Genomic DNA, 230,686 nt, shown 5'->3' on the forward strand with positions numbered 1-230,686 from the left:
AGGGATTGTTGAGCGAGTGAAAAACGAAACGGCGCCTTATCTACAAAAGCGTTGGAAAGAACTAGCTGCACATCCAATTGTGGGTGAAACACGCGGTTTAGGCATGGTTGCAGGCCTTGAGTTAGTCAGAGATAAAGATACCCATGAACGCATAGCGCCAAACAGTAAAGCAGGCGGCATATGTCGTGACTTCTCAATGGCGAATGGTTTAATCATGCGTCCTTGTGGCGATACTATGATTATTTCTCCTCCTTTAGTTATTACTAAAGCAGAAGTCGATGAATTAATGGAAAAAGCGCTTAAAGCTCTAGATGAAACGGCTAAACATTATAATTTAATGTAGGTTAAAATTTAATTAAGCCACTGTTATAGTGGCTTAATTGTTTTTGCCGTGTAATACCTATAACTAAAAAAAGAAGAAAATTATGGCAGAGTTATCGATGAATCAAACCTTTATGAAACACTTTCACTCATGGGGCTATCAAGGCTTTAAATATCTTATTTATACTTTATTAGCGATTAATGTATATTTATTTTTTAGTGAAGAGTGGCTAGCCAGTAAAGTTATTTTTGCCTCAGGGGTTAACCTTGATACGATTATTGAAGCTTTTTCATCGACTATTGATACCGCCGCATGGTTGGTTTTATTGCTGTTGTTTGAATTAGAAACCTCTGTTATTGATGACGAACACTTAAAGGGCAAAGTAAAATGGACCTTGCATGGCGTTCGTGCATTTTGTTATATATTTATAATCTACTCACTGTACGGTTACATGACTAAAATTGGTCTAATAGGGCAGTTTGCTCCGCATAAAATAACCGATCTTTGTACCTTAACCGGCGATTGGAAGTTTATGGAAACCCTTAACGTTTATAATGCATTTACCAAAGAAACGTGTAAAAGCTTATCAACGGTAGGTAGTGAGTTTTTCTCTCATGAAAAATACAAAATCATAGCGAATACGAAAACCCTTGCCGACGTTAAAGGGCTTGCTTGGGTTGATGTAATTAACGCTTCTGCTTGGGTCTCAGTGGTCTTGATGTTAGAAATTGATGTCCATACTCAGCTTGGAAATATATCGAGTCGATGGTGGACTAAATATAATAAATTTGTAAAAACTACCGTTTACAGTGTGTTGTTTATCGCCGCTGTTTATTGGGGGGTTACCGGTAATTTTCTTGAGTTTTGGGATGCTTTTTTATGGATTGTTGCGTTTGTATTGATTGAAATGAATATGTTTGAATGGCAAGCTGAAGTGGCAGAGCGAAAAAACAAGCAAGTGAGTAGGTAAGTCAAATTAAGAGATAATATTTAGGTAAAATCATATAGGGGTTTGAAGCGACTCATAACGATTAAAATTATGAGTAAGCCTCTATTGTCTGTGTGATTTAATTACAGCTTCTGATTAAGCTAATTAATGTTCACCTCAGATATAACGGAATAGTTTGCCTTATTGCAGATTAAATATTTACCATTTTCATATATGAGTATATTATTTCAAACAGGCATTAAACAATACTTTTTGCCTTGTTGCTTTTAGGTTACATTTTCAGTTATTAGGGTTAGATATGTTTTATGAAATAATAAAGCCGCGTGTCGGCGAAACGGACGCGCTTGGACACATTAATAATACGGTAATACCACAATGGTTTGAAGGTGGAAGAAACCCAATATTTAGGCTATTTAGTCCAGAGTTTAATTTAAACCTCAGCCAATGGGGATTAACCTTAGCAAAAAGTACTATCGAGTTTCATTTACCGCTTTTATTTGATTATGATGTTGAAATAAAAACCTATATTTCTCGCATTGGTACAAGTTCGCTAGATGTGTATCAAGAGGCTTGGCAGAATGGAGTTAAGCATGTTTCAGGCACTGCAGTGATGGTTCACTTTGATTTTATTACTCGAGAATCACGTCCTATTTCTAATAGCTTTAAACAAAAATTACATATGCATTTTAGTAGCTCTATTTCTGAAACATATTATTAATTAAACATGTAAATTTGTTTTAAGTTTGAGCTAACTCTTCTAAATAGGCTTCTAAAATTAAGTGGCTCCTTGCGCCCTTACTCGTAATAGCTGAGAATTTGGTATTAAACTTTCTATTGTGCGGTTCAATTGCCCGTAGTTTATCTCTTGCTACCCAGCGCTGTGCAAAGTGAGTCGGTAAAAAGCCAATGAACCGCCCAGTCAATATTAGAAAGGCAATACCTTCTCGGTCAGTCGAAGTTGCTGTAGCATTAAGTGTTTTTTGTTGCTGCTTAATTTCTACAGACTGAGGGTAGCTCGGTACAACCGCGTCATATTTTATTAAAGACTTAGCACTAATTTGATGTAAATCTTGCTGAAATAAAGGATGTTGCTCGCTGCAATAAAGCAGGGACTCTTCTTTATACAAAGGTAAGTAATTGAGTCCTGGTAATGTTCTTAATTTAGGAACAACACCAATATGTAATTGCCCATTCAAAATTGCCGATTCAATATCATTCGGCGGTATCATTCGAATATTAATAATTATTTCAGGTGCGCGATGCTTTAATGCACTTAATGCTCGTGTGATACGCATTTTTTCAATGGTGACCAGGTTATCTGTAATACCAATATTTAACTCACCAACAAGATCAGTATTTATCGCATTCATTTCAGCTCTAAAATTTTCAATACTGCCTAATAGTTGCAGTGCCGATTGATATACCTGCTCACCTTGCTCTGTAATTGAAAAACCAGAACGTCCTCTATGGCAAAGCTTCATATTTAACAATGACTCTAGTTCAGATATTGCAAGGCTTATTGCCGGTCTGCTGATGTTTAGCTCCACTTCTGCTGCAGAAAATCCACCGGATTCAATCACCACTTTATAAATTCTTAAAAGCCGAATATGAGCATCGCCTAACTGCTTGGGTAAAATGTTTTTATTCTTCTTCATTTATATTCTGCCTGTGTAATGTTAATAGGTAAGTAAATGCTTAACTTAAGTTTTTAAAGTATAGATTTAATAACCTATTAAATCATTGATAATAAGCACATGCAATTAAACATACACTTTGTAAACGTTATAAAGCGTAAGGTGGGATTATGAATAACAATAACAATAACAGTAAACAAGCTAGCCACGGTTTAACTCAAGATCAGTTAGACGCGCATTGGATGCCATTTACGGCAAATCGAGAATTTAAAAAAGACCCTCGAATTATTGTTTCGGCTGAAGGAAATTATTACACCGATGCCGATGGTCGTAAAATATTTGATGGTCTCTCTGGACTCTGGACTTGTGGTGCTGGTCATAGTCGCCCTGAAATTACAGAAGCAATAAGTCATCAAGCTAAAACTTTAGACTATTCACCTGCATTTCAATTTGGTCATCCTAAATCATTTGAATTAGCTCACCGGATTACTGAGCTGATGCCTGAAGGCCTCAATCGTGTGTTTTTTACCGGTTCGGGTTCTGAATCTGTTGAAACAGCGCTGAAAATAGCCCGTGGTTATTGGCGTAAAAAAGGCATGGCGAGTAAAACCCGTTTTATTGGTCGTGCAAAGGGCTATCACGGAGTTAATTTTGGCGGTATTAGTGTCGGTGGTATTGGCCCCAATCGAGCAATTTACGGCCAAGGTATTGAAGCGTCGCATTTGTCGCATACTATGTTACCAGAAAATAAATTTAGCCAAGGTATGCCAGAAGCGGGTGCTGATTTAGCGAATGAATTAGAAGAAATGATCGCGGTATATGACGCGTCAAATGTCGCTGCTGTTATTGTTGAGCCTTTAGCGGGTTCTGCTGGCGTAATTCCGCCGCCTAAAGGTTACTTAAAACGTTTAAGAGATATCTGTACAAAGCATAATATTTTATTGATTTTTGACGAGGTGATCACCGCGTTCGGTCGTATGGGGTCAAATACTGGTGCCGCTGAATTTGATGTGACACCCGATATTATGACTGTGGCGAAACAATTAACGAATGGTGTTATCCCTATGGGGGCCGTTATTGCGAAGCAAGAAATTTACGATGCATTTATGGAAACCGGCGGGCCTGAGTACATGCTTGAGCTACCTCACGGCTATACTTATTCAGCACACCCTGTTGCCTGCGCGGCGGCACTGGCTTCTTTAGATATTTTAGCTCAGGAAAATTTGCCTGAAAGAGTGAAGTCTATTGCGCCTTATTTTCAAGAAGTCTTGCATAGCTTGAAAAGTTGCAAGCATGTGGTCGATATTCGTAACTATGGTTTAGCTGGCGGTATTAGCATTGCTCACGCGCCAGGTGAACCAGCAAAACGACCACATCAAATAGCGATGAAAATGTGGCAAAAAGGCTTTTATGTCCGTTACGGTGGCGACACCATTCAGCTTGGTTTACCGTTTACTTCAACCTTGCCAGAGATAAGCAGCCTAATGAACGCACTTGGCGAAACCCTAAACGAAATTGACTAATCTGTATTGATTACCATTTTATAATCACAGGTTTTATTAACACCGTTTTTATTTTCAGACATTTTACTTCACAGTAAGTGAACTACAGCATTAAAGGAAAAAAGATGACAACTATCGGCCACCTAATTAACGGCGAAATATACAATGATAATAATCGCACGCAAGATGTTTTTAACCCTGCAACGGGTAAAGCAGAAAAAAAAGTATCACTTGCCTCAAAAGCAACCGTTGAAAAAGCGATTGCCGCTGCACAAGAAGCTTATCCAGCTTGGCGAAATACCCCTGCGATTAAACGTGCCCGTGTTATGTTTAAATTTAAAGAGTTATTAGAGCAAAACGCTGACAAAATTTGCCAATTAATTGGCCAAGAGCATGGCAAAATATCGCATGATGCGGCTGGTGAATTACAACGAGGTATTGAAAATGTTGAATTTGCTTGTGGTGCGCCAGAATTATTAAAAGGTGAACACAGCAAGAATGTTGGACCCAACATTGATTCTTGGAGTGAATTTCAACCACTGGGTGTTGTGGCGGGTATTACTCCGTTTAACTTCCCTGCGATGGTCCCTATGTGGATGTTCCCGCTGGCGATAGTTTGTGGGAATACTTTTATATTGAAGCCGTCTGAACGTGATCCAAGCTCAACGTTATACATTGCTTCTCTATTAAAAGAAGCTGGTTTACCTGATGGCGTAATGAATGTTATCAACGGAGATAAAGAAGCCGTTGATACCTTATTAACCGATCAACGCGTTAAAGCGGTGAGCTTTGTCGGTTCAACGCCGATTGCCGAATATATATATGCAACCGCCAGTGCTAATGGTAAACGTTGTCAAGCATTAGGCGGGGCTAAAAATCACGCTATTGTTATGCCAGATGCAGATATGGATAATGCGGTAAATCAATTAGTTGGCGCAGCATTTGGTTCTTCAGGAGAGCGTTGTATGGCCTTGTCGGTGGCGGTAGCTGTTGGCGATGAAGCAGGTGATGCATTAGTAGAAAAAATGCAACAAGCCATGCAGAGCTTAAGTGTTGGTGAATACTCAAACGCGAATAATGATTTTGGCCCTGTGATCACGCAAGCGCACCAGGATAAAGTGGTTGGTTATATCTCAAGTGCTGCTGAGCAAGGTGCAACGCTAGTTGTCGATGGCCGTAATCCAAAGGTTGAAGGTTATGAAGATGGCTTTTTTGTTGGAGCAACGTTAATTGATAACGTTACGGCCAGCATGGACAGCTACAAAGCGGAAATTTTTGGTCCAGTACTACAAGTTATTAGAGTTAAAACTATGGAAGAAGCCATGCAACTGATCAACGATCATGAATATGGTAATGGCACTTGTATCTTCACCCGCGATGGCGAGGCGGCTCGCTATTTCTCTGATCATATTGAAGTCGGTATGGTGGGCATTAATGTGCCATTACCTGTTCCAGTTGCTTACCATAGTTTTGGTGGCTGGAAGCGCAGCCTATTCGGTGATTTACATGCCTACGGCCCAGATGGCGTAAGATTTTACACAAAACGTAAAACTATCACACAGCGATGGCCGTCAAGTGGTGTGCGTGAAGGCGTAAGTTTTGCTTTTCCGAGCTAAATTTAATATTCGATAAATATAACGAGCACCAGATATGACCTTAGAACACACTATTATTCGCCTATCTGTTAATCCTGAAGGGTTTACAGATAACGTCGATGATTTAACTGCAGATATGTTTGAATCAGCCTTACCGGTTCAGCATAGTCATGACTATTTTGCAGATGATGATCTAGGGTTATATATCGGTGTTTGGGATACTACGGATATGGTTGAAACTGCTGCGCTTTATGGTATGGACGAGTTTATGGTGCTTATAGAGGGCGCTGCAGTTATTAAGAACAATAATACCAACACCAGCGAAACAATTTTAGCAGGTGAAAGCTTTATTATTCCCAAAGGCTATGATTGCCAGTGGCTGCAAACCGGTTATTTACGTAAGTTTTATGTAATCGCCGAGAAAGCCTGTACTAAAAAAGTAAGCTTAGCTCCATCGAAAGATGGCATAGTTAGGTTTGCAGCGACAACCGCCTTGGGTAATAGCATTTATTATAAAAGTGCTGATCAGCACTTTATATCAGGGGCTTTTAAAGGCAATATCGTTGATTCGCCCATAGCGAGCAGTGTGCAACGCCGTTTTATCTATTTAAAAGCAGGTTTCGTGACCTTAATAGATAGTAATTTAACCGAATACAACTTTAAAGCAGGTGATGCTTTTCTGTTGACCGGAACACAAAAATTTTGGCGTGCTAGCGAAGAAATAACCCATCACTATGTGGAGCTATCTTAAAAATGAGCAGTTCAATGTCGAATTACATCAACACAATAACAAAAAAAATTCCTTTAATTGCAGAGCTCCAGAACGGCGGTTCAATGCAAAACAAACATTTTATTAATGGTAAATTCCAAGATGCTGAGTCAGCCGAAACATTTACGGTTATTAATCCTGCCAATGAGCAAGTTATTGCTCACTTGTCTGCCGGTAATCAAGCTGACATTAATAATGCCGTAGCTGCCGCCAAAAATGCTTTTTATCAAGGCCCATGGCCAAACATGAAAGGCAGCGAAAGGGCGGTTATTTTACGTAAAATGGCCGCGATAATTACCCGTCGTTTAACTGAATTATCAGACCTAGAAGTACTCGACAACGGTAAACCTTTCCCTGAAGCAAAATGGGATATTGAAGACACCGCAGGTACTTTTGAATTTTACGCTAATCTTGCTGAGTCATTTGATGAGCAGGCAAGTAAAGAAATTAGTTTACCTGAACCAGGCTTTACTTCAAAAGCCACCAAAGAACCCTTAGGTGTTGTTGGCGCTATTATTCCTTGGAATTTCCCAATGCTAATGGCCGCATGGAAAGTTGCCCCAGCGTTAGCGGCCGGTTGTACGGTGGTATTAAAGCCTTCAGAAGTTACGCCGTTAACTGCATTAGCCTTGGGTGAAATTGCCCAAGAAGCCGGTTTGCCAGCGGGTGTATTAAATATTGTTACGGGTTTAGGACAACCAGCCGGGCAAGCGTTAGCAGAACATCCTGATATTGATAAGCTTGCTTTTACCGGTTCAATTCCCACCGGTTCAAAAATTATGGCCTTAGCGGCCAAAGATATTAAAAATATTAGCCTTGAACTGGGTGGTAAATCACCTTTGGTTATTTTTGAAGATACTGATATTGATAAAGCGGTTGAGTGGATCATGTTTGGTATTTTTTGGAATCAAGGCCAAGTATGCTCAGCAACGTCACGTGTGCTGGTGGCAGAAGCTATTTATCCGGCACTATTAAAACGGTTAATTGAAGAAACTAAAAAAATAACTATCGGCGCTGGCGACCAAAGTGGTGTGCTACTTGGTCCGTTGGTCAATGCCGCGCAATACGACAAAGTAAAAGCCGCTATTGCCAGAGGTGTAAAAGAGGGAGCTACTTTAGCTTACGGCGGCGTAAAACCAATTGACGTTGATAAAGGTTATTTTTTAACGCCTGCCATTTTTACTAACGTTGATAAAAATAGCTGGATTTGGCAAGAAGAAATATTCGGCCCTGTAGTCTGTATTAAAGCCTTTAAAACTGAGCAAGAAGCCATTGAGTTAGCCAATGATTCCCGATTTGGACTTGCCGCGGCTGTTATGTCGAAAGACCAAGCCCGTTGCGACCGTGTTGCTAAAGCTTTTAGAGCCGGTATTGTTTGGGTTAATTGCTCACAACCTACTTTTGTCGAAGCGCCTTGGGGCGGTTATAAACAATCAGGTATTGGCAGAGAGCTAGGTGAGTGGGGCTTTAATAATTATCTTGAAACCAAGCAAATCACCCAATTTACTAGCGATGAACCTTGGGGTTGGTACGTAAAGTAATACCGATAAATTGCGCAAGTTTGACTATTAAAACTTAGCACTCAATAAGTAAGTGAGATAAAAATGCAGCATCTTAACGCGCTGAAAGATTCGACGTATCGGCCAATATGGTTTGACCTAGCAGAGCAGCCTGAAACACTTCCTCCGTTAACAGCAGATAGTCAATGTGAGTTATTAATAGTAGGCGGAGGTTTCACAGGCTTATGGGCGGCATTACAAGCAAAAGAGCGTAAACCTGACGCTGATATTATCTTAATCGAGAAAACCTTTATTGGTAATGGCGCATCTGGCAGAAATGGCGGTTTCTTAAACTCAAGCCTTGCACATGGTGAAACCAATACCGATCACCATTTCCCTGGAGAAGCTGAAAAGCTTCACGAGTTAGGGCAAGAAAATATTACTGAACTTCTTGCCAGCTTAAAACAATATGGCATTGACGCTGATTACGAAGCGGTTGGCGAAACTGAAGTGGCTACTAATCAAGGCGCGGCTGACGCTATTCGTAAATATTTTGAAGCAGAAAAAGCCGAGGGTGATGATGTAGTTTGGCTAGACCAAGCTCAAATGCAAGCAGAGGTTAATTCGCCTACTTATTTAGCTGGCTTATGGCGTCGTGGCGATCAAAACGGCACGGTAAACCCTTTAAAAATTTGCTGGGGTTTAAAGCGCGTTTTACTTGAGCTTGGCGTTAAAATTTATGAACAAACTGATCTTGTCGATGTTCAGCCATTAGGCAAAGCACATATGCTAGCTCAGTGTGAACATGCCAGTATAAAAAGTGAAAAAGTATTAATGGCCACCAATGCGTTCACCAGTTGTGTTGGTAAAATTCGCCGTAGTGTTATTCCAGTGTGGGATTATCAATTAGCTACTGAGCCATTAACTCAAGCGCAGTTAGATACGATCGGTTGGCATAAAACACGCCATGCAATTGGTAATCATGCCAATATGTTCCACTACTATAGAATGACCAAAGACAACCGTATTACTTGGGGCGGCGGTGGTGCAGTGCGATATTATTTTAATCGCGGTATAACTGACAATTATGCTGATATTCCTGAGCGTTTTGAGCAACTCTCTAAAGAGTTCTTTGAAACATTCCCACAACTTGCTAATGTAAAATTTAGTCATCGATGGAGTGGTATTATTGCGACGTCGTCACGTTTTTGTATGGTGCCAGGGGTAACGCATAATGGTCGACTTTCATGGGCGGTGGGTTATACGGGGTTAGGCGTTGGCGCTTCACGATTTGGTGCGCGCGTTGCTATTGAGTTACTGGGTTATCAACCAAGTGATATTATAAAAATGCAGTTCGTTAGAAAATGGACTTTGCCTTGGGTACCAGAGCCGCTGCGTTGGATTGGTGTGCGTTTAACTCAGCATGCTTTAATTCAAGCCGATAAAAACGGTGGTAAACGTGGCTTATGGTTGAAGTTATTAGATGCCCTAAATTTAGGCTTTACCTGCTAAAGCTCAATTATTATTATCCCATTAAAAACGGCTCTTAATTGAGCCGTTTTTATTTTATGGGTTTATTAATCGCTATTAAATACCTAATTTATCTCTTAAGCCGTAATACCAGGCACCCATCATGGTCATTGGTACTCGCATAGCTCTGCCGCCAATAAATGGGTAATGAGGTAAGCTTGTAAAAACTTCAAAACGAGATTGTTCACCTGATATGGCTTCAGCCAATATTTTACCGGCTAAATGCGAGGTATTAACGCCGTGGCCACTATAACCTTGCGCATAGTAAATATTATTACCTATTTTACCCAACTGCGGTAAACGACTTACCGTTAAGAGAAAGTCGCCGCCCCAGGCATAATCGATTTTATAATCTTTCATGGCCGGGAATATTTTTTCCATGTGGGGTTTTAAGAAGCGTTTGATACTGGCAGGATCGCCACCACCATAAGTAACGCCACCACCGAAAAGTAAACGATTATCAGCGGTCATTCGGTAATAATCTAATTTGTAGTTCACATCTTCAACACAATATTGCGAAGGAATAAGTGATTTAGCAAGCGCTTCAGGTAATACCTCAGTGGTCACTATTTGCGTACCACAAGGCATCGATTTTCTCGCTAATTTGGGTTCAAGGTTACCCATATAGGCATTACCAGCCAATACTAATAGGTTTGCTTTAACATGGCCTTTCTCGGTGCTAACAATGACTTTTTCGTTACCATCTTCTGTAATGTTTTTAATATCGATAACTTTCGATTGTTCAAATACTTCACCGCCAATAGAAACTAATGCAGCCGCTTCGCCTAATGCTAGTTTAAGGGGGTGTATATGGCCACAATGTTCATCAACTAAGCCACCAATGTAGGCGTCAGTATTCACAATTTTACTTACCCCAGCTTTGCCAACCATAGTTAGCTTTTTATTACCAAAACGCTCCCAAAGGGCTTTTTTACTCTCAAGCTCTTTTAGTTGTTTTTCGGTAAAAGCGGCAAAAAATCCACCGTGTTTATAGTCTGCGTCAATATTATATTTTTTGATTAAACCACGAATACAATCAGCACCTTCAAAGGCCATATTACCCATGGCATTGGCAGTATCTACACCATAATGCTTTTCAATATGGTCAATATCGCGGCTAAAGCTATTGACTAACTGACCACCGTTTCTGCCTGAGGCGCCAAAGCCGATATTCGCCGCTTCTAACAATGCTACTTTGTAGCCTTTCTCTTGTAAGGCAATAGCAGTTGAAAGGCCGCTATAGCCGCCACCAACTACACAAACATCTGCCGTAACCTCTCCTTCTAATGTCGGGTAATTTACGGTTTTATTTGCTGTAGCGGCATAATAAGAGTCAGGGTAAGCTGTCATTGTTAAGTCCTAAAATAATGTATTTATGATTATAGTGTTTATAAAATAACACGTGTGTTTTAAATAACAAACAGTCAGTCGATTTTTTTAGGCCTAAAAGCTGATTTAATAAAAAAAATAGATATATCCAGACGTTATTATTTGGCTATTTATCTAATTAATCTGTTATTAAGTTTCTGGTAATGAAGTCGTACTTCATTACCAGAAACTTGATCAGGATCAAGGTTATAGATATTACAAGGTTTATACTTTTGGAGTGTTTAAAGGAAACTGATTATTCTCATGAAAAATCGATTGAATTGGCTATTAGTAATAATGATATATTTGTCTGTTAATGGACAAGTATTTGCTAAGGCTGTTCATGTCTGTACCGAAATGGCGTATACCGCTTCTGCATTATCATCCGCTAACACAACGATTAATATTCATGAACATCATCAGCCAATTGAGCCGAGAAAAGATAATCACCAAATAAATGAAGAGCATAATACCGCTAGGCCTAAAGCAATGGATAATTGCCATTGCGTAGATTGCGATTGTGTACAAAACATTACAGGACAAGCAAACTCATCATTGTTGCAAGATAACAGTTTTGCAAATTTCTTCCCTGTCATTTCAATAAATGTGGTTAAGCTAAATAGAAACTTTATATCTTTGCCATATACCAACCCTTATAAACCTCCGATTACAATCTAACACGGGATCAGTGTGCCTTTTTTTCAAGGTAGCTGAACTTGTATTCTATTAGACGTTTAGTGCAATAATTTGTCAAAGTGATTTACATCGCCTAACAAATTAGAACTTCCCCCTGTGCTTTTCGCCACTTATTTAAAAACATTTAATTATACTATTTGGCGTAGAGGAGCTCCTCTGCCCGCCATAAAATACTAAGGCCATATCATGAAAAATGGACTTCTCCAATCGGTTGTAGCAGCAACCTCAATGTCATTAATGACAACTGTTAATGCGCAAGAAAATTCTACTTTAGATATTGGTCGTTTCGCTATTGCAGGTTATGGCGATGTGACTTATATCAACCAATCGAACATGAAAGATGAAGCAGGAAACGATATTCAAAATAATGTAGTTGCACGTTTTGTTCCCATATTTTTGTTTCAACTTTCTGAAAAAATTCATATTGAGGCGGAACTAGAGTTCAGTACTAATGCCGAAGGCGAAACCGAAACTGAACTTGAATACGCCAACATGGATTACTTTTTTAATGACAATACCATCATTACCGCGGGGAAATTCTTATTACCCTTCGGTCAGTTTGGTGTGAATTTACACCCAAGTTGGATCAATAAAGCGGCGAGCAACCCAGGTCTTTATGGTGGTCACGGTGGTAATGGTTCGTTAGGTGGAATTACAAGTATTTTGGGAGACACGGGTATAAATATCGCTAATACATGGAATCTAGGTGATGCAGGGAGAATTTTTACTGATTTTTATACGGTAAGTGGTCCAAGGCAAGAAGCCGGAGATCATGGCGGTGGAGTAGAAATGTCAGCTAAAAATGGCGACAACAATAACACCATGGCATTTGGTGGGCGTATCGCTTATGCATTTTTACCTGAATGGGAAGTCGGTGTTTCTTATTACTCAGGAAAATATAGTAATGACGGCGACTTAAATTACGATGCTTATAATATCGATATTAACTGGGTAGGTAGTTATGCCAGTGTTCGAGGTGAAATTTTTGGTTCTAGCGCCGAAACAGAGGGTGAGGATGACCCCATTGAAGTTGATGAGCATGGAGAGGAATGGGTAAAAGATTTTGATAAAAGTGGCTGGTATATCCAAGGTACTTGGCAAGCACGCGAGCTAGGTAAAGCCTGGTTAAATCCAGTTGAGTTTGTTGTGCGCTATTCAGATATAAAGTCAGATTTTGACGGCAGCATTGGCCATGATTTTGAAGAAGACGCAGGTAAGATGGGCAGTCGTATTTATTATGGTGTCAATTATTGGTTAGAACCAAGTGCTGTATTGAAGTTGGGAGCAGAAAGTACATCAATAGATAATGAAGGTGCAGGTCACGGCGGCATAGTTGATGATCGTGTGTTTTTACAGTTAGCGTTTGGCTTTTAAGGAGATTTACCATGAAAATATTAATATTATTATTGACCATATTTACCTTAACCATCAGTACATTTTCAGTCCAAGCACAGCATGTCAGCGATCCCTCGTTAGTAGCCGAAGGAGCTAAAGTCTACAGTGAAAATTGTGCTCGTTGCCATAATGCACGTCCTGCAGAAGAGTACACAAAAAAAGAGTGGTCTGTTGTTATTCCTCATATGCGTGCAAAAGCACATATGACAGGTAAGGAAGCATTGGCGGTAGAAGCTTTCTTAGCAAGCACTTTAACTGCTGATGTGCGCAATATAGCAAGCCATGAAAACACGAATTTACCTAAGAAAACTGGTGCTGAATTAGTCACTCAATTCGGTTGTCAGGGCTGTCATCAACTTAGAGGAGAGGGAGGTAAATTAGGTCCTGCTTTAGACAATGTTGTTGCAGATAAAGGTGAGGCATTTGTGCTTAAGAAGTTAATGGAGCCTAAGTTTAATAATGCGGCTTCGGCTATGCCTAAATATCCAATGAATAAGGAAGATATCGCGGCAATTATTGAGTTCTTAAAGCAAGAATAAAACAGCAGGTATAGAGGTGGTTTTGACGGCATTATTTACAGTTTATTTATATTGTCGTCATTAAATTAATCACTGTTTAACTTTTCAGGTAAATAGAATGCCTCTACTCGTTAATGTTTAAGTCTCAGACCTGATATTTGTCAAAAATGATGTTTTTACAAATAGTCACTTGACCTGTGTTTAACACATAGGTGTAAGTTAAGTGTAGGTTTTATAGTTCTTTATTTTCATATTAAGCATCAGCACTTATGTAATTAGAGCAATAGGTGCAGTAAGCGCTATGAAGTCAACTTATACCAAACATATGAATTGTCACCTCGTTGTAGATAAGAATGAAAGTGACGCGCACTAAGGAGATAACCATGAATAGATCAACCGCTAGTATTGCCAATAAAAACATCCAAGAGTTAACCATTGAAGGAGCTTGCTGTGCAAGTTGTGTCAATAAGATTGAAACAGCATTAAAAGATATTAACGGCGTAAACAGCGCTGAAATGAATTTTGCCTTACGTTCTGTAGTTGTAAACGGAGATGTCGGCTCTGCTGTTCTGATTAATGCCATTGAAAGAATAGGTTACAGGGCTAGAACCGCAGCAAGGAGCTAGAAATGAATAAATTAGTCGGTAGAAATACCAGTATAAATACCCAAAATTTGATTGATAAAGGAGGCTGTTATGTCTGATTTAGACCATAGAGTTGGCGTTAGAGAAATTAACTTAGTAGTAAGAAACCTAAGACTTACCAAGGTAACAGAAGAAAATATCGATGGGCTAATTGCGGCAATAGATCAAATGTTCGGCTTAGATGAAGTCTCTTTCAATCGCAAAGAGCAGAGCATTCATTTAGCTTACGATGCAACCAATTTAGACCTTGATGGCATTGAAAATGTTATTAGAAATCATGGGGCGGATATTCACAATGATTGGTGGACCCGCACAAAAGACAGCTATTACAAATACTGTGATCAAAACGTCAAGGATAATTTCACACATGAACCTTGGAGTTGTCATAAATCGCCACCAAATTCGAGCAAAAGAAAACGTTAATATCGCGTTAAAAACAACTTAATTAGGAATTACTTATGTTAACGAAAATATCCAAAATAATTGCACTTGTCATTTTTACTGTAGTGCTTACAGGCTGTGCAAATAGCGATTTGTCACATCGGTATCTCATGCGTGGCCAAGTAGTGTCAGCAACACCAGACAATATTGTTGTTTGCGTTGGTTTTGATGACGGTGCAAAAGTAGGGCAAATTTTGGAAACGTATCGATTCACCCTGAACGATGACAACGATGACGGTGCCGATTTTTTTCAAAAAGTGGAAAAAGGGCAAGTGAAAATAGAAGAAATTATGAATGAACACTTCGCTAAAGTATCGGTTGTAAAAGGTACGGTTAAGAAATTCGATATGGTGCAGTTAAAAAAATAGGAACTTCTCGCTTGCGTGATGTTGGCAAGCTAGGCATCACGCTTTTTTTAAATTAGTTAACTGTTATGGAGGCAGCAATGGAAAGTCTATTTTCATTTTTATTATTTGCCGGGATATTTTATCTCATGATGCGCTTTGGATGTGGGGCTCATATGACCCATGGACATCATGATAAAAAATCCGCCAAAAATAGTTTTATAGATCCTGTTTGTGGGCATGAAGTTGAAGAGGATAAAGGATATGGCAAACTCGAAGAAGGGCATTTATATCGTTTTTGTTCAAGAGAATGTTTAGATAGGTTTGACCGTGAACCAGGAAAATTTATTGATAAGCAACATGCAATAACACCAAAGGATAATGAACATGAAACATAAAATATCACTGGTTGCATTTGGCCATGCAACAAGTCTATTTCTTGCCATTAGTTTTACTTTATGTGTCATTTTTGGCTTGTTGTTTCCTCAACAAGCCATGTACCCCGTATGGTTACAACTGTTACCAGGTTTTGAATGGATAAGCTGGAAAAGCTTCTTTTTAGGGATAGTAGAAAGCTATTTTTATGGTTGGTTTATTGCCCTTGTTTGGGGGCCGATATATAACGTCGCGGGTAGTAAAAGTAGGTAGTTTAAGCTTTTTATTTACCACTAAAATATTTTGTAATTTTTAATTTAGGAATGCGTATGTGCCCTGTTAAAGAATCATGAATCATTAATTTATATAGGGTATTTCAAGAAGGATGAAAAATATGCGAATGATAAACACCTTACTGATAACATTATTTTTATTATCAGCTGAACAATTGTCTGCCAAACAAGTAAACATGCATTCTGCCTCAGAATATGACGTATTAACTGAGCAAAATGCAATTGCGCTTGCGCTAGCAAACAATCCTAACCTTGCACAAATTAAGGCCCGATATGAGGCGATGAAAAGCATATCTTCACAAGTTGGTACTTTACCAGATCCAATACTAACCCTAGGGGCTATGAATTTTCCAACGGACAGTTTTGACAGATCACAAGAAGGGATGACCCAATTACAAATAGGCGTATCACAGGCTTTTCCTTTTCCAGGTAAGTTAAGCTTGAAAGAAGATATCGCTGAATTTGAAGCCAAAGCCGCTTATTATGATGTTGCTGAAATGCGTTTACTATTAACGAAGAATGTCAGTAATAAATGGTGGCAGCTGTTTTATTTAGACAGAGCAATAGAGACGGTTGATAAAAATCAAGCATTGCTAAAGCAATTTATCGAAGTGGCGAAAACAAAATACACAACAGGCAAAGGACTACAACAAGATGTCTTATTGTCCCAATTAGAATTATCAAAGCTAATAAACCATAAAATTCAAATAGTGGCTTTAAAAGCAACCCAGATAATTCAATTAAATATTTTAATGGATATTACGCCACGTTCACCTATTACCCTGGCAAATAAATTAAGTTTCAATCAACCGCATTTATTGGCCGAAGAACAACTCTATCAATTAGCCATAAGGTCTCGGCCATTACTTCAAAAGCACAAACAATTAATATCAGCGGCTAATTCTCGGCTTGATTTAGCTGAGCGAGACTATTATCCCGATTTTAATATTGGTGTTACATATGGTGATCGCATAGGTCAAAACTCACAACCGATGGGCGGCGATAGAGCGGATTTATTTTCTATTAAACTCGGTATTAAAATTCCCTTATTTGCCAGTACTAAACAGTCATATCGGGTAAAACAAAGAATCAGCGAACAGTTTAAATCCAAATATGCTTATCTCGATGAAAGCAACCAGGTAAAGGCTGATATCGCTAGATATATCACAGATTATCGTCGCTCTGAACAGCAACGTTCTTTATTTGAAACAGGCATTTTGCCACAAGCACGACAAACCGTTCAGTCCATGTTAGTCGGTTATCAAGTCAGTGAAGTGGATTTTTTAAACCTAGTCGGCAGCCAAGTAACTTTATTTAATTATGAGCTACAGTTTTGGCAATCAGTCTCTCAAAGTAATCAAGCATTAGCATCGATACAAGCCTCTATTGGCAAGGAATATATATATGAATAAATCCACGTTGTTCACCGCCATTATTATGTTGGTTATTGGCTTAGGAATAGGCTATTTTTTATCTGACCAAGAAAGGGGGCCTGCTAACGCGCTAGCAGATAACGTTTCCGTACCGAAAAATAATGAAAATCCCCTATTTTATCGAAATGCTATGAATCCATCGGTTACTTCACCTGTACCAGCAAAAGATGCCATGGGAATGGATTATACGCCAGTGTATGCTGCCGAAACTGATCAAAAAGCGGTATTGGGAACGGTTAAAATAGATCCCGTGGTAGTTCAAAACATTGGGGTTCGCACCGGTATTGCAAAAAAAGAGTCAATGAGTCGCACTATTCGTGCTGTTGGTCGGGTTGATTTTGATGAACAAAAAATGGCACGTTTACATCCAAAAGTTGAAGGTTGGATTGAAGACTTATACGTCGATAAAACAGGTGAAACGGTAAAAGAGGGAGATGTTTTAGTTAGTATTTATTCGCCAAAATTAGTATCAACTCAGCAAGAATATTTATTGGCGTTGAACAGCCTCAAATCACTCGAAAATAGCCCTTTTGAAGATGTTGCTCGAGGTGCTAAAGACATGGTTGCCAGCGCCCGAGAGCGCTTAAAGTTACTTGATGTACCAGAGCATCAAATTGTTGAACTTGAAAAAAGTAGAAAAATTAAAAAACAGCTACACATCCATACACCCGTAGATGGCACTGTGACACGTATTGGTTCTAGGCAGGGGCAATATGTAACGCCTAAAACTGAGTTATATATGGTGGTAGATTTAAGCCAAGTATGGGTTTATGCCGATGTATATGAATATGAATTACCCTGGATTAAGGTCGGCGATGAAGTCGAAATGACCTTAGTCAGTGTGCCAGGAAAAATATTTTCAGGTCGTTTAGGTTATATCTATCCTTATGCCGAAGCAAAAACGCGTACCACAAAAGTTAGAATTATTTTTGATAATCCGGAACAGTTACTCAGACCAGATATGTTTGCTGAGATAACCATACATTCAGACGTTAATGAAGCTGCCATTGTCATTCCTTCACAAGCCGTAATTCGCTCGGGTGAGCGTTCTCAAGTTTTTGTGGTAACTGAACCCGGTCGATTTGAACCAAGAATAGTTACATTAGGCATAGAGTCAAATGGCAAGGTTGCCGTGCTCTCTGGTTTGATTGAGGGGGAAGAAGTCGTGACTTCTGCGCAATTTATGGTTGATTCAGAATCAAAGCTACGTGAAGCCACGGAAAAAATGATGCTACAGCTACAAAACAAAAAATCTAGTAATAATAAAGTGCCTCCAATGGACATGAAAAACTCTGCTGAAATGAAAGTTAAGGAGCAATAACAATGATTGAAGCCATTATTTCAGCCTCCTTAAAAGACCGTTTTATGGTCATTTTAGCGGCGTTAATTATTACTTTAGTGGGTTTGTTTGCTTATAAGAACACCCCGTTAGATGCGATACCTGATTTGTCTGATGTGCAGGTGATTGTTTTTACTAAGTTCCCAGGGCAATCACCGCAAGTTGTTGAAGACCAAGTCACTTATCCATTAACTACTTCAATGCTTGCTGTGCCAAAAACGAAAGTAGTGCGAGGTTATTCTTTTTTTGGTATGTCATTTGTTTATATTATTTTTGAAGATAATACTGACATGTATTGGGCAAGATCGAGGGTATTAGAGTCTTTAAATTACGTGAGTGGTCGATTACCACAAGGTATTACTCCCACTTTAGGGCCTGATGCAACGGGTGTTGGTTGGGTTTATGAATATGCTTTAGTGGATAAAACTGGCAAACATGACTTAGCACAATTACGTTCAATACAAGACTGGTACTTACGCTATCCCTTGCAGACAGTTGATGGCGTTGCTGAAGTGGCCTCTATGGGCGGTTTTGTTAAGCAATACCAAGTTGAAGTCGACCCGAATGCACTCGTGCGTTACAACATACCGTTAAACAAAGTAAAAATGGCAATTAAAGCGTCAAATAAAGATGTTGGTGGTCGCTTAATTGAGATGGCTGAAACAGAATATATGGTACGAAGTAAAGGCTATATTAAATCTATTGACGATCTCAATGCTATTCCTGTATCCGTAAGCCAAGATGGTACGCCCGTGAGATTAAAAGATGTTGCTCATGTTCACATAGGTCCGGAGTTACGACGTGGAGTGATAGATCTTAATGGCGAAGGTGAAGTGGCGGGTGGTGTTGTCATCATGCGCTTTGGTGAGAATGCCTTAGCTACTATTCAGGCGGTGCGTGCCAAACTTGAGGAGCTTAAAGCGGGTCTACCTGAAGGTGTGGAAATAGTGCCTGTATATGACAGAGGTGACTTAATAGAACGCGCTGTTGATAGTTTAAATACCTCATTGTTACAAGAACTTGTTATTGTCAGCTTAGTGGTGATTTTATTTTTATTGCATGCTCGCTCGGCTTTTGTTGCCATCATCACTCTGCCCTTAGGCATATTAATGGCATTTATTGTTATGAGATTTCAAGGCTTAAATGCCAATATTATGTCATTAGGTGGTATTGCTATCACGATTGGAACAATGGTCGATGGTGCTATCGTTATGGTAGAAAATGCCCATACCTGTTTAGCAAAAGCACGTGAAGAAAAAGGGCAGGATCTTACTAATGATGAACGTTGGAAAGTCATAGGTGATAGTAGCCGAGAAGTCGGGCCGGCATTATTTTTCTCTCTATTGGTGATAACGGTATCTTTTCTTCCTATTTTTACTATGCAAGCCCAAGAAGGTCGTCTATTTAGCCCATTAGCTTTTACGGCAACCTACGCAATGGCAGCATCAGCGATACTGGCGGTAACATTAGTACCCGTGATGATGGGATATTTTCTGCGTGGTAATATTATGCCAGAGCATAAAAATCCAGTAAATCGTCTACTCCATAAACTACACAAGCCCACATTAACATTCTTGATGAAGTTTCGAGGCCTCACAATGGTCTTGGCTGTTTCATTGCTTGCAGTGACTTACTATCCTTATTCACAACTAGGTAGTGAATTTATGCCGCCATTGGATGAAGGCGATATTCTCTATATGCCAACGTTATTTCCTGGTATCTCTATCACTAAAGCGAAAGAATTTTTACAACAAAGCGATAAAATATTAAAAACTTTTCCTGAAGTTCATCATGTTTTTGGTAAAGTGGGTCGTGCTGAGTCAGCTACAGATGCAGCACCCTTATCTATGATTGAAACAACTATTCGATTGAAACCCAAAGAGGAATGGCCAGATCCCACAAAAACAACAGCTAACATTATGGCTGAAATGGATAAAGCGATAAACTTTCCTGGTGTAGCAAACGCATGGACTATGCCGATTAAAACGCGTATTGATATGCTCTCAACGGGCATAAAAACACCCATAGGAATTAAAGTCTCTGGACCTGATTTAGTTGTTCTACAGAAAATATCGCAAGATATAGAACAAGCCATGAAAGGCTTACCTGAAACAACCTCTGCTTTTGGTGACAGAACCATTGGTGGCTATTATTTAGATTTTGATGTCGACCGTGAAAAAGCAGCACGTTATGGTTTAACCGTAGGTGCAGTACAAGATGTAATTCAAAGTGCCATTGGCGGCATGAATATAACTGAAACGGTTGAGGGGTTAGAGCGATATCCGGTTAATTTACGTTATCCCAGAGAGCTAAGAGATGATTTAGAGTCGCTTAAACGCGTGCTTATTTCAACACCAACAGGCACTCAAATACCTATGGCTATGGTTGCCGACGTGGTGTATCGACGTGGTGCGCCCGTTATTAAAAGTGAGGATGCTCGTCCTAACGCATGGATTTATGTCGATATTTCAAGTTCTGATATTGGCGGATTTGTGCGTGATGCTAAAAAAGTATTGGCAGAGCAAGTAGTTATTCCTTCAGGCTATACCGTAACTTGGTCCGGACAGTTTGAATATATGGAGCGTGCTGCGCAACGTTTAAGTATTGTTGCACCCGCTACTTTGTTCATCATATTTTTACTCTTGTATTTAAATTTTCGTAATGTCATTGAACCTCTGGTGGTGATGATGTCGATGCCATTTGCCTTAGTGGGGGGAATTTGGTTGGTATATCTCAACAATTATAATATGTCGGTTGGTGTCGCTGTTGGTTTTATTGCTTTAGCTGGTATGGCAGCAGAAATTGGTGTATTGGTGTTAAGCTTTATTGATACTGAGATCGCTAAGCGTCGTGCAGATGCGAGTGAACCTTTATCAGTGATTGAAATTAAAGATGCCGTATTGTCTGCAACCTCTAAGCGAGTAAGGCCTATTGCTATGACGGCAATTTCTACGATGGCAGGGTTAATTCCTATAATGCTTAGCTCTTCAACTGGCTCTGATGTAACTCACCGAATTGCTGCGCCTATGCTTGGCGGTATGTTAACTGTATTGATACTAAATTTACTGGTTTTACCTGTACTTTATAGTTTTATTTTACAGTTTCAAGAAGCCGCAAAGAAGAAGAGTGATCAAGCTATAGCGCTAACATCAGGTTAATTCTCTCAAAAAACGCCTTAGTGATATTTCATATTGCTAAAGCGTTTTGTTATTAATTAAGTGGTACATATGACGAATATGAGGCATCGAGTTGCTTAGCTAAACTTGGTCTAACGATGTTAAATCGCATCAAGCTATTTACCTGTTACTTTATTCTCACCTTAATATATTTGGTGAGTCTTTAAAAAGTCTAAAATAAAGTCGCGATAACAATTAGTTCTGTTATGTGGCTTGATGTGCCATTGTTCTTGAATTATCTATGAGCAATTAGATTCAATACACCGCATGACCTTTAAATCAACTAGAGACAATTGAAAATGCTAAGCAGGAAAAAGGGAATTAAGGTTAGATAAAATGACGAAAGGGATTAAGTAAGCCATGAAAAATTAAATACCTTAAATATTGGGGGTTAAGGGTATTTCAACCTTATTAACATAATTAAAAATTAGCTGGTGTTGTTGCGCTAATAATTTTACATACTTCACTAAAAGGGTTTCTAAAGCGATGAGGTTTATTATTATCGAAATAATAACTGTCGTTAGCATTTAAAATAAATACATCGGTGCCAACGGTAAGCTCAATTTTGCCTTCTAAAATATAACCGCCTTCTTCGGCATCGTTTTGCAGCATTTCAGTGCCTGTATCCGCATTTTCAGGGTAGGTTTCAACTAAAAAAGTCATTTGTCTTTTCGGGAAAGATTTACCGACTAAATGCATATGCACATCGCCTGAGCCAATATCCATTAATTCATCAGAGGTATAAACTACTTGTTGAATTTCTTCCCCATCATTATCTTCTGTGAAAAATTCAACTAACGAAATAGGAATGCCGTTCAACACTTTTTTCAGCGAGCTAATAGATGGGCTTACGCTATTTTTTTCAATCATTGAAATTGTACTATTGGTGACACCCGCTCTTTTCGCTAGTTCACGTTGAGACATATTTCTGATTAATCTAATAGACTTAAGTCTTTTGCCTACATCCATTTAATTTCCTTTGAGATTCAAACTATTATTTTGAATATATTTTTCTGAATTATATAACGAGAACTTGGCTTAAGTCATTAGTTGAGTTAAGTTGTTAATTATATTTTACGAGGTGTTTGTTTTTGTGGGCGCTCGTAACTTAAATTTTATTTAATAATAAGAGCAATTATCGATGACTAAAGTTCATACACCTAACCATGCGGATTCTTATTACTTTTCTTCTTTAAAATATCAACAAGATTATCCAAGCCTTCAAGATAGCATAAATGCTGATGTGTGCATTATCGGGGGAGGGTTTAGTGGTATTTCAAGCGCAATTGAGTTAGCCGAACGTGGTTACAAGGTTGTTGTGCTTGAGTCACATAAAATTGGTTGGGGCGCTTCTGGCCGAAATGGTGGTCAAATTATTCGAGGTCTAGGCCAAAATATAGAGGGCTTTAGAAAAACCATCGGCCAACACGGTGTTGATACCATCACTCAACTAGGACTCAATGCGAACCAAATTGTTATCGACCGTATCAATAAATACAAAATAGATTGTGATCTCACTATGGGCTATTGCGACCTTGCTACGCGTGAAAAACACATGAAGTCGCTCGAAGCTGAAGTGGCACACTTGAATCGTTATCAATATCCACACCCTATTGAATTATTAGATAAAGCTGAGCTGAAGAAACAAGTGATAGGCTCAGATGCTTATATTGGTGGCTTAATCGATATGGGGAGTGGACACTTACACCCGCTCAACCTTTGTCGAGGTGAAGCGCAAGCTGCAAGTTCAATGGGCGTAAAAATATTTGAAGACTCTAAGGTAGAAAAATTTACGGCCGGTGAAACTATTGTTATAAAAACTGCAAAGGGTGAAGTACAAGCTAAAAAGCTTATTCTTGCAGGTAATGCTTATTTAGGAGATCTTGCCCCTAAAATAGCACATAAAGTATTACCCGCAGGTAGCTACATAATAGCTACAGAGCCACTGGATGAAACAGTTTATAAAAAGTTATTGCCCAATAACCACGCGGTATGTGACCAAAAAATCGATTTAGACTATTTTCGTTTATCTGCTGATAAGCGTCTGCTATTTGGTGGTCTTTGTAATTATTCAGGTCGAGATCCTAAAGATATAGCCGCAACGTTAACCCCTAAAATGCTGAAAGCTTTTCCAGAATTAGCCGGCATTAAAATCGATTATCAATGGGGAGGAATGATAGGTATTGGTGCTAATCGATTGCCACAGATTGGCCGTTTAGATAAAAATATATATTACGCCCAAGCGTATTCAGGCCATGGAGTAAACATTACGCATGTAGCTGGAAAAATACTTGCTGAAGCTATTAATGGTGAGTCTGAGTTAATTAATCACTTTGCAAAAGTGAAACATTTTACTTTTCCTGGTGGTAAGCACCTGCGTTCACCATTACTCGCAATGGGTATGATGTATCATCAATTACTCGACAAGTTTTAGCCCATACGACATTCGTTAAAGTAATCAAATAATAAAACAGCAAGGCGGAAAGTTGGTTTTATTTTCTGTAATTTATTGCGTTTTAACCCCTTAAGTTGCGCAGGGCATTTGCAGCGGCTATTCTTCGTAATATCTCATTATAATAATAAAAGGAATTACCATGAAAATTCAGCTCAAAACTGTGCAACTATTTGTTTTTGGTATCGTGTTTATTACAACTTTAGGTTGCTCTGGGCAGCATCATAGCTCAGAAGGAATAGCCAAATCTGCGCTACCTGAGCAAGAAAAATTTAGCGTTATTTTCGGTGAAACCGACGTTGGCAAAATGGTAGTTAAGCGCAATGCTAAAAATATTAATATTGATTTTTCATTTAGTAATAATGGTCGTGGTGCAAGCAGCAAAGAAACTCTAACCTTATCAGAGACAGGGTTACCCATTGCTTGGCACATTACCGGGAAAACCGTATTCGGTAATGAGGTTGATGAACAATTTGGCGTGCAAGGCAATATGGCGAATTGGCAGAGTTCAGCTGAAAGCGGTAACGCAAAATTTAACAACAAGGCAATCTACATCGCACAAAATGCAAGTCCGTATGCGCTTTATATATACGCTAAAGCTTTGCTAGAACAATCTAATCATTCTTTATCGGCACTTCCGTCTGGTGAGTTAACCCTTACCCAAGTTGAACAAATTGAGCTGAAAGACGTAAACAATACTTTGGTCAAGGCCACTATTTATGCCATCAATGGGATTGAACTTGACCCTAGCTATATTGCACTTGATGACAACCACCATATGTTGGGCTATTTGTCTCCACGCTTTGTCGTTATTCGCGAGGGTTTAGAAAAGCATAACAAAGTTTTGAGCAATTTAGCGGCCAATTTAAACGCGAGTCGCTTTGAAAAAATAGCAAAGAAAGCCACACATCAATTTAACACTCCAGTACGTATTAATAATGTCAGAATATTTGATCCTGTAAGCATGCAGTTAACGACCCCTAAATCTGTGCTGATTGAAAAAAACAAGATCACGGCTATCGAGCCAGTGGTTGATAACGCTATAAATAGCGAAACGCTGATTGAAGGTAATGGCGGCACATTAATTCCTGGTCTATATGAAATGCATGGCCACATGAGCGATAACGATGCCTTACTGAATGTAATGGCAGGTGTAACATCAGTAAGAGATATGGGTAACGAAATAGCGGTACTCGATCCTTTAATAGACAAAATAGAAAGTAATCGAATTATTGGCCCACGTATTACAAAAAGCGGCTTTATTGAAGGACAAAGTGATTTTTCAAATGCAACGGGTGAAATGGCTTCAACTGAACAGGAAGCGGTAGACTTAGTGAATATGTATGGTGAAAAAGGCGGTTACTTTCAAATAAAGATTTACAGCTCCGTTAACGGTGACTGGGTTCCTGCAATGGCAAAAGCGGCGAAAAAATACGGTATGCGTGTGACCGGGCATATACCGGCGTTTTCTACCGTTGATGAAATGATCGCTGCAGGTTATGACGAAATAACTCACATAAACCAAGCTATGCTCAGCTGGGTGCTAGATAGAGAAGAAGATACCCGCACACTTTATCGGATCACTGGCATGAAACGCTTTGTCGATTTAGACCTTAATAGCGATAAAGTACAGAGTACCTTAAACACTATGGTGGCAAAAAATATTGCTGTTGACCCCACTATGGTTATTCATGAATTTGGCTTAACGGCTAGAAATGGTGAAACTCGCATTGGCACAAGAGATTATATCGACAACATGCCGGTTGGTGTGCAAAGAAGTGCAAAAGTTGCCTTATTAAATGTTGCTGATCCGCAAGAAGATAAAGCTTATCGATTGGCTTTTGATAAAATAATTTCCACCCTCGCAATGATGCATAAAAAAGGAATATTCCTTGTACCCGGTACCGATTTAGGTGGTGCATTTGCACTACACAGAGAGTTAGAGCTGTTTAAAAAAATAGGATTGTCTAATGCTGAAGTACTGCGTAGAGGCTCATATGATATGGCTAATTATTTAGGTTATGGTGAACAGCTGGGCAGTATTGAAGTGGGTAAGCTTGCAGATTTCTTCTTAGTACCGGGTAATCCAATATCAGACCTTGGCGCGATAAAAACAGTGTCTATGGTATCAAAAAACGGTGTGATTTATTTCCCTAGCGAAGTTTACCCAGAGTTTGGTATCAAGCCTTTCACTACAATTCCTACCATCATTGAAAGCCATTAGTTTGTAGCTAAAGCTCATGGCAATATGTTTATGTGCTGTTATCATAGCGGCGTGTAAACATTATTTATCTACACTCATTACGTGAAAGCCACTTTTAAATTCCGCATACATTTCTGGACTTAACTCACACGTACAACGTACACCTATAGCTTACGCGGATAAGTTACCTCATAACTTATGCAGTTCAGTTGAACCCATTCATGGCTTTCTTGCTACTACCCAAGTAAATTATTCCTGATTTATAGCTCTGTTTAAAAACCCGCATATACCATCCCCAGCTTAGGTTAAATTTTTTGAAATTTAGAATATTTCAACTCAAATTAATACTGTACAAATGGTCAGGTAATTAGGGCTGTAATGCAGAGGTATATTAATATCATTGTCTGTAGGCTCTATATTGAGCAATATTTTTATAATGGCAGATTAAAATTTGACCAAATGGTTATGTTGTGAGATATTTTAGACTTAATACAGATGAAATTGATTAGATGTGTAACGCTGTAAAGGGCTGTAATACTTTTGACATTTAATCATGAAATACTATGTAAAAGACTACTAATAGGAATAATAATAATGAAGCTAAAGTCCCCCATAATATTTGCTTATTTCTGTGCGTCACTAGCTCAAGCTAGTGATATTGCGGATGCTTGTTTTAACTGCCCGCCATTAGATAAAGTTGCCGATGCAACCAATTTTAACGATGGAAATTACTACGCTGATGCTTTTGCGGCTATCAATAGTAATTTGCCTGCAAGCGAAATAAAAACCAAAATAACTAACGCTATCAGCCAAAACCACAAGAATTTATCCTATTCAGAAGTGTGGTCGGCCTTAACGCAAACCGATGAAGATCCCTCTAATACCGCCAATGTAATTTTGCTTTATAGCGGAATTTCATTACCTAAAATGTCAAATGGTAGCGGTTCTCAAAGTACAAACCAAGATAACTGGAACCGAGAACATGTTTGGCCAAAAAGTCATGGTTTTTCAGCTTCAAGTTTAGAAGCCTATACTGATATTCATCATTTACGTCCTACTGATATTTCAGTGAATTCGTCGCGCGGCAATTTAGACTTTGATAACAGCGATTCACCTTTGTCAGAAGCGCCGGAAAATAGAGTTGATAATGACTCTTTCGAGCCTAGAGATTCAGTAAAAGGTGATGTTGCCCGTATGGTTTTTTATATGGACACGCGTTATGAAGGCTCAGACGCAACACCTGATTTACGCGTTGTTGACCGTTTAACGTCGGTTGGCGACAGTGAAATTGGTCGTTTATGTCGACTACTTGAATGGCATGCAGCAGACCCTGTTGATGCTACAGAGCAAAACAGACATAACCGCATTTATGAATATCAAGGTAACCGCAACCCCTTTGTTGATCATCCTGAGTGGGTAAATCTACTATTTAGTGCTGATGCTTGTGCGGGTACAGGTGACACAGGCGGCGGTGATACTGGCGGTGGCGATACCGGTGGCGGCGATACTGGTGGCGGCGATACTGGTGGCGGTGATACAGGCGCACCTTCATCTTCAAGTGCTTTGTTTATTTCTGAATATGTTGAAGGTAGCAGTTACAACAAAGCCATCGAGCTTTTTAATGCCTCAAATACTGACATAGATTTAGCCGCTGAAAATTATCAATTAGGCCGTTTTAGTAACGGTGGCACAACCGCATCAATGATCAACTTGGATGGTATCGTCGCTGCCAATGGTACATTTGTTCTTGTCAATACAAGAGCTTCAACGGACTTGCTAGCACTTGCAGACCAAGAAAGTGGTTCACTGAGCCATAATGGTGATGATGCTTACGTGCTGTATAAAAATAATGAAGTAGTCGACTCTTTCGGTCTTGTCGGTGAAGACCCAGGCTCAGCTTGGGGTAGTGAAACTTATAGCACCAAAGACAATACTTTACGTCGTAACAGCAATGTTGTCAGTGGTGATACCGTTATCAATGATACATTTGAACCATCACAACAGTGGACAGGCTTTGGTAAGGATGAATTTTCAGATATAGGTCAACATGTTGTTGTTAATCCTGAAATTTTTATTTCTGAGTACATTGAAGGTGGTAGTTTAAATAAAGCTTTAGAGTTTTATAACCCAGGTCCTAATGCGATAGATTTGAGTGCAGGTAATTATCAATTAGGCCGGTTTAGTAATGGCAGTATTGACGCCGTTATGATTGACCTTGATGGTGTTATTGCTGGCAATAGTGTTTATGTTATTGCTAATTCAGGCGCTGCCACAGCAATTCTCGATGTTGCTAACCAAACATCTAACAATGTTAGCCATAATGGCGATGACGCTTATGTTTTATATAAAAATAATGTTGTGATCGATTCAATTGGTCGTGTTGGTGAAGACCCTGGCTCGCAATGGGGAAGTGATTTACAAAGTACAAAAGATAATACCTTAGTGCGTAAAAGCACAATCACAATGGGTGATACTGTTGTTGATGATGCTTTTGACCCTGCGCTAGAGTGGGATGGTTATGCTAAGGATACTTTTGACTATATTGGTGCCCATACAAGTAATGGTGCTGGAGAGCCCATTAGTTTAATTGGTGAATGTGCCGATCCAACAACCTTAATTAGTGCTGTACAAGGTGCAGGGTTTTCTTCACCATTTGTTGGCGAAAGTCATATTATTGAAGGGGTTGTAACAGGTAGTTTTCCTGCGCTAAACGGCTTCTTTATGCAAGAAGAAGCCATTGACCAAGATGCCGACCCACTAACATCAGAAGGTATTTTTGTTGCAACTACTGGTACAGAATTCCCTGCAGTAAATAGTGTCGTTAGGGTTATTGGTAAAATATCAGAAAGTTACGGAAAAACACAAATCAATCAATCAGAAGCGACGTTAATTTGTGGTGCTGATAGTGTATTAGCCAGTAATTTAAGTTTACCTTTTAGCTCAAGTGAAGCACGTGAAAGCATCGAAGGTATGTTAGTTACTATCTCAGGAACGTTAACGGTTACTGACAACTATAATCTAGGTCGTTATGGTGAAGTTGCTTTATCAAATGGTCGTTTATATGTGCCAACAAATATGCATCTTCCAGGCACTGTTGAATATAGCGCATTAGCAGCTAGAAATGCCCTGAATAAAGTCACGCTTGATGATGGTATCAATGGTTCAAATCCTGAAAACATTATTTACCCGACTAACGGTTTATCAGCAGCCAATACGTTACGTGCTGGAGATACGGTAACATCGTTAACTGGTTTGGTTGATTATAGTTTTGGTAATTATCGAATTATTCCTGTCGAAGCTCCGACTTTTGATAGTGCTAATTTAAGAACTGAAGCACCTGAGCTAGTTACCGGCAACCTGCGAATAGCTAGTTTTAACGTATTAAATTACTTTAATGGCGACGGCTTAGGTGGTGGATTTCCAACTTCAAGAGGCGCAGATAGTTCTGAAGAGTTTGACCGTCAACGCAGTAAAATAATTGATGCTATTACCAAAATGGATGCTGATATTATTGGTTTACTTGAAATGGAGAATGACGGTTTTGGAGAGCACAGTGCCATTCAAGATTTGGTCCACGGGCTAAACTTAGTTGCCCCTGCGAATGTACACTACAGTTTTGTTAATCCTAATATTTCTGCTGATCCAGCTACTGGCATTGAACTGCTAGGTGGTGATGCCATTAAAGTTGCCATGATCTATAACGATAAAGCGGTAACGGAGTTTGGTACCACAGCTTATTTAACTGGCTTTCCATTTGAATATCATAATCGTCCACCTATGGTTCAGTCTTTTAGAGCCACTGAAACGGGTGAGCGCTTAACGGTAGCGATTAACCATTTCCGATCTAAAGGTTGTTCAAGTAGCGGTGGTGTTGAGAACGAAGATAAACTTGATGGTCAAGGTTGTTATAACTTACGTCGTGTTCAAGCAGCAGAAGCGTTAACGGCATGGTTATCGACTTATCCTACGGGTATTGCTGATGACGATATCTTAATCATCGGAGATTTAAACGCTTATACTAAAGAAGATCCGGTCAGTACCATTGAAAATGCTGGCTACACTAACCTAGCGCAAAAGTTTATTGGTGATATGGCCTATAGCTATGCTTATCAAGGTGAAATAGGTACTTTAGATCATGCGTTAGCTTCGGCTTCTTTGACTGACAAAGTGCTTGATGTAACTGAATGGCATATCAATGCTGATGAACCGACAATTCTTGATTACAACGTGGAATATAAAAGTGACGAGCAGTTAGTCACCATGTATGACAGCACGGCTTATCGCGCGTCTGATCATGATCCAGTGTTAGTTGAAATTGAAGGTGTAACGCCACTTATTTCAGTGAAAGAAGTGCATACAGACCTTGGTACAAAATCACGCTGGAGCACTTTTAAATTTCAGGTACCAGAAACGTCTGTAAGCTTTACCGCTACAATTACGGGTGGTGCAGGTAACGTTGATTTATATGTTAGAGAAGGTAAAAAGCCTAATACGCAGAAGTTTGATTGCCGACCAATGTTAGCGGGTAATGAAGAGAGCTGTGTGATGGATTTACCCGCCTCAGGGACTTGGTATATAAGATTACGCGGCGAGCGTCATTACAGTGATGTCACCCTAACTTTAGAAGCGTTATATCCGGAGCCGCTATAATTAGGCGGTGAATACTCAGTGAGAAAATTGTTTTATATAGATTTGCTACTGACTTGAGTAATCTAAGAAGAACGCTGAATTAGCACTGTTAAGTTAATTTAGCGATATCCATTAAAAAAACATCTACCCATTGGGTAGATGTTTTTTTATGCTTATTTAGTGGTTTGAGATGGTTTGATTAGCGGGCGTTAAAGCTTTTTTCCTAATCTCTTTTCAATTTGTTTCTTTTCCCAGTCAGCACCAAAAAAGCTGTATACCTCAAATACACTGATCCCATGCGATATCACCCCAATACCCCAGCCAAATGCTGCCCACCAAGCCCAATAATAATCAGGACTAGTAATAAAGTTAACGATAAACAAACCTAGCATTACCACGCCATAATTAATAAGGTGACTATAAAATCCTTTAATGTCTCTCACATGCTCAATAACACGATTTTCTTCTTCGCTGTATTTGTCTGAGTTATCCATGTTTTTCTCCTCCAGTAATTCATCAAGTTCAATTTCAAAAACAGCGGCAAGAGACTTTAATGATTCCAAACCTGCTTTTTGACCTCGTTCAATGCGTTGAATCGTTCTTATATTTAAGCCACTGAACTGGGCTAATTGCTCCTGAGACCATGCTCTTTTAAGCCTTAATTTTCGGACGGTCATTTACTTCTCCTTGTTGCTGCTCGTATTGAACTATTCATTATTAGATAAGGTTTTACTACGACTTTTACCTGACATTATAGTGACAGTTATTAAAAATCAACAGCTTATGGCTACTGTGTTACTGGCTGATTATTTAATTATAATTTCTTTTAGTTGTTTGGCCGCGTCGTCAAACTCATAAACTTCAACTTTTGCCATAATGTTTTTTAGTTGCTGGTGGTATGTTTGCTGTTGGGTCATTGATAATAATGCATGAATGGTATCAATCGCCGCCACATCATAGTTTTCAACGTCAACTTTTAATTGCGCAATCAGATTTTTGCAGGTTGAAATATTGAAATCTACATCCGTTGGCTCAGGATGTTTTAGCGCAGCTAATGCTTGTTGAGTACGGCTGAGTTCAAGCTGACACTGTGTTAACATATCAGGTTTAATAGCTTGCAGGGCAGCATTGCTTTCTAACTCTTGGCAAAGCTCATAAAGCTGCTTAGCACCAATGTTACCCGCTACTCCTTTCAGGGTATGAGCAAGTTGTTCAATAGCCGCAAAATTATTGCTGGCGTATGCCGCTTCTATTGGTGCCATTGCGTCGGCGTAATTGTCTTTAAATTTAAGCAGTAGGCGCTGATATAGTTCATGATCATTTTGCGCTATCGCTAAGCCAGATTCTCTATCTATGCCGTCAAATTCAGGCATAGTGATTGTGCTATTTTTATTGGTAAATAGTAGCGCTGAGTCGTCAGTTAATGTCCTTGAATGAGTCAAATTAGCCGGATGGCTTAAAACGACCCATTGGGCCAATTTTACAAATAATTCAGGCGGATTAATTGGTTTACCAATATGTTCATTCATGCCCGCTGCTAGCGCTTTTTCACGATCGCCGGCCATCACGTTGGCGGTCATAGCGATAATGGGTAAATCGATAAACTGTGGATTTTGACGAAGCTCGCGCGTGGTGGAATAGCCATCTTTAATTGGCATTTGGCAATCCATTAATACCCCGTCAAAGTGCTCCTGATTAAGACGTTCTATTGCTTCTTGGCCGTTATTCGTTACGACTACTTCAATACCGTTGCTGGTCAATAATTCAGTCGCTAATTCCTGATTTATTTCATTGTCTTCAACCAATAATATTTTTGCCCCTTGCAGTATATTTATTGCTGGTACTGATTCGTGGGAAAATAAATTATATTTACGACTGCGCAAATGTTCGTGACCTAAAGCTATCAATAAACAGTCAAGCAAATTAGAAGAGTTTATTGGCTGCTCAATGATGGAATACTTATCACCGTCTTCGAGTACTTGCGGAGCGTTATCTTGCTTACTTTCAAGAATATGTAATAGGGGTAACTCAGCATGGGCAGCTCTAATTAATGCTATGTCTTGAGTGCTTTTATTGTCGTTGCTGTGTTTAATGTCGAATATTAAGGCATCAAAAACCTTAGTTTGCTGTTTTAATTCAGGCAGCGCTTGTGCCGCCGAGGTAAAGTTCTCTACCATAAAACCAAACGATTGTAGAATTCTCAGAACGGTGGGCTTAGCCCCTTCATTATTGGATATTAAAGCAATGTTTAAATCGTTAATCGAGGTTGTATTTTCACTTGTAGCATTGATACTCTTCATCGATTGGCTTTGAAAATTTACGGTGAAGTGAAAGTTACTGCCAATATTTTCTTCGCTTTCGAGCCAGATTTCACCACCTAGTAATTCAACAAGGCGCTTGCAAATTGCTAAACCTAAACCTGTTCCGCCATATTTTCTTGTTGTTGACGAGTCTGCCTGACTGAATGATTGAAAGAGTTTTTCTTGTTGCGGTTTACTCATCCCTATACCGGTATCACAAACGGAAAATTTTAAGGTCACATGTTCGTCATGTTTATTGATACATGCCACATGTACTTTAATTTTTCCTTGCTCAGTAAACTTAGCGGCATTACTGCCAAGGTTTGTTAATATTTGACTGAGGCGTAGCGGATCTCCAATCAGATTGAGGGGGACATTATTTTCAACATCAAAAATTAGCGCAGTTTGTTTCTCGTTAAGTTTATCAACTAACATATTACTGAGGTTATCGAGAATATCATTTAAGCTAAAAGGGATAGATTCAAGTTCGAGCTTATTCGCTTCAATTTTTGAAAAGTCTAAAATATCGTTAACGATACCGAGCAACGACTCAGCCGCTAGGTTAACCTTGGTAATATGGTTTTGTTGTTCAGGTGTTAAGTTTGTTTTCAATGCTAATGCCGACATACCAATAATAGCGTTCATTGGCGTTCGAATTTCATGAGACATATTCGCTAAAAAATTAGATTTAGCTTTCACCGCATCTTCGGCTAAAGCTTTAGCATGGACGAGCGTTTTCTCTGCCATTTTTTGTTCACTAATATCGACAAATGTACCTAACAACCCACCAGCACTGCCATCTGCTTTGGCAAAGCTTTTTACCCAATACATAATGTTATGCTCTAACCCATCGGCGTAAACAATCGATACTTCTTTGCGTATCATACCCATTGAAGCAATGATTTCAAGATCCTGCGCGTGATAGGATTTACGGTCTGCTAAGGGTAAGTATTCTAGGTCTAGTACCGTTTTGCCGATAACATCTGCTCTTTTTACATTGAACGTTTCTTCATAAGCACTATTCACGTTAGTAATTTTTGAATTTGGGTCTTTAACAAATATAGGGTAGGGAATGGTGTCAGCCAGTGCCTGCTGGAAAAGAATGTGTTCAGCTACCGCAGCATCGTGAAGTTTACGATCGGTAATATCTCGAATAATAGCGACGATAAAACGGTCATTATGAATATCAAGCGCGTTAACCGTTACTTCAGCTGAGAACTCACTACCATCTTTACGTTTGCCGGTAAGTTCAAGCAGTTGCTTTTCTGGTGTCAACTCATGCAATATGTGTTCAAAAATATGCAGTTTTGCTTCTTCAGGTAATAAGAGTTCAATTTTCTGTCCAATGATCTCTGACTTGTCGTAGCCAAACATGGTCAATACTTGCGAGTTAACAATATTGTGAACTCGGTACTTATCTAACATTAAAATAGCGTCAGGCGCTGACTCCATTAAAGCGGCAAACTGTGCTTTGGCTGCATTTCTTTGCGTAACATCAATTAAGGTTAATCGTACCTCGGTTAACTTTTCATTTTCGTCATAAACGGGTAGGGCTGACATCATAGTGTCAATCGTTTGTGTCTCACTTATGTTAACCGGTATTTCATACTCTAGTAGGTGCGACTTAGTATGAAATATTTGATGTACATAATGAGCAGGCGCAACAAAATTTTGCCAATTTAATGAGGTGAATGTTTCGCGTGGGCGCTTAAACATTTGCGCGAATACACAGTTGTGTTTAATAAACATACCTTGTGCATCTAAGGTGGCATAGGCGACTGGCGCATGTTCATATAACTCCCACAATGCCCGTTCACGTTGGTGAAGCTCAGCGGTGCGATGTGCCACTTGTTTTTCTAGTTCTTCTTGCGAACGGCGCATATATTTTGTTGAGCGTTGGCCAACAGTAATGGTAAAAATGTTCGAGGTTAAAGTTAATAGTAAAGTAATAAAAGCTATTAACATCAGTTTATTACGTAAAGAATCTACCCCTTTCATCGCTTCATCGGCATCAATTTCTGTTGCGATACCAAAACCGTACTGGTTATCCCATAACCAAGCGCCAAATACTTTAACTCCGCGATAATCGTTATAACCTAAGACATTGCTGGTAATTTTTTGGTTAGTGATCAGACTAATGTTATCTGCCCGCGCATTATTGACCAGATGATTGGCCATAAGTGTCAAGGGGAGTTGCTGAGTATTATTAGGAATAACTCGATGCTTAGTGACATTTATTTGTGGATCTTTCAGTACAATAAGTTGTTTGTTATTGCTGTGTGCTTGAAAGTAACTGAGCGATGATAATTCAGTTTCAAAACGACTCTTTGAGAGCATTTGTCCCAATTGGCTGACTAAATAGCTTTCGCCTGTTTGGCCAATACGACCTTGTTGCATAATGTTAGACAGCTGACCGCTGGGTTTAATACCCACAGCTAAAGCCGCTATAACGTGATTGTTGTCATTTAGTATTGGCGTGATCATATACAAACTGTATTGATCTATCGGGTTAATGGTATTGCCAAATAAGCGCTTAATATCAGTCTTCATTGCTGGTACAAAGCGGCTTTCACCCGAAAAAACTGCGGCGATAACTTCTGGGTGTTGCTCTGCGATTAAGCTACTTTTACCTAGGTTTTCATTGTTATTCGAGCCAATATTAATGAAGTCTTGATTAATAACGGAAAAGTCTTGGCCTTCGATACTGCTTTGGCGAAAATATTGACGAATATTTTGCATTGCTCTAGATGTAATCAGGCTGTTTTTTGCCGCAGGTTGAAAGAGTAATGCTTTAGTGAGGCTAACCAGATTGTCATCTTTAGCCATTTGTTTTAATAAGTTTTCTTGATCACTAATCCAATCATTGAGGCGTGTTTTTGTTGCTTCGACAACGACCTCAAGATTTTTTTGCATATTAACTTTAGTCGTTTTTTCATTGTCTTGTAGCGTCAGATAAATAACACTAAAAATAATTGCTACATTCAATATTGATAACGAATGTACGATAAATGGAAAATTCCTCGAAGACATAAAAGAAGCTAGGCGCTGCTGGCTAATTAATTTTGGCAACAGCAAGGTAATCGCAATTAATAAAAACGATAACAACACCATGAAAATGATCAGCGAAGTGCTGCTGTCATCAGTAGTCTTATTGGCAGAAAAATTTATTAGCGCATCTTCGAGTAGTAAATTATCGGGTATAAAAGGCGAATCTATCATCTCAAGTTGATGATAAATTTCACTAATCTTTTCCATACGGGTACGAGCAATTGAGCCAAGAGGAATAAATTTAGCTAATATTATTTTACTAATTTCGTCCGCTTCAAAAGCTAAGTGGCTATGAGTCTTACCTTGGCTATTATACTTTTCTTCAATTAACTTAATTATTTCTGTTTTATGGCTGAGTGCATATTGCCAACCTTTTATAGTTGCTTGGCGAATAGCTTGCACCCGTTGAGGGTTGTTTTTAACCTCTGATTCACTGGTAAATAAATTATCACCATAAAAATCAATGCCGTAGTCTCGAGGACTGATGGTTAAAATATCAATGTTTTTTTCGGCCATTTCGAATGGCTCATTCGTACTGTAAATTAAAATGGCGTCAGTTTCGTCTGCCGTTAACGCGGAAAGTTTGCCTGATCTTTCTTGCCAAATGAAAGCTGATATATCTTGCTCTGCTTGTAAAAGCATCGCCGTTATTGAAGCCGAATTTTTAAACTTATAATCCACCATGATGCGTTTGCCAATAAGGTCGAACGGACTGGCAATGCCTGAAGAGCGCAGTGTCGCAATTGTGGTGGGCGAATGTTGAAATATTTGTGCGACAATAACGACTGGTTTGCCCTGATTTTTGTCAACGATTAAACTTGAGTCACTTATGCCATAATCTGCTCTACCGTCAATGACATAGTCGGTTATAACACCGGGACCATTGAATTCTCTTAATTCTACGTCTAATCCGTGTTCTTTATAAAAACCCTGTTCTTTCGCGGCATAGTAGCCGGCATATTGAAATTGATGAAACCAGTTTAGCTGTATAGACACTTTATCAAGTTCTTGACTTAAACTTTGGCTACTGAAAACGAAAAAAAGCAAACAAAACATAGCTTTTAGGGAATTGATATTACGGAAAAAAATTAACATATTATGTGTGTTCAGCCCATTGCTGGATAATGTTAGCGAGTTGCTCAACGCCATCAGTCAACGCTGCTGGTCCTGGCTGTAAAATATCAGTAGAGTTTATCTCATAGATATCATCATTTTTTATTGCTGTTATGGCTTGCCAACCGACTCTCGAGGTTACTTTTTCTTTATCGAATTTACGTCCACACCAAGAGGCAATATAAATATCTGGATTTTTAGTAATAACATCACTGGCATCTGCAACAATGCGATTTTTTGCTAATGACTGTGTGGAGAATTCTTGATAGCAATCGATTCCGCCAGCAATCTCTATTAACTCACTCACCCAACCAATACCGGTGATAATAGGGTCAAACCATTCTTCAAAATATACCATTGGCCGAGCAGGAAGTTTATCTGCTTGCTGTTTAATTCTGCGTAAATTGTTTTGCATGTCAGTAACAAGCTTTTCGCCTTTTTCCGGTTGTCCTATTAAGCCAGACAAAGTACGTATCATCTGCAATATTTCACTGATACTGCGATGATTAAAACAGTGGACTTGTATGCCTTCTTTGATCAAATCTGCGACGATATCAGCTTGCATGTCAGAAAATGCTAAAACTAAATCTGGTTTTAACGATAATATTTTGTCGGTTCTTGCGGTTATATAGGCACTGACTTTTGTTTTTTCTTTTCTTGCCCGTTCAGGGCGCATGGTATAGGCCGAAATACCAATAATACGGTGATCTTCTTCCATAAGATAAAGCGCTTCGGTAGTTTCTTCTGTTAAGCAGATAATTCGCTCAGGCCATTTTGGTTCAGGAACAGGGGTCATGCATTTTCCTTGTGACTCTCGGTAGTCATTGTTAATAGCAATATCAATGGATGTAATTTTTTCTTTGTCTTAAAACTAAATGTCTTAAAACTAAATTTATTTAGGCTAGCTGCTTTTTACTTTATCAAAAACTGAGCAGCAATGATTAGTTATTTATGCTCTAAATGCTCAATAGTTAGTGTTAATACAATAACTATATTTGATAGACTGTTGTTATTGATTTAATTTCAATTTGTTTAATGAAGTTTGCATAATTAGGAGCAGGGCTTGTCGGTATTTAATGTTTATTTATTACGCCACGGAGAATTAGTTCAAACAGGCATTCTCTGTGGGCGAACGGACATTGCGCTTTCTAATACGGGTAAAAGTCAGCTTGTTAACGCCACGAAAAATTTATCTGACATTGTTAATTGCTATAGCTCTCCCCTTATACGATGCCGAGAGTTTGCTGAACAATATTGCCAACAAAATCAATTGCCATTAAAAATTTCAGTTGAATTGCAAGAAATGGACTTTGGTGACTGGGACGGAAAAAGCTATCAAGCGCTTTGGCAACCTGAGCAGGGGGTGGAGCAGCAAGGGGAAATAGCTACCGTTAACAACGCGCCAACCTTAGGTGATTTTTGGCAAAACCCGTGGCAATGTCAGCCACCTAACGGTGAAACCATGGCAAGCTTTACTGAACGCGTTGATAGTTTTTGGCATCATTTATTACGACAACTGGTACAAGAGGATAGCCAAAAATATAAATTAAAAAACAAGCCAAAACATCAGCAAAAACCATTAGGAAATACCTTAGTGATATGTCATGGCGGTGTTATTCGGTATATTTTGGCTAAAGTATTGGGTTTGCCGATACCAGGTGTCAATCATATGGCTAATATTGATGTTCCTTATGGTGGATTAATTCACCTACAAGTTACGATTGATGATAACGCTAAAGCTTGGCCTAAATTGATGTTATAGCAAAAATTTTAGTTGTTTAATTTGGCTTTATCGTTTGCCATGTCTAGACCGTGACTCATTTTAATCTGCTGGCAGTCAGCCAATAACTGCTAAATAAATATATAACAGCGAGGCTTTATATGTTTTTAATCGATAACTGCGTTAAAAAAAACTTGCTATTTTGTCCTAGCTGTCGATAATCTCGCCATTAAATCAATAATGTCATATTCAATTTTACCTTCTTTGATGGGAAAACCATTGTTGAGAATGTAAAACTGGGAATGTGGTGAAAGTCCACAACTGTACCCGCAACTGTAAACAGAACGATATACCGGCAAATCTTCATGTAATAAAGTGATTTGTGTAGGAGTATATCTAGATGCTGTAAGTCAGGATACCAGGGGAAATATGTGCATTAATTACCACGTCGAGCGGGTTACTCTGGCATTGGAATTTTTATCTTTTTTCATTTTGACCATGTCATTTTTGAAACTAGATTTCTCCCATTAAACCTCAAAACCGTATCGACGTTAATCATTTATATCAACCAACTTAATTTTTGGTTTGATACTGTTTAGGCGTTGAAATGTTTGATATACAAGCGGTAAGTGACGAACACTCAGAAAAAATTCAAGCGGTAATTAATGGTAAAACAAAGCCATTAGGTGCCTTGGGAGAGCTTGAACACTTAGCAAAGCAAATCGCTAAAATTCAACTAACAACTCACGATTTTGAAACCCCTAAGATCAACCAGCATAAGTTACAACTAACGCATCCACATTTAACTGTTTTTGCGGGCGACCATGGTGTTGCTAGCGAAGGTGTTTCAATTGCGCCTAGTGAAGTAACTCGCCAAATGGTGGCCAACTTTGCTGGTGGTGGCGCAGCCATTAATGTGTTTAGTCAGCAACTGGGGTGGCAACTTAATATTGTCGATGCCGGCATTTTGCAGCCAGTTTTATCATCCAGTGTTAAAGCACAACGATTAGGTAATATTACTCAGCCGATTAACCAACACGCGGCGATGACTAAAGCGCAAGTTCAGCAAGGCTTTGCTTATGCTAAACAGCATGTTGTTGAGATAAGCAATACCGGCTGTAATATCATCGCCTTTGGTGAAATGGGTATAGGTAACACCACGATTGCTTCTGCAATAATGGCCACCATGATGAATATTCCTGCCAGCGAAGCAGTGGGTCGTGGTACCGGTATTTCTGATGAAATAGTGCTGAAAAAACAACAAGTGGTAGAGCAAGCGTTAGCACTTCATCGAGATAATCTCACGGATACTGAATCTATTTTACGCTGTTTAGGTGGCTTTGAAGTTGTTCAGATAACTGCGGCAATGTTAGCTGCAGCAGAAAATCGCATGTTAATTGTTGTCGACGGCTTTATTTGTACCGCTGCGGCCATGTTAGCCATTAAGTTTAATGCCAGCGTGAAAGACTATATGGTATTTGCACATTGTTCAGGTGAGCAAGGTCACGAAAAAATGTTGCAATGGTTAGAGGTTAAACCCTTATTACATTTAGGCTTGCGCTTAGGCGAAGGCACTGGCGCGGCATTAGCGCTGCCAATCATACAAGCAGCAGTGGCATTTTTTAATGATATGGCAAGTTTTGCCGATGCCGAGGTAACCAATGTTACCTAAGCCTGATGAACAGCCGTCAAATGTAGCTAAACAAGGGCAGTGGGCAGAGCAATGGCAATTATTGTTGTTAGCCACAAGTTTTTTTACCCGTATTCCCGTTAACATTAGCGCAGAGGTAAGTGCAAATATGTTAAATGAAGCGAGTCGTTATTTCGCTTTAGTTGGGGTGTTAATTGGTTTGTCTTCAGCACTGGCTTTTTATCTTTGTGCTATCTTCATACCTGCTGAGATTGCCTTGTTAGTTGCCATGGCAATAAGTGTTCTATTAACAGGTGCCTTTCATGAAGATGGATGGGCAGATGTTTGGGATGGTTTTGGCGGTGGTTGGACGGTAGAAAATAAACTTAACATTATGAAAGATAGTCGTTTAGGCACTTATGGCGCGGCGGCATTGTTTTTTATTTTAATGATCAAATACCAAGTGTTATTAGCGTTAATTAATTTTGAATTAGCTAACAACAATGTTGAAGCAGAAGTACTAAGCTTGCTGTCTATTTTAGTCTTAGGTCATTGCTTAAGTCGAGTGCTAGCAACAAGTTTGATTGCTGATATGCCTTATGTCAGTGAAGATGCCACTTCAAAAGTGAAACCGTTAGCGCAAGCATTATCAAACAACAGTTATTTAACTCTGCTTGCTACGGGCATAGTGATCATTATGTTGACGTTGTCTTTGAGTGTCGCGTGGAAGTTAGTGGTTATTTTATTACTGACACGTTGGTGTTTAAAACGTTGGTTTACCCAACAATTAGGCGGTTATACCGGTGACTGTTTAGGCGCTGCTCAACAGTTGTCAGAAGTCGTTATTTACATCACATTATTGTCACTTACTTCGGTCGTTATATGAGCCCAATTACTCTGAATAAAGTACAGTTAATTATTGGCGGCGCCCGTTCAGGCAAAAGCTCGCTGGCCGAGCAATATGCGAAGTTGTCAAACTTGCCAGTCACCTATATTGCTACAGCGCAAGCATTCGATACTGAAATGCAGCAAAGAATTGCCCAACATCAAGCTGAGCGCCCTGAACATTGGTCGTTGGTAGAATCACCTTTTTTACTAGCAAAGGCTATTGAGTCTGCGATTGCTAGTTCAGCCAGTACTTCAGGTATTTGTATCTTAGTCGATTGTTTAACACTTTGGCTAAGCAATAGCTTGTGCAAACCTAGTGTTGATAATGACTCGATTGTTGATGGTAATCTGAATTTTTGTAACCTTGACTATTGGCAGCAAGAAAAAGCGCAATTGCTGACAGTTCTGGAACGCATTCAGCTGCAGAAAAATACCCAAACATCCGCTTCTTTTGAAAGACGTGTTGAAATTATCTTAGTCAGTAATGAAGTGGGGCACGGCATAGTGCCAATGGGCGAGTTGTCTCGTCAGTTTGTCGACCAAGCGGGTTGGTTACATCAAGCCATTGCTAAAATTGCCGATAATGTCGAGTTTGTGATGGCAGGTTTACCCTTAACACTAAAGTCGTCTGAAAATACTAACGCTAAGGTGCCATCGTGAAAACATTAATGGTGCAGGGCACAACCTCAGACGCAGGAAAAAGTACCTTAGTGGCAGGGCTGTGTCGTGTGTTGGTTAATGCCGGATATAATGTCGCGCCATTTAAACCACAAAATATGGCACTAAACAGTGCAGTAACAAAAGATGGTGGTGAAATTGGTCGCGCTCAAGCGTTGCAAGCTATTGCAGCAAAAGTTGAAGCTCGGGTTGATTTTAATCCCATTTTATTAAAGCCGAATAGCGATACCGGCGCGCAAGTTATTGTTCATGGCAAAGCTATTTCAAATATGGAAGCAGGCAAATATCACGATTACAAAAAAGTCGCGATGCAAGCCGTTTTAGAGTCGCATCAACGCTTGGCGAATGATCACCAAGTATTATTAGTTGAAGGTGCAGGTAGTCCTGCTGAAATTAATCTTCGTGCACATGATATTGCCAATATGGGCTACGCTGAAGCGGTTGATTGTCCGGTTATTTTAGTTGCAGATATTGACCGAGGCGGCGTTTTTGCTCATTTGGTTGGTACATTAGCGTTATTATCTGAGTCAGAGCAAGCCAGAGTGAAAGGCTTTATTATTAATCGTTTTCGCGGTGATATTAAACTACTTGAATCTGGTTTAGATTGGCTTGAAGAGCGAACAGGCAAACCGGTGTTAGGTGTATTGCCTTATCTACATGATTTAGCGTTAGACGCGGAAGATGCCGTAGCACTCGATAACAAAATAACACAGGCGAAAGTAAAAATATTTGTGCCTTTATTACCTCATATGAGCAATCATACCGACTTTGATCCGTTGCGCTTACAAGCCAATATTGATTTGCAATACATTAAAATAGGCCAGTCGTTGCAAGGCGCTGATTTAATTATTTTACCTGGCAGTAAAAATGTTATTTCTGATTTAGCTTTTTTAAAACAACAAGGTTGGCAGCAAGAAATTGAGCAACACCTGCGCTACGGTGGCAAGTTACTCGGTATTTGTGGTGGTTATCAAATGCTGGGTAAGCAAATATTTGATCCTGAGCATATTGAATCACACGTAGAGAAAATTTCTGGTTTAGGCTTATTAGACTTTACAACAACGCTGACGCAAGACAAAACCTTAAGCCAAGTCTCTGCCACTATGACGTTAAATGGCGAAACATGTCAGCTAACTGGCTACGAAATACATTGTGGCGTGTCAACGGGGCCAGCGTTAAGCAACTCGTTACTTAATATTCACTATGAGCCGATAGCACAAGCACAAAGCAATCCTGATGGTTGTATCTCTGATGACGGACAAATTATTGCCACCTATTTACATGGTTTTTTCGATTGTCCTGCGCCGACACAATTGGTGCTTAATTGGTTAGGTATTAACGATTTACAAACGCCTGTTATCGATATAAATCAACATCGAGAAATACAACTTGAGCGCTTAGCTGATGTTTGCGAACAGCATTTAGCTATGGATAAAATTTACGATATTATTAATCAAGGTGTTGATACGCCAAGTAATAAATTGGCGAATTAGTCAGACAAAAATTTAGATAAGCGACAGTGGTTAAATACTTTAGCTACTGTTTTATATAGTAAGTTTAAGGGAAGAAGATGAGATTTCTTCACTGCCCCCGCAATGGTGATCATAGTGATATTTTGTTAACTATGTCAGTCCGAGCACTTGAATTTACTTAATTACACTGTGTTTTAACGCAGTCAAAACTACGGTGCGGAGGGTATCGTTAATGAGGTTATATGAACATTAAGCAAAACAATTTTTTCAAAAAATCATTATTATCACTTGCTGTTGCCGGCGCTATGTCGACAGCTTTTATTGCGTCAGCAAATGCAGAAAACAGCGCAAAAGATATCGAAATTTTAACGGTAACGGCGACACGTACACAGTTAAATATTGATGACACGCTCACTAGCCAAGTGGTTATTACACGAGCGGATATCGAACTTGCTAATCCTATTTCTTTATTAGACCTACTGTCTACAGTACCGAGTATTGATATAGCAACGAATGGCGGCAGAGGCCAAAATTCTTCTATTTTTATGCGTGGTACTAACTCAGATCACACCTTGGTTCTTATTGATGGTGTGCGTGTCAGTTCTGCTACATCGGGTGGCACAAGTTTAAATACTATTTCACCTGAAATGATCGAGCGTATCGAAATAGTACAAGGACCTCGTGCAGCATTATGGGGTTCAGACGCTATTGGTGGTGTTATTCAAATTTTCACCCGTCAATTATCTGCAGGTGAATTATTTGCAGGCGCTAGTTATGGTAGCGACAACTTTACTAAATTTAATGCGGGTGCCGGTATTAGCCATGGTGATGGCCAAACAACGATTACCATTAGTAAAGAAGAAAGCGATGGCTATGATGTGCAAGAAGGTGACGAAACTGATGATGACGGTTACGACTTTACTTCTGTTGCGATCAGAGGCCAGCAAAAAGTTAGTGAAGATTTTTCATTAGAATGGATGCTTTCAAGTGATAGCGGCGATAACGAGTACGATGGTTACTATAATGGTTCTGATATTAAAAACCATGCATGGTTACTACGTGCTAATTACGCTAGCAATATTAATGGCGTAAACAACAATACGGTATTTTCTGTCGGCCAAAATCGTGACAGTACTGACAGTCTTAGTGATGGTCAGTCACAAGGTGTTTTCGAAACTCGTCGTAATCAATATTCAATTGTGAACAGCAGCCAACTTTCAGCTGACTTACAAATTAACCTTGGTGTTGATTACTATCAAGATGACGTGTCTAAAAGTACCACGGTATATGACAAAGAAGAAAGAGACACCACAGGTGTTTTCGCTCATGCTTTATATACTGAAAACGATTGGACATTTGAAGCAACAGTAAGACACGACAACGTTGAAGACGTTAACTCAGAAAACACCTATAACGTTGGTGTTGGTCAAAAAATTGATCAAGATACTCGCATTGTGCTTAATTACGGCACAGGCTTTAAAGTACCGACTTACAATGATTTATTTTACCCAGGCTTTGGCACGCCAACGCTTAATTCTGAGCTTTCTGAAACGGCAGAGCTATTTTTAGAAACTAAAATTTATGACGTAAATACCAGTGTTAGTCTTTATCGTTCAAAAATTGATGACTTAATTGGTCGTAGAGATGGCGCTGCAGCGAATTTCGAAAAAGTGGAAATTAACGGTATTGAAATTTCAGCGAATTACCTTGCTTTGGGTGGCACGCATGATGTTAATATTTCGTATACAGATGCTGAAGATCAATCGTCAACAACATCTACCGGTGAATTAGGTTATGAGCAATTAATTCGCCGCGCTAAAGAAAAGTTTAACTATAAATTTGTTACTACGATCAGCGAAGTCGATGTTTATGCAGAATACCAATTTGTTGGCTCAAGAACAGATGATGTTTACGGTATTGGTAAAGTTGATTTAAGCAGTTATCAATTGATTAACTTAGGCTTGAACTATGACGTGTCAAATAACTTTAGTGTTTCTTCACGCGTGACCAACCTACTTGATAAAGAGTATCAAACAGCAAGTAGTTACAACTCACAAGAACGTGCTTTTTACGTGGGTATTACTTACAAAAACTAAGCGCTATTTAGCGGTTTGATAGACCGTTAACTTGTATCTAGTTACTTGTATACATTATAACTAAGGGCACCCAATGGGTGTCCTTTTTGTATTATCCTTTTTGTATTAGCGCTACTTCGATTTGTATATAAATTTGATTACTGATTACTGATTACTGAAAGATATGATTAGCTCAGTTGCTTGCAAGCCTTAGCACAGGCAATGGCTAAACGCTCAAGCGTGTCTGCTGTTGTTATGCCAAATCTCAGAGTGTCTTGTTCATCGGCAAGGCGACAATAAACACCTTGTTGGCATAACAAATGATAAAGTTTTTTTGCGCTATCGCTTTGTCTAAATTCTACGGTTAGAAATAGATCACAGCCTTTAATAGCCAAAATTAATGTGTTGGGAAATACCTGTAAAAGTTTATTTTCCTGCGCGGTGCTTAATTGCTTTAAGGTCTGTTTTTGTTTTTCTTGCCAGTGGGTATCACATAATGCTTGCTCGGCAACGGTTTGTGCGGGTCCATTGACTTGCCATGGCCCTAATAACGCTTCGAAGGTTTTACACCAAGCATTGTTTGCGACTAGAAAACCAATACGAATACCGGCTAAACCAAAAAACTTCCCAAAAGAACGCAGCACTAAACAGTGACTGTCATTCACCTGTTGACAATAAGACTGCTCAGCGGGCATAACATCGACAAAGGCTTCATCAAGCACTAATAAACCGTTAAGTTGCTTTAATTGTTGATGGTATTGTTTGATGATATTAACGTTGAAGTACTGGCCTGTGGGGTTATTAGGATTAATAATAACAACAACACAACCTGCGGACAACGCGGTTATTTCTGGCAATGCATTGCGGTAAAAATGCAAATTATATCCTGCCATTTTCCAAGCATGTGCATGCTCTTTATAACCACGCTCGGGTAAATAAACATCTTCTGAGCTGGCATTTTTTTGTCGATAAACGCCAGGTAGGGCTTTTATAATAGCTTGGCTGCCGTTGGTGATCACCAGTTGTGAACATTGATAATACTGTTTTGCCGCTGCAATGAGTGTTGGGTTTTGTTGTGGCAACTGCTGCCATACATTCAGTGGAATGTTGGGGATTGAGTAACACGTAGGTGCAATACCGGTTGATAGGTCGAGCCAATCAGCCATGGGTATTTTATAGTGTTCAGCCACTTGTTGCAGTTGGCCTCCATGCATTAATGCCATATCATTCCTGTGCTTAAATCATCAAATCATTCAAAAAATTATAATAAAACGTTGCCAAAACCACTTGCCAGTTGAAAAACCAATACACCCGCCAATAATAACAAACTGGCGCGGCTCACCAACTGTAAACTGCTAGTAATGTCATCGGTACTAATATTTTTTCCTGAACCCAGAGTGACAGATTGAATGACTTTACCGTGGTAGAGCGCACTTCCGCCCAATTTTCTATTTAAAACCGTTGCACCAGCAGCCATAACCCAGCCACCATTATGACTTTTGTATTTATTACCTTGTTGAAAGGCGTTAACCATTGCAGGAATAAATCGTCCTCGTGCTAAACCTTGTATAGCATAAAGCAGGGTACAACATTTACCAGAAATAAAGCCCAACAAGTCATCAAACTTAGCACTGGCATAACCAAAATGTTGATAGCGTGTGTTTTTATAACCCCACATTGCATCTAAGGTATTGGCAAATCGGTGTAAAATAACCAGCGGGGCACCGCCAATTAAATAATAAATAAGGGAAGCGATAACCGCGTCGTGGCCATTTTCTAGCATTGACTCTACGGTTGCTCTGGACATTTCTTGCTCGGTAAGTGCTGCGGTTTCTCGACTGACAATATAACCCGTAAAATGACGTGCGCTGCTAAGGTCGCCAGATTTTAATGGCCGATATATTTGCATCGCATGCTGATACAAGCTCTTAAGACCAATACATAAGTAAAGCACGTAAGCATCAAGTAAAATTTGCCAATACCAAATTAAATTATTACAGAAATAAAAATAGCTAATAGGCAAAGGTAACACAAGTAAACACCACGCAAGGGTGCCTAGTAATTTAGCTTGTATAGCACCTTGAGTTGAATGTTCAGGATTTAATTGCTCTGCTAGCTTATTTGCCAGCCATCCAAAGCCGACTAAATAGTGGAAGTACTTTGCTTCACCAAACACTTTATCAAGTATTAACGCCAATAATAGCGTGCAAAAGACGGCAAAGTTGGGCAACCATAAAAGGGCGAGGTCAATTACATTGTCGATGGATATGGCCATAACTTAGCAACTTATAATATGCGAAATTTACAGGGTGATGAATCACTTAACCTAATAACTGAAAACGTTGGTTGTCATGCTGGTAGCTTAATGGAAACAAACAGCCATTTTTGAATAGCTGATAAGCATTTCCCGTTGCACTGTGGCCTAATTTTGCTAAAAAGCAGCGTAAAGCTTCACCATGAAAAATAACTAATAAATTTTTATTGATATTGTTTTTAGCCAAGGTTTCTAATGCTTGATAAATTCGGCTTGCACAGTTTACGGCACTTTCGCCATCTTCCGGGGGAAGCGCCGTAAATTGATGTAATATTTCGTGATAGCTTTTATCGCTCTTAATATCATCAACATACTGTCCTTGCCAATGGCCTAAATCTCGTTCAATCAGTTTGTCTGATATGCACAATGGGGCATTTAATTGCTGTTGGCATAATTTAGCGCTAGAAACGGCTCGACCTAATGAAGAAGACACAATTAAGTTTATCTCTTGATCCGCAAGATGCATCGCCAGTGCTTTTGATTGCTGTTTACCTGTTTCGGTTAATTCGCTATCTAATTGTCCTTGAAAGCGTTGGACTTTATTCCATTGCGTTTCGCCATGTCGAGCTAAATATAAGTTTGTTGTCATTTATTAGCTTCTAGAGCTTGGTAGCGGTTGAATTGAATTCATTGGACGAGGAGAATAACCAAATCATCCACGCGATTCAATGCAAATATTGCGTCAAATGGTGATTGTATTTTCAAAGTCTAATTTGTCACTGACAAAGCTTGTTAGTTGTTGAATAACCACTAGACATGGCGTAATATCAGCGCTGATTTAGGTGTCTTCAGTTTTATTTTATTGATAACTACAATGAGTAAAATTACACAAACGAAGATGAAACGTGAAACTGGTGAAATACCTGTACTGCCCCCGCAACGGTAACTGTGAGCAGCAACAAAACCACTGTATGAGTCATGATTGAACTTAGTTCGAAAGTGAAGGTATGGGAAGGTGTTGCAAATGCGCTGATCAGGAGTCCGGAGACCGGCCTGATCATATCTTTTTATGCAAATTAAGACGTAATTGCACACATGAGATATTACTCGACAACTGCGGTGGGCGGTGATTCAGAGAACAGTAAACGGTCTGGATTTTGTTACCAACGCATTATTTTATTACTGTATTTTCAACACGTTAATAATTAAAAATGCCAGCTACACCGTTTACCAACTTTGATTTCCTACACCGTTAACATTAGATATGTTTTAGACAACGGAATCGTTATGAAATCAGTTAACCAAAAATTACCTATGAGTTTGCTCATTGCTGTATTGGCAGTACTTACTTTGCTTATGCTCGCAACACGCACCCATCACTTCGCCAGTTTTAATCACTTACCAAGCGCATCAATTGCTATTTTCTTCTTAGCCGGTATGTATTTACGAAATATTAAAGCTTTTTGGTTTTTTTATATTCTGACGCTAACGGTAGATCTTGGCTCATCCTATTATCGCGGACAGTTTGGCGACTGCATTACCACCTCATACCCTGCGCTAGTATTAAGTTACGCGGCTATGTTTACTGCCGGTTACTTTACTCGACCTAACTGGGAGAAAAATATTTGGCAAACCAATGTTGTTAAAATAGCAGCAGCCTTGTTTGTCGCTAGCTCTATTGCCTTTTTCATATCAAATGGCAGCTATTACGCATTTTCAGGTAACTTTCCTGACTTGTCATGGGCCGAATATACCTCTCGTGTCGATAAATATTACTTAAAATCTATTTATAATCCTGTTTTCTATGTTATTTCGGCTATTGTTATTGATTTTACGTTGAGTCATTTTTTCGTTAATAAAGCGATAAAAGATAACCTTCGTATCAACAATGGTCATTAGTTTTAGTTGTTCATTACGCACTAATTTTTATAACAGGAGTTTTTAATGGCTACAGTGAATAAGCAATCGTCAGCAGCTAAAAGTAAAGCGACTCAAGCGCCATTATTTCAAGACAAGTCCAAGCAGATACAAGGTAAAGGGGTGATGTGTTCGGCATTAATTATTGCCGCACCGCATTCAGGCTCAGGTAAAACTACAGTTACCGCAGCAATTGCACGTTTTCATCGTAATAAAGGCCGTAAGGTCGCGGTATTTAAAGTGGGCCCCGACTTTATTGATCCGATGATTTTGCGTAAAGCCAGTGGCGAATTAGTTTATCAATTAGACTTATGGTTGGTCGGTGAACAAGCTTGTCAGGATTTACTTTATCGGGCAGCCATCGAGTCAGATCTCATTTTAATTGAAGGTGTTATGGGCTTATTTGATGGCACGCCCAGTAGTGCCGACTTGGCGGAATATTTTAATATTCCAGTACTCGGCGTTATTGATGCTAAAGCGATGGCACAAACCTTTGCAGCAGTCACTTTTGGCCTCGCTAAATATCGAGAAAACTTACCGTTTTCTGGCGTAATTGCTAATCGTGTTAATAGCGATCGTCATGCTGAATTGTTAAGTGATAGCTTACCCCAAGAGTTTACATTTTATGGTCGTATGCCCAAAGATAGCGCCATCACCTTACCCGAGCGTCATTTAGGTTTAGTACAAGCGCAAGAGCTAGCCGATATAGACGCTCAATTAGATCAAGCGGCGAGTCATATTGCTAATACAGGGTTGATTGATTTACCAAAAGAAATTGAGTTTTTTGCCTCTGACAACGATAGCCAAACAGACTTTATTCATCGTGCATTAGTCGGCACGCGCATTATTATCATTAGAGACAATGCCTTTAGTTTTATTTATGCTGCTAATATTGCTTTTTTACAGCAAGCAGGTGCCGAACTCGTGTATTGTTCAGCATTGATTGATGAACACTTACCTGAAGGTGATATTTTATATATTCCCGGTGGCTATCCCGAATTATATGCTGAGCAGTTAATGAATAATGTCAGTTTTATAAGTGATGTAAAAAAATTTGCAGACAGCAACAAGCCCATTATTGCTGAATGTGGTGGTATGTTGTATTTACTTGACCAATTAATCGATTTTTCAGGCAATTTATTTTCAATGCTTGGGCTTATGCCGGGCAAAGCCATAATGCAGAAAAAACTCGCCGCTATAGGATCACAGTGGGTTGATTTACCATTGAGTAATCAAGACCTTGATAGTAATGCTGTAAATAATATAATGCGAGGACACAGTTTCCATTATTCCTCTGCGCAAATTGATTTAGAGCCCATTGGCCAAACTACGCACCACCCGAGTGAACGCGCAGGCGAGTTTGTTTACCAACATAACAATATTATTGCATCATATATGCATTGGTATTTTCCAAGCAATCCAGGCTTAACCTTGCGTATTTTTAATAAAGCGCGCTGTTTGTAGAGGCTTGCAAAGCTATAAATAATAATGAGTGTATTTATGAATGATATTAATAAAGATCCTGCGGCTCAATCGCAAGTGGAAGTAGCCAAAACAAAAGAGCAAAAACACATAGAACGACAAAAAAAAATTAAAGCCAATGTAGATAAACGAGTAGCTCAAGCAACTGAAGAACGCGGTGTTTTTGTTGTTATAACGGGAAATGGTAAAGGTAAAAGTACTTCTGGCTTTGGTACCGTACTGCGCGCTATTGGCCACGGTCAAAAGGCCGGTGTTGTGCAATTTATCAAAGGCACAAAGTGGGAATGCGGAGAAATGAATATTTTAAAGCAATTCTCTGTTCAGCATCATGTCATGGGGACTGGTTTTACTTGGGAAACCCAAAGTACAGAAACTGATATAGCGGCAGCTAAAGTGGCATGGCAAAAAAGTAAAGAAATGTTGAGTGATGAAAGCCTTGATATTGTTTTACTCGATGAAATGACTTACATGGTTAAATATGGCTACATTGAACTAGATGAGATTATTGAAGCAGTGAATAACCGCCCTAAAATGCAACATGTTTTAATTACGGGTCGAGCGTGTCATCGCAGATTACTAGAGCTAGCTGATACTGTTTCGGAAGTACAGCCCATAAAACATGCGTTTAACGCAGGCATAATGGCGCAAAAAGGCTTAGATTGGTAAGTTAAAGAACTCAATAATACCAAACCCATTAAAATAATGGGTCAATAACCGTATAACAAAATGCTAAAGTGGAACAATTACATAAGTTGGCTGCTCCTTGTACCACGCGCATTATAGCCAGATGAACTTCCCCTATAGTTTGGCTAACAGGCAAATAAAATAAGGAGTAATCTCAATTATGGATGATAAAACCAAAGACAATCTCAAAACTAGTGCTTTATTGGCTACTGGAACATTAACTCAATTTGCACTTTTAAAGTCTATGACTCAATCTAAAATACTGACTGTTATGGTAATTGTTGGAGCTATTTTATTTGGTGGTTTGGTTATGTTTTTAATTAAAATGTCTGGTACATAAATCCTCCATTTATTTGGAGTGCTAGTTAGGTTTTAAGGTAGGGCTAATGTCCGTAGGTTTTTCTCCTTCTTTACCTTTTTTTAGTCTGCTATTTCATTGTCTCAGATTGGGGCATTTACATTTTCATTTACTGAGGAGTTACTGTGGGTATCAGCAATAAATTAGACTTGTTTATTTTTTTATTAATAGTTATTCCAATACTTATCGATTTGATAAAACCATTAAAACGTAAATTAAGAACGATGTTTAACAAAGGCCATTTTTCTGCCATTAATGCGTCGTTAGGCGCTGGTTTAATCTTTGTTCACGATTTTTCAGACCCTTACATTAGTTTTACTTTATTGATGCTTGGATTTATTCTGTTCTTTGTAACATACTCAGTTTCTTTAGCTTCGATAAAGTCGTTAAGTATTGATAAGTATTGATAAGTCTTTATAAATGTAACTGAGGCATGAAAACAGAATATTAGTAGTTGGAGGTTTTTTATTTGAGTTAGCTATTTTAATCGCTAACTCAACAACATGTTCGCTTGAACGGACGAAACAACGACAAGGATGGTTCAATGGATCGCGAAAATATTATTAAGGTAACAACGACGGCTTTAACATTTCCAATATTGTTTTTTTTATTAGCGTATTTTAATGAGAATGGCACTTTATCAATATTAAGTTTTCTCTCTTATTTTCTGCTTGCTGTCGTTGGTGGTTTGATTGGAGCCGTATACGCCTATTATGGGCATAATTGGTTTTTCAAAAGCTCGTTTATAGCAGGTTTTATTCCTTCGTTAGCCATCATGTTTATCATTATAGATATGGAGGTAGAGAACTTTGTTGTATTAGGCGACTTATGTTTAATTATCAGCTGCTGGACAGTAGCGGCGGAAGTCGCCTTTATTAAAAATAAAGCTATTTGAAATCATGATAACAAAGCGCATAGCGTGAAGTTGAACATGTAATTTTACCGTTTAATTAAGCTTGTGCTGAGGTGGATATAAAAAAGCGAGTACTTCAATAATGAGTACTCGCTTTTAATGTTTGTAATTATTTAACGTAAACTTATATTTTTAATTATCTTTTGTTAAATAATTAAAGATTCTTTTTTTCATCGAGTTTTAAAATCAGTGACTTTAACTCGGTTATTTCTTGCTTTAATTCACCTAAAGTTGGCTGACCTTTATTTTTCTCTTTCGAGTGTTCTTCTTCCATTACATTGACCACAATGCCAATAACCATATTTAAAAATGCGAATGCGGTAAAGAAGATGAAGGTCATGTAATAAATCCAGCTATAGGGATAAACTTCCATGGTTTCGTACTGAATGTCGGTCCAATCTTCGAATGTCATTACCCTAAATAGAGTAAGCATTGAAATGGCTATGTCGCCCCATAATTTTGGATTTATGGTGTTAAACATAAAGCTGCCAATAGCCGCATAAATATAAAATATTATAAACATTAACAACACGACATAGCCTAGTTGAGGCAGAGCTTTTATTAATGAGTTAATCAATATTCTTAGTTCAGGTACAACTGATATCATCCGCAAAACACGGAAAACCCTCACTAATCTAGCAAGTAAAGCCATTTCCGAATCATTTATCGGGATAAGGCTTATAACAACGACTAGCGTATCGAAGACATTCCACGCAGATTTAAAAAAGTTCTTTTTATGCTCTTCAGTTATAAACCTCAGCGATATTTCAAACAGGAAAAAAAGCGTGATAAAGGTATCGAGCACAGCCGTAATCGAAACAGCTGTATTTGACAAAGAGTATGTTTTAGCGCCAATTTCAAGGGCAGAAATTATGATGACACATATAACACTTAATTCGAAAAACTTGTTGTTTTTTAGCTTAATAAAAGCTGCTTTAGTGTTTTGGTACATTGAGATAACTTAAATAATTGTTTAAAGATAATTTCGAAGCCGAATTATAAGCTTTTTGTAATCTACTTGGCTAAGTTTTTATAAAATTTTAATAACGACTAGTGTAAAAAACAAATGCTACATTCTGTTACAAATTCATTGAGTTAAGGCAATATAAAATACAATGGAGCTTAGCATTGTTAGTAGAATGGTAAAGTGATATAACTGTAACCAAGTACTTTTTTATCAATTGAAATAATAGATTATAGTTAAATGATTCAAAAAAATAATTCACTTGATAGAAGAAAAAATTCGAGCTTGAAGTTGTTATGGGTAATTGCTTTTAGCAGGCTTTTTTTATTTTCTTTATTGTTTATATTTACCAGTTTTTTCATTAGCTTTAACGCTCTAAGTCAAAACCCATTTCAATATACAGAGCAAAACCTTGGTCAGAAACTAGCCTCTGTTGAAGCGATGAATGATAAAAACCAAGCCTTAGATTTAATCACTTCGCTCAGTAAAGACAAAACATTATCAACATTAAATAAACTCTCTGTATTAGTTAGCCAAAGTAAGATATACCACCAATTAGGGCAACTTGATAATGCGATTGAAACTACCAAGTTAGAACAGCAACTTGCGAATGAATTTGATTTAAAACAACTGGAAGCTGACGCCTATAAAAGAATGGGCATATATGCCTATTATAAAGGTAACAATAACTTAGCCTTGCATTCATACCAACAAGCGCTTGATTATTATCTTACTATTGATGATCCCATTGCCCAAGCCAACTTATACAGTAATATTGCCCTAGTTTATGGGAATACGGCTCAGCATGCTCAAGAGCTAGAAATATATGAAAAAATTAAGCCAATTTATGAAAAATTTGGCAGTCCAAAAGATCAACTTGACGTGCTAAATAATATTGCAGTTTTCCATTTACGTTTAAAACGATTTGATACATCAATTCCAATGTTCTTTAATATAATTGAACAGCTTAAGAGTACTTCTGATCAAGTAGGCCTAGCCAGAGCCTATAGTGATTTGGGTTCGTCTTACAAGTATGCAGGTAACTATAAAAAAGCTGAGCACTTTATGAAGTTAGCGTTGAGTTTACATCGTGAAAATCAAGATGATTATAATGCTGCTTCAACATTACATAACTTGGCTGAACTTAGCATTAATTTGCAAAACATCGACCAGGCTATAATTTACGCTGAGGAAAGTATACGTTTAAGTCTTGCTCAGGGACACGACAATGCATATGTTGGCGCAGTATACAGTTTAGCTACAGCTTACTTTCATCGAGAACAATTTGATCTCGCGTTGAGTTATATCGAAAAATCGACTGAAGTGGCTGAAAAAATGCAATATAAAGAGCAGCTTAAATTTAACATAGTGCTAACCGCACTTATATATGCAGCACAACATGAAACATTTAAGGCAACCACCAGCCGGAATGACTTTTTTCAAGTCCAAATAGCCCTTGCCAATAACGAACTTAATTCGCAGTTAGCAATGTTCGATTCAAATCAATTAAAACAACAAGTTGAACAGTTAAAGCAAAAGCAACGTTTACAAGAGTTAGAAATTGAGCGTTCTTCGCAAACACGAGTTATTATTATAATTGTCGTGGTTGCCGCGCTGCTCATTGGGTTTTTAATTGCCCGCAGAGGAATAGAGCGTCGTTCAAAAAATGCCCTTGAGACCAAAGTAAAGCAAAGAACCACCGAACTTGAATATCTAATGCAAGAGTTACAAAATGCTAACAAGATTAAAAGTCAGTTCTTAGCAAATATGAGCCACGAAATTAGAACTCCATTAACTACAGTTATTGGCCAAGCTGAAGCGATAATTAGTGGCGATGTTGAAGAAGAGTTCATTGGTAAAGAAGTTAAAATTATTCACGGGAATAGTCTGCATTTACTTGAGTTAACTAACAATATTCTAGATTTAAGTAAAATTGAAGCCAATAAAATAGAGCTTGAAATACAAACGCAAAACTTGCACGACATATTGCAAGAACTCGCTAATATGTTTAGTTTACAAGCGAGATCAAAAGGCTTAACGTTTGAAATCATTCATTATTTACCAAAGCCGTTTTTAATTGAGATGGATGGTTTTCGCGTAAAACAAATTTTGATCAACTTATGTGCTAATGCCATTAAATTCACGCCTAAAGGGCACGTAGAATTGAATATTAGTCAAAAAGAAAATAATCTGATATTTAAAATTACCGACAGTGGTATCGGTATGAGTAGTTCGCAACTACAAAATTTATTTGAAAGCTTCACCCAAGGAGATAGTAGTATTAACCGACGCTTTGGTGGTACAGGTTTAGGTTTATGTTTGTCAGGCCAGCTAGCCAAAATTATGGGCGGAACAATTGAAGTTGAAAGTGAGCTTAATCAAGGCAGTGTTTTTGCCTTTAGTTTACCGTGTAAAGCAAGTTTGAGTGTACAATGTGGCGAAAGTAAAGTATCGGCTACTGAGTTTGATAATAGTAAAGAACACCAGCAATTGCAGGGTACAATCCTACTTGCTGATGATCATAACGATAACCGTCGACTCATAGCGCGCTTGCTCACTTCGTTGGGATTAGAGGTTATTACGGCACGTAATGGTTATGAAACACTCGCCTTATTCAAACAACACCAGCCAACGTTAATCTTAATGGATATTCAAATGCCAGAAATGGATGGTATAGAAGCGTTTAAAATTTTGCGTCAAAAAGGGTGTACAACACCTATTATTGCCTTAACCGCAAATGCAATGTCGCATGAAATAGAGCATTATTTATCACTGGGTTTTAATGATCATTTATCTAAACCCATTGAACGAAAAATTTTTATTCCAACCGTTGCAAAGTATTATGACGGTAGTATTTCGCAAGCCATGGCGAACGAAAGTTTTAATAACGTGGATATGTCAGATTTAGTACAGGAGTTTAAATCTAACTTGGTATTAGAGCAGCAAGATTTAGTGTTACACATTAACAATAAAGACTTTGATAAACTGGCTAAACTCTCGCATCGTATTGCTGGTGCAGCACAAATGTTTGGTTTTGCTGATTTATCTATTTATGCCATTGGTCTAGAAACAGCGATTAAAAATAATCATAGTGACAGTATTAATGAACACACCCCAAAATTACTGAATGAGATAGATAACGTCTTGTGGTAATAGCGCTTCGATAATAAACCCAAGTTATCTAGAACCTTAAACGCCAGTGATAGGTCGCTGAACATTTAGTAACCTTATATATCACTTCTAAATGCCAAAGGTGCTGCATGTAAAAAGTAGAAGTGACATTTAAAGGTAAAATTGTTGCGTCAGGCGTGTGAAGCCATTTGAGCTTAGCGTTGTTAGTGGAATATTAAAATGCTATAACTAACTTCTACAGGGTTATTTATCGATTGAAGTAATAGAGTATAACTAAATTCGCAAGAGTAATAATTCACTTGATAGTAAAAATAGGCGTGTTTTAAGGTGTTATAGATGGCGGATCCTAAGCGAACATTGTTATTCTATTTATTGTTTTTATTTACAATTTTTACGAGTTTTACGGTACAAAGTCAAAATCAGAAATCTACTCAATCTCTAGATAAAAACCTTACTGAGCAGCTATCCATAATTGAGGCCATGAAAGCTCAAAAACAAGCCTTAGATTTAATCACCTCTCTCAGTGCTGACAACACTTTATCATCGCAAGATAAACTCTCCGTTTTAGCCAGTCAAAGTAGAATCCATCATAATTTAGGACAACTTGATCATGCCATTAACGTTGCACAAAAAGAGCAACGTCTTGCCAATCAATTTAAATTTAAACGACTTGAAGCAGACGCCTATAAAAGAGTGGGTGTTTATGCCTACTATAAGGGGAAAGGTGACTTGGCATTATATTCCTATCAACAAGCGCTTAAATATTATCTTACGCTTGAAGAACCCATTGCCCAAGCAAATTTATACAATAATATAGCCTTAGTATATGCCGGAACAAGCGAGTTTGAAAAGGCATTGTTAAGCTATCAACAAGCAGAGTTGAGATATCAAGAATTTGGTAGTGAAACAGATAAAATTGATGTGAAATTTAATATTGCAGGCTTTCATTTAGAGCTAAAACGATACGATCTCGCTATAGCTATGTATCACGAAGTGATTGAAAGGCGGATGAAAATTTCAGATCATAGTGGGCTTGTAATGGCATACGGTGATATCGGCACTTCCTATAAATATGAGGGGGACTACGAAAAGGCAGAGCATTATATGAAGCTTTCACTTGATTCTGCTCGCAAAAATAAAGATGATTATTATGTTGCTTCTGTTTCACATAATTTAGCCGAACTCTACAACGATATTCAAAAACCTGACCTCGCCATAATTTATGCAAAGGAGGGGATTCGATTAAGTATTGAGCAAGGGCACGACAATGCTTACTCAGGCTCATTATATTCTTTAGCTAAAGCTTATTTTTATCAAGGGAAATATGACTTGGCGTTGCGCCATGTCGAAGAGTCAAATGATATAGCTGAACAAAGAAAAAACAAGGACCAAATACAATACAACCTATCTCTATTGGCACTTATATATGCTGCACAACATCAAAATTTTGAAGCAATTGCCAGTCAAAATGACTTTTTGAGAGCTAAATTTGAATTAGACAATAATGAACTTAATTCGAAGTTAGCTTTGTTTGACTCTGAACAATTAAAACAACAAGTTGAGCAGTTAAAGCAACAGCAACGTTTGCAAGAGCTTGAAATTGAACGCTCTTCACAAACACGCGTTATTATTGTGATTGTGGTAGTGGCCACGTTGCTTATTGGGTTTTTAATTGCCCGCAGAGAAATAGAGCGGCGCTCAAAAAATGCCCTTGAAACCAAAGTAAAGCAAAGAACCACTGAACTCGAATATTTAATGCAAGAGTTACAAAAAGCGAACAAGATTAAAAGTCAATTTTTAGCGAATATGAGCCACGAAATTAGAACCCCATTGACTACGGTTATTGGTCAAGCTGAAGCGATAATTAGTGGCGATGTTGAAGAAGAATTTATTGGCAAAGAAGTCAAGATTATTCACGGCAATAGTCTGCATTTACTCGAGCTGACTAACAATATTCTCGATTTAAGTAAAATTGAAGCTAATAAAATAGAGCTTGAAATACAGACACAAAACTTGCACGATATTTTGCAAGAACTGGCAAATATGTTTAGCTTACAGGCGAGGTCAAAAAGCTTAACTTTTGAAATTATTCATTCCTTACCAAAACCCTTCTTAATTGAAATTGATGGTTTTCGTGTTAAACAAATTCTGATCAACTTATGTTCTAATGCCATTAAATTTACCCAGAAAGGGCAGGTTGAATTAAATATTAGTCAGCATAAAAATATCCTTTTGTTTAAAATTACCGACAGTGGTATCGGTATGAGCAGCTCACAATTACAAAACTTATTTGAAAGCTTTACCCAAGGCGACAGCAGTATTAACCGACGCTTTGGTGGTACGGGTTTAGGCCTGTGTTTATCAGGCCAACTAGCCAAAATTATGGGCGGAAAAATTGAAGTTGAAAGTGAGCTAAATCAAGGCAGTGTTTTTGCTTTTAGTTTACCTTGTCAGGCAAGTATGAGTGAGTTGTGTAGCGAAAGCAGAATATCGGCTACTGAATTAAGTGCTAGCGAAGAGCAGCAGCCATTGCAGGGCACAATATTACTTGCTGATGATCACAATGATAACCGTCGACTTATCGCGCGTTTACTTACTTCTTTGGGGTTAGAAGTTATAACGGCACGTAATGGTTATGAAGCGCTCGCTTTATTCAAACAACACCAGCCAGCGTTAATTTTAATGGATATACAAATGCCAGAAATGGATGGTGTTGAAGCGTATGATATTTTGCGACAGACAGGTTGTAAAGTGCCGATTATTGCCTTAACTGCTAATGCAATGTCGCATGAAATTTCTCATTATTTATCATTGGGTTTTAATGAACATTTATCTAAACCGATTGAACGAAATATTTTTATTCCAACCATTGCAAAATATTATAACGGTAGTGTTTCTCAAGCGGTGGCAAATGAAAGCTTTAATAATGTCGATATGTCGGATTTAGTACAGGAGTTTAAATCTAACTTGGTGTTAGAGCAGCAAGACTTAGTGTTACATATTAACAATGATGACTTTGATAAGCTTGCTAAGCTATCGCATCGTATTGCTGGTGCAGCACAAATGTTTGGCTTTGCCGATTTATCTAAATATGCACTGGGATTAGAAATGGCGATTAAAAATAATCACAGTGCCAGTATTCATGAGCATACTCAAAAATTGCTCAATGAGATAGACCAAGTATTATGGTGATTGCACGACAATACTTTTGCTTATTATTGATACTGAAAAACAGACTCTAAAGGGGTGTCGAAATACTGGGCAATTTTAAATGCTACTTCTAATGAGGGCGAGTATTTGTCTTTTTCAATCGCGACGATGGTTTGTCGTGAGACACCAACCGCGTCAGCCAACATTTGCTGTGTCATTTCATTGTTATTGAAACGCAAACGACGAATACTATTGGTTATATTTTTTGCCATTCTAAAAGCCTCGACGATAATAAAATACTTGCGTCGCAAACTTTACAATTTCCGCAATTAGAGCACCAAAAATAATAATATTTATAATGACATACTCATTTGGTAAGTTAAGCAACGTTTCTAGCCTTTGATTCATAAAAGGAAAAAGTAAATGTACTACTGCGGCAATCGCAGTAAAGTTTAGAATGTAGTAGGCATTTTTAGTCCCAATAAGCGTGATTTTCTTATCTCGCTCATCCTCATCATAGTTCGCATTTTTATTATCAATTATAGCGATAACCATATGATGAAAAATCTCTAATAAAATGGTCATGATAACCACTGTCAGCAATGCAGATTGCATAATACTTGTGGTTAAAGTCTCTTGTTGCGCTGATAAATAAAGCGTAGAGAAGTAGTTAAACCAGATATAAACCGTTATGGCTAAAGAGATCCAAATACTGCGTTCTTTGTATGACATAGTAAACCCTCAATTTCATATTAATCGAACTAAACTTATCTAACTCGTTGAATATTATTGGCTGTTTAAACACCAAGCACCCTTTAACTGGTGTATAAAAGTGGTGTATAAAATATTTGACATTATGTATCAATAATTTGACTTTAGTTGCACTCTATTTCAAAGTCAAATATTTTATACATTATGTAAGCTATGTTTTACTTTTACTGTGAGGGAATTAAAAGATATCGTTAAAGCAGGGAGCGACATTATCACGTTAATATCGAGCATAATCATACTGCTGAATGCGTTTTACGTATATATTTATTAACAATTGACGCGTCTTAATGGGGTAAAAGTTTGCTGCCATGTGTAAGCAACATAAACTTGTGCTTTAATTAATATTTGTAGCAGCGAGAGTAATGAGTTTATCAACGGTTTTTAGGTTACGAGATGTAGCATTAACGTTTAACTTTTTTTCAATAATAGTGTGAGTTAATTTAGAGCGACCATAGCCATCCTCGCAATGTAAATAAAGGACTTTATCTATGATCTGTAAATGTTCGTTTTCTTTTAAGTAAGGCGATAATAAAGCAGTTGAATTACTCGGCACATCAGATAAGAAGCATAACAATACTTTGCTACCCTCAGCGCTGAGGTCAATATTTTTAAACGGTAAATTTTCACGGGCGGTTTGTAAATCAAAAGGCGTTAAAACAAATACCGGTACCTCAAATTGATAATGTACAAAAATAGCTAGGTGTATTTGCTTGGCAAGTTGTGAGCAATAACTTACTCCACCTTCATTATGATTAAAAACCACATTGCCGCTTTGAATATAGCTTTTCACATTTTCAAACGATAATTGCTGATAGAGTGCTCTCAAATCAGCCATTTTTATTATTTTTTGGCCAGCAACATTAATACCGCGAAGTAATGAAATATAAGTGGTCATATTTTTTTCTCAAAAGTCATTATTTAATTGCTTTAACTGGATTATAAAAACGTACCACTAATAAAGTTCGTGTTTAGAACTTAAGCTTACCCAGTAACATGTCTTTATACATAACCCAGTCGCCTAGAAAACTATACCAAGGATAGGTAAAAGTGGCAGGCTTGTTTTTTTCAAAGAAAAAGTGCCCAAGCCAAGCAAAACCATAACCGAACAAAGGTAAAGTCCAGAGCAATAGCCATGCTGCGTTCATTAAAATATAGCCTAATGTTATTACAATTAGGCTAGAGCCGATAAAATGCAGTCTTCTGCAAATGGTATTTTGATGTTGGCTTAAATAAAAAGGGTAAAACGATTTAAAGTCACTGTAGTGTTTTATGGGTTCATTAGTCATATATTATCTAATTTATTTTACTGGTAAGTACTTTTAAGCCCATTAATAACATAGCGCCACCAAGTACACGATCGATCCAATGACCTAAGCGTTGAAATTTTGCATTAACACTGGGTCGAGAGAGTAAAGCTACGACGGTAGAAAACCAAAGCAGCTGTAATATCATCATCCAAACACCGTAAATAACCAAATGTAATATCGGCAAATTAGGCGACAAAACTACGGTAAACAAAGCAACAAAGTAAATTGGCGCTTTGGGGTTTAAAGCATTACATAAAAAGCCTTTTGCGATAGCTTTTAAGTTTGAATGTTTTTTAATTGATTGTTTAACAACTAAATTATTAATCTTGCTCACTGGTTTTGCGCTTAAACCTTGAAAGCCTAAATAGAGTAAGTAGCAACCGCCGATAATCTTTATTAACCACAACAAGGTTGCTGAATTAGCAATAACCGTGGCTAAGCCTAAAGCAGAGTAAATAATATGAACCGACAAACCTAAGGCGATGCCAATGCTGACCATAAAACCACTTTGTTTACCATTCGATAATGTTTGCTGCGAGACTAAAACAAAATCAGGCCCTGGTGATGCCGCTGCTAATAAATGAATGGAGGTTATTAATAGTAAACCTTGTACTAAATCCATAAGCAATCTCTAAAAAGGAGCCTTAAAAGTAACGAATAGCAATAATGCTGATATTAATTGTGATGTGTGGTTCCGTTCAGTTCTAAAATAACACTGCTTAAATTTAGCTGCAAACTTATTAATCACCTATAATAATGTGTCTGTAATTTAATGAATTAATTGTTGAAGTGTCAGCTATGCAATGTTCAGCGATTGATGGTTAAAGTAGCTAAAGCGAAAGAGCTTTTTGATTGTTAAAATTAATCAATCCAGTTAGAGTATTTCAAAAGCGCAATAATAGTTTCGGTATTCGTAAGCCTAGTTAAATCATTAAAAAATAAAGCGAAGGGTTTAAGAAATAATTATCAGCTTATTAAAAGGACGTGACTCCCAATCTCAAGGATGCAGATTTGTTTAATCTATTAGAAAATACTAATCAATCTCTTCTATTGTATATATTTAAGGTACATATATTAAATATTTGTATAGGGTTACCCATTGCTTTTTTTCTAGGATTTTATTTTCCAAACGCAGAGCTTCCAGACTTTGAGTTAGGCTTTGAATCTTTTATAGGGCTTGTGTTAGTTGCGCCTATTTTAGAAACTTTTTTTATGATCCCTATAATTTACTTATTCAGAAAAATAACGCCTAATAAATTCTATGTTTCAATACTGAGTGCGGTGTTTTGGGGCGGAGTTCATTCTCTTCAAGTGCCTTTGTGGGGCGTTGGCGTTTTTAGTCTTTTTTTCTTTATGTCAATGGCATATCAATACTGGGACACCCACTCTAGAGGTCATGCATTGTTTGTTGTAATGATGATTCATGTGTTAAACAATGCAACAGTTTTTCTATTAGTGCTCTTTTAAGTTTAATTAAACAATGTAAAGTGCTGTTTTATTTCGTTTAACGTTCAGCTAACTAAAATCCATTATTAATAAGGTTGTCTTGAAGGAGTTAGGGTGCAAGCTAAAGAAATTGTAGAAGTAATTTTATCCGAGTATGAAGGCGTTATTGCCAAGTCTAGTTGGGGAGAAACTGCTTTGTTCTACAACCCAAGTAAAGTGTTACCTAATGGGGTCTACTTTTGTACGATAAAAGAAAAAAACGGTGAAAATGATAAATCGTCAGAGCTTGATCGAGAGGGGGTTTTCAGGCTAAGCATTGGTGTCAGCAAAAATAGCTATGAAAAAATGTTTGGTTTGAGGCCTAAACGCCCGGCCAAAGGTGATAAAGTTGATTTAAAAGACAGCTTTGTAGCACTTAATAAGCTAATGCCTCACCCCATTTATGCATGGATGTCTTGGCTTCAAGTGTTAAACCCTGATGAAGCTACTTTTTCAAGTATGCGACCACTACTTAATGAGGCTCATACAAATGCAGTCATTAAATTCAATAAAAAAATGGCTAAAAAGCCCAAGCACTAGCGCTTATTAACTTAATAAGAAAGAGTATGGATTATATAACCGCAATCGTATTGTTTGCCATAGTGTCAGCTGTTACGCCAGGACCGAATAACATTACTGTTATGGCTTCTGGAGCAAATTTCGGTATTCGTAAAAGCCTGCCTGTGTTTCTGGGAATTTGTATTGGTTTCGCAATAATGTTATTGCTGTTCGGTATCGGTTTTGGGCAAATATTTGAAAAATTTCCCGTTTTACATTTAATGGTAAAATTATTTGGCACACTGTATTTACTTTATTTGGCTTATTTAATTGCAACAGCAGCTGAATTGTCTACAGCAAATACCCAAGCTAAGCCCTTAAGCTTTATGCATGGCGTTTTATTTCAATGGTTAAATGGTAAGGCTTGGGTGGTAGCAACAGGAGCCATAGCGGCTTTTACGACAGTTGGTGCCGATTTTTATACGCAAAATTTTATTATTGCGTTTATTTTTTTAATTTTCTCATTTCCTTGTGTTGGTATTTGGCTGTTTTTTGGTTCAATGTTAAAGACTTTATTAAAGTCTAGGCAACATCGGATAATGTTTAATTATGCGATGTCAGGATTACTGGTAATGTCGGTAATTCCTGTGGTTATAGAATTAACCGTTATATTTATTAATAAATAAAAAGAGGCGCTCAATGGAAGATCAAGTTGCTAAAGTTCGACGAAGTTCGAATCTAATAAAGGGCTTTATGGCGTTAGTCGTTATCATGCAGGCCGTACAAGTTTATCAGACCAACACCCTAGATTTTGGTGCTTTAGCCGGATCTTTGGGTGTTTTATCTGCACTTAGAGGTTTGCTTTTATCTCCTGCATTGTTAGTAGTACCTATAAAAGGCTGGTTTAAGCCAAATTTAGCTTTAACAAAAGCGAGTTATAAATACCTACTGTTGGCCTTTGTGCTAATTTTAGTCAGTTCATTTTAACTTCACTGCTGCAGGCCTTCTTACCGAATAAATCGAATTTGTTTTATCAAGAGAAAAACTACTATGAAAGCAGTTAAAAATGAAGTTAAAGAAGAGATAAAAGCAAAATGGCTGTATTGGAATAATATTAAAAGTAAGAAAAATAAAGTGTTGCTGGTGATTTTATTGTTAAGTTTGATCGGGTTAAAAATATTTACAACAGTTTTGACTTTTGATTGGCTCGCCAGCTTATTCAACTAGCTATAAAGTTTTAAAGCTTAGAACTTTATTAAAATATATTGCCTGAAACAATGTTGATTAGTTGTGTATTTTGGTAATTCAACTCACTTTATTTGTTGTTTAAAACTGTGCTAGTAGCCTAAGGTCTATCATGATTTCAAAATTACCTCGTTGGGTAGAATATGGCTCATTCATACTGTCTTTAGTCGCAGGGCTTGTTAATTCTGTTGGTTTATTAGGATTCAAGCATCAATCAATATCACACTTATCGGGCATTGCCACACAGTTTGGTACCGGCATAGTAAACTCGACGTTTATTGATGTTTTTCATTTGCTTCTTATTCTCTTAAGTTTTTTAATTGGCGCTGCCATTTCAGGATACTTTATACGCGGCGGAGCGCTTAAATTAGGCCGTAACTACAGCAGTTTACTTTATCTAGAAGCTGTATTACTTTTTGGTGCTATTTACTTCTTAACAAAGGACTCTTTAAACGGACATTATTTGGCTTCAGCTGCGTGTGGCTTGCAGAATGCACTAGCAACTACCTATAGTGGAGCGGTGATCAGAACAACTCATGTGTCGGGTATATTTACCGATTTAGGTATTATGTTAGGTGCAAAAATAAGAGGAGAGGAGTTCGATAAAAGAAAGGCATTGTTATTTATGCTAATTATTGTCGGCTTTATAACGGGTGGAATATTAGGCGCATATTTATTTAGTCTCTATAAATTTTACGCGTTAATTATTCCTGCAACTATTTGTATCTTATTAGCCCTAGCTTATTCATTTTACAAGGCGAAAGTAAGTCAATAATTCGTTTGAAAACACTGTATCTAGCGCCAACTATATCTGTCATCAATCAATACTTAGCCAAACAGGCTATTTATCACTGGTTGAGCAATAGATTAGCCTGTTTGGTATTAATATTTTAAAGCGAGCGCTATGGTAGTGTGCAAATATCTTGCGCTTGCTTATGATAATGTTCAGCAGTCAAACCTAATATTTGCGGAACAGTCGCTGATATGGCAATTGACGAATATGTACCCACTAAAATTCCGGTAAATAAGGCAATAGCAAAGCCCTGTAATGACTCTCCTGCAAAAAGCCCTATCGCTAAAACTGTTGCAATAGTGGTACCTGAGGTAATTAATGTTCGCACTAAGGTGGATTTAATCGCCTGATCAATAATGTTATCAATATCGCCATCTTTGTTTCGCATTATTATTTCTCTGACTTTATCTCCGACGATTATCGAGTCGTTAAGCGAATAACCGATAATAGCGAGTAAGCTGGCTACAATGGTTAAATCGAAGGAAATTTTAAACCATGCAAATATGCCTAGTACGATCACTACGTCATGAACGAGGGCGACGACAGAGCCTGCTGCCAATCGCCATTCAAATCTTAATGATAAGTAAACTAATATCACAATAACGGCAGTTAGTAGCGCAAGACCGCCTTGGTCGATGAGTTCGTCACCCACTTGACTACCAATATACATCGCGTCTTGTGGCGTTATTGATAGGTCGCTTTGTTGGGCGAATTCAGTCAACCAACTGCTTTGTTGTTGGCCTATGTTGCTTTCCGTTTGTCGAACACTCCAATGTGTGCCGTTGTCTGCGGCAGATAACTGAAAGTCTGCTGGTAAATAGCGACTAAGCAGTTGCTGCATATTTTCTTGTGCTATAGGTTGCTCTGTAGAGAATTCAGTTAAGTAACCGCCAGTAAAATCCAAGCCAAGGTTTAGGCCATTTTTAACTAGGCCAAATAATGAAATAGCAATAAGCACTGCTGCAAAATAAAAGCTGGCAAAGCGAAATTTACTGATGCGTGATGTAGATTTTATCGTGTTGTTATTCATGACTTAACTCCCGTTTTTTTCGCTATTTTAAGGGCTGGCTTAACCGGCAATTTTTCCGCTGAATGATGACTGATTTTATTTGCTGATTTAATGCCCATAAGATGGCTTTTATTTTCACGAATTACCATGTTGGTTAATGCTTTTGCGACAAAAACGCCCGTAAACATGCTGGTCAATATTCCCAAGCACAAAATAATGGCAAAGCCTTTCACTGGACCATAGCCTATAGTGTATAAAATAATACCCGTAATCATTGTGGTGATGTTGGCATCAAGAATGGTTGAAAAAGCACTTTTATAACCCGTTTCAATGGCCGATAACGTCTGACGTCCTCGTCTTAATTCTTCTTTAATTCGTTCAAAAATAAGCACGTTTGCATCAACCGCCATGCCAACGGTAAGGACTAATCCTGCAATACCGGGTAGCGTTAATACAGCGCCTGGTAATAAGGACATCAGACCAAGTAAACTGACTAAATTTAGCGCTAAAGCTACATTGGCTATAACGCCTAAAGTTCGGTACCAAACAGCCATAAATAAGAGCGTAAAGACAATACCGATACTAAGCGCTTTAATACCGTTATCTATATTATCTGCACCAAGTGTTGCTTCAATATTGCGCTGCATAACGATGGTGACTGGCGCATTTAATGAACCTGCGCGTAACAACAGTGACAACTCTTGCGCCGCTTGTGGGCTCGACATATGGGTAATACTAAATTGAGAACCTAAGTGTTGAGAAATATTAGCGACATTGATTATTTTACTTTTCTTAACGATTTCATTGTCACTGTTGCGGTGAAATTCAGAGAACACTGTCACCATAGGTTTACCAATATTAGCTTTAGAGAAAGTCGACATTTTTTTGCCGCCGATACTGTCTAGGGTTAAGTTTACCAATGGCAGTCCCATTTCATCTTGACCAGCACGAGCATTTTTAATGCTACTACCAGAAAAAACCGCTTTGCTATTCAAGCTTAACTTACGACCGCTGCTATCAGTCATGTGCATAATGCCGGCAGTATTTGAACTATCAGCTAGTTGGTAAAAGTCTAATGTCGCGGTAGCACCAATAATACGCTTTGCTTCTTCTGGATTGTGCACACCGGGTAGTTCAATACGTATTCTATTTTTACCTTGCTGTTGAGTTACCGCTTCAGTAATGCCTAACTCTTCAATGCGTCCGCGCATGGCTTTTAAGGTGTGTTTCATGGTCGTTTGTCTAAATTTTACTTGTTCTTGCGGCGGATAGAGTAGTGTTATTTTAGTGCTACTAATTTTATTAATGCTAAGTTCTGGCGCGCTTTGAGTAACAGTGCTAAGTAGCTTTTCAACTTTACTTTGCATAGATGACGGAAAGTTAATATCTATAGAATTGTTTGTAGGCTGAGTTAACGTTATACCGCGTATACGGTTTTCTATACTAAGCGTTTTAATGTCGACCGCGATACCTTTAAGGTGTTCAAACAAAGCTCTTTCGGTGTCTACATCTAATACAAATAACACGCCACCACTCAAGTCTAAGCCTAGCTTTATTGGTTCCATATTCATTGACTTAAACCATGCTGGCGCATTACTGTCTATTGCGCTGTCTACCGTGTAACGCTCACCTAATTCAGCTTTTAATAAATCTTTAGCGACTAGCTCATCGGCCTTATTGGCTAAAGTAATGGTAATACCGCTTGCGCTAGTGGTTATTTTTTCAGCTTCTAGCTGATTACTCTGTAAGAACGTATTTAATTTTTGCGGCGATGTTTGCTCTATTTGGCTGCTATTGCTAGTTAGCTGAATGCTTACTTTCTCTGGGTATAAATTTGGTAGGGCATTAATAATCATAAATATCAGGGTGATAAGGATGACTGCATTTTGCCAGCTAAAATACTTTCTGGTGGATTTGTTACGTGTGTTCATCTTGAAATCTCTAAATTAACACTATCTTGGAGCACTGAGCTTAAATTGCTGAACGTGCACAATAAGTGACCGATGACTTTGCATCAGTTTCTAAAAAGGAAAATAGTCGATTTTGGGTAAGTAATAACTAGGAAAAGAGATTATTACTTGTACATATGTTGATGAACTAACTGTGGTAGGTGGTTCTAGCGCTGTATAAAAAGTTACCGTCTTTCCAGCCGGAAATACGAGATGATTTTGCTTGATGATTTAATTGTTCAAACCAGTTATTTAATTTTACGGGCGGTGCTAAGTTTCTAAATTCTCTTTCACTATGGTTAGTTTGAAAAAATTCAATCACTAGTACATAAATTGGTGCTGTTTGCGCTTCTACAGAGAATGTCGCCGGACTAATACTATTAATGCGAGGTAAGGTAAATAAATCTTGAGAATGCTGAGCATCGAAAGTTGTATGGGCTTTTTGGTCTAGCTGAGTAATATCATTATGTTGTGCAATTGTATTTTGGTTAAATTCTGAATGTGACCAGGCATTAGCATTTTGAGCTAAGAGAAATATTACCAATAATATTGTTATGTAACGCCACATATATTTAAATTTCTTACCATTAACAAACTTAATGTTAGGTCTTTTTTTTATTTTTCAATAGCCAGTGGATACTTTAAATAAAATAAATATTATTGAGCTTAATTAATATATTGAGCACTTTTAATGACACCTTACAACATTCACCGTGTTCAGGGTGGAGTTATTGAGGTTAGCCCCCATATCAATTGATATCGAAAGTACAAATCACCAAATTAGCTTTTTAATAGGAGAAGTAATGCAAAACTTGGAACAGCAATTAGATTTTATTCTAGAGTTAGATCGCCTCAAAGCCGTATATCGGCAGGTGATGGTAAAATCGGATAACAATAGGCGTGAAAATAGTGCTGAGCATAGTTGGCACATTGCCATGATGGCTCAAATGCTTCATGTCTACGCCGCAGAGCCTGTAAATGTTGCACGTGTCACCACCATGTTGCTGATTCATGACATAGTAGAAATTGATGCCGGTGACACCTTTGCATTTGCAGCACAAGCCGAACTGGACGCACAAGAAGCGAAAGAGCTTGATGCAGCAAATCGAATATTTGGATTGTTGCCTCTAGAGCAATATCAAGAAATGTTAAGCTTGTGGACAGAGTTTGAAGCAGCCGAAACAAATGATGCTAAATTTGCCAAAGCGATGGATCGGGTGCTGCCATTATTGCAGAATATGAAAAATGACGGAGGTAGTTGGGTTAAGCATAATGTAAGTAAGTCAGACGTTATTGCGCGTAACAATTTATTGGATGGGTTAGCGCCAAAATTATGGACCTATGTTGCAGCTCAAATTGAACTTGCCGTAGGAAAAGGCTGGCTTCGTAACGATTAATTTAAGCAATGTAGTAGCTTGCTAATATGAGTAAGCTACTAAAATTTATACCATCTAACTCACTATCTAAATATATGTTTTGGTTGAAAAACTAACTAAAGTGTATGAAATGACTACCTAATTAAATTAGTATTACCTTTTAAATTTAAGAGTATACCCTGTAAGTTTTGCTCAATTTAGTGAGTGAGTTCAGGCTTTATATGTTTAAAACTAAAACTTAGCTAAGCTTTATGGTTAATTTACTTTTTAGCCCCTGCCTATAATTGACAAGGGTAACTTCACAATTTTTGTCCGCATGGCTTTAAATAAACTTTGCGAGTAATGTCATATATTCCTCTTAAGACAATTAATCGCAGTCCAGAAACAAGTCAAAAAACCTAAAGTGTCTTACTCGATTAGTCAGTTTAATCATGCTTGAGGAGGGATTTTTGAAGCAGAAGTGGGTCTGTTTCGGGGGATTTATTGCTGTTACATTAGTTAATTTCGGTTAAAACTCATTATTTTTTCATTTAAGCGTGTTAAAGTATTTTAGACGTCTATACGTTTAGAGGTTGACATAGCTAGAAATCCAAGTCACATTATACTCAGATAAAAATTGTAAAGAACAATACTGTTTTTCAGCGTTATTATATATAGATACAAGTTAATTAATTACCCGATATTAGGTTAGCAATATGCCCATAAAAATTCCCAATGAATTACCCGCATTAACGATTTTAGACAAAGAAAATATTTTCGTGATGTCTGAACGCCGCGCCGCGGATCAAGAAATTCGCCCTATGGAAGTGGCAATTCTTAACCTAATGCCTAATAAAATTGAAACCGAAGTACAAATTTTGCGTATGTTGGCGAATACGCCACTGCAAATTAATGTTGAGTTTGTTCGTATACATGCCAATGTATCTAAAAATACACCGCAAGCGCACTTAGACAATTTCTATCGCTTGTTCGATGATATTAAACATAAACAATACGATGGTTTGCTTATTACAGGTGCGCCGCTAGCGTTATTAGATTATCAACAAGTTACGTTTTGGGATAAAATTTGCGAGGTGTTTGACTGGGCAGAGCAAAATGTTACCTCAACCATGTTTTCTTGTTGGGCCGCCCATGCTGCGCTTTATCATCATTATGGTTTAAAGCGGCATTTGAGAAAGCAAAAACTATCTGGTGTATATCGCCACCATTGTTTAAAGCCAGATGAGCAACTAACCCGCGGTTTCGATGAAACCTTTAGTGTGCCACACTCTCGTTATGGTTTTATTGAAAAATCGGATTATCAGTCTCTTGAAGATATTGAAATATTGGCAGAGTCTGACGTTGCTGGGGTTTATTTAGCGGCGAGTAAAAATAAGCAACAAGTCTATTTAACCGGTCATCCAGAATACGATGCAAGTACACTCAGTGAAGAGTATTTTCGAGATATTGCGGCCGGGGGCGATGTTTCAATACCTGTAAATTACTTTACCGATGATGACCCAGAGCAAGAAGCAATAAACATGTGGCGCAGCCATGGCAGTTTACTGTACACCAACTGGTTAAACTATTACGTTTATCAAATTACGCCGTATCAATTAGATGCAAACCATATTAAAGCCATTCACCCAGGGAAATCTCGTGTCTAAGCAATCAAACTCTCAATCAAAAACCCCAGTAGTGAAATCTGCTTCTTATGGCCTTTTACAAGCTCAGTTAGATAAGCGTATTTTAATTTTAGATGGCGCTATGGGCACCATGATCCAAGCGTATAAGTTTGAAGAGCAAGACTATCGCGGCGAACAGTTTGCCGACTGGCATAGCGATGTTAAAGGTAACAACGACATGTTGGTACTGACCCAGCCTGACGTTATTAAAGCGATTCACCGTGAATATTTAGTCGCTGGCGCAGATATTCTTGAAACCAATACTTTTAATGCCACCACTATCGCCATGGCCGATTACGACATGGAAGATTACAGTGCCGCTATTAACTTAGCAGCGGCGCAGATAGCGCGTGAAGTGGCAGATGAATTTACCGCGAAAAACCCGGGTAAACCACGTTTTGTTGCCGGTGTTTTAGGGCCAACAAACCGTACCTGTTCAATATCACCTGATGTAAACGATCCTGCGTATCGTAATGTAACTTTTGATCAGTTAAAAGATGCCTATATTGAATCTACTAACGCCTTGCTTGATGGCGGCAGTGACATTATTTTAATTGAAACGATATTTGATACCTTGAATGCTAAAGCGGCTATATTCGCCGTTGAAACGGTTTTTGAAAGCCGTGGTGAACGTTTTCCTGTGATGATTTCCGGCACGATTACCGACGCCTCAGGACGGACGTTATCAGGCCAAACAACTGAGGCATTTTACAACTCGTTACGCCATGCTAAGCCAATTTCAGTAGGTTTAAACTGTGCGTTAGGCCCAGTTGAATTACGTCAATATGTTGCAGAGTTAAGCCGTATTTCAGACGTGGCTGTATCTGCTCACCCCAATGCTGGTTTACCGAATGCTTTTGGTGGCTATGACTTTAGCGTTGAAGAAATGGACAAGCATATTGAAGAGTGGGGAACATCAGGCTTTTTAAATATTATTGGTGGCTGTTGTGGTACCACGCCAGATCATATTAAAGGTATGGCAGATGCAGTGGCTAATATTGCTCCGCGAGAAATAAAGCCGAAAGAAATTGCTTGTCGATTATCAGGGCTAGAAGCGCTTACCATTAAAGAAGATAGTTTATTTGTTAACGTTGGTGAACGTACTAATGTTACAGGCTCAGCTGTTTTTAAACGCCTTATAACCGATGAAAACTACGATCAAGCTATTGCGGTGGCTTTGCAGCAAGTTGAAAACGGCGCGCAAATTATTGATATCAACATGGATGAAGGCATGTTGGACTCGCAAGCCGCTATGGTGCGATTTTTAAACTTAATTGCCGGTGAGCCAGATATTGCTAAGGTGCCAATTATGCTCGATTCTTCTAAATGGGATATTTTAGAAGCGGGCTTAAAATGTATTCAAGGTAAAGGTGTTGTTAACTCTATTAGTTTAAAAGAGGGCGAAGACAACTTTCGCGAGCAAGCTGAATTGTTACGTCGCTACGGCGCTGCGGTTATTATTATGGCGTTTGATGAAAAAGGCCAAGCCGACACTCGCGAGCGTAAGTATGAAATTTGTCAGCGTGCCTATCAAATTCTGGTGCATGAAATTGGTTTTCCTGCAGAAGATATTATTTTCGATCCTAATATTTTTGCCGTTGCCACCGGTATCGAAGAGCATAACAACTATGCGCGAGATTTCATTGACGCGGTAGGTGATATTAAACAAAACTTACCACACGCTATGATTTCTGGTGGTGTATCTAATGTGTCGTTTTCATTCCGTGGTAATAATCCGGTGCGTGAAGCGATTCATGCCGTTTTTCTCTACCATGCGATAAAAAATGGTATGGACATGGGGATAGTTAACGCAGGTCAGTTAGCCATTTATTCAGACATTCCAGATAATCTGCGCTTAGCGGTTGAAGATGTTATTCAAAACTCTGATGACGGCGCGACCGAGCGACTTCTTGATATCGCTCAAGAGTATCGTGGTCAAGCGGGCAGCCAAAGCAGTAAAGCGGATTTAACATGGCGCGAATTAGAAGTTAATAAGCGTTTAGAATATTCACTGGTTAAAGGTATCAACGAATTTATTATTGAAGATACTGAAGCGGCTAGATTAGTCGCTAAACGACCGTTAGATGTTATTGAAGGGCCGTTAATGGACGGCATGAATGTTGTTGGTGACTTATTTGGTGCTGGCGAAATGTTTTTACCACAAGTGGTAAAGTCAGCGCGGGTAATGAAACAAGCCGTAGCGCATTTAAATCCCTTTATCGAAGCGGAAAAAACCGAGATTAAATCTAACGGTAAAATACTGCTAGCAACGGTTAAAGGCGATGTTCATGACATTGGTAAGAATATCGTTGGCGTAGTATTGCAGTGTAATAATTACGAGATTATTGATTTAGGCGTTATGGTGTCATGTGACGATATTTTACGTGTAGCTCGCGAAGAAAAAGTCGATATTATTGGTTTGTCGGGTTTGATCACTCCATCGTTAGATGAAATGGTGCATGTTGCCAAAGAAATGAAGCGACTAGACTTCGACCTACCATTATTGATTGGTGGTGCTACTACCTCTAAAGCACACACTGCGGTCAAAATTGAGCCGCAGTATCAGCATCCTGTTGTGTATGTACCTAATGCTTCACGTTCAGTTTCAGTGGTAAGTACGTTACTTTCAGATGAAAATAGAGCCGCCTTTGTTGAGCGCCAAAATGCTGAATACGTTAAAGTGCGCGAACGTCATTATAAAAAAGGTCCACGATCTAGTTTAATCTCATTAAAAGACGCGCGTGCTAATGCTGTGCCGATTAGTTTTGATAACTACACACCAAAAGTGCCTAATAAACTAGGCGTAACTGTACTTGATAATATCGACCTAAATATTGTGAGACATTACATCGATTGGACGCCATTTTTCATGACTTGGCAGTTATCGGGTAAATATCCGTTAATTCTTAAACATGAAGTGGTAGGCGAAGAAGCCACTAAGCTATTTAATGATGCCAATGCTATGTTGGATGATGTGATCAACAATAAAAAATTAACAGCAAAAGCGGTTTTTGGGTTATTTCCAGCGAATCGTGAGCAAGATGATTTACAGCTTTATACCGATGAAACGCGCACTGAACCCTTAATGAAACTGCACCAGTTACGTCAACAAAGTAAAAAACCTAGCGGTCAATATAATCGATGTTTAGCCGATTACGTTGCTGATAAAGCCTCTGGTGTTGATGACTATATTGGTGCTTTTGCAGTCTCAGCAGGTTTTGGTGTTGAAGCCTTAGTAAAAGCCTTCGATGCGGATCATGATGATTACAACAGTATATTAATTAAAGCCGTTGCCGATAGGCTTGCTGAAGCAAGTGCCGAGTATTTACATGAACAAATTCGTAAAGACTATTGGGGCTATGCTCCAGAAGAAGATTTACCGAATGATGATTTAATTCGTGAAAAATACCAAGGTATTAGACCTGCACCGGGTTATCCTGCTTGTCCAGAGCATACAGAAAAGGGCTTGTTGTGGGAGTTACTTAAGGTAGATGAAAACATAGGTATGGAATTAACCTCAAGCTTCGCCATGTGGCCGGGCGCTGCGGTCAGTGGTTGGTATTTTGCCCACCCAGATTCTAAATACTTTGCGGTTGCCAAATTAGCACAAGACCAAGTAGAAAGTTACGCCGCCCGTAAAGAAATGACCATGCCACAAGCTGAGCGTTGGTTATCGGCTAATTTAGATTACGAGCCATCGTAAGTTATATTTTATAACGTTATGGTGTCATAGGTTAGCGTAATAAAGTTGTGTGATAAAACATAAAAGTGATATAACTTAATCGGTTATATCACTTTTTATTTCTCAATTGTTATGGGGGAAATTAAAAATCAATGACTATGACCCATTGGCTCGTGACCCCATTGGTTCGACCCTATTGGTATCAGTTCATCGTCTGCCTACAGGCCAATATCTACCTAATACGATATCGTCTCCTCACCAAATTCCGGCTCAAACTATAAATCTTTACGATCATGGAGTAAAAAGCTTCGATGGCATACTTTTGGAATCCAGAACAACCAATTCGGATCGCTAACGAATAGCTAAATTGGGGAAAGGCATAGATATCAAACAAGCATCTTGGCACATCATGTGTGCATATATTTTACTTCCTCCTCGATCTTCTATGAACTGTATACAGTCCGAATAGCAGTCATTGCCAGTATACCCGGGAACATTGGGTGCCATCGCGCGGTAGAATTGAGACTTGGCTAATGCAGGAAGCGGCATTGATATATAACAGATTTCTTGACAGACACGATAAGCCTCTGCCGACGAAGCCCCCCCGCCTTCCATATGGTCTCGACAGTCATAGTAGCAATCATTACCCGAGTACCCAGGATTGTTTGGCACTGCTAAAGACCGAACAGCCTGGGCAGTGGAAGTTGATGAACAGCCACAGGTCTCTGTAGCGTCTCCACTAAGCATTGAGTGGCAGTGCTTACACTTTATTGCATCTGCTTTTATGGCTTCTTTGCAAAACGGACAAACGCCCTCATGCTTAGGGCTAATGGACGGAACGCTGCTATGGCAATGTTTGCATTTAATAGCTTCATCCTTAATGGATTCCTTACAGAACGGGCACTCGCGATCATCTGACATTGGGTGAATCTCCTTTCAAATCGACTGAAAGCTACATTATCTTTTGTACGTCTTTCAGTTTCAGCCTAGCACATAGCGAGTATTTGTCCAATAAATGTATTGTATGTCATCTACAACTATGCTATGTGGATTTCCTTGAGACTAATAAATCGGCTTAAATCTCCTGAACGTCACTTATAAGTTATTTACTCATGCCAGTGCAAAAGGGCAAAGCAGACTAATTTTGGAAAGCCTTTTCTCCAGCCAATAGTCAGTACATTGAAGGCACAAGCGCTTTGTATGCTAATGGCTGCTTCTCTGGTAATGCGGCCATAAATGTCAATTATTACTTTTAGCTTTATTTTGCTAAAGCGGACATTATGTTCACCCAAAACCGACATATAGTTAGCGTATTAAATATAAGGCGTAATCACCAATCATTGCGCAGTAGAAACCTCAAACTATATAACCGAATTAATAACTACAGCTACAACATCATCGATTCAGATAATTCAAACATCACTAATCCTATATAGAGACAAGGTGATGCATTCTTAAAAATTCAGCTCTGGCGGCGAGCTATATGTGCCTATATCATTAAAAGGATTAACATCTACTTTAAGCTGGGAATTTGGATGATATATTAAGGTCATGTTGATATTTTTATGGGTAAGGCTGCTTATAGCAAGTGGACCAAATAAGTGATTAACTTGCTATTCGTTAGGGCCTAAAGCCAGGTGTCTTTGACTTTGCCATATTGGAAAAAGCCCCACTGGCCAACACGCCGGAAGGGAGCAAAAGGAAATTTAGGCAAGGCCTTTTGATATAGGGGGATATTCGGCGTATCTTGTCCTGCGACTTTTTGTGCGAGGCGTTTACCGGCCTGGACTGAAAATGACACACCAGCGCCACAATAACCCATGGAATAGAATACGTTTTGTTGCTCATTTTGATATATATGCGGTAAATCATCAAGAGCCATGCTCAGCCAACCTGACCAAGTATAATCATACTTAATATTTTGTAACGCAGGGAAGTTGGTTTTTAAAACTTTCAGTAGACGTTTAGAAAAATAGGGATCTTCCGCCCCTTTGCCAGTAATAGCACCGCGGCCACCAAACAAGATCCTATTATCTGGTAGCTTACGGTAATAGTACTTCAATGCCCGAGTATCCATGATCACATTGCTGGTTAAAAAATTACAAGCTTCTAGCTGCTGTGGAGATAAAGGTTGGGTTACTATGATTTGAGATAACACCGGCAAGGTTCTATTTTTGACCAAACCATGAAAGCCATTTGGTGTATACCCGTTGGTGGCGATAACGACTTTCTTTGCTTTAACAATACCATTCGGGGTATGTAACACCTGTAACGTTTTTTCGTTTTGACCTTGTTCGTACCAGTTTTCAACCGGGGTAGCACAATGAATCTTCACCCCTTCTTGACGTGCCAACCGTTGATAACCCCAGGCTAATTTTAGTGGGTTGATACCAAAACCATCTTGATAACGAATTGCACCATGGGCATTTTGATCGGCCATATATTGCTGATGCAAGTCTTGCCTCGATAATATCTGTACATCATAACCAAACATTTTCTGCTGTAATTTCGCTGCGGATACCAGCGCTTTAAACATGCTAGGTTTATGGGCAACCCGGATATAGCCGGGGTCTTGTTGCTCGCAGTCTATGCCTTCATCGATCAAGCTCTTAACCGTATCTACGCCTTCACACATCTCATGATAAATGCCACGCATGACTTCCTCACCCCATTGCTTTTGCATGGTAGCGTAAGGTTTTCTACCCGATGATTTTAAAACAAATCCACCATTGCGGCCACTGGCCCCCCAAGCAGTTTGGTTTGCCTCTAAAACAGTGGCCTTAATGCCATGCTCACGTGCCAAATGCAGCGCACAGGATAAGCCTGTGTAACCGGCACCCACAATTGCAACATCTACCTCTATATCACGATCAAGCTGGCCTTCATGCTTAGGTGGGATGCCAGCGACATCGGCCCAGTAACTGTCAGGGTATTTCTCATCGCAACCTGGCGATTTATCATGCAAGGGATCGTACATTTATTGTCCTTATTTATAATATCTTTACATTAATTAAACTTACTACTGCACATTAATTGTTTGTGCTGCTAAATATTTTAACTACTGAAGCGGCAATCAATCTCGTATACACACTACTCGTATGCATGGTGATAGCTTGACTAAGGATTAATTGATAACAAGGCGACTTGATTAATTCTCAACCATTGTTAACCAGTCTCCGTCTATAACATTTAAGGCAAGCGCCACCTCGGCAGTGATCAGCACATATTCTATGGTTAAGACGAGGTTAATTTGTGCAGCCCTAAAGCCCGACAGCTTGTGGTTACATGCTATATATTTCTTTTGGTTGTTTTCTACAGTGGAAATTTTTACCCTTTTTGTTTCACTGAACATCACTGTTCTGATCTTCTCAAGCGGGCATATAACCGCGGGGCCGGCATCATTGACCCCTATGTAGTCACCGGATTTAAATCCTTCTTTTTCTAACAAAGCCAGTGCAGGTAGAGTGTCCGGATGCACCTGATTTATAGCATCTCGTGCACTTTTCGACATCAGGCTGGTATACAAGGGGTGCTTAGGCATTAGCTCGCTTGCAAATCTCATATCTCCTATACCAATACAATGATTTGAGAGAGAAAAACTAATGTTGCAAAAGTGCTGCTCAAACCAAGACCAAAACGGTGATTGATTATGCTCGTCACCATAACCACGCATTTCTGCCATTATTTTCGCAGAGAATCGCTGTTTGTGTGCAGCCATAAACATAAACCGAAATCGAGACAACGCACGGCCATTGCCGTTAACTCTGTGACTACCTTTTAGGTATAAAGAACAAATTTCTGTGCTTGCGGCTAAATCTGTACACAGGGTTAAAGTCTGATGTTCTTTGCGAAGTTTCAGATGTTCAGAGTTATGCACACATTGCTCAATGCGATGGTGATATAAGGGCGTTTTTACTCCAACTGAGGCCTCAATGCCACTGGTACCGACAACTTCTGAGTTTGAGGTATCTTGCATTACAAATAGGTAGCCCTGCTGACCTGGCTCAGTGATTTTGACATCAAATGAACGCAATGAATGTTCAATCCGCTCTTTGAGAACTAGCCTATCATCAGGAAAGGAGGTAAACCCGTTGCCAGAGTCAATGGCTATCTGATGCAAAGCGTCAAAGTCATCTAGTGTGATAGGACGAATAATGATCATGACATAACCATCGCAATTTGTTTATTTTGCCGATGTAAGGTGTCAACTAAATCCGTAGGACAATGTCGTTGATTATTCGAGGCTATTGTCTTGGTAAAGCCAACAAATACGATGTTATGTTGGTTCCTATTCCGAGTCGCTTTATCTTTAACTCGTGTAATCTGACTAGGGGAATAACTCTGCAGTATTACCTGATCATATAATTCATTTTTTATTTCACAAAGGCTCGACATAACAGATCTTTTTGTTGAATGATGCTTGCCATTATCTTTTAAACACCTGTCAACTTTAAGTAGCATAATTATCAATTTAATGTATTATTTTTTACAAAACGTCACACATATGTAGCAAAAGTTATAAAGGTAGTTCCATGATCACTGAAGCGGAAGAGAAACTTCTTACGGTTTTAAAGAAAGATGTTCGGGCAAGCATTTCGGATATTGCTCGAGAACTGAAAATTTCACGGGCGACCGTACATGTGCGCATTGAGAAACTTGAGCGAATTGGAGTGATTAAGGGCTATAGTTTGGAATTAGGAAAAAACTATCTGAATAATTTTATTTCAGCACACGTTTCCATTGCAACCCAACAGGAAAAATCATTGCAAGTCAGATCGACTTTATTAAAAACACAGGATATTACAGAGGTTCATTCAGTCAATGGGGAATATGATCTTATCGCTGTGATCAAAACGAAAACCTCAGAAAACCTCGATGACATTCTACATAAGATTGCCACGATTGAGGGGGTCTTACGTACTAATTCTTCGATAATACTGACGACTAGATATTCTGATTAAAGTATTAAAGAATTAAAGTATTGAAGTGACTCAAGCTAGTAAAATTTCAAGCTATTGAAGATAGGTCTTAGCTATTTTTATTACGCTTTTATTTCGCTGTAATTAAAAGATCTTTTTGGGTTTTACCTCTATAGAACAAGGGGTAGGTTTTATAAGGGGAGGGTATTGTCATGTATGAACATGACCAATCCCGTACTGATATTCTTATAGGCTAATGCAACTAACGCTTTTATTAACTATTAACTTTAATAAGTACTTTATTGAAGCAGTAAAATTACAAATTAACTACAGGTAACTACAGGTAAGTTCAGCTGCTGATATCATTAACCGTTGTGTAAAATAACTCCCTAAAACTCTCTTGAAGTCGCTGAAAGTGGTTCGGGTATAGGTTTTCGGGTATAGGTTTAAGTCTTTCAAAGCGAATTGTGATCAATCATTGAGGAGACTTTTTTTATCTCACACGCCGCAATACCCCTTACTTCAGCTGTATCTTGGTTTGTGCAGTCACTCACTTATATGATTAAATTATACTGACTGACTGATTGTTAGCTTCAATACTATGTAACGTAAGGCCGTGAGGTTTTGAGTGGTAAATTTGACCATTTTGTGTTCACAGTTTCCATAAAGCAGATAGATTATTACGTCTGCTTTTATAAATACTTAACGTTTACAGTCTCCAAAATAAGAATATAATTGACTGGCAAGATCAGATGCAATTGAGTGGCACTGATGGTCGATATTTGCCACTCAGCTATCAATCTACTATTTGATCAGCTCAATTAATTCATGAATAGTTTTTACCGGGGTAATTTTTGCGCCTAAACCTTCCATCGATTTATGGTAATTTCTAAACGGAATGAATATTTCCTTAAAACCATGTTGAGCGGCTTCTTTTACTCGCGGAACTCCACTGTCTATCGGGCGTACATCGCCATTTAAACTCAGCTCACCCATGATACAAGTTGTCCTTGGAATAACAAATTCATTCAAGCTGCTTAACAATGCGGTGACCAGCGCAAGATCAATACAGGTTTCAGACTCATCTATTTTAAGGCCACCAATAATATTGAAAAAAGTATCATGATAAATTTTAGTTTTGGTATGTTTGCGTAAAATGCCGGTAAGCATTTTTATGCGATTCATATTCAAACCAACACAAACTCGTTGTGGAAATTCGGCTTCGGTTTCTGTGGTTAAACACTGAATTTCTAGTAATAAATTCCGGTTGCCTTTTCGTATACAAGTTATCGCTGAGCCCGGAGATTCAGTGCTCGAGCCCGATAAAAATATTTCGCTTGGGTTGTCAACGCTTAGCATGCCGCGTTCACACATTTTAAAAATACCGACAGTATCAATATCACCAAAGCGATTTTTATTGGCTCTTAATGTGCGTATTTGGCCATCATTTGTGTCGATATGCAGTAGTGCATCAACAATATGTACTAAGGTTTGAGGCCCAGCTATTTCATTATTTTTATTAACGTGGGCAATAAGAAACATGGTGACGTTATTTTGTTTACAGTATTGCGTTAATGCCTGCGCAGCACTTTTTACTTGTGACGGAGAACCAGGGCTGCCATTGGCATTATCGGTAACTACTGCTTGAATAGAGTCAATAACAGCAAACTTAATTTTCTTTTGCTCTAGCTCTTCAATAATCGCTTCAACACTGGTTTCAGACAATAAATACAATTCGTCAGGATTATAATCAAGCTTTAAGCGTTGCACCCTGTTTTTGAACTGCGAAAGCGATTCTTCCGCGGTACAGTAAAGTGAAGGCATTAATTGTGACATACGGGAAACTAAATCGGAAAGCAGGGTGGTTTTACCCGCCCCCGGATCGCCTGAAATAATATTGACTGAGCCAGTAGTAACACCGCCACATAATACACGGTCAAGCTCACCAATGCCGGTTAGCTGTTTTTCAGCCTCAGTGGTTTCAACCTCATTAATTTTTTTAGAACCACCCCCCGTACCACCAGCGTAACCTCCAGATGAGGTACGACTTTTGGTGGCACTTTTACTCTGACTAGGAGAGATTTTCATTTCAGCTAAGGTATTCCATGCGCCACATCGGCATTGACCTTGCCAACGAGGGTAGTTCATACCGCAGTCGGTACAAACGAATTCTATTTTTGCTAACTTTGCCATTTGCTGCCTATTTCAAAAATTAATATTTTAACCAATTATCATTAGTCAAAATTATGACAAAAAACCAGATTAATATATATTTATAGCTGTTTGTCAGTGAAATTGTTTATCTATATTTTTATGTTTATAATCAGTTGCTTAAATAGTTTGGTGTAAATTTTATTGTTTCAAGCGAAGGTTTATTGTTTTTCTACCTCTATAGTTATTTAACAGGTATGGTTATTGCTTTAAAACAGTTAAATATAAATGGGTTACTTTTCAAAGTAGTGTCTAGTCATGTAGTGTTAATTTTATAACAAGCCACATATACTAGCGCAAAACACGATAAGTAGTTTTCTTTATTGTAAAGATATTGAAGCGTAAATGAATAAAGATTTTTCAAAATATCAAAAAATTATTGATGAATTTAGTGGCCAAGTCTTAATTAGTGACTTTGAAGCTAGGTTTAACGCTGTCACAAAAAGCATGTCGAAGACTGAAAGCTTCCTGTTAAAAATGGAATTAAAACGACTTGCAGCGCCTTGTAGTCGGCTGATTGATTTACGAGGACATGTGGATGGCGAATGTAAAGCTTTTGAGCATGAAGAAAGAATTCACTTTTTAGATAGAATTGCCAGCGTGGTTTTCACTGAATTTTTTTCGCGATATGGCGGCTACACTATAGGTGTATACGAAGCTGTAATGAATACTGAGAATAACTTTCGAGTTATTTATCAAAAAGAGAAAAGTAAGGTAACTAAAAGCCAACCTGAGGACACAGGAAAAATATTAGAAAAACCTCAGTTTCCGGCACAATTTTACCGTTTTGGCACTTATTATGATCGCGCCGAAGAGCGAATGAACTTTGTTATTCCAATTAAAGTTTCGATAGCTGATGAGCGTGATTTTGAATGTTCAACTTCAGATCTAAGTATTCATGGCTGTAAATTCAGAGTTAATGATTTAAGCACTATTAATATAGGCCAACAAATAACGCTGCGCTTTACTGGTTTAGAAGAACAATACCAATTAACTGATGATAGCGACTTAATCTACGAAGTTAAAAATGTCACCATTTTAGATAATATGCAATTGGTCGGTGTTAAAAGAGTGATCGAAGATCTATCGAATTCAGATAGTTTTTCAAAATACCTGATTAGTTTTATTCAGAGCAATAAGCGACGTTACAAAATCAATTTAGATAATACCATTAGCGCATTAAAAACACGCAGTTTTGAACAGTTTGTTATGCCAAAGTCCAATGAATTGCCGGTTTTTATTGAAAAGAACGCTAAGCTTTTAACCCCTAAATATGCGCTAACTTGTAATAATAACCAAGATATTTACCAGTATTGGCAGGATGAAAGTCATTATTCGACGTTATATTGTTTAATATCGCAAGAGCGAATTATTCGACTTAAAAAATTAGCTTTATCCGGGAAATCATTATTAGTATTTAGTTTTATACATAAAAGTAAAGGTAAGTCATATTTTTATACTGCAGATGAAATACAGCTGAGTGATGATCCTGAGTTTATGCAGCAATTCTTGGGGTTTTCTGCGTCAAAAGAGTATTTCTCGGTTTCTCAATTAAGCTTGTTGGATGTAGATACAAGCCGCGCCGAATCTCACTTTACGTTATCAAATAGTATTACGCAGAAAAATGAATATTTAAATGCCCCTGTATCTGAAGAGGTTAAGGTACTTTTAGCTAAAACACCTTATATTGTTGTGATAAGTGATGTTACGCATGATGAAACGGTACAAGCATATAAGGCGTTGTCTTATGAGGGAATTAATACGGTTAAATTGAAAAGGTTTGGTCATAAACGTTTAAGTAAACCGTTCAGTGTTGATGAAGTTGGCATAAACTATAGAAATCAGCGACAAGAATTACGCTTTACATATAAAACACCGGCTAATATTGAAATTGACAATGTTATCTCGCCAGGTTTTTCACTTAATTTCTCAACATCGGGTTTAAAAATTGTGCTTGATAAAGCAACAGCCTTGGTGGCAGGTAATATTGTTCATTTAGCTTTGCCTAAATTGCAACAAATCACTTCGGCGTTCGATTTAACTGGCTTACCCTATGAAGTCATACGGGTTAATCGTACTAAAACTATCGTTAATTTAAGAGTTTATATTGAAAAACATCAACATATAGGCCGTAAGTTTTTTAAAGCATTAATTGATAAAAACCGTCATAAATTAACCTCAGACGAATATGCTCAGTCTAATCCTGGCTTAGCTAAAGCCCTGAGGAATATTTACAGTGCAAGTACAAAGCTACCGACACTTGTTGTGCAAACAAGTGGTAGCCGTTATAAGTCAAACGTTATTGCAAGTGGCGACCCTAGTGGCAAATTAATGGCACAAATGGCGCAATTAAGCGATCGTGAATCTTATTACAACTTATACCCCATATTGGGGCACGCAGATTTTATGAATAACTTGACGGTTAAGCTTAAGAAAATGCAGAACACGGAAACTGCGAGTTCTAAAGTACTTTATATCGCGATTAATCCTAGCGTCGATAGGGTAGATAAGGCAGTAACAATAAAGCTGTCTGTAGAGTTAGATAGTGATGAATTAAAGCAATCTTTTATTCATCAAGCCTTGAAAAACGGCCAGTTTTTCTGTGTGTTGGTGAAACTATCGCGTGCTGGGGGACCTGATATGAACCACTTGAATCCAGAACTTAGCTATATTAGTTCTTACGCCATTCATCGCGGCAAACAAATTGAACAAGAGATTTGGAGCGTCGCGGGTATTGCGCAAGTTTTTGATATCACGCAAGAAGTGATTTTTCGTTATCGTTTAATGCGCAAAGGCTAAATTATAGTGTTAATATTTAGGGCAACTGTGCAACTAGCGAGTTGCCCCTATTATTGATTATTTAAGCCAGTGCAATAAACAATCTAGGCCAGACGTTGTTATGCAAGCATCTGCTTGAGCGAGCACTAAAGGTTTTGCATGAAAGGCAACACCTAAATGTGCAGCTGCCATCATTACCAAATCGTTAGCGCCATCACCCATAGCAACGGTTTGTGTCGTCGCAATATTAAATTCGCTTTGTAATTGCTGCAAACAATCTGCCTTTGCTTTTGCGTCTATTACATCACCTAAAACTTTTCCAGTTAGTTTATGATTTGTGATTTCTAAAACGTTAGCTACGGCGGCGTCTAGTGATAACATTTGTTTTAAATGATCGGCAAAATATGTAAAACCACCTGAGGCAATCGCCACACGCCAATGCTGTTTTTTAAGCGCGATTACTAAGGTTTCTAAACCTTCCATCAGCGGTATATTCTTCGCTACTTGCGCTAATATTTCTTCAGGTGCATTTTGTAGTTTAGCAACACGTTGATGCAAACTTTGGCTAAAATCCAGTTGTCCTTGCATCGCGAGTTCAGTTACTGCTGCTACTTCTTCACCAACACCGGCAAGTGCCGCTATTTCATCAATACATTCAATTTTTATGGTGGTTGAATCCATATCCATTACTAGCAAACCGGGTGATGAAAGTGTTGGTGCATTGAGTAATAATGCGGATTCAATTTTTTCGGCAATATTGAATGTCGACAAGCGATCTCTGGCTTGTTTAATATCGATTACTTTTACACCCAATCTATAGCTTATAGCGTTATTTCGCTGATTAATTTTATACAGGCAGAGCAAACTTATTTCGCACTCGTTGATCAAATTTACTAAGGTGGCTACTTTGATATCACCAAAAACAACAAGCTCGATAGTGTCTGTTACATTCTTTTGGGCTGTCGCATTATCCTGTTCACCTAAAACAAAGGTTTGCTGTGCTTGATCATAATTAATAGCCATATTGTTGGTGGTAGAGTCGACAGGTAACCATTGTGCTAAATTTAAGTGCTGAATATCGTTCAAAGGAAAAGATTTATTTTGGTTTGTCACGGTAATGCCTTATTTGAAAAACACGCTTTAAAACGATTATCCTAGTATAAAATATTTAAATTTAGTTCTATACTGTAGTTATAAAAATGTAGGAAGCAATTCGTTTGATGAAGCAAATAGAACAGCCTTTATACCCTAAATTATCGTCGATTTATAATAAAATATTGCAATTAGCTATAGCTATTTTGTTGATTGTTTTATTGATGGATTTTTGGGTGACTAGTCGCGACACTCAACAAATGCATATTCAAGATCATGCCAATAAAATTGGTAAGCTTTACTTGGCACAAGCCGCAACAAGCGCTATGCCTTATTTAGCGCAAAAACCAAACCAGTTACAACAATATACCGATACCTTAGTTCAGCAGCCATTAGTAAAAAGTGTCCATATATATGGTATTACAGGGCAAGCCATGGCAAGTTCTGAGCAAGCAGAGTCGATTAATGATCTTTTTGGTATTAGCATTAGAAAAATAAACCAAACGGGTGATGTATTTCCTTTTGTGCAGGAACTTCGTAGTGACAAGTTACACGGGTATATTAGACTATCGCTTCATCGTTCGATGTTGGCTGATGAACTGGCCGATAATAGCCGTTCTCAATACGATATTATGCGCATATTGATGATAGTTGCGGGTGTTATTGGATTTCTCTTAACGCGTGGTTTAAATCGCTTCAGCCGCCAAGGATTTAGACCTCCAACTAAATAATGCAGTTAAGAACTTAGCTTAGGTAAAATAGCGGTGATATTTTCTTGCAGTGCGTGGGCAAGAACTTCAGTTGATTCATTGCGTATTTTAGCCAGAGCTTGAAAAACATTAATAAGCTGCAGCGGTGTGTTATTTTCGCCCTGAAAACCATATAATGGCATTGAAGGCGCATCGGTTTCTAATACCAAGCTTGTTATCGGTAAGCGTTTAACTGCTTTAATGGTTTTCTCAGCTCTTGGGTAGGTAATAGTCCCACCAATACCTAATTTAAAACCTAGATCAATGTACTGGCATGCTTGTTGATAACTGCCTGAAAATGCGTGAATAATTCCACCTTGAGGTGTTTTTTTTTCTCTTAGTATACGGGTTATATCTTGATGTGTTCTGCGATGATGAACAATGATAGGTAGACTGAATGATTTTGCTAAATCAATTTGGTGCTCAAAAACTTGAATTTGTAATGCTAAATTATTTTGCTCTTTATCAATTACACCGTCAATCCCTGCTTCCCCAATAGCCACTATATCATCGATATTATTTTTCACTAAGTGAGCTAAATCACTCAAACTATGCTCGGTTAAATCATTAAGAAACCATGGATGAATACCTAAACAAGCATGCAGTGATAATTTTTCGTTTCTGTGTGTTTTGGTCAGTGTAAGCACTCTTTGCCAATTTTTAGGACCAATACTAGGTATAACAATATTACGAATTTTTGCTTGATAACATTGATTAAGTAAACTGGGGAAATCGGCATTAAAATTATCAAAGTCAAGATGACAATGGCTATCGGTAAAGCTCAAGGTATTTTCCATCTTAACTCCTGTGGTGTTTATTAATGCCATGCTTAGACTAAGGAGCAGGCTAAATTAATTTATTCGCCCGTTGGGTGAGTATATCAATAACGTCGTTTAATTTATAATGACTAATAAATTCAGCGTTGGGTGTTTGTTGATGAACAAGCACATTGGCAAGATAAACAGCTTGTGCTGTGCCGAAGGATTTTTGTAATAGCTTTTCGGGGCGGTGATGTAAAATAATGGCTTCAATTATGTGGTAGGAAAAACCCCACATATGCAATAAATAACCACCAACATGGCAGTGATCACTAGCAAACATTTTATTTTCTAAATCGATATTATTGTCATCGCTCACACGGTGCAAAAAGAATAACTCGGTGGTTTTTTCATTCATCTCAAATAATACAACTTTACCAATGTCGTGTAATAAGCCCGCGATCATGGTGTCTTGTTTTAATTCTGGCTTGACCATTGAAGCCGCAAGTTTTGCTGTGGCTAAACAATGCAATTGCTCATCCTGGATTGAAAAACCTTTGATCTTTGGCGCATAAGAGAATAGTTCGGCGGTCATTACAATGCAGCATAAGGTGTCAATGCCCATTTTAGTGATGGCATCTGAAATATTCATCATCGGCTTTGAACCGGTCGCAAAAGTATGATTAGAGAACTGAAGCACTTTGGCTGTTAGTGCAGGGTCTTGTTGAATAATTTGAGCAATTTTTTGTGAGTCTGTATTACTTTCTTTTAAGGTAGCATTTAGCTGCATATAAACTTTAGGCGGGCTAGGTAGCGTTTTTATATTAGCAACGGTTTTTACAATAATATCTTTAGTGATGGCTTTATTATGATTCGCCAAATTAGCGATGGTGCTAATAATGGTTTTACATTCTATAGGTTGAGCAAAAGAATAATGTGCATTGTTTTGCGTTTGTTGTTCATTATTGCTAATTAAAATACGAACAATGGCTGGAAATTTTTTGGCGATCATTGCAAAAATAGTGTTGCCATCTTTTTTATCAACGATGGCAGCACTTATTACAACTGTAAACTTGTGCTTTGAAAGTGCTGATATTGCAGCGTTTAAGCCATTTACATGCGCAAACTTAGCTCGAGACTTAGTAAGGTCTTGTTTAAGCTCGAGCAGCTGGTTCTCAGTGTTATCAATGAGTAATATTTTCATTTACAGCATATTGTCCCGTAGATATTTTACATGCGTTCCATAACGTCGATACCTAAAATATCTAATCCTTGCTTTAAGGTATTTGCAATAATGTAGCTAAGGGCTAGCCTTGATTGTTTAACGTCATCAGCAATATCATCTTTTAATATTGGGCAAGCTTCGTAAAAGCTCATGTAAAGACTCGCAAGTTCATACAAGTAATTACACAACAGGTTTGGTGTACATTCGCTAATGACAGAATCTATCACGTTTTCTAACTGTAATAGTTTTAGCGCTAGCGCTTTTTCTTGTGGCTCGATAATAACAATGGCCGGTAAGCCATCGTTAGCTGAGAAATCAGCCTTAGTGAAAATACTTTTAATACGCGAATAAGCATATTGTAAGTAGGGTGCTGTAGCGCCTTCAAAACTGAGCATGGTTTTCCAGTTGAAAATATAATCGCTAGTACGGTTTTTTGATAAGTCAGCAAACTTAACCGCGCCAATCCCTACTTTTTCAGCAATTTCAGTTAAATGCGCTTCGGTATAATCAGGATTTTTTTCGGCGATAACAACTTTTGCTCTAACCACTGCTTCATCGAGTAATTCGGCGAGTTTAATCGTGCCACCGGTACGGGTTTTAAAAGGCTTACCATCGTCTCCCATCATCATGCCAAATGGGCAATGGTCATAACCTACATGCTCCGGTAAGAAACCGGCTTTACGGGCAACGATTTCAACTTGTTTAAAATGCAACGCTTGGCGAGCGTCAGTAAAAATAATAATTCGGTCGGCTTTTAATTCACCAACACGGTAGCGACACGCAGATAAATCTGTTGTTGCATATAAGTAACCGCCACCGGATTTTTGTACAATAAATACAGAAGGGTCGCCGTCTTTATTGGCCATTTCGTTAATAAAAACAACTTTAGCGCCTTGGTCTTCAACGGCTATTTTTTGTGCCATTAATTCATCAATAACATTTGATAAATCATCGTTATAAGCACTTTCGCCCATAATGTCTTTACGCGCTAATGTGACATTAAGTTTTTTATAAATGTCTTCACTGTGGCTAATTGAAATATCAATAAACTGCTGCCATAGTGTTGCGCAATGTGCGTCGCCACTTTGCAATCTTACGACATAATCGCGGGCACGATCAGCAAAGCCGTCTTCGTTATCAAAACGAATTTTTGCTTCACGATAGAAATTTTCTAGATCTGATAGGGCCGTTTCAGCCACTTCATTCGAGGCTAGTTTATCGCTTAAGTGAGCGAGTAACATACCAAACTGCGTGCCCCAATCACCCATGTGATTTTGACGAATAACATGTTCACCACGAAACTCAAGCGCACGAACAACCGCATCGCCAATAATGGTTGAGCGTAAGTGTCCTACGTGCATTTCTTTAGCGAGGTTTGGCGCAGAATAATCAACCACAACGTTCTGTGGTTTTTCTGACTGGTTTACACCTAAGTTTTTATCGTTCGATATTTGGTTTAATTGTGCTGCTAACCAGTTTTGGTCTAAATGAATATTAATAAAGCCAGGGCCTGCTAATTCAACTTTTTCAGCAATACCCGTTAAGTCGAGTGCTTCAACCACTTTGGTTGCTAATTCACGAGGGTTGGTTTTTAATTTTTTAGCTGCACCCATAACACCGTTGGCTTGGTAATCACCAAAATTTGCTCGGTTAGATAAACTTATCGCAGGATTTGTGCCTTCAGGTAAACCTGCTGCTGTCATTGCTGCACTAACTCTTTCACTTAGGATGTTACTAATATTCATTTTATTTAACTCTTATTCTATTAAGGCTCAAGTGTGTGGCATTTACTTGAGTGAATAAGCCTAATGTTATTGACTAGGCTTATGGGTAAATTACGTGATTAACTTTTACTTGTCATCAACTGCTTGTCATCAACTGCGCTAAATTAACCTACTGGAGATTAATGCTCGCGTGTTTTGTGAAACTTAATATCTGGATGACGTTCTTGCGCTAGGCTTAAGTTCACCATAGTCGGGGCGATGTAAGTTAAGTTATTACCGCCATCCAATGCTAGGTTGTCATAAGCTTTCTTTTCAAATTGCTCAAACGTGCGTTCATTGTCGCAAGTACACCAACGCGCTGTTGCTACGCTGATAGGTTCGTAAATAGCGTCAACTTTGTATTCAGTTTTTAAACGTTGCACAACCACTTCAAACTGCAATACACCGACCGCGCCAACGATCATATCGTTAGAGTTGAAAGGTCTAAATACCTGCACTGCACCTTCCTCTGATAACTGGATTAAACCTTTTTGCAATTGCTTCGCTTTAAGTGGATCGCGTAATCGAATTCTTCGGAACATTTCAGGGGCAAAGTTTGGTATGCCGCTAAACTTCATATCCTCACCAGCGGTAAAAGTGTCGCCAATTTGAATACTGCCATGGTTATGTAATCCAATAATATCGCCAGCATAAGCTTGCTCAACATTAGAGCGGTCACCGGCCATAAAGGTTACAGCGTCAGCAATTCTTACGTCTTTGCCGATGCGCACTTGTTTCATTTTCATGCCTTTTTCATACTTGCCTGAACAAATACGAATGAAAGCAATACGGTCACGATGTTTAGGATCCATATTGGCTTGAATTTTAAAAACAAAACCTGAGAATTTTTCTTCTTCAGCATTAACAATGCGAGTATCAGTTTCACGAGGTAAAGGTTTTGGTGCCCAGCGAGTTAAGCCGTCAAGCATATGGTCAACACCAAAGTTACCCAATGCGGTACCAAAAAATACTGGTGTAAGCTCACCTTTTAAAAACTCTTCAAGGTTAAACTCATGTGACGCGCCAGCAACCAGCTCTAATTCTTCGCGTAAATCTTCAGCGTAGCCACCAATAACTTTATCTAATTCTGGGTTATCAATACCTTTAATAACGCGCTTTTCTTGAATGGTGTGGCCTTGACCTGTTTGATATAAAAATATCTCATCGGTTAAGATGTTATACACGCCTTTGAACTCTTTACCCATGCCAATTGGCCAGGTAATAGGGGCACATTTAATTTTTAGTACGTCTTCAACTTCATCCATGACTTCCATTGGGTCACGTACATCGCGATCCATTTTATTCATGAAAGTAATTATCGGGGTGTCACGCAGACGAGTAACTTCCATTAATTTAATGGTACGGGCTTCTACACCTTTAGCTACATCGATTACCATTAAACAAGAGTCAACGGCGGTTAAGGTACGGTAAGTATCTTCTGAGAAGTCTTCATGACCCGGCGTATCGAGTAAATTAACTAAGCAGTTGTTATAGGGAAATTGCATCACAGAAGTAGTAATTGAAATACCACGTTCTTTTTCCATTTCCATCCAGTCAGATTTCGCATGTTGCCCCGACTTTTTACCTTTTACAGTACCGGCTTTTTGTAAAGCTTGACCAAAAAGTAAAACCTTTTCAGTGATCGTCGTTTTACCCGCATCAGGATGAGAAATAATAGCGAAGGTGCGTCGAAGGTCGACTTCCTGCTGTTGTACAGACATGCAAATTACCTGTTTTAAAAGTGGATGAATAGAATTTAACTAAAATTTTAAAGCGCAACATTATATCGAAAACAAGTGCGAAGGGCAGTAACAATATCTTGTATTTTAATTTTAATTTCAATTTTTTACCACGATAGTTAAAGGTTCCTGCCAGGAAGTGCTTAACTTAAACAATAACAGTGGATATTTCAGCTCATTACGCACTTTAAAGTAAGAGTGAATAAGTCGTTATTATGTAAAAAACACTTCAAAAATTATTTAAATGTACATAGCTAAAATGAAAATAACTTCGCATGGTTAACAACTAATTTCATTTTAGGGCTAATCATTCTTACCTTATTCAGGTTTTATCTATTAAGTACAAGAGAAACTTGATTTACATCAAGTAACGCACTGATTAAATGCAGTATCGTCAGTTAATAATGTTTGCATGTGATCTATGTCACTTAATTAACTTGGAAAAATATAGTTGTTTTATCTTTTCAGGTAGAGGGGATTTATGGTTGATTTAAGCCGTCGTAACTTTATGCGAGCTAAGCATGTTTCTACACCGTCAGCGATTAGATTACCTTGGACCGTGGACGAAAAGTTATTTACCCAAGGCTGTACGCAATGTGGCGATTGCATGGATGCTTGTGAGGAAAATATCATTGTTAAAGGTGATGGTGGTTTTCCTGAAATTAATTTTTTTGCTGGAGAATGTACATTTTGTCAACAATGTGTAAAGGCTTGCAAAGAGCCATTATTCACACCTTTGGGCGCTGTCCCTTGGCAGTTAACTATTGAAATTGAAGCAAGTTGTTTAGCTAAAAATCAGGTGCACTGCCAAGTTTGTCAGGACAGTTGTGAGTCTGAAGCCATTAACTTTACCTACCTTCATGGAAGTGTGCCTCAACCTGAAATTACATTGGTTGATTGCACGGGGTGCGGCGCGTGTGTTGCTATTTGCCCTGAGTCGGCAATAAACCTGTCAACAGGTCTGTTAGGAGTAAATAATGAGTGATTTAGAACAGTTAATATGGAATGTTTTGGGCTATACCTCAATGCCATTGATATTTATTTTTGGCTTTATCGCCACAGCCTTAGTCGCGGTATTTATTTTAAAAGTATTTGGCGCTAAGCCTGCAGCCGTGCTTGAGCATTCAGCAAAAGCAAATGAAAAATTATAAGAGGGCAAAAATGTGATTAATCTTTTAGAAGAAAGCCCAGTAAATATTGCCGGCGTTATGTTTATGGCTTACCCAGACAAAGCGGCTAAAGTTGCTGATGATTTGCAAGCATTTCCTGGTGCTGAAATACATGCAACTGGCGAAAATGGCAGTTTGGTTTTCACCGTAGAGGGGCTTGAAGGAGAAACCAATCCTGCCAAACGCATCATAGATACCATTACAGACATGAGCAATGTCTCAGGTGTTATCTCTTCATCACTAATATTTCATCATAACGATGCCGGTTTACCACAGCATCAGGGGAAAGCATTATGACCTTAACTCGACGTGATTTTATTAAAGCTAATGCAATTGCTGCAACTGCTGTTGCCGCTGGCGTTGCGGTCCCTGCGTCAGCGACTAACTTGATCACTCAATCGTCTCAAAGCACGATTAAATGGGACAAAGCCCCTTGTCGGTTTTGTGGCACGGGTTGTAGTGTATTAGTCGGTACTCAACATGGCAAAGTGGTAGCAACGCAGGGCGATCCCGAAGCAGAAGTTAATAAAGGCTTGAACTGTATAAAAGGCTATTTTCTCTCGAAAATTATGTACGGTAAAGACCGATTAACCCAACCTTTATTAAGAATGACTGATGGTGAATACGATAAAGAAGGCGACTTTTCGCCGGTAAGTTGGGGCAAAGCCTTTGATGTCATGGCTGATAAATTTAAAGCCGCAATCAAGAAGAAAGGACCAACATCAGTCGGCATGTTTGGCTCTGGTCAATGGACAGTTTGGGAGGGATATGCTGCTTCTAAGTTGATGAAAGCAGGCTTCTTGACTAATAATATTGACCCGAATGCCCGTCATTGTATGGCCTCAGCTGTTGGTGGCTTTATGCGTACCTTTGGTATCGATGAACCTATGGGCTGTTACGATGATTTGGAAAATGCTGATGCCTTTGTACTTTGGGGCTCAAATATGGCAGAAATGCATCCTATTTTGTGGTCGCGACTCACCGACCGCCGTTTAAGTGCACCGCACGTTAAAGTTAATGTGCTATCAACTTATAAGCACCGTAGTTTTGAACTTGCCGATAATGGCATGATTTTCACACCACAAACCGATTTAGCTATTTTAAACTTTATCGCTAATTACATTATTCAAAATAATGCCGTTAATAAAGACTTCATGAAAAAGCATGTTAATGTGCGTGAAGGCGTTACCGATATTGGTTATGGCTTACGTCCAACGCATCCATTAGAAAAAGCGGCTAAAAATGCCGGTAGTGGTGAGTCAAAACCGATGACATTTGAAGCTTATGCTAAGTTTGTCAGCACTTATACGGTTGAGTCTGTATCAAAATTATCGGGTGTGCCAGAAGCTAATTTGATTGAAATGGCGAAGTTGTACGCTGATCCTAAAGTGAAAGTCACCTCATTTTGGACCATGGGATTCAATCAACATACTCGTGGTGTTTGGGCTAATAATTTAATGTACAACGTGCATTTATTAACGGGAAAAATTTCTGAACCAGGCAATAGCCCGTTTTCTTTAACCGGGCAGCCTTCAGCTTGTGGAACCGCGCGAGAAGTCGGAACATTTTCACATCGTTTACCGGCTGATTTACAAGTTGCAAACCCTAAACATAGAGCGATAGCTGAGAAAATTTGGCAGTTGCCAGAGGGGACTATTCCACCTAAACCTGGTTATCATGCCGTATTACAAAATCGTATGTTAAAAGATGGCAAACTCAATGCTTATTGGGTGATGTGTAATAACAATATGCAAGCGGCGCCGAATATTAATGAAGAGGCAATTCCGGGTTATCGTAATCCAGAAAATTTTATTGTCGTGTCAGACCCTTATCCCACCGTTACTGCACAAGCTGCTGATCTTATTTTACCGACGGCGATGTGGGTAGAAAAAGAGGGTGCGTACGGTAATGCCGAACGTCGGACACAATTCTGGCATCAACAAGTGAATGCGCCAGGTGATGCGCGATCAGACCTTTGGCAATTGGTGGAGTTTTCTAAACGTTTTAAAGTCGAAGAAGTGTGGCCAGAAGCGTTGATTGCGAAACAACCAGAGCTTCGCGGTAAAACGTTATACGACGTGCTATACGCTAATGGTAAAGTGAATAAGTTCCCGATGAGTGAGTCAAAAGGCGATACCAACTTCGAAGGCGATGCTTTTGGTTTTTATATCCAAAAAGGTTTGTTTGAAGAATATGCTGAATTTGGTCGCGGCCATGGTCACGATTTAGCACCGTTTGACCGATATCACGAAGAGCGTGGTTTAAGGTGGCCAGTGGTCAACGGTAAAGAAACCAAGTGGCGCTTTAGAGAAGGCCATGATCCTTACGTAGAAAAAGGCAGTGAAGTGCAGTTTTACGGTCATAAAGATAATAAAGCGGTTATTTTTGCTCTGCCATATGAACCACCAGCGGAATCGCCAGATGAAGAATATAACTTATGGCTGAGCACCGGACGTGTTCTGGAACATTGGCACTCAGGTTCAATGACTGCGCGAGTACCTGAACTTCATAAAGCTTTTCCTGATGCGGTGATTTTTATGCACCCTGATGACGCTAGAGAACGTGATTTACGCCGAGGCGATAAGGTTTTAATGGCGTCTCGTCGAGGCGAAGTTGAATCTCGAGTTGAAACCAGAGGCCGAAACCGCCCCCCGAAAGGATTAGTGTTTATGCCATGGTTTGACGCTAAGCAGCTAGTAAATAAAGTCACCTTAGATGCAACCGACCCGCTGTCAAAGCAAACTGATTATAAGAAATGTGCGGTTAAAGTCACTAAAGCTTAATGTTGAAAAATTAATACATCGATAAATCTATCATCGATGTGTAGGAGAGAGAAATGAAATTATTAACTTTATTAGTTGCTGTTTCTGCGTTTGCTATAACGTTTATAACCATAGCCCAAGAAACGGTTAACCCCGGCGGCTTAGCCACCATTCGAGGGGCGGCAACTATTGATGAAACCCGCCCAGCGGAAAAATTAAAGCGTGTAATTAAGGATAAGAATCCTATCGCGCGTAATTATGTGCATCAACCGCCAGTAATACCTCATCAAATACGAGGTTATCGTGTCGACTTAAACAGTAATAAATGCTTGAACTGCCATAGTTGGAAATATGCCGCAGAAACAGGTGCAACGAAAATTAGCTTAACGCATTATGAAACCCGCGATGGTAAAACCTTATCGGATGTTTCTCCTCGTCGTTATTTTTGCCTGCAATGTCATGTTACACAAGCTGATGCAGCGCCTCTGGTAGATAACACCTTTGAGCCTGTTGAATCTTTAGGTCATGAGTAAATAGTTGCAAAATATAGGAGATTAACATGCTAAAAAATTTGTGGATGTTTTTGAAGTCACCAAATAGTGCCGCATTATGGTTTATTTTAGTGATCGGTTTTGCCGGTGGTGTTATTTTTTGGGGTGGTTTTAACACCGCTTTAGAAGTAACTAACACTGAAGAATTTTGCATTAGCTGTCATGAAATGCAAGACAATGTCTATGAGGAATATCGTGAAACTATTCATTATGCTAATCGCTCAGGTGTGCGAGCTACTTGTCCAGATTGTCATGTACCTAAAAAATGGACAGATAAGATCGTACGTAAAATTGCCGCCAGTAAAGAAGTTTGGGGAATGTTAACCGGCGTTATAGATACTCGCGAAAAATTTGTTGACCATCGACGTTCTATGGCTGAGCGTGAGTGGAAACGAATGAAAGCTAATGACTCTTTAGAATGTCGAAATTGTCATGATTTTGATTATATGGACTTTTCTGAGCAAGGTAATCGCAGTGTTAAGATGCACTCTGACGCTTTAGCTTCAGGTGAAAAAACCTGTATAGACTGTCATAAAGGTATTGCTCATCAGCTTCCAGATATGAAAGGTGTTGATAATTGGTAATGGATAAACCTGAAATACATTCAACATAATTATTTTATCAGGAGTTAGGGCAACAAAAAGTAAAAAAAAGCAAACCCTTGGGTTTGCTTTTTTAATGTTTTTTTTTACTAAATAACTTTGTTACTGAGCAGGATATATTGACTATTTGATTGGCGAAAGAAGTTCAGGATTAGTTACTAGGTTTCTAACACCGTGGGCGTGATCTTCTTTAAACTCATTCCCTTCACACCATTTAGCAACTGAAGCAATGTTAACCTTAGCCACTTCAGGTCGAACACTCCAGGTGACTTGAAGTGGTGAACCCGCTTCGTTATAGCTAGGACCCGTTGTTGAACCGCTATATACAACAGGTTTACCCGTGTTTTTAGGGATATTTAATACTTGGTATTTTCCATTGTTTTCATTAACAGCTGATAATTTATTAAAGTTCAGCGCGTTATCATCATTAACGAGCACATAGACTTGAGTTTCTACTCGCAACTGTGGATTTTTAATTGACTCACTTAAACAAGCACCCAACGTAGCTCCAGGTTTTACTTGCGCTGAAGAGTGGACGTAATGCACTTCAATGGTGTCGCCTGATTGTAAGCTATTATGCGTGCTTGGACATACCGCACTTGGTAATGGTTTACGTTGTTGAGCGGTTAATTCACCTGAATATAAGTAACCCGTTTGATAACCGTGACCATCACCATTGCCGGCATACTTGGTAAATTGACCTCCTTTATGTTCAGCATTCTTGTGAAAATGTATGTTACATAAATTCATGTGGTTGTAAGCAGGGGCTGCGCCAAAATGAATGGTGTTGGTTCCTGCTACAGAATCGATATCTCTTGGCGATTGAGGACCGAAACCTTTATTTTTTGTGTTTTGGGCTAGCTCTGTTCGTTGTGTGGCGACAAGTTCGTCGCTTATTGCGTTCAAGTGAGTTGATTTTGCCTGAACAGTTAGTGATAAAGCCAGTGGCATAATGGCTAAAAGATAATTTTTTTTGTTCATATGTGCTCCATAATTTTACTTGTTCTGTTTAGTAAATATATATTCATCAGCTATTAGATATTATGTGGCCATTAATTGTTTTATTAAAAGCACTAAAAATAATTTTACGAATAGCGCTAAGTAATGAATCATTTAAGTGTTGATTACTGTGTGTTAACTTTTTATTTTGGAAAGTTCGCCTAACATCATGTAATTGCTGACTAATAAGTATTAGAATAATAAGTCGTAGATTAATTTTAACGGTATTTAGAGTATATTACGGTGATATTCGTCTTTATCGATACATTGCAGGATTTTTATAGTTTTTTTGACATCACTATGGCGTCTTCATAGCCAAAACCAGTATTACTTGGGTAATAACCTGTGCGGCGTGATATTTCAGTAAAACCATGATTAATATAAAGCATTTGTGCACTGATGTTTTTTGCTCGCACTTCTAGGAAAATACTTTTGGTCTCAAGTTTTTTACACTGTTCGAAGAACTGTAATAATAATGCTTTACCGTAGCCTTTCCCTTGTTGCTCAGGTGCAACACAAACATCCATCAAGGTTGATTCACCTGCTACGTGCTCACCGACATAAAAGCCAACGATTATATTGTCGATTGTTAGGTATTCAGCAAAATATCGTCCATCAATACAGCTGCGAAAAGTTTTTTCACTCCACGGATGAGGATGACAAGCTAGTTCAATCACCATCAGTTGTTCGACGATATCCTGGTTAACAGGAGTAAATGTAGTGTTTACTGTTTGTGTCATGTTGAGCTTAAAGGTCCAATTGATTGCCATAAATATTTTTTTAATTCTGGCGAGTTTGCAAGGGTTTCTAAATCGGGTGTTTTTAAGCAGTTATGCTTAAATTCAATATTTTTGTTTTGGGTAAACTGCCAATTAATAATACCAAGATCAATTTGATTATGAGTAATAGATAAATCGGCACTGCTTGCACCTATAGAGCTTAGAATATCTTTGAATAACTGCTGTTTAAGTAATGCGTTTAGATTTATTGCAATACTTTCGTCGGGTGCAGATTTTTGGCTAGCATCATGACTTATGTCTTGGTTTGATTTTGATAATAATTGAGAGTTAACAGCAGGAGTTGTGTCGTTATTTTGCTCGGTGCTGTTTTCTGTCTTAGGAGAATTAGCTGACAATGAATTACGGCTGGTTAATGACCGCCTTTGCCAAACGGTAATGCCCATGGCTTGTAATAAATCAAATTGTCTTTTGTTAATGCTCATATCATTTTAGCTATAGTTAAAGTCAGGGTTATCATGACAGAATTTTCAAATAGGAAAAACTAGAATTTGTAAAAAGCTTAAAAGGAAAAGAAAACAAGAAGATACTAGAGAATATTAAGTAGGTTAAATTAATACTCGAAAAAAAATGGCAGGGGTGGAGAGATTCGAACTCCCAACCGTCGGTTTTGGAGACCGCTGTTCTACCAATTGGAACTACACCCCTGCAACAGATTCGAATTATACTGATGCCAAGCTAAAGGTAAAGGGCAAATTTAAAAAAAACGACTGTTCGCCTAAATAAACAGCATATGTGTCGATATTTGCCCAATTAATTTAAGGGTTGTTGCTTTTTTGTTCAGTGCTGGCAGCTTTCCAATAACAGAAACGGGTATTTTCAGGGTAAGGGTAAACATCTGCAAAAACGCCCTTAGCAACACTGGTTTGACAGTCTTGCCAATATTTAGCTTCTAGTAAATTAGCATGGTGTCGTAAAAATGCTTGTCGATATCGATTATTCGCTAAAGCAAATGTGGCGATCTCTTCAGGAAATACATCACCAGGTGCAACTGAATACCATGGTTCAGCAGCGTAAATTTGCTCTTCTGTTACCGCTTCAGGTTTAATACGAAAATTTACTTCATTCATATAAGTAATTTCATCGTAATCATAAAAAATTACCCGGCCATGTCGTGTTACACCAAAATTTTTCAACAACATATCGCCTGGGAAAATATCCGCAGCAATAAGCTGTTTAATGGCTTTACCATAGCCGTACATTGCATCGTCTACTTCTTCGTCACTTGCTGTTGCTAAGAATAAATTTAGTGGCGTCATTTTACGTTCAATGTACATATGTTTAATGATCACTAAATCATTTTCATAGCGCAGTAATGAAGGAGCTACGGTATTGAGTTCTTCGAGTAATTCAGTTGAAAACCGCTGCTTAGGAAAGGCAACTTCTGAGTACTCCATGGTATCAGCCATTCTACCCACTCTGTCATGCAATTTAACTAAGCGGTATTTACCTTTAACATCGGCTCTGGTCATATTTTTACTCGGGGAGAACTTGTCTTTAATGATTTTAAAAACATAAGGGTATGATGGCAGCATAAATACAGACATCACCATGCCTTTAATACCGGGCGCTAGTACAAGCTTGTCATCACTGTTATCGAGGTGATTTAAAAAATCACGATAAAACTGAGTTTTTCCTTGTTTGTGAAAGCCAATAGCGGAATATAAATCAGCACTGGTTTTATGAGGAATTAAGCGATTGAGAAAGTCGACTAAGGCATGCGGGTGCTGGCAATCAACAAAGAAATAGGCACGAGCAAAACCAAAAACTACCGCCATTTGTTCACCCTTGGTGATCAATGCATCAATAAATAAGCCGTCTTTTTCAGTATTTAATAGCGAAATAATAAAGGGAATTTCACCGGCTGGGGAAATTACACGACCAATAACATAGGCACCTTTATTACGGTAAAAAACAGAATCTAAAATATCAAATTGTAAATCTGATAACGGATAGCGTGTTTTATCGGCTTGTTGGCGAAACTTCGAAATAAGGATATTGATGTCTTTTTTCAAATGAGAAAAGGGTACTGAAAATTTATGTCGTTTCATGATTAGGCTAATGGTTTTAAATAGCCCATGTTCATCGGGGTGATAACTGGTGAATATTTTCGGGGTGGGCAATGTGTCTAATCTTGTTGCGGTCGATTGCACAAAAATATAGGCATTATGATAATATTCGCGGGCGAATAAGTGACAAAATATTGAATTATAAAAGCTTTCAGCTAACTCAGGCTGAGGGTGCTTACTCAGTAGTTCTATGTAGCAATTTTTAACATACTGCCAAAGCTCATCATCGAGTTCAGTGATACAAAAGTCTTGCTTGATAGTTGCTAATGTTTCTTCTATGCGTTGATCGTAAAAGTCTGTACGTGCTTTAGCCGCGACTTGAATGTCTTTCCAGCGATGTTGTTCAAAGCGTTGTTTTGCCGTTTGTGTTATTTCACTATAAAGGTAAATATGTCGTTCAAAACCATTGATAATGGTTTTGGCGATGGCGAATGCAAGATTTTTCATTAGTTTACCTACTAAAGTGTTGTTTGATTTCAGCATACGTCAAAATATAGCTTTTAGGTGATTATTTTTAAACTATAGTCGCTATTTATTAACGTGATAGCCTTAAACGCTTAAGCTATATTGCTGCCATAATCCAAGCTTAGTTATATATCTTCACCACTTCAATATAGAGCTTCAGAGTTAAGCTGGAAATTGATCAAGGCACGATACGATAATAATGGCTACTCTCTTAAATCGCTAACCGCTCTCTAACCCTTTCTCAACTTACTGAAATTTGCAACTTGAAGTGGAGTAGGTATACAAGTTAATACTTGCTATTCGTGCCGTGCAGCACTAAAATTACGCGTTTTTTAATCTTTGAACTAGTTTATTTACCATGCGCGTTGCTGATTTTTCATTTGAATTACCTGAAGAGCTTATCGCTCGATATCCAAAAGCTAACCGTTCTGCCAGTCGTTTAATGACGCTAAATGGTAATGATGGTGTGCGAAAAGATGAAACATTTACTGATATTATTGACCATGTTAAAGCGGGAGACTTGTTAGTATTTAACAATACACGAGTTATTCCAGCTCGTATGTTTGGTCAAAAAGCCAGTGGCGGTAAATTAGAGGTTTTAGTTGAACGTTTATTAGATGAACATAGAGTACTAGCACACATTCGCTGCAGTAAATCGCCGAAACCCGGTAGTGAAATAGTCCTTGAAGGTAAAGTTAAAGCCACGATGGTGGCAAGACATGACGCCTTGTTTGAACTTGAATTTCATGGCGAGCAATCGGTGTTATCAATATTAGATGAAGTTGGCCATATGCCATTACCCCCTTATATTGACCGACCTGATGAAGACAGTGACCGTGAACGTTATCAAACGGTTTATAACGAAAAACCTGGTGCGGTCGCAGCACCAACAGCAGGTTTACATTTTGATGATGAATTAATGGCACAACTTAAAGCCAAAGGCGTCGATTTTGCTTTTGTAACTTTACATGTAGGTGCTGGCACATTTCAACCGGTAAAAGTTGATGAAATTGCCGATCATATTATGCATGCTGAATACGTTGAAGTGCCGCCGAGTGTTGTGGCACAAATTGAACAAACTAAAGCGAGTGGCGGCAAAGTTATTGCTGTTGGTACTACATCTGTACGTTCACTTGAAAGTGCCGCTAAAATTGCTGCTGAACAAGGTAAAAGCTTTAGTGAATTCTACGGTGATACCGATATTTTTATCACCCCAGGTTATGAATTTAAAATTGTTGATGCTTTAATTACAAATTTTCACTTATCGGAATCAACCTTACTGATGTTAGTCAGTGCGTTTGCCGGTTATGACAACATTATGGCGGCCTATCAACATGCAGTCGCGCAGCAGTATCGCTTCTTTAGTTATGGTGATGCGATGTTATTGACAAAAAAAGATTTAAATACTGGCCAGTAAAAATACTGACTAGAGAAAACAATAGTTGGCTAGAATTCTAGCCATTATAACGAAAAAGCTGCTAGCCTGTTTCGCTAGTGGGCGAAGGATATAATATGACAGAGAAAACAGAAAAAAATCCGATGAAATTCGAGTTACTGACCAAAGACGGTAAAGCTCGTCGTGGTCGTTTAACATTTGATCGTGGTACGGTAGAAACTCCTGCGTTTATGCCAGTGGGTACTTACGGCACAGTAAAAGGCATGAAAACAGAAGAAGTTGCCGATACTGGCGCAGAAATTCTGCTTGGCAACACCTTTCACTTAATGTTGCGCCCAGGCACTGAAATTATTGAGCAACATGGTGGCTTACATGGCTTTATGAATTGGGATAAGCCGATTCTAACCGACTCTGGTGGCTTCCAAGTATTTAGCTTAGGTAAAATGCGCAAAATTACCGAAGAAGGTGTTAAGTTTAGCTCGCCTGTAAACGGTGAAAAAATTATGCTAACACCTGAACGTTCAATGGAAGTTCAGAATAGCTTAGGCTCAGATATCGTAATGATATTTGATGAATGTACACCTTATCCTGCCAGTCATGAAGAATCTAAAGTGTCGATGGAGCTTTCATTACGTTGGGCACAGCGTTCAAAAGATGCTCATGAAGGCAATCTCAACGCGCTGTTTGGTATTGTACAAGGCGGCATGTATGAAGATTTACGTGAAGTATCCGTTAATGGTTTAACCAGTATTGGCTTTGATGGCTATGCTATCGGTGGTTTATCGGTAGGTGAGCCAAAAGAAGATATGATTCGAATATTAGATCATACCGCACCCTTGATACCGGAAAATAAACCCCGATATCTTATGGGAGTAGGCAAACCTGAAGACTTAGTTGAAGGTGTACGACGTGGTATCGATATGTTCGATTGTGTCATGCCAACACGTAACGCCCGTAACGGTCATTTATTTGTGACTAATGGTGTTATTAAAATTAGAAACGCACGTCACAAAACGGATACTGGCCCATTAGATCCTGAATGTGATTGTTATACTTGTAAAAATTATTCGCGTGCTTATTTACATCATTTAGATAAATGTAATGAAATTTTAGGTTCGCAATTAAATACCATGCATAATTTACGTTTTTACCAACGTGTAATGCAAGGATTGCGCGGTGCCATAGAGCAAGGCAAACTAGATGAGTTTGTTGCTGATTTTTATGCACTACGTGATTTACCTGTCCCGCCTTTGGCTGGCAGTGAAGCAGAGTAAAACGTTAACAGGTTCAATTTCACCATTTTATAAAATCAATCAGAAAAAATAACAAGAGGTATTTATGAGTTTATTTATTAGTCAAGCCCACGCTGCTGCAGGTCCCGCTCAAGGGGCAGACGGTATGTCAATGTTAATTATGTTAGCGGTATTTGGTTTAGTGTTTTATTTTATGATTTATCGTCCGCAAGCAAAGCGCGTGAAAGAGCATAAAAATTTAATGTCTGAATTATCAAAAGGTGACGAGGTATTAACACAAGGTGGCATTGTTGGGAAAATTGTTAAAGTTTCTGATGAAAAAGATTTTATTGTAGTAAGCATTGCCGAAGGTACTGAAGTAACAGTACAAAAAGGCGCAATTAATGCTGTATTACCTAAAGGTACTATGAAATCTCTATAATGAGATTTAGTAACCTTGCTGCTATAGCTTTTTAAAAGTGCGCATTGATCATTATCAATTGCGCACTTTTGCATAGTTAAACAATAGTGATAATAAAAAATTATAATAAACTTTCGCGCATCCACTTACTTTAAGTGATATAGCGTGATTCAAAAGAAAATAGGGTGATATTGTGCTAAACAAATATCCATTATGGAAGACATTGATGGTGCTATTTATAGTAGCCTTTGGTGCTTTGTATGCGTCTCCTAACCTTTATGGTGAAGATCCTGCTGTACAAATTTCTGGCTTGCGCGGTATAGAAACAAACGCAGCGACGTTAGATCTAGTTAAGTCTCATTTAGATGAAAAGAAAATTTCCTACGCGAGTATCGTGATGGAAGGCGGCCAGATATTGGCGCGATTTAGAGACACGGAACAACAATTACGCGCACGTGATTTACTTGACGAAAGTATCGGTGATGAGTATTCAGTTGCCTTAAACCTGACGCCTGCCACACCAGCGTGGCTAGCAAGTGTTGGCGGTACGCCAATGAAGTTAGGTTTAGATTTAAGTGGTGGAGTGAGCTTCCTAATGGAAGTGAACATGAAAGAAGCCATTATTAAGGCACAAGAAAGTTTAGTTGACGATTTTAGAACGGGTTTACGTGGCGAAAAAATTCGCTATCGTTCAGTTAAAAAAGTTGATGATGCTATTGCCGTGCAATTTCGTAATCTTGAAGATTTAGAGAATGCAGAAACTTTTCTAGAAAAGCAAAACCAGAATTTAATATTTGTTAGCGACGAAGCGAATTTAACCTTATCGGCCAAAATGACCGAACAAAGATTAAAAGAAACGCGTGAATATGCCCTACAACAAAACATTACTATTATTCGTAACCGTGTAAACGAATTAGGTGTTGCTGAACCACTGGTACAGCGCCAAGGTCAAAAACACATTGTTATCGAATTACCGGGTGTGCAAGATACCGCGAAAGCAAAAGAAATCTTAAACGCTACGGCTACCATTGAGTTTCGTTTAGTTGATACTGACGGTGACTTAGGTGCTGCACTTAACGGTCGCGTACCGGGCAGTTCTCAGTTGTTAAAAGAGCGTAACGGCCAACCTGTTTTATTGAAAAAACGCGTTATGTTAACCGGTGATCATATTGTTGATGCGGGTTCAAGCTTCGACGAATATAGCCGTCCACAAGTTAATATTACTTTGGATTCTGCTGGCGGTAGTAAAATGTCAAACGGCACCAAAAACAGTATTGGCAAGCCGATGGCAACAGTCTTTATAGAATATAAACCTACTGACCGAGTTGACTCTGAAGGCAATACTGTTTTTGAAAAAGTCGAAGAAGTTATTAGTGTTGCCACTATTCAAGCCCGTTTAGGTAAAACCTTCCGTATAACGGGTGCAGGTAGCCAAGCTGAAGCGCATAATTTAGCGCTATTGCTAAGAGCCGGTGCCTTGATAGCACCTATTCAAATTGTTGAAGAACGTACTGTTGGTCCTACTTTAGGTGCTGAAAATGTTCAACTAGGTTTCCAAGCCATCATGATGGGCTTTGGTTTAGTATTCTTATTTATGTTGATTTATTACCGTGCCTTTGGTGTGGTGGCAAACTTAGCGTTAGGCGCGAACTTAGTCTTGATTATTGGTGTAATGTCGATGATCCCTGGCGCAACATTAACTTTACCGGGTATGGCAGGTATCGTGTTAACGGTTGGTATGGCGGTTGATGCTAACGTACTTATTTTTGAGCGTATTCGTGAAGAAATACGTGAAGGTAAGTCGATTCAACAGTCAATTCATCAAGGTTACGACGCTGCATTTTCTACCATTATTGATGCCAACATTACCACGCTAATTGCTGCGTTGATTTTGTTCGCGGTAGGTACCGGTCCAATTAAAGGATTCGCTGTCACATTATCAATCGGTATTATTACTTCAATGTTTACGGCTGTTATTGGTACTCGTACTATCGTTAACGCTGTTTGGGGTGGTAAACGTCTCGATAAATTGTCTATATAGGGCTTCAATATTATGCAAATTTTACAATTAAAAGAGACTGTTGCCTTTATGCGCTACCGCAAGGTAGCGGTGGTATTTAGTCTTTTACTAATGGCAGCTTCGGTTGTTTCATTAGCAACAAATAAACTTAACTTCGGATTAGATTTTACCGGTGGTACTTTAATCGAAGTTGGTTTTGAACAATCGGCTGATTTGACGAAAGTTCGCGCTATTATGGACTCAAACGGTTTTGATGACGCTGTTGTTCAGTTGTATGGTTCAAGCCGTGATGTGGTGATCCGTTTAGCAACACGTGAAGACGTTAAAGCAGAAATGCTAGGCAACCAAGTACTTGATGTTTTACAAGCTGGTACTGGGCAAACCATTGATATGCGTCGTATCGAGTTTGTTGGCGCAAGCGTCGGCGATGAGTTAGCAGAACAGGGTGGTTTAGCTATGTTAACTGCGCTTATCTGTATTTTAGTTTATGTCGCGTTTCGCTTTGAATGGCGTTTTGCTTTAGGTTCAGTAATCGCGCTATTTCATGACGTTTTGTTAACCTTAGGTCTATTCTCTGTATTACAGTTGGAATTTGACTTAACGGTACTGGCGGCAATACTGGCGGTGATAGGTTACTCACTAAACGATACGATAGTTGTCTCAGATCGTATTCGAGAAAACTTCAGAAAAATACGTGTAGGAACGCCAGAAGATGTAATAAACATCTCTCTTACGCAAACGTTATCACGTACCATTATTACCTCAATTACTACACTATTAGTACTTGCTGCCTTGTTCTTTAAAGGTGGCGCTCTGATTCATGGTTTTGCTACGGCATTACTATTGGGTGTTTTTGTTGGTACTTACTCATCAGTCTACGTTGCCAGTTCAGTGGCTTTAGCATTAGGTATTTCGAAAGAAGACTTAATTCCTGAAGTGATTGAAAAAGAAGGCGCGGATCAAGAAGAAATGAGACCGTAAAATCTAGATTGGTTATCGTTTTATCTTTAATACGGCTCGCATCACGCGGGCCGTTTTTTTTAATCGCTATTTTAATCGCTATTTAGTCAAACCAATATCATTGCCACGATGACAATTAATTGTCGCTGATAATAACCAATGGTCAGGAATGTTCACTTATAATACTGCAATTGATTAACTAATTAGATGCCTAGAGTTAGGTAATATTGGTTATCTGGTTAGTCAATATTATAACTTACAAGCAAAACTCAATTATCTACGAGATAGCCAATATAATTATTTTTGGCGGCGTATGAACTAACTTATTCATTATTAAAATTAATCTACTTGGTATATTAGTATTAGCGTAACTATCCGCGGTTTTATAAGGTCAGTAGGTGCACTAAAATGCGATTTTCCTATTGATTGTTATGCGCAGTATGCTCTCGCTAATTACTAACAGCACAGCGATGCCAAAGAAGGAATAGCTCCACAGTTGCTGTGGACTTATAAATTCATTTAATAGCAATATTGCGACCAGCATCATTAATATGGGCTCGCCATAATTCAACATGCCAAATACCGTAAATCTTAAACGGGTTGATGCGGAAACAAAAAAAATCACGGCAATGGTTCCTAAAAATCCTGCGCCTAATATCATTAATACTCCCCAATCTAATGAAGGTAATAAGGGCAATTGCTGTTGATTGGCAATATACAGCAGAAATAAAGCAACTGGCGCTATAAAAATGTTCTCTGCAACAAAGTTACTGATTGTAGATACTCGGCTTTTTCGGCGTAAGATAAAATAAGGGGGATAACCTAAGCAAATAAGTAAGGTAACCCAAGAAAATGAATGGCTTGTATATAGTTCAACGCACACGCCAATTAAGGCCGCACCAACAGCTGCCCACAATAATGGACTCATGCTTTCTTTAAAGTAAAAACGTCCCGTTAAGCTAATAGTGATAGGCAATAAAAAATAGCCCATCGCAATATTAATAGTTTCGCCATTCACGGGACCCCAAAAAAATATCCACCACTGCAATGCGATCAAAGGCGATGTTATACACATCAATAACAGAATTTTTGGCTGTGAGAAAATAGCCTTAAGATCAGCAAACTTTCGAGCCATAGCTAAAAATATAAAGCCAAAGCCTATTTGTGATAAAACACGAAAAGCGAATAAGGTATTACCATCCACAGGGGCTAAAAATTGTAAGTAGTATGGCAGTAATGAGAAAATAAGAATAGAACCCAACATTAAGGCATAACCCTGCAGTTCTTGCTTAACAGTGGGGGAAATAGGCATGTATTCTCACTAATAGTTTACGGTTCGTTGATAAGATGTGAAGCGTGCGTGAGGACAGAGTTAGTGTCAATCATAAAAAAGCTCATAGGCACTTTAAATTCGATAACGACGCGTATTATTCTATGTAGATAGACATATATTGAAATCCTGCATTGTTCTCATAAGTAATATTGCGGCTACATATTTTTTTAGCTGATTTAAGCTTTACTATATCCTAAAACTTCACTTGTATTTACTTTGTTTAGGAATGCAAATTAAGATGCTTTTTATGTCATTACGTCTTTCTCAAAAATAGAAATAAACAATCTTGCACAAAAAATTAACTTCATTTGAATCGGCAACATAACCTGAATAATTAAAAAATATTCTGTCTTTTACCATTAGGCCTAATATTTTGATAAATATTAGGCCTTAAATATAGGGCGCTTTCTCTGACTGGAGTCGACCTATAACTCGTGAGTTGGTCATAGCACTCATGAAACTTAACGAAGCTATAAGTATTAAGCTAAAAGTTTTTTACTTGCTTAAAGTTTAATCAGAGACATGTTTATTGGTTAAAAATTCATGGTAAAGCATCAACAAATGAGCAGCACTCCAACTAAAATTACTCGCACCTTGAACCTCACCAGTCTCAGGATTGTAATTTTCTCTGATCGCTTTATGTTCTTTCATCCCTTCGGAATTTTGCAGTAGCTTGTTTGCTAGGCTTTTAGCATCATTATGGTAGCCATAATTATTTAAAGCGATTAAACCGAAATAAACTTGGTCAAGCCAAACACGTCCACGCCAATAAATATTGGCATCGTAAGCTGGGTTGGACAGAGCAGCGGTACCTAAAGGCACTTTAGTATTAAACTCCTTTTTATTAAGCATAATGTCTTTAACGCGTGACGCTTTATCTTTATCCGCTATATTTGCCCATAAAGGACTCCAACCTTCTGGACCTCGACCTCGCATGGTCAATAGTTCACCAGTACAGGTATTGGTTAAGCTTTTGTCAGTATTGACAATTTTTCTATCATAATAAAAACCACTTTCTTCATCGAAAAAGCATTGATTAACTCTGTTGGCTAGTTCTGTCGCTGAACGTTTATAATCAGATGAAATTTTTGATAGTTTCAGTAGAGCAGCCATTTTAGATAAAAGTGTTTTTTCGTGGGCTAAATAAGTATTTAATTCAACTGACTCTTGGTTGATAGAGAAACCTAATAATTCACCTGTTTCATCTCTATTTTCATAAAACATCACTTGCCAATCTTTACGCGCTTGTTCAATATTACCTTGATAATGTAGCTTGGCGTAAATACTTAACTGCTCAGGATTAATAAAGCCAAATCTGGCTGCATTATCCATACCTGATTCCCACGCCGCACCATGCTGAGCACCAATATCAATATCATCATAATCGGCTCGTTCAATGACTTGTTGGTATAATGCCATTCCAGAGCAGTGATACCAGTATTGCTCTTCTGTTTTACATTGCTTTAAATTAATTTTGTCTTCTGTCGGTAACTTTACATACTTAACTTTAAAGCTAATATTTCCATTGTCGTCATTATGAAATCTATGCTTAGTTGCACCATATTCAACAAGCCCATTCTGATTATGATCGCGATTTCGATACCACCATTGATGATAACGTTGCAGTTTAGGGAACATTTCTTTAATAAAGTCTACATCTTTAGTGGTTAGATAAACTTGCCAAACCGCCCAACTGGCTAGAGGTGGCTTGCTATTACGCTCATTCCAATTACCGCCGTAACCACCTCGAGGCGTATCTTTATTGTAAAATACTGCATCAATAACCATACCTTGATCTTGAGGTCTTATCTCGTCATCGGCTGTAATTTGATAGTCGAACATTGCCCTAATATTATCTTTTGCTGTGCTTGGATTAAAGCGAGCCATAGCATAAGCATGTTTCCAACTATCCCATGCCCACGCGCCATTAAACCATCTTGCAGTGACCGAAGGTGTTACGCTATCGTGCAATAAATCACCTGCCGCGCTGCGCCAATTTCCTGTCAGTGTTTCAATCGCTTTAATCGCAATTAACGTTTGTTCTTTATTATCATTTTCTGGCAATAACCCCTTTGCCAAGTATGAGTGCCATCTTGATTTAGATTTTTCGAAGTAAAGCTCCGGGGTCTTTAATACCGATGTAATAAATGCTTGCTCTTTTATTGCTTCATCGGTGTGATGAAAATAACTTTGTGTTGTAAATAGGTTGAAGGCGCTTTTAGGTGCTATTTCGATATCACTATCGCTTGAATACGAAAGGCGGTCTTGCTCTACTTTACTTATTGCAGGGATTGAACGGGTAATTTGATATTGTGAACTTTCACTGGTTAATATATCCCAAGTTTTGCGCACCTTGCCAAAATTTATGACAATGCCCGAAGCATTACTAGATAAAGTACGAGTCCAGTTGGGCAGGGCTTGTTCAACCGTAGACTTAGCATCCCACTGTGATAACAATGCACCTTGCCAATTTAGCGTTAGACTTATATTTTTAGGTGATAAATTAATTATTTCCGTTTTTATTAATGCTGTTCTATTACTAATGTAGCGCAGGTTGAATCGCACCATGAGTGAGTCAAATTGATATTGTTGTATTAGCTCTCCTGGCATTGAATAAACTTGTTTCTCTGCTTTAGAAAAGTTAAAAATTTTATGGGTGTTTTTATCAACAATAGAAAGCTTCTCCAATTTATCGGCAATATACAAACTATATTCTTGCGCAATAATCATCGGCCCCGTAAACGCGCCATAAGCACTTTCATTATCAGGCAATAGGAAGCCATGCCAAGCACCTAGGTCAAATAAAGGGTTAAATTTTTGATTCTGATTTTGATCGTAATCTTTATGCTTACTCGGTATGCCCTTTCTATTAATTGTATTTTTAGCCATGTCGTCAGTTACTAAGTTCTTAGTATTTTCTTCATTTATATTTTCTTTTTTCAGATCTGCTAGTACTGAGAGTGAAAGGAGAAGCGTTAAGCTCATAGCTATTATTTTAACGAGTACATTTTGATTCATGGGTTTACCTGTCGGTTATTCGGCGTCTAATTTTTAAACTTATTTAAAGAAGAAACTCAGTTACAGAAACTATCATAACTTCAATATCTTCCAAATAATATTATATTAATACTACTTTTAAGACTAATACTATTTATATTATAAATATTGCAATCTGCTTTTTGACAGAATAGTATTAGGTTGATCGATTAGAAAATCGGCATATTGCATACAAAACTACAAAACTACAAAACTATAAAACACAAACGGAAGTGCTATTTGAAGATAGCAATACCATTGGAGAGAAAAATGCACAGTAAAAAGCCAAAGTTAAATTATTTATCTATGCTTGTTATGCTCAATTTGGGTGTCATGACCACAGTAAATGCTGCTGAAGATAAAGTTAAAGACGTAGAAACAATTACCGTTACTGGAATTAAAAGTAGTTTAATTAAAGCGATGGATTTGAAAAAATCATCCGATGGAATTGTTGATGCGATTGCATCAGAAGATATTGGCAAATTTCCTGATCAAAACGTAGCCGAGTCATTACAACGTATTTCTGGCGTTGCGATCGATCGAGATGGTGGTGAAGGTCAACTGATCAGTGTTCGTGGTTTAGGTCCGGAATTTAATGCTGTACTAGTAAATGGTCGTACTATGGCTACAGTCAGCGGTGGTAGAGCATTTAGTTTTGATACGCTTGCGTCTGAACTTATTAATGGCGCTGAAGTTCACAAAACTCAGTCTGCCAAACTTCAAGATGGCAGTATCGGTGCAACGGTTAATATTACAACGCATCGCCCATTAGATATTGGTGAGTTCAAAGCCGTCGCGAGTGTAAAATCAACATTTGATAAATTAGCGGATAAAAATAATCCAACATTCTCTGGCTTAATTAGTAATACCTTTGATGATGGCAAGTTCGGTGTACTAGCTTCTCTCTCATTAAGCGATAAAGAAAGCCGAAGTGATACGGCACAAACTTGGGGCTATTTACTTGAAAATCTGAATTCTTTAGACAGTGGCGATACGCTAAATGACGTTTACATGCCGCAAAATTATGATCAGATTGTAAAAACAGAAAAACGCGAACGCACGAGTGGTAGCTTGGTGCTGCAATATCAACAAAGTGATGACTTATTATTTACTGCCGACGCTTTGTTTTCAGAATATGATGTGAGTTACCGCGAAGATATTCTGGCTCATTGGTTTGAAAGTGGCAATATTGTGGATGCGACATTAGATGAAAACCGCACGGTGGTGAATCTAGCGACCGGTAACAATAGTGCTACAGATTACTTAAACCGATTATCTTACCGTCCTACGACCACTAAAGCATTCGGCGTTAATATGGACTGGCAAGTTAATAGTGACGTAAACGTTGCCATTGATACCAGTTATTCGAAAGCAGAATCAAATGGCGGGAACGGCACGACTGATACGGTTGCTGGTTTTTTTAATAGCTATACCTTTGATAATACACAAGGTGGCGCCACACCTATTTTAGGTTTTAGTGAAAATCTGAGCAAAGATATTTTAGGAGCAAACTGGGCAAGTATATTCGGCGATGACATTGAAGATGAGATTTATGAATCTCGTGTCGATATCGAATGGGTTTTAGATACGGGCGTTTTAGCAAAAATTAATTTTGGTGCGTCTTACTCTGATAGAACATTGTCAACCATGCCTACGAATACCGATAGAACCGTTCGTAATGGTTGGGGTGGTTATAATGTCAAACTACCAGCGAGTTTATTTACTGACTTTAATGCGGATGGCTTTTTATCAGGTGTGCCGGGTAAGCCTGTTTCGAATTGGTTAATTTTCGACTCTTATGAATATATGGCATTTTTGGAAAGCGATGCAGGTTATACCCAGCTAGATCCTGAAGCAGCGGCAGAAATTAAAGCCGCGATGGATGCGAATGGAGGACATACAGCTTTAAATGTTATTTCAAATTCTTTTGAAGTGTCTGAAAAGCTATCTGCGGTTTATCTTGATGCTTACTTCGCTGGTGAATTAGGCGAAATGCCGTGGCAAGTAGTTGCTGGTGTTCGATATGTTGAAACTGATACTAAATCAGCGGGTTTCGGCAATGAGTTACTTGATTATACTGGCCCTGATAGCACTGGTAAGTATGTTCCTATCGTATCTGACGAACTTCGCCCAATTAGTGTCGATGGTAGTTATAACAACTTTCTACCAAGTATTAATGCCAATATAGAGGTCGTTGAAGATATCTTTGTTCGTACCGCTTACTCAAAAAGTATCACACGTCCAACATTAAGTGAATTGTCAGCATCTACTTCATATAGTGAAGGGAAAATTGGCAGCTTATCAGCTTCAGGTGGTAACCCTCATTTAGAGCCATATGAATCAACAAACGTTGACTTAAGCCTAGAGTGGTATTTTGATGAAACCAGTTATGCGGCCATCTCTTATTACACTAAAGACATTGATAACTTTGTTGATGGAGGGATTTCATCGGAAACTGTCAGTGTTCCTAATGGTGATTTTGATATAACTGTTAGTCGCCCAATGAACTTAAATTCAACAAAAATTGATGGTATGGAGTTAGCACTACAGCACAGTTTTAGCTACTTGCCAGCGCCTTTTGATGGCTTAGGTATTATGGCTAACATGACTTTCGTAGATAGTGAATCAAGTGCGGATACGGAAGAAAATCCTTTACCACTTCCAGGTTTAGGTGATTCGCAAAACTTAGTATTATTTTACGAGAAAGATGCCGTTCAATTTCGTGTAGCGTATAACAACCGTGATGAATTCATGCAAGTTACCACCAATTGGGCAGGCGGGGCTCCTATCTATGTTGAAGATTACTATCAAGTGGATGTTAGCGGTAGTTACGACATTAACGAAACCTTTACAGTATTCTTCGAAGGTATCAATGTAACTAATGAAATAACTAAAAAACGCGGCTTATATAGCAATCATGCCTTGTATACCATTGAAACCGGACCTCGATATTCGATTGGAGTGCGTGGTTCTTTCTAGTTGAAACATGGCAAACGGATTTGCCAAACACTTCAGGCGTTAATGCTACGAGAGTCGCATTAACGACTTATTTATCTAACTAATGATTGAATTAAATACTATGAGTAAAGTACATATTTGGCTTCGAGCTGAAACAAAACCAGATGAAAAAAGAACAGCGTTAACACCCGAAGGCGCAAAGTTACTTATCGATGCTGGCTTTAAAGTAACAATAGAGTCCTCGTCACAAAGTATTTTTCAACAAAACTTATATCAAGCGTGTGAAGTAGAGTTTGCGACAGCAGGTAGTTGGGTTAATGCGCCTAAAGACGCTATCATTTTGGGTCTGAAAGAATTACCTGAAGATACTTTTCCGCTTATTCATCAACACATCTATTTCGCCCATGCTTATAAAGAACAATCAGGCTGGAAAACCCTACTCGCGCGCTTCAAAGCCGGAGGAGGCCAATTATTTGATTTAGAGTATTTAGTTGATGAAAAGCAAAGGCGCGTGGCCGCTTTTGGCTATTGGGCTGGTTTTTCTGGCGCAGCATTAGCTGTATTGGCTTGGGCTAATCAGCAACAAGACATCTCACCCGCTTTAATTGATATTTGTTCTTACACAGATCAGCAACACTTATTGACTGAATTAGCGCAAACACTGGCGCGCTGTGAAAACAAACCTAAAATTTTAGTTATCGGGGCAAAAGGCCGCAGTGGCAGTGGTGCAGTGGATTTGGCCAAAGCGCTTTCGCTTGATGTTGTGGAATGGGATTTAGCAGAAACACAAAAAGGCGGGCCTTTTGCAGAAATTAATCAGCACGACATCTTCGTTAATTGTGTATTAATTAATCGCGACTTACCGCCTTTTATTACTGATGAGTTACTTGACTGTGAGCACAGAAAACTATCGGTTATTGTCGATGTTAGTTGTGATCCCTATGGTAGTTATAACCCTTTACCTATTTACCAGCAATGTACAACATTTCAAACGCCTTGTTTAACGATTAGAGAGAAAAACAGATTAGATTTGATCGCGATTGACCATCTACCATCATTATTACCAAAAGAAAGTAGTGAAGACTATTGTCAGCAGTTATTGACTCATTTACTGACCTTAACAGATAAATCTCAGGGGGTGTGGCCAAAAGCGCTTGCACTTTTTAATGAAAAATCAAAAGCAATATAAGAAGTAATAAATATTATGAAAAATACTATTCATTGGCTTGGAGCTGGTCTTTCATCAGCGCCAGGTATTAAAGCCTTAGCTAATAAAACCACGCCACTTATTGTCTGGAATCGCAGTTTAGAAAAAGCTAAAAAAACCTTGTTAAATAGTGAAATTGATATCCGTCAATTAGATTGGAATGTTTTATCTGATACCGTTAAAGCAGGTGATGTTATTGTTTCAATGCTACCTGCCACTAAGCATGTTGAGATAGCAGAGCTCTGTTTAAAGCATAAAGCACATTTTGTCTCAAGCAGTTATATTGCACCTGAAATGCAGGCACTAGACAGCCAAGCAAAAAGTGCCGGAGTTTGTTTCGTAAATGAAGTGGGCCTTGACCCAGGTATTGACCACTTACTGGCACATTTATTAGTTGATAAATATCGAAAAAGTGCTGTTTATGCGGCTAAAAATCAACACTTTTTTCGTTCTTACTGTGGTGGCTTTCCAAAAGTCGCTAACGACTTTAAATACAAATTCAGTTGGTCGCCTTTAGGTGTACTAAAAGCATTACGCTCTAAAGCGCAATGGCAAGAATATGGACAAGTCAAAACATCAAATGCACCTTGGGAGGCACTCAGTCGATATGAAGCGCAGTTGAACAATGGCAATGAAGTATTCCAAGCTTATCCGAATCGAGACTCTTTACCCTTTTTGAAACAATATCACTTTGGTGAAGATTGGGATGTTCAACAATTTGTACGAGGGACCCTTCGTCTTGATGGCTGGTCAACTGCTTGGCAGCCTTTGTTTGATGAGATTGCCCAATTATCTGGTGATAAAGGCGAGCAGCGCTTACAAGACTTGAGCGAAGAGCTTGAAACTAAGTATGGTTATGCAGAAGGTGAAGCTGACAGAGTGGTGATGTGTGTTGAGCTAGAAATTCGTTCAGCCGATGACGTTATATGGCATCAAAGCTATCATCTAGATAGTAAAGGAGATGAGCGAGGACAAGCAATGGCTCGATTAGTTTCATTACCGGTATGTCTTGCCATTGAATCTGTACTCAATAACGAAATTTCTCAGGGAGTGACGGCCGCACCAGACCAAGCAGAACAAATTAATTTATGGTTAAAGTCACTTGGTGATGCGGGTGAAAAAATCACTTTTAAAAACCACTTAGTCTAATAAAAAACCCCATTAAGCTTTTTATTTAATGGGGTTTACTTTATTAGCTATTATAAAAAGTGGATAGACAAAATCATCGAGGTACCAATGAAAAATAATAATAAACAACCTTCACTATTAGATGCACTTTTCCCTATCGCAATATTACTCTTGCTGCTTGCTCTAGCTGTGTATTTTTTCGGCGATGATTCATCTTCTGGCCCGAATCAAATTGCTTTGATTTTATGTTCTGGATTAGCCTGTTTAATTGGCTTGAAAAATGGTTATAAGCGCCGTGAAATAGAAGAAGGCATAATTAAAGGTATTAGCATAACACTAGGGGCAATATTAATATTATTAGCAGTTGGATCACTCATTGGTACTTGGTTATTAGCGGGCACTGTACCCACCATGATTTATTTTGGTTTGCAGTTTATTAATCCACAGTATTTTTATGTTAGTTGCACACTTTTATGCGCACTAGTGGCTTTATGTATTGGTAGTAGCTGGACTGTAGCGGCAACTATTGGTGTCGCTTTAATGGGCGTTGCCAGTGGTTTGGGGGCTTCTGCGCCTATTACGGCTGGTGCTATTATCAGTGGTGCTTATTTTGGTGATAAATTATCGCCTTTATCTGACACCACAAACTTGGCGGCAGCAGTATCGGGCACTGAGCTTTTTTTACATATAAAAAATATGCTTTGGAGCACTATACCAAGCTTCGTCATTGCCTTAGTCATTTTTTTCTTTCTTGGTTTAAACAGCTCCGCGCAATTTGATAATCGTCAGGTGAATGAATTGTTAGCTAACTTAACGCATGAATTTCATATTGCGTGGTATTTATTACTGCCATTATTGGTCACGCTATTTCTAGCGATGAAAAAAATGCCCGCATTTCCTGCTATTGGCATTGGTGCATTAGTCGGCGCTTTGTGGGCGATATTATTTCAACAGAACCTGATACTTGCTTATGCTAACGAAGGACTTTCGGTGCTTGAGGCTAACATCATGGTGGTTTGGCAGGTAATGTTTGCTGGCGTTGAACTTAATAGTGGTAACGCCTCGATAGACCGTTTGCTCAGTGGTGGAGGTATGGCTTCTATGCTCAATACCATTTGGCTGATTATTTCAGCGATGGTATTTGGTTCCATTATGGAGAAAGTCGGCTTATTAAAACGGGTCGTCGAAAGTTTAGTCAGTGCAACGTTAAAAGCAGGCGGCTTGATTTCCACCACGATAGTAACGGCATTTAGCATCAACTGTATTTCAGCTGATCAATACATCTCAATTGTCATGACCGGACGCATGTATAAAGACACTTATACGGAACAGGGTTTAGCCCCTGAAAATCTCTCTCGAGCACTAGAAGATGGCGGCTCGGTGACTTCAGCCCTAGTGCCTTGGAATACGTGTGGCGCTTATATGCAGTCGGTTTTATTAGTCAGTCCATTAGAATATGCGGTTTATTGTTTTTTCAATTGGTTATCACCTATTATTGGAATTATTTGTGCATTCGCTGGCTTTAAAGTGAAAAAGCTATTGGTTAAAAGCAAGCCAAAGCCAGCAAATGTTTTAGAAATAACAGCAAATTAAGTTGAGTAACTTATGACAAAATCATTAAAACACGTCGTTATTGTTGGTGGTGGCAGTGCCGGTTGGATAACCGCGGGTACGATTGCTGCCATGCATAACAGCCAATCACCGCAAGGTATTCAAGTAACCTTAATCGAATCACCTGATGTTAATATTATCGGTGTGGGTGAAGGTACATGGCCTACGATGAGAACAACGCTAAAAAAAATGGGTATTTCTGAAACAGACTTTATGCGCCAATGTGACGTAAGTTTCAAGCAAGGAGCGAAATTTTCAAAATGGGTAACAGGTGAAGAAGATGACTTTTATTATCATCCTTTAGTATTGCCAGAAGGGTATTTCGACTTAGACTTGTTCAATTACTGGCAAAAAAATTATAAAGATAAATCTTTTTCTGACGCGGTATGCTTTCAAGAGCAATTATGTGAAAAAGGTTTAGCACCAAAATTAATTACCTCTCCTGAATATGCAGCAGTAGCAAATTACGCCTATCATTTAGACGCTGGAAAGTTTGCCAATTTCCTCAAGCAACATTGTATATCTACCTTAGGTGTTAATTATATTTCAGATCATGTTGAAGATATTATTAATACAGAAAACAATGATATCTTAGCGGTTACCACGAAAGAGCATGGCAATATTGAGGGTGATTTATTTGTTGACTGCACAGGCTTTAAGTCATTACTGATAGGTCAGCATTACCAAGTACCTTTTATTAGTAAGAAAGACATTTTATTTATTGATACGGCATTAGCGGTACAGATACCTTATGAAGAGGGTAAAGATGACATTGCGTCTCATACCATATCAACCGCTCAAGACTCTGGCTGGATATGGGATATAGGCTTACCTTCTCGCCGAGGTGTGGGTCATGTTTATTCCAGCCGTCATACTAACCAAGAAGCTGCGGAAAAAGCCTTAAGGGCATATTTACGTCAGTCTATAGGTGATAAAAGTGATACGCTGACTTTTAGAAAGATTGATATCAATCCAGGGGTTAGAGAAACTTTTTGGGTAAATAATTGTGTTGCGGTCGGTTTGTCTGCTGGATTTTTAGAGCCCTTAGAAGCATCTGCTTTAGTGATGATTGAGTTAGCAGCAACAGCAATCAGTGAACAATTACCCGCTAATAGAGCAACAATGGATATTGTCGCAAAACGCTTCAATGAACGTTTTAGTTACAATTGGGATCGAATTATTGATTTTCTGAAACTGCATTATGTCGCCAGCAAACGCGAAGATAGCGCATTTTGGCGCGATAATCGCGACAAAGATACTATTCCTGAAAGTTTGCAAGAACTGCTGAGTTTATGGCGCTATCGTGCCCCCTCAGAGTATGATTTTAGTCATAAAAGAGAAGTGTTTTCTGCCGCCAGTTACCAGTATGTTTTATACGGTATGGCTTTTGATTTTACAACGCCGGTATGCAAAACAAATGAAAAGCATGAGCAGTTAGCTCAACGGCTATTTGCTGCCAATGAAAATAAAATCGAAAAATACACTACGGCTTTACCGACCAATAGAGAACTAATTTCAAAAATTAACCAGTATGGCTTTAGTAAAATATAACATCTTGGAAGTAGAGAATAAAAAATGATGAAATTAGCACGAGTTTCCAGTTTAATACATAAAGACTTAAGGGTTGATTGCCAAGACGAGTCTTATCACGGCAAACAAGTACATCTGTCTCATATTGTTATGGCAGAAATCGTAAAAGCCGCACAATATTTTCCAATATTTTTCGCTAAAGACAGCGATACGGGGCAATTGCAATGCGTTGCGTTATTTGGCTTAAATGTCGATGAAAACCTTTATCAAGTTAATGGCTTATGGACAAACTGTTACATTCCTTTGAAAATTATTAGCCAACCATTTTATCTCATTAATGATGAAGAACAAGAGGGCAGTGGACATCATAAACCCTGTTTAGCCATTGATTTAAATGATCCTCGTGTACAAATAAAACATGGCGAACGTTTATTTACTGATGAGCTCGCAGCAACGCCATACCTGCAACAGCAGGCATCTCATTTATCTAATTTAACTCAAGGCTTTATCTTAAATTGTGCCTTTGTTGAGGCGTTAAGCCAATATGATTTAATAGAGCCGTTATCGTTAGAGATTAAGTACAACAATGGCCAAGAAAATAATCTTACGGGCCTTTATACTTTAAATAAACAGATGTTGAAAAAACTACCTAAAGCAGTACAAGGTGAATTTGAACGAAAGGGCTATGTTGAAATAATAACAAGTATGCTCTCATCTATGGGCCATATGAAAGCCTTAATTAATTTGAAAAACAATACTAATTTGACTAATTAAGTGATCTACTTTTTTATGAGAAAAATGAATAAAAAACTAAAGCTTTAGTTTAATCATTAAAATAAAGCAGATAATAAATCAACTTGCTATAACACCATATTTAAGTTCTAACATTCAATTGTTTTTATAAAAAAAGGCCACGTATTAGGTGGCCAAAGGAAGTCTTAGGATATACCTAACGAACAACAATAGTCTTAGATATCGAACTTTATGCCTTGAGCTAGCGGTAACTCTGTTGAATAATTTATAGTGTTTGTTTGACGGCGCATATAGGCTTTCCATGCATCTGAGCCAGACTCACGTCCACCACCGGTTTCTTTTTCACCACCAAAAGCACCACCAATTTCTGCGCCTGATGTACCAATGTTTACATTCGCAATACCGCAATCTGATCCCCAGTGAGAAAGAAAATTTTCGGCTTCACGTAAGTTATCGGTAAATATTGCTGAAGATAAACCTTGTACTACATCGTTTTGGATTGCGATAGCATCGTGTACGTCACCAGCATATTTTATTAAATAGACAATGGGGGCAAAGGTTTCGTTTTGTACCATGTCAAAGCTATTTTCAGCTTCTACAATCGCTGGTTTTACATAACAGCCAGATTCAAAACCCGGGCCAGATAACACATCACCACCGCAAAGTAAGTGACCGCCTTCAGCTTGAACTTTCTCAAGTGCTTGGCTAAACATGGCGACGGCTTGATGATCTATTAATGGCCCAACATGGTTGTTTTCATCTAACGGATTACCAATTTTTAAACCGCTGTAGGCTTTTACTAATATATCTTTAACCTGTGTGTAGATGCTTTCATGCACGATCACTCGGCGCGTTGTGGTACAGCGTTGGCCAGCCGTTCCAACAGCACCAAAAACAATACCAGGTATGGCTATTTTTAAATCGGCTTGCGCCGTTAAAATAGTGGCATTGTTACCACCTAACTCTAAAATAGACTTGCCAAAGCGCGCAGCCACACTGACACCAGCATGGCGACCTACCGCTGTTGATCCGGTTACCGACATTAGCGGAATGCGTTTATCATGCAGCATGCCTTCACCAAGCACATTACCATCACCAATAACTAATGAAAAAATACCTTCAGGCAAATCATTTTCGATAAGTACATCTTTTAAAATATTTTGACAAGCAATAGCGGTAAGTGGTGTTTTCTCAGAAGGTTTCCATACGGTAACATTGCCACATATTGCCGATATCATGGCATTCCAAGCCCATACAGCAACCGGAAAGTTAAACGCTGAAATTACACCAACAATACCTAAAGGGTGATACTGATCATACATGCGATGTAATGGTCGTTCAGAGTGTAATGTTGAGCCATCGAGTTGGCGTGAAAGGCCGACAGCAAAATCACAAATATCGATCATCTCTTGAACTTCACCTAAACCTTCTTGTAGAGATTTGCCCATTTCATAAGCAACTAACTCACCTAAGGGTTGTTTTGAATCACGTAATTTATTACCTATTTGACGAACAATGTCACCACGTAATGGTGCAGGGACGGTACGCCATGATTTAAAAGCTTCACTAGCGGTTGAAATTACTTTTTCATAGTCGTCATTTGAGCATTTATAAACACTGGCTATTTGAGAGCCGTCTGCAGGCGTAGAAATATCAAATTGACCATTATCTTCGGTCTTAAGCCATGCAGTACCGGTAGAAGCGCCATAATTTATTGCGTTAATGTTGAGTGTTTTTAAAAAATTCATAATAACCCTATTAATTTTATTTGTGATAAATGTTTAATAATTGATTTGTTGTTGAGCAAAGCGCTATTACTGGCTTAGCGCTTTTAATCCCAATTCAAGCACGTGAATAAATTTATCTGCATCATTGATATTAAATGCCATCGGTGGCTTTATTTTTAAAATGTTATAAAAACGGCCTTCGGTACTGAGCAATATTTGATGTTGTTTGAAAAACTCGACTAACCATGACGTTTGTTCAGTCGCAGGGGATTTAGTGTTTCTATCTTCGACTAACTCGACACCAATAAATAAGCCTAAACCACGAACATCGCCAATTAAGTGGTATTTATCCTGCAGTTTACGTAACTTGTCTTGTAAATAATTGCCGGTTTTTTTCGCATGCGCTATAAGGTTTTCATCTTCAATAACATCGAGCACCGCCATACCAATCGCGCACGAGACCGGATTTCCACCGAAGGTATTAAAATATTCCATTCCGGTGACAAAACTATCGGCAATGGCTTGGGTGGTAATAACCGCAGCCATTGGATGGCCATTACCAATCGGTTTTCCTAGCGTGACAATGTCAGGCACGACATTTTGTGTTTCAAATGCCCACATATGTGAACCCACACGGCCAAAACCAACTTGCACTTCATCGGCGATACAAACCCCACCTGCGTCTCTTACATGTGAATAAACAGCAGGTAAATAGCCAGCAGGCATAATTATTTGCCCAGCAACACCTTGTAAAGATTCACAAATAAAGGCGCCTACTTTTTTTCCTGACTGCTGTAATTGCACAATGGTTTTTTGCACACTATCAGCATAAGCAATGGCGGTATCTGGGTTATCGCCTAAGAATTCTCCGCGATAAGGGTCTGGCAAGGTCACGGTATGTACATGCGGTTGTGCTCCTTCACCGCCAGGACCATTAAACTTATATGGGCTAGCTTCAATACAGGCATTAGTGTTGCCATGATAGGCACCATCAACAACAATAAGCTCTTTTGATTTTGTGTGACAACGCGCAAGACGAAAGGCCAGTTCGTTGGCTTCGCTGCCCGAATTTACTAACATACACACAGATAGCTGTTCAGGCATTGTTGCTAAAAGCTTCTCGGCATAATTGACAATATTGTCATGCAAATAACGGGTGTTGGTATTTAATTTTGCTAATTGTTGTTGACCTGCCGCAACAACTTTAGGGTGACAATGCCCAACATGGCAGACATTATTTACCATGTCTAAGTAAGGCGTGCCTTGCTCATCAAATAAGTAAGCACCTTGGCCACGTACCATTTTCAATGGTGTTTCATAGCTTAAACTTAAGGTTTTACCTAAATGTTTTTTACGATAATTAATAATATTATCTTTTGCTTGGCCACTATCAACTGACATAGTGCATGCTTGTCGTAATTGACATAAAACAGCGTATGGGTTTAATACTTTTAATTGTTCAAGTAGTTGCCAAGCGGGTTTAACTGAGACTAATAAATATTCATTATCTGGTTGTTGGGATATTGCCAATGCGGCATTACACACTGAAGTGCATAAACGTAACGTGATTAAAGAATATAAGACTTCTAATTCAGCATCGCTTAACGGGCGAGCTTGATGATAACTTGCCACCATTGCTTTTAATACGCTTAATAAGTCCTGCTTATCTGCCTTTTTCCCCATAAGGGCATAGGCGCAAGTAATCGCCAGTTCATTGATAATATGGCTATGAACCATATCGCCAAAATCAATCAAGCCTAATATTTTTGTTGGCGCGTTAACGTTGTTAATCAGTAAATTGTAATCATTGGCATCATTATGAATAACCCCTTGCGGCAGTTGTCCAAGTAAAGGCAGGGTTTGTGTCTGATACAGCGTTAAAAAGTGCTCAACTAAGCTAGTTTGTTGGCTATTTAGCAAAGACTTTTTACTCATGCAAACACGATAACCTTGCGCTAAATCCCAGTCTAGATAGCGATACGCCCCCGGATGTTCAAAATCAGCTAATGCGAGATCTATATTGCCCATGAATTGACCAAGATCAGACCATAATTCTGGGTTGTGGCTTAATGAGTTTGCGTCAACATAAAAGTCGCCCGGTAAATAAGTTAACACTCTTAAACAAAAAGCTTGCTGTTGCGAATTCTTAATGGTCGTTATCGTTTGTGCATTTTTATTTACCAAGGCATGAGGAACAGCACATTTCTTCAGTGTTAAATGTGCCATTGCTGCATTTTGCATTTCAAGCTCGAGTCTCGGCTCTGCAGAATTAGCAACTTTTACAATGTAATGCACATTATCTGTCGTAGTTAATCGTAAGTTTTGATCACAATAACCAGGTAGTTTTTTCAAAGTTCCGGCTAAATTGTAATGTTCTGCTAATATATCGACTAATTCATCATCAGAAAATGAAGGAGTTATCTGTGCTGTCATAATTTGCCTCTAAGCATTAATGATGTAAATAATTTATTTAATAAGTGAACGTGCCAGCACTGCTACATTAGCTTCTTGTTGGCTAAAAGGTACTAACGTGAAGCCATATTGGTAGCTTTTTGCAGGTATCGTATATTCAGGGTGAACTAATCGTCCCCAAGAAGTATCTCCTCCCACACCCATTTGTTTATGGTCAATATTTACCGTCACTAAATTACGCATAGGTACTTCTGCACCACGTTTTGTTGTGACTGGAACTAAGCCTGAAGCAGACTCTGAACCATCTTTTCCGGCAATAAAGTCAATGTCACTTTGTTTGTATGGCCAAGCGCTTGCATTAAGAGGCTGGTCGCCTACCGCAAGTAACCCCGTGCCTTGTACACTTTTTAATGCTATCCAACGAACATCGGTTTTATTGGCATTTTCTTGTGGACGAATATAATGATGTATTTGATCTTTAACCGCACTTTTATAGAGCGAAATTTTTGCCGACGTATTGCGATCTGCATAGTTCTCATGTGGTCCGCGGCCAAACCAAGATAATTGCTGATAATCGCCAGGCATTGCTAATTGCATGCCTAATCTTGGTAAATTCGGCAATGTTTGACCTTCAGCAATAGTTAACTGATTGCTCACATGTACTTGTCCGTTATTTTTTATATGATAAACAACGTTATATTGACCAGCAAAGTCTGTGTTTTTATATTGTGTAGTGACTTGGTATCCGTCAGTTGTTGCTGCGTGTGATATTTTTTTTAGTTGCAATTTATCAGCGGCTGATTGCCAAATAGCCGCCCATTTTTGCATACCATTACCTAAATCATTGTCGGTTGGAGCACGCCAAAAGTTTGCTTTCATTGGCGATTTAATTAACGCTTGGCCTTGGTGAGTATAGTTGCTTAGCCATCCGGTAGTTTTATCAAAAGTTATTGTTGTTTTGCCATTGTCAAAACTCAGTAATTTAGCGCTGTCTTGAACTTTAGATATTTTATTTTCGTTTGCTTTAAGCTGTTGGGCGATTAACTTAACCGGTAATTGAAATTGCTCAAAAGCTAATTCATGGCCAGCATCTAATAAACCTTGAGGTGCGCGTAATACTGCACTTAGGGTGATAAAGTACTCTTTGTTATCCTGTGTGGGCAAACTAGGCACAGCAAGGTTAATGGTACTTTTTTGACTGGGTTTAACCGAAGGTAATGCTTGAGAGCCTTTTGCAAATACTTCACCGTCAGCTTCTATTAACCAATGTAAATCATATTGATTTATATCGATAAAATCATAACGATTTTCAACACTGAACTGGCCGTTTTTACCGTCTAATTCGTCAAAGCGAATTGCTTGATAAACTTTTTTAACTTCAAATGCGTGCGGATGAGGTTCACGATTTGGATTCATTAAACCATTATTTAAGAAGTTTCCATCACTGGGTATGCTTGGGTGGAAGTCTTTACCATAAGCCCAATATTTAACACCATTTTCATTGGTATATTCTAATGACTGATCAACCCAGTCCCAAATAAAACCACCTTGTAGTACGTCATATTTTTCAATGGCCTGCCAATAGTCTTTTAAATTACCCACAGAATTTCCCATGGCGTGAGCATACTCAATCATAATTGCCGGACGTTTTGGCTTTGATTTTGCGTATTCAACTAAACGCTCAATAGAAGGGTACATAGGGGCAAATACATCAGTGTAATGTTCTTCTTCTGCCGGTTCATATTGTACTAAACGACTATCGTCTTGGTCTTTTAACCATTGGTATGTCGCTTCGAAAACTTTACCTTTGCCAGCTTCATTGCCTAACGACCAAATGATGATAGAAGGGTGGTTTTTATCTCGTTCGAACATACGTTGCGTGCGATCTAAATGAGCCGGTAACCAACTCATTTCATTGCCAAGCTGTGTTTTTTCATTGATTGCTAATGGATGTGACTCAATGTTTGCTTCATCAATTACATATAAACCGTATTTGTCCGTTAAATCATACCAATAAGTGTCGTTAGGATAATGGCTTGAGCGCACGGCATTGATATTAAATTGCTTCATTAATTTAATATCTTTTTCCATTGATGCTCTCGTCACCACATGACCATGCTGGGGATCTGTTTCATGGCGATCTACGCCTCGAATAGTAATCGCTTTACCATTAATAGTTAACTGACTATTGACGACGGCTAAATGTCTAAAGCCGATATCACTACGAATTGATTCAATGACATTACCTCGACGATCTTTCAAATTAATGAGTAGGGTATATAAGTTAGGTGTTTCAGCTGACCACAGTGCTGGATTTTTAATCCCCTCACTGATAGAAATTGTTTTTAAGCTGTTACCATCAAGGGTAAACTTTTGTTGTTGTGAAGCAATGACGGTCATATTGTTGCGAGGATCTAATAACTGCACCTCAATGCGTTGCTTTGAGCGTTTGTCATTAAAGTTTTTCAGGTCGATATCAAGACTAAGTGTGCCTTTTGTAAAGTCACTATTAAGTGTTGGCTTGGCATGAAAATCAAAAACATGCTGTTTTGGCGTTGCATATAAATAAACGTCACGTTCGATACCTGAAATTCTTAACATGTCTTGGCTTTCTAAATAACTCGCATCAGTCCAGCGACGAATTTGAAAGGCAAGTAAGTTTTCATCTGCTTTTATATAAGAGGTTATATCAAATTCAGCTGGCGTTTTAGAACCTTGGCTAAAACCAACTTTTTCACCATTAAGCCATACATCTAATGACGACTTTGCAGCACCGACATGCAGAAATACTTGTTTGTTTTTCCATGAACTGGGCAAGGTGAAAGGTTTACGGTATGACCCTATAGGATTGTAATCTTTTGGAGCATCAGGCCAGGTAGTGGCAAAAGGAAAGCGTTCGTCTAGATAGATTGGGTAGCCAAAACCTTCAGTTTCCCAATTGCCAGGAACTGGAATATGTGACCACTTATCGTCGTTATAATTAATTTTTTCAAAATCAACAGGTTTATTTACCGGTGAGCGCTGCCAATTAAATTTCCACAAACCATTCAATAAAAGAAAATTATTGCTTTGCTCTTTTACATTACTTAAAGATTCATAAATTGATTGGTAAGGAAAAAGCGTAGCATGCGGGGCTTCTTTGTTTATCGAGAATACTTCATGGTTTTCCCAAGGTTCTCGAGTGTCTGCAAAGGCGTTGATAGAGGTTGCTAATAAAGAGCTTACAGCAACTTGAACTAATAATTTTAATTTCATTATAAATCTTAAATAACTAAACAATAGTATTTATAATACAATTAAAAAAAAGAAGAGCAAGTGTTTTATGAAATTGCAGTATTTTAAATCTACAAAGAGATATTAATTTATATTGCAAAAAGCTAGTGTATTTACAAACTCTCATTTATCATACAAATATTATTAGTATAAAATAGAACCATTTAATGGAATCTTCACATCTAAATTTGACCCAACAGTTAGTGCATGCTTTGGGCAAAAAAATTATGCAAGGCAGCTATAAAGTTGGCGATAGTTTGCCTTCTGAAGCTGATTTATGTATTGAATTTAATATCAGCCGAACAGCAACACGAGAAGCGGTAAAAATGCTAACAGCGAAAGGGCTGATTAGCTCAAGGCCAAGACAAGGCATAAGAGTCGCCGAATCTAAGCACTGGAATTTGTTTGATGCTGATGTATTGAACTGGATTTTAGTGGGTAAGCCTGATTTATACCTGCTCAGACACTTCCTGCAATTACGGTTAGCGATAGAAACTAAAGCGGCGTATTTAGCGGCACAATATGCTCAAGAATCTGATCTTAAAGCCATAGAAAGCGCGTTGGTCAGGATGAAAGATGCCACTAATGGTAAAGACGACACTCATGAAGCTGATATTGCCTATCACCAGAGTGTGTTAACTGCGAGCAATAATCCATTCTTCATTCAATTAATCAACTTCATTACTACCGCTTTAAAAGTCAACATTCGTTTTACCAATAGAATGATTGCGGTAACACAAGAAGAATATGAAGCACACGTTGAAATCTATGAATACATTAAAAACAAAGACCCTGAAGCGGCATCAAAAGCAGCACTTATTACTCAAAAAGCTACGCTAGCACTGGTTGACGTTCAAATTCATGAGTATGAAAATAAATCACCGTTAACGTAACGGATTATATTAGCTAAAAACACTGACTTTTAAAGTGAGCTAATTGATTATATTTTTCAGTCAGTTGAGTAATGACTTAAACTGTTTTAGTTGATACTAATCACGGTTTTTTACACATTAGCTTTGCTTGTATTTTAGCTATTTCAGCGGTTGAGATTAGCCAATTTTGAGCTTGTATTTAATTTGTTCTTAGAGTGATTTAAATACAAAAGGGGGCAGAATGGCGCTTGAACTAGTTAAAAGTAACCTTTGGCAACAAACATCAAAAAGTACACTGAAAACTAATCATCTCAATAAAGATAAGTCTGTCGATGCTGTCATAATAGGCGGCGGCTTCACTGGCGTTTCTTGTGCATTAAGAATGGCAGAAAAAGGCTACAAAGTTCTTTTGTTAGAAGCAGAGTCAATAGGGTATGGTGGCTCAGGGCGTAATGTTGGCTTGGTCAATGCTGGACTTTGGATGGAGCCAGAAAAAGTTGAGTCTGTAATGGGACCAACAGCGGGTAAAAAGCTTAATCAATTACTTTCACGTGGACCTGAATTAGTTTTTGCTAATATTAATCAATACAATATTGCATGTGAATTAACTCAAACGGGCACATTACATTGTGCGCACTCCAAAGCCGGCCTTGAAAACTTACAAAATAGATTACGACAATATCGCTCTAGAGGCACAAAAGTAGATTTATTGTCTAAAGCAGAAACAGCCGACAAAATAGGGTCATCCGTTTATCACGGCGCGTTACATCTTCCTGACGCAGGCACTATTCAACCACTTGCTTATATACGGGGGCTTGCTCATGCCGCTATAGCCGCAGGCGTATCAATTCATCAAGAAACACCCGTTACGGCAATAGAGCGCAAAGCACAATCTTGGCATATATCAACAGCAGAATATAACATTAAGTCAGATGCTATTGTTATCGCCACAAATGCTTATCATCAAGGTTTGCACAGCTCTCCTGCACCGAGTTATACCGCGGTCAATTACTTTCAAACGGCTACTAAGCCTCTTCCTAGTGACTTTTTGAACAAAATTTTGCCAGAACGTCAGGGGTGTTGGGATACGGCGGTGATAATGTCTTCTGTTCGGTGCGATCAAGCGGGCAGGTTGATCATTGGCTCGGTAGGTTCACTTAATCTACCATCAGGTGCCATTCACTATAACTGGGCTCAACATAGGCTAAAAACCCTTTTTCCTTTTATAAATGACATAGGCTTTGAACATGCTTGGCAAGGCCGTATCGCGTATTCAAACGATCATTTACCTCATATTACTGAGTTTGGCCCAAATGCGATAAGTGTTTTTGGCTATAGTGGCAGAGGAATAGGTCCAGGAACCGTCTTTGGGCAATCAGCCGCAGACTACTTAATTTCCGGTGATTGCTCTTATCTTCCTGTTGAACCTGTTAGCGCTTATACAGAAAATTTTAGCCAGTTGAAAGGGGCTTTTTATGAGCTTGGCGCAACGCTTTACCATGGTGGTAAAAGCATCTTTTAACGTTAATAGTTCTCTTGGCTAATATCACTACAGCGCTTTACTGCCATATGCTTGAACTATAACGGCATAAACATAAACTAAAGTAGCGCAAACTGATAAATAATTGTTTTGTGGTAGCTTTCACCCGAGCTTAAAATAGTCGAAGGAAAATGATCGACGTTAACTGCATCAGGAAAGCCTTGTGCTTCAAGACAAACCCCTTGATAGGCTTTAAACTCATTACTTAAATAGGAGCCTGTGTAGAGCTGAAGGGCAGGTTGATCGGTAAAAAGGCTCATCGTTACCTTTTTCGACTTTGAGGTTAATACCGCACAGGCTTGCTGTAATGATGGTTTATCAAGCACCATACAGTGATCAAAGCCTTGAAAACTATTTATTGCTTTAGCTCTTTGTTTTTGTTGTTTTTCGCCGATACAGCTTTCATTTCTAAAATCAAAATTACTATTAAGCACCGATAATATTTTACCGGTTGGCGTATTCGATGCGCTTGATTGTAAATAGTTTGATGCGTTTATGGTTAATAATAAAGCTTCGCAGCTTGTTTCACCTAAATTGAAATAGCTATGATTGGTGATATTAACTGGCGTAGGGGCATCCGTTACGCCGCGGTATTGAATGATTAATTGATTTTCTTCAGTTAATTCAAACTCAACGTTAATCTGCAAGTTACCTGGAAAGCCTTGATCGCCATCGCATGACTCTAATGATAAGGTCACATGCTGTTTATCTTGGGTATTTTTGTCTATTGTCCACAGCCGATTGGCAAAATTATCACTACCGCCATGTAGACAGTTATCACCATCATTTTGACTTAAATTATAGCTGCTGCCATTCAAGGTAAACTTAGCGTTGCTGATTCGATTGCATACTCGTCCGCACGTGGCCCCAAGATAAAAGCTATCATGCTTATAATCATCAACCTTTGCATGGCCAACGATCATTTCAGTTGCGCTGCCGTCGATATTAAGTTTTATCGACGATACCCGCGCGCCTAAATTGCATAATGTTACGCTCATACCCTTGTTATTAGATAAAATAACACTTTCAATCTGAGTCATGATTTATTTATATCCATCGGGGTTTTTCGACTGCCAATGCCAGGTATCACGCATCATTTGTGCTAAATCTCGCTTTGCATGCCAATGTAATTCGGTATTGGCTTTACTAGCGTTTGCCCAAAAAGCCGGTAAATCACCAAGTCTTCTCGGGGCTACATCAAAAGCGATATTTTTTAAGGTAGCTTGTTCAAAGGCCTTAACAATTGCAAAAACAGACGTGCCGCAACCTGTACCTAAATTAAAGGCTTCTACCCCTGTAAAGTGAGCGTTAGCATGTAGCCAATTTAATGCGCAAACATGTCCTTCGGCTAAATCCATAACATGTAAATAGTCACGTTCACAGCTGCCGTCTTTAGTGGGGTAGTCATCACCAAAGATATTGAGCTTTTCTCGCTTACCTACGGCAACTTGGGCTAAATAAGGTAATAAATTATTTGGGATACCGGTAGGGTCTTCACCTATTTCGCCACTTTCATGTGCTCCAACAGGGTTAAAGTACCGCAGGGAAACACCTCGAAACTTAACATCGGCAAGCGCATAGTCTGCCATAATGCGCTCAACCATCACTTTGCTTGCGCCATAAGGGCTTGATGGGCTGCCAAGTTTCATGGTTTCTACATAAGGTACGTCATTATCTTCACCATAAACCGTTGCTGAAGAGCTAAAGATAAAATCATGCACCTGATATTTCGCCATTACTTCGAGCAAATTCACTGCGCCGTAAACATTGTTTTGATAATATTGAAGCGGTATTTCACTCGACTCACCTACCGCTTTTAAGGCGGCAAAATGAATCACGGACGAAATTTTATGTTGTTGAAAAACGCGATCAAGGACCGCCGTATCACGAATATCTCCCGCAACAAATTCTACGGTTTTACCGGTAAGTTGTTCAACACGCTTTAAGGACTCAATACTTGAATTGACTAAATTATCAAACACCACTACTTGAACATTATTATCAAGTAAACTTAATACTGTGTGAGAGCCAATGTAACCCGCACCACCAGTAACTAAAACTTTCATTGTAAAACCTTAATATTATTCATTTATAACGACCTATTTATAACTATCTACATATAACTGAAAGCTGAAACCTTATAGCTAAATACTGGCAATTATTTGCGTAAAAGGCCTACGAATAGGCCTTTCTTATGCTCAATAAATAATTTACCGTTACCACCAAGTTGCATATACTGCGATTAAAATGATAACCACACCGAGTGCAGCAATATTAAAGTTACTTGAGGTTTCAAAGTTAATATCATCTAATTTTACGCTGCTATTTTTTCCTTGGTCGGGTTTAGCGAGGGAAACAATGACACATACGATTAAACATAATAAAAACACCAAACCGACTCTGTCCATAAAAGGTAATGCAACCCAGTAAACTTTTAACAAGATAGAGAAAATCGCTGAGCCAATGGCGGCCGCTAATGCGCCGGCTGAACTAGCTTTCGACCAGAACATACCCATCATGAATATCACGACAATACCTGGAGTAAAGAAGCCGGTGAATTCTTGAATATATTGAAACGCTTGGTCGAATTGTCCTAGCAAGGGCTCTGCAACGACTAAAGCAATAACGAGTGACGTTAATGTCGCTAAACGACCCACGCCAACATAATGACGTTGAGATTTCCCCGGCTTTAACTTGCTGTAAATATCCATAGTGAAAATGGTGGAAATGCTGTTGGTCATTGAAGCTAGAGATGACACGATAGCGGCAACTAAAGCGGCAAAAACAAGGCCTTTAATACCGGTAGGCATTAAGTCCATCATTGACGGATACGCTTGATCAGCAGCACTTAATTGGGGATATAAAACAACCGCGGCTATACCTGGTAAAACAACGATGAACGGCATCAACAATTTAAGATAAGCAGCAAAGGCAATACCTTTTTGTGCTTCATTAATATCTTTTGCCGCTAACGCACGTTGAATAATATATTGATTAAAGCCCCAATAGCTTAGATTCATGATCCACAAGCCACCAATCAATACAGATAAGCCTGGTAAGCTCATATAATGTTCGCTATCTGGGCTTAAAATCATGTCAAAGTGATTAGGTAATTGCTCAGTTAAAATACCAAACCCTGCCAAAACACCTTTGCCTTCTGAAACTGCATCCAACGCTAAGTAACTTAAAAGTAAACCACCAAAAACTAACAAAACCACCTGTAAAATATCAGTGTACGCAACCGCTTTTAAACCGCCGTATAATGAATAGGCAACGGAAAATATCGCTAAGAAAATCATCCCGTACATCCAGTCAACACCCGCTACAGTTTCAATAGCCAAACCACCTAACCAAAGTACAGCGGTTAAATTAACAAAGATATAAACCGCCAACCAGAAGAGTGCTAAGGTTGTTTTTACCTTACTATCGAAACGTTGCTCTAAATATTGCGGCATGGTAAAAATTTCATTTTTCAAGAAAATAGGTAGCATGTATTTACCCACTATAATCAAGGTAATTGCGGCCATCCACTCATAAGACGCAATGGCTAAGCCTATAGCATAACCTGAGCCAGACATGCCAATAATTTGTTCTGCTGAAATATTAGCGGCAATTAATGACGCACCTATCGCCCACCAAGGTAGGGCTTTACTGGCGAGAAAGTAATCTTCGGTGCTTTTACTTGCGCCTTTTTCTTCGCGTGAAATCCACAGTGCTAAGACCAATAAACCCATGACATACGCAATAAAGATGCTGATATCGAGTATTTCTAATTTCATACCTTAAACCTTATTTTATTTATTATATTTATTTAACGTTAATAGTAGTTTTAGTCGTTACTAAAAGCACCTTCAGCGGCGATACAAACATAAACGTCAGCTTGCAATCCTGTTTTTGCTTGATATTGAGCCTGTATTGTTGCTCGCACCTGTGCAACTAAATCGTCGGGGGTTAAGGCAATAATACAACCGCCAAAGCCACCACCGGTCATTCTAACACCGCCGCGCTGACCTAAAGTCGTATCAATAATGTCAACCAAAAAGTCTAACTCTGCGGTAGTTATTTCAAAATCATTCTTCATTGAAAGGTGAGATTGCGTCATTAACTGACTCATGGTCACCATATCATTAGCATTTAATGCTTTTAGCGCCTGTGTTGTTCGGGTGTTTTCAGTAATGATATGCTTAGCACGCTGATAAATAACCGGTGTTAAATTAGCTTTTTCCTGCGTTAACTCGGTCAGCGTAACATCGCGTAAAGCCGGTTTATTAAAGTGTTTTGCTGCTGCTTCACATTGCTCACGACGAGTATTATATTCGCTATCAACTAAACCACGCTTAACGTTTGAGTTAACAATAACCAACGACATACCTTCGGGAATAATGGCATGTTCAAAGGTTAAACTTCGACAATCAAGTAACATGGCATGGCCGGCTTTACCTAGTGCAGAAATAAGCTGATCCATAATGCCGCAGTTGCAACCGACAAATTCGTTTTCAGCTTTTTGCCCCATTAATGCTGCTTTTACTCCATCGAGTGGAATATTATTTAAGCTGGAAAATGTTTTTAAAATAGCAATTTCGAAGCTTGCTGATGAGCTAAGCCCTGTGCCTTGTGGAACATTGCCCGAAACGACAAGATCGGCACCACGCATATCAGGAAAAGCACTTTGTAATACCTTTAGTGTGCCACGGATGTAATTAACCCACATTTGTTCGGTGCTAAACTCAATATTGTCTAAATTAAAGCTATTTGTTTCGCCGTTACAATCAATTGCCAGCACGTTAATCGTTCTATCTGAGCGTAGTGTAGCCGCGATATCTGTGCCAAAATTAATTGCCGCAGGTAATACAAAACCATCATTATAATCGGTATGTTCGCCAATTAAATTAACTCGCCCAGGAGCATGAAAAACCTGCGCTGGCGCATAATGATAATGCTGAATAAAGTGCTCGCTGATCATTGCTTGTCTTGATATTACTTTTTTTGACATGAAGCAGAATCCTTATAATGTATATTAGGCACATCACGTAACCTTTGAGCGGCTTGTTCTGCGGTTAAATCACGTTGTGATTCTGCCATCATTTCATAACCGACCATAAATTTTCGTACCGTCGCAGAACGCAATAATGGTGGAAAGAAACTAGCATGTAGCGTCCATTCTGGGTGAGTTTCTCCATCATAAGGCGCACCATGCCAACCCATAGAGTATGGGAATGAACAATTAAATAAATTATCGTATCTGATGGTGATTTGTTTAATGGCATCGGCTAAAGAACGTTGTTGCTCAGCGGTTAAATCTGTCATGCGCGTAATCGCAAAACGTGGCAATAATAAGGTCTCAAAAGGCCAACCCGCCCAATAGGGTACAACCACTAACCAATCATCATTTTTTACGACAACACGTTCGCCAAGATCAGCTTCGCGTTGAGCATAATCGAGTAATAAGTTGCTGTTATATTTATGATAATAGCTTGATAAAGCGTTTTGCTTTTTATTTACTAAGGTTGGTAGTTGCTGCTGCGACCATATCTGGCCATGGGGGTGTGGGTTTGAGCAACCCATCATAGCGCCTTTATTTTCAAAGACTTGAACCCATTGATATAATTTACCTAACTCTTGACACTGACGCTGCCAAGTAGCGACCACTTCAGTAATTTCAGTAACACTCAATTGTGGCAGGGTTTTACTATGATCGGGAGAAAAACAAATAACCCGACTTTCACCTTGCTCTGTTGCCATTTTAAAAAGTGGATCGTTAGTCACTGCTTGCGGTGTATCAGTTTTTAATGCAGCAAAATCATTAGCAAAGACAAATGTATTAGCATAATGGTCGTTAACCTCACCGTTTATGCGGGTATTACCCGGACATAAAAAGCAGCTTTCATCATATTGAGGTCTTACATCTTCATCCACCGTCTCTACTTGACCCTGCCAAGGTCTTTTAGCACGGTGGGGAGAAACTAGCACCCATTCCTCAATCAGTGGATTGAACCTACGGTGGGGATGCTCTGTTGGATCAAAAGTGGAATCCATAAAAAACCTCAATTTTTGTTTCAATTAAATTACAATACAAAAAGGGTAAACGTTTTCATTTTTTAGTTCAATAGTTAATTTTAATTTTATTTAAAGGGTCTTAACATATTTAAATAAAGGGTGTAGTATCGATTTAAAATTAATAAACGTTTACATTATGTCTACTATTAAAGATGTTGCTCGCATTGCTGGAGTGTCTATTGCTACCGTTTCTAGGGTCGTCAATAATGGTCCTAAAGTGGGCAGTAAAACCCGCGAAAAAGTATCGCTTGTCATGAAAGAGCTAGGTTATACGCCTAATGCCAATGCTCGCGCATTAGTCACTCAAAAATCTACTACCATTGGTGTCGTGGTACCTGAATTAACTGATCCATTCTTTGCGTCATTAGCAAGTGGCGTGGATAAAATTGCCCGAGTTAACAATATGCAATTACTGCTTAGTACCGCGCAACAAAGTGCGGAGTCAGAGCGAGCAGCGATTAACCTCCTTATTGAAAGGCGTTGTCAGGCAATTGTTTTACATAGTAAAAAATTACCAGATGCTGAATTGATTGCTTTATGTGAAAAAATGCCTGGATTAATCTTAATCGACCGCCTAATAGAAAATATAAAAGATAAATGTGTTTGGCTAGATAATGAAGAAGGTGGAAAAATTGCCGCTCGACACTTAATGTCGCTTGGGCATAAAGAAGTAGCGTGTATTAGTAGCAAATATCAGATTGAAGATCCGACATTAAGACTCAAAGGTTTCTCTCAAGAGTACCGTCGTGCAGGTATCGAAATTAATGCAGAACATATTGAATATGGAGAGCCCAATCAACAAGGGGGGGAGGTAGCAACACAGCGACTACTAGCCTCTGGTCATAAATTTTCAGCTATTTTCGTTTACAACGATGCGATGGCAATTGGCGCAATTTCAACCTTAGAAGATAATGGCTATAAAGTGCCGCAAGCTGTTTCAGTCATCGGTTTTGATGATGTGCTAATCTCCCGTTACTCACGCCCAAAATTAACTACGCTGCATTATCCTGTTGAGGAAATGGCCCAACAAGCGGCCTTACTTTCACTGAATAAACCCATAGAACATGAAAAGTTAAACAATGGGGGTTATAAGTATATTCCACACATAGTTAAACGTGAATCTACCAGCGAAAAGTCATAAGTATTGGAGATCCTATTGTTTATAATAAAGCATGTGATTTAGTCTGCTTTACTCGCTTAATGCTTTATTTAACAATTTAATCCCTGCGCAGTAATGACCTCTGATCGAGAATACGGAACAGATACGTATTCTTTTCATGGTAACTTGGCTTCCGCTATTAATTTTATTTATGGTTTGATAAATTGATTTGTTGCCAAGCGTTATTACTGAATATACTCGCAGTGTTCAGCGTGATTTAGGTCCTTATACCGGTGTTTTTTTGATATGGCCTAGTATAATTTTACTGTATGATGCCCGATTTTATGAGGATATTTACAGACATTGCAGCGCTCTATTTTTACTGAACGTAATTACCTGACCTATTTATGTGGTAGTCTTTTTTCTACTCAGGGTCTCTGGATTCAACGCATGACCCTAGGCTGGATGATGTGGGATACAACCCATTCAGAAAGTTGGTTGGGTATGTTGGTCTTTCTGATGTTTTTCCCAACCATATTAGTAGGTCCATTGTTTGGCGTGATGGTTGATCGCATCAACCGTCGTCAAGCGGCCGTTGTAACCAGTATTATTCTCGGACTGATATCACTATTATTGTCTTTATTAGTGTGGCACCAGTTAGTTAATGAGTTAACGCTGTTATTTTTTGCCTTGGCAATAGGGATTGCCAATAGCGCTTATCAATCGATACGGCTGTCTTTAGTACCTGAATTAGTTAGCACTTCGAATATGCCTAAAGCAGTCGCTATTAATGCCGTTTTATATAATACCTCGCGCTTTATTGGACCTGTTATTGCCGGGTTTTTAATTAAATTTCAAGGCAACGCTGTCGCATTTGCCGTGGTATCTGCCACTTATATACCGCTAATTATCGTTTTATTACTGTTAAAACTCGATGATCATCACCAGGGATCAGGGGCAGAGAAATTTACTTTTTTCATGGATATAAAAGCTGGGCTGGCTTATGCTCGCAATTCTGATCTGATTTTACGTTTACTAATGTTAATTGCTGTATCTGCTATTTTAGGTCGCGGTTTGTTAGAGATATTACCTGCCGCGGTTGATGTGCTTTACGGGCGAGGTGTGGAAGGTTTAGCCTGGTTGAATTCAGCTGCGGGAGTCGGTGCAATTATTGCGGGTTTATTACTGTCTTCTTCCAGTGCCAAACACTTGTTACTTGCCACGCGCTTAGGCGTTATAGCGGCCGGTATATTACTCATATTGTTTAGTTATACTCATAGTTTTGAACTAGGTTTGCTGATTGTGGCAGGCTTAAGTTTTTGTGCGACGGTTTGCGGTGTAGGTACACAGTCACTCATACAGGTTTCCGTAGCAAGTGCTTTTAGAGGAAGAGTCATGAGCTTATGGGGCTCGGTTAATATTGGAGGAGGAGCATTAGGAGGCTTATTATTCGGGGTGCTTACCGAGTTTATGGGCTATTCGTTTACACTGATAACTCTGGGTTTACTGAGTGTTATTATCGCTTATGTCGCCTCGCGCAAGATTTTATTACCAGCAGCACTGAAACCAAAGCCATCGGGGCAATAATGGCAGTTTATGCTGGAACTGAACTAGCCGAACATTGACTTTAATAAGCTAAACTTGCACAGTTTTATCTTGTTCAGTAGTAGTCTGATTATCTCTTTAAAAAAGACAATATCTCATCCTAGCGTATTAAAAAAGCCAACAAGTTTCCTTGTTGGCTTTTGCTGTATTTGTTTTTATAAAATGCTAACTATAACTGCGATTGGATGTAATTCTCTAAACCTATAGTTTTAATCAGACCAAGTTGTTGCTCTAGCCAAAAGGCGTGGTCAACTTCAGTGTCATCAAGTAACTTTTCGAGTATTTCTCGGGTTACGTAATCTTTTTCTTTTTCACAAAGCGCAATCGCTGATCTTAGTGCCTTAGCTACGTCATATTCTACATCTAAATCACTTTGCAGCATTTCAGGTACGGTTTTACCAATATTTAAACCCGCACGCGTTTGCATGTCAGGCATGCCTTCTAAAAATAGAATGCGCTGAATTAGCATTGATGCGTGTAATTTTTCATCATCAAACTCGTGATCGATGCGTTCAAATAATTTATTAATACCCCAATCTTCATACATGCGTGAATGAATGAAATATTGGTCCATTGCTGCTAATTCATAAGCGAGTAGGCCATTTAATGCCGAAATAACTTGAGTATTACCTTTCATTTTTCTTTCCTTATAACGGGTCTAACTTATGACTGTTAAAGCTGTGATTGAATGAATTTTTCAATACCCATAGCGTCAATTTGGTATTGCTGAGTTTCCAGCCAGTCTAGATGTTCTTCTTCATCGTTTAAAATAGCATCTAGCATTTCACGGCTAACGTAATCTTGTTCTTGCTCACAAACGGTGATGGCATTTCGTACTATCGCAATTTGTGCCGTTTGAAAGCCAGTATCGCACTTGATCATTTCTTGGGTATGTTCACCAATAGAAAGTGGCGCTAATTGTTGTAAGTTGGGTAAGCCTTCGAGGAATAATATGCGCTCAATAACCTTGTCAGCTTGCTTCATATCGAGAATTGATTTTTTATAGCACTTGCTATTTAAGGCATTGATACCCCAGTTTTTATACATGCGGGCGTGAAGAAAGTATTGATTAATCGATGTTAATTCACTGGTAAGTACTTTGTTAAGTATAGCCAGTACTGTTTTGTTGCCTTTCATTATAGCCTCAAATTTAAGGTGATTAAATATTGACTGTAATTATAGGAGAAAAGTGGTGATATGCCAAAGGTTTATTATAAAAAACCTTTAAAAACAAGTATTTGAAAATGCTAATCGTTATCACTTAGAGTCAAACAATTAGCGGGAATTATTTATTTAACCGACTTCTTTAAATAAGCTTTCATCCATGATGGTGTTATCTATAATATTTTGCGCAACTTTCACACAAGTACCACATTGAGAACCTAACGGTAAATGTTGTTTTAGTTCACGTATAGAACCAACACCTGATTCAGTGACTAATTGTTTAATTTGATGATCTGTGATGCCTTTGCAAATACAAACAAACATGGTAAAAATTCGCTCTTGATTGGTAACGCGATTGATAATAGTTCTTATTTGAATTCGTTTCAACAATTAATTTACGCTTTTTAATAGAAGCCTGATAAATATAATAATTTAATTCGATAGAGTGTACTTGTTTATTTATTAGACTATAAATTTCCAGGTTATTAGCATACCAATTCAATTTACTTGTATTCTATTTTTCATCTTTATAATGAAAATATTATATAATTATTTTGTTATGTAGTGTGTTGAGTTATGATTACCTGCAATGAGCATTAACCTGATGAATAATGAATGAACCCTACTGAGTTTTATAAAAATTTAGCTGATGACATCCGTCTTAAAAGTATATTACTGATCGCCAAGGAGGGAGAGCTTTGTGTTTGTGAGCTTATGGCAGCATTAGATGAGCAAAGTCAGCCAAAAATATCTCGGCATTTGGCGGTGTTAAAAAGCTCAGGTTTATTATTAACTCGTAAACAAAAACAGTGGGTTTTTTATGCTATTAATCCAGAGCTCCCCGGATGGGCAAAACAAGTTATAACGTTAACGTTAAAAGACAACTTGGACTTTATTACCCCAAATTCACTGGCGTTGAATCTTATGGGGGATAGGCCCAAACGAATCGCAATCTGTTGTAAGTAACTAAATAACGCTAAACAGCTATGCAGTTTTTTAATTTTTAATAGGAAAAGCATGATGACAATTAAAATAGGTATTAACGGTTTTGGCCGTATGGGGCGGTTATCTATGCGTGCGGCATACGATTGGGATGATGTTGAAATTATCAAAGTTAACGATCCTGCTGGCAACGCAGAAACCTTAGCTCATTTACTGAATTTCGACTCTGTACACGGTATTTGGCAACATGATGCTCAGCATATCGCGGATAATATTATTATTAACGAAAAAAAAATTACGTGTAGCCAAAATAACAATATTGCTGACACCGATTGGTCGGGATGTGATGTGGTTATTGAAGCATCGGGGGTCATGAAATCTAAGGCTTTATTACAAGCTTATTTAGAGCAAGGCGTTAAGCGGGTGGTTGTTACTGCACCAGTGAAAGAAGATGGTGTATTAAACATTGTCATGGGCGTTAATGATAACGAATACGATGCTGATAAGCACCCTATAGTAACGGCGGCGTCTTGCACTACTAATTGTCTTGCGCCTGTTGTAAAAGTTATTCATGAAAAAATTGGCATCAAACATGGCTCAATGACCACCATTCATAATATTACCAATACACAAACCATATTGGATGCGCCACATAAAGACTTACGCCGGGCTAGAGCTTGCGGCATGAGCTTAATCCCAACGACTACAGGTTCTGCAACAGCTATTACTCATATCTTCCCTGAGCTTAAAGGTAAGTTGAATGGTCATGCCGTGCGTGTGCCACTAGCTAACGCGTCAATCACAGATTGTGTTTTCGAGCTCGAACGCGCTGTAACCGAGCAAGAAGTTAATGACTATTTACAAGCGGCGGCGAATGCAGAATTAAAAGATATTTTGGGTTTTGAACAGAGACCACTTGTGTCAATTGATTATAAAACCGATCCTCGTTCGTGCATTATTGATGCTCCGTCGACTATGGTGATTAATGGCACACAAGTTAAGCTATATGTGTGGTATGACAATGAATGGGGGTACGCAAACCGTACCGCAGAAATTGCCCGCATGGTCGGTCGCTCGGACCTTTGATTTTAGATCTAATTTGATATAAATAAAAAGATAAGTAAGTTTTAAGTTAACAGAAGATTGTGACAAATGAAGGTATTAAACGGCGTATCAGCTCAGGTGAAGCAGTATTTTATAATCACAGGAAATTATTGGGCATTCACCTTAACCGATGGTGCGCTGCGGATGTTAGTTGTGCTGTATTTTCATCAGTTGGGTTATAGCCCGCTAAGTATTGCATTGCTATTTTTGTTCTACGAAATTTTTGGTGTCATCACCAATTTAGTTGGTGGTTGGCTAGGCGCTAGGGTAGGGCTTAATAAAACCATGAATATCGGCTTAGGCTTGCAAATATTCGCCTTAGCTATGCTATTAGTCCCGACAAGTTACCTTACTGTTGTGTATGTGATGGTAGCGCAAGCTTTGTCTGGTATTGCTAAAGATCTAAATAAAATGAGTGCAAAAAGTGCGATTAAACTGCTAGTTCCAGCAGGTGATAGCAGTAAGTTATATCAATGGGTAGCATTATTAACAGGCTCTAAAAATACCTTAAAAGGCATCGGGTTTTTTCTTGGCGGTCTGCTATTAACCTGGCTAGGCTTTACAGGCGCCATTGCGTTGATGGTGGTTATGTTATCCTTGGTTTGGCTATTTAGTCTCTTAAAATTGCAAGCAGACTTAGGTAAAGCCAAACAAAAACCAAAATTCAAAGAAATATTATCAAAAAGTCGAGCTATTAATTTTCTTTCAGCAGCCAGATTATTTTTATTTGCTGCCAGGGATGTTTGGTTTGTTATTGCTTTACCTGTTTTTTTAGCCACAGAATTTGGTTGGTCGCATAGCTGGGTCGGTGGATTTCTTGCCATGTGGATTGTGCTTTACGGTGTTGTTCAAACGCTTGCACCAAAATTTACATCAAGGCGAACAGGTCAATCACCAACAGGTAAAGATGCCGCAATTTGGGGCGGAATACTTGTTATCGTACCTGCTGCTATGGCCCTCGCTTTACAGAGTGATTTTTCCGCCCAATGGGTCGTTATTATTGGCTTAATTGTGTTTGCGGTTTTATTTGCTATTAACTCTTCATTACATAGTTTTTTAATTGTGGACATGGCTGATAAAGATGGTGTCTCACTTGATGTTGGCTTTTATTATATGGCTAATGCCTGTGGTAGGCTGCTAGGTACCGTACTTTCAGGCTGGATTTTTCAGGTTTATGGCTTAGTTGCTTGCTTGTTTATATCAGCAGTTTTTATTGCTTTAGCGGTGCTATTTTCAAGCTTAATTGAACTAGATAGTGGTGACGATCTTGAGTAAACAACACCAGCTAAATAGATGTAATGACATGTTTATTACAAGTAGGGCAGTTTAGTGACTCTGCCCTTATTGGTAGAGTCGACTTTTAATTTATTTTTAATATCTTTCCAGGCAGTGACTTTACCGCCAACATTAAGTTTTTTAAAGTTTAAGCCTTTCGTTTCTTTGTCTTTACCTAGAAAGCATAAAAGTTCGGTATAGCTGTGGCTATCGCTAATATCAATCGATAATAAGTCATTTTCTCGGTCTTGAAAGTAGGCTCTAACTTGTCTTTCGTGCTGCTGGTAACATTGTGCTAAAAATTCAATATTATGGATGTTTTCTAAATTATAAGGCGCGAATATTTCTTGATAGCAACGTTTGATTATAGGGTTAAAGCCGCCATCATCGCGAATAAGGTTGCTATGCATGCGAGCAAGTAATTGTTGAATGGAGGGCAGCCATTTATCCATAGTGCGTGTTAAATAGATAAATTTAGCATCGGGATAAGCTTTATCTAAGAGTTGATAATCACAAAATATTGGCGTGTCTGCTATCACTTGTGCTTCAACAAATGAACGGTCGGTATAAGCGGTATGCGCTACCCTAAAACCTAATTCAAGCATAGCAGCACATACGCTTGTAGTACCGGTTCTAGGTAAGCCAATAATAAATACTTTGGTCATAATATTTGAGATATAAGCAACTTAAAGCATACAAGTTTAATAAGTGTCGGCAATAATAAGTAAATTAATACATGTCATGATTAATTGTTGCTATTAACCGAGACATTTAAATCTTTTAAAATACCGTCATGCAAATTATACACAAAGCCATGAACGGTAACGTTTTGATTAATTTCCCAAGCATTTTTTAATATAGTTGTGTTACAAACGTTAGCCACTTGTTCGATGACATTTAATTCACAAAGTAGTTTTAATCGTTCAGTTTTGTCTTCAACAGCATCTAAGCTAGCTTTATGGAATCGATAAACGTCTTTAATATGATGTAGCCAATTATCAATTAAGCCATAGCTTTTATCACCTAAAGAAGCAATAACGCCACCGCAGCCATAATGACCACACACAATAATATGTTTAATTTTTAAAACATCAACTGCAAACTGTATAACAGAAAGGCAATTTAGGTCGGTATGAATAACTTGGTTAGCGATATTACGATGCACAAAAACTTCACCAGGTTGCATACCAAGTAATTCATTTGCTGGTACTCGAGAGTCGGAGCAGCCGATCCATAAATAATCTGGGTTTTGTTGGTCGGATAAGTTTTTGAAAAAGTCAGGGTTTTCTTTTTTTACATCATCAGCCCATTGCTGATTTTTCTCAAATAAATGCTGTATTGAACTCATGTGGGTAGCAACTAAGGAATATATACCGTAATTTTAAGTGGTTGTGCTCACATGTAAAGAAAAAACTATTTTGAAATTCATTGAATTACGCTTAATTTTACTCGGAATTGTTATTGCAGTGGTTACAAAAGGCTGTTTTTATTCAAGAATCATTCGCTACAATAACCTATTAATAATGAGTGGGATATTAATAGGACTTCTGCACGCGCCAGTCATACTTTAGATAAAAGCGAAAAACTTGCGCAAGAACTCGGGACTAACGTTAGCAAAAGTGCTGTTTTAATAAAGCTAGTAAACAAAAACGCGAATCACCCGTCAGGTAAGAAGAGCGTGGACTTAGGTAAGTTTAAGCTTGGTCAAATGGTAAAAGCGTTTGATAATGTTGTTTTTAAAAAAGCGTTATTAACAGTAAATGGCCCGATTAAAACGAAATTTGGCTAGTATCTCATTCAAACCATTTACAGACATTAAATATTGATCAAAAGCATTTAATTGGTGATAACGATTACTCTTGTTCTTTATCTTTTTTGACTTGTTCTGCTTTTCGGGTTTCTACTTTATTTTGTTGTTCGTCTGATAGTTCAAATTTACGAGCTGATTGCTTGATCAGTAAAATCCCGGCAATGACTGAGCCTACGGCAATAACGATAATAAGAATGGTGGTAAAAGTCATGTATCTATCCTTATAGATAAAATGTAGAACTAGGTTATCTTCTTGCTATTGAATATGTTTGTTTTGACTAAAACAATAGCCAAAGAGCACAATAGCATGTAATTTATTTGTAAGCTCGAGCATGTTGATAAGAACTTTTTCGCTGAGCTCCTATAATAAATTAATCTCATCAAGTTACTATTATTAAATATTTGGAAACAATGATGTCAAACCGCCTTAGTGTCAAATTGTTAGTGCCTAGTTTATTCATTGGAATTTTAAGTGTCATCTCGATCGTTTTTTTTGGTGATAGCCTTAGTAAAAACCAAACTGCGGTATTATTGTTAGTGATGGTTGCTGCACAATGTGTTGTAGGTTATTTATATTCTCAGCAAAAGCTAACTAAACGACTCGCACATTTGCAGCAATATATAAATCAGGTTGCGAGTGTTGACGAAGCACCGAATATGCTGACTAAAGATGAAAATAATGATGATTTAGCAAAAGTAACTAATGATCTTTCAAGTTTTATAACAAATTTAGCCGATGTTATTCATGAGGTCCGCGCTGAGTCTGATACTTTGAAGCAAGGTTCAGCGTCGTTAGCTGCTCAGATGATTGACTCTGTTGGTGCGGTTGATGAGTCTGCAAATCAAATTGAACAAATGGCCAAATCGATTGATCAAGTAGCATTAACCTCGACAACACTGTCTGATGGGGCAACACAGGTTAGTGAAACTACCGGTCAAGTTCTTGCTATTTTAGAACAAGGGTCAAACGCTTCAAATACTAGCCAACATACCATTGTAGACTTCGATAAAGAAGTGACAATAATGGCTTCTGACTTAGCTTTGTTACAAGAAGAGTGCTCACGCATAGGTTCAGTGTTAGAAGTTATTCGTGGTATTGCTGACCAAACTAACTTACTGGCATTGAATGCGGCGATAGAAGCCGCCAGAGCCGGTGAGCAAGGCCGGGGCTTTGCAGTTGTTGCCGATGAAGTTCGGGCCTTAGCACACCGTACACAAGAATCGACCGTCGAAATTCATGCTATGGTTGAAGGCTTGCAAGAAAAGTCGACCAATGCAGTAAACGCAATTAGTCGCGGTCAAAGTTTATCACGAGAGAGTTTGTTACACTCAGCTGAAGTCGTTGAAGCACTTGGTAAAATTGGACAAGTGTTTTCCGAAGTTGATACATTAACAACCCAGATAGCTCGAGGTACATCGGAACAGCAGCACTCTACAGCTTCGTTAAATAACAATATGTCGATGCTAGTAAAATTGAGTCGAGAACTTAATAGTAATTTATTGTCAGTTGCAGAGCTTGCCGAAATGCAACAACAGACCGCAGCAGAAGTAGACATCATCTTAAATCGAGTTTGTGTATAAAAAGCCACAACAGCAAATGAATATTTGCATATAAAAGCGGCTGTTATAGCACCGTAACTATTCGGGTCTTGTTATTTAGCGCTAAGTATAACCACGGGCCTGTATTTACCGGCTCCAATTAGTTGCATCACTATAGCATCTAATCTGCTTATTATATTTCCCAAAGCCTATTGAGAAATTCCATTGCACGTAAACACTACCCGCTAATGTTGTGTGACATTAAGTAAAAACACGCTTGTAGACTGGGTGCAGAAGCTCTCTCAAGCACATCAAAAACTTTATCTAAATGGTAAAGTTATCTGCAACGTTAGTGCTCAGTTGGACTCACTCGACTCATTTCCTACATAACGCATAAATACCATTGTTGGAATCTACTATGCTATTTATGCTCATTTATAATATTATTAAAATCAATATACTACGGCTTATATTTTTAATTAGGGTTATGAATAATAGTGAAGGTTTGATTATATAAAATTTTGTTGGCAAAAGTGACGAGCTCTATCTGAATGATAGCCTAATGACAGAATCACGCAGACCTTACTTTATCATTTTGATTTCTAAAGAATTCGAGAGTTGATTTGCTGCCGCTATGATTATTCAGCTACTTTCGCTAGAGCTATTAGATATACAACCTAGGTCTTTTTTGTGCTGCCTTTTAAACAGTTATCAGCATGATGTCAAAATACATTATGGCCTTATCTATTTAATAAGTCGCTGTGCAAGGTTATGCGCTAAACATCGAAAGTATTGGACATTACGAAAACTAAATAGCTGTTATTTTTATATTCACTATGGCATTAAATTGATATTACTCAATGGGCTAAGATAGTTGAGTAGCAGTTATATTGAAAGGTTTATTCATACAGCACATAAGATTTAGAAAGTATTTAATTTCCCTATAAATTTTATAGCGCTGAAATTTTAATTATTAAAAGTAAATAAAAAACTTGATATAAATATAGTTCAGTTCACCGACTGAACATAACTTCAATGTTAAGCGCTATTTGTATGCCGACGACAGGCGTTTAAGGTTATTTACATTGTTAAAGGAGTGAATTATGTGGATTATCTATGCATTATTAGCCGCTGTTTTTTTTGGCGCTAGAGGCATAATGTATCAGTGGACATCACAGAAAAATATTGATCGTAATTTATTATTATTTGGTGTTTTTTTTGTTGGCTTTATATTAAGCGCTAGCGCAATGTATTTGCTCGAACAGCAGTGGCATGCATGGACAGATATTTCAGTAGGCTTAGCATTGGGCGTAGGATCATTCGCTGCAAATACATTTTTACATAAGGGATTTTCAGTAGGTAAAGCCTCTCTTATTAGTATCTTATCGGGATTACCTCCGCTATTTGTTGTATTACTGGCTTTTTTATTTTGGCAAGAAACATTAACAACTCAACAATTAATCGGTTTCGTAATTATTTTTGCTGGGCTTTATACTATCCGCTATTCAAACGATATTTCCTTTCGCAATTTGCAAGGGGCTCAATGGGGCTTTCTTGCAGCACTGTTCTTCGCATTTAATGATTTATTAGGCAAGCAATCAACTCGTATTGATGCAGATATATTCGCTACTTTAAGTATGATGTTTGGTATTGGCAGCTTTCTATTTGCTGCTAGTTGGTTCAAAAAACGCAAAAACAATGTACATGATGATAATGATTTTCGCCCGCGATGGTCTGCTTTAAGAACATTTTCTTGTGGGTTACTTGTTGGGTTAACCAATTTCGTAGGTATGGTAGCAATAATATCGGCTTTTGCGATCGGAACCACAGGCTTAGTTTCGGCGATCGCAGCGATGAATATTCTAATTATATTACTGTACTCACGTATTTTTCTAAAAGAATCGTTCAGTCGCCAGGAGATCTTAGGATTAACAGCGGCACTTGTAGGGATTCTAGTTTTACGCTTAAGTCAGTAGAAAGTTTTTGTTGTTTTAGTTTTATAAACTGCGGCTTCCAACCAGGTGATTACAACTTTAAAACTGCTGAAGTTACAATGAAGTTTTATTCAACTAAAGCTACAGCAGTGAAAATTTAAACGAGGAGCAATATCACTCTAGGTGAAGTGCTGGAGTGTATAGTCAATGAACAGCCTTACACGCAGCGGCATATTTTTTCTATCACGGTAATGCATAGAAAATGTCTGCTCTTCACTTTGCCAATTCGGAAGAATACGCTTAAGTTGACCTTGCTCAATCATAGGTAATGCTATGTAGTCAGGTATATAACTAATGCCAAGGCCTTTTTTAACTGCGTATGTCACCATCTGTATCTCATCAACTTCAAGACGAATCAAGTTACTTGGCTGATAATTACACTTTTCACCGGTGAGCTGATTTTCTAATTGCCACGGAACTAAACCAATGCAAGTTATTTTAGAAAATTCCTCTAATTGCTCTGGGTGAGTAATGTGTTCAAAAATTTGACTTGGATGACAACACAAGAGATTACGAGTGAATTTAAGTTGCCTAACAATCCAGTCATCAATGGTTGGGTTCCTTATCCTAAAAGCAATGTCTATAGCTTGCTCTTCAACATCAATTAAGTCGTTTGAGAAACGTAAATCTAATTGTATTTCAGGATATTGTAATAAAAAATTGCAAAAAATATCGCTTAATAAATGCTTACCTAAATAAATAGGCGCCGATATTTTAATTTTTCCTTTCGGTTGCTCTTTATCTTCACTTAGCTCTAGTGCGATACAATTTAGCTCATCAAACAAAGTACAGTAGCGCTTGTAATATTGCTCTCCTGTATGTGTAAGCGTGACACGATGAGCATCTCGATTCAGTAACCTTAAATGTAGATCTTTTTCTAGCTGACGTATTCTGCGGCTTAAAGTTGATAATGGCATAGCTAGGCTTTCAGATGCTCTTTTAAAGCTACCTAGTTTCACAATTGCGCAAAAGCAGCGTAAATCGTCAAGGGAGTAATTAGATTTCATTAGAACCACAGGTCATTGTTAAATTCATTTAATTTTTAAGGTGTCGATACTTAATCGTAATTTATAGACAGGAAATTAAGAAATATGATTGCTCAATACTGACCTAATCTTCGGAGCAAGCTGGACAATTTTTCACCTTTGCTTATTTAAATTATAGGTTGATTTACATCATCAGACTGAATACGTTTGCTAGAAGCCATGATTGTTTATGGCTTCACATCTTAGCCTTAATTAATACAGCAATAATTTACCTAGATTTAAGTGCCGTTACTATTTTGATAATACTCTCGGCTTTTATCCGCTTGCTGACATAAATCGGTTAGGGCGTGTAAACTCCGGGTGGTCATACGATGCACTACATCAGCATCCAGTGTGATGATTTGTTGATGTTTAACCGCTGGCAGTATTGACCATTTTTGCCAATCATAACCATCTTTACCGGTTTGACTTTCTGACAGTGGTTGGATAACTATATCAATATGGCTTTGTAATACTTGCTCAATGTTAACTTGCGGGTATCTAGCATCTGCTTCAATAAATGGGTTGCTAATACTGCAAATATCTAAAAACTGCTGTGGCCAACTGCCTTTAGCAATAGTGGTTAAAGGTCTCGACCACACTTCGTAAAAGCCAGTTAATGGTTTTTTCTGACCATATTGCTGTTTAATACTGGCTAAGTCGGCTAAAAATTTAGCCGCAACACGCTCAGCTTGTTCACTATGACCTGATAGCTTGCCAAATAAACGTAGTTCTTTAGCTACATCTTCAAAGCTGTCGGGCTGGGAGTAAACCACATTAAAGCCAAGTTGCTTAATACGCGCTAAATCATCACTGGGATTACCACTTTGCCAAGCGATGACTAAATCAGGTTGCAATTCAATAACTCGTTCTAATTGAATACGTAATGAACTACCAATCCTAGGGATTTTCTTTGCCGCTAATGGATAATCTGTATGTTCAGTAGCCGCGATGATTTGTTCACCTGCGCCAATATCAAACAACATTTCTACAATGTGCGGTGCAAGGGCAATAATACGAGGCTTATCAGTTGCAATAGCCGTTACAAGTTTACTCTCGCTATTGTTAGCTTGTGCGTTCGTTATAAAGAGCACACTACTTAACACTAGCGCAAGACAGTGAGTTAATTTCATAAAAATTCCATTTTGTTATTTCGCCGCCGGTAAAATCACCAGTCAATACCCTTTTGCGCTTTTATACCATTATCAAACGCATGTTTTAGTGGTTGAACTTCACTGACGGTATCGGCAAGTTCAATAATACTTCGATGACATGCACGGCCAGTAATAATGACATGTTGCATAGCAGGTCGGTTAACAATAGCTTCAATAACTTCATCTAAATCTAAATACTTGTATGACAGCATGTAGGTTAATTCATCAAGCAAAATTACGTCGACACTTTCATCTTTTAGTAAGCGTTTTGCCTCTGCCCAGACTTGTGTTGCGGCGGCTATATCCTTTGATTTATCTTGGGTGTCCCAAGTAAAACCAGTCGCCATTACATGAAATTCAACACCATTGCTTTCTAATAAATTACGTTCACCACAAGCCCAGTCGCCTTTAATAAACTGTAATGCAGCAGCTTTATAACCATGGCCAACAGCGCGTGCTAATGTGCCAAAGCCTGAGGTCGACTTGCCTTTACCATTTCCGGTAATAACAATTAATAAGCCGCGCTCTTCTTGTGCTGAGTCAATGCGGGCATCAACCTTTTCTTTGATACGTTGCATGCGTGCTTGGTGTTTTTGAGTTTTATCTGTTTCTGTTGTCATAAGAATTATCCTGTTTTACGAGTGCGATACATAATCGCTAAAAAGAAAATGCTGCCAATGGCTGAGGTAATGATGCCAATAGGAATTTCGACATTGCTTAGCGCGCTGCGTGCTGCAACATCAACCCAGACTAAAAAGCAGCCACCGACCAGTGCTGAACCGATAATTAACGGCATAGTTGTGACGCCAACTAATTGCCTAACAATATGTGGGATCATTAAGCCAACAAAGCCGATACCTCCACAATAAGCAACGATGGTGGCGGTAACTGCCGCGCATAAAGCTAAAAGTATTAAGCGTAATTTATCAACGTTAACGCCCAGGCTTGCCGCGCTTTCATCGCCGAGTAATAGCGCGTCAATTTGTCTGTGTAAGGCAAAAATAGTCAATAAAGTTATTAACACCATGGCACCGATCAAATAAAAATGAAACATTTCAACACGAGCTAAACTGCCCATCAACCAAAAAATGACGCGGTTGGTTGCAAAGGGATCGCCAAGATAAAGAATAAAATGACTGATAGAACCTAGCATGAACGAGACGGCAACACCTGTTAGTAATAAGTGATTCATGTTCCGTAATAACGTGGCAATACCAAAAACAATAACCACGGAAAATAAAGCGCCAAGAAATGCCGCCAATGGCAGTGTCAGTGACTGTTGATCGCTCACTACTAACGTGGCGATAGTCGCCCCTAAACCTGCACCAGAAATAATACCAAATAAATAAGGGTCGGCGAGAGGATTTCGAGTAACATTTTGCAGAATAGCACCGGCACAGGCTAAGCCCATACCAGCGGCTAAACCGACTAATACGCGTGGGATCCGAATCTGCCAAATCACCATGTCGTGCATCGGCGAAGCACATTCATTAATCACACATTGAAATATATCAGCACTGGTAATCGTTGCAGGTCCATAGGTAATCGACAAAACGATGGAGAAAAGGGTGAAAATAATTAAGCCTGAAAATACCCAAGTATTTTTACCTTTAATGGTACGGATAATACTCATGAACTTTCACCTTGACGGTTATTCGACAAAGCTGAATTAAGTGCTGAAGGGATAACAGTAGAAACATCAGAAGCTGGATAAAAATACACTCTTGGCACGCCACAATGTTTTGCATCGTCTCGATAACAAGGTAATCCAAAAACGTTGGTTAGTAACTCAGGCTTTAGCACTTGGTCTACACTGTTGTCACAAACTAAGTTGCCTTTATCTAACAAAAGTAATCTATTGCAGTAATGTGCGGCAAGATTGAGATCATGTATGGTCATAATTACGGTAATGTTTAATGCTTTAACCAGTTGTAATATTTGGTGTTGATAGAAAATATCTAAGTGGTTTGTCGGTTCATCAAGTACGAGTATTTTTGCTTTTTGTACTAGGGCTTTAGCGATTAATACCCGTTGCTGCTCACCGCCGGACAGAGTGTTAAAATATTTAGCTTCGCTGCTGGCTAAGCCGACTTTTGCTAATGCCAGCATAATATTTTTTTTATCAGCATCGTTGTCACGAGCAAACAGCGCTTTATAAGGCAGTAAACCCATTCGAACAACATCGTAAACTTTTAAATCAAATATCGGTGGCGCGTTTTGTACCACTAAAGCAAATGTTTGTGCTAATTCATGGGGTTTATATTGTGTTAATGCTTTATTTTTTAGTTTAATGCTTCCTTGCCAGTTTTTGTATTGGTTTAGTAAGCACTTTAGCAGTGAGGTTTTTCCTGCGCCATTGGGGCCTATAATGCCAATAATATCGCCGCGTGAAACGTCAAATGAAATGTTATTGAGAATAACTTGTTGATCAACTGACCATGAGACTGCTTCAACACTGAGTAATTTTGTCATTAAAGGCTGCCTAGCTTAATGCACAGTAAGTGTGGAATATTTTGAATAATGTGCAAGTTGTATATTTTCATTACAGCCTAAAGCTTTTTTAAAGCCTATGTTCAATATTTAAAAACATAAAGTAGATAAAGTCATTAAGGCGCGGCAATAGGATACAAATGTCTTGTTGACAGTGTAACTCACGTGTATTCCCGCACGGCGTTAACTTTATTAGCGTTGTAAAATTTTTGATACTAGGTGTCCTGACTTATAACTTTAAAGTAAAGCTATATACAGTTGCGGGTACAGTCACGGCATTAAACCGTGTTCCCTATAAATTAGCCAATAAAGAACAATTATGTTTCTGGCTAAAGGTATCGTTTATTAAGTGGGGGATTTTACGGTTAAGTATACGGCTTTACAATGAAAACCTTATAGCGATGACAGTGATGGCTATACAACAGGCATAAAAAAGGAGCCGAAGCTCCTTTATAGTTTTCTAGTAATCTAGCATTTAAAGCTTACCAAATTTTAACGCGCTTCTCAGGCGCTATATACATAGCGTCACCTTCTTTCACATCAAATGCGCGATAAAACTCAGGCATGTTAGATAATGAGCCTAAAGCACGGAATTCAGCAGGAGAATGCGGGTCAGTTGCTACAAGGTTGCGTAATGATTTTTCAACCATTTTTCCACGCCATACTTGCGCATAGCCCATGAAGAAACGTTGATCGCCAGTTAAGCCGTCAATTACGGTCGCTTCTTTACCATTTAATGATGCTTTGTAAGCTTTATACGCGATACTCACACCTGATAAATCACCAATGTTTTCGCCTAACGTTAGTTCACCATTAACGTTTAAGTCATCAAATACCGCATAATTACTGTATTGTGCAACTAAGTTGTCAGTACGTACTTTAAAGGCAGCTAAATCTTCTTCAGTCCACCAGTTACGCATATTGCCGTCACCGTCATATTTACTGCCTTGGTCATCAAAACCATGGCCCATTTCATGACCAATAACCGCGCCAATTCCACCGTAGTTTACAGCGTCGTCTGCGGCTAAATTAAAAAATGGTGGTTGTAAAATTGCGGCTGGAAATACAATTTCATTTTTAGTTGGATTGTAATAAGCGTTCACAGTTTGAGGTGTCATACCCCATTCTTGACGGTCGATTGGCCCACCTAGTTTAGCGACCTCTTTATTGTGACCCACTATGCCAGATCGTATTTTGTTACCCACTAAGTCGTCACTTTTAATGGTTAGTTCAGAGTAATCTTCCCATTTATCTGGGTAGCCTATTTTAGGATCAAAGCTTGCTAGTTTTACGTGTGCTGCTTTTTTAGTAGAATCTGACATCCACTCTAGGTCATCAATGCTTGCGCCGTAAGCACCGCGTAAATTTTCAACCAACTGTGTCATGCGTGTTTTAGCTTCAGGTTTAAAGTGACGGGCAACATACACTTTACCGATAACTTCACCTAAGTTGCTATTAACTACCGAAACGCCACGCTTCCACATTGGGCGCTGTTCTTCACGACCACTTAATTGCTTAGAATAGAAATCAAAATTTTCATTATCTAATGCTGTGGTGAGTGAGCTAGCAAAATTACTTAAGGTATGGAAAGTTAAGTAAGTCTGCCAATCAGCAAGTGATGTAGCAGCAAAAGTTTCACCAAAACCTTTCACAAATGAAGGTTGGTTAACAATTAAATCTTTCTGAGCAGGAACACCCTGTGCTTCAAGGAAAGCTGTCCAGTTAAAGGCATCAGTTACTGTGTTTAAATCGCTAACATTAAATTTGTTATAGCGTTTAGTGCTGTCACGTGATTCAACTTTAGTCCAATGAAAACCTGCAAGCTTTGTTTCAAGTGCCATAATGGTTTGCGCTGCCGCTTTACCGTCTTTTAAACCTGCTAGGTTAAACATATTTTCAATGTGGGCAATGTAACCTGTACGCAGTGCGGCAAAACGTTCGGTTTCATTAAAGTAGTAATCTCGGTCAGGTAAACCTAAACCGTTTTGCCATACATGTGTGGCGTAACGAGTAGAGTCTTTCGCATCAACACTAATGTAAAAAGCTAACGGGCTACCAACACCAATTTTTTGATTTTCACCAAAGAAAGTTGCGAGTTCATTTTTATCTTTCAGGCTATTAATGCGGTCAAATATAGCTTGTATTGGCGCAGTACCCGCAGCGTTACGTGCATCTGTATCCATGAATGAACGAAATAAGTCAGCAACTTTTTGCTCGTCGCTACCCATTTTTAAGTCTTTAGTTGCGGCTAATTCTTCGATAATGGCTTTGACGCTATCATCAGCTTCATCACGTAAGTCGTAAAATGAACCAATTGAGGTTTTGTCGCCAGGTATTTCATTGTTGTTCAACCATGCGCCGTTAACGTAACGATAGAAGTTGTCTTGAGGACGAACCGATAAATCCATATTGGCTTTATCAATACCAGATGCTAATGCTGTTTTTTGCATTACTGGTGCTTCAACAGCCGCTTTTGGACTGGTGTTATCATTACAACCTGCAATGAATAGTAAAGAGGTGCAAACGGCACTTGTTATTATTTTCTTCATTCAATACTCACGATTTAATTTATATTATGTAGGAGGCTCAGAGGGTTGCAGAGCATTTATTTAAAGTACTCGATATTAAAGGCTATTAAGCCGATTTGCTAGAATAATGTTAATTTTTTTAACACTTTATTAACTTTAAGGTGTGGTTTTAAATTTACACTGCAATTAATAGGGCGATTAATCGACTAAATTAGCGTGGTTGTTCGGGGGGCGGTTTCGGCTTAAAGCATTGGTTATCTGTCGGCTGTAATTTTTGATACGCAGGTTTTTGCTTATTGTTTACCACATTTTTCGTAAAATATGGAAAAGTTAATAAAGTCAGAAGATATATCTTTATGAGCTGTGCTATGATTTTACGCTCAATAATCTTGGTACTATTACCATTATCAATAAAGAAAGAGTTCATGTTTCAGCCAGTTAGTGTTTACATCGGCTTAAAGTACAGTCGTAGCAGTCATGGAAAAGGTTTTGTTTCTTTTATCACCTTTTTTTCTATTATCGGTATTGTGCTTGGTGTCGCCTCTTTGATCACGGTTGTTTCTGTCATGGATGGTTTAGAGCGCGAGCAAAAAAGGCGAGTATTGGGCTTGGTGCCACATGTGTTAATGTCTACCCCGCAAACCCACATTAATAATTGGCGAGATTTACAGCATGATATTCTCGCTTTACCTGGCGTTACGCAAGTTACACCTTTTCAGGAAAGTGAAGCATTAATTCAGTCTAAAACAGCGCTACAAGGTGTTTTAGTACATGGCATTATGCCTGAGTTTGAAGAGCATAATATTATCAATAGTGCCATGGAATATGGTCAATTATCCCATTTAGATACACAGCCATTTAGCCTTGTTTTAGGGCAAGCTTTAGCGCTAAAATTAAATGTTAGCTTAGGTGATGTTGTACGCTTAACTTTACCCAATAAAACCTTGTTTACCCCTATGGGCCGGGTGCCAGTTCATCGTACTTTTACTATTGTGGGGATTTTTAATGTTGGATCTCAAGTAGATGAGGCTATGGTCTATATTGAAATTAAGGATGGCGCAAAACTACACCGAAACAAAGGTAATGGCGTTAATCAATTAAGGCTATATTTGGATGATGCGTTTAACGCTCAGCAAGTCATTTCACAGTTATCAGTTAAGTACCCAAACTTTCAATTTGTAAGCTGGCAAGAGAGCCAAGGGGCATTGTTTGCTGCGGTGAGTATGGAAAAAAATATGATGTGGCTAATGCTGAGCTTAATTGTTGCCGTTGCAGCTTTTAATATTGTTTCAGCATTAGTAATGGTAGTTATTGATAAACAAGGTGAAATTAGTATTTTACAAACACTAGGTTTAGATCGAAGCGGCATTGTTAAAATATTTATTACCCAAGGCTTAACTAATGGTATTTTGGGCGTTATTTTGGGCGTAACATTTGGGGTAATACTAACGCTGAATTTAAACACTATATTTGGTTTGCTCGGGGTTAATTTATTAGGGGCAGGGCAAACATTACCTATTGCGCTTGACCCCGTAAATATTTTAGTCATTGTCACCTCTGCGCTAGCAATGAGCTTTTTAGCGACGCTTTATCCTGCTTATCGTGCCGCGCAAACTCTGCCTGCAGAGGTATTAAGAAATGAATAGTAAATTGAAAAATAAAATGGACAGTGAATTGAATAACAACATAAACACAGACGGCGATGAATCCAAAGTTAAAGCTGGACTTGCACTGGGGCTAGAGTGTCGTCAGCTAAGTAAATCTTATCAGCAAGGACCTGTTACAACACAGGTATTGTCGAAGCTTGATTTAGCGGTTAAAGCAGGGGAATTAGTTGCTATTGTTGGCAGTTCTGGCTGTGGTAAAAGTACATTTTTGCATTTAGCTGGCGCGTTAGATACGCCAAGTGCTGGTGAAGTGTTTATAAATGGTGTCAATATTCATCAGTTAACTGAAAAACAGCGAGCGAAATTTCGCAACCAACATATCGGCTTTATTTATCAGTTTCATCATTTAATGATGGAGTTTACTGCAGAAGAGAATGTAGCTATGCCATTGTTGATTCGTGGCGATAAACCTAAAGCAGCGATTTCCCAAGCTCAAGCTATGCTTGAACAGGTTGGTTTGGCCCATCGCAGTCATCATCGACCGTCAGAGCTTTCCGGTGGTGAGCGTCAGCGTGTTGCTATTGCTCGTGCGTTAGTAACTAAGCCATCGCTTGTTTTAGCCGATGAACCAACGGGTAATTTAGATTTTGATACGGCTGAACAAATTTATCAGTTGCTACAGGAGTTAAATCGCACGGTAAATACTAGCTTTGTTATCGTCACTCATGATTTAACGTTAGCGGCAAAAATGGATCGGCAACTAAAATTAGACCACGGACACCTAAAGCCGCTTGAAGAAGCTAACGACATAAGTAAATCGAACGATGGGGAAGCTTAGGTGCTAAAACCGTTAAGTGTTTTTATTGGCTTACGATATGTTCGAAGTCGTCATAGTAAAGGGTTTTCATCATTTATATCAGCATCTTCAACCATTGGTATTGCCATTGGCGTTATGGTGCTAATTGTTGTGCTGTCAGCAATGAATGGTTTTGAACGGGCTTTAGCTACGCACTTATTATCTATTGTGCCTCATGCTGAAGTGCTGGCTGTTAATGAGCCTATTAATAAGTGGCCGGAAAATGTTGCGTTAATTCAGCAAAACCCAAAGGTGATTGCCGCCGCTCCGTTTATAAAAACGCAAGGTATGATGCAAAAGTCTGCGGCACTTAAAGGTGTTGAAATACGTGGTGTAGACGTAGAATTAGAACAGCAAGTTTCGGCTATCTCACGTTATATGATCGCAGGTGACTGGCAAGATTTAATGCTTGAAAATGGTGTTGTTATTGGCGCAGGTATTGCGCGTAAGCTTTCGGTACAGGTGGGAGATACGGTTCAGTTGTTACTACCACCCGTTGTTTCGAATAACCAACAATCGAGAAAAAATCAACAATTTCCAGTACCCATGACCCAACAGGCAACCATTGTTGGTGTGTTTAAATTTGGCGGTACCATTGATGACACACAAGTATTTATTAACTTAGCAAAAGCCAGTGAACTACTCGGTTATCAAGCAGATGAAGTGCAAGGTATACGTCTAAAAGTCGCGGATGTTTTTGCGGCGCCACAAATTGTTCGAGACGTAGCATACAATTTTGACTTTTATGTTTATATGTTGGATTGGACGCGCAGTCATGGTCACTTATTTAATGATATTCAACTGGTGCGTTTAGTGATGTTTATTGTTTTGGTGCTAGTGATTGCCGTGGCGAGTTTTAACATAGTGTCGACCTTGATTATGGCCGTAAATGAGAAAAAATCAGATATTGCGATATTAAAAACCATGGGCGCTAAATCAAGCACGATTATGACCAGTTTTATGTTTCAAGGTTTAATGAATGGCATTGTTGGATGTGCACTTGGCGCTAGTTTGGGGATTTTAATTTCGTTGAATTTAACGGATATTATTCGTGCCATTGAAACGACATTATCGATGGAGTTTTTATCTTCAGATGTTTATTTTATTGATTTCTTACCAACACTGTTACGCCAGCAAGATGTTATTAATACCGTTATCACTGCGTTGGCTATGAGTTTGTTAGCGACTATTTATCCTGCATGGCGAGCAACAAAAGTTGAACCTGCACAAGTGCTAGGGCAAGCATAAATGGGATGATTTTATAACATAAAAACTCGTTGTTTTTATGTTAATGAGAATGACTTATTCGGTAAACGCCAATATGTTTTAACTTCGGCGCTCTTTTCTTTTCTTCCATTCTTTGGCAACGGAAAAGCGCCAAAATGTATTTATCGCTAAATATCCTAAGATAGAAAAAATAGTCGCAAGCACCACACAACCGAGCATAAATGCGGGACCAATCGTGGAAACGCTATCGACTAACCATTGCCAGTTCGCTTCAAAAGCAAACTTTCTTGTTGGAACACCAATAATCCAAGTGCCAACTAGGTAGCAGAAATAAAAAATTGCCGGCATAGTCAAAGGGTTAGTGATCCAACAAAGGACAATCGATAAAGGAAGGTTTGCATGTACTATAATTGCAAAGCCTGCCGCTAAAACCATTTGAAATGGTACGGGCATAAAGGCAAAAAATAACCCCACAGCAAATGCTTTACTCACTGAACGGCGGTTAAGATGCCATAAATTAGCGTTATGCAGTAGCGTACCGAAAATTTTTAAATGCTTATTTTTTTTAATCGTTTGATGATCTGGCATTAGGCGTTTAATGAGTTTTTTCGGCATAAATTTACTTAACTTTAATGGCTAAATGGATATTGATCACTATGGAATGGTGGCTACTAACATTTTTTATCAGTGCTATTTTGTCATTATTCATGCCTATAGTGCCAGAGTTTTCTTTACTACTTACAATATTGTTAATTTCATTATTACTTATTGTTATTAATAAGTTTAGATTAATGGCTATTGCTGTATTTGCCATGGTTTGGATCCTACTCGCTGGCAACCAATACCAGCAAAGCTTAGAAAAAAATGACATTGAGCTTGCACAACTTCATAAAAAAGTACAACTGATTCAAGGCGAAGTCAGTAATATTGTCCATACAAAGTCCGGTAATAGTCGTTTTAATTTCCTTATAAGTCATTGGCAAGGAAGAGAGATTAATGAAAAGTTCACGGTGCGCCTAACGTGGAAAGGTGCAGTTCAGCCATTATTACAAGGACAAATATGGCAATTAGCGGTAAAACTAAAACCCGCGCATGGCTTGGCAAATGTTGGTGGTTTTAATTATCAAGTGTGGCTGAGGCAACAACAAATAGTGGCTACAGGTTATGTAAAACCAGATAAAAAGTCTAAAACGCTAATCAAGACTAAAAAGAGAAATATTTTACTGGATGAACAGACGAGTTGGCGCCAAACATTATATCAAAAATTAACTGTTATTCTGGATGAAGAACCCCTTGGCGCGTTAATTTTAGCCTTGGGTTTTGGCGAGCGAGGCAAGTTAACGCCCGATCATTGGCAGGTGCTTTCAGCAACAGCCACTCAGCACCTTATCGCAATTTCTGGGTTACATATCGGCATTGTTGCCTTTGCAAGTTTAGTTTTTATACGTATGCTTATTCGCTTATTGCCATTGAGTTTATTGATGACGAAGCATTGGCAGTTAAAGCTGATGCAAATAAACTTAAGTTACATTGCCGTGTTGTGTAGCTGTTTTATGGCTTGGTATTACGCCTATTTAGCTGGTTTCTCTATTCCTACCGTACGCGCATTAGTAATGCTGCTATTGTTTTGGTCGCTTAGGTTTTTGAATATAAGAGTTAATCTGTTACGTTGGTTTCTATTGGCTATCGTTATTATTTTACTCGTTTGGCCGTTAAGTTTACTCAGTGCGAGCTTTTGGCTTTCAATTTCAGCTTTAGTTATCATTTTTTCAACATTTTCTCGTTTTTCAATGCATAAATCAGAATTTGAAGAAACGACAAAGCTCCCATCATTATTAATCTTTGAAAAAGAACCTGATACGGCATTGAAAAAACAATGGCGTAACCTTAAATCGCGCTCATGGCTATGGATTAAAACACTGGTTGTTATGCAGTTTGCTTTAACCATGGCTATGTTACCCATTGCGGCCTCATTAAGTTATCAACTTCCATTAGCGGCGTTTTTAGCTAATATTGTTGCCGTACCTTTAATGAGTATTACCGTAATCCCTTTAACGCTACTTGCGGTAATAGCCTTGCCATTCAGTACTTGGTTATCGCACTGTTTTGCTGATTTTGCCTTAGTAAGTTTGTCATATGTTTGGCATTGGCTAACTTATTTAGCCAATGCCAAGTGGGCAATGGTTGCTATTTCATATCAGCAAATACAAGTCATGTTATTCTTTTTCGCTTTTATAGCGTTGGCGCTGTTTTTTAGACTCAGCAAGATGAAGTTTATTGCGACGCTAAGTTTATTTTTGATTTCAATCTCGTTTGACTATTTTAGTGCTCATCAGCATAAAGAATGGCAATTATCTGTTCTTGACGTTGGTCATGGACTTGCCATTGTTATTGAGAAGAACAACCATGTTTTTATCTATGATACTGGAGCAAGTTACCCGAGTGGTTTTAATATGGCTGATGCCGCGCTATTACCTTATTTAAAACACAAAGGCTATCAATCTATTGATGGTGTTATGATCAGTCATAACGACAATGATCATGCTGGCGGTTTACGTCATTTACGAGAAAAAATAGCCATTGATCTTGTTATTGCCAACGATATTAACCTAAATCCGGACCAACATTGTTTATCAGGGCAGCGTTTTGATTGGCAGGGATTAAATTTTGAAATGCTATCGCCAATGCAAGCCATAGGTGATAAAAATGATGACTCTTGTGTGCTGACTATTAGTGATGGTATTCATCGTGTTTTATTACCGGGCGATATATCGATAAAACAAGAACGGCGGCTATTAAATGTTGCGGGCATGGATAATAAACTTAGCAGTGATTTGTTAATTGCTCCGCATCACGGTTCTAAATCTTCTTCTAGTCGTCGATTTCTATCAGCAGTTTCTCCGCGTTATGTGGTATTTAGCGCAGGTTACTTAAACCAGTGGCATATGCCTTCGAAGGAAATATTAACGCGCTATAACGCTTTTGATATTACTACCTTCAATACAGCCGAAGTGGGAATGGTAACGTTTAAATTTAGCCAAATTAATACAGCAGATAATTTAACTAATAATAATGTTGGAGTAACTGTTGAAGGAGTAAATGTTGAAGGTAGTAAAGTTGTAGAGAAAATTAAGGGCAAGATTGAAATTATCAATTATCGAGAGGATATTCGGCCATATTGGTTCGGAAATTAATCAGCTGTTGATAGTTTATTGTCGTCATTAACGAATTTATATTACCAATAAATGTTTATCAGTTGGTTGATTGGCAAAATAACGCTAAAATACTGAGGCAATTTAATAATACCAATTGGTATAGTCCCTTAGGGATGATATTTTTTGATAACGCATTGAGAGTATGAATGTCGACAAAACCACTACAACCGACTACAGAAGAGACCACGCGACAAAACTTTAAGCGCCTATTGGCTTATGCCAAAGCTTATAAAGCGGCCGCCGTTGTTTCGATTTTAGGCATGTTAGGTTATGCCGCTATCGACAGTTTTGTCTTTTCTCAACTGCAACCGTTAATCGATAAAGGCCTTGACGGCCAAGACCCCGAATTTATGAAATGGGCGCCGTATGTCATTGTGGTGATGTTCATTTTACGCGGTATTTGTCACTTTGCCGGCAATTATACCTTGGCTTGGTTAGGCAATAATGTGGTGGCTAATATTCGTCAAGAATTGTTTGAACACGTTATGTCTATGCCGGTTGCTTATCATGATAAAGAATCTACCGGCAGCTTGATCTCAAAACTGACCTTTGATACTGAACAGGTACTAAGTGCCGTTTCTAAAGCCTTATTAACGTTAGTACAGCAAGGGGCGTTTGTCTTGGGTTTACTCATAGTTATGTTTTATAACAGCTGGCAGTTAGCGTCGATATTTTTACTGATCACGCCAGTTATTGCGGGCATAGTGACTGTGGTTTCAGGGCGTTTTCGTACTATCAGTAAAGGTATACAAAATGCGATGGGCGAGGTTACAACGGCGGCAGAGCAAACCTTTAATGGCCACAAAGTAGTATTAACCTTTGATGGTCAGCAACGAGAATTTGACCGTTTTTCGAAAATTAATAAACACAATCGCCAACAGCGTATGAAAATGGTTGCCACTCAAGCGGCTAGTGTGCCGATTATTCAAATTATTGCCTCATTCGCTTTAGCGTTTGTTTTGTATGTTGCCAATTTAGATTCAATGCGCGCCAATATCTCGGCCGGTGTTTTTATGACGGTACTGATGTGTATGGTAACGCTACTTCGCCCTTTAAAACTTTTGACTACAGTGAATAGTGAATTTCAAAAAGGTATGGCTGCTTGTGTCAGTATTTTTGGCGTGCTTGATCAAAAAACAGAACATGATACTGGTACTATTGCGATAGAACGTGCAAAGGGGACATTAGCGTTTGAGCATGTCAATTTCTTTTATGATGATGATAAAGAAAAACAGGCACTTACTGATTTAAGTTTTACGGCCAATGTTGGTGAAACGGTTGCGTTGGTAGGGCGTTCAGGAAGCGGAAAATCTACCGCAAGTTCGTTATTGTTACGATTTTATAATGCCACAACCGGCAGAGTTTTAATCGATGGCAAAGATATTAAAGATTACAAATTAAAAGATTTACGTAAACAATTTGCTTATGTTTCTCAACAGGTTGTGTTATTTAATGATTCTATCGCTAATAATATTGCTTACGGTAAGCCTGAGGCAACTCGTGAAGAAATTGAAGATGCAGCCCGTAAAGCGCATGTAATGGAGTTTGTTGAAGATTTACCTGAAGGTTTAGATACGAATATTGGCGATAATGGTGCGATGTTGTCCGGCGGGCAACGTCAACGTGTAGCCATAGCGCGGGCATTATTATGTGATGCACCATTCTTAATTTTAGATGAAGCAACGAGTGCTTTAGATACCGAATCTGAACGTCATATTCAAGATGCCTTAAGCATATTGCAACAAAATCGCACTTGTATCGTTATTGCCCATCGTTTATCAACGATAGAGAGCGCAGATAAAATTATTGTGATGGAGCAAGGTCAAATAAAAGAGCAAGGTGACCATCAAACATTATTAGCGAAAGACGGCGCCTATGCTCAGCTACATAAATTTCAATTCGGTGATTAGATTTTTATGTATTTAACATGTTACAGCAGCGATAAAATATGCGCTTAATTGAAAAAGTATGGTTTCAGGGCCATCCAGCGAAATGGCTAATAGTGCCATTGTTGTTACCATTAAGCGTGCTTTTTGCCGTACTGAGTTTTCTGCGCCGTTTAGCTTATCAGGTGGGATTATTTAAGCAGGTAAAAATGTCGGTGCCGGTTGTAGTGGTGGGCAATATTGGCATTGGTGGTAATGGTAAAACGCCAGTAACCTTATGTTTGGTTGAAAAGCTAACTGAGCAAGGTATAAAAATTGGCGTGGTGAGTCGAGGTTATGGTTCAAAAGCACCACACTATCCTTATCAAGTGACTGATGAAAGTAGTGCAGAAACAGCCGGTGATGAGCCGTTGTTAATCTTTCAACGTAGTGGTGTTCCTGTAGTTATTGGCGCTGATAGAATTAAAGCTTGTCAGTGCTTAATTGAACTAGGCTGTGAAATAATTATTGCTGACGATGGCCTGCAACATTATCGTTTAGCACGAGATTTTGAGTTTGTTGTTATTGATGGTAAACGTTTATTTGGTAACGGTTTATTATTACCTGCAGGGCCATTACGAGAGACAACAAGCAGAATAGCTCGTGCAGATTGTGTTATTGTTAACGGCTTGAGTACATGGCAAAAACAAGCAAGTGCTTTCGCATTACCGATATTAACCATGGTGCTAAAGGCAAACCAAGTGATTAATGTTAAAAGCGGGAAGAGTGTTGATCTAGATATCTTTTTAGCACAAAACCTCGCTATGAATAAACGCATCAATGCGATAGCTGGAATTGGCGATCCTCAGCGATTCTTTAATACCCTTGAGCAAGTGGGGTTTATTTTGTCGTCGGTTCAAGGTTTTATTGATCATCAAGCTTTTTCAGCACATGATTTAGCACCGTTCTCTGGTGAAATTCCGCTATTGATGACCGAAAAAGATGCGGTGAAATGTGCGAGCTTTGCCCAAGAATATTACTGGTATTTACCGGTAGATGCAGAGTTTACACCTAATACGAATGGCGACTCGATAGCGACGATAATCACTAAAATTGCTGGGCTTGTTAACATTCATCATTTATAAGCATGAGCAAAAAATAATAATAGTTCTGTTAGTTAGCATTATTAGCCTAACTGGCAAGCATTAACAAAATTTAACGCTTGATACAGAGTTATCAAGCGATGTTACCTTTAAGAGAGAGAATAATGGCGTTTGATACTAAATTAATGGAAATCCTAGCGTGTCCGGTATGTAAAGGAAAGTTAGATTACAATAAAGAGCAACAAGAGTTAATTTGTAAATTTGACCGTTTAGCTTATGCAATAGAAAAAGATATTCCGGTGTTACTAGAAAATGAAGCGCGTCGCATTACTGCAGATGACGCATAATTTTTTCACTAAAGTACGTATAGCGTTCTTAGAAAAACAAGACTAATGAGGTTTTTATGTCGTTTGTGGTAGTGATCCCTGCAAGATTTGAGTCATCACGTTTACCGGGTAAGGTACTCGCTGATATTGCTGGAAAGCCTATGATTCAATGGGTGGTGGAAAAGGCCTTAGCCAGTGGCGCTGAGCAAGTCATTGTGGCGACTGACAACGATGAAGTTGCCCGAGTGGTTAAAAGCTTTGGCGGCGAAGTCTGTAAAACCCGAGCCGATCACCAGTCGGGTACTGAACGTCTTGCTGAGGTTATGCAAACCTATCAGTTTTCCGATCAGCAAGTTATTGTTAATGTGCAAGGGGATGAGCCTTTTATTCCTGTTGAAAATATAGCTCAAGTTGCTGATAACCTATCAAGCCAAAACCAAGCACGTATGGCCACGTTAGCGATGAAAATTAATAATGTAGAAGAAGCACTAAATCCTAATGCGGTTAAAGTGTTATGTGATAAAAATGGCTATGCACTTTACTTTAGTCGCGCGACTATTCCTTACGATCGAGAACGTTTTCTAAATAATGACAACATTGATGCCATTGGCGACTTCTATCTTCGCCATATTGGTATTTATGCTTATCGTGCCGGTTTTATTAAGGACTATGTGCAATGGCCAGCTAGCCAGTTAGAGCAAGTTGAGTCATTAGAACAGCTTCGCGTTCTCTGGCAAGGTGAAAAAATACATGTTGACGTTGCGAAAACACGTTTAGAAGTTGAAGGCGTTGATACCCCGGAAGATTTAGAAAAAGCTCGTGCTTACGCAAAGTCACTGTAAATAATTCAGTTTTATGAAGCAAAAAAAAGAGGCGATTAAGCCTCTTTTTGGTTTTTGGTACTTAGGTAGAAATTACTTCAAAAGCTTAAGTGCTTTTATGCAACGTCCGATCTCTTGGTGAGTCGCTTTAACACTTTTCAATGCTTGTGGTTTCATTTCACTGTACGCGGTAATTAAATCAGCAAGTTCCTGCTCACTTGTCGCTGTACATTTTGCAGGTAATAAGCTTGAGGTGAATGATTCTAACATTGACAAATCACTACCCTCATTGAGTTTAGGGATGTGCGCCAGTATTTTAGCTTTGTAGGGGGCTGCCAAAGCTTGTTGCTCTGACGGAAATAAGCCCCACATAATATAACGTAATGTCGAAAGCTTTAACTTTTCAGGGTTATTAATCACCACATTAAACCATTTATCTTTAATTGCGGCTTCAGGGCGCAATACTTCTGCATAAATAGCATTTTTAACACCGGTATCTGAATTATCCTTAGCTTGCTCTGCAACTAATAACGCTTGGTAATTACCCTGCTGGTAACGGTTCATTTTTGCCACTAACGTCCAGCGTTTATCTTGATCAATCAGTAAGCCGTCAAAGCTCAGTTCACCGTGTAATATATTTTGTAGGTTAGCTAAATGCTTACTCGTTTTACTCACATTAACATAACGGCTGTACCACATTTTTTGAAAGTCAGACCCCGCTTCAGCTTGTTGTAAAAGTGATAAGTAAAGGTCTTCTACTTGGCTATAAAGTGCTGAGTAATCTTTTTGCCCTTGGCGTGTCGCGGTAGTTAAGTAACCTAATGCAGACGTTAAACTGCCAGCTATTTTACGCACTACATTGTAGTCTTTTTCACCGGCGATATTGGTAATGGCAAAACTGACAAAAGCTTCGGCTGAAAGGTTGGCGTCATTTACACTGTCAGATAAGCTTTGCCATAGCATAAGGCGCATAGTGGTGTTATCTATAGCGTTAATATGTTTTTGTATGGCGTTAAGTGATTTGTCATCTAAGTCGACTTTCACATAACCCCAATCCGCTTCATTTGGATAGACTAAGTCAGGACAAGCTTTACCGATCACGGCTTTAATGTCTGTGTTTGCACCTTGATACATTATCGGTGTTGCAGACGATAAGGTCATGGTGTTGTCGTTGATATTGTATAGGCCAATTTGTACGCGTTGTTCACGTAATGTAGGGTAGCCTTCAGGCGCTGATTGGGTTATAGAAAATTGACTAATTTTATCATCATTACACTGATAGTTTACTTTAATGGTATTTAAGCCTGCATTGTATAACCAGTCTTGCGTCCATTGGCTCATATCTTTATTTGCCGCTTTACCAAGCTCGCCAATAAAATCATCAAGATCGGTATTTTTATAAGAAAATTTCTTCAAGTAGTTACTTACGCCCACTCGAAAATTTTCTTCACCCAAGTAATAAGGTAACTGCTTAAGCACCGAGGCACCTTTACCGTATGTTATACCGTCAAAATTTGAGAGTGCTTCTCCTGTTGATGCAACGGGTAACTCAATGGCGTGAGTGTTTACCGAGTCATCACTACGGTAGGCCCATTGTTTAGTACCAGAGTAAAATACGTCCCATGTGTTCTCAAAGTCGCTAGCTTCTGCAATCGCAAGGTTGGCCATATAAGTGGCGAAACTTTCGTTTAACCATAAGCCATTCCACCAACGCATAGTAACTAAATCGCCGAACCACATATGGGCCATTTCATGGGCAATCACATTAGCTAAACTCATTTTTGCTTGCGTAGATTTTTCACCGCGCGCAATATAGCCTTCATTAAATGTGACAGCCGCTACGTTTTCCATCGCTCCAGCATTAAAGTCAGGCGCTACTATTTGGTCATATTTAACAAAGGGGTATCGAACATCGAAATATTGATTGAAAAAAGCAAAACTTTGCTTCGTCGGTTTAAACCATTCCTCTTTGTTGACATACTCAGCCAAACTCTGACGAGCAAACAAGCGCAGTGGAATATCTTCAAAGTTATCCTCCCAAACCGCATAATTTCCGGCATGTAATGAGAAAACATAAGAAGAAAACTTAGCAGAAGCAGGAAATACCCAATGTTTGGTGTCGCCAGTTTCTTCGATAGAGGTTTCGCGAGTAGCACTGATAATTTGCCAATGACTCGGTGCATTGACCTCAAGTTCATAGGTAGCTTTTAAATCTGGTTGATCAAAATGAGGGAAAAGACGATTAGCGTCATAAGGTTCAAAATCTGTATACAGATATACCTCTGCATTTTCTGGATCAACGAAGCGATGTAGGCCTGAGCCATCGGTGGCGTAAGGGCGTTCATAAGCCACTTTAATTGTATTTTCTCCGGCTGTTAATGCATTAGCAGGTACAGTAATAAACCATTTGTCATAACTAAATTCAGCTGGCTTTCCGTTGACTTTTAAAGCGGTAACAGTACCTTCATCAAAATCAATGGTTAGATCATTAATGTTATTTTTTGCCAACTGAAAATTAAGCACTGAAACACCTGAAAAACGTTCACTTTCAGTATCTAGATTAACGCTTAATTGGTAACTAACATTGCTAACTTGTTTGGCACGCATTTCGGCATAGTTTGCGTTAAGAGACTCACTTAATTGGCGCACTATTTTAGTCGCTTTTTCAGTGGCTTGTATACCAGGAGTTTCTGTTGTTGACTTATTATCACTACAACCACTTAGAGCAATTGTTACTGCAATCGCAGATGAAAATATTGTCATATTGAGCGATTTTGCCAATATCGACGCTTGGGTATTCATATGGGATTAATTCCTTGTCATTTAAATTTACATTTTTATTACATTTGGTAGGCTATTTATACCACAATCAATAAGTTAAATATTACCGTTTAACTGATTTAAATAGTGATTTACCTTAAATAGTGATTCAACTTAAATAATGTTTTAAATTTTTGAGCAACTTTGAATAATTATTAACAAGTAATTATTCCAATTGTACAGAATGATTTTTTCCCCATATGACTGATATTTTAACCGCAAGCTTTTGAAAAAATGATAGTATTATTTTCCTGTTTATATCAATGCATATTTTAGGTTTACCTTTCATGGCTCTTACTAAGAAAAAAGCGCGCTGGTTAATGGCGAAAAAAGGATTTTTAGACATGCTGCCGCTTAATTTAGCGGTTTTGCCTTGGGGGATTCTTTGTGGCTCTTTAGCTATTCAGCGTGATTTTTCTGCCCTCGAAGCTATTTTAATGCCTCTTATCGTATTTGCTGGCTCAGCTCAGTTGGTTGCTATTGAATTAATTGCGAATAATGCCTCATTGGCTACTATTTTGTTCACCACTTTTATTATTAGCTCGCGACACTTTTTGTATGGTTTGGCTTTGCGAGATAAATTAAAAATTTTACCAACCAAGTGGCGCTACGGACTAGGCTTTTTATTAACCGATGAACTATTCGCCTTGTCGAGTCATAGCAAGTCTTTTGTTGGGCAGTTGAGATTAATATATGCCGTAGTGGCTGGCGGAAGTTTCTACGTTTTTTGGTTATTATGGAATGTGACAGGCGTTATTGCCGGTAGTTATTTACCCGATTTAACTCATTTAGGCTTAGACTTTGCAATTGCTGTGACTTTTATTGCTTTAGTTATTCCAACCATCATTAACATACCTATTTTGGTTACTGTGATTGTTGCTGCGCTGTTATCTGTGCTGTTTAAGTTAATGCAGTTTGAATTAGATTTAGTAGCGGCGGCATTAATTGCTATGTACTGTGGTTATCTTACTGACCGTTTTCAACATAAAAACAAGGATGTAGATGCTCCTGATGATGACAATAATACATTGAGCCCATCAGTTAAGGACAACGCATGACATTACTGACTATTGCGTTAATGGCGCTGATCACTTTTACCACGCGTTATTTATTTATTCATCCACGCTTGCCTGTACGCTTGGGGGCAAAAATGGCGAAGCTGTTAAGTTTTAGTGCTCCGGCGGTATTAACCGCTATTTGGGTACCTATTATATTTATTCAGCAAGGTGAGTTAAATGTGTCACTGCATAATCCCTATTTAATTGCTGCATCATTTGCGATCGTGGCAGCGGCAAAAAGTAAAAGTATCTATTTGACCATGTTTATTGGACTTATTGCTTTTGTTTTAAGTCGTTACCTTCTAACACTATAAATTAGTTCATTCACAGTAGAGGTTAGCTTCTTTAATGTTGATCTATTATGCAAGTAATGCATGTTTTTATGGTATTTATAGCTAAAAAGGCACTGCTTATCGAATAAAGCTTGTCAGTTGATATTGATAGCTTTTAAGATGGCGTACGCCTTTTATCTGAGATTATCATTATAAATATTGCTATGAATTTAACTAAATCATTAACTACTATTGCCATTGTAAGCGCTTTGACGTTTACACAAACTAGCTTTGTTCAAGCGGCAGACACCAAAACTAAGGCTGAATCTCCATCTAGCTGGTTAAACTTAAGTGCTAAAGAGCTGAAAGCAGTAGAACGCTACGCAACTGAATATAAAGATTATATTTATAAAGCACCAACGGAATTAACCTTCGTTACAGAGACTATTAAGCGGGTTAAAAAACAAGGTTTTAAAAAACTAACCGAAAAAAGCAAATTATCACCAGGTGCGCGCTTTTATGATGTTAACCGTGATCGTACTATTACCCTGATTGTGATCGGTAAGAAACCACTAGAGCAAGGCACACGTATCGTCGGTGCTCACATTGATGCCCCGCGTCTTGAGATTAAAGGGCGACCTTTATTTGAAAAAGAAAAGTTTGCTATGTTTCAAACTTATATTCACGGCGGGATTAAAACCTATCAATGGGTTAATATTCCATTAGCCCTAGTGGGACGAGTGGATAAAAAAGATGGCACCACGGTAAATATTTCAGTTGGCTTTGATGAAAATGATCCTATCTTTTTAGTGACAGATCTTGCTCCGCATGTTGACTCGCCTAATCGTAAGCGCACCAGTCGCGATGTTATCGGTAAAGAAGAGCTTGATATTATCGTTGCTGCCAAGCCTGAATTAGATAAAAAAATTAAAGATCAAGTCAGTGAATATTTAAAGTCAGAATATGATATTTCAGTGGAAGATTTAGTATCAGCCGAGCTTGCCTTAGTGCCAGCAACTAAACCACGCGATGTTGGCTTTGACCGCAGTATGATTGCAGCGTACGGCCAAGATGATAAAGCGTCTTCAATAGCTGCTGTTAAAGCATTAACTGAGCAAAAAACACCAGAATATACGGCTATTGCTTATTTAGTTGATAATGAGGAAGTCGGTAATATCAATAACACCGGTGCGAGCTCTACTTATTTAGTCGACTTAATTAGTGGTTTACTGCATAACCAAAAGGGCGATAGTTATAATGACTACCAATTGCGCAAAGTATTACGTAATACTAAAGTGATTTCTGCAGATGTAAATCCTGGTGTTAATCCAACATGGTCAAATGTCTGGGAACTAGGGAATGCTCCGCGTTTGGGCAATGGCGTTAACTTAAAGCTTTATGGTGGTGGTTTTAATGCTAACTCTGAGTATATGGCATGGACGCGCAATTATTTAGACAATTCTGATATTAAGTGGCAAACATCAACTTATAAAGGTAAGGCTTCTGGCGGTACAATTGGCAGTGATTTATCTAACGATAATATGGAAGTCATTGATTTTGGTATTCCAATTTTATCAATTCATTCACCTTATGCCGTTGGTTCAAAAGTTGATTTGTATTCATTGTACAAAGCGATGTCAGCGTTTTATCAGGAAAAGTAGTTATTAATGCTTATCGGTTAAGTTTAGCAATAATGATGTAATATCTTGAACTGAAAACAACAAAGCCGTATTTAATCAATACGGCTTTTTGGTTTCAAGGGCTAACCCTTTTATATTTTTACTGACTTAGTTAAAGTCACTTTGTAAGTCACTTGTTACTCGGCATTTATGCCAACAACTATGCTAATTAAAACCTAACCTTTATGTTCAATCTCTCGAACAATATAGGCATGTTAAATGATGCAATTAAATGACTGATGTAATCTTAAATTAATTATAGCTTTAACTGCTGCTTTGCAGCGACAGGGTTAGCATACATGGTTAATAACCAATGCTGTTGTGCTAGCGTCAGGTTTTCCATGCGTTTGTTAAGTTGTTCAAGCACAGTATCGTCAGTTTGTTGCTGATTAAGCTTTGCATGTGCCACTAAGTTACTGTCGTATAATTTATAGTTGCTAATAATCTCTTTATCGATAGCAGCGGCGATGGCTTTACTGTCGGCGTAATCGCCTTGAATCGGCTGACAAAACTCAATATGTACTCGGCCCTTTTGACCAATTAAACCTTGTGTAATACTTTTTAAGTCTTCGCCTTCTTGTTTTTGATAACTGCCGGTGGCTTCTTTTTCAGCAAGCTCTATTGCTTTGTCATTATCACAGGGATCAAACTCATAAGAAATTGATACTGGTACTATGTTAATTTCCGCTAGGTAATCTGCTATAGGGATTTGTTTATCTTTATTAAGTAAGAGCATAGAAACTAATGCTGAATTAGTTTTGTCTATACCATCTTTGGCTCGTCCTTCACGTTGTGCTATCCAAATGTTTTGGTTTCGGTTAGCGACTGTGTCATGAATATAGGCAGATAATTGTTTAGACGCTTTAAGCATCGCGCGTTTATTTTCTTCGTTACGTTTTACAATAAAGCTTTTGTTAATACGCATTAAGTCGGCAACCCAAGGCTGATGCAGTAAGTTATCGCCTACTGCCGCTTCTACCGTATTTATACCACTTTTGTATAAAGCTAAATTCACTAAGGCTACATCTAAAACAATATCACGATGATTACTTATAAACAGTGCAGGTTTTGTGTTATCAAAATTATCCATGCCGCTATAGCTAAAGCCGTCAGTACTTTTTTTGATTAAATGATGTAAGTATTTTGCAACTTCAATTTGGATTTGTTTAATATTGTGAAATTTTTGAGCGCGAAACTTTAACGACCACTTTACAATGGTGCAAGCAAGTTGCGGCAGAGCTTGATATAAGCGTGGCATTTTTAAACTGGCGATCGAAGCTTGTAAGCCTTTTTCGTTAATTAACTTTTCGATTACGGCAACTACCTCATCATCACGATAAGGACGTATATCATCAAACATTCAAAAATCTCTTTTATAGCCAAACATAAATAATCACTGAATAGCGATTATAACCGAATCATATTGAAAAATGCTTGTATTGTTTAATAGTTTATCGATTTAATTCGGTAAATAAACTTACAAGTAGCAGTTGATAAATAAGTCTGCATTATTTGCTAATGCTAACTTCAATACCTCATTGAAAAGTATTATGCTTTAGCTTAGGTCTGTTTTTTATAACGTAATGTTTTTAAATTGGTTAATGATGCGAATTTCATTGCTTATTTGGTTTACTTTATACGCAGTGGTTGGCTATTTCCCCTGTAATAAGTGAACAGAAATTTTGTGTTCTTAGTATAAGTTTAACGCTTGGAGGTAATTTGATTTTAGATACAGCTAGATTGAAACTACGACTACTTAACACTAGTGATGCAGAGATGATTCTAGCATTATTAAATGAAGAATCATTTATTAAAAATATTGGAGATAAAGCCGTTAGAAATCTGCAAGATGCTCTAAATTATATCAACAATGGCCCATTAGCTGTACAGGCAAAGTTTGGTTTTAGTTTTTACTGTTGTGTTAAAAAAGATGATGGTCAAGCCATTGGTATATCAGGCTTAACTAAAAGAGATGGCATTGACTATCCTGAAATTGGTTTTGCATTTTTCGCTAAGTATTGTCGCCAAGGCTATGGTTTTGAATCTGCACAAGCGATTATTCACTATGCCAATGCTCAACTAGCCATTAAGCATCTACAGGCAATATGTAATCCAGATAACGAAGCGTCTAAAACTTTATTGCAACGGCTCGGTTTTAGTTTTGATAAACACACCACCTTAGCGGATACTAATCAAACAGTTATGCTGTTTGATCTTAACGCGTCGTAAGTTTTATAAATTAACACTTGTATTGATCAATATCGAACTAGAGCAAATTAATTTAAATAGTTACTATATTTACTGTAAATCACTTGCATTTTTATCATTTAGGCCCAAGATTAATAATGAGTAGCTAATAAAAAGGAACACCTTATGAAAATAAATCTTTCAGGTCACCATGTAGACGTTACAGAATCAATTAAAGAACATATCCATGAAAAGTTTTCAAAAATAGCCACACATTTTCCAACCTTAATTTCACTAGACATTATTTTATCTTACGAACATCACAAACATAATATTGAAATTCGCACTACATATGAAGGTGGTCGTATGTCGGTATCAGCGAACGATAGTGTGATGTATCCTGCCATTGCCACAGGAGTAAAAAAATTGGATGCTGCATTGAAGCATCGTAAAGGTTTATTAAAGGCTAATTTACATAGCAAACCGGTAACAACAGCACCCGAAATTGCTCACGAAAAAGTTCAAGAAATGAACCTGAATTAATCTACCATTAAATTAATCTTATTCTGATAAGGAGGCGAAAGCCTCCTTTTTTAATGCTTGTTTTCTACCATTTGGCTTGAATAAACAGCCAATTAGTTTGGCATCACAAGGAAATACCCTTAATATATAGACTATTAAAATCGGCTTTTAGAGGTTATATGTTAGAAATTTCCAACAATGTCACTATTGCTGATTGGGAAATTGAACTTACTGGGATTAGAGCCACTGGCAACGGAGGTCAACGAGTCAACAAAGTTGAAACCGCAATTCATTTACGTTTCGATATCAAACGTTCATCTTTACCTCCCATATACAAAGATAGGCTATTAAAACTCTCAGATAGTCGAGTCTCAAGTGATGGCATTATCATTATTAAAGCGCAATCTTTTAGGACACAATCAATGAATAAAGACGACGCGTTAAAGCGACTCAAAGAGTTGATTAACTCGGCAATGATAGTAAAGAAAGCTCGAAGACCCACCAAGCCGACAAAAGGCTCAAACCTTCGGCGTTTAGATTCAAAGAAAAAGACCAGCACAAATAAAGTATTACGCGGAAAAGTAGATCATTAATATTTTTCAATAAGTTAACTTTATTTAATTCACATAAAATGACCAATAGATAAGTAAAACGCACAGGAAATACGCATGGATAATGATTTGACGTTTTGTCAGATGCCACTTGATCGCGCATCAACGTTAAGGAAAAGCAACACCTGGCTACAAGAAAAACTAAGCGCTGTAGATAGCCGTTTCTATTTTTATTGGCGTGGCAATTACCTTTATATTGAAGAAAAAATATGTGTATTTACTGAGAAATGTACCGTGGATACAGATGTCGATTTTTCAAAGACTCTAGCATTTACCGACGTTATCACTAGAAGCCCGATAACTTTTTTAGGCACGAATGAAGATGTTGCCCATTTTGTTTGTGATCTATCGTTAATGACTGATATCGAGATCACACCATGGTTGGGTAAAGTCGCTTTCGATAAGGTAGAATTTATTGATTTTAGGCGTTCATTGTCGTTACTTAACCCTCAACAAGCGGCTATTATAAGTTATGCAAAAGCCTTAATACATTGGCAGAAAAGTGCTCTGTTTTGTGGACATTGTGGTGGTAAAACAAAGCCTATGGATGGTGGTCATCGTCTAGTTTGTGAAAATGACAGTTGTCAAAAAGAGCATTTTCCTCGCACTGACCCTGTTGTTATTATGTTAGTTGAATATCAACCTAAATCTGGCCCTGCCGTCTGCTTATTGGCTGAGCATCATAGAACGCCTGAGCAAGTTTATTCCACGCTTGCGGGCTTCGTAGACCCCGGTGAGTCTCTGCAAGAAGCGGTTAAAAGAGAAGTTTATGAAGAAGCTGGCGTTACCGTTTCTAGTGTTAGCTTTATTGACTCACAACCTTGGCCATTTCCAAATTCTTTAATGATAGGTTTTATTGCCCAAGCACAGGGTATGGATTTATGTTTGGAAGAAGCAGAGTTACGTAGCGCTGGTTGGTTTACTGCTCAACAGTTAGCAGACTTTAGTGAGTGGGGAGATGAAGGTGATGCACCTAAGCTACCAAGGAAAGAGTCAATATCACGATTGTTAATCGATCTATGGTGTGAGCGGCAATTACGGATTGCTGATAATGCATTAAGTCTGGATACAGTGTAAGTTCAATGAACAGGGCACAACTCGTTATAAAATATTTGCGATCACATAACAAAATTACCACTCGGTATTTTAATCTGCAACACTAGTTTGCTTCTGTCATTATCCACGACTTAAAGCACTGAATTGCAGTAGATGAATGATGTTGTATAAGGTAGTAACCTGCATTAGCTTCAATGGGCTTAAAAGGTGCTACCAAACGGCCTTGCTTAAAGTCATCCTCCACCAAGGCATACCGAGCTAAGGCGATACCTAAACCGGCTTCTGCTGCCGCCATTGCCATATCAGTTCGATTAAAAAAAGAACCTCGATGACTGTCTGCTTTTATTTTCATTTCAGTAAACCAGTATGCCCATTCCGCATTTTTCTTAGCATGTCGCCATGGCATTGCATCATGTAACAAGTTCACAGACTGCCAAATTTTTTGTTGATTTTTTGATGAACTATCTTGCCAGTCAAAGCGTTGAAAATAATCAGGGTTCATCACCGGAATGAGTTTTTCAGGCAATATTAATTCAGCGGCTTTATTCGCATAAGGTGATTGTCCATAATCTATAGCCAGATCAAAGTTATCATCTTGATGATCAACCAAAGCGCCTTCCGCGAAGGTTTGAATATTAATATTTGGATAAAGGGTATAAAATTTATGTAGGCGTGGAACTAACCATTTATAGGCAAAAGAGGGTGTAAGCTTTAGTTTAATGTCACCGTCTTGAGATTGGCCTTGTTGTAATTTAGTAATAATACTTTCTATTTCATAAAAGTTGTTTTTTACTACTTGATAAATCTGCTGGCCAGCGAAGGTTAGCTTAATTCCACGGGAGTGCCTTTCAAATAGCTTAATCGAAAGTTGGCTTTCTAATAAGTTTATTTGTTGGCTGATTGCCCCTGTGGTGATATGTAAATAACTCGCAGCTTGAGTAAAACTGCCAAGCTTTGCAGCGATCTCAAAAGTAACTAAACCAGAAAATAGACTGTTTTTTATTGCCATACATGTATCGAGCCTTTAGAAATACTAAAGGCAGAGTTTAATAACTATCGTTTGCTAAATATAGTCTATTTTTGCATTATCCTGATAAATTTACTCTTTAGACATGTTGAAGCTTTATTTATGAAAGTTATCGTTTTAGGTGCTGGTGTAGTTGGACTAACATCGGCATGGTACTTAGCCCAAGCAGGTCATCAAGTTGTTGTTCTTGATCGACAACAGGGCAGTGGTAAAGAAACCAGTTTTGCGAATGCAGGTCAAATTTCCTATGGCTATTCATCTCCTTGGGCCGGGCCAGGTATCCCGTTAAAAGCGCTTAAATGGTTAACTCAAAAACATTCTCCACTGGTTGTAAAACCCGGTACTTCACCAGCACTATACCTGTGGGCAATGGCAATGTTAAAAAACTGCAATGATAAAAGTTATCAAACTAATAAGGGCAGAATGCTACGCATCGCAAATTATAGTCGCCAATGCTTATTAGATTTACGTAAAGAACATGCTATAAAATATCAAGATCGTCAGCAAGGAACACTGCAAGTTTTTCGTCAACAGTCGCAAGTTGATGCAGTGCAAAAAGATATGAAATTATTAACCGACTACGGTACGCGCTTTCAACTACTGGACGTCGCAGATTGCATTCAAAAAGAGCCAGGATTAGCTTTAGTTAAAGATAAAATAGTTGCGGGTTTACATCTGCCTGATGACGAAACAGGAGACTGTTATCAATTTTGTCAGCAACTGACTGAGCTAGCAATAAAAGCAGGCGTGGAATTTAAATTTAACGTTCAGGTAAATAGAATATTAACAGAAAATGATAAAATAACCAGCGTTGATACCTCTATAGGTCAACTTAAGGCTGACGCATATGTTGTCGCATTGGGAAGTTATTCGGCGAATTTATTACACCCACTTGGCATCAATTTACCGGTATATCCAGTTAAAGGTTATTCACTTACCGTGCCTATTATCGATGCGGACCTTTCACCTGTATCAACCGTCATGGATGAAAGCTATAAAGTGGCATTAACTCGTTTTGATGATCGCATTAGAGTAGCAGGCACGGCAGAGCTAACAGGGTTCAATTTAGACATAGCCGAGAAAAGAAAAGCGACTATTGCCATGGTAGTTGAGGATTTATTTCCGCAAGCTGGAGATATGACTAAAGCCGAGTTTTGGACCGGATTACGACCAATGACGCCAGACGGTACACCAATTATAGGTAAAACTAAAATTAGTAATTTATATACCAATACCGGGCATGGCACATTAGGTTGGACAATGGCATGTGGATCAGGGAAATTACTTGCTGATATCGTCTCTGGTCAGCAAACCGATATTGACCCTAGTGGTTTGAATTCGTTTCGCTATTAGCTAGATTTAGGGGGGGCAAGACAAAATCAATATGACAATATTCAAGTCCGTAATAATGAGCAAAGCTGTAAAAATGCTGTAACTTACGATTGAAAGTTACCATTGAAAGTTACAGCTACATCTTATGCTTATTAATTTTTAGTGCGATTATTTAAAGCGTCTTCTTAATGCGATTAAGCCGGTAAATAGCAAGGCAAGCCAAGCGATAGAACCACCTCCGCTACTAGATTTCTCTGGCTCTGGATCTGGATTGGTAGTCGATAGCGATGAGTTTTTAACTGCGGCTAGACTACTTGCGGTATCAACGGTTGCATCAATAATATCCACAGAGACAATTGTTATAAAATTATCTACTCCAGGAACCAACTTGTTTGCACAATCACTCATACTATAATTAGGCATCGGTAAATCATTAAAACCGTTCTGAACTCCTGGGTCTGTATTGCACCTTGGTACGAGAGCAATGGTATCAATCGTTGTCATGCCATTTTCAATAACCTCACCAAACACCGTATAGCCGTAATTTTCTTGGTCTAATCTAGTATTATCATTAATATTTATAAACCATTGACTAGTGGCACTATCGACAGCCTCGGTTTTCGCCATTGCTATAGTACCTAAAACATTTGAGTAGACTGGTTCGTTTTTAATTGATAAACGGGTTTCAATCCAAGTGGGTGGTAGAACACCTTCAAATCTAGCTCCACCACCTTGAACAACAAAATTATCAATGCTGCGGTGAATAATAGTATTATCGTAATCCTTATTCATAACATATGTTAAGAAGTTATTAACGGTGATAGGTGTGGTTTCGTCATGTAAGTTAACTTTAAAGTTACCCTGAGAAGTAGTAAATTCCACAATAGTGGCAGATGTAGAAGCACTAGCAATCATCAGTGCTGTCATAGATATTTTTGAAAATGTAGAGAACGTCATAAAGTTATTACTTATTGCTGAACATGTTAATAGTGCAAGAATCATAATGGGCTTTTAAGAAAACAACAAGTTAAAGCATGGCTTAACTTTGCATCTGTAGATAATCTTTCATCGATATAAGTAACGGCGCAAATTTGATATTTACGCCGTTATATTGTGTGCCCGTAACTAACCTTTAAGTTTATTAGTTCAGCGCCGGATTCTTATCAAAAATGACTATGTGAAATTGACCTTACATTGACCTTACATTGATTTTAAAAAGCGTTCACTGCGCGGTATTAAATAATTATCATAATTTAATGAAAAAGCCACCATGGTTGACCGACCAATAATTTCAGTACGTGGCACTAGACCTATGACACGAGAGTCAGCACTGTTGTCGCGATTATCCCCCATAACCAGATAAAAGCCCTTGGGTATTGTTGTTGGTTGAAAACTTTCTAGCTGATAGTTTCTAGAATCCCCTGGTTTCAACTGAGTGCGAATTAAGTGACTCTGACCAGTGATATGTTCTTCACTCAATATAAAATTATCGTGTTCGGAAATAAGCTTGTAGTTAGCGGGCTTGTTATTTATCAATAATTTATTCTTATGCAGTGATACCGTATCGCCCGGAACGCCTATAACGCGTTTTACCAGACGTTTTTCTGCGGCTTCTGATTCAAAAATGACAATATCATTTCTTAACGGATCAGCAATTTTTACCAGTGAGTATTGGCTAAATGGTAACCTTAAGTCATAAGCCATTTTATTAATTAAAATGCGGTCACCTTCGACAATGGTTGGTTTCATTGAGCCGGTTGGAACATCATTCCAGTCCGCAACGGCACTGCGAAAAACTAGCATTAAACTAACAAATAACAATAAAGATTTGTTTTCTTTTAACAGGCGCGACAGACTTTTTTTCATGATATTCCTCTGATGTAATAGCTAAAATCTATAGATGAAATAACGACTCATCTTTGGACTGAAATTGCATTTTGAAGTTCATTTTCTAGCAGCTTATCAGCGATATCAAATGTAATTAATTATGTCAGTGGAGCTTTGTTTTTTCGCCTGCAGCATGATTTTTAATGGGTATATTTGCACTATCTACCTACTGTTCGTCACTATAACCCCAAGATGCGACAGGTGGTGTTACCGGCGCTGATAAGTCAAAATCAACACGAAATTCACGACCTTGACGAATTAACCTATAGGTAAACTTTTCAGGGTAGATAAACATTTGCCATGTATTACCGGCTGACTGTGGAATACCGGTATTAACAAACAATTGTTTTGAATATTCATCAGCAGGAAAAGACTGAACTTGCGCCCAGCCAGCGTCAATAGTATGACCACCATACATAGTGCTTTCATCATGACTGCCATCGCGGTGGCGGTGATCATGCTTTAAAGATAAACCTGAACCTGTTTTAGTGATAATCCAAGTTCTTGAGGCATCGTCACCAACATGGAAAGGAATTTCGAGCTTTTCATCAGAACACTTTCTAATATGCATGATGAGATCTTTGTTAGCAAAGCCATCACCGCTAGCATTGTCTATAGTGACCTGGCCTTGGAAGGCTTTATCACAATGAGCTTTTATGCTGTTAAAGAAACTATTATGTGTGTCGATAGACACTAAAGGCGCTTCACTCGCCGCGGTTGCAACATTTGCAAAATAAAAAATACTGCTGGAAAGTATTAACGTTAAAATGTTTGTTTTCGCTTTCATTAAATACACCTAAGTTGACTGAGTTTAAAACCTTAAGGTGTGATGCTATCAGATAACTTCCTAATAGGGTGTCGAAAAATTTTGTGATAGCAATTTAAGCACTAATACCGTAAAAATTTTCTTGTAGTCTTTTCGCTGGCAGCGCAAAATTGCCCGCAATTGCGGTGTAAAACTTTTGAGTGCTATAAAAATGAATTTAAAAACTGAACATGTCGTCATAGGGCTAACTGATCCTAAAAGCCCAACAAATGTCGGTGCGGTTATGCGAGCCGCTGGTTGTTATCAAGCGAATGAAGTGCGATATACCGGTGCTAGATATGCCAGAGCTGCAAAGTTTCATACAGATACTAAAGATGCATCACGTAAAATTCCCTTAAATGCGGTTGAGTCATTAATCAGTAATTTAGCGCCAGAGCAACGTATAGTTTGTGTAGATTTAGTTGAGGGCGCAATACCTTTACCTGAGTTTGAACATCCAGATAATGCGCTTTATATTTTTGGCCCAGAAGATGGCACCATAGCACAAGAGGTTATCAACCGTGCTGATGCCGTAGTTTATGTGCCAACCATAGGCTGCATGAATTTAGCCGCCAGCGTTAATGTTTTGCTTTACGACCGATTAGCTAAATCAAAGCACGCTATAGTGGGCGACGATTTAATTAAACGCAGCCGAGATACTAATAATACGGTCAGCGTGAAAGCTGGTTAAGTCTATGAACAAGCCCGCGGATTAACGAAATTAGCGGACTTAACTTTGTCGCAGAAGTGTTTTTATTTAATATAAAGGAGACTTTTAAATTAAATGGGTTGACTATTGTTAGAAAGTAGATACAATACGTCCCAGCTAGAAAGTAAGACCTATATTTATGTACAAAGTTTCGAAGTTATATTAGTAAGTAGCTCGTCCTGTTTAATAAGTAATAGCAACACTCTCTGCAACACCGCCTTACTTTTGAGGCATCAATTACGAATAAATAGGATAATACAATGTCTAATACAACTACTGGTACAGTAAAATGGTTTAACGAGTCTAAAGGCTTCGGTTTCATCGAGCAAGAGTCTGGTCCAGACGTTTTCGCACATTTCTCTGCAATCTCTGGCGACGGTTTCAAAACTCTTGCTGAAGGCCAAAAAGTACAGTTTACTGTTACTCAAGGTCAAAAAGGTCCTCAAGCTGAGAACATCGTAGCACTTTAATTAATATTTCTTAGCTGGCTACGCTAGCTTAAATATTAAATGTGTTAAAAAAAGGGGAGACTTAGTCTGCCCTTTTTTGTGCCTGTAAATAAATACAATGTCAGTAATTAATCAATATATACAACTTGTTGCGCAGAACACACTTAAACAAGATGCTGAGCAATACAAAGCCGCCCATGCGTTAGATGAACTGTCGCAAAAATTAATACTCGCACAAGATCAAACATCTTTAGTTTCCACGATAAAAAATCTATTTTCCAAGAATAAGCCCATTCAAGGGATCTATTTTCATGGCAGAGTAGGCCGTGGGAAAACCATGCTGATGGATTTATTTTATCAACAGCTCAACATACCCCGTAAGAGACGTATTCACTTTCACCACTTTATGGAAAGTGTGCATCAAATGCTGAAAGACTGTAGTGGTAAAGATAATCCCCTAATCTTGATTGCAAAAACGTGGTCTACGGAAGTTGATGTACTATGTTTTGATGAATTCTTTGTTAATGATATTGGCGATGCCATGTTATTAGCTGGCTTACTCCGTGCTATGCTTTCAAACGGTATAACCTTGATAGCTACGTCAAATTGTCCACCCGATCAGCTCTATAAAAATGGCTTACAACGCGCAAGGTTTTTGCCCACCATTGATGTTATTCACCAGTATTGCCAAATTATCTCTATTGACGGGCCGCATGATCATCGATTATTAATGACTGATATCCCAGATCTTAAATATCGAGACTTTTATATTGGCTGTGAAGTAAAAAGTAACTTCTTATTACATCACTTTACTGAGCTAATTACTGACAATGTTTGCTATAACGACAGCATTATTATTCATGGTAGGGTCGTTAATTTCTTAGCTTGCAGTGATAAAACTATTTGGTTTGATTTTATGACACTTTGTTCAAGCCCAAGAAGCCAAAGGGATTATATTAAGTTAGCAGATAATTATGCCACAGTGCTGATAAGTAACGTGCCGCAATTTAGTGGTAAATTAATTCCTGCGGTATTCTCCGGTGTTGAAGATGGTTACCAAAGAAGTGGTGTGGTGATGGGGCAATTAAGAGGGCTAGATGATGAGGCTCGACGCTTTATTGCACTTGTCGATGAATTTTACGATAGAGGTATTCGCTTAATTATTGCCGCTGAGGTTGATATTGCTGAGCTTTATCAAGGCACACAACTTAACTTTGAGTTTGCCCGTTGCCGATCACGATTGTTTGAAATGCAGCGATTAAATTACCTGTAGCCGTATTTATTTCCTTAACGCATCCATTGTTAAATTAACCATAAATTTAATTTACTGACTAAATTATGGCCTTATTAGTTTTTTATAAATAAAATATTTATTCTAAACTATTGATATAAAGGGAGTTATAATTTTGGCATTAGACTTGTAAATAATAACGTTAACAGGTGGTTTGTTGATATTAAAATCGCTCTAGAAACGCTAAATTTATAAAGGAAGATTAAGATGAAAACATTGATTGCTACAGCACTAATTATCGCAAGTTCAGCGAGTTATGCACACGATAACTCTTTTTCTAGTGAGTCATGTAATGTTGACTTAAATGGCGGCATTAATATCAATGCTAAAGAAATCATTTTTTCTAAAAATAAATCGCCACTTTATACCATAACCAACAATGATACTTTGATAATCAAAGGCGAAGAAGTTACTTTAACATCCCATCAGAAGTCATTAATACGTGATTATTCAAGCCATATACGTGATGTTGTACCCGAAGTAAAAAGTATCGCCTTAGATGCAATTGATTTAGCCATTGATGGCGTTAACTTAGCCTTTAACGAGTTGTTAGGTGAAGGGAATAACGTTAGTGCTGATCTCACCACACAATTAACGACTATACGTGGTGAAGTTGACGCTGAGTTTAACAAACAAAATAGTTTCTATATTGATGAAGATGGTTTTTCGGGTAAAGATTTCTTTGGTGACGATTTTGAGCAACGAATTGAGTCTGCAGTAGAAAGTACCATTAAAAATTCTTTAGGGACTTTAATGATTGCGGTTGGCCAAGAAATGCTATTTTCAGGTGGCGATATGGATGCATTTGAAACAAAAATGGATGATTTTGGCGAACTTATTGGCAATGAAATGGAAACTCGTAGTGAAGGAATAGAAAAGCGCGGTGAAGCTTTGTGTCAGTCAATAATGGTGATTGATGAAATGGAAGAGCAATTAAAAGACAGTATCGATGAAATTTCAAATTATAATTTTATCACGGCTAGCTCAAAATCAAGCCATAATAAGATTTAAATTATTGTGATCCCTTAGGTTAATAGCTTGCGGGTAGATAACAGATAAAGCGTAGCCTAATTTCGGTTGCGCTTTTTTATTGCCAATGCAACAGCTGCACGTTAAAGTAGCGCCCTCAATAGTCCTGACATACTCTTTATGCACGCTGTACAGCAACTTCACCAATATCGTAAAAGCCTAAGTACCACTACCTACAAATCGAGAGGCCAACGAGTGATTCGTTGTGAGTTGTGCCGTTTAGCAAAACCTTTTTGTATTTGCGCCTTGGCACCTAAGGTTAGCTCGCAAGCCGGATTTTTGATGTTAATGTACGATACTGAAGTATTAAAACCGAGTAATACCGGTAAGTTAATTGCAGATTTGATCCCCGACAGTTTTGCCTTTCTTTGGTCTAGAACCCAAGTAAACCCTGATATTATCACCTTGTTAAACGATCCTATGTGGCAACCTATGGTGGTTTTTCCAAAAGCTTATGCGGGTGATGAACGCGAAATTTTCGATAACAAAATTACGGTTACTTCAGGGAAACGTCCGTTATTTATTATGCTAGATGGGAGTTGGCGAGAAGCTAAAAAAATGTTTCGCCGCAGTCCTTATTTACAAAACTTGCCTGTGGTGTCATTTACCCCAAAAACACCTCAAGACTCGACCGAGCTTAGCTCACGTTATCAAATTCGTTTAGCGGCTAATAATACTGAATTAGCGACAGCTGAAGTTGCTGCACAGGTTTTGTCTTTAGCGGGAGAGCAAACTAATGCGGATTTACTCGATCTTTGGTTTGATGTTTTTAGTTATCAATATCAGCGCGGCGTTTGCCAAATAAATAAAGCTAATCCAAATGCTGTGGCAGATTACACAGAGTTTGCCAAACTTAATGGCATTACTTTGGCAAAAGATATAACTAACTAAAGCAGTTAATTCTAAAAGCTTAACTTTAAATGCATGAAAACACTGCAGCTAAAGCAAAACTATTTTATAATAATGCACATTATAGTAACGAGGTTAATTTATGAAGATATGTGGTGTTGAATTAAAAGGTAACGATGCAATTATTTGTATCATGTCGCGGGAAAATGGGTTGTACGACATACCAAATACGCGCGTACAAAAAATTAGTCTTGTTGATGCTGGCGATGCAGAACAAGTTCAAGGTTTTCAGTTTGCTTTTGCCAAACTGATGGAAGATTACAAAGTTGAAAAAGTAGTGATCAGAGGACGCGCTTTAAAAGGAAAGTTTTCGGGCGGTCCGGTTGGCTTTAAATTAGAAGCCGCTATTCAATTGATTAAAGATTTACCCGTGGAAATATTATCGGGTACTTTTATCAAAAAAGCGCTAACACGCAGCCAAGTCGATATTGATTTTCGTGATACCGGTTTAAAGCAATATCAGGAAAGTGCATTCGAAACGGTGTTTGCTTTTTTTGAAGGTAGTATGTATTTACAATAATATTGCACTGTATTGATAGATTTAAAAAGGGTCGCTATTTAGCGACCCTTTTGTATTTATGATGTATAAAATTTACTTACTCGATAAGCCTCGACGCTCAAGTAAAGGTTCTACTTTAGGGTCTTGGCCTCTAAAGCGACGGTACATAATTGTAGGGTCGTCTGTACCACCACTTTCTAATACATGCTTACGGTATAAGTCAGCGGTTTTTTGATCGAATATGCCATTCTCTTTAAAAGCTAACCAGGTGTCAGCGTCATAGATATTTGACCATATATAGCCGTAATACCCCGCAGAATAACCACCAGAAAAGATATGTGAGTAATAGCCTGTTTTATATCTTGGTGCTATTTGCGCTATCAAACCTATTTCTTTCAAGACATTTTTTTCAAAAGCATTAGCATCTTGCAGCTCAGCTGTTTCTAATGAATGCCAGCTCATATCAAGCAGTGCTGCAGCTAAATATTCTGTAGTACCAAAACCTTGATTGAATTTTCCTGAAGCTTGAATTTTTTCAACAAGGGCCTGTGGAATAACTTCACCGGTTTGATAGTGTTTAGCAAAATTGGCTAAAACTTCCGGCTCTGTCATCCAGTTTTCCATTACTTGTGAAGGATATTCAACATAATCTCTTGGTAATGATGTACCGGTTTGAGAACGGTAATAGCCATCAGATAATAAGCCTTGAATAGCATGACCAAATTCATGGAATAAGGTTGATGCTTGATCAAAGGTTAATAGCGTTGGTTTATCGCCAATAGGGCGAGGGTAGTTCAATACGTTGTAAATAATCGGAGTGACATCTTCACCATTCATACGATATTGCTTACGGAAGCTGCTCATCCAAGCACCACCACGTTTGCTTTCACGTACGTAGTGGTCTGTCATGTAGATACCAATATAACTACCATCTCGATCATACACTTCAAATGTCCGTACTTCCGGGTGATATTTTGGTAAGTCGTCACGCTCTTTAAAGGTAACACCCCAAAGTTTTTCAGCCGTAAAGAAAACCCCTTTTATTGTCGACTCTAAGGAGAAATAAGGTTTCGTTTCTGAGGCATCGATATCAAAGCGTTGTTTACGAATTTTTTCAGAGTAATACCACCAATCCCATGCGGCTACTTTGAAGTCGCCACCTTGAACATCGATCATTTTTTGAATATCTGCCGTCTCTTCTTTTGCACGTTCTAATGCAGCAGGCCAAACTTTATTTAATAATTCAAAAACATTTTCAGGGGTTTTTGCTGTAGCATTTTCAAGCACAAAATGTGCGTGAGTTTTATACCCTAGCAACTGCGCCTTTTGAAAACGAAGGCTTGCCATTTCGCTAGCGATTGCCTGGTTGTTATTAGCGTTATCATTATTACCACGTTGAGTGTAACCTTTATAAATAGTCTCACGTAGTTTACGATTGGTTGAATAAGTTAAAAATGGATTTTTACTCGGACGATGAGTAGTGAATACCCATTTGCCTTCGTGACCGCGAGCCGTTGCCGTTTCGCTTGCCGCAGCAATGATGTCTGCAGGTAAGCCATCAAGGTCAGCTTTATTGTCAATCACCATTTCAAAGCCGTTAGTTTCTGCGAGCAGGTTTTCACCAAACTTTAAACTTAAGCCGCTAAGTTTTTCATTTAACTCTCGTAATGTTAACTTGTCAGCATCATTTAAGTTAGCACCACCACGAACAAAACCTTTATAGGTTTTTTCTAATAGCCGCTTTTGATCTGTGCGTAAATCAAACACTTCTTGATTATCATAAACTTCTTTAACGCGCATAAATAAAGCATTGTTCAGCGCTATATCATCACCTAAAGCAGAAAGTTTAGGTGAAATTTCTTTTGCTATGGCACGCATTTCTTCATCTGACATGGAGCCAATTAAACCGTAGAAAGTTGTGCTAACTTTATTTAAAAAATCACCAGACTTTTCCATCGCCACAAGAGTGTTTTCAAAAGTAGGGCGTGATCTAACTCGTGTAATTGCTTCTATTTCAAGCTTTTTTTGTGCAATGCCGTGATAAAAAGCGGGTAAATAGTCACTCTTTTTAATTTTATTAAATGGGGGTATGCCATGAGGCGTATCGTACTCAGAAAAAAATGGATTGTTTGCGGTGCTTTCTACTTGCTCTACTTTTGCGACATCAGTTGCTGCAATATTTTGCTGACAACCGGCTAATGCAATGGCAATTGCCAATGGTGCGAGATAGCGAATTTTCATTAAATGACCTGCTTAGTTTCTACCCAGAGGGCTGATAAGATTTATTCAAAGTGATATATCACGATGAAGCTGTTACTGATTCTATGTTGCACTCGACATAGGTACAAGCGCATGATTAAAAAATTCGATGAGTGGTTCGTTATCGACGTTAAAAGCCTACTAATAGTGAGAAATATGTAGCGATTAAATATCATTTAACTATGGTGTACATGTGCATGATTAAAAAACACTCGACAAGGTGTTTGATAGTTTATAAAGTTATATACGATTTCTTTCGTATATTCTGGCGTCAATGGAATTTATTACATAAGGATTTGAAAATGAAATATATAAAATATATGCCGATTTATCTACTTTTAGCGTGTTTAGGTTGCACGAGTGTTGAGCGTGAAGAAGAGCAGAACACAAGAGTTGACTTGAATACGAGTTTATTTCCAGCAGATATACCGGTAGTGTCTGAAGCGGATCTATTTGCACTAACTGAGCAACAGCAACAAGAATTTTTAAATTTTTATCAGCAACGAATAGCGAAAGGTTATTTGCCACATGAAGGCGTTCAACACTTTTTAGTCAGTCACTTATCTAACTTTACTTATTACGGGAAAACTCATACAGCGAGTGAAGCAATGACTAAAAATAGCGGTAATTGTATGAGTTTAGCGGTATTAACCACAGCGTTTTCTCGACTCGTTGGAGTTGATATGGACTACCAAAAAATGCACTCGTTACCTATTTATGAAAAGCACGGTAACGTTATTCTGTCGTCAAGTCATGTGCAGTCTTTGTTGTATGATCCTAGTTTTGTCGCTGAAGATGATTACATTTACCTTAACCGTCCCGCGATAGTTATCGATTACTTTCCTCAAGACGATAATATTCGCTCAAAAAAGGTAAATTCTAATAAATTTTTGGCAATGTATTATGTCAATAGAGCGGCTGAATTTTATCTTAGCAAAGACTTCGAAAGTGCGTTTTCTTATGCAAAACATGCTTATTTATTAGATGAAAACAATGTTTCATCGATTAACTTATTGGCTTTACTGCATAAGAAAAAAGGCGATGAAGAAAGTGCAGAACGTTTGTATTTAGCGGCAATGGCAAGTAGTGATGTTAATATCAGCGTTTTAGATAATTATGTTAACTTATTGATTAAACAAGGTAAGCTAACAGAAGCACAAGAGATTAAATCTCGTATTGAGAATATTTATGATCCTAATCCGTATCACTGGCTTGAAAAAGCCCAATTAGCGAGATATAAAAGTGAATATGATGATGCTGTACGCTTTTATCGTAAGGTGATTAAGCTAGCCCCCTATGTTAAGCAAGCTTATTTTGAATTGCATGAGGTTTATCTTTTGCAAAATGATAAACAACAAGCAATTTCAATTTTGGAAAAAGCACTTCCTTGGTTACATGAGCCAAAGAAAAAGCGTCAGTATAAAAAACAATTATATCAATTAAGCGCTGCTAGTTAATTTTTACTCAACTATCTCAAGTTCTTCAAATGATGTGTTATTTCCCATATTTATAATTCATTATAGGGATTAACTTTACGGTTTGACCTTGTTATTTAACTAACTCTTTAACCGCTAGTTCAAGGCGAGGGTCTGAAGTATCAGAACTAGTATATTTGAATATTACTTGCTTGTGCTTATTGATGAAATAAGTGGTAGGAGTACCCTTTACTCCATAAAGCATGGCGACTTCATCGCCGTTAACTGCAGTAGGGAAGCTATAGCCTCGTGCGGCTAGCTCATCTTGCGGTAGAGCGCCGTCATCTTCATTAAAACTAATGGCAACAAGTTTCACACCTTGGTGTTGATATTTTCTCTCAAGCTCAACAAGTTTAGGTTGTAGTACTTTACAATAAGGGCACCAAGTCGCCCAAAAATGTAAAATTGTCGCTTTCCCGTCTAATTGAGCTGAAGATATAACGTCTCCAGATTGGGTTTTAAGTTCCCACTCGGGTGCTTGCGGGGCAACTGATTTAATTTCTTCTGCATTAACATTAATTGAAAAAATAGTTAATGCAAGTAATGTGACCGGGATGAGCTTTTTGCTAAAGGTTTGTAAATAAATCAATTGGGTTACCCATGAAATAAATGATGTCGTATCTCAATTGACCTAGTAAAGTGGATTATCGTTTCAAAAAAGTTTAGTTATTTTACTTTAGTTAATTTAATTACATTAGTTATGCTAATTCGCGTTAGCCAAAGATAAATTGTGCTCGGCTAAAATCAAATCGGCTGCTTTAGCTGCAATCATCATCGTTGGTGCGTTAGTGTTACCACTAATTAGCGTTGGCATTATTGAGGCATCTACAACACGCAATTGCTTAATTCCTCGAACCTTTAATTGCTCGTCGACAACCGATAATTCATCTTGACCCATTTTACAGGTGCCAACAGGGTGATAGATGGTATTACACTTTTCTTTTAAAAATTGGTGAATTTCTTGATCTGTACTGCAATGTTCATCAGGGAAGATATATTTTATATGCGTAGATGATAATGGCGGTGATGATAAGATCTTTTTAGCAATTTTTACGCCTTTAATCATGGTATCAATATCATCTTGATGGTCTAACATATTCAGTTGAATACGCGGATGTTGAGATATTTTATTGCTATTAAGCGTCACCGTGCCACGACTTTGGGGCCTAAGCAAACAAACATGGAGTGATATGCCATAGGTACAAAGTAATTTATGATTTCTGCCGTGGTCATCCATAGCCGCGGGTACAAAGTGCAATTGTAAATCAGGTTCTGACAATGTTGGCTCTGATTTGATAAAACCACCCGTTTCTGCAATAACTGTGGTTAACAAGCCCGCACGTTTGGTGATGAATTTTAATGCTTCTTTTGTGCCCCACCAAATGGCTTTCGGGCGATAGGCTAATAATTCCGTTCTTTTATGTTGTGCGACAGTGAGCACATCAACATGATCTTGCAAGTTTTTACCCACACCTTCTAGCGCCTGTACAAGCTCAATATCATGTTTTGCTAATTCTGTTTTAGGCCCGATGCCAGAAAGCATCAATATTTGTGGAGAATTGATCGCACCAGCACTGACGATGACTTCGCGCCTCGCTGTTAATTGCTCAATCTTACCGCGGTGTTTAAATATAACACCCGTGGCAATGCCGTTTTCAATCACCACTTTTTCGACTTGGGTTTGGGTAATAACCGTTAAATTACTGCGGTGTAAATTAGGCGTTAAAAAGGCTTTCGCTGCACTGTGTCTTAAACCGTTTTTTTGAGTGACCTGATAGTAGCCAATACCTTCCTGTGACGCGCCATTAAAATCATTGTTTTCGGGGAAGCCTGCTGTAATTGCAGCTTCTATGAAGTCTTGGTTAATCGCTGGCTTTGATACCGAGTCGGCAACATTAAGGGCACCGTCGACACCATGAAAATCGTCTGCACCACGCTCTTGATGTTCAAGGGCTTTAAAGTAGGGTAACACTTCATCAAAGCTCCAGCCTGGGTTACCTAAACTATGCCAGTGGTCGTAATCTTGTTTCTGACCTCGGACATAAAGCATGGCGTTTATCGAACTGCTACCACCGAGCGTTTTGCCGCGAGGAGTAAATATTTCTCGCTTATTTAACGTGTCTTCCTGATGAGAGTTAAATTGCCAATTTAAAGTGCGACTTTGCAATAGGGCTATAATGCCAATAGGTAGGTGAATTAACCAGTTTTTATCGGCTTTACCGGCTTCTAAAAGGCAAACGCTATGCTCACCACTAGCTGATAATTTATCAGCTAACACACATCCAGCGGAGCCACCGCCAATTATTACAAAATCAAATGTTTTCACATAGCACCATAAAAGTTTACGTTAATTTATTGTCATCACTAACACGTCGGACCACTATGGTGCAAAATAATTATTTATTCAAGTATTCAACTGACTTGTAGGACAAAAAAAAGCTGAACATATGTTCAGCCTTTGTAAATACAATTCGAAAAGTAACAAGTTCTAGTTACGGCGAGTTAATTTAAGCCAAGTACTTTTTTACCTTGTTTAAAAGTGATGTCGACAGGAATCTTTGCCGTTTCTAAACTGGCTAAATCTGCTGCCAAACTACTGTTAATGACCCCACTTTTTGCGACTAACTTATCAACACCATCGTAATCGCCGTTTCCTTGTAGCGTTAAAATAAGTTCAGATAAAGAATCAATAGCGGCGGTCATTTTCTCAACATTAACGCTATATAAGCCTTGTTCATTGCGTGAGAATGCTTCATGTTCAGCAAAGTAGTTAAATCGAACCATATTGGCTTTACCATGAGCTGAACTTGCACCAAAGCGCACCGAGCGGAATATACCGGTTAAGAACGTTGTGTAATAATCCTCTAAGGTCCCTTCAGTGATAACGTTTTTGGCAAGCAATTGACGTATCATGTAAAGGCCGAGAATATCTGCTTTGCCTTCTTCAAGCGCTGAAGCATGTTCTTTTAATGATTGACGTACACTGCCTTTGTCATTAATGGTGTTTTTAATACCTAAACCGTGCGCCACTTCATGAAACATAGTATTAGCGAAGAATGCCGTAAAAGTAACGTTTTTACGTTGCTCTGGCACAATCAATGTTTCAGCAATTGGGCTCATAATGGCATCAAACTTTGCTCGCATGGCATTTTTTAACTGTAAGCGACGTGTCCCTTTTTCTAGTTGTACTTGTTCATCGTTTGGTAAGTTAATCGCAATGGTTTTACCGCCAGCATTTGCATGACCGGCATAATAAATAACGTCATAAGCGTTTAAGTCAGCATCTGAGCCTGGAACTTCCGCTTTATATTTTTTACTCACCGGCAAACCACGTTGTAATTCAGGTAAAAATGCGGCGTATTTAGCAAGCTTTTCACTCCATGACATATCTTTGATCAGTACGTAAGATTCAAACGCAGCACGATAACCAAAAAGTTGATCTTCATAGGTTTCAATTGGACCGATAACAATATCAATGGGATTGTTTTTCATGTCCATCCAAGCAAAGTCAGATGCTTGGAAGTCATCATTACGTATTGCTTTAGCGCGCATATTAAGATAATTGGCGAATTCTTTGTCATCAGCAAAGGTGGCGGCTTTTTCTAAAATTACCGCAATGCGATTAATTTCATCACTATAGGCTTCTGAAAAGGCAATAGTGCTTAAACCACCATTTTTGTTTCTCAGTACCAATGAGTACAAACCATTTTTGTCATCAAAAGTTGCTTTTTCAAATTCAGCTTTGCTCATATCGCTAGGATAGAACTGAGCGCCATGATTTTTAGTTGCTGTATTAGTTAGAAAAGCTTTGTCGCCATTTAATCGATCCCAAGGACCATAATTAATACGAGCAAACTCTCTCACTTTTTCATCACTGATTGAAGCTAAGAAACTGGTTTTATCTTGGCCAAAAGCTTGTTGCCAGAATAAATCATCAATAATGTCTGAAGCTTCGATCAGTAAAGACAACATTTTTTTCTGGTTAGCTGATAGATGCGATAAGTCAGCTGTTAAGGTAACAGTTTTGTATATATCTAAGCGGTCTTGATATTCGGGTAATAAGTTAACACTTGCCGACGGTGTTACTTCGATGTTGTTGCCACCGCAAGCTGTTATTGTGCCAGCGATGATGAGCATAGAAGCGATTTTTGAAAGTTTCATGTAAGGTTTCTCTTTATAAATACCGGCTAGAGACTAACAAAATTAGTGATAAGCGCAAGCTCAAAGAATAAAAAATTATTCATCTTAAGGTTTTTCAGGCATAAAAAAACCGGCAGAAGCCGGTTTTTTAATTCTGTACAAAAATTAAAGCGCTTTGATAGCAGCGTTTAAACGGCTCTTGCTACGAGCTGCTTTATTTTTGTGAATAAGACCTTTGCTTGCATAACGATCTAAAATCGGTGCAGCAGCAGCAAATTCTGTAGATGCTTTTTCTTTGTCACCGGCTTCGATAGCAGAAATTACTTTTTTAAGTAAAGTACGCATCATTGAGCGACGGCTTGCATTGTGTTGACGGCGCTTTTCAGATTGTAATGCGCGCTTCTTAGCAGACTTTGAGTTAGCCAAGGTGAACTCCTAAAATTGAATAAATATTGCCTAAATTTAAGGCGACGAAATATGCCTGTTTTTAACTGGTTTGTCAAATAATTTACTGCTTTAATTTGACCGTTCGGATTATTACCCGTTTGTATAAATAAAACCAATGGCGCATTCTAAAGTTTTTAGTCAAAAGTTGGAAGTGTTGTTGTACTTTGATTTGAATAATTTTTGATATATTTGCTATTTATATTGTTTTTTTTTCAAAAACAGCACATTTAGGCCTTAGATAGTGGGGTATCATATTTTTAACAAAACTAGATTGTTAAGGTATTAAAGTATTGTCTATCAATTTATAAAAGCCTCATAATAGGGAAATATGAACTATTGAACGAAAAATCACGTTTTTTCATTGAGAAAAAATTAAATAAACTAATGAAATTGACATTCGTTTGTCAAAAATATTTCAAAGAAAAAATTTAAAATAATAATATTATTGAGGCTGTCTGTTTGAGTAAAAAATTAATTAAGTCGGGACTTATTGTTAGTGCTATGACATTAATTTCTCGTGTCCTTGGCTTAGTACGAGATGTTGTCATTGCCAATATAATGGGAGCAGGGGCGTCAGCTGATGTTTTCTTTTTTGCGAATAAAATTCCTAATTTTTTACGCCGTCTTTTTGCTGAAGGCGCATTTGCCCAAGCTTTTGTTCCGGTATTAAGTGAATATCACACGCTTGATGAAGAACATACCACCAATGAAACAAGAAAATTAATTGCGCAAGTATCAGGCACGTTAGGTGTAATTATTACTTTAGTTACCTTATTTGGCATGATCGCGTCGCCATTGATTGTGGCTTTGTTTGGCTTTGGTTGGTTTTTAGATTGGCTAAATGATGGACCCGCTAGTGCAAAGTTTGACCTTGCTAGTACTTTATTAAAAATTACCTTTCCCTATTTGTGGTTCGTTAGCTTTACCGCACTATCAGGCGCAATATTAAATACTTATGGTCGCTTTGCGGTTTCAGCATTCACTCCTGTACTGTTAAATGTAGGGATTATTGCTTGCGCTATTTACCTAGCGCCGGTGATGGATAATCCGGCTTTTGCACTTGCTTGGGGGGTATTTTTAGGTGGTTTTATCCAATTTGCTTTTCAATTGCCATTTTTATATCGCGCGGGGGCTTTAGTTAAGCCTACATGGTCATGGCATTCTCCTGGCGTAACAAAAATTCGCAAACTTATTATTCCTGCGCTCTTTGGTGTATCAGTAACACAAATAAATTTACTACTCGATACTATTATCGCCAGTATGCTGATCACCGGTTCTATCAGCTGGTTATATTACGCTGACCGTTTATTGGAATTTCCACTGGGCTTATTTGGTATTGGTATTGCAACAGTAATATTACCGAGTTTAGCTAAATTACATACCAAGAAAGACACCCAAGAATTTAGTGACACGATAGATTGGGGACTGAGAATTGTTTCGCTATTTGGTTGGCCGGCTTTAGCTGGTTTAATGGTGTTAGCGCAGCCAATTATAATGGTGTTGTTTATGCGAGGTGAGTTTACTGAATTTGAAGTTTTACAAGTGTCATATGCATTGTTTGCTTATCTCTCTGGTTTGCTAAGCTTTATGTTTATTAAAGTATTAGCGCCGGGGTTTTACGCACGTCAAGACACTAAAACACCGGTAAAAATTGCCATTAAGGCAATGGTTGCCAATATGGTGTTTAATTTGATGCTTGCACCGTTTTTTGGTTATGTTGGGTTAGCCATAGCGACAACTTTATCAGCAACGCTAAATGCGATGATGCTTTATCATGGTTTGAAATCCGCTAATGTCTTTCAGCTTTCAGGTAAAACTTGGTGGTTTATTGCACGCCTTGTATTCTCTGCAGGGGTAATGGCGTTAATTGTTTACCAGGTATCTCCTGAGTTTGATGTCTGGCTTGCTTATAGCTTTGTAGAACAAGTTCAGCAACTTATTATTTGCATTTTTGGTGGTATATCAAGTTATTTAATTTGCTTACTTTTATTAGGTATTCGACTTTCAGATATTAAAGTTACACAAAATAGGCTTAATTAAGGTTAGATTAATCTTAAAATATCTATCGCTAAGGGCTGATTCTTATTGCTGACTAATATATAATTCATCGGTTTTTATTCTTTAATGATTTAGCTAGTACAAAACATGACTAGCAGTAAGGTTTTTAATTTCATGCAATTAACACGTGGCATTCATAACATGCGCATTAACGTTGATAACAATCGTCAAGGTTGCGTGTTAACTATCGGGAATTTTGACGGTGTTCATTTAGGCCATCAGCAGGTTATTACTGCGTTAGTTGAAAAAGCAAAAATGCTGAACTGTGAAGCCGCTGTATTGGTGTTTGAACCCCAACCACAAGAGTTATTTTCGCCTGAAACAGCACCGGCAAGATTGTGTCGATTACGTGACAAATATGCCTTATTAAAAAATTTAGGTATAGATAGATTAATTTGTATCAATTTTAATAGGAAGTTTGCTAGTCTAACCGCCGAGACGTTTATTGAAGAATTATTAGTTAAACGTTTATCGATAAAACACTTGATTGTTGGTGATGATTTTCATTTTGGTAAAAATCGCCAAGGTAATTTTTCCATGCTTAAAGCCGCAGGGAAAAAGTTTAATTTTTCCGTCTCCGATACCGCCAGCCATAAATTAGCCGGTTGTCGAGTGAGTAGTACGGCGATTAGACAACTATTAGAAAACGATGATTTAGACGCCGCGAAAGCTATGTTAGGGCGTCCATACTCTATCATTGGAAAAGTTTTTCACGGTGACAAGCGTGGTCGTGAAATGGGTTTTCCGACCGCTAATGTAAGATTGAAACGCCGTGTTTCACCTGTCTCAGGGGTATACGTGGTGCAGGTTAACAGCCAATTTGGTCAGCACTACGGTGTGGCCAATATAGGCTCAAGACCAACAGTTGCCGGTATTAGGCAACAATTAGAAGTACATATATTTAATTTTGATGACAATTTGTATGGTGCAGTCATTGAAGTAGTTATGTTGAAAAAACTACGTAGCGAACAGAAGTTCAGCTCGCTATCTGCACTTATTGAACAAATTGGTATTGATACAGAACAAGCCCGCACTTTTGTGCAGCATTTAGCGATAACTTAACGACATCGTAGCTATTAATTAACGTTAAACTAGCGATAAATTAAGAACAAAATATAACATCACACTGAGCAACGCTTTAGTGAGACTATGACAACGGATATTTATTTTAATGAGTGATTACAAGCAAACCCTAAATTTGCCCGCAACGTCTTTCGCGATGAAAGGGAACATGGCAAATCGTGAACCTAATATGCTAAAAGAATGGGCTGAGAAAGACTTATACGGTCAAATTCGTGCCGCTAAAAAAGGCAAGAAATCATTCATTCTGCATGACGGTCCTCCGTATGCAAATGGTGATATTCATTTAGGTCACTCTGTTAATAAAATTTTGAAAGACATTATTGTTAAATCAAAAACTTTATCAGATTTCAATGCGCCATACGTGCCGGGTTGGGATTGCCATGGTTTACCGATTGAATTAATGGTTGAGAAAAAGGTCGGTAAACCCGGTCATAAAGTTTCTGCGAGTGTTTTTCGTGAAAAGTGTCGTGAATATGCTGCTAAGCAAGTTAATGCTCAACGTGAAGATTTCAAACGTTTAGGTGTTTTTGCTGACTGGGATAATCCTTACCGCACGATGGATTTCGATACTGAAGCTAACATTATTCGTTCATTGGGTAAAATTGCTGAAAATGGGCATTTACACCAAGGTTTCAAACCTGTGCATTGGTGTACAGATTGTGGCTCTTCTTTAGCTGAAGCAGAAGTAGAGTATCAAGATAAGCAATCTCCGGCGATTGATGTAAAATTTATCGCCGTAGACCAAAGTATTGCTGATAAGTTTAATCACCCGGAAGATCATGCCGGTGAAGGTTCAGTTTCCGTTGTGATCTGGACTACCACACCTTGGACATTACCTGCTAACCGTGCAGTTTCAGTTAATGCGGAAGTAGAATATAGCTTAGTACAGGCTGAAACTGAGCAAGGGAAAGAACGCTTTATCCTAGCCTCTGATTTAGTGACTTCTTGTATGGATCGTTTTGGTATCAGTAAATACCACGCATTAGGTTTTTGTAAAGGTAGCGATTTAGAGCTTGTACAATTAAAGCACCCTTTTTACGATTTCACCGTTCCAGTTATTTTAGGTGAGCATGTAACTACCGACTCTGGTACGGGTTGTGTTCATACTGCGCCGGGGCATGGTGTTGAAGATTTTGTTGTTGGTAAATTATATAACTTAGAAGTAGCAAATCCTGTCGGTGCTAATGGTGTTTATTTAGACGATACGCCATTGTTTGCTGGTCAGCATGTTTTTAAAGCCAATGCTAATGTAGTTGAAACCTTAAAAGAACATGGCACATTAGTGCATCATCATGCACTAGAGCATTCTTACCCACATTGCTGGCGCCATAAAACTCCATTGATTTTCCGTGCTACACCGCAATGGTTTATCAGTATGGATAATAAAGGTTTACGTAAAGACTCATTAAGCGAGATTGAAAAAACTCAGTGGATCCCTGATTGGGGTCAACGTCGAATCGAATCTATGGTTGAAGGTCGTCCTGATTGGTGTATTTCACGTCAGCGTACGTGGGGCGTGCCAATGGCATTGTTCATTCATAAAGATACCGGCGCCTTGCATCCTCGCAGTATCGAGTTAATTGAAACCGTGGCAAAACGTGTTGAAGAAAAAGGCATTCAAGCATGGTTTGATCTAGAGGCATCAGAGCTGATTGGCAATGATGCACAAGAATACGTAAAAGTCCCTGACACGCTCGACGTTTGGTTTGACTCTGGTACTACGCATTATTCCGTTGTGAATGCTCGTGAAGAATTTGACGGTATTGCTGACTTGTATTTAGAAGGTTCGGATCAGCATCGCGGTTGGTTTATGTCTTCAATGATCTCTTCTGTAGCGATGAATGGTAAAGCACCTTATAAACAAGTGCTAACGCATGGCTTTGTGGTTGATGCTAAAGGCCATAAAATGTCTAAATCTTTAGGCAATGTTATTACGCCAAAAGAAATTACTAATACCCTAGGCGCTGATATTTTACGTTTATGGACCGCATCGGTAAATTACACGCAAGAAATTACTGCAGGCGATGAAATATTTAAACGCCAAGCTGATGCGTATCGTCGTATTCGAAATACTTCACGCTTTTTATTATCAAACTTAAACGGCTTTGATCCAAAAACAGATTCAATTGCCTTTGATGATATGGTGGCGCTTGATCGTTGGGCGGTAGATAAAGCGGCGCAATTACAAGCTGATATTATTGCGGCTTATGATGAATATGAATTTCACGTGGTTGTGCACAAGTTAATGAACTTCTGTACGACAGAACTGGGTGGCTTTTATTTAGATATTATTAAAGACCGTCAATACACAGCGAAAGAAGACAGTGTTGCTCGACGTTCATGTCAAACGGCGATGTATTTAATTGCTGAAGCGATGACGCGTTGGATGGCACCAATTTTGTCTTTTACAGCACAAGAAATTTGGCAAGCACTTCCTACAGCATCAGGTGATACTCGTGAAGAGTTCGTTTTCACAGGTGTTTGGTTTGATGGTTTGCCAAAAACTTCTACTACCAGTGCTTTAAATAATGATTATTGGAACGAGCTTTTATTAGTGCGAACCGAAGTAAATAAAGCGTTAGAAAATGCTCGTAAAGAAAAGCAGGTAGGTAAAGCACTTGAAGCAGCCGTTACATTATATACGACAGCTGAACTTGCAGAAAAATTACAGCAATTAGGTGAAGAACTACGCTTTGTCTTAATCACTTCTAAAGCGGTTGTTAACGTTGTTGAAAGTGCGCCAGCAGAAGCGTTAACCACTGAGGTTAGCGGTTTATGGCTAACCGTTGCCCCAGCTGAAGGTGCTAAGTGTGATCGTTGTTGGCATGTCACTGAAGACATTGGACAAAACGAAAAGCACCCAGAGCTTTGTGGTCGTTGTATTAGCAACGTAGATGGTGATGGTGAAGTGCGTCAATTCGCTTAAGTTCAACAATTATTCATGTGATTAAACTAAAACGTGCAGCGCTTTAAAAGAGTCTGCACGTTTTCTAGTTATTAAAACCTTAAAGTATTGCGTCTTGAACGCGAATAATAAAAGTGAAGTTTTTGTGCTATGAAAAATTTATTTACCCAAACAGGTTTACGTTGGTGGTGGTTAACCGTTATTTTTTTAGTGGCGGATCAAGTAACTAAGCAGTTAATCGTCAGTAATATGGACTTATATCAATCCATCGATATTCTGCCTTTTTTCAACTTAACTTATGTCCATAACTTGGGTGCAGCCTTTAGCTTTCTTGCTGACCAAGGTGGCTGGCAACGTTGGTTTTTTACGGTGATTGCCGCTATTGCTAGTATTGTTTTCATTGTTTGGCTAGCAAAAACACCTAAGCAACAAGTGTTGTTATCAGTGGCATTCGCTTTAATGCTAAGTGGTGCAGTAGGCAACCTGATTGATCGTCTGCTGTTTGGCTATGTTATCGACTTTTTAGACTTTTATGGCTTTGGTTATCATTTTCCTGCCTTTAACATTGCTGACTCAATGATATTCATTGGGGCCGCATTAATGATTTTTGATTCATTTAAAAATGATGAGTCGAGTAAACAAACACAAGACATTAATTCTTAAAGAGATATTTCATGACAAATTTAGTAACAGCTTCTTCAGAAATTATCGCCCATATCACCATGAAACTGGCTGATGGCTCTGCTGCAGATAGTACCAAAGTTAATAAAAAACCAGCGAAAATCATCATGGGAGATACCAGCATTTCTCCAGCATTTGAAGCCCAACTTCTCGGTATGTCAGCCGGAGAAAGTAAAGAGTTTGTTTTAGCTGCTGTCGATGCCTTCGGTGAACCATTACCAGAAAATATTCACTATATGGATATTAGCAAATTCAGTGATGAGGCACCGGCTGTAGTAGGCAACATAATAACTTTTACTCAACCAGGTGGTGAGTTGCCTGGTATGATTAAAGATGTTTCGGGTAGTTCAGTAACCATCGACTTTAATCATCCTTTAGCTGGTCAGGAAGTCACGTTTGTAATTGACGTTGTTGAAGTTATCTAGAATATTTAAGTTAACCCGTTTAGTAAATTAAGCAATAATGAGAATACTATGGAAATTATTTTAGCTAACCCTCGAGGTTTTTGTGCCGGCGTTGACCGGGCTATCAGTATCGTCGATAGAGCACTTGATTTATTCGAAGCACCTATTTATGTTCGCCATGAAGTGGTACACAACAAGTTTGTAGTTAACGGATTAAAAGACCGTGGTGCCGTATTTGTTGATGAACTTAATGAAGTACCTGATGACAGTACGGTGATATTCAGTGCTCATGGTGTGTCGAAAGCCGTTCGCAATGAAGCGAAGAATCGTGGCTTAAAAGTGTTTGATGCCACTTGTCCGTTGGTTACCAAAGTGCATATGGAAGTTTCACGAACTAGCCGAAAAGATATCGAATGCATTCTAATCGGACATGCGGGTCATCCCGAAGTCGAAGGTACTATGGGGCAATATGAAAGTACCCAAGGTGGCATATATTTAGTTGAATCTACAGAAGATGTGGAAACACTTGAAATAAAAAACTCAGAAAAACTGTATTATTGTAGTCAAACTACGTTATCGGTAGATGATACCAGTGATGTTATTGATGCTTTAAGAAAAAAATTTCCTTTAATTCAAGGACCGCGAAAAGATGATATTTGTTATGCAACACAAAATCGTCAAGACGCTGTGCGTGCTATTGCAGAACAAGTACAATTATTGCTGGTTGTTGGTGCTAAAAACAGCTCTAACTCTAATCGTTTAAGGGAGTTAGCAGAAAAAATTGGTACCACATCCTATTTAATTGATACCGCTGATGATATAGATGTTTCTTGGTTAAATAACGTCAATAAAGTTGGCGTAACTGCTGGAGCATCAGCACCTGCAATATTAGTTCAGCAAGTGATCGAAGCACTTAAAACCTTTGGTGGTCAAGAAGTTATCGAATATCCTGGTCGAGAAGAAAATACAGTGTTTGCGGTGCCGATAGAATTACGCTAGTCTTAATTGATACTATTTGTAGTTATTGCCTGTATTGGTTACCCAAATATTTTGTAATCATTTATAGCTACAAATTAACATTTCGAGTAGTAAAGGCTGAAAATAAGGAAGATTACTCGTCATAATATTTTAAGGTATGGGTTAATGCAGTTCACCAATGTGATTTTTAACACATATATAAATTTGTTCAGTAGTGATTTCCCAGATCTCTGCTTACCTATTTTCTTGCCTAAAACATTATTTTTAACTCTGTTCGATTTTTCAGCTATAGTTACATCACCTATTTTTAACTTATTCTTATTTAAAGGGAGATTAAATATTGAATAATTCATTTATCCGATCAACTCGAAATAACCCGTATCGAAATAAAGGCATGACCTTCATAGAAGTGTTAGTCGCTGTGTTTATTCTAGTTACTGGCATATTAGGTGCTGTAGCAATGCAAGCTTCGGCGAAAAAAGGCAGTTTCGACGCTATGCAACGCTCTGTTGCTTCGGCCTTAGCGCAAGATATTATCGAGCGTATGCGCAGTAACAATTCGACAGCATTAGCTTCTTATGCTGCTACAGATTATGGTGTAACACTGAATTCATTACCAGGTAAACGGTGTAATACACTTGCAGGTCTTTGTACTCCGGCAGAAATGATCACTAATGATCTATATGAATGGGAAGTTTCTCTAATGGGCGCTGATGTTGTGAATAACGGCAACAATAGAGCTGGTTTAACGGGGGTCAGGGGCTGTATAAGTCAGGCATTGAATGCGGTAACTGTAGTGGTAAGTTGGGAAGGGCGCACAGATATAGCCGATGGAAATAAAGACAGTTGCGGTACTGCTAGTACCAAAAGGCGACAAGTAATTGTTAAGGCATTTATAAATTAATATGAAAAATCAACGCGGCTATACTTTAATAGAAATATTTATTTCCTTAGCGATTGGCTTAGCACTCTTTGCTGGCATCCTGAGTGTTTTTGTAGGTATGAAAACTACAACCCAAGAAACAGCTACTTACGGTGAGTTACAAGAAAATGGACGTTTTGCCTTAAGTGTACTTAGTGACGATTTATTAAGGCAAAATTTTTGGGGTGATTACACTGGCACATTAGACCGATCAATGTTGAATGCAGTACCAGGAGCACCTGGAAATGAATGCATTGGAGCAGGCTTAAATAATGGCACTTTCCCGAACGCTATTGGGCACTTTAGAACGCTTTGGGGGCAAACAGTCACTAATAGTTCTATTATGGGGTGTATTGATAATGCAAAAATAACCTCTGATATTATTCAATTAAAACGGGCGGTTTCTGATCCTTTAACGGCGAGCACTAGTAATAACTACTATATAATTTCAAACTTAAGTGAAGCTGAAATATTTACGGGTACAGTTATACCAACGGTTGCTAATAGTCAGATTTGGGAATATCAACATCATATTTACTATGTTAGAGAAGAAGCACAAGGTAATAATACAGTACCTGTTTTGATGCAAGGACGACTAACAACGAATATGACTTTTGATCCTATAATTGACGGTATTGAAATGATCCGTTTTATGTATGGAATAGACACTGACGCGCCGGGTAGTGCCGGTTATGGGGTTGTGAACTCCTTTATTCCAGCAAATAATATGACGTTAACTCAATGGGATAATGGTAGTAATACTAGAATTTTAGCTGTTCGTATTTATGTGTTAGCACGTAGCATTTTGCCAGATAACAAATATACTAATACAAATACCTATAATTTGGGTAATTTGCCTGTTACATTTAATGACAACTACCGTCGATTATTATTCAACTCTACGGTTACAATTTATAATGCTGGAGTTGACTCATGGTAACCAGAAAGGTTTATCGCAACTATTTTCTGAAGAATACTATTTCCTTAAGTCGACAGAAAGGTGTAGTGCTGATTGTTGCTCTAGTGTTTTTAATTGCCTTAACTGCTGTTGCTGCCGCTTTGATGCAAAACTCAACCTCAGATATGAAAATGTCAGGTGCTAGTGAAGAAAAAGTTATAGCTACACAAGAAGCTATAAGTGCGAGTGATGAGGTAATTTTCCGACAAGTTAATGCAGCGCCAGGAAATAATAGATTTGCCTCAGCTTTAGTGAGATTTAAAGACGAAAATTTTAGAAATGTTACTGATAGTTTAAATATTACTAATACCGATGTCGATACTACGGCAAATATTAATATTGCCAATAATGAACTTGAGCTAGAGCCAGATTGCCCCCACTCCCGATCTGCTTCATCAGCCCAAGTATTCACTTGTAATGTGCTACGCGTTCAAGTGGTCCGAAAGTATGGACGAAAAAGCACCAATGAAGTTGAAGTAAATACAGGGGTTGCACAGCAACTTTTACGATGATTTTTAGGTGTTCCAGCTAAATATTGGAGTTAAAAAATGAAAAGATTTCTGGCCATAAGCCTACTATTAATAATATCAAACGTATCTTTTAGTGAAGATATTGAGTTATACGTAAGCAATGACGTAAAGCTTGCTGGCAATAAAACCCAAGTACTTATTATTTTTGATAACTCAGGCAGTATGGGTACCACGCTTTCTGTAAATGAGGACTATGATCCTACAGTAACTTATCCGGCTGTTGGCAATGATAATTCATTAAGTGAACGCTTTATTTACTTTACAAAAGGTGGTGCTGATGGTGGCTCAGGTTTACCTGTACCTGATAAAAATAATGAGTCACGTCGCTTTTTAGATTCTATCAATAGTTGTGAAACAGCGAGAAAAATTTTAGCAGAAACTGGCTTCTATTCAGGACATATACGCGAATATAGCTTTAAAGGCACTTCAGGTAGTTGGAATGAAATTCCCGATAATAATGGAGCAAATGTTGAAGTTATTGATTGTGAAGATGATGTTTTAAAGTCTGAACCTAAAAACATAGCTAGCTTGCCTGACGGCTACCCAGTTAATTACCTCGGGACTAAACAAATCCCTATTTATCATAGCCCTCTTCTTTTGACGTCGAACGTTGACTGGTCTGGTCAATACGTAACACTTTATACAGATAATTATTTACGCTGGCATCATGGCGAGACTATTGCTCAAACATTAACAACTCGTATGGAAATAGCGAAAAAAAGTATCGCCAACGTGGTTAAAGCGGCCCCTTCTATCGACTTTGGTTTACAAGTGTTTAACTACAATTACGGTGATGCTGCAGATCACCCGAACGGTGGGCGGGTTGCTTTTGGTATCCAACAAATGACCAATGCCAGTGAAGCTGAATTTTTAGATATAGTGAATAACAAAGTATCTTCAAGAACATGGACGCCTCTTTGCGAGTCACTTTATGAGGCGCAACAATACTTTGCCGGTAAAAATGTAGACTTTGGCGATGATGATGTTGATCTTTATTTCAATAACGGAACACTCGCATATCAAAAAAATGTACCTCCGAGAGATCTCTCAATCGAATCCTCAGGCAAATATATTAGCCCATTCTCTAATTGTAGTAGTAAAGCTTTTGTTATATTAATCACGGATGGAGCACCAACTTTTGATAATGGGGCAGATAGTAAAATAGAAGCATTAACAACAGTTGACGAGGGGAAAACTGTTAATTTTAGTGGTAGTAAGTTTGCCGGTAATTATTTAGCTGGGCTAGCTGAATGGATGAATGAAAATGATCTTAATACGAGTTTACCCGGCAGACAAACAGTGTCGACATACACTATCGGCTTTAGTGAAGGTGCGCTTGATGCTGCGCCATTATTAAAAAGAACGGCTAAATTAGGTGGAGGAGATTATTATCCTGCTGCAGATAGCGCGCAACTAACCTCCGCGTTATTGAATGCACTAGAAAGTTTAGAGCCAAGTAATGATAGCTTAACTTCAGCATCCGTTGCAGCTAATAACTTTGATAGAACTGAAACCTTGAACTCTGTTTATTATGCAATGTTTCAACCTGAAAATGGACCACGTTGGCAAGGTAATCTTAAGAAATATAAGGTGGTTAGTGGAAATCAAGTTGGCAAACATAGCAAGTTAGCCCTTGATGCTAATAGCGGACACTTTTCTCCAGATGTAACGAGCTTTTGGTCGCCAAATAACGCCAAAGATGGAGATCAAGTACCAGAAGGCGGTGTTGCTGATATGTTACGTAAAAAAACTAATAGAGTTATATACAGTGATATAGGCGCTAGTGGCACAATGGCTTTATTAACTAAAACACAAGCAGAAACATCGTTTGGTGGTAGCACTGCACTAGCAACAGAAATGAAAGTTCATGAGGATGACGTCGATACATATTTAAATTGGGCAAAAGGTAAAAATGTAGATGATGTTAAATTACCAGACGGTACTAAGCCTGCTATACGCCCAGATGTTTTTGCTGATCCGCTTCATTCTAAACCGTTAGTTGTTAATTATGGGGATAGCATTCGTATTGTTATCGGTACTAACGCCGGCGTGCTTCATATGTTTGAAGATAAAGGCGATTCTGTCGATGAAAACTGGGCTTTTATGCCGAAAGAGTTTTTTAAGAATATTAAGCCACTAAGACAGAATTACTCAACAGCTGAAAAAATTTATGGTGTAGACGGTAATATTACTTCATATACGCAAGATAAAAATGGTGATGGCATCATCAATGGTACGGATAAAGTGTGGATATTTTTTGGCTTACGTCGCGGTGGTAGTTCATATTATGCATTAGATATAAGTGATCCAAGTGCTCCTAGTAAACTTTGGCATATCGATGCTTCGTCAACAGGTTTTGGTGAATTAGGGCAATCTTGGTCTCAACCCAAACTCGGTTATTCGAAGGTAAATGTTATCGGCTCTGGTGCAAGTGCTGTAGCTGCACCCGTATTATTCTTCGGTGGTGGTTACGATGCAGCTAAAGATACAAAAGCTCCTGGAACTCCGGATTCAAAAGGGCGTGCTATTTATATGGTAGATGCTGGTACTGGTGCTCTGAAATGGAGTTTAGCACCTGGAAATGCAAATACAACTTTTAGTGGAACTGACAGTATACCATCTAGTATTGGTATACTTGATAGTGACGGTGATGGTTTAACTGACAGGCTTTACACAGGCGATACTGGTGGTAACGTTTGGCGTGTTGATATGCCAAGCGCTGATCCCGTTGACACCGAAGCCCCATGGACAGTGTTTAAATTGGCAGAGTTAGGTGGAAATACAAATACTACAGACTTACGGTTTTTTAACGAGCCGTCTATCGTGCGGACCTTTATCAGTGAAACTATTGAAGAAAACGTAACCGATATAAATGGTAAAACAACTACTATTGTCAGTCATCAAGAGAAGCCTTATGACGCTGTGCTTATTGGTAGTGGAGACAGATCTAACCCATTAGGTATCGATACAAGTGACACATTTTTTATGATTAAGGATGAACATATTAAGACTAAGTCTTTTTATAGTTCAGTCGAACCAAAGGCCCCATTAGCCCTCTTAAAAAGTGATTTGTATAACTATACAGATAACCCTTTTGATAAAACACTTACTACTCAAGAGCGTGATAAATTATCTATTGCAGTGAGTAATAAGTCGGGTTGGTTTATGGACCTTAAAGGCTCAGGAGAAAAGAGTACCGCAGAGGCCATTGTCATTAATGGCGTCGCTTTTTTCACGACATTTATTCCACCTAACTTAGACCCAACTATTGTCCGTTGTGAACAACCTAACGGCACCGGACTACTATATGCAGTTGACCTTGCTTTAGGTACTGCCGTATATAATTGGAAGACAAATAATGGAACAGGAACAGGAACAGGCGAAGGTCCACCTGATGATGCTAAAAGAAGTATAGTGATTAGCGAGCAATTTTTAGGTGCGCCAACGTTAATTGTCGTACCAGATGCTAAAGGGGAGACAGTTGGTAATATTATTGTTGGAAGAAAGGTTGTAAATACCCCTTTTACGCTACAAACGATGAGAACTTATTTGTACATTAAAGAGGAGCAATAATGCCAAAAGTCAAAGTGATTAATGGTTTTACACTGATAGAGCTGTTAATAGCTGTTGCTATAGTTGCAATTTTAGCATCTATAGCGCTTCCTTCGTATACTGATTTTGTTACGCGCTCAAACCGTACGGAGGCGCAACGAGAGTTATTAAGAATAGCAAATATGCAAGAGCAGTTATATGTCGATACAAGAGCATATACAGCTGATATGACAGCGTTAGGACTGGGTAGTGACCCATTTGTTACTGAAAACACTTACTACAGTATCGATGCGGCACTCGCGAACGGTGGTTTCGTATTAACAGCAACCGCCCTGGGTACGCAAAGTACAAATGACAGTAATTGTCAGGCGTTGTCTGTTAGTGAAACGGGAAAAAAATTGCCGGCAAATGCCTGTTGGGAGAAGTAACATGAAAAATAAAATATTTTTTATTAGTTTAGTTGTATTAATCAACACCAGCTTTAGCACAATCGCAGCTACTAAAGCGGCTAAAAATTACAATGTTGATGCTAAATGCCATGTGGAATTGGTTAATGGCGAAGAAATGATTTACCTTGCATCAGTTAAGGAAAATAAAATAAATAAGCTTGTTGATACCTTGCCAAATAGAAAAATACCAACACATCTTTCTAGGGAAAAGCAGCAAGTACTTCGGGCGTTTGAATGCGTTTTGATAGATGCAAAGTTTATCTCAAATAAAGCTAATGAGTTATTTGATAAGCAGCCTCGGTAATTATACTGTTCATTTTTAGCTAATGTAAATTTACGTTGATTATGCCCAGTAGTTTACTGGGCATATTTTATCAATTACAAGAAACCTCAGTACCATTTCTATTTTCATCTTTGCCGTCATTATCTGTGTCAGAAGTCGCGTATACTCGACCTGATAAGGATATTTCAACGCCTCGCGATAAGTCATTATTGTCTTGAGGGCAATAACTGAAATTGCCATTACCACCAGCAACTAAGCGACCAGTAGGTGCAAAAACAATAATGTTTTGGCTGAACTGCAACGTATCACCGGTGCTAATATTGCCTTTAACTTTAATTAACTCTTCGTTTGCACTGACAAATGTATTATTGTTAGCTAAGGTATTGTCACTGTTAATAAATACACTAAGCTCGTTTTGCCAATTTGTACTGCAACTCGTGCCACTTAATGGGCAAAGTGTGACATTTCTGCCACTATTTATTGCACTATTTCTTGCCGATAAAATTAACCTGTGGAGCTCACTTATTTCATTATCGACTCTTGATTGCACTATAAACTGACCTAAACTTGGCCCTGCTATTGCTGTTAATATACCAACAATGGCAATCCCAATGAGTAATTCTGTGATGGTAAAGCCTTTAACTCGCTTTTTATTTTGAATTTTTTTAATATATAACTTAGACATAACTACAGCTACAGTTAAGATTGATGTTCTATTTATAACATTGTTGCTGAAGCTCAGCTAGCAAATTTTGTAAAGGAGGTCAGCGTTAATTAAATATAATTTATGAAGAAACTAGTGTTTACTTTGCACGTCAAACTTCTGCAGCTGAATCATATCTTATTAGATAATTGCAAATCGTACTTATCGTTAGGTTATAAATGTCGCAAGCTATTAGACTGGCAAAGCTTTATATGACTCATAAACAAAACTCAGCTATAGAGTAAATTAATACTCATTAAATCATTAAAATTAAGCAACTTAATCACATTCTAGCTAAAAGCACTTTATTTTCGCTCCTGTTCTCCTCACATTCTTACCGCTAGTTTTATTCGCGGCACTGACGTAGGCTCTACCTGAGTTTCTAACCACAATGCCGCGGTTTTTATCATTATGGTATTCTGGACAGTAACTAAAAGTAGCGTTTTGTCCCCAGCCCAATAAGTGCCCAGTTGACGCATAAGTTAAACCGATACGTGTTTTGCCATATTGAAGTTTATCTCCAACTTTTATTGCTGCCTTATTAGCAACAAGTTGCTCATTCAGCTCTGGCTCATATATTTTATTATTATTAATATCGGTAAACACACTTAATTCTTGGTGCCATAAATTTTTACATTTCCCTTGGTTACTCAATGGGCAGAGTGTGACGCTAGTATTATGGGTTAAGGCACTATTTCTAGTAATTAAAATTAGGCGGTGGAGCGTTGAAATTTCATTGTCTACACGCGTATAAACAATGAAATTATTGAGGCTTGGAACACCAATGGAAATTAAACTAAGCAGAATTGCTAGCGCAACCATTGTTTCGATAATCGTAAATCCATTACACTTTGACATAACAACCAATCCTTTAGTTGAATAAACTTTTCAGAGCTAGGTATAGTCAAAATTATCGTATTTTCCAAATTTAATTAGCTAATTTTCGTATATTGTTGGAATTGCAGAGCGCTTATGTTGAGTTTTCATATAGATAGCAATGATTTTTTCTTCAACTAATTTATCTGTGTTTTTACCTTCCAAAAAATCATCTAATTGATCGTAACTAAGGCCTAACGCGTCTTCATCTTTTTTACTTGGTGCTAATTCTTCTAAATCAGCCGTTGGTGCTTTATTAACCAATTGAGCTGGTGCACCCAGCGCATTGGCGAGCTGCTTAACTTGGCGTTTTGATAAACCAAACAGAGGCGCTAGATCGCAGGCTCCGTCACCCCATTTAGTAAAAAAACCTGTAATGTTTTCTGCAGAGTGATCCGTGCCCAGGACTAATCCACCTAATATGCCGGCAATATGGTATTGCATGACCATACGAGAGCGTGCTTTAACATTACCTTTAGAGAAATCTATTTGCGCGACAGATGCGGTTAACAGATCAGCATTTTGCAAAGCACTGATGGTTTCATTATGAATACCCTCAGTACCGTCGGCGATATTAGTGATTAAACTATGTGTAGGCTTTATAAATTCAAGTGCAAGTTGTGCATCATCTTCATCTGCTTGTATATCAAAAGGGAGTCTTACGGCAATAAACTTATAAGATTGAGGACTTTCGCTATTTAATTCATCAATAGCGAGTTGTGCTAAGCGTCCACAAGTAGAAGAATCAACACCACCACTGATACCTAAAACAAGCGATTTTAGGCCTGATTCTATTAGTTTATTTTTGATGAAATCTATTCGACGCTTAATTTCAAACGCAGCATCAATTTCAGGTAATACCTTCATCTCTTTGATTATTGCCTGGGCGTTCATGCTATTTCCTTTTGGTGATGGGTTATTTTCTATATTCAAGCTGATTAACAGCAGCAGATAGGGCAGTGTAGCAAAGTATATCTTCGATTAGAACTTTTGCACTATAGCTGTACAATCACTAGATATTATGTAGATAATGATAATTATCAACATAATGCTGTAGCGTAAATCAACTTATAGGCTGGAAAGATGAAAAAAATAGAAGCGATAATTAAACCATTTAAAATGGATGATGTACGTGAAGCGCTTGGCGAAATTGGCGTAACGGGTATGACAGTATCTGAAGTGAAAGGTTTTGGGCGCCAAAAAGGGCATACAGAGCTTTATCGTGGCGCTGAATACATGGTAGATTTTTTGCCGAAAGTAAAATTGGAAATTGTCGTGAAAAAAGAAAATGTTGAACGTTGTGTAAACACGATCCTAGAAACAGCACAAACCGGTAAAATTGGCGATGGCAAAATTTTTATAACGGATGTTGAGCGTGTAATACGTATTCGTACCGGCGAAGAAGACGAAGAAGCGATTTAAATACAACATCAGTAAAAAAAATACCAGCGAATGCTGGTATTTATAATATATGTCTTAATAATGTATTTACATTAAATATTCAATCTAGTGCTGAAACCGTTTATTGAGCCACTAACGGATTATTAGGGTAATTTGCTGCTAATACTTGTTTAGCATTAATCTGTAAATCCGTTAAGCCTAACTTTTCGTAGCAGACAATCATAATTTCTAATGCTTCTTCTGTTTCTGGGCTAGGCGAAAAATATTCTACAATATATTTTCCTCTGTTAGCTGAAGAAACATAAGCTTCACGCTTCAAGTAATAACGCGCCACAGATAATTCATATTTTGCTAGGCGTGACTTTATGGCAATCATACGTTGTCGAGCGTCGGCCGCGTATTTACTGTTAGGATACTTCTCTAATACTATTTTTAAATCTTTAAAGGCGTCACGCGCCGCAGTTGGATCACGGTCTGAACGGTCAATCCCTGCTAAGTTCTGAAATAAATTTTCTTGAGTCGCAACATTGATCAACGCTCGCATATAGTAGACATAGTCTATGTTTGTATGTGAAGGGTTGAGTCGTAGAAATCTATCAGTAAGCGCTAATCCTTGGGCTGCATTGCCACTTTTGTAATATGCATAAATTAAATCTAATTGTACTTGATGAGAAATTGGCCCATAAGGAAATCGAGAATCTATCGCCGATAATATTTGGATCGCCTTTTGATATAATCCATTATCAAGTGACGCTCTAGCATCAGCAAATAATGCTTGGGCTGACTTGTCAGGCACCTTTTGAATATCTTTTTCGTTTGTTCCTGAACAGCCTGTTAATGCTAAGACTAGTGCCAGGCACATTATTTTTATTGTCACTTTTTCCATAGACTTCAATATCACTACTTTGTTTTAGTTAAAATAAATATCTTCCTCACCATAATTACTTAATGTAATTGCTTTAGCAAAGAGGTAAAATAAGCACTGGCATTCTAACCTAGCAATCCTGCCTTGCACAGTGCTAATTAATAGAGAGTTTAATGGCTGAGATAATTCAACACCGGGACACGGTTCCCGAATCATGCTTAGGCAAACGTTTCGACCAGACTTTGGCGGAAATGTTCCCTGATTATTCACGTTCACGTTTAAAAGAGTGGATTTTAGCCGGTCATGTAACGGTTGACGACGTTGTCGTCGATGTACCCCGCGAAAAAATGTTCGGTGGTGAGCTTATTGCCATTGATACTGAGGTCGAATCGGAAGTTCGCTTTCAAGCGCAAGATTTACCTTTAAATATAGTTTATGAAGATGATGATATATTAGTCATTAATAAGCCAGCAGGTTTTGTTGTGCACCCTGGTGCCGGTAATCCTGATGGTACAGTGCTAAATGCTTTACTACATCATTGTCCACAGCTAGACGTTGTGCCTCGTGCCGGTATTGTCCATCGTTTAGATAAAGATACGACTGGATTAATGGTAGTCGCTAAAACGATTGCAGCTCAGACAAATTTAGTTGAATCATTGCAGGCGCGTGAAATTACCCGTGAATACGAAGCTATTGCCAGTGGGATTATGACCGCAGGTGGTTTAGTGGATGAACCGATTGGTCGTCATGCTACAAAACGTACTCATATGGCGGTAACTCATTCAGGTCGACCTTCGGTTACACATTATCGTGTGATGGAAAAATTCAGGCTGCATACTCGTTTACGTCTACGATTAGAAACGGGTCGAACTCACCAAATTCGTGTTCATATGGCGCATATTACTCATCCGTTGGTAGGTGATCCAGTTTACGGCGGCCGCCCGCGTCCGCCCAAAAATGCATCAGAAGAGCTACGTGAGTTATTACGTCAATTTAAGCGCCAAGCTTTACACGCGGCAATGTTATCATTATTTCATCCTATAACAGGTGAAGTTATGACTTGGCATGCTGATGTTCCTGAAGATATGGTGGCGTTAGCTGATATGTTGCGTAAAGATACAAAAATTCATCTCAGCGATAGTGATTACTAAATTACCTGATAATTTACTATGTATTAAATGGCCAACAACCAATGTGTTGGCCATTACTACTACCCGTTTATCAGCCAATATCCCTCCAGCATCTAGCAATGATGAATACCCGCAATTAAACATTAAAGACACAAAAAATAACCCCTCAGAATTTCATGCTTTTAATTTAGGTGAGCATGTTGGTGATTGTGCTACTGCAGTTGCTCAAAATAGAAAGTCGCTACTTAAATATCTTCCTAGCAAGACAAAAATTCAATGGCTGGAACAAGTTCACGGTAATAATGTAGCCATTGTCGAAGCACACGATAATACGCCAATTGTTGCAGATGCAGCCATAACACGTAGTCGACATATTGCATTAGCTATAATGACAGCAGACTGTTTACCAATTTTATTATCAAACAAAGATGGTAGCGAAATTGCTGCAATTCATGCTGGTTGGCGACCACTAGCTGCAAATATAGTTGAGCGAACAATCTCAACTATGCTTAGCCCTGCAGATGAAGTTTTTGCATGGCTGGGACCTTGTATTGGTGCTAAGGCTTTTGAAGTTGGCGAAGATGTAAAGCAGGCATTCTGTAAAGTATCGCCAAAATTCAACGCTGCTTTTCAACCTATATCGCCATTAAATGATGATTTAAAACCGCAAAAGTATCTTGCTAATTTACCGTTAATTGCCGAATTACAACTCTTTGCATCAGGTGTGAAAAGTGTGGCTAAACTTGCTGAATGTACTTTTGAGCAAAGTGATAAATATTACTCTTATCGTAGAGATGGAAAAACTGGACGCATGGCGAGTGTGATCTGTCTAAATTAGTCATTTATCCACACTATTTTTTAACGCCTATCAATTGACCTATATCAAACTTTCGTTATTCTTTGCTTGAAAATGCTCCTTACTGTCCTTATGTCATAGGTAACTATACTGTAAGCCCAGTAACATGGCATTAGGAGAACGTTAATGCGTTTAGAACGATTTACCCAGACATTTCAAGTAGCAATATCTGATGCACAATCCATTGCATTAGGTAAAGATCATCAATTTATTGAACCAATTCATTTAATGTTGGCGTTATTAAACCAAAACGCTAGCAGTATTATTCCATTATTAAAAAGTGCCGGTATTAATGTACGAACGTTAAGAACGCAAGTTGAAGCTGCTATCGCAGAATTAGCGCAAGTTTCTGGTACAGGCGGCGAAGTGCAACTGTCTTCAGCGATGGGGAATATTCTAAATCTTTGCGATAAATTTGCCCAAAAGCATGGCGATAAATTTATCTCCTCAGAAATATTTATTCTGGCGGCGTTACAAGATAAAGGCAAGCTAGGCCAAATTCTAAAGGGTTTAGGTGCCAGTGAACAACGTGTGCAAGACGCAATAGTGCATATTAGAGGTGGTAAAAATGTTGATGATGCCAATGCTGAAGAAGTTCGCCAAGCCTTGGATAAATACACGGTAGATTTAACCGAACGTGCAGAACAAGGTAAGTTAGACCCCGTTATTGGTCGCGACGATGAAATTAGGCGAACCATTCAGGTACTTCAACGCAGGACTAAAAATAATCCAGTCTTAATTGGTCAGCCGGGCGTAGGTAAAACAGCAATTGTTGAAGGTCTAGCCCAACGTATTGTAGATCATGAAGTACCAGAAGGTATTCGAAATAAACGGGTTTTATCACTTGATATGGGCGCACTTGTAGCCGGCGCTAAATATCGTGGAGAATTTGAAGAACGCCTTAAAGCCGTACTTAGTGAGTTAAGCCAGCTCGAAGGGCAGGTGATCTTATTTATTGATGAACTGCATACTATGGTTGGGGCGGGTAAAAGTGACGGTGCTATGGATGCAGGTAATATGTTAAAGCCTGCACTTGCTCGTGGTGACTTACATTGTGTTGGTGCAACAACGTTAGATGAATATCGTCAATATATTGAAAAAGATGCCGCATTAGAGCGACGTTTTCAAAAGGTATTGGTAGATGAACCGAGTGTAGAAGACACCATTGCTATATTACGTGGTCTTAAGGAACGCTACGAACTCCATCATAATGTTGAAATAACAGATCCTGCTATTGTTGCAGCAGCCACATTATCGCATCGATATGTTAGTGACCGTCAACTGCCAGATAAAGCCATTGACCTTATTGATGAAGCGGCTTCAAGTATTCGAATGCAAATGGATTCTAAGCCAGAAAATTTAGATAGATTAGAGCGTCGCTTAATTCAATTAAAACTAGAGCAACGCGCCTTGTCGAAAGATTCAGATCCTGCCTCTAAAAAGCGCTTGGATTTAATCTCAGATGATATCGCTACCTGCCAAGCCAGTTATGACGAATTAGATGAAATATGGAAAACTGAAAAAGCGGCATTGCACGGTACACAAGCTATTAAAACTGATTTAGAGCACGCACGTATTGAACTCGAAGCAGCTCGACGTGTTGGCGATCTTAATACCATGGCCGAATTACAATATAGTCGAATTCCAGATCTTGAAAAACAGCTAGATCTGGCTAGCCAAGCAGAAATGCAAGAAATGACTTTATTACGTAACAAAGTTACTGATGTAGAAATCGCGGACGTGTTGAGTCGAGCAACGGGAATTCCGGTAGCAAAAATGCTCGAAGGTGAAAGTGATAAATTATTACATATGGAAGATAATCTTCATAAACGTGTGATTGGACAATCAGAGGCAGTTGTTTCCGTCTCTAATGCTATTCGCCGCTCAAGAGCGGGTTTGGCAGATCCTGATCAACCCATAGGATCATTTCTATTTCTTGGGCCTACCGGCGTAGGTAAAACAGAATTGACTAAAGCATTGGCGCACTTTCTATTTGATAGTGAAAACTCACTGGTACGAGTCGACATGTCAGAGTTTATGGAGAAACACTCAGTCGCGCGTTTAGTTGGCGCACCTCCAGGCTATGTTGGCTATGAAGAAGGTGGCTATTTAACAGAGGCAGTAAGACGTAAACCCTATTCAGTTATTTTACTTGATGAAATTGAAAAAGCACATCCTGATGTTTTTAATATTTTATTACAGGTATTAGACGACGGTCGTTTAACTGACGGGCAAGGACGTACAGTCGACTTTAAAAATACCGTTATTATTATGACCTCAAATATTGGCTCTGATATTATTCAGGAATATGGTGATGACAGCCAGTATCAACAAATGAAAACTCGAGTGATAGCTGAATTAGGCAATCACTTCAAACCGGAGTTTATAAATAGGGTTGATGAAACTGTGGTGTTTCATCCATTACTTGCTGAGCAGATTAAAAGTATCGCTAGTATTCAAATATCAGCTTTAACAAAGCGATTAGAAGAAAGAGATATAACCATGACATTATCAGAAGAGGCATTATCTTTTGTTGCAGCGGCAGGGTTTGATCCAATTTTTGGTGCTAGACCATTAAAACGCTCTATTCAACAAGAAATTGAAAATCCATTAGCACAAAAATTACTTGCTAATGAATTCTCTGCTGGTGATCATATTTTTGTAGAGCTGAATGATAATAATTTAAATTTTACGGTCAAAGCAAGTAAACACTAATCACAAATTTAAGGCGCTTTAGTGATTAATATAAAACAGGCTGAATTTTTATTCACTTTAATCAGTGCAATAAACTTCGGCTTGTTTTGTATTCATTGATAATTGTTGTTTTTTATCTAAAGCACTCAATACTTTTACATTTCCTTTTTCATCTTTAAATTGAATTTTCTCAAAATTTTGTAAAGTATCTATGTTTTCACGTGCAGAGACGCACTTGTCATTATTAAGGTTTTCAATGGCATCATTATTGGCGTCAATACTCACAAGCGTGTTGTTTATAGCTTGATTAGTCGTAGTCGACTTTCCTGTATCGTTATTTATCGAAGATTTTTGATTATTTGCCATACTAATTTCAATATAGTCATCGTGTTCAGGCTGATGCTGACTAAAATGGACAACTTTATCTTTATCAATCCAACGATAAACGGTAATTTGTTCAGCTGCGAAAACATCGAAATACACTAATGTCATTAAAAAAAGTGATAATGTCTTAATGTTCATAACGGTACCTATCCATAAATTAATGCTTAATTGCTCTATTATTGACATAAATAGTGCAAGAAATAATTGCTGGCAACTAAAAATGTAATATCTACAGTGTTTTATAACAACACAAAGAGCAGTTTACAAATTTTTATCCTTTTATTGAACATTCATTTGTATTGAAACTATCAGAAATAATTAAACTTATAGCGATTGAGTTAAGTAATTGAACATATTGTAACTAAGTATAAATATTTAAGAACAGATGTTTTCTGTTCCGGATAAACACAACTACTTGCAGGCACATGTTTATAGTTCCAGACAAAACATAAGTACCTACATCCCTGTAGGCACATGTTTATTGTTCCAGACAAAACATAAGTACCTACATCCCTGTAGGCACATGTTTATTGTTCCAGACAAAACATAAGTACCTACATCCCTGTAGGCAGCGTGATATTGGTGATTTAGATCACTTAAGAATGATAGGCTCTTTATTTCAATTGGTAATATGCTAGATTACCACTATATTACTCACTTTAACTTATGACGGTTTTATTTATGCCAGACAACAATAATGATGAATCGCTACAAACCCGTGGCATTTATCTTTTACCTAATTTATTAACTACCGCGGGACTGTTTTCAGGATTTTATGCTGTGGTTTCTTCTATGAACGGACACTTTATTAGCGCGGCCGTTGCTATATTTATTGCGATGATTTTTGATGGTTTGGATGGCCGAGTCGCTCGAATGACTAATACCCAAAGTGAATTCGGTGCTGAATATGACAGTATGGCTGATATGTTATCGTTTGGTATTGCGCCAGGTATAGTGGCGTATAATTGGGCGTTATCAAGTTTTGGTAAATTTGGCTGGTTGGCGGCATTCGTTTATGTTGCTTGTGCGGCTTTGCGTCTTGCCCGTTTTAATACCCAGGTTGGAATTGCGGATAAACGGTATTTCCAAGGCTTAGCAAGCCCAGCTGCAGCAGGTGTTGTAGCTAGTATTATTTGGGTTGGTAGTGAATATCAAATTAACGGCCAAGATTATGGCTATATCATCGGCTTAATTACTATCGTTCTTGGCTTATTAATGGTCAGTAACTTTAGATACAACAGTTTTAAAGAAGTCGACTGGAAAGGTAAGGTTAATTTTGTTGTTGTATTGCTGATAGTGCTAGCCTTTGTTGTCGTTGCTTCTAGCCCTGAAAACATACTGCTAATCATATTTGGCTTATATGCTTGCTCTGGGCCGTTTACAACTATTCGCTCAGTCAAAAAATTGAAACTAGAGCATGTAGTAGGTGATGACCAAGACGCTGACTTTCATCGCTATAGTGAAAATAAAGCGTCAGATACCGCAGAAGTAGATATTAAATCAAAAACTGACGAGCCAAAATAAAATGTATTTCCTTTATATTGTATAAAAATTTAATAGATAACCAATTAGCTACGAGTAAAAACTAGGTAGTTAATGCGATAATATGTATATAAAGAGGCGCTGTTAGGCGTTTCTTTTGTTTGTTTAGCACGAAAAACCAACGCCTTGCTCAATTAAAAAGCAAACAAACACTTTTTCGAAATTAAATGCACTTTAGGTGTTGACGTGAAGCGAGAAATCTCTAAAATGCGCTCCAGTTCCAAGGGGTAACCCCAACGAGCTGTTTTAATAAGTTATCTAGTACGGTTTAGGCTGAATGAGTTAACTTAACGTTTTAAAGTAGGGTTTTGAATCTTCTGAAAAGAAAGTTTAAAAAAACGAAATAAAATGTTGACATTAAAACTGAGTTGCGTAGAATGCGCATCTCGCTTCAGGCAAGGCCTGCAGCAACGAAGCAAAGCGAATGAGATTTTGTTTCGGTTAGTTTTTTACTTCGAGTATAAACTAACGTTCTTTAACAATTAGTTATCATGCAATTTGTGTGGACACTCACATTAACGTTGATTTTACATAGTTATCCTCGGATAACAAAAAAAACAGCTTAATATGATGTCACACAAAGAATAAGTATCATTTAAGTCTTCGGATTTAAATTATACGTTTTATGTAGTTTTTATCTTCTTTAGTCGGATAGATAGAAACACGACAGAATTCATTGAGCAGATGTCTTTTCTTAGTTAACTTCGGTTCGTTAAGGTGAGCATCACAAACGATTTTTAATTGAAGAGTTTGATCATGGCTCAGATTGAACGCTGGCGGCAGGCTTAACACATGCAAGTCGAGCGGTAACAGAGATAGCTTGCTATCTGCTGACGAGCGGCGGACGGGTGAGTAATGCTTGGGAATATGCCTTTGAGTGGGGGACAACAGTTGGAAACGACTGCTAATACCGCATAACGTCTACGGACCAAAGGGGGGGACGCTTCGGCACCTCTCGCTCATTGATTAGCCCAAGTGAGATTAGCTAGTTGGTAAGGTAATGGCTTACCAAGGCGACGATCTCTAGCTGGTTTGAGAGGATGATCAGCCACACTGGGACTGAGACACGGCCCAGACTCCTACGGGAGGCAGCAGTGGGGAATATTGCACAATGGGCGAAAGCCTGATGCAGCCATGCCGCGTGTGTGAAGAAGGCCTTCGGGTTGTAAAGCACTTTCAGCGAGGAGGAAAGGTTAGTAGTTAATAACTGCTAGCTGTGACGTTACTCGCAGAAGAAGCACCGGCTAACTTCGTGCCAGCAGCCGCGGTAATACGAGGGGTGCAAGCGTTAATCGGAATTACTGGGCGTAAAGCGTGCGTAGGTGGTTTGTTAAGCAAGATGTGAAAGCCCTGGGCTCAACCTGGGAACTGCATTTTGAACTGGCAAGCTAGAGTTTTGTAGAGGGTAGTGGAATTTCCAGTGTAGCGGTGAAATGCGTAGAGATTGGAAGGAACATCAGTGGCGAAGGCGGCTACCTGGACAAAGACTGACACTGAGGCACGAAAGCGTGGGGAGCAAACAGGATTAGATACCCTGGTAGTCCACGCCGTAAACGATGTCAACTAGCCGTCTGTAGACTTGATCTGTGGGTGGCGTAGCTAACGCGCTAAGTTGACCGCCTGGGGAGTACGGCCGCAAGGTTAAAACTCAAATGAATTGACGGGGGCCCGCACAAGCGGTGGAGCATGTGGTTTAATTCGATGCAACGCGAAGAACCTTACCATCCCTTGACATCCAGAGAAGAGACTAGAGATAGACTTGTGCCTTCGGGAACTCTGTGACAGGTGCTGCATGGCTGTCGTCAGCTCGTGTTGTGAAATGTTGGGTTAAGTCCCGCAACGAGCGCAACCCCTATCCTTATTTGCCAGCGAGTTATGTCGGGAACTCTAAGGAGACTGCCGGTGATAAACCGGAGGAAGGTGGGGACGACGTCAAGTCATCATGGCCCTTACGGGATGGGCTACACACGTGCTACAATGGCAAGTACAGAGGGCAGCAATACCGCGAGGTGGAGCGAATCCCACAAAGCTTGTCGTAGTCCGGATTGGAGTCTGCAACTCGACTCCATGAAGTCGGAATCGCTAGTAATCGTAGATCAGAATGCTACGGTGAATACGTTCCCGGGCCTTGTACACACCGCCCGTCACACCATGGGAGTGGGTTGCAAAAGAAGTGGCTAGTTTAACCCTTCGGGGAGGACGGTCACCACTTTGTGATTCATGACTGGGGTGAAGTCGTAACAAGGTAACCCTAGGGGAACCTGGGGTTGGATCACCTCCTTATCTTGAAGTAAAACAGCTTAATGAGAACCTTGGTTCTACGAGTGTTCACACAAATTACATGATAACAAATTAGAAGAAGAAAACGTAAACCCTAGCATAATAAGGGGCTATAGCTCAGCTGGGAGAGCGCCTGCCTTGCACGCAGGAGGTCAGCAGTTCGATCCTGCTTAGCTCCACCACTTATTATGTAGTATCGATTTTTGATACGATGCAGGTCTGTAGCTCAGCTGGTTAGAGCGCACCCCTGATAAGGGTGAGGTCGGCAGTTCAAGTCTGCCCAGACCTACCAATTCTTCGTTACTCCGCGTTAGTTCGCAGCTCGTGTAGAAAACCTACACGTCGCTACCAACTGCCTTGATTAACAAAGAATGCATTTACTTCTTCATAAAGAAAGAGACCAAACTTAAACTATCTCAAGTTGATAAGTTAAGTTTGGTTTTTTAAACCAAGATTTATACCGAATGTGCGTATGAATTTAGTTCTTTAACAATCTGGAAAGCTGATATAAATACCGGTATTTATATGATGAACACGGTGTCGCGCTGTTGTTTGTAAATTATAAATACCAAGCTGTTGTTAACGGGAATATCGCCTGTTAATGATGGTGATTACGGGTCCTCCTCGGAAACGTAATCAACCCGGTAGTTTATTTACTTTTAGTTTACTAATCGTAATGAATTACCACTCTTATTCAAGACACACTTTGTGTGCGTGAAAATGTCAGACTTTACAATTGCTGTGGATTAGTCTCCACGGTGTACCAAATGATTAGTTTTTTGTTCTTACAATAAAATAATCAATGGTCGAAGGATTTTGCTTGTTAGGCAAGACGCTTTAATACGACGTGTAGTTTACTACATGAGGATTAACGCAACGCTGCATAACAGGGGAAAGACAAGAACATTTGGGGTTGTATGGTTAAGTGACTAAGCGTATGTGGTGGATGCCTTGGCAGTTAGAGGCGATGAAGGACGTGTTAATCTGCGAAAAGCTTTGGTGAGGTGATAAAAACCGTTATAGCCAAAGATGTCCGAATGGGGAAACCCACCCAACGTAAGTTGGGTATCATTAAGTGAATACATAGCTTAATGAGGCGAACCGGGAGAACTGAAACATCTAAGTACCCCGAGGAAAAGAAATCAACCGAGATTTCCTTAGTAGCGGCGAGCGAACGGGAATTAGCCCTTAAGTGGTTTGTAAGTTAGTGGAATCTACTGGAAAGTAGAGCGATACAGGGTGATAGCCCCGTACACGAAAATAAACTTATCATGAAATCGAGTAGGTCGGCACACGTGAAACGTTGACTGAACATGGGGGGACCATCCTCCAAGGCTAAATACTCCTAACTGACCGATAGTGAACCAGTACCGTGAGGGAAAGGCGAAAAGAACCCCTGTGAGGGGAGTGAAATAGAACCTGAAACCGCATACGTACAAGCAGTGAGAGCCGGATTTAGTCCGGTGATTGCGTACCTTTTGTATAATGGGTCAGCGACTTATATTCTGTAGCAAGGTTAACCGAATAGGGGAGCCGTAGCGAAAGCGAGTGTTAACTGCGCGTTTAGTTGCAGGGTATAGACCCGAAACCCGGCGATCTACCCATGGGCAGGTTGAAGGTTGAGTAACATCAACTGGAGGACCGAACACACGTATGTTGAAAAATGCGGTGATGACTTGTGGGTCGGAGTGAAAGGCTAATCAAGCCGGGAGATAGCTGGTTCTCCCCGAAATCTATTTAGGTAGAGCCTCGCACGAACACCATTGGGGGTAGAGCACTGTTAAGGCTAGGGGGTCATCCCGACTTACCAACCCTTTGCAAACTCCGAATACCAATGAGTGATATGCGGGAGACACACTACGGGTGCTAACGTCCGTTGTGAAGAGGGAAACAACCCAGACCGCCAGCTAAGGTCCCAAAGTACTAGTTAAGTGGGAAACGATGTGGAAAGGCATAGACAGCTAGGAGGTTGGCTTAGAAGCAGCCATCCTTTAAAGAAAGCGTAATAGCTCACTAGTCGAGTCGGTCTGCGCGGAAGATGTAACGGGGCTAAACTAGTCACCGAAGCTGCGGATTTGAACTTAGGTTCAAGTGGTAGGGGAGCGTTCTGTAAGCCGTTGAAGGTGTGTTGTAAAGCATGCTGGAGGTATCAGAAGTGCGAATGCTGACATGAGTAACGATAAGGGGAGTGAAAAACTCCCCCGCCGAAAGACCAAGGTTTCCTGTCCCATGTTAATCAGGGCAGGGTAAGTCGGCCCCTAAGGCGAGGCGGAAACGCGTAGTCGATGGGAAACAGATTAATATTTCTGTACTTCTATATATTGCGAAGGAGGGACGGAGTAGGCTAGGTGAGCACGGCGTTGGTAGTCCGTGTGAAAGTATGTAGGCGGTTATCTTAGGTAAATCCGGGATTTCATTTAAACGCTGAGATACGAGACGAGACTCTACGGAGTTGAAGTCATTGATGCCATGCTTCCAGGAAAAGCTTCTAAGCTTCAGATATATAGGAACCGTACCCCAAACCGACACAGGTGGTTAGGTAGAGAATACTAAGGCGCTTGAGAGAACTCGGGTGAAGGAACTAGGCAAAATAGTACCGTAACTTCGGGAGAAGGTACGCTCTCTAATGTGAAGCCCTTGCGGCGTAAGCATCGGAGAGTCGAAGTAACCAGGTGGCTGGAACTGTTTATTAAAAACACAGCACTGTGCAAAATCGAAAGATGACGTATACGGTGTGACGCCTGCCCGGTGCCGGAAGGTTAATTGATTGGGTTATCTTCGGAGAAGCTCATGATCGAAGCCCCGGTAAACGGCGGCCGTAACTATAACGGTCCTAAGGTAGCGAAATTCCTTGTCGGGTAAGTTCCGACCTGCACGAATGGCGTAATCATGGCCACACTGTCTCCACCCGAGACTCAGTGAAATTGAAATTGCGGTTAAGATGCCGTATACCCGCGGCTAGACGGAAAGACCCCGTGAACCTTTACTATAGCTTGACAGTGAACATTGCTCCTACATGTGTAGGATAGGTGGGAGGCGTTGAAACTTTGTCGCTAGATGAAGTGGAGCCAACCTTGAAATACCACCCTTGTATGCGTGATGTTCTAACCTAGGGCCCTTATCGGGCTTGGGGACACTGTCTGGTGGGTAGTTTGACTGGGGCGGTCTCCTCCTAAAGAGTAACGGAGGAGCACGAAGGTTGGCTAAGTACGGTCGGACATCGTACGGTTAGTGCAATGGCATAAGCCAGCTTAACTGCGAGACAGACACGTCGAGCAGGTACGAAAGTAGGTCATAGTGATCCGGTGGTTCTGTATGGAAGGGCCATCGCTCAACGGATAAAAGGTACTCCGGGGATAACAGGCTGATACCGCCCAAGAGTTCATATCGACGGCGGTGTTTGGCACCTCGATGTCGGCTCATCACATCCTGGGGCTGAAGTCGGTCCCAAGGGTATGGCTGTTCGCCATTTAAAGTGGTACGCGAGCTGGGTTTAGAACGTCGTGAGACAGTTCGGTCCCTATCTGCCGTGGGCGTTTGAGAATTGAAGAGGGCTGCTCCTAGTACGAGAGGACCGGAGTGGACGAACCGCTGGTGTTCGGGTTGTTATGCCAATAGCATTGCCCGGTAGCTACGTTCGGAACTGATAACCGCTGAAAGCATCTAAGCGGGAAGCAGGCTTTGAGATGAGTTCTCACTGGAGCTTTAAGCTCCCTAAAGGGTCGTTGGAGACTACAACGTTGATAGGTTGGGTGTGGAAGTGCTGCGAGGCATTGAGCTAACCAATACTAATTACCCGTGAGGCTTAACCATACAACACCCAAGTGGTTTTGTAGGTAAGTTTGACAAACATCACGCATAACATAGTGATGAATAAGAGAAACCAATACGTATTTATATCGACATAGAGCTAAGGCTTTATGTAAACAGCTTTCAAGATTGACCTTTTTTGTCTAGCGACAATAGCGACATGGCCCCACCTGATCCCATTCCGAACTCAGAAGTGAAACGTGTTAGCGCCGATGGTAGTGTGGGAGTTCCCATGTGAGAGTAGGACATTGCTAGGCTTCTATTTAGAAGAGCCCGTTACGAAAGTGACGGGCTTTTTGCTGTCTGTCGTTTAAGAAAATTCAGTGATAAACGCTAAAACGACCATAGCGGGATAGCTCCACCTGCTCCCATTCCTAACTCATAAGTTAAACCGGTTAGCGCCGGTGGTAAAGAGCGTGTGGGTGTTCTTCTCTTTATGTGAGAGGGACGCCGTTCCTGCACATCCATGTGCCCACGGCATTAGTGCATCTCGGTAATTGCTCCTGCATTACGCTACTAACCTACATCCATGTAGGAACTTGCACGTCATTGCTAGGCTTCTATTAAGAGAAACCCGTAGCTAACGCTACGGGTTTTTGCTTTCTGGTGTTTAGAAAATATAATATATCAAAAATGAGCTTGAAACTTGTGGGGGCTTTAGTCACCTTTAGTTGATTTTATTCAGGCGAATAGATTTGTCTTACACTGCTAAGAGCACTGCTCGGTGAAGCGCGAAGCGCCTCAGTACTTACTCGGTGGTGGATAATCTTTTAGTTTTTAAACACACAACAAGGTTCACCACAGAGAACACCGAGGGACTACGTCCTACACCGAGGAAAGATAAGACACAAAGGCCAAAATCACTCGTCACTGCTCGGTGAAGCGCGAAGCGCCTCAGTACTTACTCGGTGGTGAATAATCTTTTAGTTTTTTAAACACAAGACAAGGTTCAACACAGAGAACACTGAGGGACTGCGTCCTACACCGAGGAAAGATAAGTCACTAAGCCCAAAATCACAGGGAGTAAGCAAAGAGAAGTCAATGAGAGCTTAAATCAAATGAATATGCTTTCTTATGTTTTACGTAAAAAAATCACACGTCACTGCTCGGTGAAGCGCGAAGCGCCTCAGTACTTACTCGGTGGTGAATAATCTTTTAGTTTTTTAAACACAAGACAAGGTTCAACACAGAGAACACCGAGGGACTGCGTCCTACACCGAGGAAAGAGCAGACACAAAGCCAAAAATCACTCGTCACTGCTCGGTGAAGCGCCTCAGTACTTACTCGGTGGTGAATAATCTTTTAGTTTTTTAAACACAAGACAAGGTTCACCACAGAGAACACCGAGGGACT

Annotated in this window: 185 protein-coding genes, 3 tRNA genes, 3 rRNA genes and 3 riboswitches (1 of these 194 only partly in view); of the genes, 120 read left to right on the forward strand and 71 right to left on the reverse strand. The window is 38.7% G+C overall.

The annotated features are described in order from the left end of the window. From B5D82_RS13870 to B5D82_RS13880, 3 genes are all read left to right on the forward strand, one after another. A protein-coding gene (locus tag B5D82_RS13870) for an aspartate aminotransferase family protein (protein WP_081152342.1) crosses the window boundary here: on the forward strand, window positions 1-343 show its 3' portion. It extends 1,013 nt beyond the left edge of the window; only the last 343 of its 1,356 coding nucleotides appear in the window; the start codon falls outside the window, past its left edge; it ends in the stop codon at window positions 341-343. A gap of 82 nt (window positions 344-425) precedes the next feature. Then, complete coding sequence (locus B5D82_RS13875; protein WP_081152344.1) at window positions 426-1,292, forward strand: hypothetical protein; 867 nt, start codon at window positions 426-428, stop codon at window positions 1,290-1,292. 277 nt (window positions 1,293-1,569) lie between these two features. Then, a complete protein-coding gene (locus B5D82_RS13880) occupies window positions 1,570-1,989 on the forward strand; it encodes an acyl-CoA thioesterase (protein WP_081152345.1) in 420 nt (139 codons plus the stop codon). A gap of 19 nt (window positions 1,990-2,008) precedes the next feature. Here the strand turns inward: B5D82_RS13880 and B5D82_RS13885 are convergent, their stop codons facing one another. Further along, window positions 2,009-2,926, reverse strand: coding sequence for a LysR family transcriptional regulator (locus B5D82_RS13885; RefSeq protein WP_081152346.1), 918 nt, complete (start codon window positions 2,924-2,926; stop codon window positions 2,009-2,011). A gap of 149 nt (window positions 2,927-3,075) precedes the next feature. Between B5D82_RS13885 and aptA the strand changes: the two genes are divergently transcribed. From aptA to B5D82_RS13910, 5 genes are all read left to right on the forward strand, one after another. Continuing rightward, window positions 3,076-4,428 (forward strand): omega-aminotransferase AptA, encoded by a 1,353-nt coding sequence (aptA, locus tag B5D82_RS13890; RefSeq protein ID WP_081152347.1) that lies wholly within the window; start codon window positions 3,076-3,078, stop codon window positions 4,426-4,428. A gap of 104 nt (window positions 4,429-4,532) precedes the next feature. Further along, window positions 4,533-6,023 carry a CoA-acylating methylmalonate-semialdehyde dehydrogenase gene (locus tag B5D82_RS13895; RefSeq protein WP_081152348.1) on the forward strand — a complete coding sequence of 497 codons (1,491 nt, stop codon included), beginning with the start codon at window positions 4,533-4,535 and terminating at the stop codon, window positions 6,021-6,023. Between the two features lie 34 nt (window positions 6,024-6,057). Further along, the gene (locus tag B5D82_RS13900; protein WP_081152349.1) at window positions 6,058-6,753 is read left to right on the forward strand and encodes a cupin domain-containing protein; all 696 of its coding nucleotides are present in this window, start codon (window positions 6,058-6,060) and stop codon (window positions 6,751-6,753) included. Between the two features lie 83 nt (window positions 6,754-6,836). Further along, the gene (locus B5D82_RS13905) at window positions 6,837-8,312 is read left to right on the forward strand and encodes an aldehyde dehydrogenase family protein (RefSeq protein WP_081154513.1); all 1,476 of its coding nucleotides are present in this window, start codon (window positions 6,837-6,839) and stop codon (window positions 8,310-8,312) included. Window positions 8,313-8,375: 63 nt separating this feature from the next. Continuing rightward, complete coding sequence (locus tag B5D82_RS13910) at window positions 8,376-9,782, forward strand: NAD(P)/FAD-dependent oxidoreductase (protein ID WP_081152350.1); 1,407 nt, start codon at window positions 8,376-8,378, stop codon at window positions 9,780-9,782. Window positions 9,783-9,857: 75 nt separating this feature from the next. Here the strand turns inward: B5D82_RS13910 and B5D82_RS13915 are convergent, their stop codons facing one another. Further along, window positions 9,858-11,150, reverse strand: coding sequence for an NAD(P)/FAD-dependent oxidoreductase (locus tag B5D82_RS13915; protein WP_081152351.1), 1,293 nt, complete (start codon window positions 11,148-11,150; stop codon window positions 9,858-9,860). Between the two features lie 282 nt (window positions 11,151-11,432). Between B5D82_RS13915 and B5D82_RS13920 the strand changes: the two genes are divergently transcribed. The 11 genes from B5D82_RS13920 (at window position 11,433) to B5D82_RS13970 (ending at window position 21,804) form a co-directional block, all read left to right on the forward strand. Continuing rightward, window positions 11,433-11,846 carry a hypothetical protein gene (locus B5D82_RS13920; protein ID WP_081152353.1) on the forward strand — a complete coding sequence of 138 codons (414 nt, stop codon included), beginning with the start codon at window positions 11,433-11,435 and terminating at the stop codon, window positions 11,844-11,846. Between the two features lie 204 nt (window positions 11,847-12,050). Next, complete coding sequence (locus B5D82_RS13925; protein WP_081152354.1) at window positions 12,051-13,238, forward strand: porin; 1,188 nt, start codon at window positions 12,051-12,053, stop codon at window positions 13,236-13,238. A gap of 11 nt (window positions 13,239-13,249) precedes the next feature. After that, complete coding sequence (locus B5D82_RS13930; protein ID WP_081152356.1) at window positions 13,250-13,798, forward strand: cytochrome c; 549 nt, start codon at window positions 13,250-13,252, stop codon at window positions 13,796-13,798. Between the two features lie 362 nt (window positions 13,799-14,160). Beyond that, entirely contained in the window at window positions 14,161-14,403 is a 243-nt protein-coding gene (locus B5D82_RS13935) for a cation transporter (protein ID WP_108456759.1), read from the forward strand. Window positions 14,404-14,472: 69 nt separating this feature from the next. Beyond that, window positions 14,473-14,844 carry a hypothetical protein gene (locus B5D82_RS13940; RefSeq protein WP_081152359.1) on the forward strand — a complete coding sequence of 124 codons (372 nt, stop codon included), beginning with the start codon at window positions 14,473-14,475 and terminating at the stop codon, window positions 14,842-14,844. A 35-nt stretch (window positions 14,845-14,879) separates the two neighbouring features. Beyond that, window positions 14,880-15,230 (forward strand): hypothetical protein, encoded by a 351-nt coding sequence (locus tag B5D82_RS13945; protein ID WP_081152361.1) that lies wholly within the window; start codon window positions 14,880-14,882, stop codon window positions 15,228-15,230. A 77-nt stretch (window positions 15,231-15,307) separates the two neighbouring features. Further along, window positions 15,308-15,604, forward strand: a complete 297-nt coding sequence (locus tag B5D82_RS13950) for a YHS domain-containing protein (RefSeq protein WP_081154515.1) — start codon at window positions 15,308-15,310, stop codon at window positions 15,602-15,604. Beyond that, window positions 15,594-15,854, forward strand: a complete 261-nt coding sequence (locus tag B5D82_RS13955) for a DUF5676 family membrane protein (protein WP_081152362.1) — start codon at window positions 15,594-15,596, stop codon at window positions 15,852-15,854. Before B5D82_RS13950 ends, B5D82_RS13955 begins: the two co-directional genes overlap by 11 nt. 121 nt (window positions 15,855-15,975) lie before the next feature. Next, entirely contained in the window at window positions 15,976-17,286 is a 1,311-nt protein-coding gene (locus tag B5D82_RS13960) for a TolC family protein (protein WP_081152364.1), read from the forward strand. After that, window positions 17,279-18,628: an efflux RND transporter periplasmic adaptor subunit gene (locus B5D82_RS13965; protein ID WP_081152365.1), complete on the forward strand. Its 1,350-nt coding sequence runs from the start codon at window positions 17,279-17,281 to the stop codon at window positions 18,626-18,628. Before B5D82_RS13960 ends, B5D82_RS13965 begins: the two co-directional genes overlap by 8 nt. 2 nt (window positions 18,629-18,630) lie before the next feature. Further along, window positions 18,631-21,804, forward strand: coding sequence for an efflux RND transporter permease subunit (locus tag B5D82_RS13970; RefSeq protein WP_081152367.1), 3,174 nt, complete (start codon window positions 18,631-18,633; stop codon window positions 21,802-21,804). A gap of 438 nt (window positions 21,805-22,242) precedes the next feature. Here B5D82_RS13970 and B5D82_RS13975 read toward each other — a convergent pair whose 3' ends face one another. Then, complete coding sequence (locus B5D82_RS13975) at window positions 22,243-22,791, reverse strand: cupin domain-containing protein (protein WP_081152368.1); 549 nt, start codon at window positions 22,789-22,791, stop codon at window positions 22,243-22,245. 172 nt (window positions 22,792-22,963) lie between these two features. Here B5D82_RS13975 and B5D82_RS13980 point away from each other — a divergent pair, with 172 nt between their 5' ends. From B5D82_RS13980 to B5D82_RS13990, 3 genes are all read left to right on the forward strand, one after another. Continuing rightward, the gene (locus B5D82_RS13980) at window positions 22,964-24,256 is read left to right on the forward strand and encodes an NAD(P)/FAD-dependent oxidoreductase (protein ID WP_081152370.1); all 1,293 of its coding nucleotides are present in this window, start codon (window positions 22,964-22,966) and stop codon (window positions 24,254-24,256) included. Between the two features lie 160 nt (window positions 24,257-24,416). Continuing rightward, window positions 24,417-26,498 (forward strand): amidohydrolase family protein, encoded by a 2,082-nt coding sequence (locus B5D82_RS13985; protein ID WP_081152371.1) that lies wholly within the window; start codon window positions 24,417-24,419, stop codon window positions 26,496-26,498. A 573-nt stretch (window positions 26,499-27,071) separates the two neighbouring features. Next, window positions 27,072-31,127 (forward strand): ExeM/NucH family extracellular endonuclease, encoded by a 4,056-nt coding sequence (locus B5D82_RS13990; RefSeq protein WP_081152373.1) that lies wholly within the window; start codon window positions 27,072-27,074, stop codon window positions 31,125-31,127. Between the two features lie 188 nt (window positions 31,128-31,315). Here B5D82_RS13990 and B5D82_RS13995 read toward each other — a convergent pair whose 3' ends face one another. From B5D82_RS13995 to B5D82_RS14005, 3 genes are all read right to left on the reverse strand, one after another. Then, window positions 31,316-31,783: a 2TM domain-containing protein gene (locus B5D82_RS13995; protein ID WP_081152374.1), complete on the reverse strand. Its 468-nt coding sequence runs from the start codon at window positions 31,781-31,783 to the stop codon at window positions 31,316-31,318. Window positions 31,784-31,912: 129 nt separating this feature from the next. Next, the gene (locus tag B5D82_RS14000) at window positions 31,913-37,450 is read right to left on the reverse strand and encodes an ABC transporter substrate-binding protein (RefSeq protein WP_172820649.1); all 5,538 of its coding nucleotides are present in this window, start codon (window positions 37,448-37,450) and stop codon (window positions 31,913-31,915) included. 100 nt (window positions 37,451-37,550) lie between these two features. After that, a complete protein-coding gene (locus tag B5D82_RS14005) occupies window positions 37,551-38,363 on the reverse strand; it encodes a cobalamin-binding protein (protein ID WP_081152377.1) in 813 nt (270 codons plus the stop codon). Between the two features lie 267 nt (window positions 38,364-38,630). Here B5D82_RS14005 and B5D82_RS14010 point away from each other — a divergent pair, with 267 nt between their 5' ends. The 6 genes from B5D82_RS14010 to B5D82_RS14035 all read left to right on the forward strand — a co-directional run bounded on the left by B5D82_RS14010 (window position 38,631) and on the right by B5D82_RS14035 (window position 46,051). After that, window positions 38,631-39,329: a histidine phosphatase family protein gene (locus B5D82_RS14010; protein WP_081152379.1), complete on the forward strand. Its 699-nt coding sequence runs from the start codon at window positions 38,631-38,633 to the stop codon at window positions 39,327-39,329. Between the two features lie 201 nt (window positions 39,330-39,530). Continuing rightward, a riboswitch (cobalamin riboswitch) is annotated at window positions 39,531-39,728 on the forward strand. 166 nt (window positions 39,729-39,894) lie between these two features. Beyond that, the gene (gene cobT, locus B5D82_RS14015) at window positions 39,895-40,959 is read left to right on the forward strand and encodes a nicotinate-nucleotide--dimethylbenzimidazole phosphoribosyltransferase (RefSeq protein ID WP_081152380.1); all 1,065 of its coding nucleotides are present in this window, start codon (window positions 39,895-39,897) and stop codon (window positions 40,957-40,959) included. Next, the gene (locus tag B5D82_RS14020; RefSeq protein ID WP_081152382.1) at window positions 40,949-41,803 is read left to right on the forward strand and encodes an adenosylcobinamide-GDP ribazoletransferase; all 855 of its coding nucleotides are present in this window, start codon (window positions 40,949-40,951) and stop codon (window positions 41,801-41,803) included. Before cobT ends, B5D82_RS14020 begins: the two co-directional genes overlap by 11 nt. Beyond that, on the forward strand, window positions 41,800-42,465 hold the full coding sequence (gene cobU / locus B5D82_RS14025; protein WP_081152384.1) for a bifunctional adenosylcobinamide kinase/adenosylcobinamide-phosphate guanylyltransferase: 666 nt from the start codon (window positions 41,800-41,802) through the stop codon (window positions 42,463-42,465). Before B5D82_RS14020 ends, cobU begins: the two co-directional genes overlap by 4 nt. Then, a complete protein-coding gene (locus B5D82_RS14030) occupies window positions 42,462-43,976 on the forward strand; it encodes a cobyric acid synthase (RefSeq protein ID WP_081152385.1) in 1,515 nt (504 codons plus the stop codon). The genes cobU and B5D82_RS14030 overlap by 4 nt, the downstream gene beginning before the upstream one ends. A 221-nt stretch (window positions 43,977-44,197) precedes the next feature. Beyond that, the gene (locus tag B5D82_RS14035) at window positions 44,198-46,051 is read left to right on the forward strand and encodes a TonB-dependent receptor domain-containing protein (RefSeq protein ID WP_081152387.1); all 1,854 of its coding nucleotides are present in this window, start codon (window positions 44,198-44,200) and stop codon (window positions 46,049-46,051) included. 167 nt (window positions 46,052-46,218) lie between these two features. On the opposite strand, the gene cobD is transcribed toward B5D82_RS14035, so the two are convergent. Genes cobD through B5D82_RS14050 form a run of 3 tightly spaced genes read right to left on the reverse strand, consistent with a single transcriptional unit; the run spans window position 46,219 to window position 48,933 of the window. Further along, window positions 46,219-47,253: a threonine-phosphate decarboxylase CobD gene (gene cobD / locus B5D82_RS14040; protein ID WP_081152388.1), complete on the reverse strand. Its 1,035-nt coding sequence runs from the start codon at window positions 47,251-47,253 to the stop codon at window positions 46,219-46,221. 38 nt (window positions 47,254-47,291) lie between these two features. Continuing rightward, window positions 47,292-48,305, reverse strand: coding sequence for a cobalamin biosynthesis protein CobD/CbiB (locus B5D82_RS14045; protein WP_081152390.1), 1,014 nt, complete (start codon window positions 48,303-48,305; stop codon window positions 47,292-47,294). Window positions 48,306-48,351: 46 nt separating this feature from the next. Then, window positions 48,352-48,933 carry a histidine phosphatase family protein gene (locus B5D82_RS14050; protein WP_081152391.1) on the reverse strand — a complete coding sequence of 194 codons (582 nt, stop codon included), beginning with the start codon at window positions 48,931-48,933 and terminating at the stop codon, window positions 48,352-48,354. A gap of 174 nt (window positions 48,934-49,107) precedes the next feature. After that, a riboswitch (cobalamin riboswitch) is annotated at window positions 49,108-49,355 on the forward strand. Window positions 49,356-49,571: 216 nt separating this feature from the next. Between B5D82_RS14050 and B5D82_RS14055 the strand changes: the two genes are divergently transcribed. The 6 genes from B5D82_RS14055 (at window position 49,572) to B5D82_RS14080 (ending at window position 53,620) form a co-directional block, all read left to right on the forward strand. Continuing rightward, on the forward strand, window positions 49,572-50,183 hold the full coding sequence (locus tag B5D82_RS14055; RefSeq protein WP_081152393.1) for a hypothetical protein: 612 nt from the start codon (window positions 49,572-49,574) through the stop codon (window positions 50,181-50,183). Window positions 50,184-50,228: 45 nt separating this feature from the next. After that, window positions 50,229-51,665, forward strand: a complete 1,437-nt coding sequence (locus tag B5D82_RS14060) for a cobyrinic acid a,c-diamide synthase CobB (protein ID WP_245807479.1) — start codon at window positions 50,229-50,231, stop codon at window positions 51,663-51,665. 36 nt (window positions 51,666-51,701) lie between these two features. After that, window positions 51,702-52,349 (forward strand): cob(I)yrinic acid a,c-diamide adenosyltransferase, encoded by a 648-nt coding sequence (gene cobO / locus B5D82_RS14065; protein WP_081154518.1) that lies wholly within the window; start codon window positions 51,702-51,704, stop codon window positions 52,347-52,349. Between the two features lie 178 nt (window positions 52,350-52,527). Further along, complete coding sequence (locus B5D82_RS14070; RefSeq protein WP_081152394.1) at window positions 52,528-52,707, forward strand: hypothetical protein; 180 nt, start codon at window positions 52,528-52,530, stop codon at window positions 52,705-52,707. Between the two features lie 143 nt (window positions 52,708-52,850). Next, the gene (locus tag B5D82_RS14075) at window positions 52,851-53,132 is read left to right on the forward strand and encodes a hypothetical protein (protein ID WP_081152396.1); all 282 of its coding nucleotides are present in this window, start codon (window positions 52,851-52,853) and stop codon (window positions 53,130-53,132) included. Window positions 53,133-53,269: 137 nt separating this feature from the next. Beyond that, window positions 53,270-53,620: a hypothetical protein gene (locus tag B5D82_RS14080; RefSeq protein WP_081152397.1), complete on the forward strand. Its 351-nt coding sequence runs from the start codon at window positions 53,270-53,272 to the stop codon at window positions 53,618-53,620. 172 nt (window positions 53,621-53,792) lie between these two features. Here the strand turns inward: B5D82_RS14080 and B5D82_RS14085 are convergent, their stop codons facing one another. Beyond that, the gene (locus B5D82_RS14085) at window positions 53,793-54,590 is read right to left on the reverse strand and encodes an ion transporter (RefSeq protein WP_081152399.1); all 798 of its coding nucleotides are present in this window, start codon (window positions 54,588-54,590) and stop codon (window positions 53,793-53,795) included. A gap of 252 nt (window positions 54,591-54,842) precedes the next feature. On the opposite strand from B5D82_RS14085, the gene B5D82_RS14090 reads away from it, so the two are divergent. Together B5D82_RS14090 and B5D82_RS14095 are read left to right on the forward strand one after the other, a co-directional pair. Further along, on the forward strand, window positions 54,843-57,755 hold the full coding sequence (locus B5D82_RS14090; RefSeq protein WP_081152400.1) for a response regulator: 2,913 nt from the start codon (window positions 54,843-54,845) through the stop codon (window positions 57,753-57,755). A gap of 315 nt (window positions 57,756-58,070) precedes the next feature. Continuing rightward, window positions 58,071-60,926 (forward strand): response regulator, encoded by a 2,856-nt coding sequence (locus B5D82_RS14095; protein WP_081152402.1) that lies wholly within the window; start codon window positions 58,071-58,073, stop codon window positions 60,924-60,926. A 23-nt stretch (window positions 60,927-60,949) separates the two neighbouring features. Here the strand turns inward: B5D82_RS14095 and B5D82_RS14100 are convergent, their stop codons facing one another. From B5D82_RS14100 to B5D82_RS14120, 5 genes are all read right to left on the reverse strand, one after another. Further along, window positions 60,950-61,156, reverse strand: a complete 207-nt coding sequence (locus B5D82_RS14100) for a helix-turn-helix transcriptional regulator (RefSeq protein WP_081152403.1) — start codon at window positions 61,154-61,156, stop codon at window positions 60,950-60,952. A gap of 1 nt (window position 61,157) precedes the next feature. Beyond that, window positions 61,158-61,616, reverse strand: a complete 459-nt coding sequence (locus B5D82_RS14105) for a hypothetical protein (protein WP_081152405.1) — start codon at window positions 61,614-61,616, stop codon at window positions 61,158-61,160. 373 nt (window positions 61,617-61,989) lie between these two features. Then, window positions 61,990-62,550: a DUF1697 domain-containing protein gene (locus B5D82_RS14110; protein WP_081152406.1), complete on the reverse strand. Its 561-nt coding sequence runs from the start codon at window positions 62,548-62,550 to the stop codon at window positions 61,990-61,992. A 73-nt stretch (window positions 62,551-62,623) separates the two neighbouring features. Continuing rightward, window positions 62,624-62,941, reverse strand: coding sequence for an Mpo1-like protein (locus tag B5D82_RS14115; protein ID WP_081152408.1), 318 nt, complete (start codon window positions 62,939-62,941; stop codon window positions 62,624-62,626). A gap of 7 nt (window positions 62,942-62,948) precedes the next feature. After that, entirely contained in the window at window positions 62,949-63,584 is a 636-nt protein-coding gene (locus B5D82_RS14120) for a LysE family translocator (RefSeq protein WP_081152409.1), read from the reverse strand. 389 nt (window positions 63,585-63,973) lie between these two features. Between B5D82_RS14120 and B5D82_RS14125 the strand changes: the two genes are divergently transcribed. From B5D82_RS14125 to B5D82_RS14145, 6 genes are all read left to right on the forward strand, one after another. After that, entirely contained in the window at window positions 63,974-64,429 is a 456-nt protein-coding gene (locus tag B5D82_RS14125) for a CPBP family glutamic-type intramembrane protease (protein WP_157673903.1), read from the forward strand. A gap of 93 nt (window positions 64,430-64,522) precedes the next feature. Beyond that, window positions 64,523-64,987 carry a DUF6194 family protein gene (locus tag B5D82_RS14130; RefSeq protein WP_081152412.1) on the forward strand — a complete coding sequence of 155 codons (465 nt, stop codon included), beginning with the start codon at window positions 64,523-64,525 and terminating at the stop codon, window positions 64,985-64,987. 26 nt (window positions 64,988-65,013) lie between these two features. After that, window positions 65,014-65,631 (forward strand): LysE family translocator, encoded by a 618-nt coding sequence (locus B5D82_RS14135; RefSeq protein ID WP_081152414.1) that lies wholly within the window; start codon window positions 65,014-65,016, stop codon window positions 65,629-65,631. A gap of 13 nt (window positions 65,632-65,644) precedes the next feature. Next, window positions 65,645-65,932, forward strand: coding sequence for a hypothetical protein (locus tag B5D82_RS14140; RefSeq protein WP_081152415.1), 288 nt, complete (start codon window positions 65,645-65,647; stop codon window positions 65,930-65,932). A 63-nt stretch (window positions 65,933-65,995) separates the two neighbouring features. Beyond that, complete coding sequence (locus B5D82_RS20010) at window positions 65,996-66,172, forward strand: hypothetical protein (protein WP_172820650.1); 177 nt, start codon at window positions 65,996-65,998, stop codon at window positions 66,170-66,172. A 130-nt stretch (window positions 66,173-66,302) separates the two neighbouring features. After that, window positions 66,303-66,965 carry a YoaK family protein gene (locus tag B5D82_RS14145; RefSeq protein ID WP_081152417.1) on the forward strand — a complete coding sequence of 221 codons (663 nt, stop codon included), beginning with the start codon at window positions 66,303-66,305 and terminating at the stop codon, window positions 66,963-66,965. A 127-nt stretch (window positions 66,966-67,092) separates the two neighbouring features. On the opposite strand, the gene secF (B5D82_RS14150) is transcribed toward B5D82_RS14145, so the two are convergent. The 3 genes from secF (B5D82_RS14150) to B5D82_RS14160 all read right to left on the reverse strand — a co-directional run bounded on the left by secF (B5D82_RS14150) (window position 67,093) and on the right by B5D82_RS14160 (window position 70,509). Beyond that, entirely contained in the window at window positions 67,093-68,013 is a 921-nt protein-coding gene (gene secF / locus B5D82_RS14150; RefSeq protein WP_081152418.1) for a protein translocase subunit SecF, read from the reverse strand. Then, a complete protein-coding gene (gene secD / locus B5D82_RS14155) occupies window positions 68,010-69,923 on the reverse strand; it encodes a protein translocase subunit SecD (protein ID WP_081152420.1) in 1,914 nt (637 codons plus the stop codon). Before secD (B5D82_RS14155) ends, secF (B5D82_RS14150) begins: the two co-directional genes overlap by 4 nt. 166 nt (window positions 69,924-70,089) lie before the next feature. Further along, entirely contained in the window at window positions 70,090-70,509 is a 420-nt protein-coding gene (locus B5D82_RS14160) for a hypothetical protein (RefSeq protein ID WP_081152421.1), read from the reverse strand. Window positions 70,510-70,744: 235 nt separating this feature from the next. Here B5D82_RS14160 and B5D82_RS14165 point away from each other — a divergent pair, with 235 nt between their 5' ends. From B5D82_RS14165 to metH, 3 genes are all read left to right on the forward strand, one after another. Beyond that, window positions 70,745-71,338 carry an HD domain-containing protein gene (locus B5D82_RS14165; protein WP_081152423.1) on the forward strand — a complete coding sequence of 198 codons (594 nt, stop codon included), beginning with the start codon at window positions 70,745-70,747 and terminating at the stop codon, window positions 71,336-71,338. A gap of 674 nt (window positions 71,339-72,012) precedes the next feature. Next, on the forward strand, window positions 72,013-72,963 hold the full coding sequence (locus B5D82_RS14170) for a homoserine O-succinyltransferase (RefSeq protein WP_081154520.1): 951 nt from the start codon (window positions 72,013-72,015) through the stop codon (window positions 72,961-72,963). 31 nt (window positions 72,964-72,994) lie between these two features. After that, window positions 72,995-76,684, forward strand: a complete 3,690-nt coding sequence (metH, locus tag B5D82_RS14175) for a methionine synthase (RefSeq protein WP_245807629.1) — start codon at window positions 72,995-72,997, stop codon at window positions 76,682-76,684. A gap of 330 nt (window positions 76,685-77,014) precedes the next feature. On the opposite strand, the gene B5D82_RS20355 is transcribed toward metH, so the two are convergent. The 3 genes from B5D82_RS20355 to B5D82_RS14195 all read right to left on the reverse strand — a co-directional run bounded on the left by B5D82_RS20355 (window position 77,015) and on the right by B5D82_RS14195 (window position 80,825). After that, complete coding sequence (locus tag B5D82_RS20355; protein WP_081152426.1) at window positions 77,015-77,584, reverse strand: double zinc ribbon domain-containing protein; 570 nt, start codon at window positions 77,582-77,584, stop codon at window positions 77,015-77,017. 706 nt (window positions 77,585-78,290) lie between these two features. After that, window positions 78,291-79,640 carry an NAD(P)/FAD-dependent oxidoreductase gene (locus tag B5D82_RS14190; protein WP_081152429.1) on the reverse strand — a complete coding sequence of 450 codons (1,350 nt, stop codon included), beginning with the start codon at window positions 79,638-79,640 and terminating at the stop codon, window positions 78,291-78,293. Window positions 79,641-79,811: 171 nt separating this feature from the next. Next, the gene (locus B5D82_RS14195) at window positions 79,812-80,825 is read right to left on the reverse strand and encodes an arginine N-succinyltransferase (protein WP_081152430.1); all 1,014 of its coding nucleotides are present in this window, start codon (window positions 80,823-80,825) and stop codon (window positions 79,812-79,814) included. A gap of 370 nt (window positions 80,826-81,195) precedes the next feature. Between B5D82_RS14195 and B5D82_RS14205 the strand changes: the two genes are divergently transcribed. Next, window positions 81,196-81,624, forward strand: coding sequence for an Lrp/AsnC family transcriptional regulator (locus B5D82_RS14205; RefSeq protein WP_081152433.1), 429 nt, complete (start codon window positions 81,196-81,198; stop codon window positions 81,622-81,624). Between the two features lie 762 nt (window positions 81,625-82,386). On the opposite strand, the gene radA is transcribed toward B5D82_RS14205, so the two are convergent. Then, window positions 82,387-83,775 carry a DNA repair protein RadA gene (radA, locus tag B5D82_RS14210; RefSeq protein ID WP_081152435.1) on the reverse strand — a complete coding sequence of 463 codons (1,389 nt, stop codon included), beginning with the start codon at window positions 83,773-83,775 and terminating at the stop codon, window positions 82,387-82,389. A gap of 363 nt (window positions 83,776-84,138) precedes the next feature. Between radA and B5D82_RS14215 the strand changes: the two genes are divergently transcribed. Beyond that, the gene (locus tag B5D82_RS14215) at window positions 84,139-86,592 is read left to right on the forward strand and encodes a PilZ domain-containing protein (protein WP_081152436.1); all 2,454 of its coding nucleotides are present in this window, start codon (window positions 84,139-84,141) and stop codon (window positions 86,590-86,592) included. 57 nt (window positions 86,593-86,649) lie between these two features. Here B5D82_RS14215 and serB read toward each other — a convergent pair whose 3' ends face one another. Then, on the reverse strand, window positions 86,650-87,684 hold the full coding sequence (gene serB, locus B5D82_RS14220; RefSeq protein ID WP_245807480.1) for a phosphoserine phosphatase SerB: 1,035 nt from the start codon (window positions 87,682-87,684) through the stop codon (window positions 86,650-86,652). A 107-nt stretch (window positions 87,685-87,791) separates the two neighbouring features. Here serB and B5D82_RS14225 point away from each other — a divergent pair, with 107 nt between their 5' ends. Further along, window positions 87,792-88,394, forward strand: coding sequence for an AhpA/YtjB family protein (locus tag B5D82_RS14225; protein WP_081152438.1), 603 nt, complete (start codon window positions 87,792-87,794; stop codon window positions 88,392-88,394). Window positions 88,395-88,399: 5 nt separating this feature from the next. On the opposite strand, the gene B5D82_RS14230 is transcribed toward B5D82_RS14225, so the two are convergent. The 4 genes from B5D82_RS14230 to prfC form a co-directional block, all read right to left on the reverse strand. After that, the gene (locus tag B5D82_RS14230; protein WP_245807481.1) at window positions 88,400-89,209 is read right to left on the reverse strand and encodes a TatD family hydrolase; all 810 of its coding nucleotides are present in this window, start codon (window positions 89,207-89,209) and stop codon (window positions 88,400-88,402) included. A gap of 49 nt (window positions 89,210-89,258) precedes the next feature. Beyond that, on the reverse strand, window positions 89,259-90,374 hold the full coding sequence (locus B5D82_RS14235) for an HDOD domain-containing protein (RefSeq protein WP_081152439.1): 1,116 nt from the start codon (window positions 90,372-90,374) through the stop codon (window positions 89,259-89,261). Window positions 90,375-90,400: 26 nt separating this feature from the next. Continuing rightward, window positions 90,401-92,140, reverse strand: a complete 1,740-nt coding sequence (argS, locus tag B5D82_RS14240; protein ID WP_081152441.1) for an arginine--tRNA ligase — start codon at window positions 92,138-92,140, stop codon at window positions 90,401-90,403. 158 nt (window positions 92,141-92,298) lie between these two features. Next, window positions 92,299-93,879, reverse strand: a complete 1,581-nt coding sequence (gene prfC / locus B5D82_RS14245) for a peptide chain release factor 3 (RefSeq protein WP_081152442.1) — start codon at window positions 93,877-93,879, stop codon at window positions 92,299-92,301. Between the two features lie 499 nt (window positions 93,880-94,378). Between prfC and napF the strand changes: the two genes are divergently transcribed. The 6 genes from napF to B5D82_RS14275 are packed head-to-tail and all read left to right on the forward strand — an operon-like array spanning window position 94,379 to window position 98,963. After that, complete coding sequence (gene napF / locus B5D82_RS14250; RefSeq protein ID WP_081152444.1) at window positions 94,379-94,882, forward strand: ferredoxin-type protein NapF; 504 nt, start codon at window positions 94,379-94,381, stop codon at window positions 94,880-94,882. Further along, window positions 94,875-95,048, forward strand: coding sequence for a TIGR02808 family protein (locus B5D82_RS14255; RefSeq protein ID WP_081152445.1), 174 nt, complete (start codon window positions 94,875-94,877; stop codon window positions 95,046-95,048). The genes napF and B5D82_RS14255 overlap by 8 nt, the downstream gene beginning before the upstream one ends. A gap of 12 nt (window positions 95,049-95,060) precedes the next feature. Further along, complete coding sequence (locus tag B5D82_RS14260; protein WP_081152447.1) at window positions 95,061-95,363, forward strand: chaperone NapD; 303 nt, start codon at window positions 95,061-95,063, stop codon at window positions 95,361-95,363. Beyond that, entirely contained in the window at window positions 95,360-97,849 is a 2,490-nt protein-coding gene (gene napA, locus B5D82_RS14265) for a nitrate reductase catalytic subunit NapA (RefSeq protein WP_081152448.1), read from the forward strand. The genes B5D82_RS14260 and napA overlap by 4 nt, the downstream gene beginning before the upstream one ends. Window positions 97,850-97,902: 53 nt before the next feature. Continuing rightward, window positions 97,903-98,361, forward strand: a complete 459-nt coding sequence (locus tag B5D82_RS14270) for a nitrate reductase cytochrome c-type subunit (RefSeq protein ID WP_081152450.1) — start codon at window positions 97,903-97,905, stop codon at window positions 98,359-98,361. A gap of 26 nt (window positions 98,362-98,387) precedes the next feature. Next, a complete protein-coding gene (locus B5D82_RS14275; RefSeq protein WP_081152451.1) occupies window positions 98,388-98,963 on the forward strand; it encodes a cytochrome c3 family protein in 576 nt (191 codons plus the stop codon). Window positions 98,964-99,104: 141 nt separating this feature from the next. Here the strand turns inward: B5D82_RS14275 and B5D82_RS14280 are convergent, their stop codons facing one another. The 5 genes from B5D82_RS14280 to aceK all read right to left on the reverse strand — a co-directional run bounded on the left by B5D82_RS14280 (window position 99,105) and on the right by aceK (window position 103,293). Beyond that, window positions 99,105-99,962, reverse strand: coding sequence for a delta-class carbonic anhydrase (locus tag B5D82_RS14280; protein WP_081152453.1), 858 nt, complete (start codon window positions 99,960-99,962; stop codon window positions 99,105-99,107). Window positions 99,963-100,258: 296 nt separating this feature from the next. Continuing rightward, window positions 100,259-100,720, reverse strand: a complete 462-nt coding sequence (gene rimI, locus B5D82_RS14285) for a ribosomal protein S18-alanine N-acetyltransferase (protein ID WP_094122810.1) — start codon at window positions 100,718-100,720, stop codon at window positions 100,259-100,261. Continuing rightward, complete coding sequence (locus B5D82_RS14290) at window positions 100,717-101,202, reverse strand: DNA polymerase III subunit psi (protein WP_081152456.1); 486 nt, start codon at window positions 101,200-101,202, stop codon at window positions 100,717-100,719. Before B5D82_RS14290 ends, rimI begins: the two co-directional genes overlap by 4 nt. A 146-nt stretch (window positions 101,203-101,348) precedes the next feature. After that, window positions 101,349-101,425 (reverse strand) — tRNA-Trp (locus tag B5D82_RS14295). A gap of 110 nt (window positions 101,426-101,535) precedes the next feature. After that, window positions 101,536-103,293 (reverse strand): bifunctional isocitrate dehydrogenase kinase/phosphatase, encoded by a 1,758-nt coding sequence (aceK, locus tag B5D82_RS14300; protein WP_081152457.1) that lies wholly within the window; start codon window positions 103,291-103,293, stop codon window positions 101,536-101,538. A gap of 376 nt (window positions 103,294-103,669) precedes the next feature. On the opposite strand from aceK, the gene queA reads away from it, so the two are divergent. From queA to secF (B5D82_RS14325), 5 genes are all read left to right on the forward strand, one after another. Beyond that, the gene (gene queA / locus B5D82_RS14305) at window positions 103,670-104,728 is read left to right on the forward strand and encodes a tRNA preQ1(34) S-adenosylmethionine ribosyltransferase-isomerase QueA (protein WP_081152459.1); all 1,059 of its coding nucleotides are present in this window, start codon (window positions 103,670-103,672) and stop codon (window positions 104,726-104,728) included. Between the two features lie 122 nt (window positions 104,729-104,850). Further along, window positions 104,851-105,981 (forward strand): tRNA guanosine(34) transglycosylase Tgt, encoded by a 1,131-nt coding sequence (gene tgt, locus B5D82_RS14310; protein WP_081154525.1) that lies wholly within the window; start codon window positions 104,851-104,853, stop codon window positions 105,979-105,981. Window positions 105,982-106,045: 64 nt separating this feature from the next. After that, entirely contained in the window at window positions 106,046-106,381 is a 336-nt protein-coding gene (gene yajC, locus B5D82_RS14315; RefSeq protein ID WP_081152460.1) for a preprotein translocase subunit YajC, read from the forward strand. Between the two features lie 172 nt (window positions 106,382-106,553). Then, on the forward strand, window positions 106,554-108,401 hold the full coding sequence (secD, locus tag B5D82_RS14320; RefSeq protein ID WP_081152461.1) for a protein translocase subunit SecD: 1,848 nt from the start codon (window positions 106,554-106,556) through the stop codon (window positions 108,399-108,401). 12 nt (window positions 108,402-108,413) lie between these two features. After that, complete coding sequence (gene secF, locus B5D82_RS14325) at window positions 108,414-109,361, forward strand: protein translocase subunit SecF (protein WP_081152462.1); 948 nt, start codon at window positions 108,414-108,416, stop codon at window positions 109,359-109,361. 382 nt (window positions 109,362-109,743) lie between these two features. Here the strand turns inward: secF (B5D82_RS14325) and rarD are convergent, their stop codons facing one another. Both rarD and ygjK read right to left on the reverse strand, forming a co-directional pair. Then, entirely contained in the window at window positions 109,744-110,652 is a 909-nt protein-coding gene (gene rarD / locus B5D82_RS14330) for an EamA family transporter RarD (protein WP_081152464.1), read from the reverse strand. Between the two features lie 531 nt (window positions 110,653-111,183). Continuing rightward, entirely contained in the window at window positions 111,184-113,691 is a 2,508-nt protein-coding gene (gene ygjK / locus B5D82_RS14335; protein WP_094122812.1) for an alpha-glucosidase, read from the reverse strand. Between the two features lie 288 nt (window positions 113,692-113,979). Here ygjK and B5D82_RS14340 point away from each other — a divergent pair, with 288 nt between their 5' ends. From B5D82_RS14340 to B5D82_RS14365, 6 genes are all read left to right on the forward strand, one after another. Then, window positions 113,980-116,688: a TonB-dependent receptor gene (locus tag B5D82_RS14340; RefSeq protein ID WP_081152465.1), complete on the forward strand. Its 2,709-nt coding sequence runs from the start codon at window positions 113,980-113,982 to the stop codon at window positions 116,686-116,688. Between the two features lie 100 nt (window positions 116,689-116,788). Then, complete coding sequence (locus B5D82_RS14345; RefSeq protein ID WP_081154528.1) at window positions 116,789-117,856, forward strand: saccharopine dehydrogenase; 1,068 nt, start codon at window positions 116,789-116,791, stop codon at window positions 117,854-117,856. A gap of 15 nt (window positions 117,857-117,871) precedes the next feature. Further along, window positions 117,872-119,023, forward strand: a complete 1,152-nt coding sequence (locus B5D82_RS14350; protein WP_081152467.1) for a saccharopine dehydrogenase C-terminal domain-containing protein — start codon at window positions 117,872-117,874, stop codon at window positions 119,021-119,023. A gap of 87 nt (window positions 119,024-119,110) precedes the next feature. Beyond that, window positions 119,111-120,595 (forward strand): Na+/H+ antiporter NhaC, encoded by a 1,485-nt coding sequence (gene nhaC, locus B5D82_RS14355; RefSeq protein ID WP_081152468.1) that lies wholly within the window; start codon window positions 119,111-119,113, stop codon window positions 120,593-120,595. A 12-nt stretch (window positions 120,596-120,607) separates the two neighbouring features. Next, window positions 120,608-122,164, forward strand: coding sequence for a tryptophan halogenase family protein (locus B5D82_RS14360; RefSeq protein WP_081152470.1), 1,557 nt, complete (start codon window positions 120,608-120,610; stop codon window positions 122,162-122,164). Between the two features lie 24 nt (window positions 122,165-122,188). Then, a complete protein-coding gene (locus tag B5D82_RS14365) occupies window positions 122,189-122,917 on the forward strand; it encodes a SapC family protein (protein WP_081152471.1) in 729 nt (242 codons plus the stop codon). A 194-nt stretch (window positions 122,918-123,111) separates the two neighbouring features. Here the strand turns inward: B5D82_RS14365 and amaB are convergent, their stop codons facing one another. The 3 genes from amaB to lacZ all read right to left on the reverse strand — a co-directional run bounded on the left by amaB (window position 123,112) and on the right by lacZ (window position 130,290). Continuing rightward, window positions 123,112-124,644, reverse strand: coding sequence for an L-piperidine-6-carboxylate dehydrogenase (gene amaB, locus B5D82_RS14370; RefSeq protein ID WP_081152473.1), 1,533 nt, complete (start codon window positions 124,642-124,644; stop codon window positions 123,112-123,114). A 66-nt stretch (window positions 124,645-124,710) separates the two neighbouring features. Then, window positions 124,711-127,056, reverse strand: a complete 2,346-nt coding sequence (locus B5D82_RS14375) for an aminotransferase class III-fold pyridoxal phosphate-dependent enzyme (RefSeq protein WP_081152474.1) — start codon at window positions 127,054-127,056, stop codon at window positions 124,711-124,713. A gap of 33 nt (window positions 127,057-127,089) precedes the next feature. After that, entirely contained in the window at window positions 127,090-130,290 is a 3,201-nt protein-coding gene (gene lacZ / locus B5D82_RS14380; RefSeq protein WP_081152476.1) for a beta-galactosidase, LacZ type, read from the reverse strand. Window positions 130,291-130,475: 185 nt separating this feature from the next. Between lacZ and B5D82_RS14385 the strand changes: the two genes are divergently transcribed. Further along, the gene (locus tag B5D82_RS14385) at window positions 130,476-131,201 is read left to right on the forward strand and encodes a FadR/GntR family transcriptional regulator (RefSeq protein ID WP_081152477.1); all 726 of its coding nucleotides are present in this window, start codon (window positions 130,476-130,478) and stop codon (window positions 131,199-131,201) included. 220 nt (window positions 131,202-131,421) lie between these two features. Continuing rightward, complete coding sequence (locus tag B5D82_RS14390; RefSeq protein WP_081152479.1) at window positions 131,422-132,702, forward strand: NAD(P)/FAD-dependent oxidoreductase; 1,281 nt, start codon at window positions 131,422-131,424, stop codon at window positions 132,700-132,702. A 77-nt stretch (window positions 132,703-132,779) separates the two neighbouring features. On the opposite strand, the gene B5D82_RS14395 is transcribed toward B5D82_RS14390, so the two are convergent. The 5 genes from B5D82_RS14395 to B5D82_RS14415 all read right to left on the reverse strand — a co-directional run bounded on the left by B5D82_RS14395 (window position 132,780) and on the right by B5D82_RS14415 (window position 138,756). Next, window positions 132,780-133,760 (reverse strand): aldose epimerase family protein, encoded by a 981-nt coding sequence (locus B5D82_RS14395; RefSeq protein ID WP_081152480.1) that lies wholly within the window; start codon window positions 133,758-133,760, stop codon window positions 132,780-132,782. Window positions 133,761-133,763: 3 nt separating this feature from the next. Next, on the reverse strand, window positions 133,764-134,786 hold the full coding sequence (gene galE, locus B5D82_RS14400; protein ID WP_081152482.1) for a UDP-glucose 4-epimerase GalE: 1,023 nt from the start codon (window positions 134,784-134,786) through the stop codon (window positions 133,764-133,766). A 150-nt stretch (window positions 134,787-134,936) separates the two neighbouring features. Continuing rightward, on the reverse strand, window positions 134,937-136,499 hold the full coding sequence (locus B5D82_RS14405; protein WP_081152483.1) for a sodium/sugar symporter: 1,563 nt from the start codon (window positions 136,497-136,499) through the stop codon (window positions 134,937-134,939). A 50-nt stretch (window positions 136,500-136,549) separates the two neighbouring features. Next, window positions 136,550-137,713 (reverse strand): galactokinase, encoded by a 1,164-nt coding sequence (galK, locus tag B5D82_RS14410; protein ID WP_081152485.1) that lies wholly within the window; start codon window positions 137,711-137,713, stop codon window positions 136,550-136,552. Beyond that, window positions 137,698-138,756, reverse strand: coding sequence for a UDP-glucose--hexose-1-phosphate uridylyltransferase (locus B5D82_RS14415; protein ID WP_081152486.1), 1,059 nt, complete (start codon window positions 138,754-138,756; stop codon window positions 137,698-137,700). Before B5D82_RS14415 ends, galK begins: the two co-directional genes overlap by 16 nt. Window positions 138,757-138,913: 157 nt before the next feature. On the opposite strand from B5D82_RS14415, the gene B5D82_RS14420 reads away from it, so the two are divergent. Both B5D82_RS14420 and B5D82_RS14425 read left to right on the forward strand, forming a co-directional pair. Then, the gene (locus B5D82_RS14420; RefSeq protein WP_081152488.1) at window positions 138,914-139,918 is read left to right on the forward strand and encodes a LacI family DNA-binding transcriptional regulator; all 1,005 of its coding nucleotides are present in this window, start codon (window positions 138,914-138,916) and stop codon (window positions 139,916-139,918) included. 321 nt (window positions 139,919-140,239) lie between these two features. After that, the gene (locus B5D82_RS14425) at window positions 140,240-141,463 is read left to right on the forward strand and encodes an MFS transporter (protein WP_081152489.1); all 1,224 of its coding nucleotides are present in this window, start codon (window positions 140,240-140,242) and stop codon (window positions 141,461-141,463) included. A 187-nt stretch (window positions 141,464-141,650) separates the two neighbouring features. Here B5D82_RS14425 and bfr (B5D82_RS14430) read toward each other — a convergent pair whose 3' ends face one another. From bfr (B5D82_RS14430) to B5D82_RS14440, 3 genes are all read right to left on the reverse strand, one after another. Then, window positions 141,651-142,118 (reverse strand): bacterioferritin, encoded by a 468-nt coding sequence (gene bfr / locus B5D82_RS14430; RefSeq protein WP_081152491.1) that lies wholly within the window; start codon window positions 142,116-142,118, stop codon window positions 141,651-141,653. Window positions 142,119-142,153: 35 nt separating this feature from the next. Continuing rightward, complete coding sequence (gene bfr, locus B5D82_RS14435) at window positions 142,154-142,618, reverse strand: bacterioferritin (protein WP_081152492.1); 465 nt, start codon at window positions 142,616-142,618, stop codon at window positions 142,154-142,156. 156 nt (window positions 142,619-142,774) lie between these two features. Then, the gene (locus tag B5D82_RS14440; RefSeq protein WP_081154530.1) at window positions 142,775-142,969 is read right to left on the reverse strand and encodes a bacterioferritin-associated ferredoxin; all 195 of its coding nucleotides are present in this window, start codon (window positions 142,967-142,969) and stop codon (window positions 142,775-142,777) included. Window positions 142,970-143,260: 291 nt separating this feature from the next. Here B5D82_RS14440 and B5D82_RS14445 point away from each other — a divergent pair, with 291 nt between their 5' ends. From B5D82_RS14445 to arsJ, 3 genes are all read left to right on the forward strand, one after another. Continuing rightward, window positions 143,261-143,611 (forward strand): metalloregulator ArsR/SmtB family transcription factor, encoded by a 351-nt coding sequence (locus B5D82_RS14445; protein WP_081152494.1) that lies wholly within the window; start codon window positions 143,261-143,263, stop codon window positions 143,609-143,611. 54 nt (window positions 143,612-143,665) lie between these two features. After that, window positions 143,666-144,673 carry an ArsJ-associated glyceraldehyde-3-phosphate dehydrogenase gene (locus B5D82_RS14450; RefSeq protein WP_081152495.1) on the forward strand — a complete coding sequence of 336 codons (1,008 nt, stop codon included), beginning with the start codon at window positions 143,666-143,668 and terminating at the stop codon, window positions 144,671-144,673. Window positions 144,674-144,739: 66 nt separating this feature from the next. Then, window positions 144,740-145,966 carry an organoarsenical effux MFS transporter ArsJ gene (arsJ, locus tag B5D82_RS14455; RefSeq protein WP_081152497.1) on the forward strand — a complete coding sequence of 409 codons (1,227 nt, stop codon included), beginning with the start codon at window positions 144,740-144,742 and terminating at the stop codon, window positions 145,964-145,966. Between the two features lie 35 nt (window positions 145,967-146,001). On the opposite strand, the gene B5D82_RS14460 is transcribed toward arsJ, so the two are convergent. Beyond that, window positions 146,002-146,631 (reverse strand): sulfotransferase family protein, encoded by a 630-nt coding sequence (locus tag B5D82_RS14460; protein ID WP_081152498.1) that lies wholly within the window; start codon window positions 146,629-146,631, stop codon window positions 146,002-146,004. Between the two features lie 80 nt (window positions 146,632-146,711). Further along, window positions 146,712-147,314 (reverse strand): carbonate dehydratase, encoded by a 603-nt coding sequence (gene can / locus B5D82_RS14465; protein ID WP_081152500.1) that lies wholly within the window; start codon window positions 147,312-147,314, stop codon window positions 146,712-146,714. Between the two features lie 186 nt (window positions 147,315-147,500). On the opposite strand from can, the gene B5D82_RS14470 reads away from it, so the two are divergent. Further along, entirely contained in the window at window positions 147,501-147,755 is a 255-nt protein-coding gene (locus B5D82_RS14470; RefSeq protein WP_081152501.1) for a peptidylprolyl isomerase, read from the forward strand. A 64-nt stretch (window positions 147,756-147,819) separates the two neighbouring features. On the opposite strand, the gene B5D82_RS14475 is transcribed toward B5D82_RS14470, so the two are convergent. Next, window positions 147,820-147,987 carry a DUF2897 family protein gene (locus B5D82_RS14475; RefSeq protein WP_081152503.1) on the reverse strand — a complete coding sequence of 56 codons (168 nt, stop codon included), beginning with the start codon at window positions 147,985-147,987 and terminating at the stop codon, window positions 147,820-147,822. A 203-nt stretch (window positions 147,988-148,190) separates the two neighbouring features. Between B5D82_RS14475 and B5D82_RS14480 the strand changes: the two genes are divergently transcribed. Both B5D82_RS14480 and B5D82_RS14485 read left to right on the forward strand, forming a co-directional pair. Next, window positions 148,191-149,357 carry a methyl-accepting chemotaxis protein gene (locus B5D82_RS14480; protein WP_157673904.1) on the forward strand — a complete coding sequence of 389 codons (1,167 nt, stop codon included), beginning with the start codon at window positions 148,191-148,193 and terminating at the stop codon, window positions 149,355-149,357. Between the two features lie 1,061 nt (window positions 149,358-150,418). After that, on the forward strand, window positions 150,419-151,291 hold the full coding sequence (locus B5D82_RS14485; protein WP_081152506.1) for a DMT family transporter: 873 nt from the start codon (window positions 150,419-150,421) through the stop codon (window positions 151,289-151,291). Between the two features lie 137 nt (window positions 151,292-151,428). Here the strand turns inward: B5D82_RS14485 and B5D82_RS14490 are convergent, their stop codons facing one another. The 6 genes from B5D82_RS14490 to B5D82_RS14515 all read right to left on the reverse strand — a co-directional run bounded on the left by B5D82_RS14490 (window position 151,429) and on the right by B5D82_RS14515 (window position 158,527). After that, window positions 151,429-152,316, reverse strand: coding sequence for a LysR family transcriptional regulator (locus B5D82_RS14490; protein ID WP_081152507.1), 888 nt, complete (start codon window positions 152,314-152,316; stop codon window positions 151,429-151,431). A 257-nt stretch (window positions 152,317-152,573) separates the two neighbouring features. After that, a complete protein-coding gene (locus tag B5D82_RS14495) occupies window positions 152,574-153,467 on the reverse strand; it encodes a cobalamin-binding protein (protein ID WP_081152509.1) in 894 nt (297 codons plus the stop codon). A 35-nt stretch (window positions 153,468-153,502) separates the two neighbouring features. Next, a complete protein-coding gene (gene cobO / locus B5D82_RS14500) occupies window positions 153,503-154,108 on the reverse strand; it encodes a cob(I)yrinic acid a,c-diamide adenosyltransferase (protein ID WP_081152510.1) in 606 nt (201 codons plus the stop codon). A 5-nt stretch (window positions 154,109-154,113) separates the two neighbouring features. After that, window positions 154,114-155,121, reverse strand: a complete 1,008-nt coding sequence (locus tag B5D82_RS14505) for a FecCD family ABC transporter permease (protein WP_081152511.1) — start codon at window positions 155,119-155,121, stop codon at window positions 154,114-154,116. Then, window positions 155,118-155,960, reverse strand: a complete 843-nt coding sequence (locus B5D82_RS14510; RefSeq protein ID WP_081152513.1) for an ABC transporter ATP-binding protein — start codon at window positions 155,958-155,960, stop codon at window positions 155,118-155,120. The genes B5D82_RS14505 and B5D82_RS14510 overlap by 4 nt, the downstream gene beginning before the upstream one ends. A gap of 215 nt (window positions 155,961-156,175) precedes the next feature. Beyond that, window positions 156,176-156,305, reverse strand: a riboswitch (cobalamin riboswitch). Between the two features lie 155 nt (window positions 156,306-156,460). Further along, on the reverse strand, window positions 156,461-158,527 hold the full coding sequence (locus tag B5D82_RS14515) for a M13 family metallopeptidase (protein WP_081152515.1): 2,067 nt from the start codon (window positions 158,525-158,527) through the stop codon (window positions 156,461-156,463). A gap of 404 nt (window positions 158,528-158,931) precedes the next feature. Between B5D82_RS14515 and B5D82_RS14525 the strand changes: the two genes are divergently transcribed. From B5D82_RS14525 to lolE, 3 genes are read left to right on the forward strand one after another with little or no spacing between them, the layout of a single operon-like run. Further along, on the forward strand, window positions 158,932-160,152 hold the full coding sequence (locus B5D82_RS14525; protein WP_081152518.1) for a lipoprotein-releasing ABC transporter permease subunit: 1,221 nt from the start codon (window positions 158,932-158,934) through the stop codon (window positions 160,150-160,152). Beyond that, a complete protein-coding gene (gene lolD / locus B5D82_RS14530) occupies window positions 160,145-160,951 on the forward strand; it encodes a lipoprotein-releasing ABC transporter ATP-binding protein LolD (RefSeq protein ID WP_245807482.1) in 807 nt (268 codons plus the stop codon). Before B5D82_RS14525 ends, lolD begins: the two co-directional genes overlap by 8 nt. After that, window positions 160,952-162,217, forward strand: a complete 1,266-nt coding sequence (gene lolE / locus B5D82_RS14535; RefSeq protein ID WP_081152519.1) for a lipoprotein-releasing ABC transporter permease subunit LolE — start codon at window positions 160,952-160,954, stop codon at window positions 162,215-162,217. A gap of 78 nt (window positions 162,218-162,295) precedes the next feature. On the opposite strand, the gene B5D82_RS14540 is transcribed toward lolE, so the two are convergent. After that, window positions 162,296-162,811 carry a DUF2062 domain-containing protein gene (locus tag B5D82_RS14540; RefSeq protein WP_081152521.1) on the reverse strand — a complete coding sequence of 172 codons (516 nt, stop codon included), beginning with the start codon at window positions 162,809-162,811 and terminating at the stop codon, window positions 162,296-162,298. 41 nt (window positions 162,812-162,852) lie between these two features. Between B5D82_RS14540 and B5D82_RS14545 the strand changes: the two genes are divergently transcribed. The 5 genes from B5D82_RS14545 to kdsB all read left to right on the forward strand — a co-directional run bounded on the left by B5D82_RS14545 (window position 162,853) and on the right by kdsB (window position 169,547). Next, on the forward strand, window positions 162,853-165,390 hold the full coding sequence (locus tag B5D82_RS14545) for a DNA internalization-related competence protein ComEC/Rec2 (protein ID WP_157673905.1): 2,538 nt from the start codon (window positions 162,853-162,855) through the stop codon (window positions 165,388-165,390). A gap of 167 nt (window positions 165,391-165,557) precedes the next feature. Then, complete coding sequence (gene msbA / locus B5D82_RS14550) at window positions 165,558-167,321, forward strand: lipid A export permease/ATP-binding protein MsbA (protein WP_081152524.1); 1,764 nt, start codon at window positions 165,558-165,560, stop codon at window positions 167,319-167,321. A 38-nt stretch (window positions 167,322-167,359) separates the two neighbouring features. After that, window positions 167,360-168,421: a tetraacyldisaccharide 4'-kinase gene (gene lpxK, locus B5D82_RS14555; protein ID WP_081152525.1), complete on the forward strand. Its 1,062-nt coding sequence runs from the start codon at window positions 167,360-167,362 to the stop codon at window positions 168,419-168,421. Window positions 168,422-168,543: 122 nt separating this feature from the next. Beyond that, window positions 168,544-168,726 carry a Trm112 family protein gene (locus tag B5D82_RS14560; protein ID WP_081152527.1) on the forward strand — a complete coding sequence of 61 codons (183 nt, stop codon included), beginning with the start codon at window positions 168,544-168,546 and terminating at the stop codon, window positions 168,724-168,726. A gap of 56 nt (window positions 168,727-168,782) precedes the next feature. Then, complete coding sequence (gene kdsB / locus B5D82_RS14565) at window positions 168,783-169,547, forward strand: 3-deoxy-manno-octulosonate cytidylyltransferase (protein WP_081152529.1); 765 nt, start codon at window positions 168,783-168,785, stop codon at window positions 169,545-169,547. Between the two features lie 72 nt (window positions 169,548-169,619). Here the strand turns inward: kdsB and pepN are convergent, their stop codons facing one another. After that, on the reverse strand, window positions 169,620-172,328 hold the full coding sequence (gene pepN, locus B5D82_RS14570) for an aminopeptidase N (RefSeq protein ID WP_081152530.1): 2,709 nt from the start codon (window positions 172,326-172,328) through the stop codon (window positions 169,620-169,622). Between the two features lie 305 nt (window positions 172,329-172,633). Between pepN and B5D82_RS14575 the strand changes: the two genes are divergently transcribed. The 3 genes from B5D82_RS14575 (at window position 172,634) to B5D82_RS14585 (ending at window position 175,337) form a co-directional block, all read left to right on the forward strand. Continuing rightward, window positions 172,634-173,404: an AzlC family ABC transporter permease gene (locus B5D82_RS14575; RefSeq protein ID WP_081152532.1), complete on the forward strand. Its 771-nt coding sequence runs from the start codon at window positions 172,634-172,636 to the stop codon at window positions 173,402-173,404. Continuing rightward, entirely contained in the window at window positions 173,401-173,718 is a 318-nt protein-coding gene (locus B5D82_RS14580; RefSeq protein WP_081152533.1) for an AzlD domain-containing protein, read from the forward strand. The genes B5D82_RS14575 and B5D82_RS14580 overlap by 4 nt, the downstream gene beginning before the upstream one ends. Before the next feature lie 182 nt (window positions 173,719-173,900). Continuing rightward, complete coding sequence (locus tag B5D82_RS14585; RefSeq protein ID WP_081152535.1) at window positions 173,901-175,337, forward strand: zinc-binding metallopeptidase family protein; 1,437 nt, start codon at window positions 173,901-173,903, stop codon at window positions 175,335-175,337. A gap of 274 nt (window positions 175,338-175,611) precedes the next feature. Here B5D82_RS14585 and B5D82_RS14590 read toward each other — a convergent pair whose 3' ends face one another. Continuing rightward, entirely contained in the window at window positions 175,612-176,715 is a 1,104-nt protein-coding gene (locus B5D82_RS14590; protein ID WP_081152536.1) for a 1-acyl-sn-glycerol-3-phosphate acyltransferase, read from the reverse strand. A 359-nt stretch (window positions 176,716-177,074) separates the two neighbouring features. Here B5D82_RS14590 and B5D82_RS14595 point away from each other — a divergent pair, with 359 nt between their 5' ends. The 4 genes from B5D82_RS14595 to nudC all read left to right on the forward strand — a co-directional run bounded on the left by B5D82_RS14595 (window position 177,075) and on the right by nudC (window position 179,752). Continuing rightward, on the forward strand, window positions 177,075-177,584 hold the full coding sequence (locus tag B5D82_RS14595) for a GNAT family N-acetyltransferase (RefSeq protein ID WP_081152538.1): 510 nt from the start codon (window positions 177,075-177,077) through the stop codon (window positions 177,582-177,584). 144 nt (window positions 177,585-177,728) lie between these two features. Further along, on the forward strand, window positions 177,729-178,085 hold the full coding sequence (gene hpf, locus B5D82_RS14600; RefSeq protein ID WP_081152539.1) for a ribosome hibernation-promoting factor, HPF/YfiA family: 357 nt from the start codon (window positions 177,729-177,731) through the stop codon (window positions 178,083-178,085). 158 nt (window positions 178,086-178,243) lie between these two features. Further along, window positions 178,244-178,657, forward strand: a complete 414-nt coding sequence (gene arfB / locus B5D82_RS14605; protein WP_081152541.1) for an alternative ribosome rescue aminoacyl-tRNA hydrolase ArfB — start codon at window positions 178,244-178,246, stop codon at window positions 178,655-178,657. 75 nt (window positions 178,658-178,732) lie between these two features. Beyond that, entirely contained in the window at window positions 178,733-179,752 is a 1,020-nt protein-coding gene (gene nudC / locus B5D82_RS14610; RefSeq protein WP_081152542.1) for an NAD(+) diphosphatase, read from the forward strand. 82 nt (window positions 179,753-179,834) lie between these two features. Here the strand turns inward: nudC and B5D82_RS14615 are convergent, their stop codons facing one another. Further along, entirely contained in the window at window positions 179,835-180,740 is a 906-nt protein-coding gene (locus B5D82_RS14615; RefSeq protein WP_081152544.1) for a LysR substrate-binding domain-containing protein, read from the reverse strand. Between the two features lie 120 nt (window positions 180,741-180,860). On the opposite strand from B5D82_RS14615, the gene B5D82_RS14620 reads away from it, so the two are divergent. Next, on the forward strand, window positions 180,861-182,111 hold the full coding sequence (locus B5D82_RS14620; protein ID WP_081152545.1) for a D-amino acid dehydrogenase: 1,251 nt from the start codon (window positions 180,861-180,863) through the stop codon (window positions 182,109-182,111). Between the two features lie 147 nt (window positions 182,112-182,258). Here B5D82_RS14620 and B5D82_RS14625 read toward each other — a convergent pair whose 3' ends face one another. From B5D82_RS14625 to B5D82_RS14635, 3 genes are all read right to left on the reverse strand, one after another. Further along, on the reverse strand, window positions 182,259-183,047 hold the full coding sequence (locus B5D82_RS14625; protein ID WP_081152547.1) for a peptidylprolyl isomerase: 789 nt from the start codon (window positions 183,045-183,047) through the stop codon (window positions 182,259-182,261). A 243-nt stretch (window positions 183,048-183,290) separates the two neighbouring features. Further along, complete coding sequence (gene lepB, locus B5D82_RS14630) at window positions 183,291-183,956, reverse strand: signal peptidase I (protein ID WP_081152548.1); 666 nt, start codon at window positions 183,954-183,956, stop codon at window positions 183,291-183,293. 187 nt (window positions 183,957-184,143) lie between these two features. After that, window positions 184,144-184,764, reverse strand: coding sequence for a hypothetical protein (locus B5D82_RS14635; protein ID WP_081152550.1), 621 nt, complete (start codon window positions 184,762-184,764; stop codon window positions 184,144-184,146). 190 nt (window positions 184,765-184,954) lie between these two features. Between B5D82_RS14635 and B5D82_RS14640 the strand changes: the two genes are divergently transcribed. The 6 genes from B5D82_RS14640 to B5D82_RS14665 all read left to right on the forward strand — a co-directional run bounded on the left by B5D82_RS14640 (window position 184,955) and on the right by B5D82_RS14665 (window position 189,689). Continuing rightward, on the forward strand, window positions 184,955-185,473 hold the full coding sequence (locus B5D82_RS14640; protein WP_081152551.1) for an RNA methyltransferase: 519 nt from the start codon (window positions 184,955-184,957) through the stop codon (window positions 185,471-185,473). 278 nt (window positions 185,474-185,751) lie between these two features. After that, a complete protein-coding gene (locus B5D82_RS14645) occupies window positions 185,752-185,961 on the forward strand; it encodes a cold-shock protein (RefSeq protein WP_077287100.1) in 210 nt (69 codons plus the stop codon). A gap of 97 nt (window positions 185,962-186,058) precedes the next feature. Then, the gene (gene zapE / locus B5D82_RS14650; RefSeq protein WP_081152553.1) at window positions 186,059-187,213 is read left to right on the forward strand and encodes a cell division protein ZapE; all 1,155 of its coding nucleotides are present in this window, start codon (window positions 186,059-186,061) and stop codon (window positions 187,211-187,213) included. 225 nt (window positions 187,214-187,438) lie between these two features. Continuing rightward, window positions 187,439-188,242: a DUF2884 family protein gene (locus tag B5D82_RS14655; protein WP_081152554.1), complete on the forward strand. Its 804-nt coding sequence runs from the start codon at window positions 187,439-187,441 to the stop codon at window positions 188,240-188,242. 138 nt (window positions 188,243-188,380) lie between these two features. Next, window positions 188,381-189,151 carry a tRNA-uridine aminocarboxypropyltransferase gene (locus B5D82_RS14660; RefSeq protein WP_081152556.1) on the forward strand — a complete coding sequence of 257 codons (771 nt, stop codon included), beginning with the start codon at window positions 188,381-188,383 and terminating at the stop codon, window positions 189,149-189,151. 100 nt (window positions 189,152-189,251) lie between these two features. Further along, window positions 189,252-189,689 carry a DUF3010 family protein gene (locus B5D82_RS14665; RefSeq protein ID WP_081152557.1) on the forward strand — a complete coding sequence of 146 codons (438 nt, stop codon included), beginning with the start codon at window positions 189,252-189,254 and terminating at the stop codon, window positions 189,687-189,689. A gap of 72 nt (window positions 189,690-189,761) precedes the next feature. Here B5D82_RS14665 and B5D82_RS14670 read toward each other — a convergent pair whose 3' ends face one another. Beyond that, a complete protein-coding gene (locus B5D82_RS14670) occupies window positions 189,762-191,909 on the reverse strand; it encodes a M3 family metallopeptidase (RefSeq protein ID WP_081152559.1) in 2,148 nt (715 codons plus the stop codon). Between the two features lie 320 nt (window positions 191,910-192,229). Here B5D82_RS14670 and B5D82_RS14675 point away from each other — a divergent pair, with 320 nt between their 5' ends. Beyond that, on the forward strand, window positions 192,230-193,384 hold the full coding sequence (locus B5D82_RS14675; protein WP_081152560.1) for a tetratricopeptide repeat protein: 1,155 nt from the start codon (window positions 192,230-192,232) through the stop codon (window positions 193,382-193,384). Between the two features lie 91 nt (window positions 193,385-193,475). Here B5D82_RS14675 and B5D82_RS14680 read toward each other — a convergent pair whose 3' ends face one another. The 4 genes from B5D82_RS14680 to rpsT form a co-directional block, all read right to left on the reverse strand. Next, window positions 193,476-193,991, reverse strand: a complete 516-nt coding sequence (locus tag B5D82_RS14680; RefSeq protein ID WP_245807483.1) for a TlpA family protein disulfide reductase — start codon at window positions 193,989-193,991, stop codon at window positions 193,476-193,478. Window positions 193,992-194,105: 114 nt separating this feature from the next. After that, window positions 194,106-195,728 (reverse strand): GMC family oxidoreductase, encoded by a 1,623-nt coding sequence (locus B5D82_RS14685; protein ID WP_081152562.1) that lies wholly within the window; start codon window positions 195,726-195,728, stop codon window positions 194,106-194,108. Between the two features lie 176 nt (window positions 195,729-195,904). Then, a complete protein-coding gene (locus B5D82_RS14690; protein WP_081152563.1) occupies window positions 195,905-197,563 on the reverse strand; it encodes a dipeptidyl-peptidase 3 family protein in 1,659 nt (552 codons plus the stop codon). A 144-nt stretch (window positions 197,564-197,707) separates the two neighbouring features. After that, window positions 197,708-197,968, reverse strand: coding sequence for a 30S ribosomal protein S20 (rpsT, locus tag B5D82_RS14695; protein ID WP_077287120.1), 261 nt, complete (start codon window positions 197,966-197,968; stop codon window positions 197,708-197,710). Window positions 197,969-198,448: 480 nt separating this feature from the next. Between rpsT and murJ the strand changes: the two genes are divergently transcribed. The 12 genes from murJ to B5D82_RS14755 all read left to right on the forward strand — a co-directional run bounded on the left by murJ (window position 198,449) and on the right by B5D82_RS14755 (window position 212,813). Then, window positions 198,449-200,029 (forward strand): murein biosynthesis integral membrane protein MurJ, encoded by a 1,581-nt coding sequence (gene murJ, locus B5D82_RS14700; RefSeq protein ID WP_081152565.1) that lies wholly within the window; start codon window positions 198,449-198,451, stop codon window positions 200,027-200,029. A gap of 132 nt (window positions 200,030-200,161) precedes the next feature. After that, the gene (gene ribF, locus B5D82_RS14705; RefSeq protein ID WP_081152566.1) at window positions 200,162-201,109 is read left to right on the forward strand and encodes a bifunctional riboflavin kinase/FAD synthetase; all 948 of its coding nucleotides are present in this window, start codon (window positions 200,162-200,164) and stop codon (window positions 201,107-201,109) included. A gap of 109 nt (window positions 201,110-201,218) precedes the next feature. Continuing rightward, complete coding sequence (gene ileS, locus B5D82_RS14710) at window positions 201,219-204,056, forward strand: isoleucine--tRNA ligase (RefSeq protein WP_081152568.1); 2,838 nt, start codon at window positions 201,219-201,221, stop codon at window positions 204,054-204,056. Window positions 204,057-204,185: 129 nt separating this feature from the next. Continuing rightward, window positions 204,186-204,698 (forward strand): signal peptidase II, encoded by a 513-nt coding sequence (lspA, locus tag B5D82_RS14715; RefSeq protein ID WP_081152569.1) that lies wholly within the window; start codon window positions 204,186-204,188, stop codon window positions 204,696-204,698. Window positions 204,699-204,709: 11 nt separating this feature from the next. Further along, on the forward strand, window positions 204,710-205,141 hold the full coding sequence (gene fkpB / locus B5D82_RS14720; RefSeq protein WP_081152571.1) for an FKBP-type peptidyl-prolyl cis-trans isomerase: 432 nt from the start codon (window positions 204,710-204,712) through the stop codon (window positions 205,139-205,141). A gap of 48 nt (window positions 205,142-205,189) precedes the next feature. Then, window positions 205,190-206,119, forward strand: coding sequence for a 4-hydroxy-3-methylbut-2-enyl diphosphate reductase (ispH, locus tag B5D82_RS14725; protein WP_081152572.1), 930 nt, complete (start codon window positions 205,190-205,192; stop codon window positions 206,117-206,119). Between the two features lie 319 nt (window positions 206,120-206,438). Next, on the forward strand, window positions 206,439-207,002 hold the full coding sequence (gene pilV / locus B5D82_RS14730; RefSeq protein WP_081152574.1) for a type IV pilus modification protein PilV: 564 nt from the start codon (window positions 206,439-206,441) through the stop codon (window positions 207,000-207,002). 1 nt (window position 207,003) lies between these two features. Next, window positions 207,004-207,960, forward strand: coding sequence for a PilW family protein (locus B5D82_RS14735; protein ID WP_081152575.1), 957 nt, complete (start codon window positions 207,004-207,006; stop codon window positions 207,958-207,960). Further along, window positions 207,954-208,490 carry a pilus assembly PilX family protein gene (locus B5D82_RS14740; protein ID WP_081152577.1) on the forward strand — a complete coding sequence of 179 codons (537 nt, stop codon included), beginning with the start codon at window positions 207,954-207,956 and terminating at the stop codon, window positions 208,488-208,490. The genes B5D82_RS14735 and B5D82_RS14740 overlap by 7 nt, the downstream gene beginning before the upstream one ends. A 36-nt stretch (window positions 208,491-208,526) precedes the next feature. Further along, window positions 208,527-212,081: a pilus assembly protein gene (locus B5D82_RS14745; protein WP_081152579.1), complete on the forward strand. Its 3,555-nt coding sequence runs from the start codon at window positions 208,527-208,529 to the stop codon at window positions 212,079-212,081. Then, entirely contained in the window at window positions 212,081-212,488 is a 408-nt protein-coding gene (locus B5D82_RS14750; RefSeq protein WP_081152580.1) for a type IV pilin protein, read from the forward strand. Before B5D82_RS14745 ends, B5D82_RS14750 begins: the two co-directional genes overlap by 1 nt. 1 nt (window position 212,489) lies before the next feature. Then, window positions 212,490-212,813: a TapY2 family type IVa secretion system protein gene (locus B5D82_RS14755; RefSeq protein WP_081152582.1), complete on the forward strand. Its 324-nt coding sequence runs from the start codon at window positions 212,490-212,492 to the stop codon at window positions 212,811-212,813. 70 nt (window positions 212,814-212,883) lie between these two features. Here the strand turns inward: B5D82_RS14755 and B5D82_RS14760 are convergent, their stop codons facing one another. From B5D82_RS14760 to nadE, 3 genes are all read right to left on the reverse strand, one after another. Continuing rightward, window positions 212,884-213,477, reverse strand: coding sequence for a GspH/FimT family pseudopilin (locus B5D82_RS14760; protein ID WP_081152583.1), 594 nt, complete (start codon window positions 213,475-213,477; stop codon window positions 212,884-212,886). A 312-nt stretch (window positions 213,478-213,789) separates the two neighbouring features. Continuing rightward, window positions 213,790-214,353 (reverse strand): GspH/FimT family pseudopilin, encoded by a 564-nt coding sequence (locus B5D82_RS14765; protein WP_081152585.1) that lies wholly within the window; start codon window positions 214,351-214,353, stop codon window positions 213,790-213,792. 78 nt (window positions 214,354-214,431) lie between these two features. Beyond that, on the reverse strand, window positions 214,432-215,265 hold the full coding sequence (gene nadE / locus B5D82_RS14770; RefSeq protein WP_081152586.1) for an ammonia-dependent NAD(+) synthetase: 834 nt from the start codon (window positions 215,263-215,265) through the stop codon (window positions 214,432-214,434). A 189-nt stretch (window positions 215,266-215,454) separates the two neighbouring features. Here nadE and glnB point away from each other — a divergent pair, with 189 nt between their 5' ends. Next, on the forward strand, window positions 215,455-215,793 hold the full coding sequence (gene glnB / locus B5D82_RS14775) for a nitrogen regulatory protein P-II (protein ID WP_077287161.1): 339 nt from the start codon (window positions 215,455-215,457) through the stop codon (window positions 215,791-215,793). 100 nt (window positions 215,794-215,893) lie between these two features. Here glnB and B5D82_RS14780 read toward each other — a convergent pair whose 3' ends face one another. Further along, a complete protein-coding gene (locus B5D82_RS14780) occupies window positions 215,894-216,658 on the reverse strand; it encodes an outer membrane protein assembly factor BamD (protein WP_081152588.1) in 765 nt (254 codons plus the stop codon). Window positions 216,659-216,810: 152 nt separating this feature from the next. Here B5D82_RS14780 and rluD point away from each other — a divergent pair, with 152 nt between their 5' ends. The 3 genes from rluD to clpB all read left to right on the forward strand — a co-directional run bounded on the left by rluD (window position 216,811) and on the right by clpB (window position 221,338). Beyond that, window positions 216,811-217,788 (forward strand): 23S rRNA pseudouridine(1911/1915/1917) synthase RluD, encoded by a 978-nt coding sequence (gene rluD, locus B5D82_RS14785; RefSeq protein WP_081152589.1) that lies wholly within the window; start codon window positions 216,811-216,813, stop codon window positions 217,786-217,788. Next, window positions 217,778-218,605, forward strand: a complete 828-nt coding sequence (gene pgeF / locus B5D82_RS14790; protein ID WP_157673906.1) for a peptidoglycan editing factor PgeF — start codon at window positions 217,778-217,780, stop codon at window positions 218,603-218,605. Before rluD ends, pgeF begins: the two co-directional genes overlap by 11 nt. A gap of 144 nt (window positions 218,606-218,749) precedes the next feature. Next, on the forward strand, window positions 218,750-221,338 hold the full coding sequence (clpB, locus tag B5D82_RS14795) for an ATP-dependent chaperone ClpB (RefSeq protein ID WP_081152592.1): 2,589 nt from the start codon (window positions 218,750-218,752) through the stop codon (window positions 221,336-221,338). A gap of 57 nt (window positions 221,339-221,395) precedes the next feature. Here clpB and B5D82_RS14800 read toward each other — a convergent pair whose 3' ends face one another. Further along, entirely contained in the window at window positions 221,396-221,839 is a 444-nt protein-coding gene (locus tag B5D82_RS14800) for a DUF4124 domain-containing protein (RefSeq protein ID WP_157673907.1), read from the reverse strand. Between the two features lie 543 nt (window positions 221,840-222,382). Here B5D82_RS14800 and pssA point away from each other — a divergent pair. From pssA to rrf, 6 genes are all read left to right on the forward strand, one after another. Then, the gene (gene pssA, locus B5D82_RS14805) at window positions 222,383-223,225 is read left to right on the forward strand and encodes a CDP-diacylglycerol--serine O-phosphatidyltransferase (RefSeq protein WP_081152595.1); all 843 of its coding nucleotides are present in this window, start codon (window positions 222,383-222,385) and stop codon (window positions 223,223-223,225) included. 756 nt (window positions 223,226-223,981) lie between these two features. Continuing rightward, a 16S ribosomal RNA gene (locus B5D82_RS14810) occupies window positions 223,982-225,526 on the forward strand. 103 nt (window positions 225,527-225,629) lie between these two features. Beyond that, window positions 225,630-225,705: transfer RNA gene (locus tag B5D82_RS14815), tRNA-Ala, on the forward strand. Window positions 225,706-225,738: 33 nt separating this feature from the next. Further along, a tRNA-Ile gene (locus B5D82_RS14820) sits at window positions 225,739-225,815 on the forward strand. Between the two features lie 627 nt (window positions 225,816-226,442). After that, window positions 226,443-229,336: ribosomal RNA gene (locus B5D82_RS14825) — 23S ribosomal RNA — on the forward strand. 139 nt (window positions 229,337-229,475) lie between these two features. Continuing rightward, a 5S ribosomal RNA gene (rrf, locus tag B5D82_RS14830) occupies window positions 229,476-229,590 on the forward strand. Together the 16S, 23S and 5S rRNA genes with 2 tRNA genes alongside form the textbook arrangement of a ribosomal RNA operon. The last annotated feature ends 1,096 nt before the right edge of the window (window positions 229,591-230,686 follow it).

The organism is Cognaticolwellia beringensis (genome assembly GCF_002076895.1).
GTDB classification, from domain to species: Bacteria; Pseudomonadota; Gammaproteobacteria; order Enterobacterales; family Alteromonadaceae; genus Cognaticolwellia; species Cognaticolwellia beringensis.

Coding starts and splice junctions, on each gene's coding strand:
- glnB (WP_077287161.1), top strand. CDS start 215,455: ATGAAAAAAATAGAAGCGATAATTAAACCATTTAAAATGGATGATGTA.
- nadE (WP_081152586.1), bottom strand. CDS start 215,265: ATGAACGCCCAGGCAATAATCAAAGAGATGAAGGTATTACCTGAAATT.
- B5D82_RS13975 (WP_081152368.1), bottom strand. CDS start 22,791: ATGGATGTAGGCAAAAGACTTAAGTCTATTAGATTAATCAGAAATATG.
- hpf (WP_081152539.1), top strand. CDS start 177,729: ATGAAAATAAATCTTTCAGGTCACCATGTAGACGTTACAGAATCAATT.
- cobD (WP_081152388.1), bottom strand. CDS start 47,253: ATGGCATTAATGCATGGAGGCCAACTGCAACAAGTGGCTGAACACTAT.
- B5D82_RS14120 (WP_081152409.1), bottom strand. CDS start 63,584: ATGGATTTAGTACAAGGTTTACTATTAATAACCTCCATTCATTTATTA.
- B5D82_RS14670 (WP_081152559.1), bottom strand. CDS start 191,909: ATGAAAATTCGCTATCTCGCACCATTGGCAATTGCCATTGCATTAGCC.
- B5D82_RS14440 (WP_081154530.1), bottom strand. CDS start 142,969: ATGTTTGTTTGTATTTGCAAAGGCATCACAGATCATCAAATTAAACAA.
- B5D82_RS14420 (WP_081152488.1), top strand. CDS start 138,914: ATGTCTACTATTAAAGATGTTGCTCGCATTGCTGGAGTGTCTATTGCT.
- B5D82_RS13990 (WP_081152373.1), top strand. CDS start 27,072: ATGAAGCTAAAGTCCCCCATAATATTTGCTTATTTCTGTGCGTCACTA.
- B5D82_RS14385 (WP_081152477.1), top strand. CDS start 130,476: ATGGAATCTTCACATCTAAATTTGACCCAACAGTTAGTGCATGCTTTG.
- B5D82_RS14665 (WP_081152557.1), top strand. CDS start 189,252: ATGAAGATATGTGGTGTTGAATTAAAAGGTAACGATGCAATTATTTGT.
- B5D82_RS14590 (WP_081152536.1), bottom strand. CDS start 176,715: ATGTTTGATGATATACGTCCTTATCGTGATGATGAGGTAGTTGCCGTA.
- B5D82_RS14575 (WP_081152532.1), top strand. CDS start 172,634: ATGGCTCTTACTAAGAAAAAAGCGCGCTGGTTAATGGCGAAAAAAGGA.
- yajC (WP_081152460.1), top strand. CDS start 106,046: ATGAGTTTATTTATTAGTCAAGCCCACGCTGCTGCAGGTCCCGCTCAA.
- B5D82_RS13905 (WP_081154513.1), top strand. CDS start 6,837: ATGCAAAACAAACATTTTATTAATGGTAAATTCCAAGATGCTGAGTCA.
- B5D82_RS14235 (WP_081152439.1), bottom strand. CDS start 90,374: ATGAAAATATTACTCATTGATAACACTGAGAACCAGCTGCTCGAGCTT.
- cobU (WP_081152384.1), top strand. CDS start 41,800: ATGAGCCCAATTACTCTGAATAAAGTACAGTTAATTATTGGCGGCGCC.
- ribF (WP_081152566.1), top strand. CDS start 200,162: ATGCAATTAACACGTGGCATTCATAACATGCGCATTAACGTTGATAAC.
- B5D82_RS14395 (WP_081152480.1), bottom strand. CDS start 133,760: ATGACTCAGATTGAAAGTGTTATTTTATCTAATAACAAGGGTATGAGC.
- lacZ (WP_081152476.1), bottom strand. CDS start 130,290: ATGAAATTAAAATTATTAGTTCAAGTTGCTGTAAGCTCTTTATTAGCA.
- B5D82_RS14475 (WP_081152503.1), bottom strand. CDS start 147,987: ATGACTTTTACCACCATTCTTATTATCGTTATTGCCGTAGGCTCAGTC.
- B5D82_RS14615 (WP_081152544.1), bottom strand. CDS start 180,740: ATGGCAATAAAAAACAGTCTATTTTCTGGTTTAGTTACTTTTGAGATC.
- B5D82_RS13935 (WP_108456759.1), top strand. CDS start 14,161: ATGAATAGATCAACCGCTAGTATTGCCAATAAAAACATCCAAGAGTTA.
- zapE (WP_081152553.1), top strand. CDS start 186,059: ATGTCAGTAATTAATCAATATATACAACTTGTTGCGCAGAACACACTT.
- B5D82_RS13980 (WP_081152370.1), top strand. CDS start 22,964: ATGACTAAAGTTCATACACCTAACCATGCGGATTCTTATTACTTTTCT.
- ispH (WP_081152572.1), top strand. CDS start 205,190: ATGGAAATTATTTTAGCTAACCCTCGAGGTTTTTGTGCCGGCGTTGAC.
- B5D82_RS20010 (WP_172820650.1), top strand. CDS start 65,996: ATGAAAGCAGTTAAAAATGAAGTTAAAGAAGAGATAAAAGCAAAATGG.
- B5D82_RS14050 (WP_081152391.1), bottom strand. CDS start 48,933: ATGACAACAAACTTATATTTAGCTCGACATGGCGAAACGCAATGGAAT.
- B5D82_RS14070 (WP_081152394.1), top strand. CDS start 52,528: ATGGATGATAAAACCAAAGACAATCTCAAAACTAGTGCTTTATTGGCT.
- msbA (WP_081152524.1), top strand. CDS start 165,558: ATGTCGACAAAACCACTACAACCGACTACAGAAGAGACCACGCGACAA.
- pepN (WP_081152530.1), bottom strand. CDS start 172,328: ATGAATACCCAAGCGTCGATATTGGCAAAATCGCTCAATATGACAATA.
- B5D82_RS14635 (WP_081152550.1), bottom strand. CDS start 184,764: ATGAAAGCGAAAACAAACATTTTAACGTTAATACTTTCCAGCAGTATT.
- napA (WP_081152448.1), top strand. CDS start 95,360: ATGACCTTAACTCGACGTGATTTTATTAAAGCTAATGCAATTGCTGCA.
- nudC (WP_081152542.1), top strand. CDS start 178,733: ATGGATAATGATTTGACGTTTTGTCAGATGCCACTTGATCGCGCATCA.
- B5D82_RS13960 (WP_081152364.1), top strand. CDS start 15,976: ATGCGAATGATAAACACCTTACTGATAACATTATTTTTATTATCAGCT.
- ileS (WP_081152568.1), top strand. CDS start 201,219: ATGAGTGATTACAAGCAAACCCTAAATTTGCCCGCAACGTCTTTCGCG.
- B5D82_RS14045 (WP_081152390.1), bottom strand. CDS start 48,305: ATGGCCATATCCATCGACAATGTAATTGACCTCGCCCTTTTATGGTTG.
- fkpB (WP_081152571.1), top strand. CDS start 204,710: ATGACAAATTTAGTAACAGCTTCTTCAGAAATTATCGCCCATATCACC.
- B5D82_RS14620 (WP_081152545.1), top strand. CDS start 180,861: ATGAAAGTTATCGTTTTAGGTGCTGGTGTAGTTGGACTAACATCGGCA.
- B5D82_RS14195 (WP_081152430.1), bottom strand. CDS start 80,825: ATGATCATTATTCGTCCTATCACACTAGATGACTTTGACGCTTTGCAT.
- B5D82_RS14390 (WP_081152479.1), top strand. CDS start 131,422: ATGGCGCTTGAACTAGTTAAAAGTAACCTTTGGCAACAAACATCAAAA.
- secF (WP_081152418.1), bottom strand. CDS start 68,013: ATGAATAACAACACGATAAAATCTACATCACGCATCAGTAAATTTCGC.
- B5D82_RS14340 (WP_081152465.1), top strand. CDS start 113,980: ATGCACAGTAAAAAGCCAAAGTTAAATTATTTATCTATGCTTGTTATG.
- B5D82_RS14230 (WP_245807481.1), bottom strand. CDS start 89,209: ATGGAAAATACCTTGAGCTTTACCGATAGCCATTGTCATCTTGACTTT.
- B5D82_RS14055 (WP_081152393.1), top strand. CDS start 49,572: ATGAAATCAGTTAACCAAAAATTACCTATGAGTTTGCTCATTGCTGTA.
- B5D82_RS14485 (WP_081152506.1), top strand. CDS start 150,419: ATGTGGATTATCTATGCATTATTAGCCGCTGTTTTTTTTGGCGCTAGA.
- B5D82_RS13950 (WP_081154515.1), top strand. CDS start 15,308: ATGGAAAGTCTATTTTCATTTTTATTATTTGCCGGGATATTTTATCTC.
- B5D82_RS13930 (WP_081152356.1), top strand. CDS start 13,250: ATGAAAATATTAATATTATTATTGACCATATTTACCTTAACCATCAGT.
- B5D82_RS13920 (WP_081152353.1), top strand. CDS start 11,433: ATGAAAAATCGATTGAATTGGCTATTAGTAATAATGATATATTTGTCT.
- B5D82_RS14415 (WP_081152486.1), bottom strand. CDS start 138,756: ATGGATTCCACTTTTGATCCAACAGAGCATCCCCACCGTAGGTTCAAT.
- B5D82_RS14750 (WP_081152580.1), top strand. CDS start 212,081: ATGCCAAAAGTCAAAGTGATTAATGGTTTTACACTGATAGAGCTGTTA.
- B5D82_RS14365 (WP_081152471.1), top strand. CDS start 122,189: ATGATGAAATTAGCACGAGTTTCCAGTTTAATACATAAAGACTTAAGG.
- aptA (WP_081152347.1), top strand. CDS start 3,076: ATGAATAACAATAACAATAACAGTAAACAAGCTAGCCACGGTTTAACT.
- B5D82_RS14020 (WP_081152382.1), top strand. CDS start 40,949: ATGTTACCTAAGCCTGATGAACAGCCGTCAAATGTAGCTAAACAAGGG.
- clpB (WP_081152592.1), top strand. CDS start 218,750: ATGCGTTTAGAACGATTTACCCAGACATTTCAAGTAGCAATATCTGAT.
- B5D82_RS14215 (WP_081152436.1), top strand. CDS start 84,139: ATGAATAAAGATTTTTCAAAATATCAAAAAATTATTGATGAATTTAGT.
- B5D82_RS14005 (WP_081152377.1), bottom strand. CDS start 38,363: ATGACCCCTGTTCCTGAACCAAAATGGCCTGAGCGAATTATCTGCTTA.
- kdsB (WP_081152529.1), top strand. CDS start 168,783: ATGTCGTTTGTGGTAGTGATCCCTGCAAGATTTGAGTCATCACGTTTA.
- B5D82_RS13970 (WP_081152367.1), top strand. CDS start 18,631: ATGATTGAAGCCATTATTTCAGCCTCCTTAAAAGACCGTTTTATGGTC.
- B5D82_RS14525 (WP_081152518.1), top strand. CDS start 158,932: ATGTTTCAGCCAGTTAGTGTTTACATCGGCTTAAAGTACAGTCGTAGC.
- B5D82_RS14585 (WP_081152535.1), top strand. CDS start 173,901: ATGAATTTAACTAAATCATTAACTACTATTGCCATTGTAAGCGCTTTG.
- B5D82_RS14170 (WP_081154520.1), top strand. CDS start 72,013: ATGCCCATAAAAATTCCCAATGAATTACCCGCATTAACGATTTTAGAC.
- B5D82_RS14745 (WP_081152579.1), top strand. CDS start 208,527: ATGAAAAGATTTCTGGCCATAAGCCTACTATTAATAATATCAAACGTA.
- pssA (WP_081152595.1), top strand. CDS start 222,383: ATGCCAGACAACAATAATGATGAATCGCTACAAACCCGTGGCATTTAT.
- B5D82_RS14135 (WP_081152414.1), top strand. CDS start 65,014: ATGGATTATATAACCGCAATCGTATTGTTTGCCATAGTGTCAGCTGTT.
- B5D82_RS14350 (WP_081152467.1), top strand. CDS start 117,872: ATGAAAAATACTATTCATTGGCTTGGAGCTGGTCTTTCATCAGCGCCA.
- lepB (WP_081152548.1), bottom strand. CDS start 183,956: ATGAAAAAAAGTCTGTCGCGCCTGTTAAAAGAAAACAAATCTTTATTG.
- B5D82_RS14290 (WP_081152456.1), bottom strand. CDS start 101,202: ATGAGCATTAACAAAAGACAATTTGATTTATTACAAGCCATGGGCATT.
- B5D82_RS14740 (WP_081152577.1), top strand. CDS start 207,954: ATGGTAACCAGAAAGGTTTATCGCAACTATTTTCTGAAGAATACTATT.
- B5D82_RS14660 (WP_081152556.1), top strand. CDS start 188,381: ATGCACGCTGTACAGCAACTTCACCAATATCGTAAAAGCCTAAGTACC.
- B5D82_RS13900 (WP_081152349.1), top strand. CDS start 6,058: ATGACCTTAGAACACACTATTATTCGCCTATCTGTTAATCCTGAAGGG.
- secD (WP_081152420.1), bottom strand. CDS start 69,923: ATGAACACACGTAACAAATCCACCAGAAAGTATTTTAGCTGGCAAAAT.
- rarD (WP_081152464.1), bottom strand. CDS start 110,652: ATGCCTATTTCCCCCACTGTTAAGCAAGAACTGCAGGGTTATGCCTTA.
- arfB (WP_081152541.1), top strand. CDS start 178,244: ATGTTAGAAATTTCCAACAATGTCACTATTGCTGATTGGGAAATTGAA.
- lolD (WP_245807482.1), top strand. CDS start 160,145: ATGAATAGTAAATTGAAAAATAAAATGGACAGTGAATTGAATAACAAC.
- B5D82_RS13910 (WP_081152350.1), top strand. CDS start 8,376: ATGCAGCATCTTAACGCGCTGAAAGATTCGACGTATCGGCCAATATGG.
- B5D82_RS14560 (WP_081152527.1), top strand. CDS start 168,544: ATGGCGTTTGATACTAAATTAATGGAAATCCTAGCGTGTCCGGTATGT.
- B5D82_RS14495 (WP_081152509.1), bottom strand. CDS start 153,467: ATGAAATTAACTCACTGTCTTGCGCTAGTGTTAAGTAGTGTGCTCTTT.
- aceK (WP_081152457.1), bottom strand. CDS start 103,293: ATGAAAAATCTTGCATTCGCCATCGCCAAAACCATTATCAATGGTTTT.
- cobO (WP_081154518.1), top strand. CDS start 51,702: ATGAATGATATTAATAAAGATCCTGCGGCTCAATCGCAAGTGGAAGTA.
- B5D82_RS14145 (WP_081152417.1), top strand. CDS start 66,303: ATGATTTCAAAATTACCTCGTTGGGTAGAATATGGCTCATTCATACTG.
- B5D82_RS14405 (WP_081152483.1), bottom strand. CDS start 136,499: ATGAAATTAGAAATACTCGATATCAGCATCTTTATTGCGTATGTCATG.
- B5D82_RS14640 (WP_081152551.1), top strand. CDS start 184,955: ATGAATTTAAAAACTGAACATGTCGTCATAGGGCTAACTGATCCTAAA.
- B5D82_RS14160 (WP_081152421.1), bottom strand. CDS start 70,509: ATGTGGCGTTACATAACAATATTATTGGTAATATTTCTCTTAGCTCAA.
- B5D82_RS13985 (WP_081152371.1), top strand. CDS start 24,417: ATGAAAATTCAGCTCAAAACTGTGCAACTATTTGTTTTTGGTATCGTG.
- B5D82_RS14280 (WP_081152453.1), bottom strand. CDS start 99,962: ATGAACAAAAAAAATTATCTTTTAGCCATTATGCCACTGGCTTTATCA.
- B5D82_RS14690 (WP_081152563.1), bottom strand. CDS start 197,563: ATGAAACTTTCAAAAATCGCTTCTATGCTCATCATCGCTGGCACAATA.
- B5D82_RS14755 (WP_081152582.1), top strand. CDS start 212,490: ATGAAAAATAAAATATTTTTTATTAGTTTAGTTGTATTAATCAACACC.
- B5D82_RS13885 (WP_081152346.1), bottom strand. CDS start 2,926: ATGAAGAAGAATAAAAACATTTTACCCAAGCAGTTAGGCGATGCTCAT.
- amaB (WP_081152473.1), bottom strand. CDS start 124,644: ATGAATTTTTTAAAAACACTCAACATTAACGCAATAAATTATGGCGCT.
- lpxK (WP_081152525.1), top strand. CDS start 167,360: ATGCGCTTAATTGAAAAAGTATGGTTTCAGGGCCATCCAGCGAAATGG.
- B5D82_RS14190 (WP_081152429.1), bottom strand. CDS start 79,640: ATGTACGATCCCTTGCATGATAAATCGCCAGGTTGCGATGAGAAATAC.
- B5D82_RS14765 (WP_081152585.1), bottom strand. CDS start 214,353: ATGTCAAAGTGTAATGGATTTACGATTATCGAAACAATGGTTGCGCTA.
- B5D82_RS13945 (WP_081152361.1), top strand. CDS start 14,880: ATGTTAACGAAAATATCCAAAATAATTGCACTTGTCATTTTTACTGTA.
- B5D82_RS14225 (WP_081152438.1), top strand. CDS start 87,792: ATGAAGCAAATAGAACAGCCTTTATACCCTAAATTATCGTCGATTTAT.
- B5D82_RS14360 (WP_081152470.1), top strand. CDS start 120,608: ATGACAAAATCATTAAAACACGTCGTTATTGTTGGTGGTGGCAGTGCC.
- B5D82_RS14645 (WP_077287100.1), top strand. CDS start 185,752: ATGTCTAATACAACTACTGGTACAGTAAAATGGTTTAACGAGTCTAAA.
- ygjK (WP_094122812.1), bottom strand. CDS start 113,691: ATGAATCAAAATGTACTCGTTAAAATAATAGCTATGAGCTTAACGCTT.
- bfr (WP_081152491.1), bottom strand. CDS start 142,118: ATGAAAGGTAATACTCAAGTTATTTCGGCATTAAATGGCCTACTCGCT.
- B5D82_RS14085 (WP_081152399.1), bottom strand. CDS start 54,590: ATGTACCAAAACACTAAAGCAGCTTTTATTAAGCTAAAAAACAACAAG.
- B5D82_RS14205 (WP_081152433.1), top strand. CDS start 81,196: ATGATCACTGAAGCGGAAGAGAAACTTCTTACGGTTTTAAAGAAAGAT.
- B5D82_RS14490 (WP_081152507.1), bottom strand. CDS start 152,316: ATGAAATCTAATTACTCCCTTGACGATTTACGCTGCTTTTGCGCAATT.
- prfC (WP_081152442.1), bottom strand. CDS start 93,879: ATGTCTGTACAACAGCAGGAAGTCGACCTTCGACGCACCTTCGCTATT.
- B5D82_RS14035 (WP_081152387.1), top strand. CDS start 44,198: ATGAACATTAAGCAAAACAATTTTTTCAAAAAATCATTATTATCACTT.
- B5D82_RS14735 (WP_081152575.1), top strand. CDS start 207,004: ATGAAAAATCAACGCGGCTATACTTTAATAGAAATATTTATTTCCTTA.
- B5D82_RS14270 (WP_081152450.1), top strand. CDS start 97,903: ATGAAATTATTAACTTTATTAGTTGCTGTTTCTGCGTTTGCTATAACG.
- B5D82_RS14165 (WP_081152423.1), top strand. CDS start 70,745: ATGCAAAACTTGGAACAGCAATTAGATTTTATTCTAGAGTTAGATCGC.
- B5D82_RS13995 (WP_081152374.1), bottom strand. CDS start 31,783: ATGACCGTCCGAAAATTAAGGCTTAAAAGAGCATGGTCTCAGGAGCAA.
- B5D82_RS14110 (WP_081152406.1), bottom strand. CDS start 62,550: ATGACCACTTATATTTCATTACTTCGCGGTATTAATGTTGCTGGCCAA.
- B5D82_RS14450 (WP_081152495.1), top strand. CDS start 143,666: ATGACAATTAAAATAGGTATTAACGGTTTTGGCCGTATGGGGCGGTTA.
- B5D82_RS14780 (WP_081152588.1), bottom strand. CDS start 216,658: ATGGAAAAAGTGACAATAAAAATAATGTGCCTGGCACTAGTCTTAGCA.
- radA (WP_081152435.1), bottom strand. CDS start 83,775: ATGGCAAAGTTAGCAAAAATAGAATTCGTTTGTACCGACTGCGGTATG.
- B5D82_RS14515 (WP_081152515.1), bottom strand. CDS start 158,527: ATGAAGAAAATAATAACAAGTGCCGTTTGCACCTCTTTACTATTCATT.
- cobT (WP_081152380.1), top strand. CDS start 39,895: ATGTTTGATATACAAGCGGTAAGTGACGAACACTCAGAAAAAATTCAA.
- B5D82_RS14060 (WP_245807479.1), top strand. CDS start 50,229: ATGGCTACAGTGAATAAGCAATCGTCAGCAGCTAAAAGTAAAGCGACT.
- B5D82_RS14510 (WP_081152513.1), bottom strand. CDS start 155,960: ATGACAAAATTACTCAGTGTTGAAGCAGTCTCATGGTCAGTTGATCAA.
- galK (WP_081152485.1), bottom strand. CDS start 137,713: ATGTCAAAAAAAGTAATATCAAGACAAGCAATGATCAGCGAGCACTTT.
- B5D82_RS14080 (WP_081152397.1), top strand. CDS start 53,270: ATGGATCGCGAAAATATTATTAAGGTAACAACGACGGCTTTAACATTT.
- B5D82_RS14505 (WP_081152511.1), bottom strand. CDS start 155,121: ATGAGTATTATCCGTACCATTAAAGGTAAAAATACTTGGGTATTTTCA.
- B5D82_RS14345 (WP_081154528.1), top strand. CDS start 116,789: ATGAGTAAAGTACATATTTGGCTTCGAGCTGAAACAAAACCAGATGAA.
- B5D82_RS13880 (WP_081152345.1), top strand. CDS start 1,570: ATGTTTTATGAAATAATAAAGCCGCGTGTCGGCGAAACGGACGCGCTT.
- B5D82_RS14540 (WP_081152521.1), bottom strand. CDS start 162,811: ATGCCGAAAAAACTCATTAAACGCCTAATGCCAGATCATCAAACGATT.
- B5D82_RS13955 (WP_081152362.1), top strand. CDS start 15,594: ATGAAACATAAAATATCACTGGTTGCATTTGGCCATGCAACAAGTCTA.
- B5D82_RS14140 (WP_081152415.1), top strand. CDS start 65,645: ATGGAAGATCAAGTTGCTAAAGTTCGACGAAGTTCGAATCTAATAAAG.
- bfr (WP_081152492.1), bottom strand. CDS start 142,618: ATGAAAGGCAACAAAACAGTACTGGCTATACTTAACAAAGTACTTACC.
- B5D82_RS14625 (WP_081152547.1), bottom strand. CDS start 183,047: ATGACGTTCTCTACATTTTCAAAAATATCTATGACAGCACTGATGATT.
- queA (WP_081152459.1), top strand. CDS start 103,670: ATGCGCGTTGCTGATTTTTCATTTGAATTACCTGAAGAGCTTATCGCT.
- can (WP_081152500.1), bottom strand. CDS start 147,314: ATGAGTTCAATACAGCATTTATTTGAGAAAAATCAGCAATGGGCTGAT.
- B5D82_RS14255 (WP_081152445.1), top strand. CDS start 94,875: ATGAGTGATTTAGAACAGTTAATATGGAATGTTTTGGGCTATACCTCA.
- B5D82_RS14480 (WP_157673904.1), top strand. CDS start 148,191: ATGTCAAACCGCCTTAGTGTCAAATTGTTAGTGCCTAGTTTATTCATT.
- galE (WP_081152482.1), bottom strand. CDS start 134,786: ATGAAAGTTTTAGTTACTGGTGGTGCGGGTTACATTGGCTCTCACACA.
- B5D82_RS14275 (WP_081152451.1), top strand. CDS start 98,388: ATGCTAAAAAATTTGTGGATGTTTTTGAAGTCACCAAATAGTGCCGCA.
- B5D82_RS14675 (WP_081152560.1), top strand. CDS start 192,230: ATGAAATATATAAAATATATGCCGATTTATCTACTTTTAGCGTGTTTA.
- rluD (WP_081152589.1), top strand. CDS start 216,811: ATGGCTGAGATAATTCAACACCGGGACACGGTTCCCGAATCATGCTTA.
- B5D82_RS20355 (WP_081152426.1), bottom strand. CDS start 77,584: ATGTCAGATGATCGCGAGTGCCCGTTCTGTAAGGAATCCATTAAGGAT.
- B5D82_RS14115 (WP_081152408.1), bottom strand. CDS start 62,941: ATGACTAATGAACCCATAAAACACTACAGTGACTTTAAATCGTTTTAC.
- B5D82_RS14445 (WP_081152494.1), top strand. CDS start 143,261: ATGAACCCTACTGAGTTTTATAAAAATTTAGCTGATGACATCCGTCTT.
- B5D82_RS13875 (WP_081152344.1), top strand. CDS start 426: ATGGCAGAGTTATCGATGAATCAAACCTTTATGAAACACTTTCACTCA.
- B5D82_RS14460 (WP_081152498.1), bottom strand. CDS start 146,631: ATGACCAAAGTATTTATTATTGGCTTACCTAGAACCGGTACTACAAGC.
- B5D82_RS13965 (WP_081152365.1), top strand. CDS start 17,279: ATGAATAAATCCACGTTGTTCACCGCCATTATTATGTTGGTTATTGGC.
- nhaC (WP_081152468.1), top strand. CDS start 119,111: ATGAAAAATAATAATAAACAACCTTCACTATTAGATGCACTTTTCCCT.
- secF (WP_081152462.1), top strand. CDS start 108,414: ATGCAAATTTTACAATTAAAAGAGACTGTTGCCTTTATGCGCTACCGC.
- B5D82_RS14580 (WP_081152533.1), top strand. CDS start 173,401: ATGACATTACTGACTATTGCGTTAATGGCGCTGATCACTTTTACCACG.
- lspA (WP_081152569.1), top strand. CDS start 204,186: ATGAAAAATTTATTTACCCAAACAGGTTTACGTTGGTGGTGGTTAACC.
- B5D82_RS13895 (WP_081152348.1), top strand. CDS start 4,533: ATGACAACTATCGGCCACCTAATTAACGGCGAAATATACAATGATAAT.
- B5D82_RS14090 (WP_081152400.1), top strand. CDS start 54,843: ATGATTCAAAAAAATAATTCACTTGATAGAAGAAAAAATTCGAGCTTG.
- B5D82_RS14375 (WP_081152474.1), bottom strand. CDS start 127,056: ATGACAGCACAGATAACTCCTTCATTTTCTGATGATGAATTAGTCGAT.
- B5D82_RS14095 (WP_081152402.1), top strand. CDS start 58,071: ATGGCGGATCCTAAGCGAACATTGTTATTCTATTTATTGTTTTTATTT.
- B5D82_RS13915 (WP_081152351.1), bottom strand. CDS start 11,150: ATGACAGCTTACCCTGACTCTTATTATGCCGCTACAGCAAATAAAACC.
- rimI (WP_094122810.1), bottom strand. CDS start 100,720: ATGACACAAACAGTAAACACTACATTTACTCCTGTTAACCAGGATATC.
- argS (WP_081152441.1), bottom strand. CDS start 92,140: ATGAATATTAGTAACATCCTAAGTGAAAGAGTTAGTGCAGCAATGACA.
- tgt (WP_081154525.1), top strand. CDS start 104,851: ATGAAATTCGAGTTACTGACCAAAGACGGTAAAGCTCGTCGTGGTCGT.
- B5D82_RS14760 (WP_081152583.1), bottom strand. CDS start 213,477: ATGTCTAAGTTATATATTAAAAAAATTCAAAATAAAAAGCGAGTTAAA.
- napF (WP_081152444.1), top strand. CDS start 94,379: ATGGTTGATTTAAGCCGTCGTAACTTTATGCGAGCTAAGCATGTTTCT.
- B5D82_RS14545 (WP_157673905.1), top strand. CDS start 162,853: ATGGAATGGTGGCTACTAACATTTTTTATCAGTGCTATTTTGTCATTA.
- arsJ (WP_081152497.1), top strand. CDS start 144,740: ATGAAGGTATTAAACGGCGTATCAGCTCAGGTGAAGCAGTATTTTATA.
- B5D82_RS13925 (WP_081152354.1), top strand. CDS start 12,051: ATGAAAAATGGACTTCTCCAATCGGTTGTAGCAGCAACCTCAATGTCA.
- cobO (WP_081152510.1), bottom strand. CDS start 154,108: ATGACAACAGAAACAGATAAAACTCAAAAACACCAAGCACGCATGCAA.
- B5D82_RS14105 (WP_081152405.1), bottom strand. CDS start 61,616: ATGTCATACAAAGAACGCAGTATTTGGATCTCTTTAGCCATAACGGTT.
- B5D82_RS14800 (WP_157673907.1), bottom strand. CDS start 221,839: ATGAACATTAAGACATTATCACTTTTTTTAATGACATTAGTGTATTTC.
- B5D82_RS14100 (WP_081152403.1), bottom strand. CDS start 61,156: ATGGCAAAAAATATAACCAATAGTATTCGTCGTTTGCGTTTCAATAAC.
- B5D82_RS13940 (WP_081152359.1), top strand. CDS start 14,473: ATGTCTGATTTAGACCATAGAGTTGGCGTTAGAGAAATTAACTTAGTA.
- B5D82_RS14655 (WP_081152554.1), top strand. CDS start 187,439: ATGAAAACATTGATTGCTACAGCACTAATTATCGCAAGTTCAGCGAGT.